This is a genomic window from Aestuarium zhoushanense (assembly GCF_056431045.1).
In genome coordinates this window covers 481,531-704,470 of record NZ_JBWKMA010000022.1, presented here as the reverse complement: position 1 = coordinate 704,470, position 222,940 = coordinate 481,531, and the positions used below count along the sequence as shown (strand labels likewise).

Annotated in this window: 222 protein-coding genes, 2 tRNA genes and 1 other RNA gene (2 of these 225 running past the window's edge); 92 read left to right on the top strand and 133 right to left on the bottom strand. The window is 58.3% G+C overall.

Going from position 1 to position 222,940, the window contains the following annotated elements:
* Both AC07ED_RS10930 and cueR read left to right on the top strand, forming a co-directional pair.
* Positions 1-2,424, top strand: partial view of a heavy metal translocating P-type ATPase gene (locus tag AC07ED_RS10930; RefSeq protein ID WP_105235807.1) — the 3' portion only. The gene continues 9 nt to the left of window position 1, outside the view; only the last 2,424 of its 2,433 coding nucleotides appear in the window; its start codon lies off the left edge, out of view; the stop codon is at positions 2,422-2,424.
* On the top strand, positions 2,421-2,825 hold the full coding sequence (gene cueR / locus AC07ED_RS10925; protein ID WP_105235806.1) for a Cu(I)-responsive transcriptional regulator: 405 nt from the start codon (positions 2,421-2,423) through the stop codon (positions 2,823-2,825). Before AC07ED_RS10930 ends, cueR begins: the two co-directional genes overlap by 4 nt.
* Here cueR and AC07ED_RS10920 read toward each other — a convergent pair.
* From AC07ED_RS10920 to AC07ED_RS10910, 3 genes are all read right to left on the bottom strand, one after another.
* Positions 2,804-3,619 carry a bifunctional allantoicase/(S)-ureidoglycine aminohydrolase gene (locus AC07ED_RS10920; RefSeq protein ID WP_105235805.1) on the bottom strand — a complete coding sequence of 272 codons (816 nt, stop codon included), beginning with the start codon at positions 3,617-3,619 and terminating at the stop codon, positions 2,804-2,806. The genes cueR and AC07ED_RS10920 overlap by 22 nt on opposite strands.
* Before the next feature lie 118 nt (positions 3,620-3,737).
* Positions 3,738-4,697 (bottom strand): aldose epimerase family protein, encoded by a 960-nt coding sequence (locus tag AC07ED_RS10915; RefSeq protein WP_105235804.1) that lies wholly within the window; start codon positions 4,695-4,697, stop codon positions 3,738-3,740.
* Positions 4,694-5,401, bottom strand: a complete 708-nt coding sequence (locus AC07ED_RS10910) for a 2-dehydro-3-deoxygalactonokinase (RefSeq protein ID WP_105235803.1) — start codon at positions 5,399-5,401, stop codon at positions 4,694-4,696. The genes AC07ED_RS10915 and AC07ED_RS10910 overlap by 4 nt, the downstream gene beginning before the upstream one ends.
* A 124-nt stretch (positions 5,402-5,525) precedes the next feature.
* Between AC07ED_RS10910 and AC07ED_RS10905 the strand changes: the two genes are divergently transcribed.
* Positions 5,526-6,767 (top strand): Hsp70 family protein, encoded by a 1,242-nt coding sequence (locus tag AC07ED_RS10905; protein WP_105235802.1) that lies wholly within the window; start codon positions 5,526-5,528, stop codon positions 6,765-6,767.
* Here the strand turns inward: AC07ED_RS10905 and AC07ED_RS10900 are convergent, their stop codons facing one another.
* The 3 genes from AC07ED_RS10900 to AC07ED_RS10890 all read right to left on the bottom strand — a co-directional run bounded on the left by AC07ED_RS10900 (position 6,768) and on the right by AC07ED_RS10890 (position 11,371).
* Positions 6,768-8,138, bottom strand: coding sequence for an aminotransferase class III-fold pyridoxal phosphate-dependent enzyme (locus AC07ED_RS10900; RefSeq protein ID WP_105236396.1), 1,371 nt, complete (start codon positions 8,136-8,138; stop codon positions 6,768-6,770).
* Between the two features lie 109 nt (positions 8,139-8,247).
* Positions 8,248-10,812 (bottom strand): ATP-binding protein, encoded by a 2,565-nt coding sequence (locus AC07ED_RS10895; protein WP_158664547.1) that lies wholly within the window; start codon positions 10,810-10,812, stop codon positions 8,248-8,250.
* A gap of 37 nt (positions 10,813-10,849) precedes the next feature.
* Positions 10,850-11,371 carry an oxidoreductase gene (locus AC07ED_RS10890; RefSeq protein ID WP_245918071.1) on the bottom strand — a complete coding sequence of 174 codons (522 nt, stop codon included), beginning with the start codon at positions 11,369-11,371 and terminating at the stop codon, positions 10,850-10,852.
* A gap of 328 nt (positions 11,372-11,699) precedes the next feature.
* Between AC07ED_RS10890 and AC07ED_RS10885 the strand changes: the two genes are divergently transcribed.
* Positions 11,700-12,302, top strand: a complete 603-nt coding sequence (locus AC07ED_RS10885) for a response regulator transcription factor (RefSeq protein ID WP_067550152.1) — start codon at positions 11,700-11,702, stop codon at positions 12,300-12,302.
* A 53-nt stretch (positions 12,303-12,355) separates the two neighbouring features.
* Here AC07ED_RS10885 and AC07ED_RS10880 read toward each other — a convergent pair whose 3' ends face one another.
* Positions 12,356-13,198 carry a hypothetical protein gene (locus tag AC07ED_RS10880; protein WP_105235800.1) on the bottom strand — a complete coding sequence of 281 codons (843 nt, stop codon included), beginning with the start codon at positions 13,196-13,198 and terminating at the stop codon, positions 12,356-12,358.
* 86 nt (positions 13,199-13,284) lie between these two features.
* Here AC07ED_RS10880 and flgB point away from each other — a divergent pair, with 86 nt between their 5' ends.
* The 6 genes from flgB to flgG all read left to right on the top strand — a co-directional run bounded on the left by flgB (position 13,285) and on the right by flgG (position 17,706).
* Positions 13,285-13,677, top strand: coding sequence for a flagellar basal body rod protein FlgB (gene flgB / locus AC07ED_RS10875; protein WP_105235799.1), 393 nt, complete (start codon positions 13,285-13,287; stop codon positions 13,675-13,677).
* On the top strand, positions 13,677-14,096 hold the full coding sequence (flgC, locus tag AC07ED_RS10870; protein WP_105235798.1) for a flagellar basal body rod protein FlgC: 420 nt from the start codon (positions 13,677-13,679) through the stop codon (positions 14,094-14,096). Before flgB ends, flgC begins: the two co-directional genes overlap by 1 nt.
* Before the next feature lie 15 nt (positions 14,097-14,111).
* Positions 14,112-14,783 carry a flagellar hook assembly protein FlgD gene (locus AC07ED_RS10865; protein WP_067550144.1) on the top strand — a complete coding sequence of 224 codons (672 nt, stop codon included), beginning with the start codon at positions 14,112-14,114 and terminating at the stop codon, positions 14,781-14,783.
* 25 nt (positions 14,784-14,808) lie between these two features.
* Positions 14,809-16,086, top strand: coding sequence for a flagellar hook protein FlgE (locus AC07ED_RS10860; RefSeq protein ID WP_105235797.1), 1,278 nt, complete (start codon positions 14,809-14,811; stop codon positions 16,084-16,086).
* A gap of 21 nt (positions 16,087-16,107) precedes the next feature.
* On the top strand, positions 16,108-16,866 hold the full coding sequence (locus tag AC07ED_RS10855; protein ID WP_105235796.1) for a flagellar basal body rod protein FlgF: 759 nt from the start codon (positions 16,108-16,110) through the stop codon (positions 16,864-16,866).
* A 72-nt stretch (positions 16,867-16,938) separates the two neighbouring features.
* Complete coding sequence (gene flgG, locus AC07ED_RS10850) at positions 16,939-17,706, top strand: flagellar basal-body rod protein FlgG (protein ID WP_067550138.1); 768 nt, start codon at positions 16,939-16,941, stop codon at positions 17,704-17,706.
* A gap of 17 nt (positions 17,707-17,723) precedes the next feature.
* Here flgG and AC07ED_RS10845 read toward each other — a convergent pair whose 3' ends face one another.
* Positions 17,724-18,602, bottom strand: a complete 879-nt coding sequence (locus AC07ED_RS10845) for a hypothetical protein (protein WP_105235795.1) — start codon at positions 18,600-18,602, stop codon at positions 17,724-17,726.
* A gap of 63 nt (positions 18,603-18,665) precedes the next feature.
* Entirely contained in the window at positions 18,666-19,832 is a 1,167-nt protein-coding gene (argE, locus tag AC07ED_RS10840) for an acetylornithine deacetylase (RefSeq protein ID WP_105235794.1), read from the bottom strand.
* 68 nt (positions 19,833-19,900) lie between these two features.
* Between argE and AC07ED_RS10835 the strand changes: the two genes are divergently transcribed.
* Both AC07ED_RS10835 and AC07ED_RS10830 read left to right on the top strand, forming a co-directional pair.
* A complete protein-coding gene (locus AC07ED_RS10835; protein WP_211096404.1) occupies positions 19,901-20,377 on the top strand; it encodes an Lrp/AsnC family transcriptional regulator in 477 nt (158 codons plus the stop codon).
* A gap of 116 nt (positions 20,378-20,493) precedes the next feature.
* Complete coding sequence (locus AC07ED_RS10830) at positions 20,494-21,864, top strand: aspartate aminotransferase family protein (RefSeq protein WP_105235793.1); 1,371 nt, start codon at positions 20,494-20,496, stop codon at positions 21,862-21,864.
* Between the two features lie 37 nt (positions 21,865-21,901).
* Here AC07ED_RS10830 and AC07ED_RS10825 read toward each other — a convergent pair whose 3' ends face one another.
* Positions 21,902-22,753 carry an MBL fold metallo-hydrolase gene (locus AC07ED_RS10825; RefSeq protein ID WP_105235792.1) on the bottom strand — a complete coding sequence of 284 codons (852 nt, stop codon included), beginning with the start codon at positions 22,751-22,753 and terminating at the stop codon, positions 21,902-21,904.
* A 46-nt stretch (positions 22,754-22,799) separates the two neighbouring features.
* On the bottom strand, positions 22,800-24,359 hold the full coding sequence (locus AC07ED_RS10820) for a 2-isopropylmalate synthase (protein ID WP_105235791.1): 1,560 nt from the start codon (positions 24,357-24,359) through the stop codon (positions 22,800-22,802).
* 295 nt (positions 24,360-24,654) lie between these two features.
* Between AC07ED_RS10820 and AC07ED_RS10815 the strand changes: the two genes are divergently transcribed.
* Both AC07ED_RS10815 and AC07ED_RS10810 read left to right on the top strand, forming a co-directional pair.
* Positions 24,655-25,299 carry an SDR family NAD(P)-dependent oxidoreductase gene (locus AC07ED_RS10815; protein ID WP_105235790.1) on the top strand — a complete coding sequence of 215 codons (645 nt, stop codon included), beginning with the start codon at positions 24,655-24,657 and terminating at the stop codon, positions 25,297-25,299.
* A complete protein-coding gene (locus AC07ED_RS10810; protein ID WP_105235789.1) occupies positions 25,293-26,819 on the top strand; it encodes a cryptochrome/photolyase family protein in 1,527 nt (508 codons plus the stop codon). The genes AC07ED_RS10815 and AC07ED_RS10810 overlap by 7 nt, the downstream gene beginning before the upstream one ends.
* On the opposite strand, the gene AC07ED_RS10805 is transcribed toward AC07ED_RS10810, so the two are convergent.
* Complete coding sequence (locus AC07ED_RS10805) at positions 26,816-28,321, bottom strand: MORN repeat-containing protein (RefSeq protein ID WP_105235788.1); 1,506 nt, start codon at positions 28,319-28,321, stop codon at positions 26,816-26,818. The genes AC07ED_RS10810 and AC07ED_RS10805 overlap by 4 nt on opposite strands.
* A gap of 143 nt (positions 28,322-28,464) precedes the next feature.
* Between AC07ED_RS10805 and AC07ED_RS10800 the strand changes: the two genes are divergently transcribed.
* Both AC07ED_RS10800 and AC07ED_RS10795 read left to right on the top strand, forming a co-directional pair.
* The gene (locus AC07ED_RS10800) at positions 28,465-30,123 is read left to right on the top strand and encodes an NAD+ synthase (protein WP_105235787.1); all 1,659 of its coding nucleotides are present in this window, start codon (positions 28,465-28,467) and stop codon (positions 30,121-30,123) included.
* Between the two features lie 94 nt (positions 30,124-30,217).
* Positions 30,218-30,769 carry a 2OG-Fe(II) oxygenase gene (locus AC07ED_RS10795; protein ID WP_105235786.1) on the top strand — a complete coding sequence of 184 codons (552 nt, stop codon included), beginning with the start codon at positions 30,218-30,220 and terminating at the stop codon, positions 30,767-30,769.
* Here the strand turns inward: AC07ED_RS10795 and AC07ED_RS10790 are convergent, their stop codons facing one another.
* From AC07ED_RS10790 to AC07ED_RS10780, 3 genes are all read right to left on the bottom strand, one after another.
* On the bottom strand, positions 30,770-31,333 hold the full coding sequence (locus AC07ED_RS10790; RefSeq protein WP_245918070.1) for a gamma-glutamylcyclotransferase family protein: 564 nt from the start codon (positions 31,331-31,333) through the stop codon (positions 30,770-30,772). It lies immediately after the preceding gene.
* 43 nt (positions 31,334-31,376) lie between these two features.
* Positions 31,377-31,862, bottom strand: a complete 486-nt coding sequence (locus AC07ED_RS10785; protein WP_158664546.1) for a DUF4329 domain-containing protein — start codon at positions 31,860-31,862, stop codon at positions 31,377-31,379.
* Positions 31,863-31,961: 99 nt separating this feature from the next.
* Positions 31,962-32,168 (bottom strand): cold-shock protein, encoded by a 207-nt coding sequence (locus AC07ED_RS10780; RefSeq protein WP_067550117.1) that lies wholly within the window; start codon positions 32,166-32,168, stop codon positions 31,962-31,964.
* Between the two features lie 308 nt (positions 32,169-32,476).
* On the opposite strand from AC07ED_RS10780, the gene AC07ED_RS10775 reads away from it, so the two are divergent.
* Both AC07ED_RS10775 and trxC read left to right on the top strand, forming a co-directional pair.
* Positions 32,477-33,415, top strand: coding sequence for a methyltransferase domain-containing protein (locus AC07ED_RS10775; RefSeq protein WP_245918069.1), 939 nt, complete (start codon positions 32,477-32,479; stop codon positions 33,413-33,415).
* Between the two features lie 62 nt (positions 33,416-33,477).
* The gene (gene trxC, locus AC07ED_RS10770) at positions 33,478-33,903 is read left to right on the top strand and encodes a thioredoxin TrxC (RefSeq protein WP_105235783.1); all 426 of its coding nucleotides are present in this window, start codon (positions 33,478-33,480) and stop codon (positions 33,901-33,903) included.
* A gap of 15 nt (positions 33,904-33,918) precedes the next feature.
* On the opposite strand, the gene AC07ED_RS10765 is transcribed toward trxC, so the two are convergent.
* Positions 33,919-34,101 (bottom strand): hypothetical protein, encoded by a 183-nt coding sequence (locus AC07ED_RS10765; RefSeq protein ID WP_105235782.1) that lies wholly within the window; start codon positions 34,099-34,101, stop codon positions 33,919-33,921.
* Between the two features lie 319 nt (positions 34,102-34,420).
* Between AC07ED_RS10765 and AC07ED_RS10760 the strand changes: the two genes are divergently transcribed.
* From AC07ED_RS10760 to AC07ED_RS10735, 6 genes are all read left to right on the top strand, one after another.
* Positions 34,421-34,891 carry a formate dehydrogenase subunit gamma gene (locus tag AC07ED_RS10760; protein WP_105235781.1) on the top strand — a complete coding sequence of 157 codons (471 nt, stop codon included), beginning with the start codon at positions 34,421-34,423 and terminating at the stop codon, positions 34,889-34,891.
* Entirely contained in the window at positions 34,888-36,405 is a 1,518-nt protein-coding gene (locus AC07ED_RS10755; RefSeq protein WP_105235780.1) for a formate dehydrogenase beta subunit, read from the top strand. Before AC07ED_RS10760 ends, AC07ED_RS10755 begins: the two co-directional genes overlap by 4 nt.
* Complete coding sequence (fdhF, locus tag AC07ED_RS10750; RefSeq protein WP_105235779.1) at positions 36,402-39,290, top strand: formate dehydrogenase subunit alpha; 2,889 nt, start codon at positions 36,402-36,404, stop codon at positions 39,288-39,290. The genes AC07ED_RS10755 and fdhF overlap by 4 nt, the downstream gene beginning before the upstream one ends.
* Entirely contained in the window at positions 39,287-40,081 is a 795-nt protein-coding gene (gene fdhD / locus AC07ED_RS10745; protein WP_105235778.1) for a formate dehydrogenase accessory sulfurtransferase FdhD, read from the top strand. The genes fdhF and fdhD overlap by 4 nt, the downstream gene beginning before the upstream one ends.
* On the top strand, positions 40,071-40,283 hold the full coding sequence (locus AC07ED_RS10740) for a formate dehydrogenase subunit delta (protein ID WP_105235777.1): 213 nt from the start codon (positions 40,071-40,073) through the stop codon (positions 40,281-40,283). The genes fdhD and AC07ED_RS10740 overlap by 11 nt, the downstream gene beginning before the upstream one ends.
* A 130-nt stretch (positions 40,284-40,413) precedes the next feature.
* On the top strand, positions 40,414-41,412 hold the full coding sequence (locus tag AC07ED_RS10735) for an AbrB family transcriptional regulator (RefSeq protein WP_478242178.1): 999 nt from the start codon (positions 40,414-40,416) through the stop codon (positions 41,410-41,412).
* Here the strand turns inward: AC07ED_RS10735 and hypE are convergent.
* The 21 genes from hypE to AC07ED_RS10630 form a co-directional block, all read right to left on the bottom strand.
* The gene (gene hypE, locus AC07ED_RS10730; RefSeq protein ID WP_105235776.1) at positions 41,409-42,425 is read right to left on the bottom strand and encodes a hydrogenase expression/formation protein HypE; all 1,017 of its coding nucleotides are present in this window, start codon (positions 42,423-42,425) and stop codon (positions 41,409-41,411) included. The genes AC07ED_RS10735 and hypE overlap by 4 nt on opposite strands.
* Entirely contained in the window at positions 42,422-43,564 is a 1,143-nt protein-coding gene (gene hypD / locus AC07ED_RS10725) for a hydrogenase formation protein HypD (protein ID WP_105235775.1), read from the bottom strand. Before hypD ends, hypE begins: the two co-directional genes overlap by 4 nt.
* The gene (gene hypC, locus AC07ED_RS10720; RefSeq protein WP_105235774.1) at positions 43,561-43,851 is read right to left on the bottom strand and encodes a HypC/HybG/HupF family hydrogenase formation chaperone; all 291 of its coding nucleotides are present in this window, start codon (positions 43,849-43,851) and stop codon (positions 43,561-43,563) included. The genes hypD and hypC overlap by 4 nt, the downstream gene beginning before the upstream one ends.
* A 3-nt stretch (positions 43,852-43,854) precedes the next feature.
* Positions 43,855-45,324 (bottom strand): sigma-54-dependent transcriptional regulator, encoded by a 1,470-nt coding sequence (locus tag AC07ED_RS10715; protein WP_105235773.1) that lies wholly within the window; start codon positions 45,322-45,324, stop codon positions 43,855-43,857.
* On the bottom strand, positions 45,321-46,154 hold the full coding sequence (gene hypB, locus AC07ED_RS10710; RefSeq protein ID WP_105235772.1) for a hydrogenase nickel incorporation protein HypB: 834 nt from the start codon (positions 46,152-46,154) through the stop codon (positions 45,321-45,323). The genes AC07ED_RS10715 and hypB overlap by 4 nt, the downstream gene beginning before the upstream one ends.
* Positions 46,154-46,483 carry a hydrogenase maturation nickel metallochaperone HypA/HybF gene (locus tag AC07ED_RS10705; RefSeq protein WP_105235771.1) on the bottom strand — a complete coding sequence of 110 codons (330 nt, stop codon included), beginning with the start codon at positions 46,481-46,483 and terminating at the stop codon, positions 46,154-46,156. Before AC07ED_RS10705 ends, hypB begins: the two co-directional genes overlap by 1 nt.
* The gene (locus tag AC07ED_RS10700; protein ID WP_105235770.1) at positions 46,476-47,342 is read right to left on the bottom strand and encodes a hydrogenase expression/formation protein HupK; all 867 of its coding nucleotides are present in this window, start codon (positions 47,340-47,342) and stop codon (positions 46,476-46,478) included. Before AC07ED_RS10700 ends, AC07ED_RS10705 begins: the two co-directional genes overlap by 8 nt.
* Positions 47,342-48,136, bottom strand: a complete 795-nt coding sequence (gene hybE, locus AC07ED_RS10695; RefSeq protein ID WP_105235769.1) for a [NiFe]-hydrogenase assembly chaperone HybE — start codon at positions 48,134-48,136, stop codon at positions 47,342-47,344. Before hybE ends, AC07ED_RS10700 begins: the two co-directional genes overlap by 1 nt.
* A complete protein-coding gene (locus AC07ED_RS10690) occupies positions 48,133-48,966 on the bottom strand; it encodes a hydrogenase expression/formation protein (RefSeq protein WP_105235768.1) in 834 nt (277 codons plus the stop codon). Before AC07ED_RS10690 ends, hybE begins: the two co-directional genes overlap by 4 nt.
* Positions 48,967-48,968: 2 nt before the next feature.
* The gene (locus AC07ED_RS10685; RefSeq protein ID WP_105235767.1) at positions 48,969-49,352 is read right to left on the bottom strand and encodes a thioredoxin domain-containing protein; all 384 of its coding nucleotides are present in this window, start codon (positions 49,350-49,352) and stop codon (positions 48,969-48,971) included.
* A gap of 7 nt (positions 49,353-49,359) precedes the next feature.
* On the bottom strand, positions 49,360-49,680 hold the full coding sequence (locus AC07ED_RS10680) for a HypC/HybG/HupF family hydrogenase formation chaperone (RefSeq protein WP_105235766.1): 321 nt from the start codon (positions 49,678-49,680) through the stop codon (positions 49,360-49,362).
* Positions 49,680-50,291, bottom strand: coding sequence for a HyaD/HybD family hydrogenase maturation endopeptidase (locus AC07ED_RS10675; protein ID WP_105235765.1), 612 nt, complete (start codon positions 50,289-50,291; stop codon positions 49,680-49,682). Before AC07ED_RS10675 ends, AC07ED_RS10680 begins: the two co-directional genes overlap by 1 nt.
* Positions 50,292-50,571: 280 nt before the next feature.
* A complete protein-coding gene (cybH, locus tag AC07ED_RS10670; protein ID WP_105235764.1) occupies positions 50,572-51,348 on the bottom strand; it encodes a Ni/Fe-hydrogenase, b-type cytochrome subunit in 777 nt (258 codons plus the stop codon).
* A gap of 3 nt (positions 51,349-51,351) precedes the next feature.
* Entirely contained in the window at positions 51,352-51,534 is a 183-nt protein-coding gene (locus AC07ED_RS10665; RefSeq protein ID WP_067550075.1) for a hypothetical protein, read from the bottom strand.
* 15 nt (positions 51,535-51,549) lie between these two features.
* Positions 51,550-53,340, bottom strand: coding sequence for a nickel-dependent hydrogenase large subunit (locus AC07ED_RS10660; protein WP_105235763.1), 1,791 nt, complete (start codon positions 53,338-53,340; stop codon positions 51,550-51,552).
* Positions 53,341-53,343: 3 nt separating this feature from the next.
* Positions 53,344-54,432 (bottom strand): hydrogenase small subunit, encoded by a 1,089-nt coding sequence (locus AC07ED_RS10655; RefSeq protein WP_067550071.1) that lies wholly within the window; start codon positions 54,430-54,432, stop codon positions 53,344-53,346.
* Positions 54,433-54,635: 203 nt separating this feature from the next.
* Positions 54,636-56,831, bottom strand: coding sequence for a carbamoyltransferase HypF (hypF, locus tag AC07ED_RS10650; protein ID WP_105235762.1), 2,196 nt, complete (start codon positions 56,829-56,831; stop codon positions 54,636-54,638).
* A complete protein-coding gene (locus tag AC07ED_RS10645; protein WP_105235761.1) occupies positions 56,831-58,258 on the bottom strand; it encodes a nickel-dependent hydrogenase large subunit in 1,428 nt (475 codons plus the stop codon). Before AC07ED_RS10645 ends, hypF begins: the two co-directional genes overlap by 1 nt.
* The gene (locus AC07ED_RS10640; RefSeq protein ID WP_105235760.1) at positions 58,255-59,247 is read right to left on the bottom strand and encodes an NADH-quinone oxidoreductase subunit B family protein; all 993 of its coding nucleotides are present in this window, start codon (positions 59,245-59,247) and stop codon (positions 58,255-58,257) included. The genes AC07ED_RS10645 and AC07ED_RS10640 overlap by 4 nt, the downstream gene beginning before the upstream one ends.
* Positions 59,244-60,554: a sensor histidine kinase gene (locus AC07ED_RS10635; RefSeq protein ID WP_245918067.1), complete on the bottom strand. Its 1,311-nt coding sequence runs from the start codon at positions 60,552-60,554 to the stop codon at positions 59,244-59,246. The genes AC07ED_RS10640 and AC07ED_RS10635 overlap by 4 nt, the downstream gene beginning before the upstream one ends.
* 143 nt (positions 60,555-60,697) lie before the next feature.
* Positions 60,698-61,507, bottom strand: coding sequence for a division plane positioning ATPase MipZ (locus AC07ED_RS10630; protein ID WP_105235759.1), 810 nt, complete (start codon positions 61,505-61,507; stop codon positions 60,698-60,700).
* 337 nt (positions 61,508-61,844) lie between these two features.
* Here AC07ED_RS10630 and AC07ED_RS10625 point away from each other — a divergent pair, with 337 nt between their 5' ends.
* A complete protein-coding gene (locus AC07ED_RS10625; RefSeq protein ID WP_105235758.1) occupies positions 61,845-63,179 on the top strand; it encodes a DEAD/DEAH box helicase in 1,335 nt (444 codons plus the stop codon).
* A gap of 117 nt (positions 63,180-63,296) precedes the next feature.
* Here AC07ED_RS10625 and rpmE read toward each other — a convergent pair whose 3' ends face one another.
* Together rpmE and rplS are read right to left on the bottom strand one after the other, a co-directional pair.
* Positions 63,297-63,518, bottom strand: coding sequence for a 50S ribosomal protein L31 (gene rpmE, locus AC07ED_RS10620; protein ID WP_067550059.1), 222 nt, complete (start codon positions 63,516-63,518; stop codon positions 63,297-63,299).
* Positions 63,519-63,529: 11 nt separating this feature from the next.
* A complete protein-coding gene (gene rplS / locus AC07ED_RS10615) occupies positions 63,530-63,916 on the bottom strand; it encodes a 50S ribosomal protein L19 (protein WP_067550057.1) in 387 nt (128 codons plus the stop codon).
* 346 nt (positions 63,917-64,262) lie between these two features.
* Here rplS and AC07ED_RS10610 point away from each other — a divergent pair, with 346 nt between their 5' ends.
* On the top strand, positions 64,263-64,931 hold the full coding sequence (locus AC07ED_RS10610; protein ID WP_105235757.1) for a hypothetical protein: 669 nt from the start codon (positions 64,263-64,265) through the stop codon (positions 64,929-64,931).
* Here the strand turns inward: AC07ED_RS10610 and trmD are convergent.
* From trmD to ffh, 9 genes are all read right to left on the bottom strand, one after another.
* A complete protein-coding gene (trmD, locus tag AC07ED_RS10605; RefSeq protein ID WP_105235756.1) occupies positions 64,928-65,725 on the bottom strand; it encodes a tRNA (guanosine(37)-N1)-methyltransferase TrmD in 798 nt (265 codons plus the stop codon). The two genes, AC07ED_RS10610 and trmD, sit on opposite strands and share 4 nt — an antisense overlap.
* Before the next feature lie 9 nt (positions 65,726-65,734).
* Entirely contained in the window at positions 65,735-66,550 is an 816-nt protein-coding gene (locus tag AC07ED_RS10600) for a hypothetical protein (RefSeq protein ID WP_105235755.1), read from the bottom strand.
* A complete protein-coding gene (gene rimM / locus AC07ED_RS10595) occupies positions 66,543-67,058 on the bottom strand; it encodes a ribosome maturation factor RimM (RefSeq protein ID WP_105235754.1) in 516 nt (171 codons plus the stop codon). Before rimM ends, AC07ED_RS10600 begins: the two co-directional genes overlap by 8 nt.
* 10 nt (positions 67,059-67,068) lie before the next feature.
* Positions 67,069-67,698, bottom strand: a complete 630-nt coding sequence (bluB, locus tag AC07ED_RS10590) for a 5,6-dimethylbenzimidazole synthase (protein ID WP_105235753.1) — start codon at positions 67,696-67,698, stop codon at positions 67,069-67,071.
* Between the two features lie 113 nt (positions 67,699-67,811).
* Positions 67,812-68,186, bottom strand: coding sequence for a 30S ribosomal protein S16 (gene rpsP, locus AC07ED_RS10585; RefSeq protein ID WP_067550045.1), 375 nt, complete (start codon positions 68,184-68,186; stop codon positions 67,812-67,814).
* A gap of 39 nt (positions 68,187-68,225) precedes the next feature.
* The gene (locus tag AC07ED_RS10580; protein WP_067550043.1) at positions 68,226-68,522 is read right to left on the bottom strand and encodes a chorismate mutase; all 297 of its coding nucleotides are present in this window, start codon (positions 68,520-68,522) and stop codon (positions 68,226-68,228) included.
* A 9-nt stretch (positions 68,523-68,531) separates the two neighbouring features.
* Positions 68,532-69,098 (bottom strand): GNAT family N-acetyltransferase, encoded by a 567-nt coding sequence (locus AC07ED_RS10575; RefSeq protein ID WP_105235752.1) that lies wholly within the window; start codon positions 69,096-69,098, stop codon positions 68,532-68,534.
* Entirely contained in the window at positions 69,095-69,610 is a 516-nt protein-coding gene (locus AC07ED_RS10570) for a GNAT family N-acetyltransferase (RefSeq protein ID WP_105235751.1), read from the bottom strand. Before AC07ED_RS10570 ends, AC07ED_RS10575 begins: the two co-directional genes overlap by 4 nt.
* Before the next feature lie 3 nt (positions 69,611-69,613).
* Positions 69,614-71,134 carry a signal recognition particle protein gene (gene ffh / locus AC07ED_RS10565; protein ID WP_105235750.1) on the bottom strand — a complete coding sequence of 507 codons (1,521 nt, stop codon included), beginning with the start codon at positions 71,132-71,134 and terminating at the stop codon, positions 69,614-69,616.
* 255 nt (positions 71,135-71,389) lie between these two features.
* On the opposite strand from ffh, the gene AC07ED_RS10560 reads away from it, so the two are divergent.
* Together AC07ED_RS10560 and AC07ED_RS10555 are read left to right on the top strand one after the other, a co-directional pair.
* Positions 71,390-72,268, top strand: coding sequence for a LysR family transcriptional regulator (locus tag AC07ED_RS10560; RefSeq protein WP_105235749.1), 879 nt, complete (start codon positions 71,390-71,392; stop codon positions 72,266-72,268).
* Positions 72,265-73,143: a DMT family transporter gene (locus AC07ED_RS10555; RefSeq protein WP_478242216.1), complete on the top strand. Its 879-nt coding sequence runs from the start codon at positions 72,265-72,267 to the stop codon at positions 73,141-73,143. The genes AC07ED_RS10560 and AC07ED_RS10555 overlap by 4 nt, the downstream gene beginning before the upstream one ends.
* On the opposite strand, the gene AC07ED_RS10550 is transcribed toward AC07ED_RS10555, so the two are convergent.
* On the bottom strand, positions 73,112-73,459 hold the full coding sequence (locus tag AC07ED_RS10550; protein WP_105235747.1) for an ArsR/SmtB family transcription factor: 348 nt from the start codon (positions 73,457-73,459) through the stop codon (positions 73,112-73,114). The two genes, AC07ED_RS10555 and AC07ED_RS10550, sit on opposite strands and share 32 nt — an antisense overlap.
* Before the next feature lie 230 nt (positions 73,460-73,689).
* Here AC07ED_RS10550 and AC07ED_RS10545 point away from each other — a divergent pair, with 230 nt between their 5' ends.
* The 5 genes from AC07ED_RS10545 to AC07ED_RS10525 all read left to right on the top strand — a co-directional run bounded on the left by AC07ED_RS10545 (position 73,690) and on the right by AC07ED_RS10525 (position 76,306).
* On the top strand, positions 73,690-74,019 hold the full coding sequence (locus AC07ED_RS10545; RefSeq protein ID WP_105235746.1) for an AtpZ/AtpI family protein: 330 nt from the start codon (positions 73,690-73,692) through the stop codon (positions 74,017-74,019).
* Positions 74,006-74,776, top strand: a complete 771-nt coding sequence (locus AC07ED_RS10540) for a F0F1 ATP synthase subunit A (RefSeq protein ID WP_105235745.1) — start codon at positions 74,006-74,008, stop codon at positions 74,774-74,776. The genes AC07ED_RS10545 and AC07ED_RS10540 overlap by 14 nt, the downstream gene beginning before the upstream one ends.
* 54 nt (positions 74,777-74,830) lie before the next feature.
* Entirely contained in the window at positions 74,831-75,067 is a 237-nt protein-coding gene (locus tag AC07ED_RS10535; RefSeq protein WP_067550029.1) for a F0F1 ATP synthase subunit C, read from the top strand.
* Between the two features lie 86 nt (positions 75,068-75,153).
* Entirely contained in the window at positions 75,154-75,729 is a 576-nt protein-coding gene (locus AC07ED_RS10530) for a F0F1 ATP synthase subunit B' (protein WP_105235744.1), read from the top strand.
* Position 75,730: 1 nt separating this feature from the next.
* Entirely contained in the window at positions 75,731-76,306 is a 576-nt protein-coding gene (locus tag AC07ED_RS10525; RefSeq protein WP_438986212.1) for a F0F1 ATP synthase subunit B, read from the top strand.
* A gap of 127 nt (positions 76,307-76,433) precedes the next feature.
* On the opposite strand, the gene AC07ED_RS10520 is transcribed toward AC07ED_RS10525, so the two are convergent.
* Positions 76,434-77,093, bottom strand: coding sequence for a YiaD family glycine zipper/OmpA-like lipoprotein (locus AC07ED_RS10520; protein ID WP_105235743.1), 660 nt, complete (start codon positions 77,091-77,093; stop codon positions 76,434-76,436).
* A 179-nt stretch (positions 77,094-77,272) separates the two neighbouring features.
* On the opposite strand from AC07ED_RS10520, the gene nth reads away from it, so the two are divergent.
* Together nth and AC07ED_RS10510 are read left to right on the top strand one after the other, a co-directional pair.
* The gene (gene nth, locus AC07ED_RS10515) at positions 77,273-77,917 is read left to right on the top strand and encodes an endonuclease III (RefSeq protein WP_105235742.1); all 645 of its coding nucleotides are present in this window, start codon (positions 77,273-77,275) and stop codon (positions 77,915-77,917) included.
* The gene (locus tag AC07ED_RS10510) at positions 77,914-78,906 is read left to right on the top strand and encodes an adenosine kinase (RefSeq protein ID WP_105235741.1); all 993 of its coding nucleotides are present in this window, start codon (positions 77,914-77,916) and stop codon (positions 78,904-78,906) included. The genes nth and AC07ED_RS10510 overlap by 4 nt, the downstream gene beginning before the upstream one ends.
* A 13-nt stretch (positions 78,907-78,919) precedes the next feature.
* On the opposite strand, the gene AC07ED_RS10505 is transcribed toward AC07ED_RS10510, so the two are convergent.
* Positions 78,920-79,867 (bottom strand): 1-phosphofructokinase, encoded by a 948-nt coding sequence (locus AC07ED_RS10505; protein ID WP_105236390.1) that lies wholly within the window; start codon positions 79,865-79,867, stop codon positions 78,920-78,922.
* 184 nt (positions 79,868-80,051) lie between these two features.
* Here AC07ED_RS10505 and gltX point away from each other — a divergent pair, with 184 nt between their 5' ends.
* Positions 80,052-81,374 carry a glutamate--tRNA ligase gene (gene gltX / locus AC07ED_RS10500; protein WP_105235740.1) on the top strand — a complete coding sequence of 441 codons (1,323 nt, stop codon included), beginning with the start codon at positions 80,052-80,054 and terminating at the stop codon, positions 81,372-81,374.
* Positions 81,375-81,380: 6 nt separating this feature from the next.
* On the opposite strand, the gene AC07ED_RS10495 is transcribed toward gltX, so the two are convergent.
* The 19 genes from AC07ED_RS10495 to secG all read right to left on the bottom strand — a co-directional run bounded on the left by AC07ED_RS10495 (position 81,381) and on the right by secG (position 99,412).
* Positions 81,381-82,472, bottom strand: a complete 1,092-nt coding sequence (locus AC07ED_RS10495; protein ID WP_245918171.1) for an MFS transporter — start codon at positions 82,470-82,472, stop codon at positions 81,381-81,383.
* A 150-nt stretch (positions 82,473-82,622) separates the two neighbouring features.
* On the bottom strand, positions 82,623-83,132 hold the full coding sequence (locus AC07ED_RS10490) for a copper chaperone PCu(A)C (protein WP_105235738.1): 510 nt from the start codon (positions 83,130-83,132) through the stop codon (positions 82,623-82,625).
* A 39-nt stretch (positions 83,133-83,171) separates the two neighbouring features.
* On the bottom strand, positions 83,172-83,519 hold the full coding sequence (locus AC07ED_RS10485; protein WP_105235737.1) for a hypothetical protein: 348 nt from the start codon (positions 83,517-83,519) through the stop codon (positions 83,172-83,174).
* Positions 83,520-83,637: 118 nt separating this feature from the next.
* Positions 83,638-83,919 carry a 50S ribosomal protein L28 gene (gene rpmB, locus AC07ED_RS10480; RefSeq protein WP_067550008.1) on the bottom strand — a complete coding sequence of 94 codons (282 nt, stop codon included), beginning with the start codon at positions 83,917-83,919 and terminating at the stop codon, positions 83,638-83,640.
* Positions 83,920-84,045: 126 nt separating this feature from the next.
* Positions 84,046-84,843: an alpha/beta hydrolase gene (locus AC07ED_RS10475; RefSeq protein WP_105235736.1), complete on the bottom strand. Its 798-nt coding sequence runs from the start codon at positions 84,841-84,843 to the stop codon at positions 84,046-84,048.
* Complete coding sequence (gene meaB, locus AC07ED_RS10470) at positions 84,836-85,825, bottom strand: methylmalonyl Co-A mutase-associated GTPase MeaB (RefSeq protein WP_105235735.1); 990 nt, start codon at positions 85,823-85,825, stop codon at positions 84,836-84,838. Before meaB ends, AC07ED_RS10475 begins: the two co-directional genes overlap by 8 nt.
* Before the next feature lie 81 nt (positions 85,826-85,906).
* Entirely contained in the window at positions 85,907-87,103 is a 1,197-nt protein-coding gene (locus AC07ED_RS10465; protein ID WP_105235734.1) for a DegT/DnrJ/EryC1/StrS family aminotransferase, read from the bottom strand.
* 81 nt (positions 87,104-87,184) lie between these two features.
* Entirely contained in the window at positions 87,185-88,489 is a 1,305-nt protein-coding gene (locus AC07ED_RS10460) for an NAD(P)/FAD-dependent oxidoreductase (RefSeq protein WP_105235733.1), read from the bottom strand.
* Between the two features lie 223 nt (positions 88,490-88,712).
* Complete coding sequence (locus AC07ED_RS10455; RefSeq protein ID WP_105235732.1) at positions 88,713-90,071, bottom strand: glutamine synthetase family protein; 1,359 nt, start codon at positions 90,069-90,071, stop codon at positions 88,713-88,715.
* Positions 90,068-90,754 carry a type 1 glutamine amidotransferase gene (locus AC07ED_RS10450; RefSeq protein WP_105235731.1) on the bottom strand — a complete coding sequence of 229 codons (687 nt, stop codon included), beginning with the start codon at positions 90,752-90,754 and terminating at the stop codon, positions 90,068-90,070. The genes AC07ED_RS10455 and AC07ED_RS10450 overlap by 4 nt, the downstream gene beginning before the upstream one ends.
* A gap of 60 nt (positions 90,755-90,814) precedes the next feature.
* On the bottom strand, positions 90,815-92,149 hold the full coding sequence (locus tag AC07ED_RS10445) for a glutamine synthetase family protein (protein WP_067549992.1): 1,335 nt from the start codon (positions 92,147-92,149) through the stop codon (positions 90,815-90,817).
* Positions 92,150-92,327: 178 nt separating this feature from the next.
* Positions 92,328-93,134, bottom strand: a complete 807-nt coding sequence (locus AC07ED_RS10440) for an ABC transporter permease (protein ID WP_105235730.1) — start codon at positions 93,132-93,134, stop codon at positions 92,328-92,330.
* On the bottom strand, positions 93,131-94,015 hold the full coding sequence (locus tag AC07ED_RS10435) for an ABC transporter permease (RefSeq protein ID WP_105236389.1): 885 nt from the start codon (positions 94,013-94,015) through the stop codon (positions 93,131-93,133). Before AC07ED_RS10435 ends, AC07ED_RS10440 begins: the two co-directional genes overlap by 4 nt.
* Positions 94,016-94,093: 78 nt before the next feature.
* A complete protein-coding gene (locus AC07ED_RS10430) occupies positions 94,094-94,822 on the bottom strand; it encodes a transporter substrate-binding domain-containing protein (protein ID WP_105235729.1) in 729 nt (242 codons plus the stop codon).
* 119 nt (positions 94,823-94,941) lie between these two features.
* A complete protein-coding gene (locus tag AC07ED_RS10425; RefSeq protein WP_105235728.1) occupies positions 94,942-95,715 on the bottom strand; it encodes an ABC transporter ATP-binding protein in 774 nt (257 codons plus the stop codon).
* A gap of 145 nt (positions 95,716-95,860) precedes the next feature.
* Positions 95,861-96,298: a tellurite resistance TerB family protein gene (locus AC07ED_RS10420; protein WP_105235727.1), complete on the bottom strand. Its 438-nt coding sequence runs from the start codon at positions 96,296-96,298 to the stop codon at positions 95,861-95,863.
* A 42-nt stretch (positions 96,299-96,340) separates the two neighbouring features.
* Complete coding sequence (locus AC07ED_RS10415; protein ID WP_105235726.1) at positions 96,341-97,123, bottom strand: 23S rRNA (adenine(2030)-N(6))-methyltransferase RlmJ; 783 nt, start codon at positions 97,121-97,123, stop codon at positions 96,341-96,343.
* 98 nt (positions 97,124-97,221) lie between these two features.
* A complete protein-coding gene (locus tag AC07ED_RS10410) occupies positions 97,222-98,865 on the bottom strand; it encodes a CTP synthase (protein ID WP_105235725.1) in 1,644 nt (547 codons plus the stop codon).
* 175 nt (positions 98,866-99,040) lie between these two features.
* Entirely contained in the window at positions 99,041-99,412 is a 372-nt protein-coding gene (gene secG, locus AC07ED_RS10405; protein WP_105235724.1) for a preprotein translocase subunit SecG, read from the bottom strand.
* Between the two features lie 242 nt (positions 99,413-99,654).
* Here secG and AC07ED_RS10400 point away from each other — a divergent pair, with 242 nt between their 5' ends.
* Both AC07ED_RS10400 and AC07ED_RS10395 read left to right on the top strand, forming a co-directional pair.
* A complete protein-coding gene (locus tag AC07ED_RS10400) occupies positions 99,655-100,950 on the top strand; it encodes an adenylosuccinate synthase (RefSeq protein WP_067549976.1) in 1,296 nt (431 codons plus the stop codon).
* Positions 100,950-101,162, top strand: coding sequence for a DUF2842 domain-containing protein (locus AC07ED_RS10395; protein ID WP_105235723.1), 213 nt, complete (start codon positions 100,950-100,952; stop codon positions 101,160-101,162). The genes AC07ED_RS10400 and AC07ED_RS10395 overlap by 1 nt, the downstream gene beginning before the upstream one ends.
* Positions 101,163-101,227: 65 nt before the next feature.
* On the opposite strand, the gene AC07ED_RS10390 is transcribed toward AC07ED_RS10395, so the two are convergent.
* The gene (locus AC07ED_RS10390) at positions 101,228-103,111 is read right to left on the bottom strand and encodes a hypothetical protein (RefSeq protein WP_158664545.1); all 1,884 of its coding nucleotides are present in this window, start codon (positions 103,109-103,111) and stop codon (positions 101,228-101,230) included.
* 239 nt (positions 103,112-103,350) lie between these two features.
* On the opposite strand from AC07ED_RS10390, the gene AC07ED_RS10385 reads away from it, so the two are divergent.
* Positions 103,351-103,998 carry a thiamine diphosphokinase gene (locus AC07ED_RS10385; RefSeq protein ID WP_105235721.1) on the top strand — a complete coding sequence of 216 codons (648 nt, stop codon included), beginning with the start codon at positions 103,351-103,353 and terminating at the stop codon, positions 103,996-103,998.
* Here the strand turns inward: AC07ED_RS10385 and AC07ED_RS10380 are convergent.
* Genes AC07ED_RS10380 through AC07ED_RS10370 form a run of 3 tightly spaced genes read right to left on the bottom strand, consistent with a single transcriptional unit; the run spans position 103,995 to position 106,999 of the window.
* The gene (locus AC07ED_RS10380) at positions 103,995-104,915 is read right to left on the bottom strand and encodes a DMT family transporter (protein ID WP_245918066.1); all 921 of its coding nucleotides are present in this window, start codon (positions 104,913-104,915) and stop codon (positions 103,995-103,997) included. The two genes, AC07ED_RS10385 and AC07ED_RS10380, sit on opposite strands and share 4 nt — an antisense overlap.
* Before the next feature lie 36 nt (positions 104,916-104,951).
* Positions 104,952-106,325 carry an L-serine ammonia-lyase gene (locus tag AC07ED_RS10375; protein ID WP_105235720.1) on the bottom strand — a complete coding sequence of 458 codons (1,374 nt, stop codon included), beginning with the start codon at positions 106,323-106,325 and terminating at the stop codon, positions 104,952-104,954.
* Complete coding sequence (locus AC07ED_RS10370) at positions 106,325-106,999, bottom strand: glutathione S-transferase family protein (protein ID WP_105235719.1); 675 nt, start codon at positions 106,997-106,999, stop codon at positions 106,325-106,327. The genes AC07ED_RS10375 and AC07ED_RS10370 overlap by 1 nt, the downstream gene beginning before the upstream one ends.
* Before the next feature lie 154 nt (positions 107,000-107,153).
* Here AC07ED_RS10370 and rpiA point away from each other — a divergent pair, with 154 nt between their 5' ends.
* From rpiA to AC07ED_RS10340, 6 genes are all read left to right on the top strand, one after another.
* A complete protein-coding gene (gene rpiA, locus AC07ED_RS10365) occupies positions 107,154-107,942 on the top strand; it encodes a ribose-5-phosphate isomerase RpiA (protein WP_105235718.1) in 789 nt (262 codons plus the stop codon).
* An 86-nt stretch (positions 107,943-108,028) separates the two neighbouring features.
* Positions 108,029-109,384, top strand: a complete 1,356-nt coding sequence (gor, locus tag AC07ED_RS10360; RefSeq protein ID WP_105235717.1) for a glutathione-disulfide reductase — start codon at positions 108,029-108,031, stop codon at positions 109,382-109,384.
* Between the two features lie 75 nt (positions 109,385-109,459).
* Positions 109,460-110,605, top strand: coding sequence for an FtsH protease activity modulator HflK (gene hflK, locus AC07ED_RS10355; RefSeq protein ID WP_105235716.1), 1,146 nt, complete (start codon positions 109,460-109,462; stop codon positions 110,603-110,605).
* Positions 110,605-111,474 carry a protease modulator HflC gene (hflC, locus tag AC07ED_RS10350; RefSeq protein ID WP_105235715.1) on the top strand — a complete coding sequence of 290 codons (870 nt, stop codon included), beginning with the start codon at positions 110,605-110,607 and terminating at the stop codon, positions 111,472-111,474. The genes hflK and hflC overlap by 1 nt, the downstream gene beginning before the upstream one ends.
* Complete coding sequence (locus AC07ED_RS10345; protein WP_211096403.1) at positions 111,474-111,671, top strand: DUF2065 domain-containing protein; 198 nt, start codon at positions 111,474-111,476, stop codon at positions 111,669-111,671. Before hflC ends, AC07ED_RS10345 begins: the two co-directional genes overlap by 1 nt.
* A 114-nt stretch (positions 111,672-111,785) precedes the next feature.
* Positions 111,786-113,249, top strand: a complete 1,464-nt coding sequence (locus AC07ED_RS10340) for a Do family serine endopeptidase (RefSeq protein ID WP_105235714.1) — start codon at positions 111,786-111,788, stop codon at positions 113,247-113,249.
* 43 nt (positions 113,250-113,292) lie between these two features.
* Here the strand turns inward: AC07ED_RS10340 and AC07ED_RS10335 are convergent, their stop codons facing one another.
* Complete coding sequence (locus tag AC07ED_RS10335) at positions 113,293-113,820, bottom strand: peptidoglycan-binding domain-containing protein (RefSeq protein WP_105235713.1); 528 nt, start codon at positions 113,818-113,820, stop codon at positions 113,293-113,295.
* Positions 113,821-113,979: 159 nt separating this feature from the next.
* Here AC07ED_RS10335 and AC07ED_RS10330 point away from each other — a divergent pair, with 159 nt between their 5' ends.
* Positions 113,980-114,303 (top strand): 2Fe-2S iron-sulfur cluster-binding protein, encoded by a 324-nt coding sequence (locus AC07ED_RS10330; protein ID WP_105235712.1) that lies wholly within the window; start codon positions 113,980-113,982, stop codon positions 114,301-114,303.
* On the top strand, positions 114,303-115,001 hold the full coding sequence (locus tag AC07ED_RS10325) for a VCBS repeat-containing protein (protein WP_105235711.1): 699 nt from the start codon (positions 114,303-114,305) through the stop codon (positions 114,999-115,001). The genes AC07ED_RS10330 and AC07ED_RS10325 overlap by 1 nt, the downstream gene beginning before the upstream one ends.
* On the opposite strand, the gene cobS is transcribed toward AC07ED_RS10325, so the two are convergent.
* Positions 114,987-115,757 carry an adenosylcobinamide-GDP ribazoletransferase gene (gene cobS / locus AC07ED_RS10320; RefSeq protein ID WP_105235710.1) on the bottom strand — a complete coding sequence of 257 codons (771 nt, stop codon included), beginning with the start codon at positions 115,755-115,757 and terminating at the stop codon, positions 114,987-114,989. The two genes, AC07ED_RS10325 and cobS, sit on opposite strands and share 15 nt — an antisense overlap.
* Positions 115,758-115,835: 78 nt before the next feature.
* Here cobS and cobT point away from each other — a divergent pair, with 78 nt between their 5' ends.
* A complete protein-coding gene (gene cobT, locus AC07ED_RS10315; RefSeq protein ID WP_105235709.1) occupies positions 115,836-116,852 on the top strand; it encodes a nicotinate-nucleotide--dimethylbenzimidazole phosphoribosyltransferase in 1,017 nt (338 codons plus the stop codon).
* On the opposite strand, the gene AC07ED_RS10310 is transcribed toward cobT, so the two are convergent.
* Positions 116,849-118,783 carry a cation:proton antiporter domain-containing protein gene (locus AC07ED_RS10310; RefSeq protein ID WP_105235708.1) on the bottom strand — a complete coding sequence of 645 codons (1,935 nt, stop codon included), beginning with the start codon at positions 118,781-118,783 and terminating at the stop codon, positions 116,849-116,851. The two genes, cobT and AC07ED_RS10310, sit on opposite strands and share 4 nt — an antisense overlap.
* 85 nt (positions 118,784-118,868) lie before the next feature.
* Positions 118,869-121,400: a hypothetical protein gene (locus AC07ED_RS10305; protein ID WP_478242158.1), complete on the bottom strand. Its 2,532-nt coding sequence runs from the start codon at positions 121,398-121,400 to the stop codon at positions 118,869-118,871.
* Between the two features lie 212 nt (positions 121,401-121,612).
* On the opposite strand from AC07ED_RS10305, the gene AC07ED_RS10300 reads away from it, so the two are divergent.
* Positions 121,613-122,341 carry an SIMPL domain-containing protein gene (locus tag AC07ED_RS10300; RefSeq protein ID WP_105235706.1) on the top strand — a complete coding sequence of 243 codons (729 nt, stop codon included), beginning with the start codon at positions 121,613-121,615 and terminating at the stop codon, positions 122,339-122,341.
* A 38-nt stretch (positions 122,342-122,379) separates the two neighbouring features.
* On the opposite strand, the gene AC07ED_RS10295 is transcribed toward AC07ED_RS10300, so the two are convergent.
* Positions 122,380-123,666, bottom strand: coding sequence for an O-acetylhomoserine aminocarboxypropyltransferase/cysteine synthase family protein (locus AC07ED_RS10295; RefSeq protein WP_105235705.1), 1,287 nt, complete (start codon positions 123,664-123,666; stop codon positions 122,380-122,382).
* 90 nt (positions 123,667-123,756) lie between these two features.
* Complete coding sequence (locus AC07ED_RS10290; RefSeq protein WP_067549940.1) at positions 123,757-124,575, bottom strand: sulfotransferase family protein; 819 nt, start codon at positions 124,573-124,575, stop codon at positions 123,757-123,759.
* 152 nt (positions 124,576-124,727) lie between these two features.
* On the opposite strand from AC07ED_RS10290, the gene AC07ED_RS10285 reads away from it, so the two are divergent.
* Genes AC07ED_RS10285 through modA form a run of 3 tightly spaced genes read left to right on the top strand, consistent with a single transcriptional unit; the run spans position 124,728 to position 127,424 of the window.
* A complete protein-coding gene (locus AC07ED_RS10285) occupies positions 124,728-126,305 on the top strand; it encodes a DUF5928 domain-containing protein (protein ID WP_105235704.1) in 1,578 nt (525 codons plus the stop codon).
* Between the two features lie 8 nt (positions 126,306-126,313).
* Positions 126,314-126,679 (top strand): HIT domain-containing protein, encoded by a 366-nt coding sequence (locus tag AC07ED_RS10280; protein ID WP_105235703.1) that lies wholly within the window; start codon positions 126,314-126,316, stop codon positions 126,677-126,679.
* Positions 126,680-126,683: 4 nt separating this feature from the next.
* Entirely contained in the window at positions 126,684-127,424 is a 741-nt protein-coding gene (gene modA, locus AC07ED_RS10275) for a molybdate ABC transporter substrate-binding protein (RefSeq protein WP_105235702.1), read from the top strand.
* On the opposite strand, the gene AC07ED_RS10270 is transcribed toward modA, so the two are convergent.
* Entirely contained in the window at positions 127,421-128,353 is a 933-nt protein-coding gene (locus AC07ED_RS10270; RefSeq protein WP_105235701.1) for an ABC transporter ATP-binding protein, read from the bottom strand. The genes modA and AC07ED_RS10270 overlap by 4 nt on opposite strands.
* A 93-nt stretch (positions 128,354-128,446) precedes the next feature.
* Between AC07ED_RS10270 and AC07ED_RS10265 the strand changes: the two genes are divergently transcribed.
* Positions 128,447-128,629: a zinc-finger domain-containing protein gene (locus tag AC07ED_RS10265; RefSeq protein WP_067549931.1), complete on the top strand. Its 183-nt coding sequence runs from the start codon at positions 128,447-128,449 to the stop codon at positions 128,627-128,629.
* A 3-nt stretch (positions 128,630-128,632) separates the two neighbouring features.
* On the opposite strand, the gene AC07ED_RS10260 is transcribed toward AC07ED_RS10265, so the two are convergent.
* The gene (locus tag AC07ED_RS10260) at positions 128,633-129,094 is read right to left on the bottom strand and encodes a hypothetical protein (RefSeq protein ID WP_105235700.1); all 462 of its coding nucleotides are present in this window, start codon (positions 129,092-129,094) and stop codon (positions 128,633-128,635) included.
* 40 nt (positions 129,095-129,134) lie between these two features.
* Here AC07ED_RS10260 and polA point away from each other — a divergent pair, with 40 nt between their 5' ends.
* Positions 129,135-131,942: a DNA polymerase I gene (gene polA, locus AC07ED_RS10255; protein WP_105235699.1), complete on the top strand. Its 2,808-nt coding sequence runs from the start codon at positions 129,135-129,137 to the stop codon at positions 131,940-131,942.
* A 261-nt stretch (positions 131,943-132,203) separates the two neighbouring features.
* On the opposite strand, the gene AC07ED_RS10250 is transcribed toward polA, so the two are convergent.
* Positions 132,204-132,671 (bottom strand): Hsp20 family protein, encoded by a 468-nt coding sequence (locus AC07ED_RS10250; protein WP_105235698.1) that lies wholly within the window; start codon positions 132,669-132,671, stop codon positions 132,204-132,206.
* Positions 132,672-132,795: 124 nt separating this feature from the next.
* Positions 132,796-133,587, bottom strand: a complete 792-nt coding sequence (locus tag AC07ED_RS10245; protein ID WP_105235697.1) for a trypsin-like serine peptidase — start codon at positions 133,585-133,587, stop codon at positions 132,796-132,798.
* A 112-nt stretch (positions 133,588-133,699) separates the two neighbouring features.
* Here AC07ED_RS10245 and AC07ED_RS10240 point away from each other — a divergent pair, with 112 nt between their 5' ends.
* Positions 133,700-134,398 (top strand): DUF599 domain-containing protein, encoded by a 699-nt coding sequence (locus AC07ED_RS10240; RefSeq protein ID WP_105235696.1) that lies wholly within the window; start codon positions 133,700-133,702, stop codon positions 134,396-134,398.
* Here the strand turns inward: AC07ED_RS10240 and AC07ED_RS10235 are convergent.
* The 4 genes from AC07ED_RS10235 to AC07ED_RS10220 are packed head-to-tail and all read right to left on the bottom strand — an operon-like array spanning position 134,395 to position 141,078.
* Complete coding sequence (locus AC07ED_RS10235; protein ID WP_105235695.1) at positions 134,395-136,461, bottom strand: hypothetical protein; 2,067 nt, start codon at positions 136,459-136,461, stop codon at positions 134,395-134,397. The two genes, AC07ED_RS10240 and AC07ED_RS10235, sit on opposite strands and share 4 nt — an antisense overlap.
* Positions 136,458-139,211 carry a DUF4159 domain-containing protein gene (locus AC07ED_RS10230; protein ID WP_105235694.1) on the bottom strand — a complete coding sequence of 918 codons (2,754 nt, stop codon included), beginning with the start codon at positions 139,209-139,211 and terminating at the stop codon, positions 136,458-136,460. Before AC07ED_RS10230 ends, AC07ED_RS10235 begins: the two co-directional genes overlap by 4 nt.
* Before the next feature lie 2 nt (positions 139,212-139,213).
* Complete coding sequence (locus AC07ED_RS10225; protein WP_105235693.1) at positions 139,214-140,077, bottom strand: DUF58 domain-containing protein; 864 nt, start codon at positions 140,075-140,077, stop codon at positions 139,214-139,216.
* Positions 140,074-141,078: an AAA family ATPase gene (locus AC07ED_RS10220; RefSeq protein ID WP_105235692.1), complete on the bottom strand. Its 1,005-nt coding sequence runs from the start codon at positions 141,076-141,078 to the stop codon at positions 140,074-140,076. The genes AC07ED_RS10225 and AC07ED_RS10220 overlap by 4 nt, the downstream gene beginning before the upstream one ends.
* Positions 141,079-141,147: 69 nt before the next feature.
* Here AC07ED_RS10220 and AC07ED_RS10215 point away from each other — a divergent pair, with 69 nt between their 5' ends.
* The 5 genes from AC07ED_RS10215 to AC07ED_RS10195 all read left to right on the top strand — a co-directional run bounded on the left by AC07ED_RS10215 (position 141,148) and on the right by AC07ED_RS10195 (position 144,632).
* Complete coding sequence (locus tag AC07ED_RS10215; RefSeq protein ID WP_105235691.1) at positions 141,148-141,711, top strand: DUF1285 domain-containing protein; 564 nt, start codon at positions 141,148-141,150, stop codon at positions 141,709-141,711.
* 178 nt (positions 141,712-141,889) lie between these two features.
* Entirely contained in the window at positions 141,890-142,774 is an 885-nt protein-coding gene (purU, locus tag AC07ED_RS10210; RefSeq protein WP_105235690.1) for a formyltetrahydrofolate deformylase, read from the top strand.
* A gap of 143 nt (positions 142,775-142,917) precedes the next feature.
* Complete coding sequence (locus AC07ED_RS10205) at positions 142,918-143,277, top strand: VOC family protein (protein ID WP_105235689.1); 360 nt, start codon at positions 142,918-142,920, stop codon at positions 143,275-143,277.
* Complete coding sequence (locus AC07ED_RS10200) at positions 143,277-143,978, top strand: helix-turn-helix transcriptional regulator (protein ID WP_105235688.1); 702 nt, start codon at positions 143,277-143,279, stop codon at positions 143,976-143,978. Before AC07ED_RS10205 ends, AC07ED_RS10200 begins: the two co-directional genes overlap by 1 nt.
* A 39-nt stretch (positions 143,979-144,017) precedes the next feature.
* Positions 144,018-144,632: a class I SAM-dependent methyltransferase gene (locus AC07ED_RS10195; RefSeq protein WP_105235687.1), complete on the top strand. Its 615-nt coding sequence runs from the start codon at positions 144,018-144,020 to the stop codon at positions 144,630-144,632.
* Here AC07ED_RS10195 and AC07ED_RS10190 read toward each other — a convergent pair.
* Complete coding sequence (locus tag AC07ED_RS10190; RefSeq protein WP_105235686.1) at positions 144,629-145,615, bottom strand: NAD(P)H-quinone oxidoreductase; 987 nt, start codon at positions 145,613-145,615, stop codon at positions 144,629-144,631. The genes AC07ED_RS10195 and AC07ED_RS10190 overlap by 4 nt on opposite strands.
* A gap of 12 nt (positions 145,616-145,627) precedes the next feature.
* Positions 145,628-146,320 (bottom strand): COQ9 family protein, encoded by a 693-nt coding sequence (locus tag AC07ED_RS10185; protein WP_105235685.1) that lies wholly within the window; start codon positions 146,318-146,320, stop codon positions 145,628-145,630.
* Positions 146,321-146,426: 106 nt separating this feature from the next.
* On the opposite strand from AC07ED_RS10185, the gene rpsU reads away from it, so the two are divergent.
* Positions 146,427-146,633 carry a 30S ribosomal protein S21 gene (gene rpsU, locus AC07ED_RS10180; protein WP_067549898.1) on the top strand — a complete coding sequence of 69 codons (207 nt, stop codon included), beginning with the start codon at positions 146,427-146,429 and terminating at the stop codon, positions 146,631-146,633.
* A 57-nt stretch (positions 146,634-146,690) separates the two neighbouring features.
* Here rpsU and AC07ED_RS10175 read toward each other — a convergent pair whose 3' ends face one another.
* Positions 146,691-147,164 (bottom strand): Lrp/AsnC family transcriptional regulator, encoded by a 474-nt coding sequence (locus tag AC07ED_RS10175; protein WP_067549896.1) that lies wholly within the window; start codon positions 147,162-147,164, stop codon positions 146,691-146,693.
* Between the two features lie 120 nt (positions 147,165-147,284).
* Between AC07ED_RS10175 and ald the strand changes: the two genes are divergently transcribed.
* Positions 147,285-148,397, top strand: coding sequence for an alanine dehydrogenase (gene ald, locus AC07ED_RS10170; protein ID WP_105235684.1), 1,113 nt, complete (start codon positions 147,285-147,287; stop codon positions 148,395-148,397).
* Between the two features lie 72 nt (positions 148,398-148,469).
* Here the strand turns inward: ald and mscL are convergent, their stop codons facing one another.
* Positions 148,470-148,904 carry a large conductance mechanosensitive channel protein MscL gene (mscL, locus tag AC07ED_RS10165; protein WP_105236386.1) on the bottom strand — a complete coding sequence of 145 codons (435 nt, stop codon included), beginning with the start codon at positions 148,902-148,904 and terminating at the stop codon, positions 148,470-148,472.
* Positions 148,905-149,048: 144 nt separating this feature from the next.
* Between mscL and AC07ED_RS10160 the strand changes: the two genes are divergently transcribed.
* A complete protein-coding gene (locus AC07ED_RS10160; protein ID WP_105235683.1) occupies positions 149,049-149,744 on the top strand; it encodes a glutathione S-transferase N-terminal domain-containing protein in 696 nt (231 codons plus the stop codon).
* Here AC07ED_RS10160 and AC07ED_RS10155 read toward each other — a convergent pair.
* From AC07ED_RS10155 to rpe, 5 genes are all read right to left on the bottom strand, one after another.
* Complete coding sequence (locus AC07ED_RS10155) at positions 149,741-150,421, bottom strand: glycosyltransferase family 2 protein (protein WP_105235682.1); 681 nt, start codon at positions 150,419-150,421, stop codon at positions 149,741-149,743. The two genes, AC07ED_RS10160 and AC07ED_RS10155, sit on opposite strands and share 4 nt — an antisense overlap.
* Entirely contained in the window at positions 150,418-150,993 is a 576-nt protein-coding gene (locus AC07ED_RS10150; protein WP_105235681.1) for a DedA family protein, read from the bottom strand. Before AC07ED_RS10150 ends, AC07ED_RS10155 begins: the two co-directional genes overlap by 4 nt.
* A gap of 2 nt (positions 150,994-150,995) precedes the next feature.
* Complete coding sequence (locus AC07ED_RS10145) at positions 150,996-152,135, bottom strand: ceramide glucosyltransferase (RefSeq protein ID WP_105235680.1); 1,140 nt, start codon at positions 152,133-152,135, stop codon at positions 150,996-150,998.
* Positions 152,132-153,049, bottom strand: coding sequence for a UDP-2,3-diacylglucosamine diphosphatase (locus tag AC07ED_RS10140; protein WP_158664544.1), 918 nt, complete (start codon positions 153,047-153,049; stop codon positions 152,132-152,134). Before AC07ED_RS10140 ends, AC07ED_RS10145 begins: the two co-directional genes overlap by 4 nt.
* 213 nt (positions 153,050-153,262) lie before the next feature.
* Positions 153,263-153,952: a ribulose-phosphate 3-epimerase gene (rpe, locus tag AC07ED_RS10135; RefSeq protein WP_105235678.1), complete on the bottom strand. Its 690-nt coding sequence runs from the start codon at positions 153,950-153,952 to the stop codon at positions 153,263-153,265.
* A 125-nt stretch (positions 153,953-154,077) separates the two neighbouring features.
* Here rpe and AC07ED_RS10130 point away from each other — a divergent pair, with 125 nt between their 5' ends.
* Positions 154,078-154,926, top strand: coding sequence for an AraC family transcriptional regulator (locus AC07ED_RS10130; protein ID WP_105235677.1), 849 nt, complete (start codon positions 154,078-154,080; stop codon positions 154,924-154,926).
* Between the two features lie 118 nt (positions 154,927-155,044).
* On the opposite strand, the gene AC07ED_RS10125 is transcribed toward AC07ED_RS10130, so the two are convergent.
* The 5 genes from AC07ED_RS10125 to AC07ED_RS10105 form a co-directional block, all read right to left on the bottom strand.
* Positions 155,045-155,506 (bottom strand): hypothetical protein, encoded by a 462-nt coding sequence (locus tag AC07ED_RS10125; protein ID WP_105235676.1) that lies wholly within the window; start codon positions 155,504-155,506, stop codon positions 155,045-155,047.
* 170 nt (positions 155,507-155,676) lie between these two features.
* Entirely contained in the window at positions 155,677-156,357 is a 681-nt protein-coding gene (locus AC07ED_RS10120; RefSeq protein ID WP_105235675.1) for a DUF1523 family protein, read from the bottom strand.
* Positions 156,358-156,364: 7 nt separating this feature from the next.
* On the bottom strand, positions 156,365-156,631 hold the full coding sequence (locus tag AC07ED_RS10115; RefSeq protein WP_105235674.1) for a hypothetical protein: 267 nt from the start codon (positions 156,629-156,631) through the stop codon (positions 156,365-156,367).
* A 52-nt stretch (positions 156,632-156,683) separates the two neighbouring features.
* Positions 156,684-157,013 (bottom strand): hypothetical protein, encoded by a 330-nt coding sequence (locus AC07ED_RS10110; protein ID WP_105235673.1) that lies wholly within the window; start codon positions 157,011-157,013, stop codon positions 156,684-156,686.
* Between the two features lie 125 nt (positions 157,014-157,138).
* Positions 157,139-157,975: a L,D-transpeptidase gene (locus tag AC07ED_RS10105; RefSeq protein ID WP_105235672.1), complete on the bottom strand. Its 837-nt coding sequence runs from the start codon at positions 157,973-157,975 to the stop codon at positions 157,139-157,141.
* 168 nt (positions 157,976-158,143) lie between these two features.
* Between AC07ED_RS10105 and AC07ED_RS10100 the strand changes: the two genes are divergently transcribed.
* From AC07ED_RS10100 to AC07ED_RS10090, 3 genes are all read left to right on the top strand, one after another.
* Positions 158,144-158,728, top strand: a complete 585-nt coding sequence (locus tag AC07ED_RS10100) for a TetR family transcriptional regulator (RefSeq protein ID WP_158664543.1) — start codon at positions 158,144-158,146, stop codon at positions 158,726-158,728.
* A 14-nt stretch (positions 158,729-158,742) separates the two neighbouring features.
* The gene (locus tag AC07ED_RS10095) at positions 158,743-159,165 is read left to right on the top strand and encodes a hypothetical protein (protein ID WP_105235670.1); all 423 of its coding nucleotides are present in this window, start codon (positions 158,743-158,745) and stop codon (positions 159,163-159,165) included.
* A 96-nt stretch (positions 159,166-159,261) separates the two neighbouring features.
* Positions 159,262-160,734 (top strand): NAD-dependent succinate-semialdehyde dehydrogenase, encoded by a 1,473-nt coding sequence (locus AC07ED_RS10090; protein ID WP_105235669.1) that lies wholly within the window; start codon positions 159,262-159,264, stop codon positions 160,732-160,734.
* 37 nt (positions 160,735-160,771) lie between these two features.
* Here AC07ED_RS10090 and AC07ED_RS10085 read toward each other — a convergent pair whose 3' ends face one another.
* A complete protein-coding gene (locus AC07ED_RS10085; RefSeq protein WP_105235668.1) occupies positions 160,772-161,407 on the bottom strand; it encodes a ribonuclease T2 family protein in 636 nt (211 codons plus the stop codon).
* Between the two features lie 132 nt (positions 161,408-161,539).
* Between AC07ED_RS10085 and AC07ED_RS10080 the strand changes: the two genes are divergently transcribed.
* Entirely contained in the window at positions 161,540-162,307 is a 768-nt protein-coding gene (locus AC07ED_RS10080; protein ID WP_105235667.1) for a DUF1013 domain-containing protein, read from the top strand.
* 57 nt (positions 162,308-162,364) lie between these two features.
* On the opposite strand, the gene recR is transcribed toward AC07ED_RS10080, so the two are convergent.
* Genes recR through AC07ED_RS10060 form a run of 4 tightly spaced genes read right to left on the bottom strand, consistent with a single transcriptional unit; the run spans position 162,365 to position 165,450 of the window.
* Positions 162,365-162,958, bottom strand: coding sequence for a recombination mediator RecR (recR, locus tag AC07ED_RS10075; RefSeq protein WP_105235666.1), 594 nt, complete (start codon positions 162,956-162,958; stop codon positions 162,365-162,367).
* Between the two features lie 2 nt (positions 162,959-162,960).
* Entirely contained in the window at positions 162,961-163,305 is a 345-nt protein-coding gene (locus AC07ED_RS10070) for a YbaB/EbfC family nucleoid-associated protein (RefSeq protein WP_067549847.1), read from the bottom strand.
* Position 163,306: 1 nt separating this feature from the next.
* A complete protein-coding gene (locus AC07ED_RS10065) occupies positions 163,307-163,714 on the bottom strand; it encodes a hypothetical protein (protein ID WP_158664542.1) in 408 nt (135 codons plus the stop codon).
* Positions 163,690-165,450: a DNA polymerase III subunit gamma/tau gene (locus AC07ED_RS10060; protein ID WP_105235664.1), complete on the bottom strand. Its 1,761-nt coding sequence runs from the start codon at positions 165,448-165,450 to the stop codon at positions 163,690-163,692. The genes AC07ED_RS10065 and AC07ED_RS10060 overlap by 25 nt, the downstream gene beginning before the upstream one ends.
* A gap of 134 nt (positions 165,451-165,584) precedes the next feature.
* Between AC07ED_RS10060 and AC07ED_RS10055 the strand changes: the two genes are divergently transcribed.
* Positions 165,585-165,935, top strand: a complete 351-nt coding sequence (locus AC07ED_RS10055; protein WP_105235663.1) for a DUF6404 family protein — start codon at positions 165,585-165,587, stop codon at positions 165,933-165,935.
* A 16-nt stretch (positions 165,936-165,951) separates the two neighbouring features.
* Here the strand turns inward: AC07ED_RS10055 and ffs are convergent.
* Positions 165,952-166,048, bottom strand: an RNA gene (ffs, locus tag AC07ED_RS10050) — signal recognition particle sRNA small type.
* Positions 166,049-166,223: 175 nt separating this feature from the next.
* Here ffs and AC07ED_RS10045 point away from each other — a divergent pair.
* Positions 166,224-167,837 (top strand): FMN-binding glutamate synthase family protein, encoded by a 1,614-nt coding sequence (locus AC07ED_RS10045; RefSeq protein ID WP_105235662.1) that lies wholly within the window; start codon positions 166,224-166,226, stop codon positions 167,835-167,837.
* A 1-nt stretch (position 167,838) separates the two neighbouring features.
* Here AC07ED_RS10045 and AC07ED_RS10040 read toward each other — a convergent pair whose 3' ends face one another.
* From AC07ED_RS10040 to AC07ED_RS10030, 3 genes are read right to left on the bottom strand one after another with little or no spacing between them, the layout of a single operon-like run.
* Positions 167,839-168,870 carry an ABC transporter substrate-binding protein gene (locus tag AC07ED_RS10040; RefSeq protein ID WP_105235661.1) on the bottom strand — a complete coding sequence of 344 codons (1,032 nt, stop codon included), beginning with the start codon at positions 168,868-168,870 and terminating at the stop codon, positions 167,839-167,841.
* Positions 168,867-170,258 carry a sensor histidine kinase gene (locus AC07ED_RS10035; protein ID WP_105235660.1) on the bottom strand — a complete coding sequence of 464 codons (1,392 nt, stop codon included), beginning with the start codon at positions 170,256-170,258 and terminating at the stop codon, positions 168,867-168,869. The genes AC07ED_RS10040 and AC07ED_RS10035 overlap by 4 nt, the downstream gene beginning before the upstream one ends.
* Positions 170,251-170,922, bottom strand: a complete 672-nt coding sequence (locus AC07ED_RS10030; RefSeq protein WP_105235659.1) for a response regulator transcription factor — start codon at positions 170,920-170,922, stop codon at positions 170,251-170,253. Before AC07ED_RS10030 ends, AC07ED_RS10035 begins: the two co-directional genes overlap by 8 nt.
* 187 nt (positions 170,923-171,109) lie before the next feature.
* Between AC07ED_RS10030 and AC07ED_RS10025 the strand changes: the two genes are divergently transcribed.
* From AC07ED_RS10025 to AC07ED_RS10015, 3 genes are all read left to right on the top strand, one after another.
* The gene (locus AC07ED_RS10025; protein WP_105235658.1) at positions 171,110-172,099 is read left to right on the top strand and encodes a Bug family tripartite tricarboxylate transporter substrate binding protein; all 990 of its coding nucleotides are present in this window, start codon (positions 171,110-171,112) and stop codon (positions 172,097-172,099) included.
* A gap of 85 nt (positions 172,100-172,184) precedes the next feature.
* Positions 172,185-172,616: a tripartite tricarboxylate transporter TctB family protein gene (locus AC07ED_RS10020; protein WP_105236385.1), complete on the top strand. Its 432-nt coding sequence runs from the start codon at positions 172,185-172,187 to the stop codon at positions 172,614-172,616.
* Between the two features lie 9 nt (positions 172,617-172,625).
* The gene (locus AC07ED_RS10015; RefSeq protein ID WP_105235657.1) at positions 172,626-174,164 is read left to right on the top strand and encodes a tripartite tricarboxylate transporter permease; all 1,539 of its coding nucleotides are present in this window, start codon (positions 172,626-172,628) and stop codon (positions 174,162-174,164) included.
* Between the two features lie 59 nt (positions 174,165-174,223).
* Here the strand turns inward: AC07ED_RS10015 and AC07ED_RS10010 are convergent, their stop codons facing one another.
* The 7 genes from AC07ED_RS10010 to AC07ED_RS09980 form a co-directional block, all read right to left on the bottom strand.
* A complete protein-coding gene (locus AC07ED_RS10010) occupies positions 174,224-174,907 on the bottom strand; it encodes a TetR/AcrR family transcriptional regulator (protein WP_105235656.1) in 684 nt (227 codons plus the stop codon).
* Positions 174,904-177,948: an efflux RND transporter permease subunit gene (locus AC07ED_RS10005; RefSeq protein WP_105235655.1), complete on the bottom strand. Its 3,045-nt coding sequence runs from the start codon at positions 177,946-177,948 to the stop codon at positions 174,904-174,906. Before AC07ED_RS10005 ends, AC07ED_RS10010 begins: the two co-directional genes overlap by 4 nt.
* Positions 177,945-178,991, bottom strand: a complete 1,047-nt coding sequence (locus AC07ED_RS10000; protein ID WP_105235654.1) for an efflux RND transporter periplasmic adaptor subunit — start codon at positions 178,989-178,991, stop codon at positions 177,945-177,947. Before AC07ED_RS10000 ends, AC07ED_RS10005 begins: the two co-directional genes overlap by 4 nt.
* Positions 178,988-180,028, bottom strand: coding sequence for an efflux RND transporter periplasmic adaptor subunit (locus AC07ED_RS09995; RefSeq protein WP_105235653.1), 1,041 nt, complete (start codon positions 180,026-180,028; stop codon positions 178,988-178,990). Before AC07ED_RS09995 ends, AC07ED_RS10000 begins: the two co-directional genes overlap by 4 nt.
* Before the next feature lie 271 nt (positions 180,029-180,299).
* Positions 180,300-182,492, bottom strand: a complete 2,193-nt coding sequence (locus tag AC07ED_RS09990; protein ID WP_105235652.1) for an NADP-dependent isocitrate dehydrogenase — start codon at positions 182,490-182,492, stop codon at positions 180,300-180,302.
* Between the two features lie 153 nt (positions 182,493-182,645).
* Positions 182,646-183,752, bottom strand: coding sequence for a THUMP domain-containing class I SAM-dependent RNA methyltransferase (locus AC07ED_RS09985; protein ID WP_105235651.1), 1,107 nt, complete (start codon positions 183,750-183,752; stop codon positions 182,646-182,648).
* A gap of 68 nt (positions 183,753-183,820) precedes the next feature.
* Positions 183,821-184,111 carry a hypothetical protein gene (locus AC07ED_RS09980; RefSeq protein WP_105235650.1) on the bottom strand — a complete coding sequence of 97 codons (291 nt, stop codon included), beginning with the start codon at positions 184,109-184,111 and terminating at the stop codon, positions 183,821-183,823.
* 245 nt (positions 184,112-184,356) lie between these two features.
* Between AC07ED_RS09980 and AC07ED_RS09975 the strand changes: the two genes are divergently transcribed.
* From AC07ED_RS09975 to AC07ED_RS09960, 4 genes are all read left to right on the top strand, one after another.
* Entirely contained in the window at positions 184,357-184,995 is a 639-nt protein-coding gene (locus tag AC07ED_RS09975) for a hypothetical protein (RefSeq protein ID WP_158664541.1), read from the top strand.
* A gap of 12 nt (positions 184,996-185,007) precedes the next feature.
* Positions 185,008-186,399, top strand: a complete 1,392-nt coding sequence (locus AC07ED_RS09970; RefSeq protein ID WP_105235648.1) for an O-antigen ligase family protein — start codon at positions 185,008-185,010, stop codon at positions 186,397-186,399.
* A 29-nt stretch (positions 186,400-186,428) separates the two neighbouring features.
* Complete coding sequence (locus AC07ED_RS09965) at positions 186,429-187,148, top strand: metallophosphoesterase (protein ID WP_158664540.1); 720 nt, start codon at positions 186,429-186,431, stop codon at positions 187,146-187,148.
* Positions 187,149-187,210: 62 nt separating this feature from the next.
* On the top strand, positions 187,211-189,331 hold the full coding sequence (locus AC07ED_RS09960) for a GumC family protein (protein ID WP_105235646.1): 2,121 nt from the start codon (positions 187,211-187,213) through the stop codon (positions 189,329-189,331).
* A 26-nt stretch (positions 189,332-189,357) separates the two neighbouring features.
* On the opposite strand, the gene AC07ED_RS09955 is transcribed toward AC07ED_RS09960, so the two are convergent.
* Positions 189,358-189,431, bottom strand: a tRNA-Cys gene (locus tag AC07ED_RS09955).
* 140 nt (positions 189,432-189,571) lie between these two features.
* Here AC07ED_RS09955 and AC07ED_RS09950 point away from each other — a divergent pair.
* From AC07ED_RS09950 to AC07ED_RS09940, 3 genes are all read left to right on the top strand, one after another.
* Entirely contained in the window at positions 189,572-190,225 is a 654-nt protein-coding gene (locus tag AC07ED_RS09950) for a protein-L-isoaspartate O-methyltransferase family protein (RefSeq protein ID WP_105235645.1), read from the top strand.
* A gap of 58 nt (positions 190,226-190,283) precedes the next feature.
* Positions 190,284-191,648, top strand: a complete 1,365-nt coding sequence (locus AC07ED_RS09945; RefSeq protein ID WP_105235644.1) for a TolC family outer membrane protein — start codon at positions 190,284-190,286, stop codon at positions 191,646-191,648.
* Positions 191,649-191,731: 83 nt separating this feature from the next.
* On the top strand, positions 191,732-192,391 hold the full coding sequence (locus AC07ED_RS09940; protein ID WP_105235643.1) for a hypothetical protein: 660 nt from the start codon (positions 191,732-191,734) through the stop codon (positions 192,389-192,391).
* Here AC07ED_RS09940 and AC07ED_RS09935 read toward each other — a convergent pair.
* Positions 192,376-193,839, bottom strand: coding sequence for a cobyric acid synthase (locus AC07ED_RS09935; protein WP_105235642.1), 1,464 nt, complete (start codon positions 193,837-193,839; stop codon positions 192,376-192,378). The two genes, AC07ED_RS09940 and AC07ED_RS09935, sit on opposite strands and share 16 nt — an antisense overlap.
* 134 nt (positions 193,840-193,973) lie before the next feature.
* Entirely contained in the window at positions 193,974-194,294 is a 321-nt protein-coding gene (locus AC07ED_RS09930; protein WP_067549788.1) for a DUF6280 family protein, read from the bottom strand.
* A gap of 225 nt (positions 194,295-194,519) precedes the next feature.
* Between AC07ED_RS09930 and efp the strand changes: the two genes are divergently transcribed.
* The gene (gene efp / locus AC07ED_RS09925; protein WP_067549786.1) at positions 194,520-195,083 is read left to right on the top strand and encodes an elongation factor P; all 564 of its coding nucleotides are present in this window, start codon (positions 194,520-194,522) and stop codon (positions 195,081-195,083) included.
* 102 nt (positions 195,084-195,185) lie between these two features.
* On the top strand, positions 195,186-196,292 hold the full coding sequence (locus AC07ED_RS09920; RefSeq protein ID WP_105235641.1) for a pyridoxal phosphate-dependent aminotransferase: 1,107 nt from the start codon (positions 195,186-195,188) through the stop codon (positions 196,290-196,292).
* Here AC07ED_RS09920 and AC07ED_RS09915 read toward each other — a convergent pair.
* Entirely contained in the window at positions 196,289-197,470 is a 1,182-nt protein-coding gene (locus tag AC07ED_RS09915; RefSeq protein ID WP_105235640.1) for a pyridoxal-phosphate-dependent aminotransferase family protein, read from the bottom strand. The two genes, AC07ED_RS09920 and AC07ED_RS09915, sit on opposite strands and share 4 nt — an antisense overlap.
* Positions 197,471-197,593: 123 nt before the next feature.
* Here AC07ED_RS09915 and AC07ED_RS09910 point away from each other — a divergent pair, with 123 nt between their 5' ends.
* Both AC07ED_RS09910 and ygfZ read left to right on the top strand, forming a co-directional pair.
* Complete coding sequence (locus tag AC07ED_RS09910; RefSeq protein WP_245918065.1) at positions 197,594-199,342, top strand: ABC transporter ATP-binding protein; 1,749 nt, start codon at positions 197,594-197,596, stop codon at positions 199,340-199,342.
* A gap of 36 nt (positions 199,343-199,378) precedes the next feature.
* Entirely contained in the window at positions 199,379-200,110 is a 732-nt protein-coding gene (ygfZ, locus tag AC07ED_RS09905; RefSeq protein WP_105235639.1) for a CAF17-like 4Fe-4S cluster assembly/insertion protein YgfZ, read from the top strand.
* Here the strand turns inward: ygfZ and AC07ED_RS09900 are convergent.
* From AC07ED_RS09900 to AC07ED_RS09890, 3 genes are all read right to left on the bottom strand, one after another.
* Positions 200,107-201,741: an acyl-CoA synthetase gene (locus AC07ED_RS09900; RefSeq protein ID WP_105235638.1), complete on the bottom strand. Its 1,635-nt coding sequence runs from the start codon at positions 201,739-201,741 to the stop codon at positions 200,107-200,109. The two genes, ygfZ and AC07ED_RS09900, sit on opposite strands and share 4 nt — an antisense overlap.
* A gap of 199 nt (positions 201,742-201,940) precedes the next feature.
* Positions 201,941-204,850, bottom strand: a complete 2,910-nt coding sequence (locus AC07ED_RS09895) for a valine--tRNA ligase (protein WP_105235637.1) — start codon at positions 204,848-204,850, stop codon at positions 201,941-201,943.
* Between the two features lie 70 nt (positions 204,851-204,920).
* Entirely contained in the window at positions 204,921-205,361 is a 441-nt protein-coding gene (locus AC07ED_RS09890; protein WP_067550516.1) for an Lrp/AsnC family transcriptional regulator, read from the bottom strand.
* 112 nt (positions 205,362-205,473) lie between these two features.
* Here AC07ED_RS09890 and AC07ED_RS09885 point away from each other — a divergent pair, with 112 nt between their 5' ends.
* Together AC07ED_RS09885 and AC07ED_RS09880 are read left to right on the top strand one after the other, a co-directional pair.
* Positions 205,474-206,613 carry a type III PLP-dependent enzyme gene (locus tag AC07ED_RS09885; RefSeq protein WP_105235636.1) on the top strand — a complete coding sequence of 380 codons (1,140 nt, stop codon included), beginning with the start codon at positions 205,474-205,476 and terminating at the stop codon, positions 206,611-206,613.
* Positions 206,614-206,682: 69 nt separating this feature from the next.
* Positions 206,683-207,750: a DUF2235 domain-containing protein gene (locus tag AC07ED_RS09880; RefSeq protein ID WP_105235635.1), complete on the top strand. Its 1,068-nt coding sequence runs from the start codon at positions 206,683-206,685 to the stop codon at positions 207,748-207,750.
* A gap of 9 nt (positions 207,751-207,759) precedes the next feature.
* On the opposite strand, the gene metF is transcribed toward AC07ED_RS09880, so the two are convergent.
* Complete coding sequence (metF, locus tag AC07ED_RS09875; RefSeq protein ID WP_105235634.1) at positions 207,760-208,626, bottom strand: methylenetetrahydrofolate reductase [NAD(P)H]; 867 nt, start codon at positions 208,624-208,626, stop codon at positions 207,760-207,762.
* Positions 208,627-208,717: 91 nt separating this feature from the next.
* Here metF and AC07ED_RS09870 point away from each other — a divergent pair, with 91 nt between their 5' ends.
* A complete protein-coding gene (locus AC07ED_RS09870; RefSeq protein WP_105236383.1) occupies positions 208,718-209,632 on the top strand; it encodes a LysR family transcriptional regulator in 915 nt (304 codons plus the stop codon).
* Here the strand turns inward: AC07ED_RS09870 and AC07ED_RS09865 are convergent.
* Positions 209,586-211,553, bottom strand: coding sequence for an EAL domain-containing protein (locus AC07ED_RS09865; RefSeq protein ID WP_158664539.1), 1,968 nt, complete (start codon positions 211,551-211,553; stop codon positions 209,586-209,588). The genes AC07ED_RS09870 and AC07ED_RS09865 overlap by 47 nt on opposite strands.
* Positions 211,554-211,703: 150 nt before the next feature.
* On the opposite strand from AC07ED_RS09865, the gene AC07ED_RS09860 reads away from it, so the two are divergent.
* From AC07ED_RS09860 to AC07ED_RS09850, 3 genes are all read left to right on the top strand, one after another.
* On the top strand, positions 211,704-212,498 hold the full coding sequence (locus tag AC07ED_RS09860) for an inositol monophosphatase family protein (protein ID WP_105235632.1): 795 nt from the start codon (positions 211,704-211,706) through the stop codon (positions 212,496-212,498).
* 266 nt (positions 212,499-212,764) lie between these two features.
* On the top strand, positions 212,765-213,250 hold the full coding sequence (locus AC07ED_RS09855; protein WP_067549763.1) for an Lrp/AsnC family transcriptional regulator: 486 nt from the start codon (positions 212,765-212,767) through the stop codon (positions 213,248-213,250).
* A 70-nt stretch (positions 213,251-213,320) separates the two neighbouring features.
* Positions 213,321-213,406: transfer RNA gene (locus AC07ED_RS09850), tRNA-Leu, on the top strand.
* Between the two features lie 116 nt (positions 213,407-213,522).
* Here the strand turns inward: AC07ED_RS09850 and AC07ED_RS09845 are convergent.
* The 3 genes from AC07ED_RS09845 to AC07ED_RS09835 form a co-directional block, all read right to left on the bottom strand.
* Positions 213,523-215,262, bottom strand: a complete 1,740-nt coding sequence (locus AC07ED_RS09845) for a SulP family inorganic anion transporter (RefSeq protein WP_105235631.1) — start codon at positions 215,260-215,262, stop codon at positions 213,523-213,525.
* A 96-nt stretch (positions 215,263-215,358) separates the two neighbouring features.
* The gene (locus AC07ED_RS09840) at positions 215,359-217,032 is read right to left on the bottom strand and encodes a bifunctional protein tyrosine phosphatase family protein/NAD(P)/FAD-dependent oxidoreductase (protein WP_105235630.1); all 1,674 of its coding nucleotides are present in this window, start codon (positions 217,030-217,032) and stop codon (positions 215,359-215,361) included.
* A gap of 39 nt (positions 217,033-217,071) precedes the next feature.
* Positions 217,072-217,956, bottom strand: coding sequence for an MBL fold metallo-hydrolase (locus tag AC07ED_RS09835; RefSeq protein ID WP_105235629.1), 885 nt, complete (start codon positions 217,954-217,956; stop codon positions 217,072-217,074).
* A gap of 412 nt (positions 217,957-218,368) precedes the next feature.
* Here AC07ED_RS09835 and AC07ED_RS09830 point away from each other — a divergent pair, with 412 nt between their 5' ends.
* Positions 218,369-219,625 (top strand): MGH1-like glycoside hydrolase domain-containing protein, encoded by a 1,257-nt coding sequence (locus tag AC07ED_RS09830; RefSeq protein ID WP_105235628.1) that lies wholly within the window; start codon positions 218,369-218,371, stop codon positions 219,623-219,625.
* Positions 219,626-219,790: 165 nt separating this feature from the next.
* On the top strand, positions 219,791-220,051 hold the full coding sequence (locus AC07ED_RS09825) for a hypothetical protein (RefSeq protein WP_105235627.1): 261 nt from the start codon (positions 219,791-219,793) through the stop codon (positions 220,049-220,051).
* Here AC07ED_RS09825 and AC07ED_RS09820 read toward each other — a convergent pair.
* The 3 genes from AC07ED_RS09820 to AC07ED_RS09810 all read right to left on the bottom strand — a co-directional run.
* Positions 220,044-221,675 (bottom strand): alpha-D-glucose phosphate-specific phosphoglucomutase, encoded by a 1,632-nt coding sequence (locus AC07ED_RS09820; protein ID WP_105235626.1) that lies wholly within the window; start codon positions 221,673-221,675, stop codon positions 220,044-220,046. The genes AC07ED_RS09825 and AC07ED_RS09820 overlap by 8 nt on opposite strands.
* Before the next feature lie 98 nt (positions 221,676-221,773).
* Entirely contained in the window at positions 221,774-222,424 is a 651-nt protein-coding gene (locus AC07ED_RS09815) for a nucleoside/nucleotide kinase family protein (RefSeq protein ID WP_105235625.1), read from the bottom strand.
* Positions 222,425-222,940, bottom strand: partial view of an ATP-binding cassette domain-containing protein gene (locus AC07ED_RS09810; protein WP_105236382.1) — the 3' portion only. The gene runs 270 nt beyond the window's last position; only the last 516 of its 786 coding nucleotides appear in the window; the start codon falls outside the window, past its right edge; the stop codon is at positions 222,425-222,427.

The window sequence follows — 222,940 nt, the reverse complement described above, 5'->3', positions numbered from 1 at the left end:
CAAATGACCATCGCGGTGAGCGGAATGACATGTGCGGCATGTGTTGCACGAGTCGAGAATATTCTCGGCCGCACCGATGGCGTTGAAACGGTGTCGGTGAATTTGGCCAAGGAAACGGCGACGATTACCTACTCGGACAACACCGTGCCATCGACCGTTTTAAAGGTGCTCGGCCAAGCGGGATACCCCGCACGCGTAGAAAGCGTATCTCTCGACGTGTCGGGCATGACCTGTGCGGCCTGCGTTGGACGTGTTGAAAAACTGCTGACCCGTCAGGCGGGGATTGTCTCGGCTCAGGTGAACCTCGCGACAGAAACGGCGCAGATCGAAACGGTCTTGGACGATTTAACGCCTGTGCTCGATGCGTTGGGCAAGGCGGGCTACCCAACGCAACTGTCATCTGGTGGACGCAAGGCCGTTTCGGAACGCAAAGCCGAAGAAGCCGCAGCCATTCGGTCGCAATTCACTATGGCTTTGCTTCTGACGCTGCCCGTTTTCGCCCTCGAAATGGGTGGGCATTTGTTCCCACAGGTCCATCACTGGGTCGATATGGTGATCGGACAGTCCATGTTCCGTCGTATCCAGTTCCTTTTGGCGACTTTGCTGATGGCTGGTCCGGGGCAGGGGTTTTATCGCCTTGGTATTCCAGCCTTGTTCAAAGGCTCGCCTGATATGAATAGCCTTGTCGCTATGGGGGCGGGCGCTGCGTGGCTCTATTCAACGATCGTGACCTTTGCTCCGGGCTTTGTGCCCGTTGAGGCGCGCGCCGTTTATTTTGAGGCGTCGATGGTGATCATCACGCTGATCCTACTAGGGCGCTTTTTCGAGGCGCGGGCAAAGGGGCGGACGGGCGCTGCGATCGAAGCCTTGGTCAAACTACGCCCGACAACCGCCAGTGTTCTTACAGATGAAGGTGAGGTGCAAACCTCAGTCGAAAAACTGGTTCCCGGGGACATTGTGCGCATTCGCCCAGGGGAGCGGGTGCCTGTCGATGGTATTGTCGTCGATGGCAGTTCGTATTTAGATGAATCGATGCTGACCGGCGAACCCGTTCCCGTCCTCAAATCCTTGGGCGATCAGGTCATCGGCGGGACGATGAATACGGACGGGTCGATCTGCATGGAGGTGCGGGCCATTGGTGCCAACACCGTCCTGTCGCGGATTGTGCAGATGGTCGAGCAAGCGCAGGTCGCGAAGCTCCCGATCCAAGGCTTGGTCGATCGGATCACAGGCATTTTCGTGCCCATTGTGATTTTGATTGCTTTGGTCACCGCGATAATCTGGATGATTACTGGGCCTGGGGTTTCTTATGCCGTGGTCGCGGCGGTCTCTGTCTTGATCATCGCATGTCCTTGCGCAATGGGCCTTGCCACTCCGACCTCGATCATGGTCGGGACGGGCCGTGCGGCTGAATTGGGCATATTGTTCCGTCGGGGTGATGCTCTGCAGCGCCTGAACGAGGTAACAACTGTTGCTTTTGATAAGACCGGCACACTAACCGAAGGTCACCCGCAGGTCGTCACAATCTACGCGCAGAACCGTCGTGAAGCACTTCGGTTCGCCGCCTCTGTTGAGGCACAATCCGAACATCCAATGGCGCGGGCTATTCTGCGTGAGGCGACGTCAAATGGTGTCCAATTGGCTGCCGCCCAGTCATTCAAATCGACCGCAGGGAAAGGCGTCTCTGGCATCGTTGATACCCATCGGGTTTTGGTTGGATCGGAACGGTTCTTGACTGAAAATAACGTCTCGGTCGCTGCGTATTCTGCAAGGGCGGCGTCCCTCGCCCAAGAAGGCCAGACCCCGTTCTTTGTTGCTGTGGATGGCGCGATGGTCGCTCTTATCGGTGTTGAGGACCCTATCAAAGCTGGGGCCAGAGATGCCATTTCTGCGCTTCAAGAACGCGGGATGCGCGTGGCGATGGTCACGGGCGATAACATCGCCACCGCAGAGAGCATCGCGCGGCGGCTCGGCATTGATACGGTCGTTGCCGAAGTGCTTCCTGAAGGCAAAGTCGAAGCGGTCAAAGATCTCCAAGCGAACGGTCCTGTGGCGTTCTTTGGCGACGGGATCAACGACGCGCCCGCTTTGGCGCAGGCAGATGTCGGTGTCGCCATGGGCACGGGGACAGACGTTGCCGTAGAAACAGCGGACGTTGTGCTGATGCGGGGGGACCTCAGCGGTGCTGTTGCATCGGTTCGGATGAGCCGCGCAGTTATGCAAAACATTCGGCAAAACCTCTTTTGGGCATTTGCCTATAACATCGCGTTGATCCCCGTTGCTGCTGGCGTGCTTTATCCCGCATTTGGCATGCTCATGTCGCCCATGCTCGGGGCCAGCGCCATGGCTTTTTCGTCAGTCTTTGTGGTCAGTAACGCGCTACGCCTTCGTAGCTATTCAGCAGGACGGAAAGTGCGCAGATGAATATCAAAGAAGCCTCGGCTAGAACCAACCTGCCCGCGAAAACGATCCGCTATTACGAAGATATCGGCCTCGTTCAGCCAGATCGCAATGCGAACGGCTATCGTGCATTTGAAGAATCCGACATTCACAAACTTGCGTTTATTGGGCGGGCACGTGGTCTGGGTTTCACCGTCGAAGAATGCCGCACCTTGCTGCATCTCTACGAAGATACGACCCGCACAAGCGCAGAGGTTAAATCTATTGCGCGCGACCACCTTGCACGGATCGATCAGCGAATTGCCGAAATGAAGGAGATGCGCAAAACCCTAGCTCATCTCGTGTCATGTTGTGCGGGTGATGATCGGCCCAACTGTCCAATCCTCGATAGCCTCGCCGCGGATCAGAGCGTCAAATCAGGGTGACGGTGGACGTCTTTGTAGAGCAGGTATCGGAATGGTTCGTTGCTGGTCGCGACGCAAGCCTGCGGGCAAAACGCGCGCAGCCACATGAAATCGCCGGGGCCGACATCAACCCAGCGTTCGTTCAGTAGATACCGCGCTGTGCCTTGTAGAACATAAAGCCCATGTTCCATAACGTGCGTTTCCGCAAAGGGGATACGGCCACCTTTGGTAAAGGTCACGATGTTCACGTGCATATCGTGGCGTAGATCGGTTTGATCCACGAACCGCGATGTTCCCCAATCCTTAGTCTCTGACATCCAACTGATCGGAGTGTCATAGTCGCTTGTGATATACGGCATTGGCGCATCATAGCCGTGCGCATGGACATATTGGCGGCGGACCCAGTGGAATTTCAGCGGGCCATCGCCCGCATTGCGTAAGGTCCAGCGCGTATGGGGCGGAATGTACGCGTATCCACCGGCCATCAGAATATGGGTCTGGCCCGCGACGATCAGCTCCATAATACCGTCTGCGATGAACAGCACCGCCTCTGCATTCCGGTTCGGCTCTGGCGTGTCGGAGCCACCGTTTAGTCCGACCTCGACTGCATATTGCGCAAAGGTTTCGGCAAAGCCGCTAAGTGGGCGCGCTAAAATCCAGCACCGTGTGTCAATCCACCCAGGCAGAAGGCTGGCGGTAATGTCCCGCATCGTTGCGGCTGGGATCAGCGCGTAGCTCTCGGTGAAATGAGCACCGTTTTGCGCGGGATCATCATCCAGAGAGGGCATTCCACCCAACGGAAAGGCATATGACATCAAAGTACTTTCACCTGTGCGAACCCCACGCCGAAGAAAACGACGTTAGGCCGATAATATCATAAGCGGCTCTTTCCCGAGAACTTTTATGGCTCTGCCCAATTTTTATGAAGGTTTGTTATGCCAGATGTTCAAACCGCCATTCGACTTCTTGGGTCCAAACCTCGCCCGCTTTGACGGTGATCTTTGGGAAGGACGGTTCATGCGGTGCGTTCGGCCAGTACTGCGGTTCAAAGGCGAGCGCGGCGTAATCGGCAAACCCCGCGTTCGATGCCGTGCGGCCATCATAGACCTGAAGCCCTGGCATGTCGGTCGCGATGGTCATCCGAAGATCCCCGCCTTCGAGGGTCACGACATCGCGTAGATCTAGTTTGATCCGTGATAGGCAGAAGTTGTGATCAATCGGCGGGTTGGCTGGAACGACCTCACGCAGGGTGCGGAAATCGTAATCGGTACCTTCAACTTCGGTCACTTCCGTTGGAATGTTTTCAGCGTCTGTGGGCAAATAGTTCTGCGCCTTGATCTGCAATTTGTGACCCGCAAAGGTCGGATCACCCGTCAAGTTCCAATAGCTGTGATTGCAGATGTTGATCATGCTCAACTCATCCGTCGTCGCAGTAATTTCCATCCGCATGACGTTGTCGGGCAAAATGGCGAAATGGGCCATGACGCGCTGATTGCCGGGAAAACCAGCTTCGCCATCCGCGCAAAGGACGGTCAGCGTGACGGTGTCGGGTGTTTGATCCTCGACAGTCCAAAGCTTGAACTGGCTGCCCCCTTCGGCAGAGTGAAGGATGTTGCGTCCCTCGTTCGGGGTCAGCATGTGCTCGATCCCGCCAAAGGTCGCGCGTGCGCCTTTGATCCGATTGCCAACAGGTGCGATGATCGGGCCGTAGTGCTTCATCGAAGTGAGGTAGTCGTTGATGTCGTCGGACCCTAGCGTTAGGTTGTAATCATGCCCTTTCAAACGCACGTCCTGCACGATTGCGCCATAGGTCAGGATGCTGATCGAAAGATCACCGTTCGAAATGGTGATCCGGTCCACAGTACGTCCATCAGGAAGAGTGCCGAAAGTCATTGAGCTAGTCCTTTGTAGGCGGCCACGAGGCCAGCAAGTGTTGTGTCGGGCATCTGTAAAACAGGAACCGATTGAGCGGTCAGGGCGCGGGCATATCCGTCAGCGATCACACCGTCGCCAATCACGGCAACGCGCTGACCGAGCCAATAAGCCCGACTGCCTTTGAGGTCGGCCCCTACCAGCAGCCCCAAAATTCGGCTCACAGCGTCACCTTCTGCAATGCGGGCCGACGCGATATGAGACAGGATGCGTTCTGGTCGATCCATCGCTTGGGCCAGACCTTCGTCGAACGTTGCTGTCGACATTGCGCCTGACGCAAAGGCGGCAAAGGTTTCGGGTGTGACAGAGCTCTGAAAACTCACGATTTCGCCTGCGCTGACATGGACCCAGTGCACTTGCGTGGACACCAAACAGATCACACCGTCCCAATCATCCAGACTGGCCAGAAACCCTGCGACTGCTGCCGAGTGGGGGAGCCGATGCGCGGGGCTGTCCTGAATCACAGGCCCGAACTGTCCCGACGGCGGCAACGCCTTGCATGGCACACGGCTCACCGCTGCATCGGGGAGCCCAGCAATCACCTGCGGACCTTGCCAATCGCCGATCAACGCTTCAGGCGTTGTGCCCGTGCGCTGGGCCAAAGGAATGTGATCGTTCATCAGCCACGATCGGCCAGATGTCAGGTCAATTGCGATCCAAGTCATGTGTCACCTCTTGCCTTCTTCAACCATGAAACGGCTCAAAGGCAAAGAGGGTAGGCCTCAACCTACTTGCCGCGTGGCGTGATTTTGGGTAGCTCCGCAGACTTTGATGACGTTGGAATACCCTATGACCGCTCCCACACTCGCAATTGACTTTGGAACTTCGAATTCCGCCGTCGCCATCGTTGAAAATGGTGTTCTGCGTCGGCTCCCGATTGAGGATGGCGCGGATACCCTGCCGACTGCCGTGTTTTTTCCGGCTGACCGCGGCAAAATGGTGATCGGTGCCGCTGCGGCTGAGGCGCTGATTGCGGGGGATGAGGGGCGCTACATGCGCGCGCTGAAATCTGTCCTGGGCACATCGCTATTTCACGAACAGCGCCCCATTGGTGGGCAGCGCCGCACGCTGGCCGACATTGTAACGGCGTTCTTAGTTGAGGTGAAAACCCGTGCCGAGGTGCAGATCGGTCAGACCTGCACGCGCGTTTTGTCTGGGCGTCCCGTTAGGTTTCACTCTGCCGATGCTGAGCGCGATCAAAAGGCCGAGGATGACTTGCGGGCCTGCTATCACGCGGCGGGCTTTAACGACGTTGAGTTTATGTTCGAACCCGAAGCTGCCGCTTGGGCCAGTCGTGCTTTTGGTGGGGTTGGGCAAACGGGGCTGATCGTGGATATCGGCGGCGGCACCTCCGACTTTTCCGTGTTCCAGAGCGATGATGATCGGCTGGATATTCTGCACAGCCACGGCATCAGATTGGGCGGTACCGATTTTGACCACGCGATTTCGATGGCCCACGCGATGCCCTATTTCGGATATGGCGGAGAGTTGCGGCGCACCTTTGGCGAAGGTCTACTGCCCGTGCCCAAATCGCTCTATGTCGATCTCTCAACTTGGGCCAAGATCCCGTTTCTCTATACCCGCGAAACGCTTCGTTTGATCGAGGATATGCAGCGTCATGCTGTCGACAGCGACGCGATGGATCGACTTCATGCTGTAATCGAAGACCAGCTTGGCCACGAAATCGCTTTCGCGGTTGAGGCGGGAAAAATCGCCGCCAACTCGGGCGAACGGTCAGCGAAAATTGATCTGGGTTCAGTTGAAAAGGGTCTGACTGTCCCAATCTCGGCGGGGTCGATGGGCGACTCTTTGTCCGAATTTCAGATGCAGTTGCGCGAGGCGATCTATGCGACGATTTTCGGTGCGGGCCTCACACCAGATAAAATCACATCTGTTGTATTGGTCGGCGGGTCGAGCCTCATGAACCTTGTTCAATCCGAGGCACGCGCCGCCTGTCCAATGGCGCGTATCAACCGAAACGAGGCCTTCACCGCTGTTGTCGACGGTTTGGCGCTCGCTTCGGTTGGCTGATTAGGCCATCACGCGTGTCAGGGCCTGATCGACCGCAGCGGTGATCTGGTCGATATCGTCCGCAGTCGCGATCAATGCGGGAGCGAACAACAGAGTATTGTTGAAGCCCGGCATAGAGCGGTTCGAAGCGCCAATAATCACGCCGTTTTTCAGACAGTCCGCAACGACCGCCATCACACGTTTTTCGTCCATCGGTTCGCGGGTTTCGCGGCTCTTGACCAGTTCCGCACCTTGGAACAGACCCATGCCGCGGACTTCGCCGATGCATTCGTGTTTGTTCATCAGGTCGAGCAGGTTCTGGTGGAGGCGGTTGCCCATCGCAGCAGAGTTCTCGCAGAGGTTTTCCTCTTCGATGATGCGCATGTTTTCGAGAGCTGCAACCGGGCCAGCCGTGCAGCCGCCGAAGGTCGAAATATCGCGGAAATAGCCGAGCGGATCGTCGGCATCTTTGAATTTCTCAAAGACCTCGTTCGTGGTGACACAGCAAGAGATCGCCGCATAGCCAGACGCGACGCCTTTGGCCATCGTGACGATATCGGGTTTGATGCCGAATTGCTGATAGCCGAACCAAGTCCCCGTGCGACCAAGGCCACAAACAACTTCATCGATGTGCAGCAGGATATCGTATTTCTTACAGATTTCCTGAACGCGTTCCCAATACCCTTGCGGCGGCACGATGATGCCGCCACCGGCGGTGATCGGTTCTAGGCAGAGTGCACCGATGGTGTCTGGACCCTCGCGCAGGATCACGTCTTCAATCGCTTGTGCCGCGCGTTCGCCATATCCTTCGCCTGGCTGATCAGCGCGGTATTCGAGGCAATGCGGAACTTCAACAAAACCAGGTGCAAACGGGCCATACTGCGCGTTGCGTTCTTGCTGGCCACCTGCGGAAAGGCAGGCAATCGTGGTGCCGTGGTAATCGCGGTCACGGTAGAGGATTTTGTGTTTCTTGCCGCCATAGTGTTTGTGCGAAATTTGGCGGACCATTTTAAAGGCTTTTTCGTTCGCCTCAGACCCCGAGTTCGCATAGTAGACGCGGTCCAGACCCGGCATCTTTTCGATCAAGCGCTGTGCGAATTCTGCACCCGGAATGGTCCCCTTAGCGCCGGCGAAGTAGCACATTTTCACCAGCTGATCGCGGACGGCATCAGCAATTTCTGTACGGCCATAGCCAACGTTTACGGTCCATACACCGCCCGACACAGCATCGAGGTGCTCTTTGCCAGTGATGTCCCAAACGCGCATCCCTTTGCCCTCGACGATGATCTGCGGATCGATCGTTTCAAAGGGTTTGTGTTGCGCAAGATGGTGCCACACATGCGCGCGGTCGGATTCGATGACCGAAGCAGGATCGTTATGATATTGAGACATGGAAACCTCCGAAGGCGGGACCATAAAGGTTCCCGATAATTTGATCATATTGATCGGAGGGTGCGCTGGATTTTGGCTTTCGTCAACCTGTTCGAAAAGGACAATCGACTTATTGCGAGACGTTTTCTGAGGCGATTTCCTCGAGTGCATTGCGAGTCATAGACCAACATTGCGGTAGGTCGGACAGCTTGGCACGCATTTCGTCGGCGCGGCCCGATTTCCCCAACACCTCAAGCTCGCGTAGCAAATCGCTGAATTGCAGTGTGCCAAAGAGAGACGCCGATCCAGCCAGTTTGTGGATGTCGCTGATCAGGATGTTGTCGTCGTTGTCAGGTGAGGTTGTGAACTGGTCGACCAAGCTATCGGTTTCGGCCAGGAACGCGTTCAGCAGTTTCGACGATCTTTCGGCGCCAAGGTCGCTCAAGAGGCCGCGCACGGCTTCGGTGTCGAGAAGGGCAGGCAGTGCGCGGGGGGCTGCAGATGCTATTGTTTCAGGAACCTTGATGCTCAGAGCTTTGGCGAGCTTTGCACGCGAAATCGGTTTGACCAAAACATCGTTCATGCCTGAGTCTTTGAACCGTTCAATGTCCTCTGGCAGTGCGTTTGCGGTAAGCGCAACAATACGTGTGTCGCGACAACGTCCGTCACCGTTACGAATGGCTAGGGTGGCGGCGACGCCATCCATGCGCGGCATCGAAATATCCATCAAGATAACATCGTAGTGACGCAGGTTCGCGGCTGCGACGCCCTCTTGACCATCGTTGGTGAGGGTCACGCTGTGACCTTCTTTGCGCAACATCTCTTCGACCACCAACTGGTTGATCTGGTTGTCCTCGACCACAAGAATATCGAGCGATTGTTCTGGTTTTGGGCGCGGCGCTGGTTTTGCTTCAACTTCGACAGTTTCGGCAGCGCCTTTGGATAGGATTGGTAGAGGCAGGCGGAACCAGAACAGGCTGCCATCGCCCGGTTCGCTCTCTGCGCCAATGGCCCCATCAAGCGATTCAATCAGACGTTTCGCGATCCCAAGGCCGAGGCCCGTGCCGCCGTATTCGCGCGCATATGTCGTGTCCAGCGTCACGAAGTCATCAAAGATCCGATCAAGATCCTCTTCGTTGATGCCGATGCCGCTGTCGATAATGCGGAATTCGACCACATCACTGTCACCCAGTTTTTCGGCCTCAATGCGAACGACGCCGTCACGGGTAAACTTGATCGCGTTTGAGACGAGGTTCAGCAGCACCTGACGCAACCGTTGCTGGTCGCCCAGAACTGTCGGATTACCGAGCGCTTCGAGATCGATTTCGAGTTCCGTGTGGTTCGCATGTGCGAGGCTGCGCTGACCGTCCGCGACTTCGCTCACGAGGACAGACAAATTAAACGGCCTCTTCTCAGAACCTGTCCGACCTGCATCAAGCCGCGCGATGTCCAACACGTCATTGACATGGTGCAAGAGCAGCCTGCCAGAGGTTTCGATAATCCGCAGGTAATCACGTTGACGCGGATTGAGCTCGGTTTCCGCGAGCAGCTCCATCGTCCCCAACATCCCGTTGAGAGGGGTGCGCATTTCGTGGCTCATAACAGCCATGAATTCAGCTTTGGTCCGTTCCCCAGCCAAAGCCTCATCGCGTGCCTTGAGCAGTTCTTGCTCTGCGGCGACCTGAGCGGAGTTGTCGCGAAGGAATGACACGAACAAAATGCGGTTCGATGCCGGCGCCCGCGCGATAGAGAATTCGCAAGGGAACAGCTCACCGTTTTTGCGTAGGGCTTCCATCTGGATGCGCCCACGACCAACCACATGTGTGCTTCCGTCCCGAAGGTGGCGTTTCATACCCTCAAGGTGTGCTTTGCGGTATTTCAGCGGGATAATCATATCGACCATCGGCGATCCGATGGCTTCGGTCCGGCTATAACCGAAAATGTATTCCGCAGCGCCGTTATATTCGACAATCAACCCCGCCTCATCGATCACGATGACGGCGTCGAGTGTCGAAGACACCATCGCTTCGAGGCGGGCAGAGGTGGTTCGTGTGACTTCGGCATTGCGTTGCGCGACGCGATACAATTGGAACAGAACGATGGCGAGGATCACGAGCGCCATGACGAGCGCCATGGTCAGCGCTGCTACGCGCATCAAGGTGAGCCAAACCTCGGACCTGCTTCGGTCTGAGACGCCAGCAAAATAGTCGATGCCGATCAATGCAATTTGCCGAACGGGAGTCCCAACAATTTCGACCTGTTTAGATAGTTCTGGCAATTGAGCGCGCAGTTCGTCGTCTGGCCCATCAATCAGCGGGATCATGTCGTTGACGGCTGCGTTTAGCCCCGCCAGCAGGTTCGCAAACGACAGTTCGCCCCTCAGCGTTTCATAGGCTTGGCCCGTGCGGAATGTGGCCACGCGGCTGTAAAGGATGTCAAACCGTCGCCGAACATCCCCTACGTCGCCATCGAGTTGAGCCTCTGTGATTGCAGCGTGGAAGTTGAGATACTCAACTTCCAGCTGGGACAATACCCATTGCACGTTATCGGAACTTGCGGTCGCTTGTTCCTTAATCTTTCGGTTCACCTCGAAGCCGAGGATGGCAATCGCGCCAAAGCACACCAAGAGAACCACACCAAGTATGCCAAAGCGGGCCCATCTTAGGGGCTGTTGTTTGTTGCCTTGAGCCGTCACGAACCATCCGTGTTCTATTTACTCATGACCTAACGGATCATTCCGATATTTCTATACGATCTAGCTGCCAAATGCTCCGAGAATAAACGACTTCGGTTTGGAATTGGGGAGCCTCATCGTAGGGATATACAATCCAGAGGGGCCCCTTGTCACGAAGTGTCATCACAGAACCGTTATTTTCATAAGCAATCAGCGCAGCTGTGCTGGTTGGATCATCAAGAGGAATTTCGATTGCATAATCGTTAACTGCAGTCGCCTTGATGACAGTTCCTTCGGCTTCAACAGCTTCAAGTAGAGCGGTGAGCGGGACGCCAACGAAAGATTGAACACCTTCGGTCCAAATTGTTGTTGTCTCGATCGACGTCATGCCGAGCTCTTTGATCATGTCGAGATCAAAAACTGCAGTATCATTGGCGTTTGTCGAGGCGATTCCACCAGAGACCGTCAGAAGGATTTCACTTTTTGGTTGCGCCAAATCTGCAGCGTGAGAGGTGGTTGAAAATGATGCAAAACAAATGGTTGCTGCAATTTTTCCTAGTTTTAAAAACGACTGTTCCATTTGCTTTCGAATCTCCTCTGGGTGGATTGGTATCTTCAGGCTCTGAGATTGCACCTTTTGAAGTAGGTTGCATTCAAGCATAGGGGTATTGGTGTATGCTAAAGTATATATTATGTTGCCGTGAGAACGTTAAAGTATACGTACGCAAGTATACGACATCGTCTGGTTGTGCGGTAACCATTCCTTAGTAGCGAAGTTTGATTTCTTCGGGTTGAATGGTGAAATGATGTATAATCAAAATGTACAAGGCGTCGTTAAAGGCGCGAAATTAGGTGGGACAACTCCCTTAGCACAGGGCGGATACTCCACAAAATTGACGGAGCAAACCATGCGGGTACTTATCGCAGACGACCATGATCTGGTTCGAGAGACTGTTGCGGCCTTTTTGATGGCTGAAGGGGTCGTCGAAGTTAAGACGGCTGCGTCATTGGATGAAGCTGTGAAGATCACAGAAGAAACTGGTAGCTTCGATGTGGTTCTCCTAGACTACAACATGCCGGGGATGAATGGCCTCGAAGGTTTGACCAAGATGCGCGCGTCGAACGACGGTCGCCCTGTTGCGATCCTGTCCGGCACTGCGACCCGCGACGTTGCTGACGCCGCTCTAAAGGCTGGCGCGGCAGGGTTTGTTCCGAAAACGCTTGCCTCGAAATCGATGGTGACAGCGATCCGCTTTATGGCGGCTGGTGAAACCTACGCCCCGTTCGGCTTCATGCAAGAAGCGCCGGCTGCGGGTGACGGTCTGCTAACCAAACGCGAAACTGACGTTCTGCGTGGCATCTGCGAAGGTAAATCGAACAAAGAGATCGCTCGCGACCTCGATCTTCAGGAAGTGACTGTGAAACTCCACGTCAAGACACTGAGCCGCAAGCTCGACGCGCGGAACCGTACGCAGGCAGCGATGATCGCACGCGATCGTAACCTCGTCTAAGAATTTAAACGCCACTCACGGCAGAAAAGGGCGGTCCGAGAGGGCCGCCTTTTTTAATCGTCCATGTCGTCGCCAAAGCTTCCGCCTAACTGGTCAAAGAGGGCACTACCGCCGCTCAGTGCGGAGAGGTCTGTAGTGGGCACGCCCTTTTTCGCTCTGACGGGTTTGGGTGCCTCTGGTTGGGGTTCGACCACTTCGGCCGCTTCGACTTCGGTGGTGTCAGATCGCTCCGTTTCATAGGCTTCCGCAAAAGGGTCCCAGTCAACGTCGGACTGACTTGTGTCACTATCGTCGGGCGGGAACACGAGTTCTGACGCCGAGAAGTTAGTCGAAGGAGCTGGTGCGAGCGATGTAAAGTTGGACACATCAAGCGCGTCGGTCTCGTCTTCGGCAAGCGCTGAGACGACTTCGTCCAGAACCTGTTCGTCGGTTGGGGCGTCTGCGGTGCCATCGAGCGAAATGTCGTCGGCGTCGCTGCGATCCGCTACGCTCTGGTCCTCTTCTTCCTCTTCGACAGTGTCGTTACCACCGAATTGCAGAAGCATCGTCGCGTCAGACAAATCCAACGACATCATTGAAGATGCCTTTTTGGGTTTGACCTTCGCTGGCGGAGCTTCCTCAGCGACTTCGATTTTCTCAATGGGCTCTTCGATCACTGGCTCAGGTTTTGGCAGCTTTTTCGGGATGAACTTAGCTGGTTTAGACGGCTCTGCAGTCAAAATTTGCATCCTCACAGCACGCAACAAGCGTCGCGTTTCACGATCGGCTGCTCGGTCGTAGAGTTCGGTCAACCGCGCAATGTCAGGGCTATTTGGCTCGGTCGAGATTTTGCGCATAATCGCGCGCACTGCTTTTTTTGCAGCGTTTGAACGCGGAAGGAGGTTTTGTTTCGACATGCGCTGCTCCGGCTTTGGGCAGTTGGCACAGCCCTTGCAGTTTCCGGTCTGATTGGCGGTCTTCGCCCGAGAACCGGATAGCAACTATGACGACAGGATTGAGAGAAGGTTTAGGCATCCACGCGCAAGCATTGGCTTTGCGCGGGCAGCGGAACAACGTTTTGGCATCCAACATCGCCAACGCGTCGGTGCCAGGATTCAAAGCCAGAGACTTTGATTTTGAAGCAGAACTATCGCGCCAAACTCAACTGGGCGCTTCGTTGCGGACCTCGTCGTCGCAGCACATGGCTATGCCGACCACTGGGCCTGCGGGCGAAAACGGATACCGCGTCGCTGTAATGCCATCGATGGACGGGAATACCGTCGATATGGCGCTTGAACAGATGGAATTCGCGGAAAACACGGTTCGCTACCAAACCAGCCTTGAGCTTCTGAACCGTCGGATTTCCGGCCTTATGACTGTGATTAGAGGTGAATGATGAGCGGCCCTAGCAACATTTTTGACCTCGGTAAAACGGCGATGTCTGCACAGATGGTGCGGATGAACACCTTGGCGTCGAACATCGCCAACGCTGGTTCTGTCGCGTCTTCCCCCGAAGAAGCCTACCGTGCGATGCGACCTGTGTTTGAGACAGAATATTCGGGTCAGATTGGCGATCTAGGCACCTTAGCGACCTCGCGCGCTGTGGATGTTGTCCAGCTAGACCGCGACCCAGAGTCCAAATTCCTGCCGGATCACCCGTTGGCTGACGCCAATGGCTTTGTCTACGCCTCAACCGTCAACGTCGAAGAAGAGATGGTCGAGATGATGGAAGCCAGCCGCGAATACCAAAACACGCTCGAAGCAGTGTCGACCATGCGGACGCTCATGTCGCGCACTGTCGCGATGGGCAAATAAGGAAGGGCTGACGAGATGACGACGATTGATGGGTCGAACCCGTTCTACACCGGCAACTTGGGTCAGGTCACAACTGACAAACAGGCCAATTCGTTGGGACAACAAGAATTCCTCGTTCTGCTGACTACCCAGCTCCAGAACCAAGACCCGCTGTCCCCGATGGACAACACCGAATTCATCTCGCAGATGGCGCAGTTCTCGACCGTTGAGGGCATCGACCGTGTGAACGCGTCGGTCACATCGCTCGGCGATATGCTCGGCGGGAACCGCGTGTCGACGGCCGCTAGCCTACTGGGTCACTCTGTTCTGGTCCCTGGCAACATGGCGCGGGTCGATGATCAGGGCGAAATTCACGGGATGGCTGAACTGTCGTCTAACGTATCGTCGATGACCGTCACCTACACCGATCCAAACACCAACCAACCGATCCACGTCCAAGAACTGGGCGCGCAGGTCGGTGGCATGATCGAATTCGGCTGGGACGAGGTTCCTGCCGCCATTCAGGCCGTCAACGGACAGGTTCGCGTGTCCATCATGGCCGAAACCGAAAACGGAACGATCAGTGTTCCGGCTTCGGTCTTTGCACGCGTCGACTCCGCTTTGGGCGGACCGTCGAGCGACACCATCACTCTTCTCGTCGAGGATTACGGAGCCCTCGATACGACCGAAGTCACAGCGTTCCGTTAATCCTATAACCGGAGGTTTTTGAAACATGAGTATGACCACCGCCCTGTCCGGCCTGATGGCAGCACAATCGGACATCGCCACCACATCGCACAACATCTCGAACGCGGGCACAAACGCGTTCCGCAAAAGCCGCGCTGAATTTTCGGATGACTACTACTCGGCTCCGATGAACGCGTTCCGCACGGTGACGGGTTCTGGTACCCACCTGTCCCGCGTATCGACCCAGTTCGGTCAAGGTAACTTTGTTGCCACGGGTCAGACCCTCGACATCGCGATCCAGGGCGCGGGCTTCTTTGCGGTATCGCCGCAATTGTCCGACCGTGATGAGGTTGTCGACATCAATTACATCCGTAACGGCGCGTTCTCGATTGATGCGGAGGGTCTGGTTGCGGATAGTTCGGGTCGTGCACTACTGGCTTACCCTGTAGCCGATGATGGCAGTATTCTTGAGATGTCTGCGCAATCGCTTAGCCCTGTTTCGATCCCGCTGAGCTTTGGTGAGGTTGCTCGCACGACCGAAATTAACCTCGCGGTGAATATGCCTCGCGGTGAAGATATGCTCGGCCAGCAGGACGCAGTTCCAGCGACCAATGCTTTCGACAGCACCAATCCGACGACCTACGCATTCTCGTCGCCGATCCCGATGATGGATGAGAACGGTCAAACGATTGAAGCGCGTGCTTATTTTGTTCGTTCGAAATCCCCCGACGCCACTGATCCGACCACCGAATATCAGATGCATCTGTTCGTTGACGGCAGCGAATACCCGTCGACCGGCGCGACGACCCCTGCAACGATGGTCTTTGACGAAGCGGGTGAAGTCGATGCGACGACTCCTCTGACCTTCGCACTTGCTGGCGTTGATTACACCGTGAATACCGACGGTTCGCGTCTGCGCGATCTGCCGTTCTCGGTTGCGAGCGTTCAGGAAAATGGCGTCCGCGAAATCGGTCTGTCCAGCCTCGAAGTTGACGCTGGCGGCGTGATCTGGGGCAGCTACGGCTCGCAAGCGCGTCTTGCACTTGGCCGTATCGCATTGGCTGACTTCGCAAACCCGCAGGGTCTGCGACAGGGCGGTAACACCAGCTTTGAAGAAACATCTGACTCGGGTCGTCCGAACTTCTCGGCGGCAGGTGAATCTGGGTTTGGTCGTCTTCAGTCGGGTATGCTCGAACGGTCGAACGTCGACCTGACCGAAGAACTGGTGAACCTGATTTCGGCACAACGGAACTATCAGGCGAACGCAAAAGCGATGGAGACATCGTCCTCGCTGATGCAGACCATCCTGCAAATCCGCAGCTAATTTACCTAAGGAGACGCCGTTATGGATCGTATGGTTCACACCCTTATGAACTCTATGCAGACCGTTCAGGATCTGCAGGCCATTTCGGCGCAAAACCTCGCAAACATGAACGTGCCGGGCTACCGGCGCGATCTTCCTGCCCAAGCCAATTCTTATGTGCTGCGAGACGATCAAAGCTTTGAGGCACGTATGTTTGCCTCTGAGACCGAGTTTGGTCGCTTTGCGAGCGAAGTTGGCTTTATGGACCAAACAGGCGATCCGTTCGACGTGGCGATCATGGAAGACGGCTACTTCTTCGTGAAAGAAGGCAATGGAGAGGTCGGTCTTACCCGTCGCGGCGATTTGCGGACGGATGGAGCTGGCCAATTGGTGAATGGCGCTGGCGAAATGGTGCTCGACACCAACATGTCGCCAATCACTTTGCCGCCATATCGGACCATGCAAATCACCGAGGTTGGTCAGATTGTGATCGAACCAATTGACGGTGCTCCCGGCGAGACTGTCGAGATCGCAACGATCGGAACCGTGGTTCCTGATCCGAACGTGACAATGGTCAAAGGATTGGACGGCCTGATCCGAAACCTTGATGGGACGTTGCCGCAGCCGAACCAGATGGCTTCTGTCCGCCAAGGTGTCCTTGAAGGTGCAAACGTGAATGCGACTGAGGAATTGATTTCATCGATCACCATTCAGCGCGCCTTTGAGATGAACATGCGCATGATCAATACGGCCAAGGAATTGGACGAGGCAGGCACTGAAATTATGCGGGCCCCAGCATAACATTTCTCTGCACTGACATCTGGCACGGCGCTTGCACCATACAGGGTAAGTGAGCCACCGAGAGGAGCCCAGATGTCTACCAATGCAATGCACGTCGCGAAGACGGGTCTAAACGCCCAACAGACGCGGCTTCAGGTCATTTCGAACAACCTTGCCAACGTTAATACGACAGGCTTCAAGCGCGACCGCGCGAATTTTGAATCCCTTCTGTATCAAGTGTCCCGCCCCGGCGGTGATCAAACGTCGGAAAACACTAACCTGACCTCGGCTCTGGCCATCGGTACTGGTGTTCGTGTTGTCAGCACTGACAAACTCCATACCCAAGGCGCGCTGTCTGATACGGGCAACGCTCTCGACGTTGCGATCAACGGGCAGGGGTTCTTTCAGGTTCTGCTCCCTGATGGCCGCATCGGCTACACTCGCGACGGGACGTTTTCGATGAACCAAGAGGGCACGCTCACTACGGCGAGCGGCTACGTCATCCAGCCTGAAATTCAAATCCCCCAAGGAGCGAACCAGATCAACATTTCGGCGGACGGTATCGTCAGCGTTGTGATGCCGGGTGACACACAGAACCAAGAAATTGGTCAGATCACATTGGGCAACTTCCCGAACCCGCGGGGTCTGGAACCGATCGGCGAAAATTTCTTTGTTGAAACGCTCGCGAGCGGTGCCCCCATCGTGGCCACACCCCAAGCCGAAGGTCTGGGACAGTTGACCCAAGGGATGCTTGAGACGTCGAACGTGAATGTGGTCCAAGAACTCGTCGACATGATCGAGACCCAGCGGGCCTATGAAATCAACTCCAAATCGATCTCTGCGGCAGAAGAGGGCGACTAAATCGCCCTCGGCCTGTCTCACATATTGAACGCTGGCATGACCATTGCGCCAGCCGCGATGCGACGTGCCCACTGATCAACGTCATCTTTGAAGTGCTCGCGTGCATCTGGCACGGCGACCATAATTGCGTTAACTGCGATTTTTCCAAGGTCCTCTTCGATATCTAGACCGTCGATGTTCACAGGCTCCCAGTTGCGGCCTTCCACGCGGGTAAAGCAGCCTTGGTCGTCGATGCGAATGAACCACTCAAAGCCATAGAGGTCGAACAGACGGATGTTGTCGCCGACGTTCACGTTGCGACGGTGGATCATGTGCATGCGGATATATTCACGCGTGGTGTCACGGGTCGCCGCGATAATTTCAGCCGCAATTGACGACCAGCCATCTTCAACGGTGTTGCTGAGGTGATGCCACTCGCCGCCGCTTTCCAGACGGAACGCCAGCATGTCGAGAGCAGCAAGCTCGCCGATCACATAGTTGGTGCCACCGATATTCAGGCGGGCAACGGGTTCTGGCGCGTCGGTCTTGAGGTAATCGGTCTCTTCCGCTTCCTCTTCCTTCGCGGCCACGTTTTCGCGATAGCGACCGGGGCGCACATTGCCCGAATAGTCACCCGTTGAGAAATCATAGAGCAGGTCTTTGGCTGCATCTGTCAGGACAAAGGTTTTGGCTTCGATGTCACCCAGACCCGCAATGCGCAGCGCGGTCTGTTCGACGGGCGTCGCGGTGTTTTCGCTCGCCATGCGCAGCAAACCTACCAGTGTATGCGATGCCGCACCCGGATCGAATTCGCGAAGCGCGTTGATCAGATCGACAAAATCGCCTGTGGTGTAAAAGCGGGTCGGAACGTTCGGGGCCGGGGACGGCGACTTTGCCGTATCAGTCTTGGTCTGCATGTCTGCTCGTCTTCCATCAAAAAGTGAGAGGTCGACACTAAAACGAAGCAAACAGAGCAGAGTTTAGGGGCGCGGCGTCGAAAGTCTGGAACAAAGTCGTTTCAGCATGGTGATGCACTGTTCCAATTGGTCGAGGCTGATGTATTCGTCGGGCTTATGGGCCTGGGCGATCGACCCGGGTCCGCAGACCACGACATCCATTCCGATCGATTGGAATAACCCCGCTTCCGTCCCAAACGGCACCACATCGCAGCCGTTCGCGCCCGTCAGTTCTGTGATCAGATCACGCGCCGCGTTTTCTGCCATGGGTTCTAGCCCGACAACCTCGGCTATCGTGTGCGTGTGCACGCCAGCATCAGGATGCACGGCTTTCATCTGTTTGTTCAGATGCTCGACGTGGGTCGCCAGTTCGCCCTTAACAAAGTCCGCGTCAGACACCTGAACGGGCCGCATTTCCCATTGCACGGTTGCCTTGCCCGGAATGACGTTATGCGCGACACCACCGATGAGGCTGCCTGTGTTGATCGTGGTCCACGGCGGGTCAAAACGGCTGTCTTCGGGCGCCTTGGACTTTAGCGCGTCCTTTAGTTCCAGAAGTTTCGATATAAACCGCACCGCATATTCGACGGCATTCACGCCGAGGTCGGGGGCCGAGCCATGCCCTTCGGAGCCGTGGAAATGCGTGGTGTATTCATAGCACCCCTTGTGGCCTTCGATGATCCGCATCTCGGTCGGTTCCCCGACGATCCCGATGGATGGGCGCAGGCCACGTTCGCGCAGCACCTCGACCAAGGCCTGACCGCCAAGGCAGCCAGTTTCCTCGTCATAGGTAAAGGCGAAATGGACAGGGCGGGCGGTGGCGTGTTTTGCAAACTCAGGCGCCATCGCGACAGCCGCGGCGATAAACGCCTTCATATCGCAAGTGCCACGTCCAAATAGCTTCCCGTCCCGTTCAACCAATTCAAACGGATCACTTGTCCAATCCTGATCGGCAACAGGCACGACATCGGTGTGACCCGATAGCACGATCCCGCCGTCCCCCTCGGGACCGATTGTCGCCCAGAGGTTCGCCTTTTTGCCGGTTTCGTCCTCAAATATCTCAATCCGCGCACCTGCATCCTCAAGCTTGGCTGCGAGGTAGTCAATGCAATGGCGGTTCGGCAGGATCGACGTTGTGTCGAATGCGATGAGGTCCGAAAGGATAGCGCGGGTGGTGTGCAAATCAGTCATGCCGCGACCATGGCAGAACCTTTCGTGACGCGGTAGAAGGAAAGCGACACATTTTCGCCGAGGCTCGAATGATAAAGCTGGACGACCGCGACATCGCCATTCTGCGCATCCTTGCCACCGACGGCAGGATCACTAAGGCGGCGCTGGCAGAAAAGGTCGGCTTGACCCCGACACCTTGCTGGGATCGTTTGAAAAAGCTGGAAAAGGCGGGGCTGATCGACGGCTATGGGGCGCGGTTCAATCTGCGCAAACTCGGCCCTTGGGTAACGGTCTTTGTCGTTGTTGAACTGGCAGATCACACCGCCGCATCGTTCCGCACGTTCGAGGCACGGATTGAGGCGCATGACGACATCACCCACTGTTGGGCCTTAGGCGGTGGCTATGATTACCTGATGCAAGTCGCGGCCCGCGATGTAGAAAGCTACCAGATGACGATGGACGATCTGTTAGAGGCGCGGATCGGGATTGCTCGTTATTTCACCTATATCGTGACCAAACAGATCAAGGGTGGGGGCCTCCCGCCGCTGCATCTATTTGCAGACTAAATTGTGGGTCTAGTGCGCGTTTTGCAGCTGAATCATCTGCGGCATCAGTGAATTTCACATCCTGCCTCGGGCAATTCGCGGGCACTATCGCGCGACTCTACCCGATAGGAATGACGATGCTGACGAACGACCAACTGGCCCAATGGGACCGCGAGAACTTTTTCCACCCCTCGACCCATCTGGCCCAACACGCCCGCGGCGAAACCCCGACCCGCATTATCAAAACCGCGAGCGGCTGCCACATCGTAGACCGTGACGGCAAAAAGCTCCTTGATGCGTTTGCTGGCCTCTATTGCGTGAACGTTGGCTACGGTCGTCAGGACATCGCCGAAGCGATTGCCGATCAGGCGCGCGAATTGGCTTATTACCACGCCTATGTTGGTCATGGGACTGAGGCATCGGTTACCCTGTCGAAAATGGTGCTCGACCGTGCGCCGGACCACATGTCCAAGGTCTACTTTGGCCTGTCGGGGTCGGATGCCAACGAGACGAACATCAAACTCGTTTGGTATTACAACAACATCCTCGGTCGCCCCGAAAAGAAAAAGATCATCTCGCGCTGGCGTGGTTATCACGGCTCTGGCCTGATGACGGGATCGCTGACGGGCCTTGGTCTGTTCCATGCGAAATTCGATCTGCCGCTCGAACAAGTCATTCATACCGAGGCGCCGTATTACTTCCGCCGTCCTGACGTCAACATGACCGAAGAGCAGTTCACCGCGCATTGCGCCGCCGAACTCGAAGCGCTGATCGAACGCGAAGGCGCGGACACCATCGCGGCCTTTATCGGTGAACCTGTCATGGGCACAGGCGGCATCGTCCCACCGCCTGCTGGCTATTGGGCTGCTATTCAGGCTGTTCTGGAAAAGCACGACATTCTGCTGATCGCGGACGAGGTCGTCACCGGCTTTGGCCGTTTGGGGTCCATGTTCGGCTCGCACCACTACGACCTGAAACCTGACCTGATCACGATCGCCAAAGGTCTGACGTCTGCCTATGCGCCTCTGTCTGGCTCGATCGTCTCGGATCGTATGTGGAAAGTGTTAGAGCAGGGCACCGACGAAAACGGTCCCATCGGTCACGGTTGGACATACTCTGCGCACCCGATTGGCGCGGCTGCAGGCGTGGCAAACCTCAAATTGCTAGATGAATTGAACCTCGTTCAAAACGCTGGCGAAATGGGTGCCTATCTGAACGCCCAGATGAAATCTGCCGTGGCGGATCACCCGAATGTCGGCGAAGTTCGCGGCGAAGGGATGCTCTGCGCGGTAGAGTTCGTGGCTGACCGTGATAGCCGCACCTTCTACGATCCATCGCAGAAAATCGGCCCGTCGCTCTCTGCTGCCATGGCGTCGCGTGGTGTGATTGCGCGTGCGATGCCCCAAGGCGACATCCTCGGCTACGCGCCGCCGTTCTGCCTGACCAAAGACGAGGCAGATACCATCGTCGCGGCCACCGTCGACTCGATCAAAGAAGTGCTCGGTTAAAACGACAACGGGCCGCAGTTCGCTGCGGCCCTTTTCGTTAAAGCGGGATCGTCATCCCGTCGGTCCCGACAAACAGCGGCCCGCTGTAGTGTGGTGTGATCTCTGCGTGCCAATCTTCCAAGGTGAAATCAGGATCGTCGCTCGGGATCAGGTGATTTAGGGCGAGTTGTTTCACCCCTGCCGCCGTCGCGATTTTAGCCACCTCAGCCGCAGGCGAATGTGACCGTTCAAGGTGCACCCTCAGACGGTCGTCACCATTCCCAACCCGTTTGCACAGGGCATCAATGCCCGCGCTCAGCATCGCTTCATGAACGAGGAGGTCGGTATCTTTGGCAAAGTCGATCATCATGTCGATTGGCGCCGTATCACCTGAAAGCGTCGTCGATTTCCCGTCACCCGCCATACGCAGGGCAAAGCTGTCGATAAGAGGCGGATGCTCATTGCGGATCGCCTCGACCGTTACGCTGCCGATTGCAAACTGCCCGGCATCGAGCAGCCGAATATCGGCCAATGGCTCTAGCGCTGGGCGGCCTTCATCCGCGATCCGCAGGGAAATATCGGCCTCCATCGAGGCAAGGAACCCCTGCCAATAGGCGGTCAGACCTGCGGGGCCGTAGATCGGCACGGCGCGCTTTAGCCCAGCGGTCCATGCCGTGTGCATCAGTGGTCCCAACTCTAGATAATGGTCGGAATGCATATGCGTCACGATAATCGCATCGAGGTCGGTCAGCGCGACACCCGCATCGCAAACCGCCCGCGATACACCAAGACCCGCATCAACGAGGATCACTTGCCCCGCCAACCGCACAAGGATCGAGGTCGGCATCGGGGTTCCAGGTCTGATCGCAGGACCGCCCTTGGTCCCGAGGAGAGTGACGCAATTGTCCATGCTATAGCCCTTGTGAAAAGGGCGGCCCGAAAGCCGCCCGATATCCTTAGATCGTGTCTTTGTAGTTCACGTTCTTAATGTCATCACCCGGCGCGGATTTTTCGCGCCGCACGATCAAACGGTTGATCGCGTTGATGTAGGCCTTGGCCGACGCAACCACAGTGTCCGTATCTGCCGACTGACCTGTCGCAATACGACCATCCTCTTCGAGCTTGACCGAAACGGTGGCCTGCGCGTCCGTTCCTTTGGTCACAGCGTGCACCTGATACAGGTCCAAACGGCCACCATGCGGGAAAATCGCCTTAACCGCATTGAACGTTGCATCAACCGGACCATCGCCCGTCGCGTGAACCGATTTCTCTTCGCCACCAACCAGCAGGGTCAGGTCAGCGGTCTGCGGACCCTCGGTGCCGCAAACAACGCGGAGCGATTTGAACTTGATATGGTCCTCGACAGTGTCGTTCTGACGGATCAGAGCCACGATATCGTCGTCGTAGACTTCTTTCTTGCGGTCAGCGAGGTCTTTGAACCGCACGAACAGGTCGTTTAACTGGTTGTCGGCCATATCAAAGCCGAGCGTTTCCAGTTTCGCCCGCAGTGCCGCACGGCCAGAGTGTTTGCCCAGCGGCAGCGAGGTGCCAGCCAAACCTACGTCCTCTGGGCGCATGATCTCGAACGTTTCTTTGTTCTTCAGCATGCCGTCTTGGTGGATGCCAGATTCATGCGCAAAGGCGTTCTTACCAACGATCGCTTTGTTGAACTGCACAGGGAAACCCGACGCGGTCGCAACGCGGCGCGAGATGTTCATGATCTTCGTGGTATCAACACCTGTGGTGTAAGGCATGATGTCGTTCCGCACTTTGAGCGCCATCACGACTTCTTCCAACGCGGTGTTACCTGCGCGTTCGCCCAGACCGTTGACGGTGCATTCGATCTGACGTGCACCACCAGCCACAGCCGCCAGCGCGTTCGCCGTCGCCATGCCAAGGTCGTTGTGGCAGTGCGTCGCAAAGATCACGTCATCTGCACCCGGAACGGTCTCGATCAAGCGTTTGATCAGGTCCGCGCTTTCCATCGGGGCGGTGTAGCCCACGGTGTCAGGGATGTTGATCGTGGTCGCACCTGCTTTGATCGCGATTTCGATCACGCGGCAGAGGTAATCCCACTCTGTGCGGGTCGCATCCATCGGGGACCACTGGACGTTGTCGCAGAGGTTCCGCGCATGGCTGACCGTTTCGTGGATCTTATCCGCCATCTCATCCATGGTCAGGTTCGGGATCGCACGGTGCAACGGCGAGGTGCCGATGAACGTGTGAATACGGCCCGAGCCTGCGTGCTTGATCGCTTCAGCGCAGCGATCAATGTCTTTAAAGTTCGCACGTGCCAGACCGCAGATCGTCGAATTCTTCGAACGCTGAGCGATTTCGGATACAGCGCGGAAGTCACCCTCGGATGCGATGGGGAAGCCAGCTTCGATAATATCGACACCCATATCGTCGAGCAGCTCTGCGATTTCGAGCTTCTCTTCGTGGGTCATGGTAGCGCCGGGCGACTGTTCGCCGTCACGCAGGGTTGTGTCGAAAATCAACACGCGGTCTTTGGTCATGTCATAATTCCTTGTCTGTCCTTAGCTTTTTGTCCCGACGCTAAGACACCCCTGAGCGGTCGCGCCGGAAGGCACGCTCAGAGGCTGCTAAGGAGTAGAAGGGCGCACGAGGACGACGCACCGCAAATGCGGGCAGTCTGAGTGATATGATCCAAGCGCGTCATGGGGCGGGACTATACCCATGATTCCCGCGAGGGAAAGAGCGTTTTTGCCCGTTTTTGCTCTGGCTCATTGAATGGTCGTGTTTTGGTCGGGGAAAACTGGACAGTGGGGCAGGGGAGGCTAGTTCTGGCGCATGAAACGAAACCTAATCATTGGCGCCTCAGGAGGCATAGGCCGCGCGTTTTGCGATGTAGTTGATGGCGAGGTCATCAGCCTATCGCGTCGTGACAATGGTCTGGACGTGACCGACCCTGCTTCGGTCGATCGTGTTCTGGGTGCCATTGAGGGGCCTTTTGATCGCGTGATCGTCGCCGTGGGTATCCTCGCCCCCAACGGTGCAGCGCCAGAAAAATCCCTGTCGGCCATTGATGCGCAGACGATGGCGCAGGTTTTTGCGGTGAACACGATTGGCGTGGCGCTGGTCCTGCAGCAGGTTCCCCGACTGCTTGCCCCAGCGGGTCGGGTTGGTGTGCTCTCCGCGCGGGTTGGGTCGATTGGGGACAACGGATTGGGCGGCTGGCATTCCTACCGCGCATCGAAGGCCGCCGTGAACCAGATCATTCGTGGCACGGCGTTGGAACTGAAACGAACGCACAAAGGTTCAGTCGTCCTCGCCCTTCACCCTGGGACCGTCGATACGCCGTTCACCGCTAGCTATGCCGCAAAGAAACTGTCGCCGACGGATTCTGCCGCTGCACTACTCTCCGTCCTCGACGGGGCAGGGGCAGACCAAACAGGGTCGTTCTACGATTTCAACGGGGCGACCGTGCCGTGGTAAAGCTCGTTCTCGTTTTGGGTGACCAACTTTCGCCGACCCTCTCTGCCCTGCGCGAAGCAGATAAGTCCCGCGATGTCGTCGTCATGGCCGAAGTCATGGGCGAGGCAACCTACGTCACCCACCACCCCAAAAAGATCGCCCTGATCTTTGCCGCGATGCGCAAGTTCGCGGACCGTCTAAGGGCTGAGGGCTGGCAGGTGGACTACATCACTCTGGATGATCCCGAAAATGCGGGCAGCATCGCTGGGGAACTGCTGCGGCGCGCCTCCGAACACAACGCTGCCGAAGTGATTGCGACCCAATCGGGCGAGTGGCGACTGATCTCAGCGCTCGAAGATCTGCCAATCCCAGTGCACCAGTTCCCTGATGACCGTTTTCTCGCCTCTCACCGTGATTTCGAGGATTGGGCAGAGGGCCGCAAGGCGCTGCGGATGGAGTATTTCTACCGCGATATGCGCCGCAAAACAGGACTTTTGATGGAGGGCGATCAGCCCGCAGGCGGTCAATGGAACTACGACCACGATAACCGCAAACCCGCGCCCGATGCCGTCGATTTCAGCGGACCGTTGCGGTTTGAACCAGATGCGATCACGGCAGAGGTTCTGAACCTCGTCGAAGACCGCTTTGGTCAGAACTTTGGCGATCTACGCCCGTACTGGTTCGCGACCGACGCCCAGCAGGCTCAAACCCAACTCGATCACTGGATCGCGCTGGGCTTGCCGAAATTCGGTGACTTCCAGGACGCCATGCTGACGGGGCAAAAGTTCCTCTGGCACTCGATCATCTCGATGTATCTCAACATCGGCCTCTTGGACCCGCTTGAGGTCTGCAAACAAGCCGAAGCCGCCTATCGCAGCGGCACCGCGCCGCTCAACGCGGTGGAGGGGTTCATTCGTCAGATCATCGGCTGGCGGGAATATGTGCGGGGCATCTATTTCCTGCACGGCCCCGACTACATGACCCGCAACGCGCTGGGCCATGATCGTAAACTGCCGTGGCTCTACTGGGGCGGCGAGACAAAGATGCACTGCATGTCTCAGGCCGTCGAACAAACCCGTACAGAGGCCTATGCCCACCATATCCAACGGCTCATGGTGACAGGCAACTTTGCGCTCTTGGCGGGGGTCGATCCACATCAACTGCACGAATGGTATCTGGCCGTTTATGCCGACGCCTTTGAATGGGTCGAGGCCCCGAACACCATCGGGATGAGCCAGTTTGCCGACGGTGGTGTGATCGCGTCCAAACCCTACGTGAGCAGCGGCGCCTATATCGACCGAATGTCAGACTACTGCGGATCGTGTCACTACAAGGTCAAAGACAAAACGGGCGACACCGCTTGTCCGTTCAACTTGCTATACTGGCATTTCCTCATTCGTCACCGCGACCGTTTTGCTGGCAATGCCCGGATGGGGAACATGTATCGCACATGGGACCGAATGGACGACACGCGCAAGGAAACCGTTCTAGCTGATGCGGAAACGTGGCTCGCCCGACTGGACGCGGGCGAGGTCGTTTAATTCGCGGGCGCTTCGGGTGCTGCGTCTGGGGTGGCCTCGGCGGGGGCCTCTGGCGCACCTGTCGCAACATCACCCGCAGGGGCGGCATCATCGCGGGTCACGTAGAGGTCCTGATCCCAGTTCCCGCTTTCGATCTGTCCCGAGGCATAGCGCATCGTGCCATCCCCCTGACGCCGACCCGCAACAAAGGTGCCCTGATAAATATCGCCGTTCGAGTAGGTCGCGACCCCTTGGCCGGAAATCTCGCCGTTCTGCCATTCACCTTCGTAGGTAAAGCTCTCGTCGGCTTCGGTGGCGGGGTTGTCGGGGATGGTGATCTTGCCCTGTCCATGGCGCTGGCCGTTCTCAAAGTGGCCAAAGTAGACGGACCCGTCGGCATAGGTTGCGGTGCCAATCCCATGGCGTTGACCGTTTGCCCACTCACCGTCGTAGGAATAGCCGTCGCCATAGCGCATTACGCCGCGACCGTGGTTTTTTGCGTTCTTGAATTCGCCCTCGTAGACGAGACCAGAGGCATAGGTGGCAATGCCTGTTCCCTCGATCACGCCATCGACCCAACCGCCGACATAGGTCGAGCTGTCTGGATAGGTGATTTTGCCTTCGCCATTGGGTAGGTCGTTTGCGAACTGCCCTTCGTAGACAGAACCGTCTGGGTAGAGCACTTTGCCCTGACCAGACATCGCGCCACCTTCCCAGCCGCCGACATAGACGTAGCCGTCCGTCCCGCGGAACGTGCCCTGACCGTGGCGACGATCATCGTGGAAACCGCCCTGATAAATATCACCGTTGGCGTAGGTCACAGTGCCCGTGCCTTCGCGGTGACCTGCGACCAGATCGCCCTCGTAAATGTCGCCGTTCGGCTGGACTAGTCGACCGATGCCCTCGATCTGACCAGCGACCCATTTGCCCTCGTAGATGGTGCCGTCCTGCATCAGCAGCTTACCGTCACCTTCGCGGTCATCACGGGCCAGCTGGCCCTCATAGATCGTGCCGTCGGGATAAGTGATCGTGCCAGAGCCTTCTTTGACGCCGTTCACCCACTGGCCCGCATAGCTGTAGCCGTTCGGGCTGCGCATTGTGCCTGTGCCGTGGTGCATCGCGTTGCGGAATTCGCCCTCGTAGATGACACCGTTTGCATAAGTGGCGATGCCGCTGCCGGTGATATTGCCATCGACCCAGTCGCCCTCATAGACGCCACCATCGGCAAAGGTGATCTTGCCTGTGCCGCTCGGCTTACCTTCGGCGAATTCGCCCTCATAGACGGAGCCATTGGGGAAACGCGCAACGCCATTGCCTTGGATGCGGCCTTCGACCCAATCACCGTTGTATTCATAGCCATTGGGCAGGCGATACATCCCTGTCCCGTGCTGTTTGCCGTTCAGGAATTCGCCTTCGTAGACGCCGCCATCCTCATATTGCTTGGTCTGGACGTCCTGCGCCACGGCCCCTGTCATCGACAGAACCAAAACTGCACCGCCCCATAGCGCCCGATTGCGAGTCATCGTTAACTTTCCCTATTCCAGCCCGCGCGATGCTAATAGAGCCCGCCCGCCGATACAACGGTCTAGGGGGGATTGGGCCGCAATCCGCTTTCCCTTAGCGTGGGTTCTGGTAAACCTGTCGTGAGTTAGCGCACAGGACACCGATGACCGACACATTCCGCATCACGATGGCCCAATTGAACCCCACCGTTGGGGATGTCGAAGGCAACGCCGCCAAGGCCAAAACCGTTTGGGACACCGCCCGCGCGGCTGGATCGCAGATGGTCGCTCTGCCAGAGATGTTCATCGCGGGCTATTCGACCCAAGACCTCGTGATGAAACCTGCGTTCCAGCAAGCCTGCTATGATCGCATTGTCGCTCTCGCTGCGGAATGCGCGGATGGCCCGATGATCGGGATCGGTGGGCCATTGGCGGAAAACGGACGGCTCTATAACGCCTATTTCATCCTCAAGGATGGTAAGATCGCAGCGCGCCAGCTGAAACACTTCCTGCCCAACTACAACGTCTTTGACGAAGTGCGTCAGTTCAATCGTGGCGCCATTCAGGGGCCGTATGATGCTGGCCCCCTGCGGATCGGATCGCCAATTTGCGAGGACGCTTGGTTCCCCGACGTGGCCGAAGCCATGGTCGAAAGCGGTGCCGAACTCCTCGTCGTGCCGAACGGATCGCCCTACTACCGTGGAAAATTCGACCGCCGTATAAACACGATGGTCGCCCGTGTGATCGAAAACGATGTGCCGATGGTCTACGTGAACACCGTCGGCGGTCAGGATGATCAAGCATTCGACGGCGGATCGTTTGTGCTGAACCGTCACGGCAAACTCGCCGTCCAATTGCCATTGTTCGAAGAGGCCGTGGCCCACGTCGATTTCCACCGCACCGAGGACGGCTGGGAAGCCGCCGAAGGCCCCAAGGCTACCTTTGGCGATGCGTGGGAACAGGACTATCACGCGATGGTCACGACGCTCCGCGATTACATGCGCAAAACGGGATTCAAAAAGGTGCTGCTTGGCCTTTCGGGCGGGATCGACTCTGCCATCGTTGCGACCATCGCCGTTGACGCGATCGGTGCCGAAAACGTGCGCTGCGTGATGCTGCCCTCTGAATACACCTCGCAAGGATCGCTCGACGATGCCGAAGACATCGCGAACCGTCTGGGTGTCCACTACGACTATGTGCCGATCAAGCAGGGCCGCGATGCGATCACCGAAACGCTGGCGCCACTTTTTGCGGGCCGCGACGCTGACCTGACCGAAGAAAACATCCAGTCGCGCCTCCGTGGCCTGCTGCTCATGGCGCTGTCGAATAAATTCGGGGAAATGCTGCTGACGACGGGCAACAAATCCGAGGTCGCTGTGGGCTATGCCACGATCTATGGCGATATGAACGGCGGCTATAACCCGATCAAAGACCTCTACAAAACGCGCGTCTTTGAAACCTGCCGCTGGCGCAACGCCAACCACCGCCCGTGGATGAATGGCCCCGCAGGCGAGGTGATCCCCGTTTCAATCATCGACAAACCGCCAAGTGCCGAACTCCGTCCCGACCAAAAGGACGAAGACAGCCTGCCGCCCTACGACATCCTCGATGCGATCCTCGAAGGTCTGGTCGATGACGAAGCCAGCGTTGCCGACCTCGTCGCCAAAGGCTTCGACCGTGATGTGGTGAAGAAAGTAGAGCATCTGCTCTACATCAGCGAATACAAACGTTTCCAATCGGCACCGGGTACGCGCCTGACGAAACGGGCGTTCTGGCTGGACCGCCGCTACCCCATCGCAAACCGTTTCCGCGATAACGCATAATTACGTCGCTTTCCGTCCTGCATGTCGGAAAGCGAACAGACCCCAGACCGTTCGCGCCTAAATGACCGTCCATTCAGTAAAGGAATGGACGACCATGATCACTGTGCACACGGTGCCCGACGCTTTTTCAATCGAAGACTGCGACCGCATTCTCGATCTGGTGCGCTCTGCGCCTGCGAAGGACGCGAAACTTGTCGGGCGTGAGCAGAACCACAACCTGCGCCGCGCCGATCTCGTTTGGCTCGATGATGTTGAGGGCGCGGATTGGGTGATGAATCGCATCATCGATGTCGTGCGCGTGGCCAATCGGGATGCCTATGGCTTTGATCTCACCGACTTTTCCGAAAGCCCGCAGGTCGCCCGCTATGGTGCCGAACGCGAAGGGCATTTTACATGGCATTCCGACATTGGCGACGGTCGTGTGGCGTCCAAACGCAAGCTGACCATGGTCGCGCAACTGTCCGAACCCGAGGATTACGAGGGCGGCGCGCTAGAGGTCATGCCGTCAAACGCCGTGATCACCGCGAATAAGGCACGCGGCGCCGTCACGATGTTCCCGTCGTATCTGCTGCACCGCGTGACACCTGTCACCAGTGGTGAACGCTACTCGCTCACCATCTGGGCTCACGGACCCGCGTTCCGCTAATTAATCGAGGGGTTGGCCCAGCGCGGCCAGCCCCGCATTCACCCGCGCAGTTTCTTCAGCCGTCAGAGTGCGGGCACGGGGATAGCGCGGTGCCTCGCGATCATTCAGGATCGGCCCCCAATTGTGGGTCGTATCAAAGAAGTGATCCGCCCCTTCGTCGCCAAAGACCCGCAGGTACCCCTGAACAACCACGTCCAGATAGGACAACAGGATCGGGCGTGTGACGGGTTCGAGGTAATGCGCAGCGTCGACCTCATACACAGCGGTCGATTGCACCGCGCCGTCGATCAAATGGGTCACGTCGCGGCGCAGATATCCGCTTTCCCGTTCATCCAGCGCCGCCCAATCCGCATTAGGCACCGCCGCCGTCACGCCGAGCAAGGTCGTGCGGTCACAGGGTTCTACCGATAGAAACGCAGGCTCTTGGATTTGCGTATGCCGCCACACGCGACGCCATCCCCGCAGCTTGGCAGGTTTGGGGTCGGGATAGGTATGGGTGGTCAGGTTTACGAGGCTGCCATAGCCGAAAAAGCGCGGGTGGGTCATGCGAATATCCGTCGTCATCGTCCCCGCACCATTATCGCGTTCAGGATAAAGAGGCGAGGGGCTACTGAGACTCACTCTTGAGGATGCCGCGGTAGGTATAGCTCGGTTTGATTGCGCCAGCGGGTTCGTCGACAAAGTTGGGGTCTTGCGGCAGACATCCCGCACCACAAACCTGATAGGCCATCATCTCAGAGCTATCGATATACCAAAGACGCCCACCGGGTGTCGCGACCCAGCCGTCGATACCAGAGTCCTCGTCTGATTCCATATCGGTCGAGGACGGCAGTTCGGAATTGTAGTCAGGGTTATACGTGCTGTGCGTGTGAAACGAGGCGATCACATCCATCTTGGCTGGCCAAGTCGGCAGATAGCAGGCCGCTTCTTCACCGCGATTGATCCGTGTGGTCATCAGCTCGCCATCGGGCCCATAGCCCAAATACCCGCATAACTCGCGGTTCGCGGCAAATGACTGCTCTTGGATTTTTTCAAAGATTTTGATGACGAACGCGAATTCCGCACCATCAGGTGCTTCGGCGTGTGCAGTCATACTGGTCGCGCATAGGATGCATGCGGCTGCTTTTAAAAATCTCATGGGCGCGAGCATCCCCGCACCCATGATTCCAATCAAGTCCGAATAAACGGCAGATTAGAGAATGGTGATGTTGATCGCGGATTCGCGACCATCACGGCCAGCCTGAAGTTCGAATTCGACTTTCTGGTTTTCGTTCAGACCAGTGAGGCCCGAGCGCTCTACTGCCGAAATGTGAACGAAAATGTCTTTTGCGCCGCCATCAGGGGCGATAAAGCCGTAGCCTTTGGTGGTGTTGAACCATTTCACGGTGCCGGTAGCCATCGTGATGTCTCCTGTTTTAGTAACCCGCTCGCGGAATTGCAGCGGAGCCGGCTCGTCAGAACGTGATCGAAGAACTGAGCCGGATTCGGAGACAGTGTCGATAAGTAGTAACTCGCGTCCTTTATGATGGGGTCCTCTCCTTAAATAATCAAGCTTTGCGTGAGGCCCACTTGACAGTTGGCGCAGTCTAGCAACATGTAGCGCAGCTTTGTTCGTCATGGTCGTGTTACATGTCCAAACAGTCCCCCTGAGTCTGATCGCAAATGGCTTGCCGCCGGCGGGGCGGTATTCCTTGTTTGGATGCGATCATGGCACCTTTGCTTACGTCTTCTGGTGATTTGGCGGCTGACCGCCGTTTGTCTTATGCCGACGCTCTCTTGGCGGAGGGCGATGCGCGCGCGGCGGCTGACCTGATGCACGAAACCATGCCGACAGTCCCGATGTGGACGGCGGGATGGATGCGTTTGGGTGAAATGGCCGATGCGGCGGGTGATGCGGCCTTGGCCCAAGAGGCCTACGCCCAAGCCCTCGCCACTGACCCGTCTGACCGTTTTGGTGCGACGTTGCGGTTGGATTTGCACCGCGCGGTCCCTCTGGCAGAACGCGTTCCTGCGGCGCATGTCGAGGCTCTGTTCGACGACTATGCCCCTCGGTTTGAGGCCTCTCTCGTTGGGGCGCTGGGCTATTGCGGGCCAGACCGCATTTCAGAGGCGCTCTCGGGTCCGCTTGGCCGCGTTCTCGACCTTGGCTGCGGGACGGGCCTGATGGGCGCTGCAATTGTGGGGCGCTACGAATGGTTGGGTGGCTATGACCTCTCCGCGCGGATGCTCGCGCAGGCCAAAGACAAAGCGATCTATGACCACCTCGAACAGCGCGACCTCGCCACATTGATGGTAGACGGCACCCGCTATGACACGATCATCGCGGCGGATGTGTTCATCTATATCGGCACGTTGGAGCGGATCATCGGCTGGGTCGCAGCATCCCTGACCGACACGGGCCGCTTTGCCTTTACCGTCGAAGTCCACGACGGGGAGGGCGTCAAACTCCAGCCATCTCACCGCTACGCCCATTCGGAACAGTATATTCGTTCGCTCTTAGATGTTGCGGGGTTCAGGGATGTTCAATTGTCCCAAACCACCCTTCGCCAAGATCGCGGAGAACCGATTGCCGCGCTCATCGTAACGGCCAACGCACCGTTACGAACATCCGACCGCGAAGGCGAGGCCGATGAAACCATGGCCTAAGGGGCTTGCATCTTTACCTCGCAAACATATATGGTTTTTGAGATATATGGAAGGAGGCACCGATGGCTGGCCTGAAAATGACCTGTTTCGATTGTGGACAGGTGAACCGCGTTCCCGACGACAAACTGACCGCTGGTCCGAAATGTGCCACCTGCGGGACCAAACTCATGTCGAATAAGGCGATCGAGATCGACCTCAAGACACTTCAGAAAGCGGCGAAAACCGATGATGTCCCTTTGGTCGTCGACTTCTGGGCACCATGGTGCGGACCCTGCCGCATGATGGCGCCAGAGTTTTCAAAGGCCGCTTCTGAATTGTCATGCAAGGCGCGACTGGTGAAGGTCAACACCGAGATGCACCAAACCGCGAGCCCGAAATTCGGGATCCGCGGCATTCCCACGATGGTGAAATTCGCCAAGGGCAAAGAGGTCAAACGCCAGTCGGGTGCCGTTCCAGCATCCGCGATTATTACGTGGGCGTCGACCTAAGGTCTGATTGGCAGATCAGAGAGTGGTATTCAGGCGGCGTTCGGCATGGTCGGTCGCCAGCCACACCAATGGAATCGCAATGCCTGCGATCATGTAGAGCGCAAACGAAGCCATCAGGCTCAGGTCCAAGAATACGAGACCTGCACAGGCAGCGAGCAGGCCGATAAAACTTCCAGCGATAAAAGCGACAAACGCCATTTGAGTACCTCAACACACGGGGATCAGCAGCGATCCGACACTCAGGCTTAACGCCGTCAAAGTTGGTGCGTCTTGTTGGCTTATTCCTCTGTTTACCGACCCTATCCTTTGGAGCACGTCTCAACGTGACACCTGTTGCAGGAACATGACACATCTGTGTTCGAATCCTGAAAGGCGGGGCTGAAGCGCCTGAATTTCGGGCAATTTTGATTCGTTGCTGATTACTTGGTTGATAGAAAACTTCTATCAAATGACGGCTTATCGATATTGTTTTCCGTGATCACTTCAACGAGTGTCTGGTAAACTTTCGGAGCCCGCTATGACACAAGCCCAGCCCACGCCAGAGGCGATAGGCGAAACCATCGCCCGCCATCTTCACCTCGAAGGCCCGCTTTTGCCGATTCTGCATGATTTGCAGCATGAATTCGGCTTTATCCCTGAAACTGCCGTTCCCCTGATCGCTGCCGAACTGAACATCGGTCGCGCCGAAGTGCATGGCGTGGTCAGCTTTTACCACGATTTCCGCGATGCCCCTGCGGGCAAGCATGTCGTGAAAATCTGTCGCGCTGAGGCGTGCCAGTCGGTTGGCGCAAATGCCCTGTCCGATCACGCTCTGGCAAAATTGGGCGGCGACTGGCACATGACGACGCCGAACGGCAATATCACGATTGAACCTGTGTATTGCCTTGGCCTCTGCGCCTGTGGTCCTGCTGTTCTGGTCGATGATCAGCTCGAAGGTCGCGTTGATGCGGCTCGTATGGATGAAATCCTGGCGGAGTGCGGCGCATGAAAATCTATATTCCTCGTGACGCAGCCGCCAAAGCTCTCGGCGCTGAACGTATCGTCAAAGCAGTAGAGGCAGAGATCAAAGAGCGCGGCATCGACGCGCAGATTATCCGCAATGGCTCCCGCGGGATGATCTGGCTCGAACCGCTGGTCGAGGTTGAAACCGCCGAAGGTCGCGTGGGCTATGGCCCTGTGACCGTTGCTGACGTCAAAGCGATCTTTGAAGGTGACAGCGACAAGGCGCTGGGCGATGTGGAACAGATCCCGTTCTTTGCCGCGCAAACCCGCCTGACCTTTGCCCGCGTTGGTAAAATCGACCCGCTGTCCCTGTCCGACTACGAAGCCCACGGTGGCCTCGTCGGTCTGCGCCGCGCAATCTCCATGTCCGCCGAGGCGATGGTGGACGAAGTGAAAACCTCTGGCCTGCGTGGTCGCGGTGGCGCTGGCTTCCCGACAGGGATCAAATGGGACACCGTGCGCATGGCGCATTGCGAAAAGAAATACATCGTTTGCAACGCCGACGAAGGCGACAGCGGTACCTTTGCGGACCGCATGATCATGGAAGGCGACCCCTTCACCCTAATCGAAGGCATGATCATCGCGGGTCTCGCGACGCATGCGACCAAAGGGTTCGTCTACATTCGTTCGGAATACCCTGATGCCATCGAACAGATGGAAGCGGCCTGTGCGATTGCTCGTGATGCGGGCGTTCTGGGCAATGTGCTGAACTCTGGCCACCAGTTCGACATCGAAATCCGTGTGGGCGCTGGCGCTTATGTCTGTGGCGAGGAAACCTCGCTCCTCAACAGCCTTGAGGGCAAACGCGGCACCGTTCGCGCGAAACCGCCGCTCCCTGCGCTGCAAGGCTTCATGGGCCGTCCGACCGTTGTAAACAACGTCATTTCTTTGGCGACTGTTCCTGTGATCTTTGAAAAGGGTGCGCAGCACTACGCGGACTTCGGCCTTGGTCGTTCGAAAGGCACCATGCCGATCCAGATCGCAGGCAACGTGAAATTCGGCGGTCTGTTTGAAACTGCGTTCGGTATGCCACTCGGCGATCTCGTGAACAAAATCGGTGGCGGCACCGCCTCTGGTCGTCCTGTCAAAGCCGTTCAGGTTGGCGGCCCTCTCGGCGCCTATATGCCTGTGTCCAAATTCGACACGCCCTTTGGCTATGAGGACTTCGACCAAAAGGGCGGCCTGATCGGTCACGCCGGTATCGTTGTGTTCGACGACACTGCCGATATGCTCGGCATGGCGCGATTCGCGATGGAGTTCTGCGCGGTTGAAAGCTGCGGTAAATGCACCCCTTGCCGTATCGGTGCGGTGCGCGGCGTAGAAACCATCGACCGTATTGCGGCGGGCGATAACGCGGCCGTCGAAATCCTGACTGATCTTTGTGAGACAATGAAAGACGGGTCGCTCTGCGCGCTCGGCGGGTTCACCCCGTTCCCCGTCATGTCTGCACTGCAAAATTTCCCTGAAGAATTCTCGACCGCGAAGGAGGCCGCAGAATGAAGGACTTTATTATCCCGTGGACCGATGATCGCGATCTCGGCACCCCTGCTGTAAAATCTGACAAGACCGTCACCATCACCGTCGACGGATTTGAAGTCACCGTTCCCGAAGGCACCAGCGTGATGCGTGCCTCTGCACTGGCGGGCATCGACATTCCGAAACTCTGCGCGACTGACAGCGTTGAAGCGTTCGGTTCGTGCCGTCTGTGCGTTGTGGAAATCGAAGGTCGTCGTGGCACGCCCGCATCCTGCACCACCCCCGTTGCAGCTGGCATGGTCGTTCACACCCAATCGTCCAAGGTTCAGAAAATCCGCAAAGGCGTGATGGAGCTTTATATCTCCGATCACCCTCTGGACTGTCTGACCTGTGGTGCGAACGGCGACTGTGAACTTCAGGACATGGCGGGCGCTGTTGGCCTGCGTGATGTGCGCTATGAAGCGGTCGAAACCCACTTCAAAGCCAAAAACACCAGCGGCGAAGCCAACCCGCAGTGGTTGCCCAAAGACGACAGCAACCCGTATTTCACCTACGATCCGTCGAAGTGTATCGTGTGCTCGCGTTGCGTTCGTGCCTGTGAAGAAGTGCAGGGCACCTTTGCACTCACCATCGAAGGCCGTGGTTTCGACAGCCGCGTGTCCGCTGGCGCGTTGAACGACACCTTCCTGTCGTCCGACTGCGTATCCTGTGGTGCCTGCGTTCAGGCCTGCCCGACCGCGACCCTGCAGGAAAAATCCGTGATCGAAATGGGCACACCGACCCGTTCCGTTATCACGACCTGCGCCTATTGCGGCGTGGGCTGTTCGTTCAAGGCAGAGATGCGCGGTGACGAACTCGTCCGCATGACGCCATATAAGAACGGCAAAGCGAACCGTGGTCACTCCTGCGTCAAGGGCCGTTTTGCTTACGGTTACGCCACGCACCAAGACCGCATTCTCAACCCGATGATCCGTGACACGATTGATGAACCATGGCGCGAAGTGTCGTGGGACGAGGCGCTGACTTTTGCCGCGACCCGTCTGCGCGGTCTGCAAGAGAAATACGGTCAGAAGTCTATTGGCGTGATTACCTCGTCGCGCTGCACGAACGAAGAGACCTTCCTCGTCCAGAAACTGACCCGCGCTGTGTTCGGCAACAACAACACCGACACCTGTGCCCGCGTCTGCCACTCGCCGACTGGCTATGGTCTGGGTCAGACCTACGGCACCTCTGCTGGCACACAGGACTTTGACTCGGTCGAAGAAACCGATTGTGCGCTGATCATTGGTGCGAACCCGACCGACGGTCACCCCGTTTTCGCCTCGCGCCTGAAAAAGCGTATCCGTCAGGGCGCAAAGCTGATCGTGATCGACCCGCGTCGCACGGACATGGTGAAATCGAACCACATCAAGGCCGACCACCACCTTGCGCTGCGTCCGGGCACCAACGTGGCGATTGTCACCGCGCTTGCGCACACGATCGTAACCGAGGGTCTGATCGACGAAGACTACGTTAAAACCCGCTGCGATTGGGACGAATACCTCGCTTATGCAGAGTTTGTCAGCGATCCGCGCCATTCGCCCGAAGCTGTCGAAATGCTGACAGGCGTGCCTGCGGCAGAGGTTCGTGCGGCGGCCCGCACCTATGCGACGGCTGGCAAGTCCGCGATCTACTACGGCCTCGGCGTGACCGAACACAGCCAAGGCTCGACCACCGTCATCGGTATCGCCAACCTCGCGATGCTGACGGGTAACGTCGGTATCAACGGCGCTGGTGTGAACCCGCTGCGTGGTCAGAACAACGTTCAGGGTTCCTGCGATATGGGGTCGTTCCCGCACGAACTGCCGGGCTACCGCCATGTAAAAAACGCTGATGTCCGCGAAATATTTGAAAAGGCATGGGGCGTTGCGATTGATCCTGAACCGGGTCTGCGTATTCCCAACATGCTCGACGCGGCAGTCGATGGCACCTTCAAGGGCCTCTACTGTCAGGGCGAGGACATCCTTCAGTCCGACCCTGATACCAAACACGTTGCCGCTGGCCTTGCTGCGATGGAATGCGTGATCGTCCATGACTTGTTCCTGAACGAAACCGCGAACTACGCGCACGTCTTCCTGCCCGGTTCTACTTTCTTGGAAAAAGAGGGCACCTTTACCAACGCTGAACGCCGCATCAACCGCGTGCGCAAGGTGATGGCACCGAAGAACGGCTATGCCGACTGGGAAGTCACCCAGATGTTGGCGAACGCGATGGGCGCAGGTTGGACCTACACCCACCCAAGCCAGATCATGGAAGAAATCGCAGCGACCACCCCGTCGTTTGCGAATGTGACCTACGATTTGCTCGAAGAACGCGGTTCGATCCAATGGCCGTGCAACGACAAGTCGCCAGATGGCACGCCTCTGATGCACGTCGACGGCTTTGTCCGTGGCAAGGGCCGCTTGATCGTCACCGAATACGTGGCGACTGACGAAAAAACAGGTCCGCGCTTCCCGCTGTTGCTGACCACAGGTCGTATCCTGTCGCAGTATAACGTGGGCGCTCAGACCCGTCGGACCGCGAACGTTGTCTGGCATGATCAGGACGTTCTGGAAATTCACCCGCATGACGCAGAAGTCCGCGGCGTGAAGGACGGTGATTTCATCAAGCTCGCATCGCGGTCTGGTGAAACGACGCTGAAAGCGCAGATCACGGATCGTGTCTCACCGGGTGTGGTCTACACGACTTTCCACCACCCAGATACGCAGGCGAACGTGATCACCACGGACTTTAGTGACTGGGCGACCAACTGTCCTGAATACAAGGTCACTGCCGTTCAGGTCAGCCCGTCGAACGGTCCGTCCGCGTGGCAAGAGGACTACAACGCGCAGGCCACCGCCTCGCGTCGTATCCTTCCGGCGGCAGAGTGAGCGCGGCGAAATCCATCGCCGGACAAAGCTGGCGGGGCGGGGTGCAGGATATGCACCGCGCCTTGCCCGAAGAAGTGCCTGTGGCCATCGTCTTTAACGGCACAACGCAGGCCGTGATGATGGCGACGCCCGACGCGCTGGACGCCTTTGGGATCGGCTTTGCCCTGACCGAAGGCACCGTCACCAATGCCGATGAGATCGAAAGCCTAGAAGTCATCGAACATGACCAAGGGTTCGAAGTGCGGATGTGGATCGCGGATGCAGCCGCCAAACGAATGGAGGATCGACGTCGGTCGATGATCGGTCCGGTGGGTTGCGGCCTCTGCGGGATCGATAGCCTAGAGCAGGCGATGCGAAAGTTGACAACTGTCAACATTAACAAGACGTTAACCTATTCTGAGGTCAACGCAGCGACCGAAAGCCTCCGCCAGCACCAGCCCTTGCATGACCAGACACGCGCCGTTCATGCAGCGGGGTTCTGGTGCGATGGCATAGTTGCCGTGACCGAAGATGTGGGCCGTCACAACGCCCTCGACAAGCTGATCGGCACCTTGGTGCAGCGCGGTATCGACCCTGCGACGGGCGCGATTGTTCTCACCTCGCGGGTGTCGGTCGATATGGTCCAGAAAACTGTGATCGCTGGTGCGCCGATCCTGATCGCCGTGTCTGCGCCGACCGTGCAAGCGGTTGAGATCGCCGATGCCGCCAACCTGACCATTGCCGCGTTAGCGCGTGGCGATGGCTTTGATGTCTTTACCCATCCTGAACGGATTATCCCCGATGAAGTCTGAAAAAATGGTCTACATGGCGAACCAAATCGCCACTTTCTTTTCCTCGCAGCCTGGCGATGACAAAGCGGACCGCGTTGCCGCGCATATCAAAGATTTTTGGGAGCCGCGTATGCGGGGCCAGTTGAAATCGCACATCGATGCTGGCGGCGAAGGTCTGTCGCCTTTGGCGCTGGACGGTGCAAAGATCGCGACGGCAGAGTAAACTGACCCGTTGAACGTTTTTGTATACCGAGGTATGCAAAGCGCAAGCCTTTCGACTCTCCGAACTTTTGGCGTGCGCTTCTGTGTCTGCAAAAACGATCTTTTCCAATGCTTTACCAATTTCGCTGTCGTTGACGATCGGCGGGATCGGGGGTGGGTTCTTCTACTATTTCCACCTGCCCCTGCCGTGGATGCTCGGCGCGATGATCGCGACATTTGCGGTCGTCATGGGCGGGGCAAAGCTCAAGGCGCCTGCAATGTTGCGGCCCATCGTGATCTCGGTGATCGGGGTCATGCTGGGGTCCGGATTTGACAGCGGCATCCTAGCTGATGCGCGTGCTTGGGCGGTGTCGTTGGCCTTTCTCGGGTTCTACCTCGCGGTCGCATCGGCCATCGTGGTTCCGTTCTACACGCACATTGGTAAGTTCGACCGGACCACCGCGTTTTTCGCGGCGATGCCCGGTGGTGTGAATGACATGATGCTCATCGGTGAGGCGATGGGGGCCGATCCGCGCAAGATCATCCTCGCTCATGCGGCACGAATTCTAGTGACGATTGCGGTGATCGCGTTCTGGTTCCGTGTGGTTCTGGGGTTGAAGGTTGCGGGCTTTGCCATCGAGCCCGTGTCGCTGGGTATGGTGGATGTCGCGATCCTTACGGCCTGTGCTGTGGCGGGCGTCTATCTGGGTGGTTGGCTGCGTTTGCCTGCCGCGCAACTGGTCGGACCGATGATCCTGTCAGCGATTGTGCATATCGTGGGTGTGACCCATTCCGCACCGCCGCCCGTTTTGGTGATCGTCGCGCAGGTGGTTTTGGGCACCGTGTTGGGCTGCCGCTTTGTCGGGGCGCCAAAACCGATGGTGGTGCGGTCGCTTGTTCTGAGCCTCGGTGCGACGCTGCTGACCTTGACCGTCACCTTGGTCTTTGCGGTTCTGTTCCATGGGTTGTTCGGCCAAACGGCAGAGCAGGTGATCCTCGCCTATGCGCCCGGTGGATTGACCGAAATGAGCCTTGTCGCGCTGTCGATGAACGCGGAGGTGGCGTATATCTCGGTTCACCACCTCGCACGGATCGCACTGGTGATCGCCTTCGCGCCCATCGTGATGAAGTGGCTCTTGCGCCGCGGTTAACAAATCCGCGGCAGCTGTTCGCCCACCAACATATCGACAATCCGACTGCCGCCAAAAGCCGTGCGCATGGTGACCATTGGCGCGCCTTCTTTGGCCCGACCGATGATGGTTGCGCCTTTGCCCGTGTCCACGGATCGCATCGCCGCCAGCGCCGCATCCGCATGTTCTGCAGGGACAAAGAGGACGAGCGTTCCCTCATTCGCCAAATACAGCGGATCAAGCCCGAGGATCTCGCAGGTGCCTTTGACCTCTGCCCGAAGGGGGAGCGCGGCCTCGTCGATCTCAATCGCGCAGCCCGCTGCCTCGGCCATTTCGTTGAGCGCAGAGGCAATCCCGCCCCGTGTCGCATCACGGCAGGCCCGGACGGGAACGGCAGTGCAGGTGGCCTCCATCAGGTGGCCCAGTGCGGCGCAATCGGACTGGAGGTCAGAGGACAGCATCATGTCACCCCGCGCAGCGAGGATCGTCGCCCCATGATCACCGAGCACGCCGTTCACGATGGCAACGTCGCCTGCTTGGATCATGTCCGCCCGTAGATCACGTCCCGCTGGGATCACGCCGACGCCCGAGGTGGTGATGAACACCTTGTCGGCAGAGCCACGCCCGACCACCTTTGTGTCGCCCGTGACGATCTTTACGCCTGCCTTGTCCGCTTCGGCCTTCATGCTGGCGACGATACGGCGGAGGAGGGCGATTTCGGTGCCTTCCTCGATGATGAACGCCGCAGAGAGCCAGAGCGGTTTCGCCCCCCCAACGGCCAGATCGTTGACTGTGCCGCAAACGGCGATTTTGCCGATGTCGCCGCCGGGGAATTCGACGGGTGTCACCACGTAACTGTCAGTCGTAAAGGCCAATTGCGCGCCCGTTTCAAGAAGCGCCTCATGGGTCAGACGGGCCTGATCCTCGCGGCTGGTGGGTTCAAAGACCGAGGTGAAAACCTCTGCGATCAGGTCGCGCATGGCTTTGCCGCCGCCACCGTGAGACAGCGTTACTTTGTCGTCGCGCAGGGTCATTCGGCAGGCTCCACAGCGCGGCGTCCGCCGTATTGCCAATAGGCGGCACAGGCGCCCTCGGAACTGACCATCAGCGCGCCCAGTGGCATTTCGGGCGTGCAGCCCTTGCCAAATTGCGGGCAAGCGGTGGGTTTCATGCGGCCCGTCATGACGGCCCCACATTCGCAGTCTTCGGGTTCTTGGACCATACGGGGGCCAGCGGCGTATCCGATGCCAAATTTTTCTTCGGCATCAAACGCTTTGTAGCTGTCACGGATTTTGAGGCCAGAGGCGTCAATCTCGCCCAGCCCGCGCCATTCAAACGAAGGGCGGCGTTCGTAGACATCGTTGATTGCTGCGATTGAAATCGGGTTGCCATGTTCGGGCACGATCCGTGCGTATTGGTTTTCCACCTCGGCGCGGCCATCGCGGATCTGGGTGAGGACCATCAGCACCGATTGCAGAAGGTCCAGCGGTTCAAACCCAGCGACGACAATCGGTTTGCCGTAGTCGCGGGCGATGAAATCATAGGGATGCACGCCGATCACCATCGACACGTGACCCGGCCCGACAAACCCGTCGAGCATCATGTAAGGATCATCCAGCAGCGCCTTGATCGGTTCGGGCACGGTGATGTGGTTGCAGAACACAGAGAAATTCGTCAGCCCATCACGCGCGGCCTGTTGGATCGAGAGCGCGGTCGAGGGCGTCGTTGTTTCGAACCCGAGGCCAAAGAACACGACTTCTTTGTCAGGGTTCCGGCGGGCCAGTTCCAACGCATCAAGCGGGGAATAGACCATGCGAATATCGGCTCCGTCCGCCTTGGCCTGAAGGAGAGACTTTTTCGTTCCCGGCACGCGCATCGCATCGCCAAAGGTCGTGAAAATCACGTTCGGTTTTTCGGCGATCTGCACGCATTCATCGACGCGGGACATTGGCAGGACGCAAACAGGGCAGCCCGGACCGTGGATAAATTCGATGCCTTCGGGCGTTAGCCGATCCAACCCGTAGCGGAAAATCGCGTGGGTGTGGCCGCCGCAGATTTCCATGATGTGGACGGGCTTTTCTTTGGTCGCGCCGATCTGGTTGGTGACCTTTTCGATCTCGGCCAAGAGGGATTTTGCAGCAGTGGGGTCGCGGAATTCTTCGACGTATCTCATTTCGTTTCCTCCAGCGCTTTCGCACCCTCGGCCATCGCCTCAAGCGTCTCTTGGGCCTCGCCCAACCCGCGCAACGCTTCGAGCGTTTTGGCGGCTTCGTCGTCGTCGATAATCGCCATGGCAAAGCCGACGTGGATCAGGGCGTATTGACCGATCAGGTCGTCAGGGTTGCCTGTTAGGACGGGCGCATAGGACACTTCGCGTTTGACACCAGACACATCTGCCATTGCCATCATGCGTGTTGGGTCGGTGATGGCCACGATCTGGCCGGGGATACCTAGGCACATGGCTTAGTCCTCTTCTGCGTTAATGCGGCGGGGCGGGGTGATGCCGTAACGGTCGAGTTTGGCGCGTAGGCCAACCCGTGACAGGCCTAATTCGGTCGCCGCACGGCTTTTGTTCCATTTCAGGCGTGTGAGCGTTTCGCGCAAAATCCGCATTTCGATCAGTTCAACGCGGTCTTTGAGCGTGCCTTCAGAGGTCAGCACCTCTTCGGCGCGACGATCCGCGCCATCCTCTGACGGATCAGCCTGAAGGATATGACGCGAGATCAGTTCAGGGCCGAGCACGGGTTCCTGCGCAAAGATCAACATGCGCGTGACCTCGTTTTCGAGTTCCTTGAGGTTGCCGGGCCAATCGTAGTTTTCCAGAAATTCCAGAGCGGTATCCGCAAGGCCATGCACAGGTTTGCCGTGCGATTGCGCTGCCTCAAATAAGAGGTGCTGCGCCAAAACGGCGATGTCACCGACCCGTGCCCGCAGAGGTGGGATCGACAGTTCAGTGACGGCCAGCGCGTAGAACAGGTCCGAACGGAACAGCCCATCCGCCACCCGCGCCCGTAGGTCACAATGGGCGCCCGTAAGCAGTCGCATGTTCGTCGACAGCGTTTCGTGCCCGCCGATGGGTTGGAAGCTGCCTTCGGTCACGACGCGCAAGAGCGACAGTTGCAGTTCGGGCGACAGGGTTTCGACGCCGTTAAGGAAGAGCGTGCCGCGATCCGCTTTTTGCAAGAGGCCGATCTTGTTCGACTGAAGGCTGGGGATCGCGCCGCGCTTCGCGCCGAACAGCTCGAGCTCGACCATCTCCGACGACATGCCCGCGCAGTTCAGTTCAAAGAACGACCGATCAGAGCGGAGTGAGGTATAATGCATCGCCCGTGCGATCTGAGTTTTGCCGACGCCAGCCTCGCCTGTCAGCAAAACAGGCACGTCGAACGACGCGTATTGGCGGGCGGCAGTCAGAACGGGGTTCAGCGGCGAATTGGGCGACCGCAGGACGTTTTCAAAACCCAGCCCCTCGCGCAGCGCCTTGCGCTGTTTTTCGAGCTTCGATTCCATCGTTTGCCCGAGGTATTTCTGCTCGAGCGACATACGGTCGTTTTCGCGGGACAACTGGAACAGATGGCTCGCGTTTTTGGCGGTCATCAGAAGCTGATCAGGGTGCCACGGTTTGGTAACGAACTGATAGATGCCCGCCTCATTGATGGCGGCGATCATGTCGTTGGTCTCTGTATAGCCCGTGATGATGATCCGCACGGTTTCGGGCCAGCGGTTGCGGACCTCAGACAGAAATTCGACCCCAGTTTTGCCCGGCATCCGCTGGTCGCAAAAGATGACTTGGACGTAGTTGTCCTCCATCAGGGCCAGTGCCTCATCCGCATTGGCCGCGGTCAGACAGTCAAAGTCGTCCTCAAGCGCCATCCGCATAGAGGCAAGGCTATGCGCCTCGTCATCAATCAAAAGAACCGTGGGGAGGGTCATTCTGCGGCCCTCGGTTCGGATTTCGCCGCGAGCCGCGCGGTGAGCCAGCCGATCCACTGGTCCATGCCTTCGCCCGTGCGCGCCGAAACGCGGAGGATTTCGATGGTCGGGTTCACGCGGCGTAGGTTTTCCTCATAGAGGTCGAGGTCCACGTCGCAATGCGGGGCGAGGTCGATTTTGTTCAGGATCGCCACACGGGCGGCGGTGAACATATCGGGATATTTCAGCGGTTTATCTTCGCCCTCGGTGACCGAGAGGATCGCGACCTTGCAGTCCTCGCCCAGATCGAACGAGGCGGGGCAGACGAGGTTGCCGACGTTTTCGATAAAGAGGAACGAGCCTGCCGCGAGGTTCAAATGCTCCATCGCGTGGCCGATCATATGACCGTCGAGGTGGCAGCCCTTGCCCGTGTTCACTTGGATCGCGGGGGCGCCTATTGCGCGGATGCGGTCGGCATCGTTGGCAGTCTGCTGGTCGCCTTCAATCACCGCAAGTGGCGCGTTATCCAAGGCTTCGATGGTTTTGCACAGGAGGGTGGTTTTGCCTGACCCCGGTGAGGACACCAGATTGATCGCAAAGCACCCAAGATCCGCCAAGGCCGCACGATTTTCATCCGCGTAGCGGTCATTTTTGGCGAGGATATCCGTCTCGATCTCGATCAGGCGCTCTTGGGACATGCCTGGTACTTCGACGCCGGCAGGGCCGTGGCCAAAGTGGATATCGCCGTGATCGTGGTGGTGATGCCCGTGCCCGTGGTGATGGTGGTGGCCGTGATCATGATGGTGGTTACCTTCGAGTTTTGCATCGCCGCAACCGCAAACTGTGCACATTATTCCACCTCCAAATCTTTGATCCGCATTTCGTCGCCCCCTTGGGGCATCAATTTCCCGCCGCCACAGTCAGGGCAGGGGTCCAGTCTATTGTCGATCTCGACCTCTTTCATGCAGTCGTAGCAGAGCGCCCGACCGGGGAGGTCAATCATAATAAGTTCCGCGTTTTCCGCGACGGACCCGCGCATCACCACGTCAAAGGCAAAGCTCAACGCGCCTTTTTCCACGCCTGCAAAGCGACCGATTTCCACGCGCACCTTGGTCACGGGGCGGTCTGTCGCGTTTTCGATCACGCTGCGGATGCCTTCGCAGAGGGACATTTCATGCATGATCGGCCTCTTGAACGGTGACGGGGATACAGGGATCCAGAATATCCAAAAGCAACGGCGCAAGGCCAGCGTCGGTTAAGGACGCGAGCGATCTGTCCAAGACGCCACCTTTGGCGAGCAGGTGATCCGTCGGGGTAATCCGTGTCAGATCGGTGACATGCCCGTTCGATATGCCGATCCGCAGGCCATAGTCGCCACGTGGGGCGCTGACGATGGTACCAAAGGCGGTGCGGCGCGGGGATGGATACGGGCGGGTTAGATCAATCACGCGGCCCATCGTGCGCCAAAGCGGGCCGTAGCCGTAGTTTTCCGCGATTTGGATCATCAGGGGGTGATCGGCGTGACGACCTGCAACCGAATTTTCGACGGGTGCCTTTTTGAACATGGTGTCCACGCTGACCAAAGGCACGAGGCCCGTGTCGGCCATGCGGTTTGCAAAGGTGGTCTGGATCGTTGACAAGAGCGGGGCAATGCCATCGCCCGAGGTCATGAACGCCCGAAAATCAGCGAGCCGCCGTGGCACACCGTTCTGGCCAAAGCCCGCGCGGATGATTGCCGCTGCATCGCTCTGCCAGCCTTGGGGGAGGGCCGGGGAGCCGATGTTCAGCCGCGATGGGAGTGCGATGAATAGTTTCAGGGCGTGGTCGCGGATGGCTTCTTGGTGGGCGGCCTGCATCAGGTCGGGCGTTGTCGGCAGCCCAAGGGCCAACCGTGCGCCAAGCTCTTGCGCCCCACGGCAGAGGTTGAACAGACGCGGCAAGGTTTCCGCCGCATCCAGCGCTGTGCGCCCGCGCAACAATTCACCCACCGGAAGCTCCGGCGTTGCGGTGACTGTATATCGTGCGCGGGTCTGGATCATTATTCGGCCTCGGTCGCCATATCTGACGCCATGCCAGCGGTGATCACCTTGCGGCGGGACGGAGCCATGTCGATTTCAGGTTCCTCGGCCTCTGGCGGGTTGAGTTCTGCCTCGCGCGCGGCGCGGATATCTTCGCGGCGGTCCGTTTCTGCGCGGTTCTCTTCTTTGAAGAGTTCCGTCAGGACAGCGCGGGCCACATCGACCGCTTGGGCTTGGGTGTTGAAGTCCCCCATCGGAGAGAACAGCGAACAGGCCTTATAGCCGCCCGATTGTTCGCGAACGTTATGGATGAATTCGTAATTGCCCGATGGAAACGCGATGGTTTCCTTAGCGCCGACGGTGAGGGTCGACCAATCCTCGCCCTCGGCAGGCAAGAGGAACAGGTTCATGAACCACGGGGTGATTAGCACGCCCAATGGTCGGCCCTCATAGCGGTGAAAGCCAACGGCCTGCACATGCAGCACCTTGTTCACCAAGGGCACGTCCCGCATTTTCGCATGCCAGATTTCGCGGAAATCGGCCTCAAGCGCGGCAGAGACGGCGGCCATGTCATTGGCGTCTTTGACGCTATCTGCACCGGGGTCTTCGAGGACCATGAATTGTTCCTTGGGAGCGGAACAGTTGGGGCAGGACCAATCATGCGGCAGGTCGATAAAGGCCGTGCCGGGTTCGATCTGACGGTAATCGTCGCCATCCGCTGGGTCATAGGGGGTCCAGCAGATTTTACATTCCATGATCGCGGCGCGGCTGATCTTGTCCATCGCGCCGAGGAATGATCCCTCGAACCCGCTCATGCCAGTGTCTCCATCACGTCGCGGATGCGGGCGTCGCTGTCGCGGAGGTCCTCGTCTGCGGCGAGCGCGACTTCGGGCATGTCGGTGACTTCGAACGTGTCGAGGATCAGCGTGTCCATGGAGTTAAAGAACTGTACCCGCCAGACCTTGCTCAACGCGGTCGCGGTGACGCGGCAGTTGCCGTAGCCACGGGACAGGATCGTCACGGCCCCTTCGCCGAGGGCAGCGTCCAACCACTCCAGATCGCCTTCGGTGTGGGGCAGGAGGGTCAGGTTGATCACATGCGGGATTTGACCCTTCTGGTAGCTCGCCGATTTATCCATCAGCTCGGCCAATAGCGCAGGCGCGTTGGCGATGGTCGATGGTTTCGGGGCTGCGGTCAAAAGCGCGGGTTTGTGTGGGGTGTGGGCGCGCTCAATGGCGATCGCAGGAATGGGGGCGACCTCTACACGGTCGACGCCTTCGCCTGCCATGAGCCAGACACCCGCAAAGAACGACTCCTGTGCACGGATCGCGGGGATACCACGAATGCGGAGCGAGACTTCACCTTCGCCCAAGGTGTCGGCCATGAATGCGCGGTTCGCCTGATCAAGACGCGATAGGTCATGGCTGCGGCTTTGCCCGTCAATCGCACAATCAGCACATGATTTGGCGATGTCGTGCATCAGCGCGGTGCCAGCTGCAACGCGGGTTGGATCGTCGATCTCTGGCGTGTGCGGGGAATAGGTCCGCATGTCCTGCGGCATGACGGTGTACTGTAGCTCGTCATCCTCAGCCAAGGGCTGGGAGCCAGGGCCAAAGCCGGTCGGGGGCATTACGAAATTCGACATGATCAGGCTCCTTCAGGGTGTAGCGCGAGGATTTGGGGGATGCGGGACATGTAGTCGTCCCAGTCGCGGACCTTTGGGATCGAACCCAAGACCACGCCTTCGCGGTAAAAGACGAGTGCGGGTGTTTTGAACACGCCTGCGGCCTCTTTGGCGGCGTCTTCGAATTCGGTCGCGACGACGGCGCAGTCGAACGCGCCTTGGAAGGTCATTTTCAGTTCAGGCAGAACCACAGCCACATCGGTGGTTTCGAGGTTGCGGACGGGGTCGCCCGTGATGAACACGCAATGCACGCCTTCGCCCCGAGTGTATTCGGTCAGGTCTTGGGTCGTGTTCAGGACGGGGTAGCCAAATTCGGAGGTCAGTCGGTCGATTAACGGATGGGTCATTGCGGCCTCATGCAGTCGATTTGCCATCCGCGAGCGCGGCGGCGAGGTGAGGGGGGAGTTGCGGTTCACGGGCGTTCAGGTCGGCAAAGGCTTCACCCAGATCGCCGCCCTGCATGATGGAGCGCAGCCCATTCAATGCAGCGGTGATTTTTTCGGCCTCGTCGGCAGAGATGATGTCGCGGGCTGCGCCGAGGAACGTCAGGAGCCACGTTCCAGCGGGTACGTCACCGACCAGCGACAGGTCGATTAATTCGATCCGTTCGCCGTCCGTGCAGGTCGCGGCGATGCCTTCGGTGCCGATGACTTTCATCGGGACCCCGACGCACATTATTCGACCTCCGCAGGGAGGAAGCGTTCGTCGCCATAGCGGTAGGCTTCGTCCTCGGACGGGCGGCCATCTTCATAGGCGGAACGCAGGATGGATTTGTCCGCGAGGAGCGATTTGTCACCTTCGCCACGGGTCGGGACGATCTGCAGTTTGGCGAGTTTATCGAGCGCCACTTTGATCGCGGGTTCGATCTGTGCGGCAACAATTTCGCGGAGCCCGCCGCCGTAGTCCTCTAGTTCTTCGGGTTGGCAACCGATCAGCAAAAGGTCGGGCGGGCAGTAGCCCATCAACCGCGCCGTCGCGATTACATCCTGAAAACCCGTCTGGTGCAGCGACATCTTTTTCGCGCCCATAAAGGCGGGAACTTCGTCGCCTTCGACGATCTTCATCGTGCCCGGTTCGAGGCCGTAATCGACCGCATCAAAGACGATCAGAACATCGGCTTCTTCGAGGAAGGGCAGAAGATAGAGGCCTTGCGTGCCGCCATCCAAGAGGCGCACGTTGTCAGGAAAGGCCCACTGATCTGCCATACGTTCGACGCAGCGGACGCCAAAGCCTTCGTCGGCCCACAGAACGTTACCGATGCCTAGAATGAGCACACGTTGTGCCATCCAACCCTCCCTGATGATGTCCCCTCTAGCCGGAATCATGGTTACCGACTGTTCGCCTAAGTGAGAGTAACGCTTTCAATTTGCGGCGGTGAGAGAAAATACATTCTCGGATATTTCGTTTTAAGTGACTGTTTTATAGTTAAATTTCTGTATGCAATGGGATGCTATGCTGCAGCATAGTGGAAAGTAGGTTTTCGACCTCATGTATATTTGGAAATCAAGTGTTCACAAAGAAAAACGGGCGACGAAGCGCCCGTTTCTGTCCTGAATAAGGATGGGATTATTCTGGACGGTCGTCTTTGAAGGTCCGCGTGCCAGAGATCATGGTGGAGACCATCGACTGGCGCGACAGGATGTCTTCACGGATTGCAGCGTAGATGTGAATGATCATGAAAATCACGATGAACCACATGCCCAGATGGTGAACAGAATGCAGGATCTGCGTGTTCCCAACCCAACCGATCAACCAGCCCATCAGGTTGTGCGAGAGCGAACCCGCCTGTGCACCTTCTGCATAGAGCGCCCAGCCTGTCAGGATCATGAACGTGATCCCGAGCGTCATGAAAAAGAACATGGCGATCTGTGCCAGAGGGTTGTGGCCGACGTACTTCTTTGGCTCCGCTTCGAGGAAGAGATACCATTTGAGTTCGAACACGACCTCTTTCCACCAGCGTTTGTTCAGGATGGGAACGTAGAACAATTGCTTTGCGTGGTGGTTGCCGACAAAGGCCCAATAGATGCGGGCAAAGAACCCGACTGTTAGGATTTGTGCGGCGGCAAAGTGGCCAAAGCGGATGTAGCCCATGACGAACTGATGGGTGGCCTCGGCAAAGGTCATGGTCGGCAGGGGCGAGGCGATAAACCAGCCTGTTCCGATCAGAACCATGATGCAGAGCGCATTGACCCAGTGCCACAGACGCACAGGCCATTCGTAGACAAAGACCGATGTTCTGCGGCGGATGCTGTCGATGTCCTGCGCGGTTGCGTCCCCCGTCAGGCGGGACGCTTCCAGAGGTTCGACCTCCATGTTTGGTGTGTGAATTGACTGATCAGCCATGGATCACTCCTTCCGAAGGTAGGAGCGAACACCGTAGAGAACCGCAGCCAATGCAATCACACCTAGCCCGTGAAGGGGCGACAGGGTCCAATGCGCGATACCGTCGCCAAGTGCGGCATCGTGGCCCGTATGCGCCACCGCTGTGGTGGCGCTCAGGGTGAGAAGTGCAGTCGCGAGTTTTTTCATTGTCCGATCCTCCCTTTAGCGGACTTTGACGGTGGTGAGTTCCTCACCATCGGGCGACATAACGTGGGTCGAACACGCAAGGCATGGGTCAAAGCTGTGCAGAGTGCGCAGGATTTCGACCGGCTCTTCGGGACGTTCCATTTTGGTGTTCATCAGAGCGGCCTCAAAGGCGCCGATGTTGCCTTGGGTGTCACGCGGCGAACCGTTCCAAGTGGTCGGAACAACGCACTGGTAGTTTTCGATGCGACCATCTTTGACTTTGATCCAGTGACCCAACGCACCACGTGGTGCTTCGGTCATGCCAACGCCCATAGCTTCTTTGGGCCATGTCGACGGGTCCCATTTCGCCACGTTTGCAGTGCTTTCGTCGCCGTTTTTGATATTGGTGACGAGCTTGTCGAAGAAGTGCTTCTGCAAGCGACCACAGTATTCCGACTCCAGTGCGCGCGCCGCCGTGCGGCCAAGGGTCGAGAAGATCGCAGGCAGCGGCAGGTCCATCGTGCGCAGCAGGCCATCAACTTGGTTTTTGATGTCCTCATGGCCTTTGGCGTAGCCGACGACGTAGCGAGCCAGCGGGCCAACTTCCATCGCGTGACCTTTCCAGCGGGGCGCTTTGATCCACGAATATTTCGCAGCTTCGTCGAGCTCTTGGATGTTGGTGCGTGTGCCTTTGGCGTTCGGGCCGAGTTCGTATTTCGGCTCAGTCACGCCATCCCATGGGTGGAGACCCATGCCCGGTTCTGCGTATTCGTACCACGAGTGGTCAACGAATTCCTGAACCTGTTCAGGGTCGCGCACGTCTACATCATGAACGACCGACAGGTCGCCATTGATGATCGCGCCGCGCGGCAGGTGAAGCTGATCCGCAGAGAAATCGTTCGGATGCTCTGGGATGTCGCCATAGGCAAGGCAGGCTTGCGACGACAGACCGCCACCGTAGAGCCAGTTTTTGTAGAAGCCACCGATGGCGACAACATCAGGCAGGTAAACGTTTTTGTTGAACTCGATGCACTTGTCGATGATCGACGACACGAGGTTCAGACGTTCCATGTTGATCGCGCCAACAGCGCCCGTCGAGTGGACGTTGATCGGGCAAGGAACGCCCCCAACGAGCCAGTTCGGGTGCGGGTTCTTACCGCCAAAAATCGTGTGAATTTTCACGATTTCTTTTTGCAGGTCGAGCGCTTCGAGGTAGTGGGTGGTTGCCATAAGGTCTGCTTCTGGCGGCAGTTTATATGCAGGGTTGTCCCAATAGCCGTTCTTAAAGATGCCGAGCTGGCCAGATTCCACGAATTGTTTCAGGCGGTTCTGAACATCGCGGAAATAGCCGGGGCTCGACAGCGGGTGGTTCGGTGACACCATCTGTTGCAGTTCCGAGGTCGCCTTGGGGTCAGCGCGCAGAGCGTTGACAGGGTTCACCCAGTCCAGCGCGTGCAGGTGGTAGAAGTGCACGATGTGGTCGTGGATCTGCAGGTTCAACTGCATGATGTTACGAATGGAGTTCGCGTTGTCAGGGATGGTGATCCCCAGCGCGTCCTCTACCGCACGGACCGAGGTCAGCGCGTGGGTGCCTGTGCAGACGCCGCAAATCCGTTCGGTGAACGCCCAAGCGTCACGCGGGTCGCGACCCTTGAGGATCACTTCCAGACCGCGCCACATGGTGCCTGTTGAAACCGCGTTGCGGATGATGCCTTCGTCGTCCACGTTCACTTCGCAGCGCATGTGGCCTTCGATGCGGGTCACGGGGTCGACGACGATACGTTTGCCCGATGTGTCGAGGTCAAAGCCGTTAGGGGTGGTGACCATGGCTTATGCCTCCTCTTTCTTGTCTTGAGTCTTGCGCTGCGCGGCCTTGAGCGCGGACACGGCCGCATGGGCCGCAACGCCCGCGCCAACAACGCCAGCGGCGGTCATGCCGATTTTGTCTGCGTTGGCTTCGATCCCGAACTGGGTCAGATCGGTGACGCGGTTGTAGAACGAGCCCTGATCCCAGAACCCATCCTCGGAACAACCGATACAGCCGTGACCGGATTGGATCGGGAACGAGACACCTTCGTTCCAACGCACGGTCGAACAGGCGTTGTAGGTGGTCGGGCCTTTGCAACCCATCTTGTAAAGGCAGAAGCCTTTGCGTGCGTTGTCATCGTCCCAATGTTCGACAAACTGACCCGCGTCAAAATGCGGACGGCGGTAGCATTTGTCGTGGATACGCTGGCCGTAGAACATCGCCGGACGACCTTGGCGGTCAAGTTCGGGCAGACGGTCGAAGGTCAGCATATAGGTGATGACGCCCGTCATAACTTCGGCGATGGGCGGACAGCCCGGAACCTTGATGATCGGTTTGTCGGTGATGACCTTGTGAACGGGTGTGGCCTGTGTCGGGTTCGGCTTTGCTGCCTGAACACAGCCATAGGACGCACAAGCGCCCCAAGAAATAACCGCTTTCGCGTGTTGGGCCGCGTGTTTCAGCTGTTCGACGAAGGGCTTACCGCCGACGATGCAGAACATACCGTCCTCGTTCAGAGGCGGGTTGCCCTCAACGGCGAGGATGTAGTTGCCTTTGTATTTCTCGATCGTTTCTTCCAACGCGGCTTCGGCGTGGTGCCCTGCGGCAGCCATCAGCGTTTCCGAATAGTCGAGAGAGATCATCGACAGAACGACGTCTTTGGCCAGCGGGTGCGCGCCACGGATAAAGGATTCCGAACAGCAGGTGCACTCTAGGCCGTTGACCCAGATCACAGGCGTGCGCGGTTTGGTTTCCATGGCGTGCGCGATCTGCGGCACGAACGACGGACCAAGGCCAAGTGCCGAGGCCGTCAGCGAGCAATATTTCATAAAGGAGCGGCGGGTGATCCCCTGCTTCCGCATCACTTCATAAAAGGTTTCGATTTGCGACAAATGACCCTCCCTCTTTGAATTCTGGCCCGTGCGAAAGACGCAATTCGGGCATTGTCCGTTTAGGATCGGGTGGATCAGGATCTTAAGGTAGGTAGTGAGTGCAAAATTCGCATACAGTGGAATACTGTATTTTTTCATGTGGTTAGTGTGATTTCGCTGCAATCGCGTCCGGTATGGCGATAACCGCCTAATCGTATAGGTGGTCAGATGCTTTGCGCTGCTGCGATCATCGCCTGACCCAAGGCGAGTCCCCCATCGTTGGCGGGAATCTCACGGTGGACGAGGGTGGGAATGCCCTCTAGCCGCGCCTTGGTCATCGTGAAAAGCGCAGCGTTTTGATAGCATCCACCAGAGAGCGCGACTGCCTCGACCTTGCCCTCTTCAAACAGGTCACGGGCGACATCGGCAAAGGCATGTGCGAGGCCGCGGTGGAAGTGGGTGGCGATCTCAGAGAGCGAAACACCTCGGCGTAGGTCGTCGCGGATTTGGCCCCAAATCGGTGATGGGTCGATCTGGCCGTTCTCGACACCGAACACATAGGCCCCGTCGATTGTGGGATCGACTAAGGCCTCTAAGGCCATCGCCGCCTCGCCCTCGTAACTTTGCGCCATCGGGCAGAGGCCCACAACCGCAGCCACCGCGTCAAAGAGCCGTCCTGCGCTCGACGACATTGGTGCGTTCAGTTCTTTGGAGACGGCGTGGCGGAGGATGTCGCGGGGGGCGTCGGGGAATAGTTCATCGGCCCAACCGCTCAGCCCTGCCTGATCCAGTCGTGCCATCGCGTTGCGCCAAGGTTCGCGGGCGGCCCGATCACCACCAGCCAGCGGGGCAGGGGTAATGCCACCCACCCGCGTGGCCGCGCGATACTCACCGAGGAGGACTTCTCCCCCCCAAAGTGTGCCATCAGGCCCCAATCCTGTGCCGTCCAATATGATCCCCGCCACGGGCCCACTCGACAGCGGCCAGCCGTTTTCAGCGAGGCAGGACGCGAGGTGGGCATGGTGGTGCCAAGCCTCGACCACGGGCAGTCCGAGCGTTTGCCCATAGCGCGTCGCCCGATACTCAGGGTGGGCATCAACGGCGACCACGGTCGGTTTATGGTCGAACAGGGCAGAGTAGTCCGTGACGGCTTTCTCAATTTCCTCTGCACATAAGACATCGTCTAGGTCACCGAGGTGATGTCCGAGCAGGGCCTCTCTGTTCTTCGTCAGACAAATTGCGCCCTTCATCTGGCCCCCAAGCGCGAGGACTTGGGGGGCGTCCTGAAACCCCTCTGGCAGCGGGATCGTGCTGGGAACACGGCCCCGCGCACGGCGCAAAACCATCGGTGGGGTCGCGCGTTCTACACTGTCGTCCAGTCGGCGGGCAATGTCGCGGTCATGCATCAAAAACGCATCGGCAAAGCGGCTCAGCTTTTCGCGGGCCTCATCGTTGCCGATCACCTGTGGCTCGCCCGAGAGGTTGCCAGAGGTCATCACCAGCGGTCGGCCCACTGCCTCGATCAACAGGTGATGCAGCGGCGTGTAGGGCAGCATCCAGCCCAGGTGGTTTTGCTGCGGGGCGAGGGCGTCTGGCAGGGCCTCGGCCTTGGGCAGTAGAACAATCGGCGCAGCAGGGTCGATCAAACGCGCGAGGTCGGCATCGGTGACACGGGCGTAACGGTGAATGGTGTCGAGTGTGGCCATCAGCGCCAGAGGCTTTGTCGGGCGGCGTTTCCGCTGGCGAAGTGTTTCGATAGCCGTAGCGTTCGTCGCGTCACAACAGAGGTGGAACCCGCCCAAGCCTTTGATCGCTACGATCTGCCCAGCCAAGATACGCTCCGCGGTGGCTGGGATTGCGTCACCATCGGGCTCTGCCCAGATACGCGGGCCGCAGGAGGGGCAGGCGATGGGTTGCGCGTGAAACCGACGGTCAGCGGGGTCCGCGTATTCGGCGGCGCAGTCGGGGCACATGGTAAAGGGCGCCATCGTGGTCTGGGCGCGGTCGTAGGGCAGCGCGTTCAGGATGGTGAAACGCGGCCCGCAGTGGGTGCAGTTGGTAAAGGCGTAACCCGCCCTGCGACCATCCCCGTGGATTTCGTCACAGCACGCGGGACAGGTGGCGGCATCAGGGGTGACGCGGGTCTCTGCGCCCTTTGCCCCGCTGGCCGCGATGGTAAAGCCAACGGGTGCATCATAGTCCGTTTCACTGACGTCTACCTGATCGATGCGGGACAGGGGCGGTTTCTCTGCGGTGATTGCAGTGATGAATTCGTCAGGTGCGGTGTCGCAGAGGATCAGAACACCCTCGGCGTCATTCAGGACTTCACCGTGCAGGCCGAACCGCTGGGCAAGTTGCCAAATGTGGGGCCGAAATCCGACGCCTTGGACCTGCCCGCGGACACGGATGCGCCAACCCATCAATGCACCGTGCAAACCATGCAAGGGTCAAAGCTGCGCACGATGTGTTGGACCGCGATCGGGGTTTCTTCGCCGTCGCGGACGGGTGCGCCGACCAATGCGGACTCGACAGGACCAGCGTTCCCTTCCTGATCACGTGGGCTAAAGTTCCACGTGGTCGGCGCGATGATCTGGTAGCCTGTGATCTTGCCACCGTCGAAATTCAGCCAATGGCCCAAGGCACCCCGCGCGGCCTCAACCAGACCTTCGCCTGTGCCTGAGGCGGGCATGTCCCAGTGCCCCATAAACCGATCCTTGGGGTCGATCTGAGCTGCCAAATCTTCGAGAAGCATTTGCGTGCGGGCGATCTCAATCAGTCGCCCCGCGACACGGGCAAAGGCCGAGGGGTGCCCCGCCAGATCACGGGCCAAAGGGTTCGCGTCGATAATCTGTCGCGCCAACGCACCTGTTTCAACGGTTTGGCCGTTCAGACGTGGGGCCTTGCACCAGCTATACGCCGCGTCGCGCATGTCTTCGTCTGGTTCGGTCGTGCCGTCGCGGGGATGCGCAGTATCGCCGAGCATCCATGCGTGGCTCAGGTCCTCGGTGATCTGTGTGGTGTCGACGGGGCTAAGGGTGCCGTCCCAAGTGCCCGCCTTGAACGCCCGACGATCTGGCAGTGGGTAGGCGCCAAAGGACATGAACCGTCCTGGTCCAAAGCCCATATCATCCAGCCCAACCGCCTGCGCGATCCTGATAAAGAGGCCAGCATCTCCTGTGGTCCAATTCAACAGATCGTCCTTACGGCTAAGCGCGGCAAAGGTTTCGACAGGGGCACCAAAGAGTGTCGTTTCCAGATGACGCCGGAAGCTCCGCAGCGCGGTCTGGATGCGCACCTTATCCGATGTGGTCGGCGTCTTTGTCACGCCTGCGGGCTGGATGGCGAGGGTATGGGGCCACTTGCCCCCTAAAAGCCCGACGATGTGCAAAAGCTCTGCCCGCGCGGTCACGGCATCGCGGGCGGCTGAGCCTTCCATTGCTGTGAACCGTGCGACCGCCTGATCATGCCAAGGTTCGGCGCTATACACGGGGCGGGCAAAGTCGGGCATGTAAAAGAGGTTAAAGTGCGTCACATGATCAGCGAGGTTTTCAACCGCATGTAGGATCGCGGCGATCAGCATCCCTTGGGGTGGCATCACAGCGCCTGATGCATCGGCGAGGGCAAAGGCCGCTGCCGCCGACTGGCTGATCGAACAAATCCCGCAAATCCGAGGGGTGATCGTCAGTGCATCGCGTGGGTCCTTGCCCATGAGCATCATTTCAAACCCACGGAACAGGGGCGAGTTCGTGTAGGCCGCAGCGACAGCACCGTCCCGCACCTCCAAACGAATTTCGAGGTCCCCTTCGACACGGTTAAACGGGCCGACGATCAGGCTGCGGTCTGTCATTTCTTGGGCGTCCTGATGGTGGGTGGGATGGTCACGCGGTCGCTTGTCGCGTTGGTGCCAATCCTGTCTGGTGTTGCGGCCTTGGACAGAGAGGCCAGCGCCATGAACCATGCCTTGGGCATGTCAGAGGGGAGGCCAACGGGAATGCCGGCGATTTTTGGGGTCTCGGTAAAGCTGTGGCGGGGTTCTTCGAATTCGGGCGCGGTGCAGGCGATGCAGGGATAGCCCCCGCGTGTGCAGGAACCAGCGCCGTTCCACGGGCGGATGTTGCAGTCACCGACGGCTTGGGTGCCGATGCAGCCCAAATGCTCCATCATACAGCCGATCTGGCTGAGTTCCTTGGCCGAGGCTTTGTATTCGTAGAATTCGTTCTTTGTGCAGCCATGGTGGACGAGGTGATCGGCAAAGAACCGTGGCCGCGCGTAGCTGTCTAGATCAGCAGGCGTGAGCGCGTCATCGGCCAGCATCAAAAGCGTCTCAGTCACCCAGTCAGGATGCATCGGGCAGCCAGAGATATTGATGACGGGCAGTCCACCTTTACCGACAAAGCCCGACGGGAGGATGCCGCCCGCATGCGTGCCATCGAACTGCAACCCGACCGCATCCGACGGGTTCCCGCCTGCAGTTGTCACGCCACCAAAGGCCGCACAGCTACCCACGGCGATCACATGCCGCGCGAGAGGGGCAAGCGATTGCACCCAGTCCATCATGCTACGGCCTGTGCCCGATAGCATTTGATACCGCCCTGTGTTGCGCGGACCACGTGCGATAGCGCCTTCGACACACAGGATATCGAGCGGGATCTCCTCCGCTTCAACCTGCGCCAAGAGGCGGCGCACCTCGTCGCCAGAGGCGACAGAGAGGGCAGGGTGCCAGATAAATTTGATGCCCGCGCCACCCAAAAGGTCGAAAACATTCGGATTTTCAGCGCAGAGGAGCGACATCGTGCAGCCACCGCAGCCCGACGCCTGAAGCCAGAGAACGTTCATTCCCCACCTCGTTTCAGTGAGAGACGGAAACAGGCACCGCGTTCAGATGGACAGAGTTGCAACTGCCCCCCGTGTTCCTCTGCGATCTTGTGAGAGATCGACAGGCCGAGGCCCGTTCCTTTGCCCACGGGTTTGGTGGTGAAAAACGGGTCAAAGATGGACCCTGCGATGTCGGGCCCGATCCCAGGACCATTGTCCGCGACCTGAACAAAGACGTGATCGCCGTCTTGGCCCAAGGTGATCTGGATGTGTGGGTCCTCTGTGCCTTCAACCGCATCGAGCGCGTTTTGCACGAGGTTCATAATGACCTGTTGCACGTGACCGACGCGCCCGTTCGCCGAAAGGGTCAGGGGCGCATTGGTGACAATCGGCGCAGGGGTTTTCATCCCGCGCACGACCCAATGGGTTGCCACGCGTGTTGTTTCAACCAAATCGAAATTGGCAAATTCGCCTGTGCCGTCTGCGGATAGCCTGCGCAGATCCTCAACAATGTCGCGGACCCGTTCGGAGCCGTCCCGTGCACCGTCAATCGCGGTGCGCATATTCGCCAGTTCACGGTCGAGCCGCAGTTCCTTGCGCAACTCGATCAGTTCCGCCCGCGACGCCCCCGCCTGCACCTGTTCGAAATAGGTCACAAACCGCGCCACGTATTTTTCTAAGGCATGGGTGTTGGCGTAGATGAACGAAATCGGGTTGTTGAGTTCGTGCGCAACGCCTGCGAGCAACCGACCCAGAGACGCCAGCTTTTCGTTGCGAACAAGGTGGGCTTGGGCCTCTTGCAATGCGCGGTGGCTTTCGGCGAGTTCGGAATAGGCCTGACGCAGTTCGCCCACAGGGCGCCCGATCAGCACCGCGCCAAGGCTTTTGCCGCGTTCCCCAATGCGAGGGGTGATCGACAAGTCAATCGGGGTCGGGCCAGCCGAGGTGGGCAATTCCGTCTCAAACCGAACGGATTTTCGGTTTTGCACGACCTTTTGTACGGCTTGATGCAGTGCGGCATCTGACGTGAGATCAGCCAAAGGGCGGCCCCGCACACTGGCAGGGTCGAGGCCCAAGAGCATTTGGAACGACCCCGCCGCCTGTTCGATCAATCCGTCCCGATCGACAACGATCAAAACGTCCGACACCGAGGCAAAGACCGAGGCCATAAAGCCGCGCATTTCATCAAGTTCGGCGTTCCGAACCTCTAGCTCGCTTTGGTAGCTGACCAGCTCTGCGTAGGTTTTATCGACGGCCCGCAGCACATCGACCCATGCCTCATCGGACACGGGCGTTTGTCCACCGCTCAGGTCATGGGTGTCGATCACGCGAGGCTCCTCTTTGGGATAGCTTAGCGAGTTTGCAGGCCACGTCAAAGGAGAGCCCGCGTGAATTCATAGACTTATGGTCGAATAGGACGCGTCCCTGCAAAGTGACCATGCAGAGACGTGGTCATGTGATCAGGTGGTGATCAGAAGTCCGCAGTGACACCCGGCAGGTTCAGCGCCTTGATCAGGTCGCGCAATTCCTGACGGGCCGCGAGGTTCGAGATGTTCAACTGCGTGACGCCAACATCCTTGAGGTCGAGGAGCGTCAGGCCACGCGGGAACAATTCGCGGAAGATAACGCGTTCGTTGAAACCTGGCGCCACACGGAACCCAATCCGACGTGACAGTTTGTTCAGCGCGGATTCCATCTTTTGTTTGTTGACCATCGCCTGTGCACCCAAACGGTTCCGTACCACGACCCAGTCAATCGGCTGGAGGCCTGCTTGGGCACGCAACTGACGCGCACTCCACACCATTTCGGAATAGACGGAGGGGCCAGTGATGTTCTCACCATCGCTGTCGATATGGGCGAGAAGGTCGAAATCAACAAAGCTGTCGTTCAGCGGTGTGATCAGCGTATCGGCGAGCGAATGTGCCACTTGGCTCAGGCGGGTGTGCGAACCGGGGCAGTCGATCAGGATAAAATCGCTTTCGGGTTCCAGCGCTGCCACGGCGGCGGACAGGCGATGGTCGAATGCGTTTTCACCGGGCTGCAGGTCGGCCTGATCCACCTCAGGGAGGTCGCGGTACACAGGAATGGCGAGGTTCAGACCTTCGGCGTCTGAATATGCCTTACGGTTATCCAGATACCGCGCCAGCGATTTCTGCCGCATATCGAGGTCGAGCACACCAATCCGGTGTCCCATCCGCGCCAAAGCCGTTGCCACATGCATCGACACGGTCGATTTGCCCGCGCCACCTTTTTCGTTACCGACGACGATAATATGCGCCACGCCCGATCCCCAGTGCTGTTACTTGGCCGTACTATATGGCGCGAAACCGCCAAGGAAAAGATGTGCCGCCTGTGATGCCGCAATTACTTAATCCTTGACGTATAACGGCTAAGGGTCCATACGCCGCCACTGATGACCGTCCCGTCCGCGTGAGACGTGCGCTGAGATGTGCGCAAGACGTCATCAACCTACAGGTTCCCACTTTCACGCAAGGGGCCGCGTAGATCCGGCAGTTCGACATCCGGTCGAACGGCGAGCGATCCGCGCAACTCTTGCAGTCTCCGGCGCTGGGCCGGACCAATGCGTTGCCCGTTGGGCTGCGCGGAACAGGATTTTTATGGACTTCGATATGCTGGGGCTCGCCCCCCGCCTTGTGACTAAACTTGCCGAACTTGGCATCACTGACCCGACCCCGATCCAAGCGCAGGCGATCCCGCACGCGATGAACGGTCGCGACGTTATGGGCCTTGCCCAAACGGGCACGGGTAAAACCGCTGCTTTCGGTCTGCCGATGCTCGATGCGCTGATGAAAAACGGTGAAAAGCCTTCGCCGAAAACCACGCGTGCGCTGATCCTCGCGCCGACCCGTGAGCTTGCGAAACAGATTGCGGATAGCTTGTCTGCGTTTTCTTCTGGCTCGCACCTCAAGACCGTTCTGGTCGTCGGTGGCGCAGGGATCACGGGCCAAAGCCGCCGTCTCGAGAAAGGTACCTCGATCCTCGTTGCGACCCCCGGTCGTTTGCTCGACCTGATCGACCGTGGTGCTGTGCGCCTTGATGAGACGCAGTTCCTCGTGTTGGACGAGGCTGACCAGATGCTCGACCTCGGTTTCATTCACGCGCTGCGCAAAATCGCAACGCTGATCCCCAAAGAGCGTCAGACCATGCTGTTCTCGGCGACCATGCCGAAGCAGATGGCTGAATTGGCCGAAAGCTACTTGTCCAACCCGATCCGCGTTCAGGTGAACGCTCCGGGTCAGGCGGCCGAGAAAATCGAACAATGCATCCACTTTGTTGCGAAGGCCGCAAAGACGGACCTGTTGGTTGAACTGCTCGACGGACACCGCGACGAACTGGCGCTAGTGTTTGGCCGTACCAAGCACGGGATGGAGAAACTGTCGCGCGTTCTCGAAAACAAGGGCTTTGCCGTTGCTGCGATCCATGGGAACAAATCCCAAGGTCAGCGTGACCGCGCGATCAAAGACTTCAAAGAGGGCAAGGTGCGCGTTCTCGTGGCAACTGACGTTGCGGCCCGTGGCATCGACATTCCGGGCGTGCGCCACGTGTATAACTACGAGCTGCCGAACGTGCCTGATCAATACGTCCACCGTATTGGCCGTACCGCGCGCGCAGGTGCGGACGGTTGCGCCGTTGCGTTCTGTGCACCTGACGAAATGTCGGATCTGCGCGACATTGAAAAGACGCTCAAAACGACGATCCCAGTGGCATCTGGCCGTCCGTGGGAAGTCCTCGGCAACGAGCCGAAACGCAAACCTGCTGGCAATGGCCGTGGTGGTCCGCGTCGCTTTGGCAACAAAGGCAGCGGTGGTGCTGGCAAACCCAAAGGGGATCGTTCCTTCGGTAAGCCCGCTGGCGATCGTCCGTCGTTTGCTAAACCAGCAGGGGGCGGCCAGCGTCGCCGTAAGCCCCAAGGCAATCGCGCCGCAGGATAAAATGACAAACGCGGGCCCTCGGGTCCGCGTTTTTCGTTTCACTAACTGGCCACCCGATCGCCCAAACAAAAACGCCGCGCAAAATGCGCGGCGTTTCCGTAAACCGTGGGTTTGGGATTAGAAGCCCAGACCTGCGTATTTGTTTTTGAACTTCGATACGCGACCACCTTGGTCGAGCAGACGCGAAGTACCGCCAGTCCATGCAGGGTGCACGGTCGGGTCGATGTCGAGTGCCATCGTGTCGCCCTCTTTGCCCCAAGTGGAGCGCATGGTGATAACGGTGCCGTCGGTCATTTTCACTTCGATGAAGTGGTAGTCGGGATGGATGTCTTTTTTCATAATCCGTCTCCTTACGCGTCAGCGCCGCTGTTGAGCGGTTTGTAGTTGGTGACTTCTGCGATACGTGCGGATTTACCACGACGTGCGCGCAGGTAGTACAGTTTCGAGCGACGGACTTTACCGCGACGTACAACTTCGATCGAGTCGATGTTGGTCGAGAAGAGCGGGAATACGCGCTCTACGCCTTCGCCGAAGGAAATTTTGCGAACGGTGAACGAGCCAGCGATGCCCTTGCCGTTTTTACGGCTGATGCAGATGCCTTCGTACATCTGAACACGGGTGCGGGTGCCTTCGGTCACTTTGTAGCCTACGCGAACGGTGTCGCCGGCTTTGAAGTCGGGAATGGTTTTCCCGAGGGAGGCGATTTGTTCCGCCTCGAGCTGTGCGATCAGATCCATCTGACCTTCTCCTATGATGCTTGTGGTGGTCCCACAAAGTTAATGCGTCCTCAGAGCTCTTGGTCTTCTTTCGGGTCCGCCGTAGCGCCCGCCAGAGTTCAGGTCGACTTTACTTATTCACCGATGCTGCGAGCCGTGGTGGCTGCCGAAGAAAACGCGCCAAAGCAATAGCAACACGGGCCTACGGAATCGCAAGGACCCCTAGACAGGGCGCGTATAGGGGATTGGGGGGTGTTGGGCAAGGGGCATTGCACTGTAGTTTTCAGCACGTTTTTTTAATTTTATGATTTAAAAGTAAAAAACGTGCTTTATATGTTGAAGTGTTGCGTAATAATGGAGCGATGTGATGGCTTTTAGAATGAACGAGCAGGTGGAAGCGGGGCGCGATCGGGCGAAAAAGTACCTAATTCCAATAGAATTTACGAAAGAACAAAAAGAAGCGGCGGCTGCTGAATTGCATCGGATTGAGCGAGAGTTGGGTCCCGTGGTTTCAGATTATCCAAGTTGGCATCCGTTGGTGAGAAATCACTCGCCAAGAGTGCCAGAGACTTTTCCCAATCGTCGTTGCGGCTACGAAGGGCTGGATCACACTGTTTGGTTTGTAAACGGTTTTATCACCTGTCCATACACAGGGAGCGGCAACGTTCAGAAGATAATTGATTCAGTTGAGAAACTGCCGAACCATCCAAAATTCACGATAACAATTCGTGAACTGGAAACTCAGATGTACCTTGAAGGCACAACTACCCTTCTTGTTAAGTGTGAATGGGCTGGAACGCTTCCTGCGTATCAGCAGATACCTAAAGCATTGGCAATTCCATTGATGTTGGAGCAGGAAATACCAGCGTGGGAATGGGCAGTGCGATCAGAAAGCTGGACGACTATGCAACGATATATTTTGGGTGAACCATGTGGAAATCGCTCATCTCTCTTCGTAGATCAAGAGACTGGTCTGGCGCTCAAAAAAGCCTATCAGATGCTTGTGGATAGTGGGATGTATGGGTGGCAATATTAAATTTTCCCATACCTCTCCCACATATCTGGCCGACGTTCCTTCGTAAGCTCCTCGGCCTGTTCCTTGCGCCATGCTTCGATATTCGCGTGGTGGCCGGACATGAGGACTTCGGGGATTTCGCGGCCGCGCCATTCGGCGGGGCGGGTGTATTGGGGGTGTTCCAAGAGGCCGTTTGAGTGGCTTTCGTCCACCACGCTTTCGGCGTTCCCCAGCACACCAGGCAGCAGGCGCACCGTGGCGTCGAGCATGGCTTGGGCGGCGAGTTCACCGCCCGTTAGGACGAAATCGCCGAGCGAGACTTCTTGGATGTTGTAGGCGTCGATCACGCGCTGGTCGATGCCCTCAAAACGGCCACAGATCATGGTGATCCCGTCGTAAGACGCCCACTCCCGCGCCATCGCCTGATCGAACCGTTTCCCACGCGGGGAGAGGTAGACAAGAGGCATACGGCCACGGGCATTGCGGCCCGCTTCTTGGATCGCGGGGTCGAGGACATCGGCGCGGATCACCATGCCCGCGCCACCGCCCGCAGGGGTGTCGTCGACGTTCTTGTGTTTGCCGATCCCGTAGTCACGCAGGTTGATCGTCCGCAGTGCCCAGAGGTTTTCCCGCAGCGCCTTGCCCGTCAGGCTATCGCCGAGCACCCCCGGAAAAGCATCAGGCATCAGCGTGATGATCTGCGCGGTCCACGTCCCCACCCACTCCGGCTGTTCGGTCAGCAGGTCGGTCGGTTTCAGGGTCGGACGCATCACCTTGCGGCCAATGCTGCGGGGGGTATCGGGTGTATCAGTCATGCGGCTGTCTTAGGGCAATTGGCTGGGTTTGGGAACGTCCCCCGTGCGCCATCCGCCCAAGTTCGACTGTTTGGCGAGCGCGTCTTTGGCGTCGATCAGCGCGGCGTCGGTGAGGTCAGAGCGGTTGAGCGTCAGGAACTCGCGCCACAGGGTATCCGACGGCCCTTCGTTGCCTTTGCCCACGGGGGTAAAGCCGTCGGTCGGGATGCCGAACAGGTCGAGGAGCGCACCACCGGGGCCGAACGGATGGAGCGCTGAGGTTTCCAACGGTAGCGTTTGGGTCAGGCCACATTGGGTCGCGATGGCCGAAATGATCGGGGCAAAGTCGGCGGCCTTGGCATATTTCGCGGCAAAGGCATCGGGGTCGAGCGTCAGGCGTTGGCCTTTGAGGTGGTGACGGTAGGCGGAATAGAGCCACGGTTCGGCATCGCGCGTGGTCACGACGATCTCGACCTCAGCGCAAAAACGATCACGCAGGTAGCCTGAGACATAGGTCAGGATAACGGTCGCGGCCTGATAGGTTTTCACCTTGGGCCAACCGGGGAGGTGCCCGCAGAGCGCCTCGCAGGAAATCAGTATATCGCGGGCATCGTCGGGCGTGTTGGCAAAGACCTCATCAAGGCGATCAGCCAGATCGATCAAGGTCAGAGGATTGCCGCTGCGCGAATAACTGTGGGTCAGTTGGGTGACGGGCTTGAGGTGGCGGAGCATGAACAAATGCACATGCGGTGCCAGCTTTTCGCGGTTGGTCCAAAAGAAATGCTGGATAGAGCTGGTGCCAGTCTTGTGAAAGCCTGGGTGCAGCAAAATCCGACGTTTAGGCATCGGGGAAGAGCCCTTCGGGTGGGTCAGCGACGATGCGGCCTGCGGCGATGTCGACGGTGGGCACGGCGGCTTTGGTGAACGGCAACAGAACGGTGTCGCGGTAGCCCATCTTGGTCACTTCCAAGAGGTCAGTTGCGCCGTGGTTCACGACCGTTTTCACGGTGCCAAGGTCATTGCCGCCCGTATCAAAGACCGAAAGGCCGATCAGGTCGTTGTAATAGTATTCGTCATCAGGAAGGTCGGGCATGACATCGCGCGATGCGAAGAGTTCAGTGCCCTTGAGCGCATCTGCGTCCTCTTTGGTGACGATCCCGTCCATATGTGCGGTGAGGCCGTTGTTGGTGATGCCCGTCAGGACAACAACAGGGAAGCTACGACCGTCCTTTGTATAAAGAGGCGTGTAGTCGGCGATGGCTTCGGGGTCAGAGCAATACGACTTCAGGCGCACTTCACCACGGACGCCAAAGGCACCTGCGATAGAACCTACGACAACGCGATCTTCGGGCATGTCGATCCTCTTACCTTACCAGCATATCAGGGAGAGCTTGCCGTTGTTCCCAACCGGCGCGCTCGAGTTCTGGAGTTTCATGTTCTTCTTCGGGATAGCCGATACAGAAATAGCCGATCAATTTCCAGCCGTCCGGAACATCAAGGTCACGTGCCAAACGGTCAGGATCGAGGATGGACACCCATCCCATGCCGACCCCATGCGCCTTGAGCATGAGCCAAAACTGCATGACGGCGGAAACGCAGGAGTAGGCCTTCATTTCGGGCATCGTTCCCGCGCCGAGGCCCTTGCCCTTGGTCGTGCCTGCGTCGCACCAAACGGACATCTGAACGGGGGACAAATCCATGCCAGACAACTTTAGTCCCGAATAAATCTTGGCATCGTCACCACTGTAACCCGCCAGCGCATCGGCATTCGCCTCGAGGAAGTTCTCTCGTGCGGCGGCGCGACCCTCTGCGCTGTTCACCATCACGATCCGCCACGGTTCGGATAAACCAACAGACGGGGCGAGCGAAAAGCTACGCAGACAACGGTCAACGATCTCGGGATCAATGGCGTCAGGTTTGAACCGACGGACATCGCGGCGCATGCGGATCAGCGACCAGAGGTCACTTTGAAAGTCGGGTGAGAACCCAGTCATGCGCGATGGCTCCTTTGCGCGGCATTGCCCGTCGTTGTGCTGGCAAGGTCAGACAAAATAGCCCCAAAGACAAGGGGGACTGCTCGGCCCCGAAAGGCCGAGCAGAACGTTTATTATTCTTCAGCAGCTTCTTCTGCCGGTGCAGCAGCTTCGGCAGCTTTTGCAGCCTTAGCAGCAGCGCGCTCTTGAGCAGCTTTACCCGGAACAGCTTTGTTCGGGTTGTTGCGGACTTTTTTCGCAACGAGGCCAGCAGCTTCGAGGAAGCGTGCAACACGGTCGGTCGGCTGTGCGCCCTGAGCGAGCCAGAACTGAACGCGCTCTACGTTCAGTTTTACGCGGTCTTCGCTGTCTTTTGCGAGAAGCGGGTTGTAGGTGCCCAGTTTCTCTTTGAAGCGACCGTCACGCGGCATGCGCGAGTCAGCAGCAACGATTGCGTAGTGAGGACGTTTTTTCGAACCACCGCGAGCGAGACGGATTTTCATAGCCATGGGTTGATCTCCTTGAATGGCGTGGTGACGGGCGGGCCGTCAGGATTGGTGTTGTTTGTGGTGTTGAATCACTTCCTGAATGACGAAATTCAGGAATTTCTTGGCGAACTCAGGATCCAGATCGGCCTGTTCCGCAAGGTCGGTCAACCGTTTGATCTGTGCCTCTTCGCGCACGGGATCAGACGGAGGAAGTTCGTTTTCCGCTTTCAGCTTCCCAACGGCTTGGGTGTGCTTAAAGCGTTCGGCCAGCGTAAAGACGAGGATCGCGTCCAAACGGTCGATGGACTCGCGGTGGCCTTTGAGGATCGCTGCTGCTTTTTGAACGGCGTCGGTCATTTTGTCCTCTTACGCTGGAATATCGGGCGAATAGCGGTAGGTGATGCAGCCGCCAAAATCAGCGGCCTCGTCACGCACCGCGCCCAGCTTTTCAGCCAGACGGATCGCACGGGTGTTGTGGGGGTGGATGTAGCTTACCAATGTCGGCCAGCTCAGCGCGTTAAACGCGTTGTTGCGGGCAGAGCGGGCAGCTTCATAGGCGTAACCTTGGCCCTCATATTCTTCGAGGAAGAGGAAACCGACTTCGGGCTCGGGATCGCCGAATTCATGGTCGAGCATGACAAAGCCCAAGGTCACGAAATCGCTGTTACGCTCAACGGTCCAGAGGCCAGCGCCACGCAGAACCCAACCCGCGATCAGCTGGTTGAAATCGAGCCACGCTTGGTCGCGGTCCATTGGGCCGTCAACAAATTTGCCGCGCTCGGTGCAGACGATTTTCGCGTAGTCCTCAAAGTCGGTGATGCGCGGTGCGCGCAGAGTCACACGATCAAGGATGATACGGGGCAGGGCGCCGCGAATACGGTCGGTTGCAACGGCTGCTTGGCCTTCAGGAGCGTTTTCCCATGCACGTGTCATTGAACGGCCTCCGGTTTTGGGTGGCGATAGACCCAGCACGGTTGATCGGGTTTCGGCTGTGGTGCGGTTTCATCCAGCACAGCGCCCAGCTTTTCCGCGAGGTTCGCAGAGCGGGTGTTGCCGATGCCGACGTAGCTGACGATGGTGTCCCACTTCAGAACGTTCCACGCGTGATCGATCGCTGCGCGAGCGGCCTCGGTCGCGATGCCTGTGCCTTCGATCGACGGGTCCCAAACGGTCCAGCCAATTTCGGTCTCTGGCCAATCGGCAGGGAACCACGGGCCGATCATGCCCAGCGGTGTGTCGTCGCCCTTACGGGTTACGATCCACATGCCGTAGCCGCGGATTTGCCAATGGCCAATCTCAGCCGCGAAAGCACGCCATGACTTGCCCAGATCATGCGGTCCACCCACGCCTACTGCGCGGTCAGACATGAAAAAGGCGCATGCGGCCTCCATGTCCGAAGCCTTCGGCTCGCGCAGGATAAGACGTTGGGTTTCGAGCGTTTGCATGGCTTACTTCTTTTTCCCCATGCCCAGACCCGATAGGCCACCCGGCAAACCGCCGAGGCCACCAAGCCCGCCCAGACCCGGAAGTTTGCCACCCGGCAACTGGCTGCCCAGTGCCTTGGCCGCTTGTTCCATTGCTTTGGGGTCGTCCATGTTCGGCATGTCAGGCATACCGCCTTTGCCAAACATCTGCTTAACGGCTGCTTTGAGAGCGCCGCCTTTGCCCATTTTGCCCATCTTCTTCATGACGTCGGCCATCTGCTTCTGCTGCTTGAGCAGCTTGTTCAGTTCCGACACCTCGAGGCCAGCACCCGCAGCAACCCGCTTTTTACGGCTGGCTTGCATCACATCGGGGTTAGCGCGTTCGAGTTTGGTCATAGAGTTGATCAGCGCGATCTGGCGACGCAGCATGATGTCGTCAAAACCAGCTTCTTTGATCTTGCCAGCGTGTTTCGCCATGCCGGGCATCATACCCATCAGGCTTTCCATACCGCCCATCTTGAGCATCTGGTCCAGCTGCATCTTCAGGTCGTTCATGTTGAAGCGGCCCTTCTGGAAGCGCTTCATCATACGTTCGGCTTGTTCGACCTCGAGTGTTGCTTGGGCCTTTTCGACCAGTGCAACGATGTCACCCATGCCGAGGATACGGCCAGCAACGCGTTCCGCCTCGAAGGTCTCAATGGCGTCCATCTTTTCGCCCAGACCGACAAAGCGGATGGGTTTACCCGTGATGGCGCGCATCGACAGCGCAGCACCGCCGCGACCGTCACCGTCCATACGGGTGAGGACAACGCCAGTGACGCCGATCTTCGCGTCAAACTCGGTTGCAACGTTCACCGCGTCCTGACCCGTCAGGCCGTCCACGACCAAGAGTGTTTCGCGCGGGTTCACGGCATCACGGACGTCAGCAGCCTGTTGGATCAGCTCTTCGTCGATGTGCAGTCGGCCTGCGGTGTCGAGCATGTAAATGTCATAGCCACCGAGGCTCGCCTGAGTTTTGGCGCGCTTTGCGATCGTGACGGGATCTTCGCCTTTGACGATCGGGAGTGTGTCTACACCGATCTGCTGACCGAGGATTTGAAGCTGTTCCATAGCCGCAGGACGGTTCACGTCGAGCGAGGCCATCAGGATGCGCTTGCCTTCGCGTTCTTTCAAACGCTTTGCGAGTTTCGCGGTCGTCGTGGTTTTACCCGAACCCTGCAGACCGACCATCAGGATCGGGGCAGGTGGATTGTCGATTTTCAGGCGGTCGGCTTCTGCGCCACCCGACAGAACTGCGATCAGTTCGTCATGGACGATCTTAACGACCTGCTGACCGGGGGTGATCGACTTCGTTACTGCAGAGCCCGTTGCCTTGGCCTCGACCGCTTTAACAAAGCTGCGAACGACGGGCAGGGAAACGTCAGCCTCGAGGAGTGCGACACGCACTTCACGAAGCGCGGTTTTAACATCGTCTGCGGACAGGGCACCCTGTTTCGTCAGACGGTCAAACACTCCGCCAAGGCGTTCGGATAGATTTTCAAACATGCCATGGCCCTCCAGCGACCCGTTAATCATTTGGTCGCTACATAGGCATCGACCGCTCAAACCACAATCGCGCCCATGGGCGCAACGCGCTGATGGACGGCGATCCCCCCCGAATAGGGAAGGGACCGGAAGACTCGGCTTCCGGGGAATTTGGCCTGCGTTTACGCGCGTGGAACCAGTGAGTCAAGCACGCCTTGCCCTTGCGCCTTTTGGTTCAGTGGCTAGATTGACGTGGTCGATTAAAGGATTTCCACGATGGATCATTGGGATGAGGTGCGCACGGCCTATCAGGTGGCGCGTTTGGGCACAGTCAGCGGCGCGGCCGAAGTGTTGGGCGTTCACCACGCGACAGTGATCCGTCACATCGACGCTCTCGAAGGGCGTCTGGGCGTGAAATTGTTCCAGAGACACGCACGGGGCTACACACCCACTGAGGCAGGGCAAGACCTGTTAAAGGTCGCAAAGGCAGCGGACGATCAGTTTAATCAGCTAGGTGCACGATTAAAGGGGCACGGGGATGGTGTGACGGGCGATCTGACGGTGACGTCGCTCGCGTCGTTCTCGACGATGCTCACGCCTGTGATGGTGAAATTCCAGAAGCAGAATCCAGAGGTAAAGATCCGCTACCTCACAGGCGACCGTCTGTTCCGCCTCGAATACGGTGAGGCGCATGTCGCGATCCGTGCGGGCGCGGCACCTGATCAGCCTGACAACGTGGTCCAGCCCTTTATCAAACAGACCGTCGCGATGGTCGCCGCCCAAAGCTACATCGACCGCATGGGAATGCCAGAGAACGACGCGGACCTCGCAAAGCACGAGTTCGTTAGCCATGACGACTCTGACAGCCGTGCGCCGTTCCACCGTTGGCTTCTTGCGAACGTGCCGTCGTCGCAGATCGTTTATCGCACGATGGACAACCGCTCGATGCGGGACGCCATCGCGGCGGGGGCAGGGATCGGGTTCCTTCCGTCCTACGAATTTGGCTTGATGCCAGGTGTCCAGCAAGTCATGCCGCCGCGCGAAGAATGGTCAACCAGCCTCTGGCTCGTCACGCACGTTGATCTGCATCGGACGCCAAAGGTGCAGACCTTCCTCAAGTTCCTCAAGGAAGAGGCAAAGTCGTGGGTCGATTGATCCGCCCCCATCTAGCGGGACATTTGGCGATGTTGGTGTTCTCTGCCTCAGTGGCGGGGAGCTTTTCGCTCGGCGCCTCCGTTGCCAATGACATTTCGCCTGTCGCGCTGAACACCGTTCGGTTCTGGGTAGCCGTCGCGATCCTCGGTATCGTGATGAGACTGACAGGGAAGGGAAGTCGCCAGACGTTCAAAGCCCCGTGGCGTTACGCGATTTTGGGCGGGCTTTATGCCTGCTACTTTGTCCTGATGTTCATGGCGCTCAAATCCACGTCGCCTGTAAACCTATCAGTAGTGTTCACGCTGACGCCTGTCATGGCGGGTGGCTTTGGGTATTTTCTGCTGCGACAAGTCATGTCCCCTCGCATCGCGCTGGCCCTCGCCATTGGCGGTGCGGGTGCGGTCTGGGTGATCTTCCGTGGGGACCTCAGTGCCTTCCTCGCGTTCGAGGTCGGCAGCGGTGAGGCGCTCTATTTCTGGGGCTGCGCTGCGCACGCGATCTACACGCCGCTCGCGCGGAGGCTCAATCGCGGCACGCATGTTATTCCTTACACTTTCGGCACATTGGTCGCGGCGGCGATTTGGATCACGGGGTATGGTTGGCGTGATCTGTTGGTGACGGATTGGACAAACCTTCCGAACCTCGTTTGGATCACGATCCTATATATCGCGGTCTTTGCGACCTCTGTCTCATCGCTGCTGCTGCTTTTCGCGACCCAACGCCTGCCATCGTCCAAGGTCATGGCCTACACATACCTTGTGCCGACATGGGTGATCGCGTGGGAATACATCCGGCATGCCTACGTCCCGCCAGGGATCGTGCTAGTCGGCGTGGCAATGACGCTTATCGCTCTGCTTCTTCTTCTGCGAGAATGACGCCCTCAGAGGCGAGGAATTGTTCGAACGCATCGAGATCAACGCCGTCCATCTGGCCAAAGCCCTGCATCCAAACGCTCGCTTCACGCAGGGCGTCGGGCTCTAGCTTGCACCATTTCACCCGTCCGCGTTTCTCCTGAGAGATCAGTCCAGCGTCAGCCAGAACGGTAAGATGCTTTGAAATCGCGGCAAGCGACACGGCGAATGGTTCGGCCACATCGGTTACTGCCATATCATCCTCCAGCAGCATCGACAGGATCGCGCGGCGGGTGGGGTCGGCCAAGGCCATAAAGACGGTATCAAGTGTAGCTGCCATATCCGCCGATTAAGCCGCCTTAATCCCAAAGGTCAACCGATTGGTTGAATATAAAGAATGGGTGGTTTCGGGGGTAAATGGGCTGTGGGCGGAATCGTTGGCGGGGAAGCGGTGAAAGTTTTTTTGTTAATTAACAATGCATTACGTCGAACGATTTGTCACATCACGGCTTATTGACTCATTGGTCCTAAGGCCATAGCTAGTCCCCAACCTTCTGAGGGGATTTTCGTGTGACTGATCCGAACGATCTTGACCGCCTAAAGGCGCTAGAAAGCCGGATCAAAGAGGTGAAAGCCAAAGCGCCCGAAACGAACCACATGAAGAAAGACTACTCTCAAGCGCAGCATGCGTGGCGGATGGTCACCGAGCTTGTAGCCGGTCTTCTGATCGGCTTCGTCATCGGGTACGGGTTGGATTACGCCTTTGGCACCATGCCTGTATTTCTGGTGATATTCATTTTTCTGGGCTTTGCGGCCGGTGTTAAAACCGTGATCGGCTCTGCTCAGGAACTACAGAGGAAACTGCTGGAGCAACCTTCCAGCAAAGATGGGGATCACTGACGTGGCGACTGAAGCGCATGGCGAAGGCACAGGCCTTGTTTTCCACCCGCTGGACCAGTTCAAGGTAACTCCGCTGTTCGGGGATGGCCCCGTTCACTGGTACACCATCACCAACGCAACGTTGTGGATGGCCCTCGCTGTTCTGGCGATTGTTGCGATGTTCGTCATCGGTAGCCGCGGTCGCGCAATCGTGCCGTCGCGCGGTCAGTCGATCGCAGAGCTGTTCTACGGCTTCGTTTACAAGATGGTTGAAGACATCACCGGCCACGATGGTGTGAAGTACTTCCCGTACATCTTTTCGCTCTTCTGCTTCATCTTCTTTGCGAACTTCCTCGGCCTTCTGCCGCTGTCGTTCTCGCCCACCTCGCACATCGCAGTGACTGCTGTTCTCGGCTTCGGCGTGTTCATCATCGTAACCATGATTGGCTTCGTGAAGAACGGCATCGGCTTCCTTGGCATGTTCTGGCTGAAAGACGCTCCGCTCGCGCTGCGCCCGATCATCGCGATCATCGAGGTTATCTCTTATTTCGTCCGTCCCGTTAGCCACTCCATCCGTCTTGCAGGTAACATCACTGCAGGCCACGCGATGATCAAAGTGTTCGCAGGCTTTGCCGCGATCGCTGCTGTGGCTCCGGTGTCTGTTGTGGCTATCGCAGCAGTCTACGGCCTCGAAGTTCTCGTAGCCGGTATTCAGGCTTACGTGTTCACCATTCTGACCTGCATCTATCTCAAAGATGCGCTGCACCCAGCGCACTAAGAGACGCAGGACTGAATTCCTATCCAGCCAATTCCATCGTAAGGAGATACAATCATGGAAGGCAATATCGCACAACTCGGTCAGTTCATCGGCGCAGGCCTTGGCGCAATCGGTTCCGGCCTTGCTGCTATCGGTGTAGGCAACGTTGCTGCCAACTACCTGTCGGGCGCTCTGCGTAACCCGTCGGCTGCTGCTTCGCAGACCGCTACCCTCTTCATCGGTCTGGCATTCGCAGAAGCACTGGGGATCTTCTCGTTCCTCGTTGCTCTGCTGCTGATGTTCGCAGTCTAATCACCTGACGCATCCTTACGGTCGGGCGGCGCGGGACTAACCCCGCGCCCCCGATGACACCCAAGGGTCCGACGGAGAGAGACGAGATGGCAGACGAACACAACACGGTCGAGCATGTCGCTGATGCTGCGGAACACGCAGTAGACATGGCTCATGGTGCCGAAGCTGGCGGTGCAGCAATGCCCCAGCTCGACCCTACGACCTTTTCCAACCAGATTTTCTGGCTTCTGGTCACGCTCGTCGTGATCTATTTGGTCCTGTCCAAAATTGCCCTGCCGCGCATCGCTGCGGTTCTGGCAGAACGGTCGGGAACCATCACCAACGATCTCGCTGCAGCTGAAGAGCTGAAAGCGAAAGCTGTTGCAGCTGAAGAAGCTTACAACAAAGCACTTGCTGACGCTCGTTCCGAGGCAGCTCGTATCGTTGATGAGACTAAGGCAGAGATCCAATCGCAGCTGAACGCCGAACTGGCTAAAGCAGACGACGAGATCGCAGCCAAAACTGCCGAGGGCGAAAAAGCCATCGCGGCAATTCGTGATAACGCGCTGTCCAGCGTGACCGATGTAGCAACGGAAACTGCCGCTGCTCTGGTCGCTGCGCTGGGTGGCCAAGCTGACGACAAAGCTATCGCTACTGCTGTCGCCGCTCAGATGAAGGGCTGAGATTATGAAGAAGCTTCTGATCCCCGCATTCATCCTGATGGCTCAGCCTGCGCTGGCATCGTCCAAAAACCCGTTCGCGGCTGAATTCTGGTCGCTGCACAACACTGACTTCATCGTTCTGTTGGCGTTCCTCGTCTTCGTTGGTGTCCTTCTTAAACTGAAGGTTCCGTCGAAGGTCGGCGAAATGCTCGACGGTCGCGCGGCATCTATCCGGTCTGACCTGGAAGAAGCCAAATCGATCCGCGAAGAAGCTCAGACCCTGTTGGCCTCTTTCGAGCGCAAGCAGAAAGAAGTGCAGGAGCAAGCAGACCGCATCGTGGCAACAGCTAAAGAAGAAGCTGAAGCCGCTGCAGTTCAGGCCAAAGCAGACATCGCAGCATCTGTTGCACGTCGTCTTGCTGCCGCCCAAGACCAGATCGCAAGCGCTGAAGCGTCTGCAGTCAAAGAGGTCAAGGACCGCGCAGTTATGGTCGCTGTCTCTGCAGCCAAAGAAGTGGTCGCTAAACAGATGACCGCAGCTTCGGCGAACAAACTGATCGACGACGCGATCGCGACTGTGGAAGCAAAGCTCCACTAACGCCCGGCGTCATCACCTGAATGGAACCCCGTCTGCGCTGCAGACGGGGTTTTGTTTTTGCGGCAAAGCATTGGAAACGAAGAAGGCCGCCCGTTTCGGGGCGGCCTCGATCTCTTCTGATGGTGGATCAGTTCGTCGGGATGATGATGATCTCAACACGACGGTTCTGTGCGCGACCCTGCGGTGTCAGGTTGTCCGCAACAGGCTGGTTCTCACCACGACCTGCGGATTGGATGCGCATCGCAGGAACACCTGCGTTGATCAGGACTGAGGTCACAGCCTGTGCACGGCGCAGCGACAGGTCTTGGTTATAGGCTGCGGAGCCAGTGTTGTCGGTGTGGCCGATAACCTGAACGATGGTGTTCGGATAGGCATTGATCGACCGTGCGACGGTGTAGAGGTCATTTTGCAGGCCACCAGTCAGGGTCGCACTGTCGGTCGCAAAGAGGATATCTTGCGGCATGGTGACAATCAGCTGGTTGCCCGTGTTCACGATGCTGGACTGGTTGCCCAGTTGCTGACGCAGTTCAGCTTCCTGAAGGTCGAGCTGACGCCCGCCTACGGCACCAAGGCCACCGCCAATAGCAGCGCCAATGATCGCATTGCGGCGACGCTCTGCGGTATCGTTACCACCAGTCGACGCACCAAGGAGCGCACCAATACCAGCACCAACAACCGCACCCGTCTGCGTGTTGCGGTTCGGGTTTGATGGGTCGGTCATTTCACATGCAGCCGTGCCGAAAAGCGCGAAAGCTGCAACAGCGAGCGAAGAACGAGCAAGAATCATAAGTCTATCCAGTCTTATTGAACGACGCAGAAGGTTGCGCCTATTGCCCTTTCATATGCCTCAAACGCGATTGATATCCAATAACGCAACAATAACGGGCAAAATTTCGCCCATTGGATTTTGGTTTATGCGGCAATCCTGTTCTTGCCTGATCGGATTGCGGCGGGCATACCCACGCTATGGTTAAGCAGCTCGATTATCATACCATCCGCGAGATTTTCACCCGCTTTCAGCAGGCCGAGGCCGAGCCGAAAGGGGAGCTGGATCACGTCAACGCCTATACGCTGGTCGTGGCTGTCGCGCTCTCTGCGCAGGCCACCGATAAGGGCGTGAACCGCGCCACCGCCGAATTGTTCAAAATCGCGGATACCCCGCAAAAGATGTTGGACCTCGGCGAAGAAGGTTTGATCGAGCACATCAAAACCATTGGCCTGTTCCGCAATAAGGCTAAGAACGTCATCAAACTCAGCCGTATTCTCGTTGATGACTATGGCGGCGAGGTTCCGAACTCCCGTGCGGCGCTCGAAAGCCTTCCTGGGGTCGGGCGGAAGACGGCGAATGTGGTTTTGAATATGTGGTGGCAGTATCCAGCGCAGGCTGTTGATACCCACATCTTTCGGTTCGGGAACCGCTCTGGCGTGGCTGTGGGTAAGGATGTCGTCGCCGTTGAGCGTGCGATCGAGGATCACATTCCCGCCGATTTCCAGCTTCACGCTCATCACTGGATGATTTTGCACGGGCGGTATACATGCCTTGCCCGTAACCCGAAATGCGCGACCTGTGTGATCCGCGATCTCTGTCTGTTTGAGGAAAAGAACCTATGAAGAAGTTTCAAGTCGTCGGTATCGGCAATGCAATGGTCGACGTGCTGACCCAAGAGACCGAAGCGTTTCTGTCCGAGGCGGGCATCGAAAAAGGCATCATGCAGTTGATCGACATGGATCGTGCGGTTGACCTTTACAGCCGTATCGGCGCGGCCAAGGAAATCTCGGGCGGCTCTGCGGCGAACACGATTGCGGGGATTGCGCACCTTGGTGGGCGGACAGCCTATGTTGGCAAGGTGAAGGACGATCAGCTTGGCGCGATTTTCGCCCACGATCTGAGGGCGCAGGGTGCGGTCTATGAAACCAAGCTCGCCCCCAAAGACGCAGCCCAAGAAACGGGTCGTTGCATCGTCGTCGTAACCCCCGATGGTGAGCGGTCGATGAACACTTATCTGGGCGTGACAGAGTTCCTCGAACCGTCCGACATCGACGTTGATATGATGGCCGATGCAGAGTGGATTTATCTTGAGGGTTACCGCTTTGACGGCCCTGACAGCCACGCTGCCTTCGCGAAAGCGATCAATGCGTGCAAGGGCCACGGCGGTAAGGTGTCGATTACCCTCTCCGACCCGTTCTGCGTTGAACGCCACCGCGATGCGTTCCGTATGATGATCCGCGAAGACGTGGACCTGTTGTTCTGCAACCGCGCTGAAATGCTGTCGATGTATCAGACCGAAGATTTCGACGCAGCCTTGGCTCAGGCCGCGAAAGAAGTGTCCATCGTTGCCTGCACAGACAGCGATAATGGTGCGCACATCCTGTCAGGCAGTCAGCGTTGGCATGCCCCTGCGGTTCCGACCCAGATCGTAGACGCGACGGGTGCGGGCGATCTCTTTGCGGGTGCGTTCCTCTGGGGCCTGACCAACGGTCATGACCTAGAGACCTGTGGCCGTATGGGTTGCGTCGCGGCAAGCGAAGTCATCAGCCATATCGGCGCACGCGCGGAAAGTGACCTGAAGGCCTTGTTCGCTCAGCACGGCCTGATCTGATCTCAATATGGCGCTAGAGCGGAGAGGGCTCCGTTCTAGCCAAACACTCGGCAAAGTCGTCCTTGCGGCATAGCTCGGTTCCATCGGTCATGCAGGCCGCAGAAGCGGCGGCAGAACCGTGGGCGAGGGCGGTTGGCAGGTCGTTGCCCTGTGCCAAAGCCCATGTGAACCCGCCGACAAAGCTGTCACCCGCCCCGACCTTTGATTTGACCGTCACGTTGACGGCGGGACAGAACCAACGGTTTGTCCCGTCTGAGAGGATGTTCCCGTCCGCCCCACGCGCGATAATCACAATCTCTGCGGCTCCCTTGGCCACCAGACCAGACGCAAAATCCGCAGTGTCTGCGCGGGTGGTGAGGGGCGTGGCGCTGATCTCTTGGGCTTCGACTTGATCCATGCGCAGCACGTGGGGGCGGATAGTGTGACCTTCGGCTAAATGTGACAGAGCCGCGCCTGAGGTGTCGACGACAACCTGCACGCCGTGTCCTGAGAGGTCCGCGCAGAGTTGAGAATAGAGCGAGGCCGTTGTTCCTGATGGTCCAGACCCCGACAAAACTACATACCCACCTTTAGGCGCATTGGCGCAGATGGCCGTGCTAGCGGATACGACGTCCGCGCCGCTCCAGTTCGGGCCGGGTAGCATAAAACGGAACTGGTTGTTGATGGACAGATCGGTGACGGCAAGGCTCTGCCGCGTGTCGCCGGGTGCCGCGTGGGCAATAACGGGGATGCCCGCCGCGTCCAGTAGTCGACGCAGATGCGCGCCTGTATCGCCGCCCAAGGCCACAAAAGCCGTTGCCTGCCCGCCCAGTTGAATAATCGCGCGGGCCACATTGATGCCACCACCACCTGGATCAATCTGCGGATCAGAGCAGCGCAGTTTGTGCCCCGCCGTGACCTGCGGCGCAGTGGTTGCGATATCCAGCGCGGGGTTGAGCGTGACAGTGAGAATTTCAGGCATCATGGCCGCCATCAGAGCGTTTCGTTAGCCCTAACATAGTCTGCTGTCGGCGACGACGCCACTGACATGCATCAAATGGTCGAAAATTGCGTATCGTTCATGCCGGTCCACGGGGGCTGAAACCACAGCCGATATGGACAAAAGCGGGCCAATATGAAACAGGCGAGGGGAACAGGAGATACACATGACCACAACCCGTTTCGCCCCTTCGCCCACTGGCTGGATGCACATTGGTAACCTGCGCGCTGCGCTGATGAACTTCTGCATTGCCCGACAGCAAGGCGGCACGTTTATCCTACGGATCGACGACACCGATCAGGAACGGTCGAAGCCGGAATATGTGGACGGTATCTTGGATGCACTGGCATGGCTGGGCATCACCTACGACCGCATCGAATATCAGTCCAAACGTCTGGAACGCTACGAGGCCGCTAAGGCGCAACTCATCGAAATGGGCCGCCTCTATGAGTGCTTTGAAACGCCGACCGAACTGGACCTGAAACGTAAAAAGCAGCTGAACATGGGCAAGCCGCCGGTTTATGACCGTTCGGCGCTGGACCTGTCTGAGGCTGACAAAGACCGTCTGCGCGAAGAGCGTGGCGGGTCGCACTGGCGCTTTAAGCTCGACTGGGAACGCATCGAATGGACCGACGGTATCCTTGGCGATATCTCGATCGATGCGGCATCGGTATCTGACCCCGTTCTGATCAAGGAAAGCGGTCAGTTCCTCTATACCCTCGCGTCCGTTGTGGATGATGTGGATATGGGCATCACCAACGTTGTGCGCGGCTCTGACCACGTGACTAACACCGCAACGCAAATCCAGATGATCCGTGCACTTGGCGGCACGGTTCCGCAGTTCGCCCACCACTCGCTGCTCACGGGGCCGCAAGGCGAGGCGCTATCGAAACGACTGGGCACGCTGTCGCTCAAAGACCTCAAGGCCAAAGGCATCGAGCCGATGTCCGTCATGAGCCTGATGGCGCGTCTGGGCTCTGCTGATCCGGTCGAACTGCGTGACACGGTTCAAGAGATCATCGACGGCTTTGAGCTGGGTAAATTCGGCGTTGCGCCGACCAAATTCGATGTTCTCGACCTCGAGCCGCTCACCGCTCGTATCAATGCTGCAAAACCCTTCGACGCGGTCAAGGACGAAGTTCTAGCACTGGGCGTTCCTGCGCATCTGGCCGAAACCTTCTGGACCGTAGTTCGTGAGAACATCACCTTTATGAGCGATATGGCCGAATGGTGGACCCTGTTCCGCGATGGTGCACCCGCCTTGGTTGATGACGAAGACCGCGAAATGATCGAGACAGCGTTCAGCCTCTTGGGCGAGCCAGCCTACACCGCAGACACATGGGCTGAATGGACCAACGCTGTGAAAGAAGCCACTGGTCGCAAGGGCAAGGGCCTGTTCATGCCACTCCGTAAGGCGGTCACTGGTCGCGCAAGCGGGCCTGACATGAGCAACGTCATGCAGTTGATGCAGGTAAAACCGCGCTTCTGATTGGGTTTAGCGGCGTAGCGCTCCTGCCATAGAGAGCGTGACGCCCGCTAAGGCGATCAACAGCCACAACGAGCCATTCAGTGAGGTGGCTTCGGCCACGAAACCGATCAACGGCGGCCCGATTAGGATGCCGCCGTAGGTCAGGGTGGCCACGCTCGCGATGGCACGGCCTGCGGGAACGTCGGGGTCATTAGCGGCACGCGAAAACGCCAATGGGATGATCATCGCGTAGCCGATGCCAAAAGCGGCAAAGCCGATCAATGCGACGGGTAGGGACGGTGCCACGAGGACCAGTAGCCCGCCGATCATCGCGCTGGCTGCCGAAATTCGGGTGGTTTGCGCGGGCCCCAAATTGGCGACAAGGATCGGTCCTGCGAGGCGGGTCGCTACCATCAGGGTCGAAAATATCGTGTACCCCAGCGCGGCTTGAGCCTGATCGACGCCTTTCGCAGCGGTCAGGATGAGTGCCGACCAATCGACCATCGCGCCTTCGCCGATGGCTGACGACAGTCCGACGATCCCCACCATCAACAGCGGGCCTTTGGGTAGGGCAAAGAGGGGGCCGTGCTCTGCCGTTCCTGTGACGCTGCTCCACGGGATAAAAGCGAAAAGTGCGACAAAACCCGTGATCCCCAGACCGCCGAGCCAGAAGTGCAGCGCGACGCTGGCGCCCCAGTTGATCGCAATAAACCCAGAGCCCGCACCGATCCCCGCGCCAAGCGAAAACGCGGCGTGGAAGCTCGACATGACGGGACGTGCCATGTGCCGCTCAACCTCAGCCGCCCAAGCATTCATGGCAACGTCTTGTCCCCCGTGAGCCATGCCGAACAGGGCAAGGATCGGGGCGAGAACCCAGACGTTAGGGGCGAGAGGCAGACAGAGGAACGCAACGATATAGAGCGCACCATAGACCATCGTTGCATTGCGCGCGCCGCGCAGGTCCGCAGTGCGCCCAGCGAGCGGAAATCCCACAATTGCCCCCGCCGCCAAACACAACAGGAGCAAGCCCAAGTTGGCAGGGGAAAGCGTGAAACGGTCTGCAAAAGCAGGTATACGCGAGGCCCAAAGCCCGAACAGGGCCCCATTAAAGAAAAACACTGAAGCAACAGCGCGCCAAGGGCCTGAGAGTCGGATCACTTGCGTCTCCTAAAACGATTTCGGAAAATCTAGCCGCGCCGAATGTCCTGCACAATGAAAAACGGCTCACCGCGAGGGCGAGCCGTTCTTTGATCCAACTGACGCTGTCAATCAGTTGTTCATGTTGCCGTGGCCCATATTGCTGTGGTCCATTTGACCTTGGTTCATTTGGCCGCCTTGGGGCTGACGTTCGAGGTCGACAGGGATATCGACGGTGATTTCGCCCGCTTCACGGAAGACGAGGGTCACGGTGACGATATCGCCTTGTTCCATCGCACCCTTGAGGCCCATGAACATCACGTGGTCAGCACCACGTTGCAGAACATGTTCACCGCCAGCAGGGATCGGGAAGCCACCTTCGACCTGACGCATCTTAGCGATGCCGTCTTCCATGATGTGGGTGTGCAGTTCGACCTTTGCCGAAATGTCAGAACGGGCGTCGATGAGTTGGTCATCGGTATCGCCTGTGTTGGTGATCACCATGAAGGCAGCGCCAGCCATAGCCGACATGCCAGACGACCGCGCATAGGCGTCGTTAACGGTGATGATGCTCTCAGCCGAAGCAGCGGTTGCGAAAAGGGTAGCGGCAACTGCCGCCAGTTTAACGGATCTCAAAAACATTGGATTGTCCTGTGATGTGTAGATGTTTGATGTTGGGGATCAAACGACCACAGGCGGTCCTCTGGCCGAGGGCGTCAGGCGCTGCGCTTCGGCTGTATGGATGTCATGGACCGGAAGAAGGGTTAGAGCACGGCCATTGACGATCCGCTGAGGCAGATCCGGTGTCGCTAGCGCGACGATCACATTCAGGGCACAGTCTGGACAGATATGACGCGGACCGACGGGTTTACCATTCGCATCAACGGCTACTTCGACAGCGACCTCACCAATACACAACACAGTCGTGCCAACGGCGCCTGTCTGCCCACGCAATATCGCCATTTCCTGCGAGGTGACGGTCACCAGCAGGGCAAGCGCGATAGCAATGAGCGATCTGAGCCAAACCATGGGGCAACCATTATCACCGCCGATCGGGCGGGAAAAGGGTCAGCGCGTCGCAGGGCCTACAAACGAAAAAGCCCAGACAGTGATGTCTGGGCTTTGACGAATTCGGTAGTCAGTCAGATTAAGCAGATGCTTTAACGACTTCTTTTTTGATTTTGAGTGCTTCGCTCGACAGCTCGGCGTCTTTCGCCTTGAGGAGGAACGCATCAAAACCACCGCGGTGGTCAACAGTACGCAGCGCAGCGGACGAAATCCGCAGGCGGAACGAACGGCCCAGTACGTCAGAGATCAGAGTGACGTCCTGAAGGTTCGGCAAGAACCGGCGACGGGTGCGGTTTTTAGCGTGGCTGACGTTGTTGCCCGACATCGGGCCTTTGCCAGTGAGTTCGCATTTACGCGACATGGGTATATCCTTATTTATTGGTTCCAGCCACCAGGGCCAGTTTGTTAAACGGGCAATAGCCCAACAGGCCCCACACCTCGTGGAACCAGTTATGAGCGCTGGCAATAGGTCGATTCCGCGAAACGGTCAAGCCTGCAATGATGCCAACCGCTGTTTTGCCCATGCGGCGGCCTCTGGAAACCTGTCTTTGCCGCGTTGGGACAGTCGGTCGAGGTAAAATGGCACGTCGCGGCGTAATTCACGATGCATCTTGGTCAGCACCGTCGGGTCAGGCGGATCAGAGAGAAGCGCCCGCACCGTGGCCCCGTACCGACCGCCCCGCGTGATGACTTGGGTCGCGGGGTGTCCGCCGAACGTGAGCCGTGCGATCCGAAGGGCAGGAAAGATCATCTGGAGCCGCTCTGCGTGCCACAGGTCCAGTCGGTTCATCGGGTCGACCGCGATGATCCCCTTTAGGGTCGGCACGGCTCTGGGCTCTAGCGCACCGAGCCTCTGGTCATAGTTACCAGCCTCAGCGCGATAGCGTTTGTCGAACGGCACATCGTCAGGATGGATGGACCATTGGGGCGAAACAGAGAGCACCCGCGTCGCGCCAATCGCGCGAGCAAAGCGGAGGGCACCATAGGCCCCCATCGAAAACCCGACCGCAGCCACATCGCGATACGGTTTCGCCACGGCCTCTAATACCCGCTCGGCGGCGGTGGTTTCCGCGTTGATGAACCAATCGTTGACCGACGTGCGGACGGAAATTTGGTCATAGCCGCGCCGATCATAGACGTTGATCATATTGGGCGGCTTAAAGCCTGTACGGCCAATTTCGCGGCTGTCAAAGGACACGAGCAGTTTGTCGTGGCCCCGCGCAAAATGGGTCAGGCGCAAACGGGCGCCATCGAAAATTCGGATGCCTTCGTCGGCCTCAGCCACCTGTGAACCCGTCCAAGACCCGCGCAGCGGCTTGGGTCGGGGTGGTTTCGCCGCGCTGCAACTGGTCCTCGGCCTGCGCCAGTCGTGCCGCCAAGGCTGGATCGCGCTGGAGCCGTTCGAGGAGTTGCAATCGCACCTCTTCGTGGAACCAATAGCGCGCCTGTTCTGCGCGGCGTGCATCCCAATGCCCCTCATCACGGCGCCATTTGGCGAGCGTGGTCATTTCTTCCCATGCCTTCGCGATGCCATCGCCCGAATAGGCGGACACGGTCATAGCCTTGGGGAAATCGGCGGGGTCTTGGGACCGTTTACGCAAGAGGCGCAGGGCGCCCGCATAATCCGCACAGGTGCGGGTCGCTTGTGGTTTGAGGTCGCCATCCGCCTTGTTCACAAGGATCAGATCGGCAATCTCCATGATGCCGCGTTTGACGCCCTGCAGTTCGTCGCCACCCGCGGGGGCCAGAAGCAGGGTAAAGATATCGCACATCTCAGCGACCATCGTCTCAGATTGACCGACGCCGACGGTTTCAATCAGAACCACGTCAAATCCCGCCGCCTCGCATAGCGCGATAGCCTCACGTGTGCGACGGGCCACGCCGCCCATTTGTGCCTGCGATGGTGAAGGGCGGATAAAGGCGTTGGGATCGCGGCTCAGCTGCTCCATCCGCGTTTTGTCGCCAAGGATCGACCCGCCAGACCGTGCCGAGGACGGATCAACGGCAAGCACGGCGACACGCAAGCCAGAGCTAGTGAGCGCAAGGCCGAACGCTTCGATAAAGGTGGATTTCCCGACTCCAGGGGTGCCAGACAGACCGATGCGCAGCGCCTGTCTCTCCGTGCCGAGCGCATCAAGGAGGTCCAGCGCAAGCGCGCGGTGATCAGCGCGACCGCTCTCAACGAGGGTGATCGCGCGGGCAAGAGCACGGCGGTCGCCTTGTTTCAGGGCTGCGGCGGTCGCGGGAATATCGAATGGTTTAGCCATACGAACTGTTTAGCGGATGGCACGAGCCTGTCCAGTGCGGCGGTGGGACGCGGGGTGAATTGGCAAAAGTAGGTGGCGCGGTTATTCCGCTGCCACCGTGTCGAGCGATTGCCCCATGACCGTTTGTGCTGCGTCGATCAGAGCGCCAGCCACCACATCACATTCCTCAAGCGTGAGGCGGGCAGGGAGGCGTACGTCGCAGGCATTCATTAGCATCGCGCGGGTTTGTGGCAGGTCGGGTGTTTCGCCCAAGAACTGCCAGTTCCAAAATGCACGCGCGTTGTCTTGGCTACGGCCAAAGACTTGTACTTTGATGCCGCGCTCTGCGGCTGCGGCGGCAAAAGCTTTGACAGCGTTGTCGCCCATGCCAACGAGGTTGAACTGGATCGAGTCCGGCGCGCGGTCTTCGGCGGCGAGTTTGTCGGGCACCGAAATCCAAGGCGAAGCGTTCAGCTGCGCTGCGACGTGGTCGTGGTTGCGACGACCGTCGGTGATGCGGCGGTTGATCTCTGGGATCTGGGCGCGGACGATGGCGGCAGAGAGGTTGTTGAGGCGCACGTTGTAGAGTGGCAGTTGGTTCTGCCAGCGTTCAAACGCCTCTTTGAGGCCCATGTTTTTGTTCCAGTTATGCTCGTACGCACCAGACATGATGACTGCGCGGGCGATCAGGTCTGCGTCGTCGGTGACGAGAATGCCGCCTTCGCCAGAGTTGAGCATTTTGTAGCTCTGGAAGCTGAAACACCCGATCTGACCGATGGTGCCGATGTTTTTGCCGTGCCATTTGGTGCCGAGGCTATGAGCGGCGTCTTCGACAACGGGGATACCTGCGGCGTCACAGGCCTCCATAATTGCGTCCATGTCAGAGGTGTGGCCGCGCATATGGCTGATGATGACCGCATCCACATCGGAAAGCTTGGCGCGGAAATCATCCATGTCGATGCGGTAATTGTCGGCGCATTCACACAGCACGGGAATGCAGTCGGCATGTACGATCGAGGATGGTACAGCGGCGAATGTGAAAGCTGGAATCAGGACTTTTGCGTCGCGGGGCAGGCCGAGAGCTTTGAGCGAGAGGAACAGAGCCGCAGAGCAGGACGACACAGCCAGCGCGTATTTAGAGCCGAGGAATGCTGCGAATTCTTGCTCCAGAAGGTGAACGGGGGAACCCTCGTTTGTGTAGCGGAACAGATCGCCAGAGGTCAGGAGACGTTCGACTTCGGCCAATGCAGAGGCTGGGATTGCTTCGGCGTCATAAACATTCGGCGGCAATGTGGTCATTTTGGGATTCCCGAAAAGTCATTTCGGAAATCCTTAACACATGCATTGTTACAATTCTACGAATGTCTGCCTTAAAGGCGATTAAATGCCGAGTTTGTCGCGCAGTCGGAACCATGCCATGGCGAGGGTCAAAAGTGGACCTTGGGCCAGATGGCCTGCGGGGTAGGGGCCTTGGGGGATGGTGCTGAAGGTGTCAAAGCGTTCGGCCTGACCTGCGACCGCTTCGGCCATGAGTTTACCAGCCAGACCCGCCAAAGCGACGCCGTGACCAGAGTAGCCAGAGACCGACAGGACATTCGGTGCGACACGCCGCACGACAGGCAAACGTCTGACCGAAATGCCGAGCGAGCCACCCCACGTATGAGTAAAGGGCACGTGGCGAATTTGCGGGAACGTCTCGCCCATGCGTTTGTGCAGTTTACTGCCAATGTCGTCTGGGAACTGGCGCGTGTAGTTGGCACGGCCACCGAACAACAAACGGCGATCCTCGGTCAGGCGGAAATAGTTCACCACGTTAGATGAATCACAGGCGGCGATGTCTTCGCCGAGCACCTTTTCGGCCAAATCACCCAAGGGTTCGGTCACACCGATAAAGCTGTTCACGGTCATCACCCGCGCATCGTTTCCACGATCAAGGCCACGCATATAACCATTGCCCGCAAGGATCACATGATCCGCCGTGACGGTTCCATTTTCGCAATGAACGACTGGCTTTGCGCCGTGCTGGATGCGCTTTGCCTCGGTCATTTCATAGATTTGTGCGCCTGCGGCCTCTGCCTCGCGGGCGAGGGCGAGGACATAGCGGAGAGGGTGAACATGGCCCGCGCGTCGGTTGATGGTGCCACCCGCGTAGAGTTTGGAATTGACCAAACGGCGGAACGCCTTTTCGTTCAGGACCGTCGTTTCATGACCCGGATAGTGTTTGTCCATCAGGTCGTAGATACGGCGCTCCATCTCAACATCTTTGGCGTCAAAACTACCGTGCGCGATCCCGTGGCGAAAATTCGCTTCGGGTGCGTAGGTGGTGCAGAAATCTTTGACCATGTCGGTGGCTTCATGCGCCAGCTTCCACAGGTCTTGGGCCAGAGGCTGGCCGATCCGCGCACCCAGCCAGATTTGGCTTTTGTTGTAATCGCTCCCGACCTGCCCGCCATTACGACCAGAGGCACCCCAACCCGCGCGGTGCGCATCAAGGACAATGACTGACAGCCCCCGTTTGCGAAGTTCCCACGCCGCATGAAGGCCCGTGTAGCCCGCACCGACAATCACAACGTCCGCCTTTTGATCGCCAGTCAGGGACGGGCGCCGCGCAGGAAGTGGAGTGGTCGCCGCATACCAAGAGGGCGGAAATTCACCGCGCGTGTCATTGCAGTAGAGCGGGTTCATTCGTCACTCTTGGGTTCGATGGCGACCGTGAATTGGGTTTTCTTTACGGGCTGCGCGACCTCGACCTTATCTTCGCGAAAGGCCGAAATGCCGTTGAGGGAGGGGCTGTTTTTCATGCTCAACCGTCCTGCGGATTTCTGAGCCTTCCCCCCATGCGAAAACATCCCCGCCGACCGTGGTCCGGTTGGTTTTTCCATCTTTGTCGGGCGGCGGGTTGGTTTCATCAGACGTTCAACAGCAAATGTTCACGTTCCCACGGGCTGATCACCTGTAGGAATTCTTCGTATTCGGCGCGTTTCACGATGGAATAGACGCGTGCGAATTCTGGGCCGAGGATGTCGTGCAGGGTGGTCGCCTCTTCAAACAGGTCGAGAGCGTCACCCATCACGCGCGGCAGATCTTCGTCACCCTCATAGGCATCGCCTTTGAACGACGGACCTGCGCGGTGTTCTTCCATCATGCCCAAATAGCCGCACGCCAAGGACGCCGCGATGCCAAGGTATGGGTTACAGTCCATCCCAGCCAAGCGGTTCTCAATTCGACGCGAGGACGGACCAGAGAGCGGCACGCGGATACCCGTCGTGCGGTTATCGCGGCCCCACGCAAGGTTGATCGGGGCGGCATGGTCGCGCACATAACGGCGGTAGCTGTTCACATAGGGCGCCATCACTGCAATCGCGGAAGGCAGGTATTTCTGCATCCCACCGATGAAGTGATAGAACGCGTCCGTTTCGCCACCCTGCGGACCAGAGAAGATGTTCTGACCCGTTTCGATCTCTTTGACCGAATGGTGGATGTGCATCGCGCTGCCGGGTTCATCGGCAATCGGTTTTGCCATGAAAGTCGCAAAGCAGTTGTGGCGCAGTGCGGCTTCGCGGATCAGGCGTTTGAAGTAGAACACCTCGTCAGCCAGTTTCACAGGGTCGCCGTGCTGGAGGTTGATCTCTAGCTGACCTGCGCCGCCCTCTTGGGTGATGCCGTCGATCTCGAACCCTTGAGCTTCGGCAAAGTCGTAGATGTCGTCGATCACAGGGCCGAATTCGTCAACTGCGGTCATCGAATAGGCCTGACGCGCCGCAGCTGGGCGACCAGAGCGGCCCATCATCGGCTCGATTGTCTTTGCGGGGTCGAGGTTGCGAGCGACGAGATAGAATTCCATCTCGGGCGCGACGACGGGCTCCCACCCTTGCTTGCGATAGAGTTCCACCACTCGTTTCAGAACGTTGCGGGGCGCATATTCGATCGGGTTGCCCTTGCGGTCGTAGGCGTCGTGGATCACCTGCAGCGTCCAGTCGCCCGTCCACGGTGCAGCGGTCGCTGTGTCGTAGTCAGGCTTCAGGATCATATCGCGTTCGATAAAGCCGTCCTCGCCCGCTGCATCCCCCCACTCACCTGTGATGGTTTGGTAAAAGATGCTGTCGGGCAGGTGAAAGTATTCTTGGCGCGCGAACTTGGACGCGGGAACGGCCTTGCCGCGGGCAATGCCGGGCATATCGGCGATAATACATTCAACTTCGTCTAAACGGCGGTCCTTCAGGTATTCCTGAGCCGCCTCGGGTAATTTTTCAGTCCAGTCGGTCATGACTGTGGCTCTTTCTGTTTAAAAAATGCGCCGATGCGACGGGCCAGAATGGCGCTATCGGTCGGCTTTTCCGTGTTTTCGATCGCAGTATCGATCAGCGGATCAGGCACCACGCCCCGCCCACGGCTTTCGGCCAATTTGCCGAGGAAACCGTTCGAGAACTCAGGGTGCGCCTGCACGGTGAACGCTTTATGCCCATAGCCAAGCGCGGCATAGGGGCAGGTGTCGTTATAGGCGATGACTTTGGCATCTTTGGGCAATTCGACCACTTGGTCCTGATGCCACGCGTTAAGCGCCACAGCCTCGCCTTCGAAGTTGTAGACCTGACGGCCAACCATCCAGCCCTTATCGGACTTTTCGACCTTACCGCCGAGGGCTTGGGCGATGATCTGGTGGCCAAAACAAATCCCGACCAGAGGAACAGCCGCCGCATAGACCGCGCGAATGAAGTCTTCGAGCGGCGGAATGAACGGCAAGTCCTCATATGCGCCGTGGCGCGATCCAGAGATCAGCCAGCCATCCGCCGAATGCACGTCATGGGGCAATTCGCCATCAACGGCAAACCACGTTTGAAAGGTAAACCCCTGACCAGCCAGCAGGTTTTGAAAGAACACGTCGTATTCGCCGTGTTCCGGCCTTAGGTTTTCGGGCGAATGCCCTGCGATCAGAATGCCGATCTTCATAAGTCACCAAATAAGGAGCGTTAACTCAGGCTACCTGCGGTTTTCACAGGCGGCAATGGGTCAGACGGTATCCAGATAAAGGTCTAGGATTTCCTGTTCCGACAACTCGCCCAGATAATGGAGTTCTTGGCGCTTCGTCATCACAAGGTTGTCAATCAGTGTCCGTGGAAAGACACGTTCCGCAAGGAAAGACGTCTCGAACCGATCAATGGCTTGGGCCCATGTATCGGGGATCTGCGCCATTTCCTGTTCGTAAGCGTTGCCGCTGATGGGCGGCGGCGGGGTGAGTTTGTCCTCAATCCCAACCAGAGCCGACCCCAGCACTGCAGCGAGGAACAGATAGGGGTTCACATCGCCCCCTGCCACGCGGTGTTCGATCCGACGTGCAGCGGGGTTACCCCCTGGCACGCGGATTGACGCTGTGCGGTTGTCGTAGGCCCAGCAAATGCCCGTTGGAGCATGGCTTTCGGGCACCAGACGCGCATACGAGTTTTCATGCGGTGCAAAGACCAACGCCAGATCAGGGATGCCACGCAGACAGCCCGCGATCGCGTGCTTGAGCGTATCCGTGCCCTCAAAGCTGCCATCGGCAAAGACGTTATTCCCGTCCTCATCCACGACCGAGAAATGGACGTGCAGACCGTTGCCTGCGTATTCCTCATAGGGTTTCGCCATAAAGGACGCTGCCATCCCGTGTTTACGGGCAAGACCACGCACAAGCATCTTGAACAGATAGGCGTCATCAGCGGCTTTCAGGGCGTCGGCCACGTGGACGAGGTTCATTTCGAACTGGCCGACACCAACCTCAGAGGTCGCCGCCTCAGTTTCGATCTCCATCAGGTCGCAAGCGTCATAGAGGTCGTTAAAGAAGTTATCGAAGGCATCCAGCGCACGCAGCGACAGGATTTCGCCACCCGCGCGGCGTTTTCCTGACCGAGGGCTTTTCGGCTGCTGGATTTCTTTGCCACTGTCATCGATGAGGTAGAATTCCATCTCGAAAGCAACAACAGGTTTCAGGCCCAACTCGGCATAGCGTTTGACGACACGCGACAAGGCGTGGCGCGGATCACCGTCAAACGGCACGCCCTCTTCGGTGAACATCCACATCGGCAAAAGCGCCGACGGTGTCTGAAGCCACGGCATTGGAACATAGCCGCGCTCGGTCGGGAAAAGCATCCCGTCGGGGTCGCCAACTTCGAAAACCAAGGGGCTGTCTTCTACGTCTTCGCCCCAGATATCGAGGTTTAAAACGGACAGCGGGAACCGCATGCCTTCGGTTTCCATCTTACGCGCAAATTTTACAGGGATGCGTTTGCCCCGTGCCTGACCGTTAAGGTCGGCAGCGCCCGCGCGAATGCTGCGGATATGCGGATTCTCGTCCAGCCAACTACTCATGTCTCACCCGTTTAAGAGGGCCGTTGACAAGGCAATGGTACGGGGTGGCGCGCGGAATACGCAGCCACGTCACAGGTCCATGCCCTTGGCCCTTCATTGATCGGATCAAACCCCGTCGCTTGGGTTGTAGCTGCCGCTCGCGCGGACCCACCCGGTAAATTTGATCAAATTATGTATACTACCGGATCAGATTTAGACGCAAGCGTATTTTAGCACGATTTGTTTGCGGCAAATGGCGGTTAAGCTGTTTGTTGATCAGCCCGAAGGTGCCGATCACGGTCAGCGTCAGTAGGATAAAGAACCCAGCGAGGATCGGGTAAGGGATAAACGGGTTGAACGTTTTGTCCGCAAAATAGCTCGCGTAATAGAGCGCATCACCCATCTGGCTGCGAGCAGGAAAGCCCGACATGAAAACCAGCGTTGTGGCGTGGAACAAGAAGATCGCTTCGTTCGTGTAGGCAGGCCACGCGAGGCGGAGCATGGTCGGGAAGGTGATCCGACGGAACCTTTTCCAGCCCGACATGCCGTATGCATCTGCGGCCTCAATATCGCCTTTGGGGATCGACATCAGTGCGCCGTAAAAGATCTCTGCAGAATAGGCCGCCGTGTTGAGGAACAACACGATCAACGCGCCGAGCCATGCCGAGGTCAGCGGGGTAAAGATCGGATAGGCGCCCTTGAGGCTCTGGAAGGTAAAGTAGGCAAAGAAGAACTGGATGAACAGCGGCGATCCACGGAACACAAAGATGAACCATTCAGCGGGTTTGCGGAACATCGGGTTGTGGTGCGCTTTGCCAACTGCGGTCGCCACGGCCAAGAAGAACCCAGACACCAGCGCCAAAAGGCCAAAGTAGGTGTTCCAGATCATCCCCGATCCGATCAGCACGACCTGCTGACAGATGGTAAAATTATCACGCGGCAGCAGCCGTTCGCCAATGCCCAAGCTGCGCAAGCCGTAGTCCGATAGGATATCCCAACAGGTCATGCTGCGGCCTTTCTCTGGGCTTCGCCAGCGGCGGTCGCTTGACCACGTGTGAGGCGCGACATGATTTTATCGAGCACGACTTCGGACACTTTGGTGAAGCCGAGATAGAAGACCAAGAGGGCGAGGAAATACCACATCCGCCAATCGCCGTGAGGGTATTCGGTGAACTTTGCGGTCTTAGTCGCGCCGAGCTCGCGGGCCCAATACACGATGTCCTCAACACCGAGGAGGAACAGCAGCGGCGTGGCTTTGATCAAAACCATCCAGAGGTTCGACAGACCGGGCAGGGCGTAGACCCACATCTGCGGGACCAGCACGCGCCAAAAGGTTTGGCGCTGTGTCATGCCGTATGCCTCGGCCGTTTCGAGCTGGGCATGTGGCACGGCCCGCATTGCGCCCGACAGAACGTTCGCTGCAAAGGCCCCAAACACGATCGCAAAGGTGAGAACGGCAAGAGAGAAGCCGTAGGTTTCATGCACCCACTGTGGGGCCGTCCCCAAGGGTAGCTTTGCCTCGGGGCAGACGACGAAATCGTTGCCCTGTCGGATCGGCATATCCCAGTCGGGACATTTCACCTCGTGCCGTATCCACTCAAAAAACTGATCGAGCGCGATGACGAAGAATAGGAAAAAGGCGATATCGGGCACGCCTCGAACGATCGCGGTATATCCCTTCCCGAACCAAGCAATCGGAAGGATACGCGAGCGTGCGGCGCTTGCCCCTGCAAAGCCGAAAAACAGCGCAACAGGTGCTGTGATGGCCAGCAACAACAGGACCGTCCCAATAGACCAGTAGATCCCCAGATGTTTGCCTGTGATCAAATAGCAGCTGAGCCATTCGATGCCTTCGAGCGAGGCTGGATCGGAACAGAAACTGAAAATAGCTGCCACCGTCTGTTGAGAGGATAGAGAAAACGGGGCGACTGGTGTCAGTCGCCCCGCGGTATTTAGGTCAGGCGATTAGAACTGCTCGCCGATTTCCCATTTAGCGATCAGCGCGTTGAGCGAGCCGTCTGCTTTCATCGACTGGATCGCAGCGGTGAATTTGTCGCGCAGTTCGGTATCCGACTGACGAACGCCCATGCCAACGCCGCCACCGATGAGAACGTCGTCACCAGTGAATGCGAGGTCTGCTTCGGCTTCTACGACAGGAGCAAGGAACGCTTTGTCAGCGAGAACCGCATCAGCTTCGCCGTTGCGAACTGCTGCAATCGACTCTTCCGGAGTCGCGAACTCGAGCAGGGTTGCGCCCATTTCAGCAACGTAAGACGCCTGAATGGTTGCAGCCTGTGCTGCGATCACTGCGCCAGCGAGGTCAACATCGTTGCCTGCAACAGCGACGAATGCCGACGGATCAGGCTGGGTGTAGTTTTCGGTGAAGTCGATGACTTGCTTACGCTCGTCGGTGATCGACATGCCAGCGATGATGGTGTCGTAGTTGCCCGATACGAGGTTCGGGATGATCGAATCCCAATCGTTGGTCACCCACTCACAGGTCAGTTCAGCGCGTGCGCACAGTTCGTCGCCCAGCTCGCGCTCGAAACCGTCAACTTCGCCAGCGTCGTTGATGAAGTTGTACGGAGGGTAGGCGCCCTCGGTGCCCATGCGAACGGTTGCGCCATGGCCTTCAGCCAGAGCTGCGCCAGCGGCCAGCGCGGCAATCGCGGTGCTGAGGATAAGGGTTTTCATTGGTCTCTCCCAAAGGTTGGTGGGCTGTTGCCCGTGGAATCGCCCCTTAACGGGACTTTGTGGTTGTCTGTGTGACGCATCGTGCCAAAATTGACCATCGGGTCAATCAGCACGGCCCCTTAATGGAGCGAATGCGACAAAAATTGTTGGAGACGCTCGGATTTCGGCGCTCCAAAGAGCGCATCTGGTGCGCCTTCTTCTTCGATCAAGCCTTGGTGCAAGAACACGACATGATCAGAGATATCCCGTGCCATCCGCATATCGTGGGTCACAATCATCATCGTGCGGCCTTCTTCGGCCAGTCCGCGGATCACTTTCACCACTTCCTGCTCTAGCTCTGGGTCCAGAGCCGAGGTCGGTTCGTCAAACAATAGCGCCTCAGGCTCCATGCAGAGCGCGCGCGCGATTGCCGCACGTTGCTGCTGCCCGCCCGACATCTGCGCTGGATAAACATCGCATTTGTCGCCGATGCCCACTTTATCGAGATACATCCGCGCCTTTTCTTCGACTTCAGCTTTGTCACGGCCCAGCACGGTCACAGGCGCCTCCATCACGTTCTGCAGAACGGTCATATGCGCCCAAAGGTTAAACTGTTGGAACACCATCGACAGGTTCGTCCGAATACGAAGCAGCTGTTTGCGATCCGCAGGTCGACGCAGCAGGCCTTCGCCTTTCCACGCAACAGGCTCACCCTTGAACAGGATGTCGCCTTTTTGGCTGTCTTCCAAAAGGTTGGCGCAGCGCAACAGCGTCGACTTCCCTGACCCTGACGAGCCAATGAGCGAAATGACCTGTCCGGCCTCGGCGCTAATATCCACACCCTTGAGCACCTCCAAGGCGCCATAGGCCTTGTGTAGGTTGCGAATTTCGATGACGGGGCTGTTCAAAGTCACGGCGTCTGTATTCCCTGTTTGGCTGCGGAGTAGTGCGGAATTTTCTGTCCAGCGCAACGTCCATTATGGGTTGACGTTAGGGCCACTCGACCGATTTGCGCAATCCATTTGCCCGTTTTGTGCATTTTGCTCGCTTAAGGTGCGATTAGTTTTTCGTAATCGCGATACGGATGCGGTTGCTGTCCTGATCGGTAAAACCAAGCAGCGGCGCGACCATCCGCATCAACGCGTCCTCATGCTGGTCCCGTGAACCGTCAGTCAAAACGACCTCCCACATGGCACGCACCACGGCTTCGCGGTCGTCCAGCGGAATGGCTTCTTTGATCACGCGGGTGAAACGAACAGTGTCAGGCGCCTCGGCCTCAATCGTTTCGCATTCCTCGCGGAGTGCCTTCGCCTCTGCCTCATTCAGCCCAAACCGAGCGCCCAAAATCCGATCAATCCGCGCCTTTTCGTCGGGGGCGTAGTGGTTGTCGGACCGCGCGATCCGAACCAAAAGCGCACCGATCGCACGGCGGGCATCCACATCGGACAGGGGGTCTTGGGCGGGGGCGGTCAGACGCCGCAGGAAATCAGCTATCATAAGAGAGGTATAAGCCCCTGTAGACCCGTGGGAAAGTCCCGCTCACGCCAAAGTGCCAAAGAGCTTGGATAGACGCGCCGATTCTTCGGTGAACCCATAGGGCGCATTCACCACAAACATCCCCGATCCGATCATGCGGTGCCCGTCGCGCGCAGGCGGGAACTTCACCTCGTGTCGAATTCCATCGGGAATTGCCTGTTCTAACGTGCGCAGCATTGGCTTATGCGGCCCATCCTTGAGGATCGGATACCAGAGCATCAAAACGCCCACGTTCCACTTTTTGTGCACCTGCACCAAAAGGTCCGCCATCGTTTTGTAGTCGTCTTTGATCTCATAGGGGGGATCAACGAGCAGCACACCGCGCCTTGGATCTGGCGGCAAGATGGACTTCGCATATTCCACGCCGTCCCGTTTTACCCGAACTGCACGCCCCGCCATCAACTCGTCAAGTGCTGCGAATTCCTTGGGGTGCAACTCGGCCAACTGAAGGTTGTCCATCGCCCGCAGAACACCAGCCGCAACCAGCGGCGATCCAGGGTAGGCGTCGCGCCCATGTTCATCACGAACACTCTTCAAGACCTTCGCATAAGGATGATCCGGCTTGAACCAACCCCGCTCTTCCGCAACCGCGATCCCTGCGGCCGCTTCCCCTGTCTTCAACGCTTCAAACGACCCAAGATCATAAAGTCCGCGCCCCGCATGGGTCTCAACATAGGTCAGCGGCTTATCTTTCTTGGTCAGATAGGCCAGCACCCAGGCCAATAGCGCGTGCTTTTGCACATCAGCTAAATTTCCAGCGTGATAGATATGTTGATAAGAAAGCATCGCCCTGCCTTTGTGCCCCAAATATCCCGGGGGAGTCTGCATCGCAGACGGGGGCAGCGCCCCCAATGAAACACGGCGCCCTAAGGCGCCGTAATCCGTTAAACCAACCGCGAGTTTTCGACCGCGGCCCGAACGAAGTCCGCAAACAGCGGGTGCGGTTCGAACGGCTTGGATTTGAGCTCTGGGTGGAACTGAACGCCGATGAACCACGGGTGGTCTTTCCACTCAACGATTTCAGGCAGACGACCATCGGGCGACATACCAGAGAAGCACAGACCTGCCTCTTCCAGTTTCTCGCGGTATTTTACGTCGACTTCATAGCGGTGACGGTGACGTTCTTCGATTTTGGTCTCGCCGTAGATGTTCGCCACTTTGGACCCATCGAGGAGCGTCGCGTTATAGGCGCCCAGACGCATCGTGCCGCCCTTCGCGTCATCCGCTTTGCGGGTCACGGTGTGGTTGCCCTGAACCCACTCTTTGAGGTGGTAAACAACAGGTTCGAAACGCTTTTCGCCTGCTTCGTGGTCAAACTCTTCCGACCCTGCTTTGGCGATGCCAGCCGCGTTGCGTGCTGCTTCGATCACCGCCATCTGCATACCGAGGCAGATGCCCAGATACGGGATGTTACGTTCACGTGCGAATTGCGCTGCTTTGATTTTGCCTTCGGTGCCGCGTTCGCCAAAGCCACCCGGAACCAGAATTGCGTGGTAGCCCGACAGGTGCTCACCAACGTCTTCGCGGTCGAATTCTTCTGCGTCGACCCAATTGACGTTGACCTTAACGCGGTTCGCCATGCCACCGTGAACCAGTGCTTCTTTGATCGACTTATAGGCGTCCTCAAGCTGCACGTATTTCCCAACAATCGCGACGTTCACTTCGCCGTCGGTGTTGTGAATACGGTCTTGAACGTCGAGCCAACGATCGAGGTTCGGTTTCGGTGCGGGCGCAATGCCAAAGCAATCGAGAACTGCCTGATCCAGACCTTCGCCGTGGTAAGCCAGCGGAGCCTCATAAATCGACTTCAGGTCGTAGGCTGCAACAACGTGCTCTTTGCGGACGTTACAGAACAGGGCGATCTTTTCGCGCTCACGCTCTGGGATCGGCTGTTCGGAACGGCAGACCAGTACGTCGGGGGCCAGACCGATGGATTGCAGCTCTTTAACAGAGTGCTGGGTCGGTTTGGTTTTCAATTCGCCCGATGCAGCGAGGTAGGGCAGCAGCGTCAGGTGCATCAGAATGCATTCGCCACGCGGTTTTTCGTGGATGAACTGACGGATCGCTTCAAAGAAGGGCAGGCCTTCGATGTCGCCCACGGTGCCGCCGATTTCGCAGAGCATGAAATCAACTTCGTCTTCGCCGATGCGGATAAAGTCTTTGATTTCGTTGGTGACGTGCGGAACCACCTGAATGGTTTTACCCAGATAATCGCCACGACGCTCTTTTTCGAGAACGTTCGAATAGATGCGGCCCGACGAAATAGAATCGGTCTTGCGGGCAGGAACGCCAGTGAAGCGCTCGTAGTGACCAAGGTCGAGGTCGGTTTCTGCACCGTCGTCGGTCACGAACACTTCGCCATGTTCAAACGGGGACATCGTGCCTGGGTCAACGTTCAGGTAGGGGTCAAGCTTGCGCAGGCGGACCGAATAGCCACGCGCCTGCAACAGCGACCCGAGAGCAGCAGAAGCAAGCCCCTTGCCGAGGGAGGACACAACACCACCAGTAATAAAAATGAAACGTGCCATGGTCAGGCATCCCCCGTGAGTCAATCCGAAATCATGTGGAAACGCTGTCCGAATCTATCGAACAAAACGCAGTATCACGGGAGTTAAGTATAACCGGAATCGCCCCGCGAACGCAACCGGGTACGCAACATGATGTTGGGGCAAATGCCCCAAAACCTATACGTAGTGGTAAGGCTTAGTTTGCAGGTGCCGGCGGCAGAGTGCTGTCAACCGACGGCGGAAGCAGGTCGCTACCCAAGCCCGGCAGTGCAGGCGCATCAGCCGCAGGGGCATCTTCGACCGCAGCAGGAACCGCAGTATCAAGTGCAGACGCGGTGCTTGCGTTCTGCTTTGCGATGATTGTCAGGGTGATCGAGGTTACGATAAACGCAGCCGCCAGACCCCAAGTCACTTTACCCAGTGCAGTTGCCGCACCACGAGCAGAAACGAGGCCATTGCCGCCGCCGCTGCCCATGCCGAGGCCGCCGCCATCAGACTTCTGCATTAGCACAACGCCAATGAGGCTGAGGGCGAGGATCAGGTGGATGACCAGTACGACGCTTTCCATAGGGCTCTTCTCTGCACTTTCGTGAACGGTGGGTATCTAGAAGGTCAGTGCGTTCCCCGCAACCCCTCAACGTGACCGAGTGTCGGTTTTCTGCAGTCTTGCACCTTTGACGGGTAAGTCAGCACATTAAATTGGACGAAACACGCATTCGTATCGGTTCTATGACAGATTGCGGTTTCCTGCCTCGTTCTACCCCGTTATACGGGCGCGGGTTTTGAGCCGGAAATCGAGGAGACTCAGGTATGGCCAACGTAGTTGTCGTCGGCGCTCAGTGGGGCGACGAAGGAAAAGGTAAGATTGTAGACTGGTTGTCGGAACGCGCTGACGTGATCGCGCGTTTTCAGGGCGGTCACAATGCAGGCCATACGCTCGTTATCGACGGTAAAGTCTATAAACTGCACGTGCTGCCGTCTGGCGTTGTGCGTGGCGGTAAGCTTTCGGTTATTGGTAACGGTGTTGTTCTTGATCCGTGGCACCTCGTCAAAGAGATCGCAACCGTTCGTGAGCAGGGCGTGGAAATCACGCCAGAAACGTTGATGATCGCGGAAAACACTCCGCTGATCCTGCCGATCCACGGCGAACTCGACCGCGCTCGCGAAGAAGCCGCAAGCCAAGGCACAAAGATCGGCACCACCGGTCGCGGCATTGGCCCGTGCTATGAGGATAAAGTAGGCCGCCGCGCAATTCGCGTTGCTGACCTCGCGGATGAGGCAACCCTCATCGCCCGCGTTGACCGTGCACTGCAGCACCACAACCCGCTCCGCAAAGGTCTGGGTATGGAAGAGGTCAACCGTGACGACCTGATCCAGCAACTCAAAGACATCGCTCCGTCGGTTCTGGAATTTGCGGCGCCTGTTTGGAAGGTTCTGAACGAAAAGCGCAAAGCTGGTAAGCGTATCCTGTTTGAGGGTGCACAAGGCGCGCTGCTCGACATCGATTTCGGCACATATCCGTTTGTGACCTCCTCGAACGTTATCGCAGGTCAGGCGGCAACGGGCGTTGGCATTGGCCCGGGTTCGATCGACTATGTTCTCGGCATCGTCAAAGCTTACACCACCCGCGTTGGCGAAGGTCCGTTCCCAACCGAACTGCACGACGCTGATGGCGACCGTCTGGGCGAACGCGGCCATGAGTTTGGCACCACCACTGGCCGTAAGCGCCGCTGTGGTTGGTTCGACGCTGCTCTGGTTCGCCAGACCTGCGCGACCTCGGGCATCACTGGTATTTCGCTGACCAAGCTGGACGTTTTGGACGGTTTCGAGACGCTGAAAATCTGTGTGGGTTACGACCTCGACGGTAAGCAAATGGATTACCTGCCGACCGCAGCCGACGAACAAGCGCGTTGCACACCGATCTACGAAGAAATGCCGGGCTGGTCGGAATCGACCGAAGGCGCACGGTCGTGGAACGATCTGCCCGCAAATGCGATCAAATACGTCAAACGCGTTGAAGAGCTGATTGAATGCCCTGTGGCGCTTCTGTCGACCTCGCCAGAGCGTGACGATACGATCCTTGTTACTGACCCGTTTGCTGACTGATGGACTATAAGAAACGGAAACGCCTGTCGCTCTTGATCCTCATTGTGGGGATGCCGCTCTATGTCATTTTCGCGGTGACGGTGATGTCGAACATCGACCGCCTGCCAAAATGGTTAGAGCTGCCCACTTACGTGATCTTGGGTCTTGCATGGGCGTTGCCGTTTAAATGGGTCTTTCTCGGGATCGGCAAAGAAGATCCTGATCAGAAATAAGCACTCGCGATATCAAACGTAAAAAGGGGCCGGAAAACCGACCCCTTTTTCATTCTGTTGTGCCCTTATCCGCGAGCGGCGCGGGGCTCGGGGCGGAACCGTGTGCCTTCGGCGACTTGGAACCGACCGTTGCGGACCTTGCTGATACGACCCTCACGCAGGAGCGTGCCGAATACGCGCAGACCGTCTTCGCGGTTAAAGTCGTCGTCTTGCAGAACCTCACGGACCTTTTTCATCACATGCGGACGCGAGAATTCCTCGTGACCTTCGACGAAAGAGGTATAAGCCGCTGCCGCTTCGAGAAGGTCGGGCAGGCTATGCGCACCCATTTCTTCGACATAGTCGGCAAAGCTCTCTGCATCGCGGGCATCAATCGTTGAAACCGGTTCTGTTGCGACACGGCGCGGACGCACGGGTGCGACGGGACGAGCGGGGGCGGCCTCTTCGGGGGCCAGATCGACGCGCTGGGCGGCAACCAGTTTGAGCGGCGCAGGACGCGGACGCTCTGTGCGGGGCTGATCGTCGCCACGTTCGGCGCGACGTGGCAGGACGCCACCAGCGGTCGGACGTGTCGGGCGAACTACCGCGCTCAGGTCGCTACGGAAATCGGTCTCTTCGTCTTCTTTCGATTTGACCGGCTCACCCATGCGGCGGGCCGCTTCGGTCGCAGCAACTGCGGCCTTCAGGTGGCTCAGCGTGCGGCGACGCAGATCGGTTTCCGGCGCGCGAAGCTGTTCGTCCGTGCGGTCCAAGATACGGGACATGTCACGGGCGTCAGCCTCGGGTTCGCGGTCCAGCAGGGCGCGCGCACGTTGGTCGGCACGCGCATCTGCAACTGGCTCTTCGTCCTCATCCTCGTAGTCGTCTTCCATCACGAAAGCGTTCTGCGATTCGATTTCGTCGGCGTCAAAGTCGTCTTCGTCGTCATCCAGCGCGGACAATTCACGCAGGAGGTCGGCTTCTTCTTCGTCAGAGAGCGAGCTATCCGCGTCGAAATCAATGTCGTCCGCACCATCCAAAGAGGCGAGGTCGAATTGGTTTGCTTCGGCTTCGTTCGCTTCAACCTCGGCCGCGGCGAGTTTGGCCATAATGCTGGCCTCGACAATATCCGCATCGTCGTAGGTTTCGTCGTAGTCGTTTGCTGTGGTGTCATCGGCCCAGTCTTGGACCTCTTCGACAGGCTTTTCGGTCGGTGTCGCAGCAAGCGCAGCAGCAACAACGTCCTCATCAGCTTTGTCAGCCACCGCTTCGATGGTGCCGTTATTCAGCGCGCGGTCAAATTCCGAACGTTTCAAACGGATCACGCGAGTGCGGCGGAGCGGGGCGGCCTCCTGCGGCGATGCCACATCGGCAACAGGAGCAGACTGTTGCGCAACGGGTTCAGCCGCAGGGGCGTCCTCACCAATCGTGTCCTCTGGTTCATCAAAGGTCACTTCGGTCTCTGCAATCGACACATCCATCGGCGCCACCTGAGCTGGCGCTTCTTCCGTGGCATCAATAACAGAGCCAAGGTCAAAGTCCTCTTCGGGTTCGGAGGCGTGAATGTCTTCGATGTAATCGGATTCGCCAGTCGACGATTTGCCAACGACAGCGCGGATACGCTGAAGTTTCGCGGCAACGCTTTCGGACATTGCGGGCGCTGGGGCGGGTTGCGGCGCAACTTCTTCCACGACCTCAGGTGTCTCGACGGGCGGCGGCATAACAGGTGCCACGCTCGGCGCAACGGCCTGCGGTTCCTCTTTTACGGGTTCGGCAGCGCGATTTTCCGAGGCCGCCAAAGCAGCCGCACGCAACACGATTCCAGATGATTCCATACGGGCTTCGACCCGGCGCGCAATTTCGTTTTCGGCAATGCGCGCCAGCATTTCTGCATCCGGTGTTGGGGGTTCAGCCCCAAAATATCTATCGTCCGCCGCCAGATCGCGGAAATATTCCGCAATGGCCTTCATCGTGTCGAAGGAATCATCGAATCCCTCAAGTGTGCACGCGAAGGTTCCGTAGGAGACGGTTAAAATCTTGCTCGATCCAACCATAACTACATGCGCTCGCTTTCTTTCCCCTAGTCCAGTAATTCACTCTCTGACGTCCAATTGGTTCGTAAAACGGAACGAAATCAGGTTATGGACGGTATTATTTCGTGACCCTTTTGAGGCAAGTTGCGAATTTGTGGACAATCAGTGGGTCGGTAATGGGAACTGTTGCTTATAACGAACCAGTCACGCTGATCGGCGGTGCGCAAACTGGCAACGATGAGATTAGCACCGCTATGCGGTTAGCGCCAAGGATTGTTGCAGCTGATGGTGGTGCGGCGCAGGTTACGGCCGCTGGCTTCCGTCCTGAGAGGGTCATTGGTGATCTAGACAGCCTTGCCGACGATTTGCGCCTTAGCTTGGCCGATGTGATCGAACATGTCAGCGAACAAGCGACCACCGATTTCGAAAAATGCCTGATGCGAATTGATGCGCCGCGCATTCTGGCCTTGGGGTTCATGGGTGGACGTATCGACCACCAGCTCGCCGTTCTCAATGTTGTGGCCCGTTATGCGGACCGACGCGTGGTTCTTTTCGGTGCTGGGGATTGCGCCGTTGTCGTTCCCAACGTTGGGCTGTCCCTCACATTACCTGTTGGGGACCGAATTGCCCTGATGCCTTTGGGGGTGTCACAAGCATGGACAACGGGGTTTCGGTGGAACCTAGACGGTCATGCCCTCGCGCCTGATGGTATGATAAGTTCCTCGAACGAGGTCGCTGGCCCGATCACGGTCCGTGCCTCTGGTCCCGTTCTTCTCTCGACTTCCGCGGCCAATTTGCCCGCGCTTTGGTCCGCGCTGGGTTAGAGTTCGGCAGGAACTTTCAAACGGACCTTGCCCTTTTCGGTCAACCGTTCGCGGTGAATGATGTAGAGCCCTGACGACACGATGATCGCGATGCCCGCCCACGTTAGCGTGTTCGGGAAGTCTTGGAACACCAAAAGGCCCAAGATCGCAGCGCTGATGATCTCTAGGTAATGCAGCGGCGCGAGGGTCGCAGAGGGTGCGAACCGAAGGGCGTAGGTCATCATGATATGCGCCAGCGCTGACGCGGCACCAACGCCAAAGAGCCAAAGCCAAGTGATCCCTTCGGGCATCACGGGGGCGTGGGCATCCCACTGACCGATCCAAGCGACCCCAACAAAGAGGCTACAGAACAGTGCCGTCAGAACCGAGGTCGCGAACTGCATCGGGATCGGGTGCATCTTTCGGCTCAGGGATCGAGTCTCCAGCATATAGAGCGCGAAACACAGCGCCGTGCCGAGAGGGTAGAGTGCGACAAGGCCAAAGGTCATGAGGCTCGGTTGAATGACCAAAAGCGATCCACCGAACCCGACAACCGAGGCGATGATACGGCGCATCCCGACCTCATCGCCAAAGAGGAACTTGCCAAGGATCAGCAGAATGAATGGCTCCACAAACGCGATAGCGAGCGCGTCAGCGATGGGCATTTCATTCGTCGCCGCAACAAAGCAATAGGTCGAAATGCCAAGGAACAGCGCACGCCGCACCAATGGCCAGCGCAGCGATGGATCACGCGGGATGGCGTGGCGCAAGAGAACCAGAACGGGCAACATGATCGCCGCCTGCACGATGAACCGCGCAGAGGCGATTTGCATCACGGGGGTCGTATCCGTCGCCAGCTTTGCGAAAACGTCCAAAATGGGCGCCGTCACACAAAAGCCGAGCATCAGCAGAATACCGGGCAGGATGCGGTCGTTCATGATCTCTCCGACAGAGTGAGGATATCTGCGCCAGCTTCAGCAGTTTGGCACGTTCACGGCAAGCCCGCCGAGAGAGGTTTCTTTGTATTTCGCGTTCATGTCGACGCCAGTCTGACGCATCGTCTCAATCGCGGCATCCAGCGGAACGAGGTGGGTGCCATCGCCACGCAGCGACAGGGACGCCGCCGACACAGCCTTGATCGCGCCAAGGCCGTTGCGTTCGATACATGGTACCTGAACCAAGCCGCGCACAGGATCGCAGGTCATACCGAGGTGGTGTTCGAGAGCAATCTCAGCCGCATTCTCGATCTGTTCAGGCGTCCCGCCCATCACCGCAGCGAGGCCCGCCGCAGCCATTGCCGACGCGCTGCCAACCTCGGCCTGACAGCCACATTCCGCGCCAGAGATGGACGCGTTGTATTTGATCAACCCACCAATCGCGGCGGCGGTGAGTAGGAACTCGGGCACTTTGGCAGTAGTCGCACCTGGAACATGGTCGAGCCAGTAACGGATCACCGCCGGGATCACGCCTGCCGCCCCGTTGGTCGGTGCTGTGACGACCTGACCGCCAGCCGCGTTTTCTTCGTTCACGGCCATCGCGTAGGTCGCCATCCAGTCGTTGATCTGGTGCGGGGCCGAGAGGTTCATACCACGTTCCGCCATAAGGCTATCGTAGATCCCCTTCGCGCGGCGTTTCACAAATAGCCCACCGGGGAGGATGCCATCACGGGTCAAACCGCGATCAATGCATTGGTTCATCACGTCCCAAATGCGTTCCACACCACGGTTCAATTCGTTCAAACCACAGCGCGAAAGTTCGTTTTTGCGTTTCATATCCGCAATCGACAGCCCGCTTTCCGCTGCCATATCGAGCATCTCTTTGGCGGACTTGAAAGGGAAAGGCACAGGCGCGCCGTCATCGGTGTCTTTTCCCGCAGCGAGTTCTTCAGCCGTGAGGACAAAGCCGCCACCAACCGAATAATAGGTCACTTCGGTGATCACGTCGCCTTGGGCGTCGAGGCCGCGCAGGATCAGACCGTTGGCGTGGCCCTCAAGGTTCGGGCCGTAGTCAAAGATCACGTCGTCCTTGGGGTTGAAGTTCAGGACGGGCAAGCCTTCGGGTGTCACGGTGCCTTCGGTTTTGATCCGTTCCAGCTCTGCATCCGCTTTTTCAGCGTCATAGGTGTCAGGCAGGAACCCAGCGAGACCGAGGATCACAGCGCGGTCGGTCGCGTGACCCACACCCGTAAACGCCAACGACCCATGCAGCGACGCACGCAGTCCCGCCACGCTAAACGGCTGTTTGCGCAGGTGGTCGAGGAACATCGCACCCGCCACCATCGGGCCCATTGTGTGCGAAGACGACGGGCCAACGCCCACCTTGAACATGTCAAAGACAGAGAGAAACATTAGAGTGCGCTTCCTTCGGGGGGATTAGGGTATGACGGTTGAGAGAACGGCCTCGATCCCAGACCTTCGGCCTGCATCGCGGCCAAGGTTGCGGGACGGTCGTCCATCATTGTGCAGAAGTCAAACAAGGCGGGCCACTTTGATAAATCGAACCACGCCGTGTCATTTATAGGGTAGAGCGCCAGCCACCGCAGCAGCGGCGCCACGTAGGTTTGCAGGATCGACGGTGCCGTCAAATCAGGACCATCGGCCAGAATATCGAGAAGCCCTTCGATGCGAACCTTTGTTGCCTCGCGAAACTCAATCGGGTGATCGGGGCTGAATTTCTCGGGGTAGAACAACATCCGTAGTGCGGGGTGCAATGTGTTCGCCACCCAGAATAGCCATTTTAGGAAATCACCGCGAGTAGGGCTTTGCGGATCAGGGGCAAGTGCACCGTGCCGATCGGCCAGCCACAACAGGATCGCACCCGTTTCAAACATCGCCCCGTCGGGGGTTTCTAGTACGGGGATCAGGCCGTTGGGATTGAGGGCGAGGTAGGCTGGATCGCGCTGGGCTGACTTGCTCCGTTCCACCAAAACGGTGTAATAGGGCACACCCAATTCCTCTAGCGTCAACCGAACGCAGAGCGAGGCATTGTCAGGGGCATAGTGCAGGCGATAGCGCGTCATCATTCTTTGAGTGTATCTGGCAAAACCACACTGCTCTGTCCGATAACGACATTGGGGCAGAGTTTTACGCCCAGCGGTTCGGGTTTTTCGACCGCGCCCCTCGCCAGTTGTGGGGGAAGGCCCTATAAGATCGGCAACATCCATGAGGAGCTGCCATATGCCCATCGATCTGTCCCCCATCGACAAAGCCAAATTCGTCGCCGCGAAACGCGCAGCGCAGTTTGTAGAAAGCGGCATGAAGGTCGGTTTGGGCACGGGATCAACGGCGGCGTGGCTGGTGAAATGCCTTGGCGAAATGGTCCGCGAAGAGGGCCTGCGGATCAAAGGCGTGCCCACCTCGACCCGCACCGCGATCCTCGCCCGCGAGGTTGGTATCGACGTTATCACACTGGATGAGGCGAAATGGCTCGACCTGACCATCGACGGTGCGGACGAATTCGACCCGCAGTTGAACCTGATCAAAGGCGGCGGTGGCGCACATCTTCAGGAAAAGATCGTCGCGACGGCTTCGGACCAGATGATCGTGATCACGGACGCTTCTAAATCGGTCGAAACCCTCGGCGCGTTTCCTCTGCCGATTGAGGTGATCCCCTTCGGCTGGCAGACCACGAAATCCATCGTCGAAGAGGCGCTGATCGGCATGGACGTTCTCGGCCGCGACGTGACGCTGCGGATGAACGGCGATGCACCTTTTGTGACCGACGAAGGGAACCATATCCTCGACCTGCATCTCAAACGGATCGGTAACCCACGCCAGCTGAGCTTTGTTGTGAACCAAATTCCTGGCGTCGTTGAAAACGGTCTTTTCCTTGATGTCTGTGATGCGGTTGTCATCGGCTACGGCGATGGTCGCGTTGAAGTGCGCGATATTCATGAGGGCACGATCACCGAAGACAAATTCGATTTCCTTGGCGACGATAACATCTTTGGCGATATCGCAGATTAAGCGACTGCTGTGTGCGTGGGGGCAGATTGACCGCCCCCGAATGGCCCACCACATCAGGGTCAAATAGATTTAGACGGAGACATCCCATGTCCTTTGATTATGACCTCTTTGTCATCGGTGGCGGCTCGGGCGGTGTGCGCGCCGCTCGCGTTGCAGCAGCCACTGGCGCAAAGGTCGCCTTGGCCGAAGAATACCGCATGGGCGGCACCTGCGTGATCCGTGGCTGTGTCCCGAAAAAATTGATGGTGTTTGCGAGCGAGTTCCCTAGCGCCATTGAGGACGCGCAGGCCTATGGCTGGGACGTATCGTCGGGCGATTTCGACTGGACCGATTTCCGCACCAAAATGCATGCCGAACTTGATCGTCTCGAAGGCATCTATCGTCGTCTTTTGGACGGGTCGTCGGTCACAGCATATGACGCGCGCGCAACGATCAAAGACGAACACACTGTCACGCTGTCGACGGGCGAAGACATCACCGCGAAACACATCCTGATTGCCGTCGGTGGTCGTCCTGTGAAACCTGATCTGGCGAATGCTGATCTCGGTATCACATCGAACGAAATCTTCCTTCTCGAAGACCTGCCAAAATCGATCCTGATCATCGGCGGCGGTTATATCGCATGTGAATTCGCGGGCATCCTCAATGGCCTCGGTGTTGAGGTCACGCAATACTACCGCGGTGCCCAAATCCTGCGCGGCTTTGACGATGAAGCACGTGGCCTGATCGCGGATCAGATGCGTGATAAGGGCGTGAACCTGCATTGCGGCACCAACATCCTAGAGATGGAGCGTCGCGACGGAAAAATTCGGACCAAGGCGACCAACGGCACCGAAGCAACCTTTGATCAGGTCATGTTCGCCACAGGCCGCACCCCGAACGTCGAAGGCCTTGGCCTCGAAAACGTCGGTGTGAATGTCGGTCGCCGTGGCGAGATCATCGTTGATGAGTATAACCAGACCAACGTTCCGTCGATCTACGCCGTGGGCGATGTGACCGACCGTGTTCAACTGACCCCCGTCGCGATCCGCGAGGCGATGGCCTTTGTTGAGACGGTGTTCAAAGGCAACCCAACACCTGTCGATCACGACTTGATCCCCTCTGCGGTCTTTACCCAGCCCGAATACGGCGCTGTTGGCTTGACCGAAGAACAAGCTCGCGATCAGGAACCGATTGAGGTTTACACCTCGTCCTTCCGTCCGATGCAGACCCTCTTTGCTGGGCGCGAAGATCGTGTGTTGATGAAACTCATCGTCTCGCAGGCGACACGCAAGGTGCTCGGCGTGCATATCGTCGCGCCGCAAGCGGGTGAAATGATCCAGATGGTTGGTATCGCCGTTAAAATGGGTGCAACCAAAGAAGATTTCGACCGTGTTTGCGCTGTTCACCCGACCATGGCCGAAGAGCTGGTCACAATGAAAACGCCGACGCGAACGGCTTGAAATTCGGGGCTGAGTCCCCAAATCTGACTAAAGGCCCCGAACGTCGGGGCATTGCATAGGGATATAAAGAGGTTCATGGCTGGGAATAATGGTGGCCCATGGGGCGGCGGCGGAAATAAAGGCGGCTCTGGCGGAGACGACGATAACAACCGAAACAACGGTCCGCGGCGTCCGGCGGGCGGGGACCAGATTCCCGAACTCGACGAGCTGTTGAACAAGGGACGCGAACAGTTCCGTGTCCTGATGGGCGGCGGCAATGGTGGCGGCAATCGCTCTGGCGGCGGCGCACCTTCTGGTCCGGCGTTCACGCGTGGCACAATCGGCCTTGCCGCTGCTGCGGCTGTGGTCGTTTGGGGCATGGCGTCGTTCTACACCGTGAAGCCCGAAGAACAGTCGGTCGAACTGTTCCTTGGCGAATTCCATCAAGTCGGAAACCCCGGTCTGAACTTTGCCCCTTGGCCACTGGTCACGCGCGAAGTTCTGGCTGTTTCGACCGAACGCACCATTGAAATCGGCACCTCGAACGTCGGCAATGATGCAGGTCTGATGCTGACGGGCGACGAAAATATCGTCGATATCGACTTCCAAGTCGTATGGAACATCCGCGATCCACAGCGTTTCCTGTTCAACCTTGCTGATCCGGCCGCGACCATCGCTGCTGTGTCTGAATCGGCAATGCGCGAAATTATCGCTCAGTCGGAACTGGCACCGATCCTCAACGTGAACCGTGCTTCGATTGCGCAGCAGTTGACTGACCTCGTTCAGTCCACTCTCGACAGCTATGACAGCGGCGTGAACATCGTTCGTATCAACTTTGACAAGGCCGACCCGCCGCAGCCTGTTATCGCGTCTTTCCGCAAGGTGCAGGACGCCGAACAGGAACGTGACCGTCTGCAATCGCTGGCAGATGCCTACGCGAACCGCGTTGTGGCAGAGGCCCGTGGTCAGGCAGCGCAGCTTCTCGAAGAAGCTGAAGCCTACCGCGCACAGGTCGTCAACGCCGCCGAAGGTGAGGCGAGCCGCTTTAGCTCGATCCTGACCGAATACCAGATGGCACCTGATGTGACCCGTCAGCGTATGTATCTGGAAACCATGGAAAAGGTTCTGGGTAGCGTTGATCTGATGCTCTTGGACGACAACAACGGCGACGGCACTGGCGTTGTGCCTTATCTGCCGCTCAATGAAATCCGCCGAAGCACCACCGAAGGAGGGTCGAACTAATGCGTAAGACCGCGTTTCTCATCCCCGCTGTGGTCGTTGCTGGCGCTGTGGCCCTCTCGTCGCTGTTCATCGTTGATGAACGTGAAAAGGCGCTCGTGCTTCAGTTTGGTCAGATTGTCCGCGTTCAAGAACAACCGGGTCTCGGCTTTAAAATTCCATTCATCCAAGAAGTGGTCACCTATGACGACCGCATCCTGAGCCGTGACATGGAAGAGTTGGAAGTCACCGCTTCTGACGGTCGTCGTATCGTCGTTGACGCCTTTGCCCGTTACCGCATTACCGATGTGGAAACATTCCGCCGTGCGGTGGGTGTGGGCGCTGAGCGGGCTGCGGCGTCGCGTCTGGACTCCATCCTGCGGGCTGAAACCCGTCAGGTTCTGGGTAGCGTGACCTCGAACGACATTCTGTCGACTGACCGTGCCGCGCTGATGCAGCGCATCCGCAACGGTGCAATCGACGAGGCACAGGCGCTGGGCCTGCAAATCATCGACGTGCGTTTGAAACGCACTGACCTGCCGCCAGAAAACCTTGCTGCGACCTATGATCGTATGACGGCAGAGCGTGAACGCGAAGCGGCTGACGAAATCGCTCGTGGTAACGAAGCTGCACAGCGGATCCGTGCGCAAGCTGACCGCACCGTGACCGAGCTTGTGTCTGACGCAGAACGTCAGGGCGAGATCATCCGCGGTGAAGCCGACGCAACGCGCAACCGCGTCTTTGCAGAAGCTTACGGCGCTGACCCAGAGTTCTTTGAATTCTATCGGTCGATGAACGCCTATGCGACCGCGCTCGAAAACGGCAACACATCGATGGTGCTGTCGCCGAACAGCGAGTTCTTCAAGTATATGAAGTCCTCGGAAGGCAACTGATGATCTGGATGATTGGCATCGCCCTCGGGCTGGTGTTCGTGATCGAGGGGCTGGCCTACGCGCTGGCCCCTTCTTTCGTTGAGAAAATGCTCGCCGCATTGGCCGAACTGACCCACCAACAGCGGCGCATTGTCGGCCTGATCGCGGTTTTTATCGGTGTTCTACTTGTGCATTTTTGCGCACGCGGCCTACACTGAAATTCACAGGTGGTTGAGGTGGCTGTAGCATGTCTTGAGTTACCTCGCGCCATGCATAGAGTTTGGATTGCCATCGGGGTGTGACGCCCCGCAACCGCAAAAAGGAGAGGCACCGTGACGTCTCAAGCACTCACTGTTTCCCGCCACACAGAACAGACCCGTCTGTCCTATGCCGTGGCAATCTTGCTGTCTTTTGTATTCCTCTTGGCCCAAACCGTTGCAGGTTTCGCGCAATCGCGCCCCGACAGTTTCGCCGATTTGGCCGAGAAATTTAGCCCCGCCGTTGTGAACATCACGACGACGACTGTTGTGTCCACCAATGGTGGCCCGCGCGGCGTTGTGCCTGAAGGGTCCCCGTTTGAGGACTTCTTTAAAGACTTCCAGAACCGAGGCCCGCGCCGTTCGTCGGCTCTGGGCTCTGGCTTTGTGATCTCGTCGGATGGTTACATCGTGACCAATAACCACGTTATCGAAGGTGCGGATGAGATCCTGATCGAATTCTTCCCCGGTGGGACCGAACCGCTCGCTGCGACCTTGGTCGGTACCGACCCGAACACCGATATCGCGCTTTTGAAAGTGGACGCGACCGACCTGCCGTTCGTGAACTTCGGCGACAGCGACACGGCTCGCGTTGGCGACTGGGTCATGGCGATGGGTAACCCGCTCGGGCAGGGGTTCTCTGTCTCGGCTGGTATTGTATCAGCGCGGAACCGCGAACTGTCGGGCACCTATGACGACTACATCCAAACCGACGCCGCGATTAACCGTGGTAACTCTGGTGGTCCGCTCTTTAACATGGATGGCGATGTCGTCGGTGTGAACACCGCGATCCTGTCGCCCAACGGTGGCTCGATCGGTATCGGGTTCTCGATGGCATCGAACGTTGTGAAAAACGTCGTGGCCCAGTTGAAAGAGTTCGGTGAAACCCGTCGTGGCTGGCTCGGCGTCCGTATCCAAGACGTCACCCCCGATATGGTCGAAGGTATCGCTGGCCTTGATCACGCGGCTGGCGCTTTGGTCAGCTCCGTCCCTCCGGGTCCTGCGATGGACGCAGGGATCGAAGCTGGCGACGTGATCCTGACCTTTGACGGCAAAGAAATCACCGACACCCGCGAACTCGTTCGCATCGTGGCGGATGCCCCCGTGGGTCAAGAGGTCCTCGTGAACGTCCTTCGCAACGGTGAAACGGTTGAATTGACGGTCACTCTGGGTCGTCGCGAAACCGCCGAAGCCTCCATGCCTGGCTCTGAGGCCCCAATGGAAGACGCGGCGCCGACACAGACTGAAATGCTCGGCCTGACGCTGTCCGAGGTCAACAAAGAGACGATCAGCCAGTTTGGCCTTGCTCCGAATGCTTCGGGTCTGGTGATCACTGCCGTCGATCCGACCTCTGATGCGGCGTCGAACGGTCTACAGGCTGGCGATCTGATCTCTGAAGCTGGTCAGCAACCCGTAACATCGGTTGCCGATTTCGAAGACCGCGTGAGCGAAGCGCGTGACGCTGGTCGCAAATCCCTGCTGATCCTCGTGAACCGTGACGGCATGACCCGCTTTATGGCGCTGCGCATCGTGGAATAATCGGGTGATTAACCTGACAAAAAAGGCGCCTTCGGGCGCCTTTTTACATGCCTAGATCGGTTGGCGTGAGCGCGACCAGCCCTAGAACCTTGGCCGCATCAACAGACAACAACGGACTGTCCACGCCTGTCTGTTGCCGCTGATAGAGCCGCACCGCCGCGGTCGTCGTGTCATCCATCACACCCGTGATAGGGGCCTGATAAAACCCGCGCGCTGCCAGCGCCCGCTGAACCGATGCGATGAAACCGCTGTTCATCTCAGAGGGGCAGACAACCTCGAACAGCACTTCGCGGCGTTCGCGGATGATCTGTTGATTGGTGACAGTCTGGTAAACGGCGGGTTCCAAAACGCTGCCATCAGGCGCGAGGACTTCTTCCTTAACCAGTTCTTGATCCGTGACCGTATGGGTCTGCGCTGGCGTCACATCGCGGCCAAAACATTTGCCGTAATAATCGGTTTCGATCCCAGCTTCGGTAAAGGCAGGCGGGTTGGAATACGGCGGCACCCCACCATCCGAACAAGCGGACAGCGCCAGCCCAAATAGGGCTGCGGAGTGGGTGACACGTTTCATCTGGGGCTGCTCTGCCTCTCTTTTATAAAAACTCTATGGCATTTTTCGACCAATGGCGCAAATTTTATGATCCGTGTCGGTTAAACTGCGACAGAAGGCTGGAACAGCCACGTACAACGCATTAAATCTACAGCGACTTTACAGGAACGAGAGCAGATCATGGCCAAAATCACCTATATCGAACACAACGGCACCGAACACAGCGTTGAGGTGAAAAACGGTATGACCGTTATGGAAGGTGCCCGTGATAATGGCATTCCGGGTATTGAGGCCGACTGCGGTGGCGCTTGCGCCTGTTCGACCTGCCACGTTTACGTACCTGCTGAGTGGAAAGACAAAGTTCCGGGCATGGAAGCGATGGAAGAAGATATGCTCGACTTCGCTTATGAAGTTGACCCTGACCGTTCGCGTCTGTCCTGCCAGCTGAAAGTGACCGATGCGTTGGACGGTTTGGTTGTGAACCTGCCCGAGCGTCAAATCTAATGCGCCTCTGGCCGCTCTTGGCTCTTTGGCCATATGCGGCGGGTGCTGATCCTCTGACGGCCCGTTACGTGGACCCTACCGATGCCTATGGGCACGGGGCGGTCGCAAATGGCGAATACGCGGGGCTTGAGGTCACGTGGCAGGGGCAGAGCCATACATTTCAATACAAAGACGCGGTGTTCGAAGATACGAACCCGCGTCTTTTTGACTTGAACGGGGATGGCACGGCTGAGGTCGTCACGGTTCTCAGCGGATTTAACGATGGGGCACGGATCTCGATCTTTGGCATATCGTCCGACGTGATCGCACCCATCGCCCATGGCGCACCGTTTGGGCAACGCAATCGGTGGTACGCAATCGCAGGTATCGCGGATTTCGACGGTGATGGCGCGGCAGAGATTGCCTATGTCGATCGGCCCCACCTCGCCAAAACGCTGCGGTTCTTAGAGGTAACGCTAGCCGACGACACGTGGACGCTCACGCCCGATGGCGCGGTTGAGGGGCTGACCAATCACCATCTTGGCTCTGCGGTGATCGAAGGCGGATTGCGCGATTGCGGTCAGCCAGAGGTCGCAACCGCCAACGCCAATTGGACCCGCGTTATGGTCACATCTCATGACGCCACGGGCTACATCACCCGTGATGTTGGTCCCTACACTGGTCCCGATAGCCTCACCGCCGCCTTAACCTGCGATTGAGGCCAACACGCCAAGCGCTGTGATCTCTGCGATCTGCTGCGCTGCGCCGAGGATATCGCCCGTTTGCCCGCCGATCTTTGCCTGCGCGATCAGCGCGACCTTAACCGTGGCTAGGGTTACAAAGATAAAGAGCGGGAACACCGTCCACCCGCCCAAAGCTGCCGCAACTGCCAGTCCGATCAGCAGAGCGACCCCAACAGGAGCCTTATCAGGACGCCCGACAGAACGGGACAATCCGCCCGCCCGTGCAGGCTCCATCAGGTGCATGAGGGCGACCATCGGAACGCGGCTGAGGGTGGCAACGATGGGTAAGGCGCACCACATCCAACCCGCGCTGATCAGGGCCTCAATCGCGATCCACCGCGCCAAGAGCGACAAACACAGCGCGATCACCCCATAGGACCCGATGCGGCTGTCTTTCATGATCTCAAGCCGACGATCCCGATCCCAGCCGCCCCATAGCCCATCGGCGCTATCGGCCAGACCGTCTTCGTGCATCGCTCCGGTGATGATCACCATGACGGCTAGAACGGCGGCGGCAACCAGACCGTCGGACACACCGAACCACTGCCAAACGCTGCCAACACATGCGGCGATCACCCCGACCGTTAGACCCGCCAGCGGGTAGGCCCAGACGGCCTTGGACGCACGTGCCCCTGCGGCTTCGTGGTCGACCTTTACGGGAAGGCGGGTCAAAAGACCCAGCGCAGCCAGCACATCGGCGGGTTGAAATTTGCGAATGTCGGAGTTGGACATAGGTGCGACCCTTTCTGACCTTTCATTCTGTGCCACGAGGGTTATTAAAGGCGCACAAAAAGTGCAACGAGGACCGCCATGACCCGCCCATTTTCTAGTCTCGCCGAATTTCGCGCTCTTCTGTCTGCCGCCCCCTCGCTCGATAGCGAAGCGAAGGCTGGCGCAGAGGAACGCAACGGTCAGTTGACGAAACCTCCGGGGGCTCTGGGTCGTCTCGAAGATTTGGCGATTTGGTATGCGTCATGGCGCGCCAATCCGCGTCCATCCATTGAGAACCCCCAAGTGATCATCTTTGCGGGCAACCACGGTGTTTGTGCGCGTGGCGTGTCGGCATTTCCGCCTGAAGTCACTGTTCAGATGGTTGCGAACTTTGAACACGGTGGCGCCGCGATCAACCAATTGTCCAAGGCGTTCGGCGCTGACATGTCGGTCGTGTCCCTGTCGCTCGACACGCCCACCGCTGATTTCACCACGGCACCCGCAATGACCGAGGACGAAGTGGTCGACGCGCTCGTCGCTGGCTGGACCGCCGTCAAAGAGACAAGCGACCTGCTGGTCGTTGGTGAAATGGGGATCGGGAACACCACCGCTGCGGCGGCAGTTGCGGCGGCCCTGTTTGGTGGCGACGCTGCCGATTGGACGGGGCGCGGAACGGGCGTTGATGACGAAGGTCTGAACCGCAAGACCGCTGCCGTTGCCGATGGCCTTGCGCTTCATGCCGATGTGATCGCTGATCCGCTTGAGGCGCTGCGGTGCCTCGGTGGTCGTGAACTGGCGGCGATGGCAGGTGCAATCGCACGCGCCCGTAGCCTGCGCATCCCAGTGATCCTCGACGGGTTCATCTGCACCGCCTCCGCTGCTGCGCTGGAATGCGCAGTCGCGGGATCGCTCGATCACACTGTTGCGGGCCACGTCAGTGCCGAAGGCGCACATGCGAAACTTCTGGCGCATCTAAACAAAGCACCGCTTCTGAACCTCGGCCTTCGTCTGGGCGAAGGCTCTGGCGCGGCTCTAGCAATCAGCGTCCTCAAGGGCGCGATTGCGTGTCACTCTGGCATGCTCACCTTTGCAGAAGCAGGGGTATCGGACGCCTAAGCGTCCCCTTGATCCTTTGGTAATAGGGCGCTGTCGCTACGGCGGCGCCCGATGCCACCCTTGGTTTCCGCCTCGGCTTCGGCCTCTTCTTTGGAGGCAAGCGACAGTTCCAGATCGGAATTCAATTCCTTTGCCCGCTTAAGATAGGCCGTGTTTTTCGACGTCGGCACATCGGGTTTCCAGAGCGTCGCCAATTCCTTCATCATGCCGCGATCATGGTGGTAGAACATGGTTTCTGCCTCAGCCGCCTCGTATTCCGACAGCCCGAGGTTTTCGAGCGCATAGCGCCCCGCACGCAGCGAACTGTCGAACAGCTCGCGCACGATGTCATTCGCGCCAGCGGCGTAGAGTTCATAGACATGCTGCCGATCCCGCGCACGGGCGACGATGTGGATGTCGTCGCGCATCTGACGGGCATAGCGCACCAGCGCCGTCGCCTTGTCTCGTCCATCGACGGCCACGACCAGCACCTTTGCCTCTGCAATTCCCGCCGCTTTCAGTAGGTCAGGCCGTGTCGGATCGCCAAAGAAGCCCTTGAACCCGAACTTGCGCATGGTCTGAACGGTTTCCAGATCGGCGTCCAAAACCACGGTCGAAAATCCCGCCGACTGGACCAGACGGTTCACGATCTGCCCAAACCGCCCTATCCCCGCGATGATCACCGTGCCCGTTTCATCGATGTCGTCTGCATCATGGGTTTCATCCTCGCTCGCCATTTTGCGGGTGCGATATTCGTAGAGGATGAACAACAGCGGCGTGATCAGCATCGATAATGCGATCATCAGAAGCAGCTTTTGCGCGAGGGCGGGGGAAAGTGCGCCGATCCCCAAAGCAAAGCTGATCAGGACAAAGCCAAACTCACCCGCCTGACCGAGGCTGAGGGTAAATAGCCAACGGTCGTGAGGTTTCAACCGCCAAATACGCGCAAGACCATATAGGATACCGCCTTTGACCGCGATCAGAAGGAGGGTCAGTAGCACAATCCGCACGGGGTCGCCAAAGAACGCTTGGAAATCGAAACCTGCGCCAACGGTGATGAAAAACAGACCGAGCAGCAGCCCTTTGAACGGCTCAAGGTCGGTCTCTAGCTCGTGTTTGAATTCAGAGTTCGCCAGCACCACGCCCGCAAGGAACGTCCCTAGCGCGGGCGACAGGCCGACCATCTGCATCAACACCGCGATCGCCACCACCATGAGAAGGGCGAGCGCCGTATACATCTCCCGAATGCGGGCCTGATGGATGTAGCGGAACACGGGCCGTGTTAGGAACACACCCGCGAGGATAATCACCGCGATTGCACCTACAGTGACCAATGTGACGCCCCATCCTGGCAACCCTTCAACGAGCGAGAACGTACCGTGGTGCGTGTCGTCGGCGGCGCGTTGGATCGACCCATCGGGCGAAATCATTATTGGCGCGGCAACAGCCAAAAGCGGCATGAGCGCCAGCATGGGGATCACGGCGATATCCTGCGTCAGCAGAACAGAGAACACGTTGCGCCCTCCCGCCGTCTGCACCAGCCCCTTTTCCGACAGAGTTTGTAGAACGATCGCGGTTGAGGACAGCGCGAGGATCATCCCGATGGCGATGGAATCCAGTGCCGTTTCATTCATCAGATAGGCCAGCCCAGACAGGGCTGCGACGGTCAGGATGACCTGAAGCCCGCCCAGTCCCAAGAGCTTGGCCCGCATCCGCCAGAGGACGCGCGGCTCGAGCTCGAGCCCGATGAGGAACAGCATCACAACGACGCCAAATTCGGCAAAGTGCTGGACGTCTTTGGATTCCGACCCGACCAATCCGAACACGGGCCCGATGACGATCCCTGCCAGCAAATACCCCAGCACAGACCCAAGGCCCAAACGTGCTGCCAAAGGCACCGCAATCACTGCTGCGCCTAGGTAAATGGTTGCCTGAAAGAGAAAACTTTCCATCGGTGTCCGTCTTATTAACTAAAATTCGATGGCGCTGGTAATGTCGCCTTATACACTTGGGGCTGACTTAAGAAATTGCTAGGGATCAACCCCTCGGCATTTCCAACGACACCACGCGACCCCGTTTTTCGTAGTTCAAAACGGATTCGCCAATCGCGGTGACCCGACCTCCGTCGAGGGTATCACCAACCCGAACCGATACAATCCGCCCGTTGCCCATCCGCACCAATGCGATCCGGCTAGAACTGCTGCCTGCGATACCGATCAAGGCAATGTCGCGCATGGTCAAAACGTTGTTTTCGGTTGCGGCGCGGGCCACGCCACCTGGGACAGAGCCCGTAGGCCGCATGGTTGCCGATACATCCGTTGGCGCGCTTGCCTCAGGCTCTGATTGGAGCGAGGCAGCAGTCGCCGTGACGATCCGATCAAAGTTGCGCGGACGCTGGATCGGTAGCGGCGACGACGCGACCGCGTATTGGGATGCCCCAGCGGTCAAATCTGGCGGAGCGGCAGCAGCGATCGCAGCTGCAATGGCGTCAACGTCAGCTTCGGGGATTGGCAGTGGTGCTGGCTCTGACGCGACGATGACCAAATTGTCAGGACGTTCACGCGGACGCAGCGCGGCCAACTCTGACGCAATATATCCACCCAGTGTATCCCGTTCGATGTTCTCAGCGAGGTTGTCAGGGCGGCTCCGAGGGCGGAGGCTGGCCAGTGAGACACCACCAGCGGTCACAAGGTCAGGATTGGTGGTCGGCGCGGCCTCTGGATTTGGCGCAATCCCCTCAGGACGCGCAATCGGGCGGGTCGTCGTGGCGGTTGCCGCAAAAACGGTGATGCCCGTAGGCAAAACGGTGCCTGCCTCGGTCGCGCGGATATTGCCGTTCGCGTCACGGTCAAATTCGGTTCCCGCAGCGGGTGGTGCGAGAGGGGAAACAACGGACAGATCGGGTTGCATTGCCGTAATAGAAGGCAATGCAACCGCATCTGTCCCGAACGTTACAGGGTCGATGGCCGCGATGGTGACGCCGTCGGTCGTCTCGATCTTGGGCGTGTAAGGGAAGGTCGGCGCACGCTGCCAAACACCCGTCGCGGCGTAGAGGCGCTGTGCCTCTGCGGGGCTGAGCACTTGACCAAGAGGCAGGTCAGTCGGCGGCAATAGCGCCCCGTCTTGGGTCAGGTTTTCAATCGCGATATCCACGTCCGACATCGCATCGCCGAGGTCTGCTGCCGCCTCGTCTTCGGGGGCAGGGTTGTCGGCGTCGATCGTGGCAACCGTCACGTCATTGCCGCCGAACAATCCCGCGATCCTGTTTTCCAAAGTCGACGACCAGATCGCGACCGCCAGAAGAAAGGCCAGCAAAAGCGCCATCAAAATCGCAAAGACGTATTTGGGCCGTTTGATCGCTTTGGCTTGGGCTTTGCGGCGGGCACCGAAAATGGTCAGCCGCACTTTTTCGTCAGCGGGTTCGGCATCGCCGTCGAGTTCGGCCACCACCTCTTGCGCTTTGGCCTCCAACTTGGCCAAGGCAGCAGCATCTCGTTCCGCATCCTTTTCCGCGCGGCGGGTTTTGCGGCGGTCGTTCAGTGCGGCGAGGCCATTGCCGAGTGCCGTCTTTGCAGAGGTTGCTGCCGCCATGACGGGCGCAAGCGGCGAGGTCTTGTCCTCTTGCTTGGCTTCCGTTGGGACGGTGCGCGGTGTTGCTGCGAAAATAGGAGCGGCGTCCAGATCGCTGGGCGCGGGTGGAATGCCGGCCGTGGGGGTGATTGTCGGCGTGATCCGTGGCTGGATCGTGGACGTCGGTTTGTCCCCCGTGGTCAGTGTCGGTGTCGTGGCATCAGACGTCCGCGCGCGGCTCGAGAACACAACGGGTTCCGCAGTCTCTTCGGGCTCTTCCGAGAGTTCTGGCGCGGCTTCTGGTTCTGCCTCAACGGGGGCAGGGGCCTCTTCGATGGCGGACAGGTCGATATCGAGGTCGATATCAAACTCTAGCTCTACCTGTTCGTCCTCAGCCTGCGCCTCTTCCGTAGGTTCGACTGGTTCGACGACGGCCTCTTCAACACCCTCTGGCTCTGCCACTGGCGGCTCTTCGATCACCTCAGGCTCAGGCTCAGGCTCTGGTTCGGCCACGCGACCCACGACCACCACGGCATCCACATCACGTTCGATGGTCTGCCCGTCGGTCAGCAGAGTTGCCGCCGCGCTCGTTCGGCCAAAGAACGCCTCGCCGACAAAGGTGAAGGCATCAGGCACAGCCGCGAAACTGACAGGGTTAAACCCGTATCCCGCAGCAAAGCCTTCGGCCTCGTCAAGCGTTTCGCGTGCAATTGCAGCCACGTAGGTACGGCCACCCCCGCGCGAATAGTCGAACACCAGATCATCAAGCGCGTATGGCGTCGCCCCGTCGAGAGACGCGCGAATGTCGTCTTCATCGGCACGGGGATTATCCAGCGCAAGATACCGAATCTGATCGTTTGGAATAAGAAGCTTGGTCCGCAGCGGCGATGGGTCGAGCTGTGCCGCCCGATCCTTCATCCGTGCAAGGGCAGCGCCTAGATCGGCGTCATCCAGCGCGACCTCGTCCACCAAAAGCCAGCCGTCGGAACCTCGTTGCAATAAACGGATCCCTTCGAACGACAGTGAGAGTGCAAAATTTGGTGTCATAAAATTGGGACTAACATGATTTCTTTGGAGCGGAAATGTAACGGCGCTCAATGATTTAAGCTACAGCAACTTCCCGCCCACTCGGAAAATTTACTCGTGTTCTACCACTGGCTGTGATCGCCTGAGGGTTGATTAAGAATCGTTCCCAGTGAAAGGATCAAACGATGATGACCTTTATGCGTGCAGCGCTGATCTCTGGCCTCATGGCCGCGCCCCTTGGTGCGATGGCGCAGGACCGCGTTGTGCCGTCAATTTCCGTCTCGGGTGAGGGGATTGTCACCGCGCCCGCTGATATGGCCGTGGTCACAGTCGGCGTTATGCACGAGGGCAAAACGACGGGCGAGGTGTTGGATGCGGTCAGCATGGCAACTACAGGTATCCTTGCCGTGCTAGAGGCCGCTGCGATTCCGCAGGGTGACATTCAAACAGGCCGCGTGTCACTGATCCCGCGCTATGGTCGGACCGTTCTGGGGGCACCTGATTACACCCAGATCGAAGGATACACCGCGTCTACCACGCTTTCCGTGACCACCCATGACCTGACAACGTTGGGCGGATTGCTGTCCGATGTGGTCGCGGGTGGGGCAAATACGGTGAATGGTGTGTCCTTTGGGATCGACGACGATTCCGCTCTCATGGATGAGGCCCGTGCGAAAGCGGTCGAGGACGCGCGTCACCGAGCAGAGGTTTATGCGATGGCGGCTGGCGTTGATTTGGGCGGAGTTCTCACGCTGAGCGAAAACAGCTACGGCGGCTATGCCCCTGTCGTGATGGAGGCGATGTCCGCCCGTTCCTTTGACAGCGGTGCGCCGAAAATGGATGTGCCCTTGGTCGCAGGGGACATCACCGTGTCGGCGCAGGTCAGTATCGTCTACGGAATCGCAACAGAGTAACGAAAAGGCCGCCCACTGGGCGGCCTTTGGTTTTGGGATTAGGCGGTTGCCTTTGCCAGCGCCTGATCGAGATCGGCGATGATATCCTTCGGGTCTTCGATCCCGATTGAAATCCGTACGACTTCGGGTGCTGCACCTGCTGCGCGCTGCTGATCCTCGGACAGCTGGCGGTGCGTGGTGGACGCAGGGTGAATGATCAACGACCGTGCATCACCGAGGTTCGCCACGTGGCTAAACAGCTGCAGGCTATCCACCAGTTTCACGCAAGCGTCATAGCCGCCCTTAACCGCAACGGTGAACAGCGCACCTGCGCCTTTTGGAACCAGACGTTCGGCACGGTCCTTGTAAGGGCTGGAGTCCAGACCCGCATAGGTCACGTAATCCACGCGCGGATCCGCTTCGAGCCAGTCAGCGACTTGTTTCGCGTTTGCCACGTGTTTGTCCATGCGCAGTGACAGCGTTTCCAGACCCATCAGCGTGTAATGTGCCGCCTGCGGGTTCAGCGTCATGCCGAGGTCGCGCAGACCGATGGCGATGCCGTGGAAGGTAAAGGCCATCGGGCCCAACGCTTCGTGGAATTTCAGGCCGTGGTAGGCAGGTTCAGGCGCCGAGAGCGACGGGAACTTGTCCGATGCGGACCAATCGAACTTGCCCGAATCTACGACCACACCACCTGTCACGGTGCCGTTGCCCGTCATGTATTTGGTCATCGAATGCACAACGAGCGTCGCGCCATGTTCGATCGGACGGCAGAGATACGGGGTCGCCGTGGTGTTATCAACGATCATCGGAATGCCAGCAGCGTCTGCAATCGCAGCAATCGCGTCGAGGTCGGTGATATAGCCACCGGGGTTTGCGATGGTTTCGCAGAACACAGCGCGGGTGTTGTCGTCAATCGCCGCCTTCACAGCATCCAGATCGTCGAAATCAACGAACTTGGCCGACCAGCCGAACCGTTTGATTGTCTGGCTGAACTGCGTGATCGTGCCGCCATATAGACGGGTCGATGCCACGATGTTCAGGCCCGGCCCCATCAGCGGGAAGAGCGCCATGATCTGCGCCGCGTGACCCGAAGAACAGCAAACAGCGCCCGCACCGCCCTCAAGCGCCGCGATACGGTTCTGAAGCGCACCAACGGTCGGGTTGGTTAGGCGCGAATAGATGTAACCGACCTCTTGGAGGTTGAACAAACGCGCGGCGTGGTCGGCGTCTTTGAACACGTAAGCGGTGGTCTGATAGATCGGCACCTGACGTGCGCCGGTGGCTGGATCCGGCTCTGTTCCAGCGTGAATTTGTAGTGTTTCAAAACCGAGGTCTTGTGTCATTGCATCCTCCCATGAGTCATTGTTGCCCAGACGTTACGTCAGGCTTACCCATAGGACAATGCAGCAAAATCCTAATGTATTAGGACGGTTCTAGTCGCCGAGTTTGGCGTGAACCTCTGCCAGATCGATCTCGCCGATTGGCATCTTGTTACCCGGATTTTCAAAGTCGTATTTGAACAGATTGAAATCCTTTTTGTAGATTTCATAGACGAGGTGCATCGACAGATCGTCAAAGTAATCTTCAACAGGATGCGCCCGCTTCGGCCCGTGCCCTTCGCTTTCGTTAAAGCGGGGGATGGTTTTCAGGTCGATCGGATGCGCGGTTTCGCAGTTGTCGAGAACGACCTGCATGCCTTCGTTGAACTTCTCGGTAAAGAAGATGTGGTCGTAGCTGCCGCCGTTCGCAATGAAGGTCGCGATATGGCCAGACATGGCCGACCAGTGAATGTCAGGCTCCATCGGCCGTTTCCAACGGATGGTGTCGCGTGCGAACAAGAGGAACCGACGGAACGATTTGATCTGGTCGAAATCGAAATCATCCTCGGGCGAGCCGACTTCGATCCCGTATTTCTGCGCCAGTTGCGGCACAAGGTTCCCGCGGTAGCGTTTCCCGTTGCGCTGAATCCCGCAGATTTTGTCAAAGAACGATGACAGGATGCGGGTGTAAGGGTTCCGCACGCAGGTAAAGGCATAGCTTTTGTGCGCTTTGACGTTGTCGGTGATCAGCGGTTGGCTGGCCTCAAACGCCCATTTGTGCATACGGTCTGTGGCATCGTGGATGTCGCCGTCAAAGAACTCTCCGTGGTCGGAGTAATACATAATCTGACCGATTGAGGAGCAGGCGCATTTCGGCACAACCCGATACACCATGCTCTCGCTCTCAGTCATCCACGTTCCAGGAAAGCCCATACTCGTCGCCCCTTGTTACCCTTTGTCCCTTGTTGCCAGATCGTGCGGGACATTATCCACCATAAAAATCAAAGAAACGCTGTTTATTCAACGGGTCTTCGGGTTATCAAGGGGGAAACTGATCAGTTCGACCGCAGGGTTTTGTTTCCAATATGGCAAAAATCGCCTTCATTCTCCTGTGCCACAAGAACCCCGAGGCGATTGTGCAGCAAGCCCAACAGCTCACCGCGGTTGGGGATTACATTTCGATCCACTTTGATGCCAGCGCGTCCAAAGACGACTATCAGCTGATCCGCGAGGCCTTGGCCGACAACCCAAATGTCACCTTCGCGAAAAAGCGGATCAAATGCGGCTGGGGTGAATGGAGCCTCGTTCAAGCGACGCTCTACGCCATTGAATCCGCCATCGAGGCCTTCCCGCGTGCGACCCATTTTTACATGGTGTCTGGCGATTGCATGGCGATCAAATCAGCGAAATACGCAAAAGAATTCCTCGACGGCCGCGATGTCGATTACATTGAAAGTTTTGATTTCTTCGAAAGCGATTGGATCAAAACGGGGATGAAAGAGGAACGCCTGATTTACCGCCATTGGTTCAATGAACGTGTGCACAAACGTCTGTTCTACTGGTCCTTCTGGTTCCAACGTTGGGCAGGGCTGAAACGGGCGATCCCCGACGATATTCAGGTCCAGATCGGTAGCCAGTGGTGGTGCTTGCGCCGCCGCACAATCGAGTGGATTCTCGATTTCACACGTCAGCGCAAAGACGTGATGAAGTTCTTTTCGACCACGTGGATTCCTGACGAGACGTTTTTCCAGACCCTCGTGCGGCACCTGATCCCAGCCAAAGAGATCGACACCCGCACGCTGACCTTCCTGATGTTTACCGACTACGGGATGCCTGTGACGTTCTACAACGATCACTTTGACATGCTATTGGCGCAGGATTCGCTCTTTGCCCGCAAGATCAGCCCCGAAGCGGTGGACCTGAAAAAACGGCTCGGTCGGCTCTATGCCTCTGACCAAGACGATTTCAAAATCTCGAACGAAGGTCGGAACCTGTTCAAGTTCCTGTCTGGCCGTGGTCGCGAAGGGCGCCGCTTTGCCCCCCGTTTCTGGGAGGCCGAAGCCAGCCTTGGCCGCGAACGCGAACTGCTGATCGTCGCTTGTAAGAAATGGCACGTGGCCAAGCGTTTGATCGACGCCATCAACCAAAACGCCAATATCCCGACCGTTGCCTATCTCTTTAACGAAGAGGCCACGCCGCTCCCTGATCTGGGGGGTATTCAGGCGACCTTGGGCAAACGGCATCGTCATAGACGTGCGATGATGCGGATGCTGTTCGACTATCACCAGACCGACAAAATGGTGATCTGTATGGATACGGCGAACCTCGATCTGATGCAGGATTTTGCCTCCGACCGTGCGACGACAAAAATCCTCGAAATCCAGTGCGAGTTTTCGGACGAATACCTGATCGGTCACTCTAGCCGCGTTGGTCTGATGGGTCACCAAACCCCACCTGATACCGTGGCGCGGCTTTTGCCGACGGTGCGCAACGACTTTGCCCACGAAAGCGACCGCATCCGTGACGGTGGCTTTGAACACTACTACCGCATCCGCGAATTGGTCCCGCCCGAAGACAACGCGGTGGCCATTGCGTCTTTCTTGTCTGTGTCCGATGATGTGGCGCGAACGATCGCACAGACCCCTTATCTTTACGTCGACTGAGGCCCCTCATGGACTTTAACTACGATCCGCAGAACATCTTTGCGAAAATCCTGCGCGGTGAAATCCCGAATAAGACTGTCTATGAAAACGATCACGCCCTCGCGTTCGAAGACATCGCACCGCAAGCGCCTGTCCATATCCTGATCATCCCTAAGGGGCCGTATATGTCGCTGGACCATTTCGCGATGGCAGCCTCTGCCGAGGAACAGGTCGGCTTTATGCAGGCGGTCGCTGAGGTCTGCAAAATTGCAGGCGTTGAGGACGGCTTCCGTGCCATCGCCAACACCCGTGAAGCGGGCGTTCAGGACGTTCCGCATTTCCACCTGCATATCTTGGGTGGCCGTGTTCTGGGCCGGATGTTGCCAAAGGCCTGATGCCATGTGGCGCACGCTGAGCCTCTGCACCGTATTGGCTGCCCAAACGGCGGCTGCGGATACGGTCGTGGTCTTTGCTGCCGCCAGCACCAAAACCGCGCTCGACCAGATCGCGGCAGAGTTCACGCAGACGACGGGCCACGATGTTGTCCTGTCCTACGCGGGATCATCCGCGCTGGCCCGTCAGATCACCCAAGGCGCCCCTGCGGATATCTTTATCTCGGCCAACACCGACTGGATGGACGTGGTCGAGGGGGAGGGCCTGATTGAGGACGGAACACGCCGCGATCTGCTGGGCAATACGCTCGTTCTGATCGGCAGCGCAGAGAGCACGGAAGCGATTGATTTGGCTGATCTTCCCCAAGCCCTCGGAAACGAACGGATCGCGATGGGCATGGTCGATTCGGTGCCTGCGGGGATTTACGGGAAGGCCGCGTTGGAAACCTTGGGCCTTTGGGCCGACATCCAACCGCAGGTCGCCCAAATGGATAACGTTCGGTCGGCACTGGCTCTCGTCGCGTTGGGCGAGGCGCCGTTCGGGATCGTCTATGCGTCAGACGTTTTGGCAGAGCCTTCCGTCCATGTGGTCGCCGAATTCCCGACCGATAGTTATCCCGCTATCGTCTATCCCGTGGCAGATATCACAGGGCGCGACAGCGAGGCCGAAAACGCGTTCCTCGACTATCTCTCTGGTCTCACCGCCCTCGCCCTGTTCGAGGCGCAGGGGTTCACCGTCCTAAATTAACGGTTCGACGTCAGCGCGAGGAACACATCCTCGAGGTCGGCTTCTTCGGTTTTCACGTCTGCAATGCGGATGCCCGCAGCGTGAACCGCAGCCAATACCGCCTCAGCCGAGGTTTCGCGGGGTTTATAGGTAAAGGCCAGCGATCCATCTTTGCGCGCTGCAACGGTGATGCCTTCAGGCACGTCAGGTTGCGCGATGGGCTCTGCAGGGGTGATCACCATCGTTTTGCTGTCCAACCGCCCCAAAAGGTTCGCCGTGGTGTCGCGCGTGATCAGTTCACCATGGTTGATGATCGCGATCTCGTCGCACATTTCCTGCGCTTCTTCGAGGTAGTGCGTGGTTAGGATGATCGTCATGCCCAACTCTTCGTTCAGGCGACGGACGTTCGCCCAGAGCATGTTGCGCAGTTCGATATCCACACCTGCCGTCGGTTCATCAAGGACGAGGATCTGCGGGCTGTGCACCAGCGCCTTTCCCAGCAAGAACCGCCGCCGCATCCCGCCAGACAGCGACCGCGCATAGGCTTCGGCTTTATCTGTCAGGCCAATCAGTTCGAGAATCTCATCCGTGCGACGCTGCGATTTCGGAACGCCATAAAGGCCCGCCTGAACCTCAAGGCTACCGCGCGGAGTGAAAAACGGGTCGAGGTTCGGTTCCTGCGGCATGATGCCGATGGCCGCACGGGATTGGCGTGGGTTTTTGTCCTGATCGAATCCCCAGATGTTCACCCGACCAGCGGATTTGTTCACCAGACCCGCCAGAATATTGATGATCGTCGATTTCCCCGCGCCATTCGGCCCCAAGAGGCCAAAAATCGAACCACGGGGGATGTTTAGGTCAATGCCTTTTAACGCTTCTTTGGCCGCAGATCGGCCTGTCGCCGCGTAGGTTTTCCGCAGACCTTCGATTTCAATCGCATTTTCGGTCATCTTGCTTTCCCGCTTGCCCGTGCGTGGGGTTGATATAACTTACAACCCGATCTAAAGCGGACGAAGTCCCGCGACAACCAGATAGGCCAAGTGATGACCATTCCTGCACCCGAAACCAAGATCGTCGATCAATGGAAAGTCGCCTGTGATGGCGGTGAGGGGGCTCTGGGCCATCCGCGCGTTTGGCTGACCATTCCGCATGACACGAAATACGTGGAATGCCCCTATTGCGACTGCCGCTACGAAGTCAGCGCAAACGCTAAAGATCACCACTGATCCTTAGCTAATCGGGATCGCCGCACCGTTACACGGCAGCATGGCGATCCGTTCCCCTGTGTCACCGCGCAGATAGGCCAGCACATTGTTGCCGGACCAAATCTTTATGCCTTCGCCTGTGTTCATTAGGCCGTTGCCAATCGCGGTGCCAGTGTAGCTGTCCTGATAGGTATAGTAGACGCGCCCCGAACGTCCGTCTTCGCAGGTGACGTCCGCTTGCCCAAGGCCCAGCGAATTGCGCGACATCCATGTGCCATCACACAGTGTCCCGTCCGATAATTTCCCGACAAAGGTCCCTTCGCCGCGCCCAAACGCGCGTCCATTGAACCAAAGCCCCTCAGACCCCACACAAGCCACCACGCGGTTACAGTTCTCCGCGTCATCGGTCATCGAACAGGATGTGTTGGATTGGGCGTTTACTGTGCTGGCACAGAGAATGGCGACTGGAAGCAGGACGCGGAACATGTCAAAACCTTTGGTAACTGAAAAGCGAAGGGAAAAATGCATGAGCGGGTTCGGAAAAGGCTGTCACCTCCATCTTATTGATGGATCGGCGTTTATCTTTCGCGCGTACCATGCGCTGCCCCCCTTAACCCGCAAATCGGACGGACTTCCTGTTGGTGCCGTCAGTGGATTTGTGAACATGCTCCAACGCTATGTCGAGGGGAATTCTGGCCCAGATGCGGCCACCCACGTCGCCGTAATCTTTGACTATTCTGGAAAAACCTTCCGCAATGATCTCTACGACAAATACAAGGCTAACCGTCCGCCCGCACCCGAAGACCTGATCCCGCAGTTTCCTCTGACCCGCGAAGCGACACGTGCGTTCAACATCGCCTGCCACGAAATCGAAGGTTACGAGGCCGACGATATCATCGCCACGCTGTCCTGTCAGGCGCGTGATCTGGGTGGCCGCGTCACCATCGTGTCCTCGGACAAGGACCTCATGCAGTTGGTCGGCGGCGGCGTCGAAATGCTCGACCCGATGAAGAACAAACGCATCGACAGCGACGGCGTGGTCGAGAAATTCGGCGTCGGCCCAGAGCGCGTCGTCGATGTGCAGGCGCTCGCGGGCGATAGCGTTGATAACGTGCCGGGTGCACCGGGGATCGGTCTGAAAACCGCAGCCCTTTTGATCAACGAATTTGGTGATCTGGAGACCCTTTTGGACCGCGCGGGCGAGATCAAACAGCCGAAACGCCGCGAGACCCTGATCGACAACCGCGCGCAGATCGAACTGTCCAAACAACTGGTGCAGTTGGACTGCAACACGCCCTTAGATTTCAGTATCGACGATCTGGAAATCCGCGATCCCGAGGCTGATAAACTCTTGGCCTTCCTCTCTGCGATGGAGTTCCGCACCGTGTCAAAACGGATCGCGGATAAGATGGGCGTCGATAGCCCCGTGATCCCTGACACCACGCCAGAAGGCGCTGACCCAATCGCGGCGGACATGCCAGCGCAGCTGCCCTTTGATCATGAGAAATATGAATGTGTTCGCGACGCAGAGGCTCTCAAGGCGTGGGTCGCCCGCGCCTATGATCGCGGCTACATCGCCTTTGATACAGAGACGACCGGCCTCGATGAGATGGTCGTGGACCTCGTTGGCGTGTCGCTCTGCGTCACGGCGGGCGAGGCCTGTTATATTCCTCTCACTCATAAATCCTCTGTGGCGGACGACCTCTTCGGGGGGGCTGAACTGGCCGAGGGCCAGATGAATTTGGACGAGGCCATCGCGATCCTCAAACCGATGCTAGAGGACCCGTCGATCCTCAAAATCGGTCAGAACATCAAATACGATGCCAAAATCCTGAGCCGCTACGGTGTGCAGGTCGCGCCCATCGACGACACGATGTTGATGTCTTATGCGTTGAACGCTGGCCTGCATGGTCACGGTATGGATGCCCTGTCCGAACGCTACCTGTCCCACAACCCGATCGAGATCAAATCGCTCTTGGGCTCGGGCAAATCCATGATCACCTTTGATCGGGTGCCCGTCGATGACGCGGTGAAATACGCAGCCGAGGACGCCGATATCACCCTGCGCCTCTGGCAATTGTTCAAACCGCAACTGACCCAGAAAAAAGTCACAACGGTCTACGAGACGTTAGAGCGCCCACTGGTCCCCGTTCTCGCACGGATGGAACAGGCTGGCGTAAAGGTCGACCGCGATACCCTGTCCCGTATGTCCAACGCCTTTGCCCAGAAAATGGCAGCACTAGAGGACGAGATTAAGACCACAGCGGGGATGGAGTTTAACGTCGGCTCCCCCAAACAATTGGGCGAAGTGCTCTTTGATCACCTTGGCCTTCCGGGTGGGAAAAAGGGTAAAACGGGCGCCTATGCGACAGGTGCGGACATCCTCGAAGACCTCGCCACGGAGCACGAATTGCCGCGATTGGTACTCGACTGGCGTCAGCTGTCGAAACTGAAATCGACCTACACGGACGCCCTGCAAAACCACATCAACGCGGATACGGGGCGCGTGCACACATCCTACCTGCAAACGGGCGCGAACACGGGGCGTCTGGCCTCGACCGATCCGAACCTGCAAAACATTCCCGTCCGCAGCGAAGAAGGCCGCCGCATCCGCGAAGCCTTTGTCGCCGAAGAGGGCAAGGTCATCGTTTCACTCGACTATAGCCAGATCGAACTGCGCATTCTGGCGCATGTGGCAGGGATCGAGACCCTGAAACAAGCCTTCCGAGACGGCCACGACATCCACGCGATGACAGCGTCCGAGATGTTCGATGTGCCACTGGATCAGATGACCTCGGACATCCGCCGTCAGGCCAAGGCGATCAACTTTGGTGTGATCTACGGCATCTCGGGCTTTGGCCTCGCCCGCAACCTGCGCATTCCGCGGGCCGAGGCGCAGGGGTTCATCGACCGCTATTTTGAACGCTTCCCCGGCATCCGCTCCTATATGGATGACACCGTCGCCTTTGCCAAAGAGCACAGCTATGTTGAGACGCTCTTTGGTCGCAAAATCCACACGCCAGAGATCAACGCTAAAGGCCCGACCGCTGGCTTTGCCAAACGTGCCGCCATCAACGCCCCGATCCAAGGTACCGCCGCCGATGTGATCCGCCGCGCTATGGTGCGGATGGATGACGCTATCGCCGATCTGCCAGCAAAGATGCTCCTTCAGGTGCACGACGAACTCATCTTTGAGGTCGAAAATGGGTCCGAGGAGGCTCTGATCGAACGGGCTCGCGAGGTGATGGAAAACGCGGCTGATCCTGCGGTGAAGCTCGACGTTAAACTTAGCGTCGATGCGGGCGTTGGCGCGAATTGGGCCGAGGCGCACTAGGGGGGGGCTCTGCCCCCGCGCGTTCCGCGCTCCCCCGGGGATATTTCAGGCACAAAGGCACGAAAAAGCCCGACGAGAGGGTTTCTCTGGTCGGGCTTCGGCTTGCGCCTTCGTGCACGGTCATCGGCGTCCCCGCCTGTACCGCAGGCTCACTCTGACAGGGAAAAGTTAACAATGCCTTTGTGCCGCAAATATCCTCGGGGGTGAATTGGCCCCAAAGGGGACAAGAGGGGGCAGACTGCCCCCTCCCTTTACCTTGGTTTAATTCACAGCCTTCGTTTCAATGACATCGGCCTCATACGCAGGCGATTTGCTAATCTCGATACGGCGCGGTTTGAGAGCTTCAGGCACTTCGCGCACGAGGTCAACGTGGAGCATACCGTTCTCATGGCTCGCACCCGTCACACGGACATGGTCGGCGAGGTGGAAGCGGCGGTCAAAGGCGCGGGTGGCGATGCCACGGTGCAGATAAGCGCGTTCACCTTCTTCTTCAGGTTTGCGGCCCGATACCAGAAGGGCGTTTTCACGCAGCTCTACGGTCAAATCTTCGTCGGAAAATCCAGCAACAGCGAGCGAGATGCGCCATGCTTGTTCGCCAGTTTTTTCGATATTGTATGGGGGGTAGCTGGTTTGTGTTGCCTCGGTCGACATGACGCGATCCATCAGATCAGCGATTTGGTCGAAACCGACGGTGGCACGATACAGGGGGGCTAGGTCAAAACTACGCATGGGTTATCCTCCATTGAGCGATACCAAAATTGCGCCTTCCCATAGGGGACAGGCCGTGAAACAGGACCCATTGTGGCGTCCTGTTCATTTGATTTGGGGATGCGATTTTACGATTTCAAGCCCGTCAGGGGCGGATGAATTTCGCGCCCGTATCGCCGCGTTGTCCGGGCATGATCGCGCGGGGCAGGATCGATTGCGCGCCCATATCGTAATAGGCTATCAGTTCGGACAAGGGTTGATCGAGCGACGCGCCGAGGGACACAGGTGTTCCGTCCAGATTGGTCATCGCAGAGACAACCGATACGATTTCGGCCACGCCATTTCTAACCCTGAACACGGGCGATCCTGAGGCGCCAAAGTTCACGTCGCAGGTCATGACGACAACGCCGTTCTGGCGGCCCAGAACATCGCAAATTTCTTGGAGCGAGGGGGCATCCTCACGTCCACGGGCATAGGACACGACGCCAACTTGATCGCCTGCGCGTGGCGTGGCGGCGATGGGGTAGGGGAAAATGCGGGTGGTTCGGATCGGTTGGTCGAGTTCCAAGAGAGCCAGATCGCGGGCCACTTCTTCGCCTGTTGTGCCGACGCCAAAGCGGTAGTTGGGGTGGGCGACGACGCGGCGAACGTTGCGGTAGGCTTCGGCCCGACCTTCGCGCAGTCCCGCGCCAAAGCTGAAACGGCCAGCCTCAATCGGGCGGCCATCGCGGTCATAGACACAATGGGCGGCGGTGAGGATGAGGTCATCACGGATCAGGGCAGCTGTGCAGAACCCTTTGCCCGAGATGTCGAGGCGACCTACGGCCTCCCATCCACGGCCATCGTTCGAGGTCGAGAGGGTCACAAGCCGACCGTCCTGCGCAGCGACCGAAGTCGCGCCCAGCATCAGAGTGATGAGTAAGACGATCAAACGCATTGTGGTTCCCTAGTTCGCCACCCTTTTGCCAGAGCCATGCGGCAGCATTATGGCAGCTATCTCTATGTTATAGCCTCTGGCAAGAAATCACAGGCGCGCATAGTCTGCCCTCATGACTTTGATTGATCACCTGACACTGCTGACGCTTGGCGACGGGCTAGCCGCTGCCTTTATTCTATTGGCTTGGGCCACTGTGGGATGGGTGATCGAACATCCGCCTGCGGGTCGTCCGTCGGTGTCCACCTTGATGGTGTCCTACCGCATGGATTGGATGCAAGCGTTCGAGGCCCGCGACAATCGTATCTTTGACGCACAGATCATGGGCACGTTGCGGCAGGGCACGTCGTTCTTTGCCTCGACCTCGATCTTGGCGATCGGCGGTGTCTTGGCGCTGATTGGGAATACGGATCAATTGCGCGGCGTGGCGCAAGAGTTCGCCAATGCCGACGCGCCTGAATTCATTTGGCAGCTTAAACTCGTGCTTGTCGGGTTCTTTTTAACCTTTGCGTTCCTAAAATTCGTCTGGGCCCACCGTTTGTTTGGATATTGCGCCGTCGTCATGGGGGCCGTTGGCCGCGCAGGCGAAGAGCGCGGCACGCGGCTTTGGAAACAAGCGGGAGAGTTAAACATCCGCGCGTCCCTGAATTTCACCCGTGGCCTGCGGGCGATGTATTTCGCGCTGGGGGCATTGGGGTGGCTGGTTGGGCCGATTGCCTTGGCCGTGACCACAGTAGGCATCACGTATCTTTTGTGGAGCCGTGAATTTAGTTCAGCTCCGCGTGAAATTCTGCTGGAAAAGAAGGGCGATTAACGCCGCCCTTCACGCAGCCACGCGGCAAGGATCAAAAGCGCCGCTAGCATCAGGAATAACCACGCTGGGACGAGCGGAAAGACCGCGACCTCAGCCGTGCGATAGGCCCCGCGTGGTGTGATGCCGATCCAACCGTTGCCCGCCGCCACACGACCAGCCCGCACAGGGCGAACGTCGAATGTGCCATCCTCCATCCGCAGGGTGCCGCCGCCTGTGGCCTCGATCAAGGGGGCGATAACGGTGTTGGTCGCGATGGTTTCTTCGAACTCTTTGGGGGCGGCAGGTCCAGCGGCGATGACTGTTTCCTGATCGCCCTCGCGGATGCGATAGAGCCCCATGTCGACCGCATCAAAGCTGGTTTCAAACCGACCTGGGGCCGTCTGGGTGAGGTCCATCTGTACCTCAGTTCCATCGGGCGCGATAACCGTTGCACTGCCGACCGTATCGCCCAAGGTGCGCCGAATGATGCGGATCGATTGACCTGTGACCTCAGCCCAAAGCGCTTCTTCTTCGAGCTCGGGTTCCTTCATCATCCAGTGTGCCAGACGGCGCAGTAGCTCGAGCTGCGGACCACCGCCCTCAACACCGCGATCCCAGAGCCACGATTGATCCGACGTTAGCAAGGCAACACGCCCATCGCCCACACGGTTCAACACCAAAAGCGGGCGATCATCGGGGCCTGTCATGACAACCTCGGCGTCACGCGTGGGCACGACATCCATCAGCCTAAACCAACGGCCCCAACCCGCCGATCCATCCTCGCGGCGGTCGGTGTAATCCTCTAGCCCTTCGGTCACAGGGTGCCGTTGGCCAAGGTCGGACACGGTGGGAACAAAGCCCTCTTCGATCACGCGGGCGGTTGGTGCGCCGGGGATCACATCGCCCAAGGCGCTGCGGTAGATGCTATCCGCCGTCCCGAACTCTGGCCCAGAGGACACCAAAAGCGCGCCGCCCTGTTCCACGTAGTTCGCGATGTTCTCATAGTAGGCGTTCGGCAAAATCCCGCGCCGCCGATAGCGGTCAAAGATGATCAGGTCGAAATCGTTGATCTTTTCGAGGAACAACTCGCGGGTCGGGAAGGCGATCAGCGATAGCTCGTCCACCGGCACGCCGTCTTGTTTTTCGGGCGGACGCAGAATGGTGAAATGGACCAGATCCACGGCGCTGTCGGACTTCAACAGATTGCGCCATGTCCGTTCGCCCGCATGGGGTTCGCCAGAGACCAGCAAAACGCGCAACCGATCCCGCACGCCGTTGATCTGCACCACGGCGGCGTTGTTGCGGTCGGTCAGTTCGGTCGGATCGGCGGTGGTCGCGAATTGTAGAACGTTCATTCCGCCATGCGGTAGGGTGATCGGCAGGTCGATATCTTGGCCCAATGGCACGTCAAACCGCATCGGTACGCCGCCATCAATCGCGATGGTCAGTGGCGCGAGGCCACCATTGGTCGGTGCGTTGCCCTGATCCTCGATCCGTAGGGTGAGCGAGACAGGCTCGCCGATGATGGCAAAGGCAGGCGCGTTGCGCACGATCAGGCGGCGGTCCCAATCGGTGGCCTTGCCTGATTGCAACAAATGCACAGGCGCAGGCACGGTGGGCATACGGTCCATGTCGTGGATACGTCCGTCAGACAGCACGACAACGCCCGCAATCCGCCCCGATGGTTCCTCGGCCAAGGCTTCGGTCAGGGCGGTCATGGCACGGGTGCCTGCGTCGCCTGTCCCGTCAGGCACGGTGATTTCACGCAGTTCGGTATTGGCAAAGCCCGCCACCTCGCGCCGCAAATTCGCCAGCGCATCGGCGGTTTGGCTGGAGCGATCGCTGACGGATTGGCTCGCGCTGTCGTCGATCACCGCGATCACGATGTCAGAGAGAGCCTCGCGGTTTTCGCGTTGCAGGGCAGGGTTTGCCAAAGCGACCAGCAACGCTACCGCCGCGAAACCACGCAGCCACCAGCCCCGCAATCCGCGCCAGAGCGACAGACCGATCACCGCCGCGCTAAGCGCTGCAATCGCCCAGATGAACGGCCAGCCGATCAGCGGATCAAACACAACACCCGTCATTGCCCCAACCTATCGAGTAGCGCAGGCACGTGGACCTGATCCGATTTATAATTGCCCGTAAGCACATGCATCACGAGGTTCACCCCGAACCGATAGGCGATCTCGCGTTGGCGTTCGCCTGCCATACCGCGCCCAACAGGGAGCAGGCGGCGCCCCGCCTCATCCATCGCCCAAGCCGACGCCCAGTCATTGCCGCCGATCACCACGGGCGTCACCCCATCGTTGAGGTTGCGGAACGGCATCCCGTCGATCTGTTCCGCGTCAGGCGGTGAGGCTTCGACCCAAACCTCGGGCGAATTGTAGCGACCGGGGAAATCTTGGAGCAGGTAGAAGGTCCGCGTCAGGACGTGGTCTTCGGGGATCGGTTCAATGGGCGGAATGTCGAGCCCTGCCGCAATAGCCTGCAGTTTGCGCGCCTCAGGGGTGGAGGTGCCATATTGCGCCACATCGCCGTCACGCGTGTCAAAGAGGATCATCCCGCCGCTGCGCAAGTAACGGTTCAGCTTCGCATAGGCTTCGCGGCTGGGCATCGGTTGGTTGGGGGTGATCGGCCAGTAGAGCAGCGGGAAGAACGACAGTTCATCCATCTCGATATTTACGCCAATCGGGTTTGCGGGTTCAATCGACGTCCGCCGATAGAGCGTATCCGACAACCCATAGAGCCCCGCGTAAGAGATATCATCAATCGCCTGATCACCCGTGATGACATAGGCCAACACCACGTCCGAGGTCGCCGAAATAGCAAAGCTGTCGTCCTGTGCCATGCCGTCCCGTGGCATCAGGCCCAGTGCGATCAAACCGACCATCACCGCCCGTGCGCCGCGCAGTCGGCCCGAGAGGGACAGTGACGCAATGATATCCGCCATCAAAACGAGCAGCGCGGCAAAGAGCAATGCCCCTTTAAGCGGAGTCGTCGTCGCGTCGCGTGCGCCCTCAACCGTGATGCCAGCGGGCCATGTTGCGGGGGCAATTGTGCTGTCCGTGGTCAGCACATTCACGGCCAATGCGCGATCCTCTCCGCTATACAAACCGGGGTGAAGGTCAGCTCCAACGGTGCCTTCGGCAATGCGTTCGCCGCTCACACCCGCGAGCGTTCCCGCGTCCCGCAACGTGCCTGCAGCGTCCAGAACCCGCTCTGGCATCCATGTGGTGCCTGCGAGGTCGTCCAATGTCGGTTGCGATGGGCGCGTCGATACGGCGAGCCGTTCGAGCATCTGAACAAAGAGGCCAGAGAGCGGCAGGTTCGACCATTCCGCATTTGCGGTGACGTGGAACAGAACGATCTGTCCCGCCCCTAATTCCGTCCGCGTCACGAGAGGCGTGCCGTCAGTCAGTTGCGCAATCACACGCTCTGCAAGGGTGGGATCGGGTTGGGCCACGACCTGCGATGTCACCTCCACATCATCAGGCACATTGAGCCCCGCGAAAGGCGAAGTCGCCGCAAAAGTATCGAGCGTTTTGGGTGCACCCCAGCTCATCGTGCCGCCGACGCTGCGGCCACCCGACCGCAGACGGACAGGCATCAGTGGGTCATCCTCTAGCCGCGATAGCTCCGCCGCCGCCATCCGTGGCCCTGCGAACCGCACCAACAGCCCGCCGTTTTCGACCCATGCGGTGATCGCCTCGGATTCGAGCGGGGACAACGTCGCCACATCGGCGAGGATGATCACGTCAGGATTGGCGGGGATCACATCGCTGAGCGGCAGTTCGAGGAGGTCCGCATTTTCCGCCAGCGCTTCGCGGAGGTAATGGAGGGGGGACAGCAGTTCCAATCCCTCGCGCCATGCCCCGCCAGAAATCAGCGCCACCTCGCGCCGTTTCAAGCTGTCGTCGGTCAGCGTCACTGCGCCCGCTGTGGATTGGCCGATCAGTTCAAACCGCGTCACCCGATTGCGCAACTCTGGCGGCAGGTCAAAGGTAACGGAGGCCTCAATTGCTTCAGCCGTAAAGGTCACTGCTTGGGTGGCGAGCTGGCGTTCAATGCCCGATGGGTCGAGGCCGATTGCGGCCACCGATAGCTCAACCTCAACTCCCGAGATGCTACGCAGGGCGGTCAGCGTGACTTTCCCATCCGCGAATTCGGCGGGGCGCAGTGCATAGACAGGACGCGCGGTTTCGAACACGCGCAGATCGCCGTGAGATTGGAATGCGGTGATAAGATCAGCCCGCGTGTCGCGGTCCAGCCCATCAGACAGCCAGTAGGTGTCGAACGATCCCTCAAGCCCCGCGATCCATGCTTTGAGGTCGTCTGCAGCTGGTTCCCACGGGTTTGCCGTCAGCCCCGCGACCGTTCGCCCAACGGCGTCCGCTGATTGAAACGTAACGCCATCGGCAGGCAAATCGGTCAGGGAAACAACAGCGACCGTGCGCCCTTGCCGTCCTGCAGTCGCCACCATCGCGTCGATGCGGTCTAGCCGCGTCGCCCAATCCCGCGCACTGGCCCATGTGCCATCGGTTACGATCAACAGTGGGCCAGCGCCGCCCTCTGTTTGCTGTGGGTTCAACACTGGACCCGCAAAGCCAATGATCATCGCCGCAACAGCCAAAGACCGCAAAAGCAACAGCCACCACGGTGTACGATCCGTCTGAACCTCATTGTCAGACAGCCCGAGGAGGAGCGCCACACCAGGAAAGCGGCGGCGGATCGGGGCAGGGGGTACAGCGCGGAGCACGATCCACAAGATCGGCAGAGCGACCAGCGCGATCAAAAGCCAAGGGGCTGCGAAACCTATGGGGCCGAGTTGGAACATCGTTATTTCCGCTCCATCGCGCCGTAGAGCCACAATAGGGCCGAGGCCGCGCTTTGCCCTGTGTGATGCGTGTGAAACTGCCACCCCGCTACGCGTGCGAGATGCGCCAGTCGATCTTTACGTTCGGCGAGCCGTTCGAGGTAGCGATCCTTTAGATCGCCCGCTTTTTGCGTCTCATGGGTTAGGCTACCGCCCATCGACTGAAACACCGTCCGCCCATCAAAGGGAAAGGCCTCTTCGTGCGGGTCGAGCACCTGTAGGATCGCGCCGCCGATACCACGATCCGCAGCGCGCAACATCGCGTCCTCAACGCCCGCGATGTCCCCCATAAAGTCAGAGACAAAGAGGGCGCGGGAATGGGGCAACATCCCGTCGGTGTCAGGGCTACCGTAATCATCGGTCGATTGTTCCGCCAATAGCTCTGCCAGATGGAGCGCCTGCGCTTCACCACGTTTCGGCGGGAGCCGTAGCCCCGTAAGGCCCACCCGTTCGCCACCCCGCAACAGTAGGATAGCGAGCGACAGAGCCAGTACACTTGCGCGGTGGCCTTTTGTCTCTTCGCCCGAGGTGAACGACATGGACGCCGCGCGATCGACCCAGAGGATCACCGACTGCGCGATCTGCCATTCCTTGTCTTGAATAAACGCCGTGTCGGATCTTGCGGACCGCCGCCAGTCAATCAGACGCGCCTCATCGTGGGGCTGCGCTGGGCGGTATTGCCAGAACGTATCGCCTAGACCTGCGCGCCGCCGACCGTGATCGCCTAGAATAACCGTGGTCGCCAAATGCTCTGCCTGCGCGAGAAGCGCAGGAAGCGGGGCCGCTAAACGCTCTGCCCCAGCACGCAAGGCAAGGGCATCACTCACGCGGCGGCCTCAACCTTGGTGATTTGGGCGGAAACGGTGTCGATGATGGATGTGAGGCTCTCACCCCGTGCCCGTGCCGCGAAGGATAATGCCATACGGTGCGACAGCACAGGGGCAGCGAGCACACGCACATCTTCGGGCGAAGGGGCGAGCCGCCCGTTCATCAACGCCTCAGCCCGTGCGCAGAGCATCAGCGCCTGCGCCGCACGCGGACCCGGACCCCAGGCCACGTTTTGGCGGATTACTTCGGGCGCATCCGGGTCAGGGCGGCAAGCCCGCACCAGATCGAGGATCATTTCAACGATGTTTTCGCCCACAGGCATCCGACGTAGCAACGCTTGGGCTGCGATCAGTTCATCTGCGGTAAAGACGGCGTGGGCTGTATCTTCGGTCGCGCCTGTGGTTGCCAAGAGGATTTCGCGTTCCACATCACGGGTCGGGTAGGGCACGTCGATCTGCAACAGAAAACGGTCGAGCTGCGCTTCGGGCAGGGGGTATGTCCCCTCTTGTTCCAACGGGTTCTGGGTTGCCAGAACATGGAACGGTTTCCCCAAGGGGCGATGTTGCCCTGCAATCGTCACCTCGCGTTCCTGCATCGCTTGCAAGAGCGCGGATTGGGTGCGCGGCGAGGCGCGGTTGATCTCGTCCGCCATAAGAAGTTGGCAGAACACAGGGCCCTCAACAAACCGAAACGCCCGTGTGCCATCCGCCGCTGTTTCCAGCACCTCGGAGCCGAGGATATCCGCTGGCATCAGGTCAGGCGTAAACTGCACACGGTTCGCATCCAGCCCCATCACAGTGCCGAGCGTATTCACCAGCCGCGTTTTGCCAAGCCCAGGAAGACCGACCAACAATGCATGCCCGCCAGAAACCAGCGCCGCCAAGGTCAGGTCCACAACCCGCTTTTGTCCGATGAATTGTTTGGCGATACTATCCCGCGCCAGAACGAGCTTTTCGCCCAATGCTTCGATTTCGACGACAAGATCGGCGGGTGCTGCCATGACAATGCTCCTCGGTCACACTATGTTCCTAAAGAACCAGATATCACCCCTGATCCCAATGGGAAAAACATGACTGCACAAAAGAATGTTACCCCGTCGGCGGAAAGTCTCGCTTCTGCTGCGAAAGCTGCCTCAAAAAAGGGCCCGACGCCCGTTGACAAATGGAATCCACCGTTTTGCGGTGACATCGACATGCGGATCGCGCGCGACGGGACGTGGTTCTATCTGGGCACGCCGATTGGCCGTAAGCCGCTGGTCAAACTGTTCTCCTCCATCATTCGCAAGGACGGGGATGATTATTTCCTCGTCACGCCCGTCGAAAAGGTCGGGATCATTGTCGATGACGCGCCCTTTGTGGCGATTGATTTTGAGGTGACAGAGGACGGGCTAGAGTTTGTGACCAATGTCGATGACGTTGTAACCGCTGGCCCCGACCATCCGATCCGCGTTGAACGTGACCCCGAAACGGGCGAGCCGTCCCCCTATGTGCTGATCCGACGTAACCTTTGGGCGCTGATTGACCGCAAGTCGTTTTACCGCCTTGTCGATCTGGGCGAGGTCGAGGGCGATATGTTCGGCGTTCGCTCGATGGAGACTTTCTTTGGAATCATCCCCGCCGCCGAGCTGGAATAGCCGAGGTCGCAGTTCAGAGAACGAATGTCGCTTATGATAAACAGCCGTAAACATCAGGAAATTTTGGACCGTTAGCGGTGTCCTAAATGACGTTTCAGGCTGGAAAATGACGTTTCGCGCACCTTTGCGAAACGCGTTTGGGGTGTATCACCGCACTAAATCCAACGCGGAGTCCTCCATGTCCAAATACGCCCTCACAGTGACTTGCCAATCCACCCGTGGCATCGTTGCAGCTATCGCAAACTACATGGCCGATACTGGCTGTAACATTACTGACGCATCGCAGTTCGACGACGCTGGCACGGGTCAGTTCTTCATGCGCGTCAGCTTCACTTCGGAAAAGGGCATGTCGCTTGCCGATCTGAACGCTGGCATGGCCGCGACGGCTGAGAAGTTCGGCATGGACTACGCGTTCCATGACGAATCCGTCAAAATGAAAGTCGTGATCATGGTGTCCCGCTTTGGTCACTGTCTGAACGACCTTCTTTACCGTTGGAAAATCGGTGCGCTGCCGATCGACATCGTTGCAGTGATCTCGAACCACATGGACTACCAGAAGGTCGTCGTGAACCACGACCTGCCGTTCCACTGCATCAAAGTGACCAAAGAGAACAAACCGCAGGCAGAAGCCGCGATCATGCAGGTTGTCGAAGACACCGAAGCAGAGCTGATCGTTCTGGCTCGCTACATGCAGGTTCTCTCGGATGACCTCTGCACAAAGATGTCCGGCAAGATCATCAACATCCACCACTCGTTCCTGCCGTCCTTCAAAGGCGCGAACCCCTACAAACAAGCCTACGAGCGCGGCGTTAAGCTGATCGGTGCAACTGCACACTACGTGACCGCTGACCTCGACGAAGGCCCGATCATCGAACAGGACATCGTTCGCATCACTCACGCTCAGTCGGCTTCTGACTATGTATCGCTCGGCCGCGACGTAGAGAGCCAGTGCCTGTCCCGCGCTATCCACGCGCACGTTCAGCACCGCGTTTTCCTCAACGGCAACAAGACCGTCGTATTCCCCGCCTCCCCGGGTGCATATGTATCGGAGCGTATGGGCTAATCTCCCACTTCCATATTCTCCCTCGGTGGGCGGCCTTCGGGTCGCCCTTTTCTTTTTCTGCTTAGGCGTGCAAAGATGCTGACAGTACGCTGTCAGTAGGGGTGTGTCATGACAGGGCATCACAAATCCAAAGGAGATTGGAAATGACTGCCCAACCTGTTGTTATCTGGACTGAAACCCCCGTGCGTGATCTGGACGCCGCCGCTGCCTATTACGCGGCCATCCTGAAAATTGATGTCACCTTCCGCGAAGAAGGCGGTCGTCGTGTCGCCGCTGTCGCAACCGATGGCAGCGTTGGAACCGACCTCTTTGTCGACCCCGCTGCGGGCCAAGGCGTCAGCGTTTTGCACATGACCGTGACCGACGGATTGGAAAACGCACTTGCGCGGGTGCCGGCGCATGGTGGCGCGGTCGATAGCCCGATCATTGACATCCCGCAGGGCCGATTTGCCTATACCCGTGATCCCGATGGCAACCGCATCGGCCTGTTCGAGGCCGCCTGATGCGCCGCGCTGACCGTCTTTTCCAGATCGTTCAACTCCTGCGTGGCGGGCGTTTGGTGACGGCAGCGCAACTCGCTGAAAAACTAGAGGTCACGCCGCGGACGATTTACCGTGACGTGGCCGATCTGATGTCTACGGGCGTCCCGATCGAGGGCGAGGCGGGCGTCGGTTATATCATGCGTGACGGCTATGACCTGCCACCCCTGATGTTCACCGAGGCAGAAATCGTCGCCCTCGTCGCGGGGGCACGGATGATGCAGGTCTGGGGCGGCGCTGCGATGGCCGAAGGCGCGACCGAAGCAATCGTCAAAATCGAAGCCGTTCTGCCAGAGCGATTGCGCCAGCGGGTCAACGCGGTTGGCGTCAATGCTCATGATATGAATGACCTATCGCCCGAAGTGCGCCAGTTGATCGACCAAATCGAACGGGCATCTTATGAAAAACGCCGCCTCACGATCACCTATCGCGATGAGAGTGGCTCTGCCACGACCCGCACTGTGCGTCCCTTGGGGCTTTGGTATTGGGGGAAGGTCTGGACGATGGTTTGTTGGTGCGAACTGCGTGCGGGCTTTCGCATGTTTCGCATCGACCGCATCGCAGACATAACCGAGGACGAACGCTTCAAAGACGAGGCTGGCAAAACCCTGCGCGATTTTTACGCATCCGATGATCGTAGGCCGCGCATAGTAACCCAGCCGTAAAGCACCTAAATAAATACCAACCGAATACAGGAGACCCCGATGGCCCTTCCGACACTCGACTGGGAAGCTCGCTTTGCCAATACCGATGGCTATTTGTTCGGCGAAGAGCCGACCTATTTCCTCCGCGATGTGACCCGTCTTTTGCCGACTGATGGGACGGCGTTGGCCGTGGCGGATGGTGAGGGGCGCAATGGTGTTTGGCTGGCGCGTCACGGGTTAGATGTGACGTCTGTCGATGTATCGCCCACCGCCCAGTCGCGGGCCAAGGCGCTGGCGGAACGCCACAACGTGCCGATCAATTTGGAACTCGGGGATGCCCATGATTGGGACTATCCCGAGGCCGCCTTTGACGTGGTGGCCGAGGTGTTCACCCAGTTCAGCAAGCCAGATGAGCGCGCACGCAAATGGGCGGGGATGCGAAAGGCGCTGAAATCAGGCGGCTATCTGGTGATTGTCGGCTATCGCCCTGAACAATTGGCGTTCAACACAGGCGGGCCGCGCGATGTGGCGCACCTCTATTCCGAAACCCTCTTGCGCGAGGCATTTGCCGACTACACGCTCTTGCGTCTGTCGATTGACGAACTGCAGCTACAGGAAGGTCGCGGACACGATGGCATGTCCGCAACCATTGGTGCGGTCTGGCGGAAACCTTAACCGCCGACGTTTAGAACGATCTTTCCAATATGGGCGCTGCTCTCCATCAGGGTATGCGCCTCGGACGCGGCCTCTAACGGAAACTCGCTGTGCATGACGGGGCGCACCTTGCCCGCGTCCAGCAGCGGCCAGACCTTTGCGCGCAACTCATCCGCAATGCGGGCTTTTGCCAAATCGGACTGGGGTCGCAGGGTCGAACCTGTGAAGGTCAAACGGCGCATCATCAGTTGCGCCCAGTTCACTTCGACCTTGGAGCCCTGAAGGAACGCGATCTGAACGAGCCGTCCATCATCGGCCAGCGATTTGATGTTTTTGTCGATATACGACCCGCCCACCATATCGAGGATCAGGTTCGCGCCACCGACCGCTTTCATCCCCGCGACGAAATCCTCATCGCGATAGTTGAAACATTTCTCGGCGCCGAGGTCCTCGCAAGCCTGACATTTGTCCGCTGACCCCGCGGTCGCAAAAACCCGTGCGCCGAACGCCTTGGCCAGTTGGATCGCCGTTGTGCCAATCCCCGACGATCCGCCATGGACGAGGAACCGTTCGCCGCCTTGCAGACCGCCGCGCATGAACACGTTCGACCACACGGTGTAGAATGTTTCGGGCAGGCACGCGGCCTCTTTCATCGAAAGACCATCTGGCACGGGCAGGCAGTGCGCGGCGGGTGTCGCCACGTATTCGGCATAGCCCCCACCGGGGAGGAGGGCGCAAACCTGATCGCCGACTTTCACGCCCTCGGCCCCTGCGCCGACTGCAACGACGGTGCCTGATGCCTCAAGCCCAGGTAGATCGCTCGCCGTTGGAGGGGGAGCATAGAGGCCCGCGCGCTGCAAGGCATCGGGACGGTTCACGCCCGCATAGGCCACTTTGATGACCACCTGACCCGCTTGGGGCGTGGGGATCGGACGTGAACACAGTTGCAAAACCTCTGGTCCGCCAGCTTGGGTGATTTCAACCGCGCGCATCATATCGGCCATTGGCCTTCCTCCTTAGTCGTTCAGGGTCCAGCGTCCGGGCAGGTCTTCTGCCGCGCCCCGTTTCGGAGCCTTGATGCCAGAGAGTAGCTTTTCCATCCCTGTCGCGAATTGCCCCAGAACGGGTGTCTTTTTCACGGTGGATTTGAATTTCTCGAACTGCATAACGTTGTCGATGCGGCGGTCGATAAAGGCAGCGGTCGCTTCGCCTCCCGTTTCATCGCCGAGCCAATAGACCACGCAGGACGCATAGACGCCCGATAGGATCGTGCGTTTGGAATACCAGTTGATGTCGTCCGAGGTATCGCCCAGCGTTTCCCAGATCAGATCCGCCGTGCCCCAAACCAACTGCGTTCCAATGGGCGCGAGGTGGGGCATCGAAAACAGCGTCATGCCACGGCGCACCATATCGCGGTCCACGACCTCTAGGCGGAATCGGATCGCAGCGGCCACACGTTCGCTGTAACGCATCGACGCCAGATTGGCGTCCTTCATCTGTGCGACCATCGCTGCATCGCCCCGCTGGTGATAGGCTACGGCAAGGTCGGTCGCACCGCGCGGGCAGGCGGCGCGGGCGTCAGCATCGCTAAGTCCAGCATCCGCGATCGCCATCTTAAAGGCGTCCTCGCTCCACCCGTCGAAAATGACATGGGGTTCAATGGCGTCCAGCAGGCGGTTTTGCATCGGTGATAGGGGGGTGATCGGCATAGCGTTCTCCTTCTGGCGGCAGACTAGACAAAACATAGTGCCATTGCTATACGCGGCCATCCTGCAATCTTTTGCAAATCCAACTTAGAAAGGTGGTGAAAACCACATGCAGGTTAGTGTTCGCGATAACAACGTAGAACAGGCGCTCCGTGCGCTTAAGAAAAAACTGCAGCGTGAAGGCGTCTTCCGTGAAATGAAGCTCAAGCAACATTTCGAGAAGCCCTCCATCCAGAAGGCCCGTGAAAAGGCTGAGGCGATTCGTCGTCAGCGCAAGCTGGCTCGTAAAAAGCTGCAACGCGAGGGTATGCTCTAAGAGCACACCAACGTGGCGAAATTGGCCCCCGTAGCTTTGGCTGCGGGGGCTTTTTCTTTAGACGGGCAGGGCTGTGGTCTGCCGCACCTGTTTCAGCGAAAACGACGATTGCAACGTCTGCACGCCCGGAAGCCCCGCGAGGTGGCGACGGTGGATGCGGGCGAAATCCTCGGCGTCTTCGGCCACGACCTTGAGCAGGTAGTCCGCAGATCCCGCCATCAGGTGACATTCCAGCACGTCAGGGATCAGCGATACGGCCTTTTCAAAACCGCTGAGGATTTCATCGGCCTGACCGCTGAGCGTGATCTCAACAAACACGGTGGTTTTGCGATTGATTTTGCGCGGATCGACGAGGGCAACATAGCCTTTGATAAACTTGTCCTTCTCAAGCCGCTGAACCCGCCGATGGCAGGCAGAGGCCGACAAATGGACCTTATCCGCCAGTTCCGCGTTCGAGATTCGCCCATCTTTTTGCAGAACCTCAAGAATCCGACGATCTATCGAATCCAATCCATCTTCGCGCGAATTCATCCCAGTATTTCCATTATTATTCGAATAATCTTCGAAAACTTATACCATTGGCACGCATAATGTCCAAGTAATTGCGCAATGGGCGCGTCATCTTGATCACAACGAACAGGAGAGACCCCAATGCACATCGGCTGCCCCAAAGAAATCAAACCCCAAGAATTCCGCGTAGGCCTGACACCTGCGGCTGCTCAAGAAGCAATCGCAAACGGCCACACCGTTACCGTTGAAACCGCTGCAGGCATGGGCGCTGGTTTCACCGACGAAGACTACATCGCGGCTGGCGCGAAAATCGCTGCGACCGCTGCCGAAGTTTTCGCTGCTGCGGACATGATCGTAAAAGTAAAAGAGCCTCAGGCGGTTGAGCGTAAGATGCTCCGCGAAGGCCAGCTTCTGTTCACATATCTGCACCTCGCTCCCGATCCAGAGCAGACCAAAGACCTGCTTGCGTCTGGCGCAACCTGCATCGCCTATGAAACCGTAACCGACGACCGTGGCGGCCTTCCCCTGCTTGCCCCGATGTCCGAAGTTGCAGGTCGTCTGGCGCCGCAAGTTGGTGCCTACACGCTGCAAAAAGCGAATGGCGGTCGTGGGGTGCTGTTGGGTGGCGTGCCAGGCGTTGCACCCGGTCGCGTGCTGGTTATCGGCGGCGGTGTCGTCGGCACCCACGCGGCGAAAATCGCTGCGGGCATGGGCGCTGACGTAACCGTTCTCGACCGTTCGCTGCCGCGTCTGCGTTACCTCGACGACGTATTCGGTGGTACCTTCAAGACCGCATATGCATCGGCTGCGAACACCATCGAACTGGCGCGTCAGGCTGACATGATCATCGGCGCTGTTCTGATCCCGGGTGCTGCTGCTCCGAAACTGATCTCCAAGGCGCAGCTCTCCGAGCTGAAACCGGGTGCAGTTCTGGTTGACGTTGCAATCGACCAAGGCGGCTGTTTCGAGACCTCCCGCGCAACCACCCACCAAGACCCGATCTACGAAGTTGACGGCATCATGCACTACTGCGTCGCCAACATGCCGGGTGCTGTGGCGCGCACGTCGACCCTCGCGCTGGGCAACGCGACCCTGCCGTTCATGATCGCTCTGGCGAACAAGGGTTGGAAGAAAGCCTGCGCAGACGACAAACACCTGCTGAACGGCCTGAACGTTCACGCTGGTCAGTTGACCTACGCTGCCGTGGGCGAGGCTCTGGGCCTGCCGACTGTAGACGCTGCTTCGTTGCTCTGATTTCCTCCCCTGTAGGAGTAACGCAAAAGGCCCGCCGTTTGGCGGGCCTTTTCATTTGTTTGGGCGGACAGCTTACTTTTTCAGGCTGTCGCGGATTTCCATCAGAATATCCAACTCGGTCGGACCTGCGGGTGCTGCAGGTGCTTCGACGGCTTCTTCTTTCTTCGCCGTCGCGTCTTTGATGCGGTTCACCTGTTTGACCAGCATGAACACAACGAATGCGATGATCAGGAAGTTGATCACAGCCATCAAGAACGACCCGTAGGCAAAGACTGCAGCGCCTGCCTCTCGTGCCGCATCACGGCTCGAACCAGCAGGAACATCGCCGCTGAGAACGACGTAAAGGTTAGAGAAGTCGATGCCGCCGATGATCAGACCGATGATCGGGTTGATCAGGTCCGCGACGAGCGACGAAACGATGGCCGTGAATGCGGCGCCGACGATGATACCAACAGCCATGTCCATGACATTGCCCTTGGAGATAAAATCTTTGAATTCATTAAGCATGATATGCCCCCATTTGTTCTGCCCACGCATAGGTTGTTTTCCTGCGCGAGTGCGCACAGGTATATCCCACCTTGGGGATGTTTCTATGCCTAATTTTACAGTGTAGGGATGAGCGGTAGAATTCATTTACCATAGGGTATTCCAATGGCCGACCTCTCTAATTTCCTCGTGACAAAACGCTGGCCCGCGCAAAATCCTGACATTCTTCAGGTCTACGCATTCGGCACCCCGAACGGTCGCAAGGTGCCGATCGCCCTCGAAGAAATGGGGATCGAGTATGAATACCACTCCACCGGTGGTTTGTCGGATGACATCATGCGCAGCCCCGAATTTCTGTCGCTGAGCCCGAACAACAAAATCCCTGCGATCCTTGACCCGAATGGGCCTGATGGTACCCCGCTCGGCCTGTTCGAGAGCGGCGCGATCCTGCAATATTTGGCGGATAAGTCGGGCAAGTTCGCGGGCAGCACCGCATCGGAGAAGTTCACCGTCTATCAATGGCTGATGTGGCAGATGGGCGGCGCGGGTCCGATGTTTGGGCAGTTGGGCTTTTTCTACAAATTCGCAGGCGCAAAGATGGAAGATCCCACTGCCCGCGACCGCTATATCAATGAATCCAAACGTCTTTTGAACGTGCTGAATACACAGTTGAACAAACACGACTGGGTCGCTGGCGATTATTCGATTGCAGATATGGCGATTGCGCCATGGCTGACCACGCTCGACTACTACGGTGCGCGTGACGTACTGGGCTGGTCTGATTTCACCAACGTCGTGGACTACGAAAAGCGGTTCTACGACCGCCCAGCCGTTCAGCGCGCGCTAGAGCGTATGGCCTAAACGACCCTCTGGCGGCGCATGCGATAGACCTGCGCTGCCAACCCCAACAGCCCGACGGTCTGCGCCATGTCGCGGATCATTTTTACGTCGCGCTTTAGCCCTTCTGACCAGCCGAACTTTGCTCCCTTGAGCGGGCTTTCCACTTCGGGCCACTGCACGATGGCGATGCGGGCCGATTGGCGGATGAGGAGGCTGTTCATGAACACCTCCAACCCGAATTTCGGCAGTGCCCGCATTGTGTCGATCTGATCGATCAGCAACCCGCGCGGCATCACCCGTTCACCCGAAATGTAATCAATCCCGATCCAGTGCCACGGGCGTGGCGCATTGGCCCGCAGGCTGATCGTGATATCCGCCTTACCCTGTTGAACGGGCGCAATCAGCGCGGTCAGATGCGAGGCGTCCAAGCCCAGCAAATCCGCATCCACGAACATCAGCGTGTCACCTGTTGCGGCTTCAATCCCGACCGTGACGGCCCATGTCTTTCCTTTGTTCTGGGGCAGTTCGATCAGCCGAACGCCGTCGATCCCCTTGACCACCTCTGCCGTGCCATCCGATGACCCGTCATCAACCACGATCACTTCATCGATCAGCGGATGACCGACGACCGACCGCAAGACGGCGTCGATACGAGAGGCCTCATTATAAGCGGGGATAATGCAGCTGAGTGTCGTCATTGAGAGGCCTGCGATCTACCGCGCAAATACCAAACGATGACACCCACAGCGATCAAGGCCGCAAGGATCAGCGTGGCGCGGAAAATGTAGTTGTCGATGGTCGAATAGGCGTAGCCGAACATGTAGCCGATCACGACGAACAGTAGCGTTTTGGGCAAAGTGCCCAAGAGGTTCCATCCGAGGAATGCCCCAAACGGCATCTTGCCCGTGCCCGCAGCGAACAGCACCGCAGCGCCCGCCGAATGGGTGAGCTTCCCGATCAAAAGCGTCCGCCCACCTGTGTCGCGGAAGTGATCCTTGAGCCCGTTACGGCGGCTTCGGTTCAACCCCAGCCGCACCTGCCACCGACCAGGGAGCGTCTTTGGCCCCCAGCGGCCCAGTGCATAGATACCCGCGTCGCCAACCAGATCGCCCAACACGCAAATCACGTAAACCGCATAGAGGTTCAGCAACCCGAGCGAGGCCATATAGGCCGCGATCACCGTGACAATTGGGCCTTCCAGAACCGTGACGGGCGCGAGCAGCCATAGGCCATGTGCCTGCACCAGCGTTTGGATCGTCGAGAGGTCCATTCTTAGCTTTCGGTCGTTGTGCCCACGGCGTCCGAGGACATCGAGTTACCGCGCCATTCGAACCCTTTTCCGCGCCATCCCGCAACCCACAGGGCAGGGACCATCGCGTCGCGCATGATCCACGTCGCGATGTCGCGTGGTTTCGCAGGCCATCCCGCGCGGCGGGCCAAGAGGTATTCGAGGCCGAACCACAGGATCGGCAGGGCCAAGAGGCTTGCCCAATTCAGGGCGCCGTTTAGGGTCAGGAACAGCGTCAAAAGCATCGGCACCACGATCCCCGATAGAACCTCAGCGGCGTAGAGCGCAGGGAACCCCATGCGGCGCACCTTGGCCCAGCGGACCTGACGGGTCCAAACGCTCTTCCAATCACGAGATCCGATAGGCTGGGGGAGGAGGTTGCCCAAGAGACGGACCTTGAGGCCAGCCTCGCGGACGACCTTGGTCGATGCGACGTCTTCGGCCATGTCACGACCCAAGGCGATCAACCCGCCCGCATTGTCCAAAATATCCCGCCGCCAGAACAGCATTTTGCCCTGCGCGTAGCCATTGCCGAACACATCCGACGACAGCTGCCAACGGCCTTGATAGGTGTTGAGGAACGCAGCCTCCAGATCACCCCACAGGTTCGTTGCGCGGATGCCAGACGGGGGCGAGGTGACAAGGCCCGTGCCTTCAGTCCAGCGGGCAAAGAGGCGTTGGATATAGTCATGCGGCAACAGCACGTTGCTATCGGCCATCAGGATGTAATCATGCTCTGCCGCCGCCCAACCTTTGACGAGGTTGTTAAGCTTTGGATTGCCCGACAGGCGGTCATCACCGATCAAGAGCGTCGCGTTGACCTCGGGGTGCGCCTCGATCAACCGATTGACCAGCGGAACCACGGGGTCATTGGCATCCGAACAACAGAAGATGATCTGAAGCGGGCCGCGATAGCTCGACCGGAATGTGGTGCGTAGGGTGTCTTCAAGGTTATTTTCCAACCCGCACACAGGCCGCAGAACCGTCACCCCCGGTGTTCCCGTGATCACGGATTTCTGCAGCGGGCGTTCAGTCGCCCAAAGCGCCGCGCCAACGGACGCAACTTGCAACGCCGATGTCGCGCCCAAAAGGCCGATCGCCAGTCCTGTCAGAATATCGGTCATGCGCGTGCCGTAACCGAGGCGCCATTGCCGCCCGCAACCCGCGCCTCTTTACGAGCGATCGCGCTGTGTGCGGACCAATCGAGCATCATCAACTGACCGCTGGCGGTTTCCGCCAGAGCCGTGCAGTTCTCAGTCCAATCCCCGCAGTTTGCGTAGATTACACCGTGGTCATCGTGCAGCGCAGACTGATGGAAGTGCCCACAGATGATGCCATCGGCGTCATGTGTGCGCGCCAGATCGGCCAGACGGAGTTGAAAGGTTTCCTTGGCCCGTACCAAACGGTTCCCAAAGGCGACCAAATGATCAACGCCGCACCAGTCCTCACGCCCAAAGGCATTCAGGCCACGGTTCACCAGCAATTGCACGCCACGCAGCAGGTTTTCGGCATGAGCGCCGAGCTTTGACAACACAGGCGCCTTACGTTCGAACAGGTCAACGCAATCGCCGTGAATGACGAGGAACTTGGTGCCGTTCGATGTGGTGTGATAAACGTAATCCGCGACCGTCAGATTGCCGAAGTATTCACCAAAGTAATGACGGAAAAACTCATCGTGGTTGCCGGGGGTGTAAACGATCCGCACGCCAGACCGCATACGATCCAGCAGCAGGTTCACGATCTTATGGTGGACGGGTTTCCAGTTTGACCCAATTGGCCGCCAGATATCAAAGATATCACCAACCAAGTAGATCGTATCAGCCACGTGGCATTCGAGGAACGACAGCAGGGCGTCCGCTTGGCAGCTATGGGCCCCCAGATGCATGTCCGAAATAAAGAGCGATGGAAAATAGCGTTGTCCGGGTTGGATGCGCTTTGGCGTCTGGTCTTTGGTCGCGATGGTGCCTAGCACCTCTTTGACAAGATCAGCTGGAAATCCTGCAAAAGCATCAAAGCCGTTCGTCGGATGTTTTGTCATAGTACGACGCCCCAAGTGTCGAAGATATACGCAGACGCTTAAATGGCTAATGTGACAGCTACGTTTCGATGAGCCAGAAAAACATCTGCAGGCGGAAATTTCTCTGATCTGCACAATGAATCGTCGATCCTTGGGGTTTCCGTCGAAATTTATACAAAAAAGTAAGGCCGCACCTTTCGGCACGGCCTCTGTCATTCAACGTGGGTTTTTGGCTCAGAGCGCGGCGTTTGCAGCGGCCCGAATGGCGCGGATGTTCTCGCCGTAAACCTCTGGTGCGTGGACGGAACCACCTTTGAACACAGCCGACCCAGCAACGAGCGAATCCGCACCCGCGGCAGCCACCAGCGGCGCAGTGTTCACATCGACGCCGCCATCGACCTGAATGTGGATCTCGCGGTCGCCGATCATCTGGCGGACCTTGCGGACCTTCTCGACGCCCGAATGGATGAATTTCTGACCGCCAAAGCCTGGGTTCACCGTCATCACGAGAACCATGTCCACCATGTCGAGCAGATATTCGACCGCCTCAGCAGGGGTCGCAGGGTTCAGCGCCACGCCAGCCTTAACGCCTTGAGCCTTAATCGCCTGAATGGTGCGGTGAATATGCGGGCCAGCCTCGATGTGCGCAGTGATCATATCGGCACCCGCTTCGGCGTAGGCTTCGATATAGGGATCGACGGGCGCGATCATCAGGTGCACATCCATGAACGTCTTCACGTGCGGGCGGAACGCTTTGACGGCGGGCGGGCCAAAGGTGAGGTTCGGGACAAAGTGACCATCCATCACGTCCACATGAACCCAGTCAGCGCCCTGCGCTTCGATGGCCTGAATTTCCTGACCGAAATTTGCGAAATCGGCAGAGAGAATCGACGGTGCGATCTTGATCGAGCGGTCAAACGACATTGGAGTGCTTTCTTTTGCGGCAACGGGCAGGGTTCTAGCGCGGAAAACGCGCAAGGTCACGCCCTCTTTGCAGCCGCGGCATCATAGCCAAAGACCTGTTACAACGACTGTGTTAAACTGCGGATATGAATGTGATCGTGCTTCGCCATAAAGAGTTCCTGCCCGCCGATTTGGCGTGCCAGTTGTCACGTGCCATGCTGACGAGCCAGCGTCCCACGGCGCTGCACACGCATGATTTCCCCGAGCTGATCTGGGTGCAAAACGGTCGCATCCGTGAATATGGCCCCAAAGGTCACACCGATCACAAAGAGGGCACGCTCCTCTTTGTGCGGCCCACCCATGCCCACGCGCTTCAGGGCAAAGGTGAGGACGCGATGGTCGTGTCGATTGCCTTTGATCCAAAGGTGATTGAGGCGATTGGGCAGCAGTATCCGCAGGTCGCTGACCGTTTCTTTTGGGGGACCTCTGAGCGGCCCGAAACCTACACCCGCGACATGCAGCAGATGGCTGACCTGAACCGCGCTGCCGTGCGGCTCGAGCGTCGTAATGGCACCGCACTCGATGCAACGGCGTTCCTCTTGCCGCTCTTGTCCGAACTGATTGACGAGACAGTCTCGCTTGCCGCTGGTGCCCCGCGCTGGTTGGCAGAGGCCTGCGCCGCCGCCCGCAATCCCGACGTGTTCCGCGATGGGGCCGCTGGCTTCGTGCGGGTCACAGGCCGCGCCCATGCCCACGTCAGCCGCACCGCCCGCCAGTTTCTGGGGCAAAGCCCGTCCGAATACGTCAACGGCATCCGCATGGACTATGCAGGGCGGCAATTGATCGGATCAACCGACAGCTTGGCCGAGATCGCAGCCGACTGCGGCATCCCCAACCTATCCCACTTCCACAAACTCTTCCTCGCCCACCACGGCATGACCCCCGCCCAATTCCGCAAAACCCGCCAACGCAACACGGTCCAACCTGTTTTGTGAGGTGGGGCGCTGAGTGATCGGGCGGTTTGTGAGAGGGAAGGGGTGTTTGGTGGGTGGGAGATTGCTGTGAATCTCACTTATGGCATTCGCCGCTTGCGGATCGGCTAACATATTTGTTTCAGTTATTCTCGACCGCTAGACGGGGAAGCGTTTTAACATTTTCCGCCAGGAAAGTAGAAACCGAAGCAGCCTTTGAGAGGGGCAAGCCGTCGTGATATTCATAAAGATACCTACTTTGTTGAAATATCCCCTCAAGAAGTTTTAGCTCTTCTAGGAAGTCAGGCATGCCAGATAGGAGCGCCTCGCGATGCTCTTGCAAGACCTTGCCAAAAGATGTTGTCAAATTGTGGCCCGCATCTCGTCCCGAGCTTGGTGTGAGTAAAAATACGCCGTCACCAACATCCGTGGCAGTATCCGTTAGATGTAGAGACTTCAGAAAAAGTTCGATTGCATGGCAACGCAAATTTACAACAGGAATTGCATTGGCTCCAGCATCGGTCAGTACTTTGGCTGCCTCGTAATAGCTGTTTGCAAGGTCAAGGATCTGCACGTTGGGAAGTACGGATCTATTTAACTTCATAAGCCTTTGTCCCTCATTAAAACGAAAAATAACCCAACTACATTTGGGATAACCTGCGCTATCTGCAAATTTGGGCTCTCAACATTCATCCATTCAACTCTAGGCAATTAAATGCCACTTGCATCCTCCACTGTCAGCAGCACGTTTAATCGCACCTAAGCCCCCCTAACTCACTTCCCGCGCCAGCTTCCAAACCAGCGTTTCAGACGAGACTGCCGTTCGGCGACGCCTGCCTCTACGCGGTCCCATTCGTCGCCGACTTTGTCCAAGGTTGGGTCCAGTGCGCGTTCACGGAATTGTAGCCAGACAGCGCGGAGGAACAGGATGCCTGCCATCAGCGCGATAAAGAATACGATATTGAACCACGGGATGATCGTCACGTTCGGATCGTCGATGCGTTTGATCGAAATCGCGTTCGGGAAGATGGTAAAGAAACGGTTCCGCCAGCCGTAGTGCGTGATGCTCACCCACTTTGGCGCTTCGGCGGTCGAGGTGTTCTCTTGGGCCTCGCCTTGCAGGTCGCGGCTGTCGAATTTGAAATAGGGTGGCCAGATCCAGCCCGTATCCTCATTGCGGTAGATCATCACGTCATTGGCTTCAGCGCCACGGATGAGGCCAAAAAGATAAGTCGGGCGGCGCATCACGCTGATGAATTGCACATCGCGGGTCGCACCATCGACGTTCCCACTGTCCGCCTGAGCAAAGAAAATGCGGTTCACAGAGCTAAAGTCCTGACGGATCACTTCGGTGCCTGTGATGCGGGCGATGTCGTGTTGGGGCAGGACGTAATGCAGGAACATGCCCGCAAACAAGATCACGATGACCCGAACGCCAGTTTTCAGTTTTTGCATCTCAGCCTCAATTCGTCAGATATAAAATCGCCGTCACCAAAACGACAGGCACAATATAGACCAGCACGATGAGCTTTTTACGAAACCCGTGCTCGTATTCGACCATACCGTTTTCGATATAAGCAGTGCGGGCCTCGCTATCACCCCCTTGATGATCCTCGGCCCATTGTTTCTCTAGTTTTTCGCGCCGAACAGAGCGCGAATAGACCGAGATCATGAAATACAGCAGGGTCGTGATGACAAACCAGATCACCAGCATATAGAGAAATTTCATCTTATCGGCCTCTCATCACCGAACATCAGGCCTTTTTCGATCAACCGATGTATCACCAGACCACCTTTTTCCAACGCCTCACAAGGCCCATCACCGACAAGAGCATCACTGGCCCCCACAAGAGCGCAGAGATCAGCGACAGCCGTCCGAAATGCGCGATGGTGTCGGCGATGTTGCCAGAGAACAGTTCAGAGATCGGATAGCCTTGGATCAGGTAGAGCACGATGAAATAGCCGATACCCACGATCCCCATCGTCAGGGTCGATACCAGTGCATTGACCATCAGCGGCTTTACCCCCTCGGGCAGAACCTTGGCCCAGAGGCGGGGGACGAACCAACCTATCGCAGCTAAGATCAGCGCAGGGATCAAAAGATCGGTCAAACTTTACCCTCCAGATAGCGGCGCTGGTCCACTTCCATCGCTTTCTTGGTGTCGTCGTCCTTTCACAAGAAAAGCTCTGGGTTACCCCAAGTTCGATACCTGCCAGCGAAACAACCCACCCATTATCACATTTCCGACGCGTCCGTTTCAGGCTCTGTCGGTTTTTCCGCCAACTGATCCGCGAGGATCTCTGACAGCGGTCTATCGGCCATCAGGGCCTCTTCGCCGTAGATGGCATCGGGGTCGACGCGCCGCGCAGGGAGTTCTTCACCGCGGTTGAAATACTCTTCTTCGATCCGTTCTGAATCCGCCTCGCTGCGCATGACAACGCGGGTGCCGTTCGGGACCATCTCGAAGAGGTGGATGATGTCGTGGTTGAACATCCGGATGCAGCCCGCAGAGCCAGAGTTGCCAATCGATTCCATGTCGTTTGTGCCGTGGATGCGGTAGTAGGTGTCGCGCCCCCCACGATAGAGGTAGAGCGCACGCGCCCCCAACGGGCTGCGCAGGCCACCGGGGATGCCACCCGCGAAATCGCCGTAAATCTCGGGCTCTGTACGCAGCATGTTTGCGGTGGGCGTCCAGCCTGGCCATTCAACCTTGCGGTTGATCACCGTGTCACCGTTGATAGACCGACCTAGACGGCCCACGGCGATGGGGTAACGCCACGCGGTGCCGTCATCCATGACCCAGTAGAGAAACTTTGCGTAACGGTCGACTTCGATGGTGCCCGGTTTTTCGTCGCCTGTGTAATAGACCAACACACGGCGGTTCGGTTCTTCGAGGAGACGCGGGGGAACGGGCGGCAAGGCGTAGCCATTGTCCATCAACAGCGCATAGCCCGGAACAACGGTCGGCGCAGGCGCGGGTTCGGGCACAGGTTCTTCGGCGCAGGCCGAGATAAAGACCAAAGCGGTCAGCGCCAAAAATGCGCGCAGGGCAGAGGGAATATTCAAAAGCATCTAAATCGTCCGGAATCCATTTAGGCTCTGATACCATTTCATCCGCAAAGCGCAAATTTTTCGCGGGAAAATTGCATGGTTGTGATGAGGTGTGACTTAAAATGCAGGGTGGGCAATAGGGAAAAGCCTGCGTATCCTGCCCGCAACAGACCAAACACGGGGTATAATATGACCGACCGTAAAGACGCGATCAAAACTGCCGCTCAGGCGATCTTCTTGTCCTCAGGCTACGCTGCGGCGACAATTGCGCAGATCGGGCGGGACAGTGCATCGACGGTTGGCTCCATCTACCATGCCTTTAAGGGCAAAGCCGCGATTGCGCGGGCGCTACTCTTGGATGCACGGTCCACGTGGACGATTGAGGCGCAGGGCATCACGGGTAAGGATAAACCGCGCAAAGCGATCACCGCGATGATCCAATCGTTCCTGTTCTGGGGCCGCGATAATCCCGATCTGTTCCGCCTCCACGAAGAGCTTTCGGCTAGAGCGGTCAATGACCCCGACTTCGCCGACTTTGCCCAAGATTTAAGCGATGAGAGCGCAGCAGGTGCGGCGATTTACGCGAAATGGGCGTCCAAGGGGACAGTCAAGGATATGCCTTGGCCTCTCGCCTCTGCGATCATCTATGGCCCCGCGCGGGAATTCCTCTCGGCGGGTGGTGTGCCCGATGATGAAACCGTCGAGGTTCTGTCCCATGCCGCGTGGCAGGCCGTCAAAGGCGACGCCGCGCAAAAGAAGAAATCCAAACCCTAACATCGGTCTGTCGCATGAGCTTTTGGCGTGAACTCTTCGATGTCGCAGCGCAAAGCGACCAAGACGACGATACCGTCCCCACCACGCCCGAGGGCAAAGTGCGCCTTTACGTCTTTGCGGGACACTTCCCCGACGAAGAGGCACTGCTGTCCTACTGCTTTGATCAACCCGCCGAAGGGCTGCCCGTGCCGTTCAATCGCGATCTGGCGGGGGCCTTCGTGGATACGACCTATGTCGTCACTGGTTTTGGGGCAGGGGTCAAAGAAACGCTCGATGACTTCTTTGTCGGTGATGTCGTGGCAGAGATTCTTCTCCGGATCGGGGACGGCAATTCCGTGGTTGTCGTTTCTGAATATGCCTTTGGGGATTTCCCGTTCTCCCTCAATGACACGCCGCGTTTGTCCTATTTGGGCCATTGGTTGGTCACACGGGACTAGAGCGACGGAATTATTGGTCAATCCGGCGTGAATGGACTGGACGACTGGGATTTGCCGTGGTTCAAATATGATCAAATTTTTCGACCGGAGGACCAAATGCCCGAGACGAACCTGAAATCCCTGCTATCCAACCCCGCGCTCGTCCGCGAAGAAGCTTATCTGGCTGGTGAATGGGTCATGGCCCAATCTGGTGCGACCTTTGACGTGATAAACCCTGCCCGTGGCGACGTGATTGCCAAGGTCGCGGATATTTCCCGCGAAGAAACCGCCAAGGTGATTGATGCAGCCTACGACGCGCAGAAATCATGGGCCGCGAAAACGGGCAAAGAACGGGCAAAGATCCTGCGCAAATGGTTCGACCTGATGATGGAGAACCAAGAGGACCTCGCCATCATCATGACTGCCGAACAGGGCAAACCACTGGCTGAGGCTCGTGGTGAGGTCGCCTATGGCGCGTCCTTTGTGGAATGGTTCGGCGAAGAAGCGAAACGCATCTACGGCGAAACCATCCCCGGTCACATGGCCGACAAACGCATCACCGTGATCAAACAGCCGATTGGCGTTGCTGCTGGTATCACACCGTGGAACTTCCCCAACGCGATGATCGCCCGCAAGGTGGCTCCAGCGCTGGCGGCGGGCTGTTCGTTCGTCATCCGCCCCGCTTCGCAAACTCCGCTGTCCGCGCTCGCCATGGCGGTTCTTGCGGAACAAGCAGGCGTGCCCAAAGGCGTCTTTAGCGTTATCCCGTCCGAGGACGCATCGGGCGTTGGCAAAGAGTTCTGCGAAAACTTCAAGGTGCGCAAACTGACCTTCACAGGCTCGACCCAAGTGGGCCGTATCCTGCTGCGACAGGCCGCGGACAACGTGATGAAATGTTCGATGGAACTGGGCGGCAACGCACCGTTCATCGTGTTTGACGACGCGGACATCGACGCAGCCGTTCAAGGCGCCATCGCCTGTAAATTCCGCAACAACGGTCAAACCTGCGTTTGTGCAAACCGCATCTACGTTCAGGACGGCGTTTACGACGAATTTAGCGCGAAACTCAAAGCTGCGGTTGAGGCTCTGAAGGTTGGCGATGGCCTTGAGGCTGGTACCGACCTTGGCCCGCTGATCGAACCGAAAGCGGTCGAAAAAGTGCGCGAACACCTCGCGGATGCGCTGGCTAAGGGCGGCAAGGTTCTTACGGGTGGTGAGGCTGGCCCGCTCGGTGGTCAGTTCTTCCTGCCCACCATCGTCTGCGATGCGACCACCGATATGAAGGTCGCGACAGAAGAAACCTTTGGCCCCTTCGCTCCGCTCTTCCGTTTCAAGGACGAGGATGACGTGATTGCCATGGCGAACGACACGATCTTTGGTCTCGCCTCCTACTTCTACGCCAACGACCTGTCCCGCGTGATCAAGGTTCAAGAGGCGCTGGAATACGGCATCGTTGGCGTGAACACAGGCATCATCTCGACCGAAGTTGCACCCTTCGGCGGCGTCAAACAATCGGGTCTTGGCCGCGAGGGCAGCCACCACGGGATCGAGGACTACCTCGAACTGAAATACATCTGCACTCAGGTGTAAGATTTAAAAAGGCGGTCCTGAACGGGCCGCCTTTTTTCTATCTCACGGGATCAAACAGCGCGTCGTCTAACGTGCAATCGCGCGACACATCCGCACCACAGCGCCGGAACTCTAGGTCCTTGGTCAGGCAGATGCGGACCTCTTGGATATAGCCCGACATGCAGGTCACTGTGATCTCATTCGCGTCCAGCCCATCGTTTTGATCCATGAACGCCTCTTCGATCAGCGAGGCAGGCAGGCTCACCTGTCGTTCCAATTTGCGGAACGCCTGCGGGATCGTCAGCGTTTCATAGGCTTCGCGGGCGAGGGCGTAGTAGTCGGTTGAATTCAGCCCTGAACAGAAGCCGTGTTTGTTCCACTGATACCATGCGAGGCCAGATGTCCCCATGATGTCCGCCATGGCTTCGGTCTGGCGGCGGGTTGGGGCAGGGATCGTGGTGCGGCAGTAGTCGGGCCAGCCCGTTTCATACTGCGGCCAGAGCCCGTGCAGAACCCAGCCGAAATCCTCGCTCTCGTCACATTGCGGCGAGTCGCGACCGTCACCTTCGAGGGCGCACCAGTTGGGCGACCACGACAGCGACATCACATAATAATCAAAATCTCCGGCCGTTCCGTCCGCCTGCGCAACAAGCGGAGATAGGCCCAAAGCCAGCGCCAATACAGTCTTTCGCATAATTTAGTCTTTTCTATTGCTTTTGCCCCGACTATATACAGGTTGAGTTCCCCGACAATGTGAACTGGGCCGAAAATTCCGGCTCGCCTTCGAAAGAAGGCAGCGGGGAAGATTTGCGTTAGGAGACAAACCATGTCCGACAAACCAATTATGGCGAAAGCCACCGCCGTCTGGCTGATCGACAACACCACGATCAGCTTCAAACAGATCGCCGATTTCGTCGGCATGCACGAGCTGGAAATTCAGGGCATCGCTGACGGCGATGTGGCGCCTGGTGTAAAAGGTTTCGACCCTGTGTCGAACAACCAGCTCACTGAAGACGAGATCAAAGCCGCCGAGGGCAACCCGCTTCACAAACTGAAGCTGAAGTTCAACCCTGCAGCTTCGGGCGAAGAAAAACGCCGCGGCCCGCGCTACACCCCGCTGTCTAAGCGTCAGGACCGTCCGAACTCGATCCTCTGGCTGGTGAAATTCCACCCAGAACTGTCGGACGCTCAGATTGCGAAACTCGTTGGCACCACCAAACCGACGATCCAAGCGATCCGCGAACGCACCCACTGGAACATCGCCAACATGCAGCCGATCGATCCGGTCGCACTTGGCCTGTGTAAACAATCCGAACTCGACGGTATGGTGCAAAAGGCAAACGCGAAACGCGCGGCCGAAGGCACTGCAATGACCGACGACGAGCGTCGTAAACTGGTATCGACCGAACAGTCGCTCGACATGCCAGCAGAGCCGAAAATCCCGACTGCGATTTCTGGTCTGGAAACCTTCACCCTTGGTGACGGTGGCCTCGGCAACGATCCGCGTGATGACGAAGAAACCGACTTCTCGGATGCAGATAGCTTCTTCAACCTGCCGGGTGGCAATGACGACGAAGACGAAGACGACAAATAAGGTCGCCTGATCTGAATACAAAAAGCCCCGCAATTTGCGGGGCTTTTTTGTTGTGTCCTAGAGGCTTCGTCGCGCCCTGAGCGCCGCCGTGATCGTCCCATCGTCGAGGTAGTCCAGCTCCCCTCCCACAGGCACACCTTGGGCGAGCGAAGTGACCGTCACATCAGGCAATTGGTCAGCGATGTAATGCGCCGTGGTCTGCCCGTCGATCGTCGCAGAAAGCGCGAGGATCACCTCGGTCACCGCCTCGGACGTCACCCGGTCGAGGAGTTTGGGAATACGCAAATCCTCTGGACCGACAGCATCGAGCGCCGACAACGTGCCGCCCAGCACGTGATAGCGCCCCTTGAACACGCCTGAACGCTCCATCGCCCAAAGGTCCGCGACATCCTCAACGATGCAAATCTCGCCATTGGCGCGGCGTTCGTCCTGACAAATTGGGCAAATATCGGCAGTATCGATGTTTCCGCAGTTTAAACATTCCTTGGCCGTTTGGCCGACCCGCGTCATCGCGTCGGCCAATGGGATCAGATGCTGTTTGCGCTTTTTGATCAGGTGCAGGACAGCACGCCGCGCCGACCGAGGCCCAAGCCCCGGTAGCTTTGACAAAAGACCGATCAGGTCTTCGATATCCTGCGGACCCTGAGCCAATTTTAGAACGGCATCTTAAAGTCTGCGGGCAGGCCCAGACCTTGGGTGATCTTTGCCATTTCCTCTTGGGCGCGCTCACCCGCTTTGGTCTGTGCGTCTTTGACCGCTGCAAGGATCAGGTCTTCGACCATTTCCTTGTCGTCAGCCGAAAAGATCGACGGATCAATGTCGAGAGCTTTCAACTCGCCCTTCGCAGTTGCGGTCGCTTTGACCAGACCTGCACCCGCTTCGCCCGTGACCGTGATGTTTTTCAGGTCATCCTGCATCTGGGTCATCTTGGTCTGCATTTCTTGTGCGGTTTTCATCATCTTGGCCATGTCGCCAAGACCGCCCATTCCTTTGAACATGTTATTTCCTCTGACTAAGGATGCGCCGTGCGGCGCGGATGATTGTATAAACGGTTAGCGCTGCTGCAAAGGCCGTCGCGACATAAGGCGGGGCAAGGCAGCCTTCTCTCGTGGCACGTCCCCAGATGCCCAAATGATCCGTTGCCCATAGGCGCTGCGACACGAACATCAGCAGGAACGACGACGCGATAATGCCAGCCATCTGCACACCTACATGCCTGAATGCCGACCCTGCCAAGGCGATGATGATCATGATGAACAACAGCGGGTTGGTCAGCGTATAAAGAGGCTCTGACCAGATGGTCACATCAACCCCGGGCGACCAGAGCGGTCGCACTTGTTCACAAACTTCAGCAAAGGCAGGCGCGGGCAGTGCCGCTAGGATCAATCCTCTTCGAATGGGTCCCATTCATCTTCCACTTCTTGGAGGGCTTCAACCTGCGCCTCTTGGGCGAGGTCGGCAGCCGTCCGAACTTCGGTAATTTTGGCTTTCGGAAAAGCAGCGAGGACGGCTTGCACCATCGGCAATGTCGCGGCCTCGGCCTTTTTCGCGTTCTCTTCGGCGGCACGCACTTCGGCAACCGTCGGTGCGCCACCCTCATTCACGAGGATCACCGCCCAGCGGTTCCCCGTCCACGCTTGCAACCGCGACCCGAGCCGCTGTGCCAGATCGCTAGGGGCATCATCCGCAGGTTGGAATTCGATCCGACCAGGTTGGTAACGGGCAAGACGGATGTAGTTCTCCGCCTCAACGAGCAGTTTTACATCGCGGTGCGCACGGATCAGTTCCAGCACGGATTCGAACGTCGCATAACGGGCCAGCGCATGTTCAGCCAGTTCTGGCGCAGCCTGAGACACAGGGCCGCTCGGCCCGTTGTGGGTTGGCGTGTGCTGCGATCCATAGGCGTTTGTGGTGCCACCTGACGGGGCAGGGCGTGCACCGCCGCCACCTCCGCCACCGTTCGGACGGGGCGGGGGAGCGGTGTTCGCAATCTTGCGCAACAGTTCGTCTGGCGTCGGCAGGTCCGCCACATGGGTCATGCGGATCACGGCCATCTCAGCCGCCATCATCGCGTTCGGGGCCTGAGACACCTCATCAATCGCCTTGAGCAGCATCTGCCACATCCGCGTCATCACCCGCATCGGCAGGGTCGCGGCGGCAGCTTGACCACGAGCGCGTTCGTCAGGGGATACAGTCGGGTCTTCGGCGGCATCAGGGGTGATCTTGATCACCGAGACCCAGTGGGTGATCTCTGCCAAATCGCGCAGGATCGCCATTGGGTCCGCACCATCGGAATATTGCGTCGATAGCTCGGCCAAGGCCTCTGCCGCATCACCGCGCAGGATCATGTCAAAGAGGTCGAACACACGTCCACGGTCCGCAAGGCCGAGCATCGCCCGCACCTGATCCGCCGTGGTTTCCCCAGCACCATGCGAAATCGCCTGATCCAAAAGCGATGTCGCATCCCGTGCCGACCCTTCGGCGGCGCGGGTGATCAGCGCGAGCGCATCATCGGTAATCTCCGCGCCTTCGCTGCTGGCGATCTTGCGCAAGAGCGCGATCATCACTTCGGGTTCAATACGGCGCAGGTCGAACCGCTGACAGCGGGACAGAACCGTCACGGGAACCTTGCGGATTTCCGTGGTCGCAAAAATGAATTTGACGTGGGCGGGCGGTTCCTCAAGCGTTTTCAAGAGCGCGTTGAACGCGCCCGTCGACAGCATGTGAACTTCGTCGATGATGTAGACTTTGTAGCGGGCGGAGGCCGCGCGGTAGTGGACCGAGTCGATGATCTCGCGGATGTTCGCGACGCCTGTGTTCGATGCCGCGTCCATCTCGATCACGTCAACGTGGCGACCTTCCATGATGGCGGTGCAATGTTCGCACTGGCCGCAGGGTTCGGTCGTAGGGCCGCCCTGACCGTCAAGGCCAACACAGTTCATGCCCTTTGCGATGATCCGCGCCGTGGTGGTCTTACCAGTCCCGCGGATACCCGTCATGATAAAGGCCTGCGCGATCCGCCCGGCCTCGAACGCATTCTTGAGCGTGCGCACCATCGCGTCTTGACCGACGAGGTCGGCAAAGGTTTCGGGGCGGTATTTACGGGCAAGAACCTGATAGCCGGCTTGGGGCGTGTCGGTCATGTATTCCTCGATCTGCTAGCGCCCCCAACCTAGGGGCAGAGGGGCGCGGCGTCCAGCACGCAGGACACAACAATCGGGTTGTGATCGGGATTTCCTGAGCTACGGTGGGCACATTCGAATAAGAGCGCGATCAGATGACCGAATTTGAAACAAAATACGCAAAAGCCGTCGAGAAACTCATCGAGGCGGGCATCCCCCGCCGTGCCTACGACCCGCCCTTTAACATCATCCTGCGCCGCATGGGGCTAGAGATTCGTCCCGTCCACTTCATGACCTTTTGGCAGATCGTCACGATCCAAGGCATGACCTTTGGCGCGATGTGGGGCCTTTTGATGTGGACCTTCCTCTGGCGCTATAACGACATGCGCATCGCTGAGGCGGCACTGGGATCAATTTTTGCGGGCGTGCTGTTTGGCGCAGTCATGGCCGTTGTTGTTAAACGCAAATCTGACAAAGCGGGGCTGCCCACATGGGGCGAACTCTAATCAATGAGGGGGGTAAGGTGAGAGGCTGGACAACGACCCAAGCGGGGCTCGTTACGGCTGCTTCCTTCCGGACCTGACCGGGTTGGCGAGGCGCTCGCCCGCGCCAACCTCTCGAAGCATCAGATAGGCGACGATGCGGCTGGATGCAAGGGGCTAGACAAGTGCCAAAACCTGTCAAAAGGCCCCGATCTATAAGAAACCAGTTACAGATGTCGTCTAAACTAAGGGAATGGTCGCGCGACAGAGGTCGTGCAATGATCGAGAACTACGCCTGAATAGGGGACTTTTATGACGTCTTTCTTGCTGCGATACGCTACGTTTTTCGGGGTCGCGATTGCTTTTTTGCTCTCGCTCTTGCTGCCGCAAAACAACATCTTCACGCCGATTGTCTCTATCATCTTGGGCATTCTGACGCTGCTGGGCCTCTTGGATGCGATCCAAACGAAACACGCGGTTTTGCGGAACTTCCCGCTTCTCGGTCGGGTGCGGTATTTCTTTGAAATGATCCGCCCTGAAATTCGTCAGTACCTGCTTGAGGGCGACGACGAAGAGGTGCCGTTTTCCCGCGATGCCCGCGCCATCGTCTACCAGCGCGCCAAAAACGTTGAGGACAAACGCCCCTTTGGCACGAAAAAGCGCGTTTATGAGAGCGGTTATCAGTGGCTCACCCACTCGATCCGTCCCGTAAAAATCGAGGATAAGGATTTCCGCGTGTCCGTCGGTGGCCCCGATTGCACGCAGCCCTATAACCTCTCAATCTACAACATCTCTGCCATGAGCTTTGGCGCGCTGTCGGCCAATGCGATCTTGGCCTTGAACAATGGCGCGCGCATGGGGGGCTTTGCCCATGACACAGGCGAAGGCGGGATCAGCCGTTACCACCGCGAAGGCGGCGGCGACCTGATCTATGAAATCGGCACGGGCTATTTCGGCTGCCGTGATGACGAAGGCCAGTTTTCCCCTGAACAATTCGCGAAAACGGCTTCCTCTGATCAAGTCAAGATGATCGAGATTAAGCTCAGCCAAGGTGCCAAACCCGGTCAGGGCGGCGTGCTGCCTGCCGCGAAAATCACCCCCGAAATCGCAGAGGCCCGCCACATTCCGATGGGCGTCGATTGCGTGTCACCGTCCAGCCATTCGGCCTTTGGCACTCCGATCGAAATGATGCGCTTCATCGCGCAACTGCGTGATCTGTCGGGCGGCAAACCTGTGGGCTTCAAGCTCTGCATCGGGCACCGCCGCGAATTTATGTGCATCGTCCGCGCCATGCTGAAAACGGGCATCACCCCCGATTTCATCGTGATCGACGGCAAAGAGGGCGGCACGGGTGCGGCCCCGCTGGAATTCGCGAACCACATGGGGATGCCTTTGGTCGAAGGTCTGACCTTTGCGCACAACACGCTGCGCGGTGTTGGCCTGCGCGACAAAATCCGTCTGGGCGCTTCTGGTAAACTAGTCCAAGCCTTTGACATCGCCCGCGCCCTCGCGCTGGGTGCGGATTGGGTGAACTCTGCTCGTGGGTTCATGTTCGCGGTCGGTTGTATTCAGGCGCAGGCCTGCCACACGAACCACTGCCCGACAGGGGTCGCAACGCAGGATAAAATGCTGCAACGCGCGCTGAACCCCGTGGACAAGGCCACCCGCGTCGCCAACTTCCACCGCAACACGCTCAAGGCGCTGGCGGATATGACCGGCGCTGCGGGCCTGTCCCATCCGGGGCAATTTCTGCCGCACCACCTGATGATGCGCGAAAAAGCGGGGGACATGGTCACAGGCCACGAGGTCTACCCCTACCTCCCCGAAGGGTTCCTCTTGCGCGAGGAAGAGGACAACCAAGGCTACCTAAAACGCTGGCGGCGGTCCTCTGCCGAGAGCTTTTATCCCTTCGACGACGGGATCTGATCTACGGAATTGGCGGGGCAGCGAAAGCGTCCCGCCATTGCGCAATAAACCGCTCTGTCGCATGGCGATCCAAGGCCACCAGTAGCGGTGGCCTCAGCGGAATAAACCGCCGTGCACTGGGCAGCAGCCCCGTTTCCGACTGGTCGTCAGGAAACACCAACCCCATCTGCTTCACGATCCGCTGCCCCTTGGGGGATAGGATGAAATCCAACAGCCGCGCGGCCTCTGACGCGTGTGTGGCATTGGCAGGGATCATATAGGCGCGGGACAAAAACAGCGTGTAATCTTCGGGCAGGATCACACCCACATTGGTGGCGGTCGCGTTCTGCACATAGGACCCCAGCACATTATACGCGATTAGGAACCGCCCCGAGGCCACATCGTCGATGATCTCAGCCGAACAACAGGTCGCCACCGCATCAGCCCGCGCAAAACCTTCGAGAAGCGCACCAAAGGTCGTCGCCTCAAGACTGTCGTTGAACGCATAGAGATACCCAAGGCCCGAGGCCTCAATATCGTAGGTCGCGATATGGCCGCGATATTTGGTAGGATTTTGCCGCATCAGGTCGAGGAGTTCGAACCTACTGTGTGGCACTTCGCTCACGTCAACGAGGTCGGTGTTATAGGCCATGACCGCGGGTTCTTCGGTCAGCCCCCACAGCTCGTCCCGCCATCTGCGCGACGGGGGCAGCGCGGTCGTCAGGTCGGACACATAGCGCACCGCGCAGGCCATATTCACGAGGTCGAGCATCTGGTGCACCGCCGATGAAAACACCGCGTCGGCAGGGCTATTGTCGGTCAAACAGGCCGCTTTGCTTGCCTCATAGAGCGCGTTTGACCCCCATTGTTCGTAGTGCACCGACAGGTCGGCGTTGTCCTCGGTAAAGGCCTCTAGAACGGGCGCGATGATCGCGATGTCGGTCGTGGACCGCAGGGTTAATACGGTCGGGCCGCTGCCAAAATTGGTTGTGGCTTCTTGGGCAGTGAGGGGGGCAGCGAGGGCGATCAGTGCCGCTGTTAGGATCGGTTTCATGCCTGATCCTCCACCACATGAGGCAGGACGAGAGCGACCGAAAACCCATGCTGTGTCTTTTGCATTTCCACTTTCCCGTCAAAGGCTTGGGCCACCGCAGTCACAATAGATAGCCCAATCCCCGCGCTATCCTCACGCGACGATGCCGTCCGTTCAAACCGCGACCCGAGCCGTGCCAGCACCGCATCGTCAGGCCCTTTGCCCGCGTCCTCGACCCAGAGGATCGCGCGATCTCCGTCTTGCTTCACCCCAATCCGCACGGGCGGCGTGCCATAGCGCAGCGCGTTCGACAAAAGGTTCTTTACCGCCTCAGAGAGCGAAAATTCATCCGCGCTCACCAGCACAGGATCGCTGCCGATCACAAGTTCAACTTCGACATTCGGGGCGAGCAATTCGTGGTCGCGACTGTCCACAATGTCCAATGCCACATCGCGCAGGTCCACCATCGCCCGTGGCACGCTGTCCGTGCGGTGAATGACCAAGGCCCGCGACAACATCTGATCCAGCAAAACCCCCAACGACCGCGTTCGTTTCAACAACCGCGCAATCGCGACTTGCGCTCTTTCGGGGTCGTCCTCTTCGGTCACCGATTCCGCTTGGGCACGGATCGCGGCGACAGGGGTGCGCAATTGGTGCGCGGTGTCCGAGATTAGGTTCCGCATCGCGTCGATCTGCCGATCCAACCGCTGCATAAACCTGTTCATAGCGTGGAGGATCACGCCCACCTCTGCGGGTACGTTCTGATCGTCCAAGGGCGTCAGGTCATAAGGATCACGCTGCGAAAACCCGCCCGCAATCGCCTCGAGTGGACGCAAGGCCGACCGCACGATAAAGAACGCGACCAGCACCAGTGCGGCACCCGCCACCCCCACAGGGATCAGCGCGTCCAAGGTCAAGTCGAACGCCATTTGATCCCGCGCCCGTCGGGTTTGCCCGACCGTCACCCGCACCACGCCTGAAAAATCGCGTTCGGAGAAACGGCGGGTCACGTCGACGAACCGCGCATCCTCTCCGTTCATTGTCCCATCATAGAGCTGCTCTGCATCCGCGCGTCCCTCGCGCAGCGGCGCCGTCTCGTGCCCCGTCAAAAGCGTCAGATCAGGCCCACGAACGGCATATGTGATCCGATCATCGGGCGCTTGCGCCAGCAGTTCAAAGGCTGAGACGGGGAGGACCGTGACAGGTTGCCCGTCGATAATGCGAATGGACTCCGCGATGTCATTCGCCGCGCCGATCAGGATACGGTCATAGGCTTGGCGGGCCGCTTGTCGTCCGTTGCTCCACGCGGCCAACGTCACCAGAACGCCGCCCAAAAATAAGATCGTCAAAACGCCCGTCATCACGCGGGCCAAGAGGCTTCTGGCGCGGGGGAGGGCGAGGCTACTCATCAACGCAGATCCGATAACCAACCCCGCGCTGGGTCGCGATGGTGATCGGGCTGCCCGCGAATTTCTTGCGAAGCCGCGCGATGTATAGCTCGATCGCGTTCAGCCCCACATCGGCATCCGAAAAGGTAAACAGCCCGTCATAAAGCCGCTCTTTGCTCAGCGGTTGACCAGGGCTGCGCATCAATAACCCGAGCAGAGCAGCCTCGCGGCGGGTTAAATCCAACCGATCCCCATGAAGCGTCGCCGTCATCTGTGCGGGCGAATACTGCAACGGACCCAGCGCAACGGTATCGCTTTTCTGTTCGGACTCGCGGCGGAACAAGGCCCGCAATCGTGCCTCTAATTCGCGCTGATCAAAGGGTTTCACCAGATAGTCATCCGCGCCGAGGTCCAGCGCCCCAACGCGGTCATCGACTGAAAACAGTGCGGTGAGCATCAGGACAGGCGTCCGATCCCCGCCCGCCCGCATTTTGCGCAGCAGTTCGGTGCCAGACCCGTCGGGCAAGTTGATGTCGAGGATGATCGCGTCATAGCTCTGAACAGCGAGAAAATCCTCGGCCCCTTCGACGCTAGCGGCGTGATCGCAGGCCATCCCAGACCGCGACAGGCTGGTGACAACCGCCTCGGCCAAATCGGTGGCATCTTCGACCATCAAAACGCGCATCGCCGTGATTCCCTTTGGTAAGGCCCTGATTTGCCGCGAAAATCCCAGTGACAGGTTCGTGACAGGTTTATCGGATACTGATCTTGCTTAACCCGCGATGAGGATGCTGCAAAGGGCGGTATGGGACGCGGGTCGAATTCCAAAGCAGGGGGCTAAGCCCGCTGTTTGACACACCAAGGAGGAAACCATGACATTCAAAGCGACTCGTATTGCGATCATCGCAACCCTGCTGGGCGCAAGCGCACTGACCGTATCGGCAGAAGGCTATACCCCTGAAAACCCAGAGTGCATCGCACCTGCGAACCCTGGTGGTGGCTGGGACTTCACCTGCCGTCAGGTTGGTAAATCGCTTCAGGATCAGGGTCTAATCGGCTCGACCATGCAGGTTGTGAACCTCGCTGGTGGCGGTGGCGGCGTTGCCTTCGCAGAAGTTGTGAACAAGCGCGGCGATGACAACGACCTGATCGTTGCAGCATCCTCTGCAACTGCAACTCGTCTGGCTCAGGGCGCATACCCGGGCAACACCATGGACCAAGTCCGTTGGCTGGCATCGGTTGGCGCTGACTACGGCGTGATCGCAGTTGCTGCTGACAGTGAAATCGACAACCTGACCGAACTTCTCGACATGGTTAAAAACGACCCGACCTCGATCTCGGTCGCTGGTGGTTCGGCTGTTGGTGGTTGGGACCACCTGAAGGTTCTGATCGCTGCAAACGCTTACGGCATCGACGATGTTCGTTCGGTTAAATACATCGCGTTCGATGGCGGCGGCGAAGCCGTAACCCAGCTGCTCGCTGGTTCGGTTCAAGCCTTTACTGGCGACATCTCCGAAGCCAAAGGTTTCGTAGACTCGGGCGACATCCGCGTTGTGGCTGTTCTGTCTCCTGAACGTCTGGGCGGCGATTTCGCCGAATTCCCGACCGCACGTGAGCAGGGTGTAGACGCAATCGGCGCGAACTGGCGCGGGTTCTACGCACCGGGCAACATGTCGGACGAAGCATACGACGCTTGGGTTGCTCAGATCGCAACGCTCTACGCTTCCGACGAGTGGAAACAGATCATGGCTGACAACGGCCTTGCTCCGCTCGACCTGCAAGGCGCTGAGTTCGAAGCCTTTGTTGCCAACTCCGTTGCTCAGATCGAACAGATCTCGCGCGAAATCGGCATCATCCAGTAATTAGGTCACAGACCTTTTTATGATCGGACGCCGCGGGGTTCTGCGGCGTCCACATTACACCATCCGCCCCAAAATGGAGATCCCAATGAGCGATCGTATTTTTGGCGTCGTCGGAATTCTTCTGTCCATCGGTTTTGCTATTTCTGCATTCGCGATCCAAGAAAGTTTCCTATCCGACGCTGTTGGTCCCAAAGCTTTTCCTCTGATCATCGCAACGATCCTCGGTCTGTCGAGCGCGGTCATCGCGTTCCGTCCCGATCCTGAACCCGCATGGCCAGCCTTGGGCCGTCTGGTCGAAGTTGGCGCTTCTGTTGTCGTCATGCTCCTCTACGCACAACTGCTGCCAGAGCTGGGCTTTGTCATCGCGACCGCATTTGCAGCGGCCTATCTGTCGTGGCGTCTGGGGGCTTCGGTCCTCGGTTCGATCCTGACAGGTGTCGGCACCTCTGTGGGTATTTACGCGGTGTTTCACCTCATTCTCGGCCTGTCGCTCGCGCGCGGTCCCTTCGGTTTCTAAGAGGGCAGCATGGAACTTCTCGCAAACCTCGGCGATGGTTTTGCCATCGCGCTGACATGGCAGAACATCGGCCTCGCGCTGTTGGGCTGCTTCTTGGGCACCGTGATGGGTGCGCTGCCAGGCCTTGGGCCGTCGAACGGCGTGGCGATCCTCATCCCGCTGGCCTTCACTCTTGGACTTGGCGCGACACCTTCGCTGATCCTTTTGACCTCGGTCTATTACGGCGCGATGTATGGCGGCCGTATTTCGTCGATCCTTCTCAACATTCCGGGTGATGAACCCGCGATGATGACCTGTCTCGACGGCTATCCGATGGCGAAGAAGGGCATGGCGGGCGAAGCTCTCTCGCTCTCAGGCATTGCATCCTTTGTTGGCGCTTTCCTCGCCACTTGGGGTCTGATCCTCCTCGCGCCGCAGCTGGTGAAAATCGCGCTCCTGTTCGGACCTGCCGAATACTTTGCGCTCTTCGCCTTGGCCTTCATGACGCTTGGGGGCGTTTCCTCCACGAACCAAGCGAAATCGGCCTTTGCTGCGGCGCTTGGCCTTGGGCTGGCAATGATCGGTGTGGATACGCAAACGGGCGTGCCGCGCTTTACCTTTGGCGAAGTGCACCTCTACGACGGTCTCGACTTCCTCGTGGCGATTGTTGGCCTCTTTGCTCTGTCCGAAGTATTCATCTTCCTTGAAACCCGCCACGGCGAAGCCAGCGGCTCGGGCCACAAGCTGGAAATCGGTCGTCTGACACCGCCTTGGGCGATGATCAAACAATGCACGCCGACGATGCTGCGGACCTCGTTCCTTGGCTTCCTCGCAGGTGTTCTGCCAGGTGCGGGTGCGTCGCTGGGGTCGTTCATCAGCTATTCGATGGAAAAGCGTCTGGTCGACAAAGAAGGCACCTTTGGCACGGGCGATCCGCGCGGTGTTGCAGCACCTGAGGCTGGCAACAACGCTGCCGCTGGTGGTGCGCTGGTTCCGATGCTGGCGCTGGGCGTTCCAGGGTCGGGCACAACGGCGGTTCTCTTGGCCGTGCTTCTGTCGCTCAACATCACGCCGGGTCCGCTGTTGTTCACCCAGAACCCTGACGTGGTTTGGGGCCTGATCGCAGCACTCTTCATCGCGAACTTTATGCTCTTGGCGATGAACATCCCGATGGTGGGCCTCTTCACACGGCTCTTGCTGATCCCGCCACGTATCCTGATGCCGATCGTTGCAATGGTTAGCTTTGTCGGGATCTACGGGATTTCGGGTTCGACCTTTGACCTCATGGTGATGATTGCCTTTGGCGTCATGGGCTGGATCCTGCGTAAATTCGACGTGCCGCTTGTGCCGATCATCCTCGGAACGCTCCTCGGTAACGCGATGGAGAACAACCTCCGCCGCGCGATCACCATCGACAACGGCGACTGGTTCACCCTGATCGACAGCCCACTTGCGCTGTTCCTCTGGGCCATTGCGATCATCGGCTTCATCCTGCCTCTGATCATCGGTGCTAAAGTGAAAAAGGGTATGCACGAACGCCGTGACGAAGAAGGCGCGATCAGCGACTGATCCCGCCCTCCCTGAATAGACCAAAGGCCGGTGTCATCACGACGCCGGCCTTTTTCGTTTTAGGGGGTAGAACGCCCCGCGCTGCGTGCGATCAGCAGATCGTCGGGCACCGTGATGTCGGGCACAGGCCGCGCTGCGATCTCTGCGGCTTCATCAGGGGCAATCCCCAACATCCGCAAAATCGCTGCCGCATAGGACGGCAGGTCGACCGTTTCCCCTGCCAACAACCGCCGCAAAATAGCGAGGCCTGTTGTCTCTAAGATGTCCGCCGCCGTTTGTTCGGACATTGCGCAGAACCGCCCCGTCTCAATCCCCATGCGGATGATCGGCGGGGTGGTTTCGCGCATCATGCTGCCTTGACCCAACCCACGGGTGCCGAGTTTCGCGGTGAAATCCAAATAGAGCGGATATTCCATTGCGATCCGAATAAACCAATTCAGCCCGTAGGACAGAGCCACGGCGGGGTCAGTCTCTTTGCTGGCGGTAGATGATACGACCGAGATGATCTCTTCGGCGAGGTTGAACTTCGCCTCTTCCAACAGCTCGTCGATAGAGCGGAAGTAGTTATAGAAACTGCCCCGCGAAACGCGCGCCTCGTGGATGATATGGTCGATCAACGTGGCCTCTGGCCCGCGTTCAGCAAAGACCAGCGTCGCGGCCTCGATCAGCCGTTTACGCATCTGCACCCGCCGCTTTTTCGCGACGAGTGTTCGATGGTCAATGCAGCGTTTCAGCGGGCTCATGCGGCCTCCTTGGGGGCTTTGACTCCAAAGACAGCACAATATAGCGCGGGTGCAAAGAGCAGTGTGATCAACGTCCCCGCAATAATCCCGCCCATCATCGCATAGGCCATCGGCCCCCAGAAAATCTGGTGCGAGATCGGGATCAGCGCCAGCGATGCCGCCGCCGCAGTCAAGAGGATCGGACGCGCACGGCTATCTGACGCCTCATACACCGCATCCCAGCGGGATTTGCCCTCGGCCCGCAGGTCTTCGATCGCTTGAACCAGAATGATCGAGTTGCGGATCAAAATTCCGACCAAGGCCAAAACGCCCAAGATCGCGACAAAGCCCAATGGTGCGCCCGAACTTAGCAAGGCGACGACAACACCAATCAGACCCAGCGGAGCGACGGCCAGAACCACGAACATCAGTCGGAAGCTCTGCACCTGCACCATCACGAGGAACAAGAAGATGATCAGCATCAACGGCACAACAGCCGCAATCGGGGCCTGACTTTCCGCGCTCGATTCCACGGGGCCGCCAACCTCGACCTTGTAGCCGTTCGGCAAATCAGCGCGGAAGGCGTCGATCTGATCGGCGAGGTCGTTGACGATGGTTGCGGGCTGGTCATCGGTGGTGATCGCAGCAACGACCGTGATCGTCGGCACGCGGCCCTCTTGTTTGATGACGGGGGCCTCGGTCGTCCAATCCAGACGCGCAATCGACGCCAGCGGAATGAGCGTCCCGCCCGCCGTCGTCACCTGAAGGTTTTCCAACGCCCGCAGGGTGGTGCGGTCCTCTTCGGCACCACGGGCCACCACGTCGATCAGCGCAGTATCATCACGCAATTGGGTGATTGTCGTGCCCTCGTAAAGGCTCGACAACACGCCCGCGACATCGGATTGGGTCAGGCCCAATTGGCGCAAACGGGTCTGATCCAGATCGACGCGAACCACGCGGGTCGGTTCGTTCCAATCGAGGCTGATCGCCCGCAGACGGTCATCGGTGGACAGGAGCGACGCCAGCTTACGCGCCTCATCACGCAGTACAGCGTAATCCTCGCCAGAGACGCGATATTGCACGGGTTTGCCCACTGGCGGCCCGAGCGCGATAGAGGTCGGGAAGAATTCGACGCCCACGCGGGCATCGGAATAGGCGTTCACCGCAGCGATCAGGCTATCGCGCTCTGCGATGCCTTTGGTCTGAATGATGATCTGTCCGGTCGACGGGGCGGACGGCGGGCTGTTCAACGTCAGAACAAAGCGCGGCGCACCTTCGCCCACATAGGCGGTCCAATAATCAATGCCCTCTTGATCGGCCAGCCACGCCTCGAACGCAGCAACCTCGCGGTTGGTCGCGTCAAAGCTGACGTTCTGGCGCATGGTCACATCCACAACCACCTCAGGACGGTCGCCCGTGGGGAAGAACTGCTGTTCGACGAACTGCATCCCCATGACCGAAATCACGAAAATCCCGATGGTCGTGGCCAGTGTCACCCACTTGAACCGCATCGCTTGAACGAGGATCGCACGGAATGACCTGCGCAGACGGCCTGCCTCGGTTTTGTGGTGCTTCAACTGTTTCGGCAGGAACGCTACGCCCAGCACGGGCGCAAAGAGTACCGCGACCACCCAGCTCAGGAGGAGCGAGATCGCGATCACCCAGAAGAGGGAGTTGGTGAACTCACCCGCGCTCGACCCGTTTAGGCCGATCGGGATAAAGCCCGCCGTGGTGATCAAGGTCCCCGTCAACATCGGAAACGCGATAGAGGTCCACGCATAAGACGCGGCCTTGCTCAGGCTTTCGCCCAGTTCGAGTCGCGAAATCATGGTTTCAATCGCGATCATTGCGTCATCGACCAAAAGGCCGAGCGCGATAATCAACGCGCCGAGCGAAATCCGCTGAAGCGTGATCCCCATCGCGTCCAAAATGACAAAGGTCATGGCAAGAACGAGAGGGATCGCCAACGTCACCACCAGACCCGCCCGAATACCGAGAGAGATAAAGCTTACAGCGAGAACGATCACCACCGCCTCGATCAGGGCTTTGACAAAGTGACCGACGGATTCCTCAACGACCTTGGGCTGGTCGGCGACCAAATTAACCTCGATCCCGATGGGCAGACGGGTTTGCACCTCTGCCATGAGGGCCTTTAGCTCTTCACCAAAGTTCAGAATGTTCTGGCCTTCGCGCATCCCGATGATCAGGCCAATCGCGTCCTGCCCGTTGTAGCGGAACAGTTTCGACGGCGGATCGTCGTAGCCCGCAGTGACGGTCGCAACGTCGGCCAAGGTAAAGAACGTATCGCCCGACCGCAGCGGCGCATTCGCCAGCTCGTCCGCCGTGTTGAACTGACCAGAGACGCGGATTTTGATGCGCTCTTGGGGCGTGTGAATGGTGCCTGAGGGCACGATTTTGTTTTGGGTTGCCAGCGTGTTCAGCACGGTCTGCGCATCTAGGCCCAGAGCGGCAAGGCGGGAGTGTGAAAACTCGATAAAGATCGCCTGATCGCGGGTGCCGATCAGATCGACACGCCCCGCAGCATCCAAAAGCTGCACCTCATCCGCGATGTCCTCAACATAGGCCTTCACGTCCTCGGGCGCGAAACCGTCCCAGGTGAAGGCGTAGACGTTGCCAAACACATCGCCAAAGCTGTCGTTGAAGTGGAAGCCCTGAAATTCCGCAGGAAAATCGCCGCGAATGTCGGACATCATCGCGCGAACACGGGTCCACGATTGATCAATGTCGCGTCCGCGCACCGTATCGAGAAGGTCCACATAGACAATCGCGCGGCCCGCGTAGGTGACCGAACGGGTGCTATCGAGGCTGTCCAACTCTTCGAGCTTGCGTTCGATGCGGTCGGTGACTTGGGTCAGGGTTTCTTCGGCAGTGGCACCGGGCATAACGCCCGTGATGACCATTGTGCGGATGGTAAACGACGGGTCCTCTTCGCGGCCCATCGAATTGTAGGACACCAGACCTGCGACCAATGACATGATCATCAGAAACCAGACAAAGGACTTATGGCGGAGCGCCCAATCAGAGAGGTTAAAGCTTTTCATTCGATGCGGTCTCCGACGATCTGGCCTTCGGTCAGGGCATGAACGCCACGGGTGATAATTTCGTCGCCAATGCGAACGCCTTGGGTGATCACGGTGCGATCGCCCAGTTCGGCGCCCTGCGTGACGGGGGTAAAGTGAACGCTGCGGTCGGGCGTGGTGACGGCCCAAACGCCAAAGGTGCTGTCACGGTCCAAAATCGCATTGGTCGGCAGCGTGACAAAGGGCGCGTTGTCGCCCAGAGGGGCCGCTGTGACCAAGGCCCCGATGCGGTAATCCTCGGGCGGATCGATCAGCGTCAGACGCAGGCGGCGGGTGTCCAGACGGCCTTCGGCCACTGGATCAACTAAACGCAGTTGCGCGGTGACAGGGGCGATGCCGCTGGTGTGGTGCTGGATGTCGAACATCGCGTCATCGGGCAGCAAGTCGAGGATCGCGGTCGGCATGTCGATCACGGCCTCAAGGCCCGACAGATCTGACAGCGTCAGAATCGCGGCCCCTGCGTTGACGGTCGATCCGACCTCGACCTTGCGGGCCAAGACGATGCCGTCATAGGGCGCGGTCAACTGGCCGTATTGTGCGGCCTCGGTCGCTTGGCGGAGGGTGGCATTCGCGTTTTCCAACTGCGCGATGGCCGCGTCATTATTGGCGCTGATCGCTTCGAGCTGGGCATCGGAATAGACGCCACGCGCGGCAAGTTCGGTCGCGCGGTCAAACTGGCTCTGCGCGAGGTCGGCGGCGGCACGGGCGGAATCCACGCCAGCGGTTGCGGCGAGGAAATCCTGTTGAAGCGTGATCTGGTCAAGTTCGGCCAGAACCGCCCCTTTGACCACGCGGTCCCCCACATCGACCGAAAGGGTCGCCAAACGACCGCCCACGCGGAACGCGAGGTCGGTTTCGGTGCGCGGCTCAATCAGGCCCGTAAAGGCGCGGTGGCTGGCGATATCAGCGCTGACGATTTCGGTCACGACGGGGCGTGGGGTGGCGTCTTGGGCCAGAATTGGTGTCGCGGCAAAGAGCGCGAGGATCAGGGCAAAACGGGTCATTGTTGCGCCTCCGTATAAACTTCGCGGCCCGCATAGAGGACTTGCGAGCCTGCGCCAACGATCTGTTCGCCAGCCGTGATGCCGTCCGAAATGGCGATCTCTGCCTCGCGGTAGCTGGCGACGGTGATAGCGCGAGGGCTAACGGTCATGGTGGCGGGGTCAACGACCCAAACCGCGGGGCCGTTTGCGGTGACGAACAGCGCGTCAGCGGGGAGGGTGATGACGGGGTCGCTGTCCAAGGTCACACGCGCCTCGACCAATCCGCCCAAGGGCAGGTCGGTGTCGTTCGGCAAATGCGCGGTCATTTCAACGGTGCCTGCAACGCTCACCACGGGGGAGACTTCGGCTACAAACGCGATGATTGTCTCGCCGCCATCAATCGGCGTGATCGCAACGGGAAGGCCGATAACAGAGTTTAGGTTGGCGATGTCGGGCACATAGAATTTCGCGTCGAGCCGTCCGTCGGTCGCCAGTTCGAGGACCGATGCGCCTGCGCCGACGATTTCGCCAGGCTCGGCGTTGCGTTCGGTGACGATCACATCCTCAATCGCGTGGAGCGTGGTGTCATCGAGCCCTTGCTGAGCCTTGTCCAGCTGGGTTTGCGCCTGCCGGTAAGACGACTGCGCGCTGAGAAAGGATTGCACGGCTTCGTCCAGATCGGCTTGGGTCGCGGTGCCACGGGACAGGGACGCCTCAACACGGTCCCGCGATTGTTCCGCCTGTTTGAGGCGCGCCGCGACGGCCTCCAGCGTCGCCTGTGCCGCATCGCGCTGGGCCTGCGCGGTGGTAGCGTCGAGGCGGGCGATCTCTGCGCCTGCGGCCACATGATCGCCCACGTCCGCGAAAATATCGGTGATCAAACCGCCCAACCGAAAGGACGCGGGGTAGCTGTTTTGCGCCTCAACGATCCCGACCAGCGTGTAGTCGCGCGTGGGGGAGGATTGTTCAGCGGTGACAATTTCGACCAGCAAGGGCGGCTCTGCCAATGCAGGGCCAGCGAGCGCTGTCAGAAACAGGAGGGGGGAAAGAAATCGCATGTGATCCGACTCGGAATTCAAGTTAATTGACAGAAATGTCAAAATGACACTGGTGTCAAATTTAAATTTTGGCGGGGCCAAAGTCAGGGCGACAGAGGCCGTTCGAGTCGATCATGCCAAAGAAAGTTTACGACCGTGCTAATGCACCGTGACGGTCGTTCGAGGGGGAATATCAGGGGGTAGTTAGTGGAATGTTGATTCTACTTTTCCAACTTGACGAACGAAAAAGGGCGGGGAAAACCCCGCCCTTCTATCACTATTTCAATCTGGATTAGCCGATGATGGCGTTCAGCGTTGCCGAGGGGCGCATCACCGCTGCGACCTTGGCTACGTCTGCATGGTAGTAGCCACCCAGATCAACTGGCTTGCCTTCGCCGGCTTTCAGTTCCGCGAGAATCGCTGCTTCGCCGTCGGCCAGCGCCTTAGCGATCGGTGCGAAATGCGCTGCAAGGTCGGCATCGTCCGACTGTGCCGCCATCGCGTCAGCCCAGTAACGTGCGAACCAGTAGTGCGACGAACGGTTGTCAGCTTGACCAACTTTACGCTCTGGCGAGTTGTTGTTCTCGAGAACCTTCTGGGTCGCATCCTCAATCGCAGCACCGATGACGCCAGCCTTAGCCATGCCTTTGTCGGCGAGGAACTTAAACGATTCACCCAGCGCACAGAATTCGCCGAGGCTGTCCCAACGCAGGTGGTTTTCTTCCATCAGCTGCTGAACGTGTTTCGGAGCCGAACCACCAGCGCCTGTTTCAAACAGACCGCCGCCCTGCATCAGGGATACGATCGACAGCATCTTAGCCGAGGTGCCCAGTTCGAGGATCGGGAAGAGGTCGGTCAGATAGTCGCGCAGAACGTTGCCGGTGATGGTGACAACGTCGTTGCCTTTGCGCATTTCCACGAGGGTAAAGCGGGTCGCTTCACGCGGTGCCATGATCGGAATGTCGATGCCAGCTTCTTTGAGCGCAGGCACAACGTATTTGATCAGTTCAGCATCGTGTGCGCGGTTCGCATCGAGCCAGAACGCAGCCAGACCAGTTGCCTTGGTGCGGCGGATCGCGAGTTGGATCCAGTCCATGATCGGTGCTTTTTTCGCGGTTGCCGAACGCCAGATGTCGCCTTTTTCAACAGCGTGCTCAGAGATCACGTCGCCGTTGTCGAGAACGATACGCACGGTGCCTTTAGTCGCGATTTCAAAGGTGGTCGGGTGCGAGCCGTATTCTTCGGCTTTTTGCGCCATCAGGCCAACGTTGGACACAGCGCCACAGGTCGTGACGTCCAGTTTGCCAGTCTCTTTGAAGTAGTTGATGGTCTCGTCGTAGACGCCTGCATAGGAGTTGTCCGGAATGCAGCATTTTGTGTCAGCCGCTTTGCCGTCAGGACCCCAGCCGATGCCGCCAGCGCGGATCACAGCCGGCATGGACGCGTCGATGATCACGTCGGACGGCACGTGCAGGTTGGTGATGCCTTTGTCGCTGTCGACCATATACATCGCAGGACGTGCAGCGAGGGTCGCCTTGAGGTCGGCTTGCAGCTCTGCATCGCCAGCGATCAGTTTTTCCAGATCGCCGATGCCGCCGTTCGGGTTCCAGCCCAGAGCGTCCAGTTTCGCGCCGTGCTTCGCGATGAAGTCTTCGAGGTAAACCGATACGAAATGACCAAAGATGATCGGGTCCGAGACCTTCATCATGGTAGCTTTCAGGTGGACCGAGAACAGAACACCCGGTTCCATGCTGTCGATCTCTGCCTTTACGAACTCACGCAGGGCAGATGCCGACATAAAGGTCGCGTCGACGATTTCGCCCTCTTGGTACTTCAGGCCCGATTTCAGAACGGTCTCGGTGCCGTCTTCTGCAGTGTGAACGATTTTCGCGCCGCCAGCTTGGGCTGCGGTGATCGTGGTCGAGGTTTCATTGGCAAAGAAATCATTGCCCGGCATCGACGCAACGCAGGTTTTCGAGGTCGATTTCCATTCGCCCATCGAATGCGGATTGGCCTTTGCGTATTCTTTAACAGCCTTCGCCGAGCGACGGTCAGAGTTACCTTCGCGCAGAACAGGGTTCACAGCAGAGCCCTTAATCGCGTCGTAACGTGCCTGAATTTGCTTTTCTTCGTCCGACTGCGGATCGGTCGGGTAGGCTGGGATCGCGTAGCCTTGGCCCTGAAGTTCTTTGATCGCTGCAACGAGCTGCGGAACCGATGCGGACACGTTCGGCAGTTTGATGACGTTTGCTTCGGGTGTTTTCACCAGTTCGCCAAGCTCCGCAAGGTCGTCATTGACGCGCTGCTCTTCGGTCAGGAACTCAGGGAACGCCGACAGGATACGGGCCGCGACCGAGATATTGCGGGTTTCAACGGTGATGCCGGCAGCGCCAGCAAACGACCGAATGATCGGCAAGAGCGATGCGCTCGCCAATTCGGGGGCTTCGTCTACGGTGGTGTAGATAATGTCGGGGGTGTTGGCCATGGGTCGCTTCTCCGCTGTTGTCGCTGGCGCGTAGGGCAAAAATACAAAGGCGCAGAACGCCCGTGCGATTGCGTTCCGCTTAATAAACAAAGGCACTCAAGTCAATGTGTGCCATTGTATACCGAACGATTTTTGGCGGGCGTATTGTCGCGCTTAGGGCAGGGGCGCGGTTTGCCACAACTGAATACGCAACCCGCCATGCGACACGGGTTTGTTTTCCGGCAGGAATTTCAGCCCCGTTGTATGGGCGAGAGCGGGTTCCGAGGTGATGATCCCGACGCGCCAACCGCTGAACCGTTCCAGAAGCGTTTTGCCCAAGGCCCCATAGACTGCATAAAGCAGTTTCTTATTGCCGATGCGGGCGCCGTAGGGCGGGTTCACGATCACGATGCCCTTTGGCCCGTCGGGGCAAGGCAGGTCGCTGACTGCGTGGTTGGCAAAGGTGACTACATCGGCCACGCCCGCGCGCTCGGCGTTTTCCTTGGCGCCTTTGACGGCACCAGCATCGCGGTCCGACCCGTAGAAGGTCAGCGCAGGCCGTTCCGTCGGCGTCGTCGCGCGCATCGCATCCCATGCCGCAGCGTCGAAATTCGACAGCAGTTCAAAAGCAAAGCTGCGATCACGCCCAGGGATCAGGCCCGCCGCGATTTGCGCCGCCTCAATCACAAAGGTGCCAGAGCCGCACATCGGGTCCACCACAGGCTCGGTCCCGTCATAGCCCATTTGCCTCAGGAACAGTGCAGCAAGGTTTTCACGCATCGGCGCCTTACCGACAAAGGACTTGTGGCCGCGTTTGTGTAGGCTTTCGCCCGAGGTATCGATGCTGATCGTGCAAAGGTCGTCCTCGATCCGAACCTTAACGGTGATCGGGGCGTCCTCGGCCAGCGTCGCGCCAAAGTCCTCGGTCAGGGCGGATTCGATCCGTTGGCGGGCGGCTTTGTCGTGGTAAATCTTGGACTTGCGGCAGGTGACTTCGACCTTGAGCGGGACATCCTTGCGCAGCACATCGCCCCAAGGGAATTTCCGCGCCCGTTTGTCGAGCTGGGCAAGGTGCATCACTCGAAACGACCCGATCCGCACCAGAACCCGCGCGGCCCCGCGCAGTTGCAGGTTTGCACGCCAGACATCCGCCCATGTTCCGCGAAAACTCACCCCGCCCATGCTGGTGACGGGATCGGCAAAGCCCGCGGCTATCGCTTCTTCAGCGAGGACTGTTTCAAGGCCAGGGGCAACGGAAAGGAAGATGTCTAAATCGGTCATGCGGCGTCTTTATCGGGAAAACCACCGCCGCGCGAGAGGCAAGCGTATCGCGAGATCGTTGCCGATGGTTAATGGGGGCTGCAATTGCGCGGACGACGTGGGACAGGGAAACGCGGACCGTGATCATCGTCACGTCCGTAATGGTTCCCGCGATTGTTCGATCGGCCCCGATCATCATCCCAATCCCGACCATAGGATCGCATAATTTCGCGAACAGGCGTCACAACCTTATGGCGATTCGACTGCTGCAACATGGCACTCACGAGATACCCGCGGTTCGACTGGCTGGAAAAGCTCTTTGCCTGCGCACCAGAGGCGAAAAATAAGGCGATAATTGCACTGATCATAACTAAACGCATTTCACACTCCTGAACACTAAGCTGACCCTGTTGTCGCACGAATTTTGGATTTTCTCAAACCGTTCAGTGTCAGAAAATCCTTAAAAATAAGCTAAAATTTGATCCTTTGGGGGCTTTTGAAATTCATCGCCCGCGTTAACCAAATATGCGGTCTTTGCTTGATATTTTTCTGTTTGCGATTCCTTCTATGGTTGTTTTTGTCTCGCGCCCCGCTGTTGGAAAGATGTTCAGTGCTCAGAGTTTTGTTGATCGCTATCTCTGTCGGAATGATCGCGGTGACCTTGCCGATGATCCGGTCAGAGCATGCTGGCCTCTTTACCTACTTTCGCCATTTCGCGGATTTAGAGGAGGCCACGCGGGATGGCGCCCTTCCGCCCGCGCTGTCACGGTTCGTGCAGGTCGGGCAGATGTGGTCCTGTGACGGGTTGAATTCGACCGCCGCTCTTGAGGCCGAACCGCAGGATAGAGCCCGAGTCGCTCAGGCATGTTTGGCGCGGGCCGAGGCGATTTTGGATAGCGTGCCGACCATGTCTGCGGCGCATCAGGCGCGGGCGGCGGCGCTATACGCGTTAGGCGAAACCGACGAGGCAGTTTATGCCAAAGTATTGTCACGGATCACCGGTCCGAATGAGGGTGGCTTGGCGCTGCGACGGCTGGGCTTGGCCTACCAGCTGGCCGCAGAGAGACCGTTTAACCAAGGCGATGAGGCGGACGCGATCCTGATCCTCGGCTCTGCGGGCTATCGCGATTATTTGGTCGATTACTTTCTGTACTACCCGGATCAGCGCGATTGGTTGGTCTCTGTTCTGCAAGATCAATCGGGAAATGCTGATTTTCTACAATCGCTTAGGGATCGGTTGGCCGAAGAAGCGGCGCAGGGATGATGGGGGCTGATCGTGTTCACCTTTGAAGATGTTGGCGCGGCGCAGTCCCATAGCACAGCTCGCGGAGCGTGGGAGGCAAAGGTCTACGGCCCGCTGTTGATCGTCCTCGTCCTCTTGTCTGCGGTTGCCGCGGGCGGGGATCGATCGCTTGTGTGGCTCTTGATGACGCTGAGTTTGGCTGTCCTCGGCCTAGTCTATGGAGTGGTCCAGGTCATGTACGACCGTGGCCGCGCTGATCCTGTCGAGGGGCAGATGGCGATTATTCTGCCCGTCGTGGTCGCAATAGGCTTTGCTGTTCTGCAACTGTTGCCGCGTCCGTTTGATCCGACAGGGACTTTGCCGCCCGACCTCTGGCCCGATTTTCTGACGATCAACCGCACGGCGACGGTTCTCGCGCTCGTGCGGATCACGGGCTATCTGCTGATGTTCTGGCTCTTGATCAGCGTAGTCGATAGCGCCGCGCGGGTGACACACATGGCGACATTGTTATTCTGGGGGCTCTTTGCCCATGCCGTTTGGGGGCTTTTGGCGTTGTCGTTCTTTGGCGATATCCACTTTTGGGGCGACAAACTGGACTACGTGGGGTCGGCCACGGGGACATTCATTAACCGAAATTCCTTTGCAACGTTCCTCGGAATGGGGGTGTCGTTGGGCATCGCACTGACCGCCAGGCGCGCCTTCTCGCCGTCGATCCGCATGCCCGCTGGCCCCACGGCGTGGTCGCGGCATAAACTAAATGTTGTGGCGTTGGCGACGGCGACGATCGTGATTTTGGCCACGGTCATTGCCACGCAATCGCGGTTGGGGAGCATGGCGACCGTCTTGGGCGCCGCAGTCACTTTTGGCCTCATGATGTCCAAGGCTAAGCGGCTGACGCGGGGCCAGATCAGGCGTGCTATAGTCTTTGGTGGTGTTACCGTATCGGCGATCCTTTTGTTTATGGGGCAAGGGGTGCTGGATCGCTCGATACTCACCGTTGCGGGTAGTATTGATCGGTTTGAGCTATATCGCGAAGTGATGGGGATGATCGCCCACCGCCCCTTGTTGGGGTTTGGGTTGGACGGCTTTCCTGATGCGTTCGAGCTTTACCATGACCCCATGCTGGACACGTCCTTAGTCTGGGATCGGACGCACAATACTTATCTGGCCCTTTGGGTTGAATTGGGCATGATCGCGGGGAGCCTTCCGATGCTCGCTGTTGCAATAGCGGTCGTTAAAGCGTGGCGAAATTTGATGCGCAGATCGGACGGATACGCGACCTCAGCGGCCGCAATCGGCGCCACAGTTACAGTAGCGGTTCATTCCCTAGGGGACTTTAGCCTCGAGGTCGCGGGGAACGTTTACCTCTTTGTCGCTCTGATCGCGCTGGGCGTGGCGCGGTTCCGCAGGGCGGGGGGCCGATGATTGGGTGTTGGCGCAAATCACGACGGCGGATGCTGCATCTGCCGACGATGCCTGCCGCGATCTATGCGGTGGGCGATATTCACGGGCGGTTTGACCTCTATCAGCGGTTAGAGCAGCAGATCATAGAGGACGCCGCGACGATTGATGGGCTAAAGTTGCTGATCTTGCTCGGTGATATTGTGGACCGCTCGGCAGGGGTGTCGGGGCTCATCGACCACCTTCTTGCGCCTGATCCCGCGGGGATCAAGCGCGTTACCCTCTGTGGAAACCATGACGATATGATGTGTCGATTTCTGGATGATCCGGCGGGCAATCGGGCGTGGTTGGACTGTGGCGGTGCTGAGACCTTGGCCTCTTATGGGCTGCATCTGGGGGAGGCGAGGACCCCGACTAAGACGTTGAAACATCGGCTGACGACCTCAATCCCACCCGGTCATCGTGACTTTCTCATGGGCTTGCCGCTGTCGCTGACCGTTGGCGACTATGTCTTTGCCCACGCGTCTTATGACCTCGATAAACCTGACGCGCGGCAGGACGCGCAGACCCTCATGTGGGGCAATCCCGCTCTGGCTGATCGGGCAAAGTCGAAGCGCATTTTGATCCACGGTCATGTGATTGAGGACGAACCCAGTATCCGCCCAAACCGCATTTCGATTGATACGGGCGCGTATAAAACGGGCGTTTTGACGGCCGTTCGACTTTTGGCGGGGGAACGCGGCCCTGCCTTCCTCTCAACCAAACCCGAATAAACCAAATTTAAAACAATTTGGGCCAAAACCTGTTCTGACGCCCCAATTGCCGAGTTTTCAGAATGACGACGCCCCCGCGAGAGACGATTGATATCAAAGACCTGCTGTCGATCTTGCAGCGTCAGGCGCGGCTGATCGGGGTCACGATCTTTGTCTTTTTGACCCTCGCGTTTCTCTTTCTGGCCCGTGCTGTGCCGCTCTATACCGCGACGGCCTTGATCGAGGTCGACCCCGCGGGGCGCAGTCTGCTCGATCAGCAGGACACACAGCGGGCGGCGGCGACGATGGCGGATGCGCGGCTGGAAAGCGAGGTTGAGAAATTGCGCTCTAGTAGCCTCGCGCTCGATACGATCCGCGACACCGAACTTTACCTGACCGAAGAGTTCGGCGTATCGCTAAGCCTGACGGACCGCGCGAAACAGGCGATTGGGCTTGAACTGCCAGAGCTGCCGACGGGGCTGCAGGTGGTGCAGGCGACCTTGGGGCGGTTTAACGATGCGATGTCGGTACGGCGCCGGGGGCTGACCTACCTTGTCGCTGTGTCATTCACCTCGGAAAATCCGACCCGCGCGGCTAAGGTCGCGAACGCCCACGCTCAGACTTACATTCGTAGGCAGCTTGATGCGAAAGTGCAGGACGCATTGGCGGGGCGCGATATTTTGCGGGCGCAGCTCGATCTGGCGCAGGCGCAATTGGCGGCGACTGATGGGGCGTTTTCGGACTATGTTAACCACAACCTTGATCGGTTGATGGCCGAGTCTGGATCGCGAGCCGTCGAGAACCTGCGCGATCAGATGACTGCCGCCGCGGCCACGCGGGTCGAACTGCTGCAATCGCAAACACGTGCACGTGCCGCGTTGGAGGCGTCGGATTTTGACACCCTCGCCAATGAAATCGGTGACGCGACCCTCATTGCGTTGACCGAACAACGCAGCGTTCTGGCCCGTCAAATCGCGGGCAAGGCTGAGGGGACGGCAGAGGCCATCGACCTCGCTGCAGGGCTTGCCGATTTAGAGGCGCGGATCGCGACAGAGGGTGCGCGTGCTGTGTCGCAACTCAACGCGAGTGTGACGGGGTATGAGACAGCCGAATCCGATCTGCGGGCGCAATTGCAGACCGAATTGCTATCCGGTCCGCTCAGCCCGCAAACGCTGACCGAAGTCTATAGTCTGCAACAAGAGGCGCAGATCGCGCAGCGGCAATACGACACGATGCTTTTGCGGCTGCGCGAAATTGAAACGCAGGCATTGGTGCAGATTGCGGATAGCCGTGTCGTGTCCGAAGCCTTGCCGCCGCGCCAACCGTCTTATCCGAATAAGAAACTGATCCTCGCCCTCGCGCTGTTTGTGGGGATTGGCGCCGGGATCACACTGGCCTTTGCCTATGAATATTTTGTCGGCGGCGTCACCTCGGCCATTCAGTTGGGTAATCTGCTGCCTGCCCGCGTCGGCGCAGTGATTCCGCGTGAGGCGCTGCCTGCCGATCAAAAAACGGTCGCGGATAAAATCGTGAATGAGCCGATGTCGCTGATCGCGGAGTCATTCCGTCGTCTGCGCGCCGCTGTCGATCGCGCTTGCCCTGATGATCCGGGGAAGGGGAAGGTGATCATGGTGTGCTCCTCCGTTCCCGCCGAGGGCAAGTCGACCACCGCGTTGGCCCTTGCGCGGACCTATGCGGCGGCGGGCAAAAAGACGCTGTTGATCGACGCCGATCTGCGAAACCCGAGCCAGCACAGCTTTATTGGTTGCGAACCAAAACATGGGATCCTCGACTATCTCTTGGACGAGGTTGATGGTGATGAGGCGTTCTATGATGCCGATCCGAAGTCGTCACTGGGCGTGATGATGGGCCGTCGGAGGTCGATGGTCCCGACCGATGCACCGCTGCAATCCACCACCTTCCGCGACCTGATCTCCAATGCACGCGGGGCCTTGGACGTGATTATCATCGACACAGCGCCATTGGTCCCCGTGGTCGATGCCCGCTACATCGCGCCGCTGGCCGACTGTGCGGTCCTCTGCGTCCGCCACGGCATCACCAAACAATCCGAACTGCGAACCAGTTTCGACCAATTGACCGACTCATTGCGCAGCGATGCCGAAGTGGTCACGGTTCTCAACTGCTACGAGGGGCGCGACAAAACATACCGCTACGACGGCTATTACGGCTACGCAGGCAAATAGGTCACAGATTTCAGGGGGATACCCAGTGGAGGCGAGTAGGAGAATCGAACTCCTGTACACGGATTTGCAATCCGCTGCGTCACCACTCCGCCAACTCGCCGCCAGTGGTGTGGGTGGTCTATACAACTTCATTCGGGGGTGCAAGCATGTGCTTTCGTGGAATCTTTACCTTTCCGCCGTTGATCGTTCGGGGTAGATATGGCAAGACCCCAATTGGAACTGAACGAAAGAGTTTAGACCGTGGCAGATTATACCACCCGCCGGACCATGATGGTCGACACCCAAGTACGTCCCTCGGACGTGACAAAATTCCCGATCATCGACGCGATGCTATCGGTTCCACGTGAGGCATTCGTGCCCTCCACCATGCGTGAGGCTGCCTATATTGGCGAAAACCTCGATATTGGTGGCGGTCGTGTGCTCTTGGAGCCGCGCACATTGGCAAAGATGCTCGATGTTTTGGACATCAAACCGACCGAAGTGATCCTCGATATCGCGCCGGGTCTGGGCTACTCCACCGCTGTTCTCGCCCACATGGCCGAGTTCGTGATCGGCGTCGAAGACGACGAATCCCGCGCGGAAGAGGCTCAATCGATTCTCTCTGAGCAGGGCATTGATAACGCGGCGATCATCTCGGGCGCTTTAGCTGAGGGCGCTGCGAAGTCTGGTCCTTACGATGTCATCATCCTGCAAGGCGCTGTCGAAGTGCTGCCTGATTCTCTGCTCGCGCAGTTGAAAGACGGTGGTCGCATCGTATCTATCTTTGCAGAAGGCGATCTGGGCGTTGTCCGTATTGGTTACAAAATGGACCAACGGATTAACTGGCGTATGGCGTTTAACGCTGGCGCGCCTGTTTTGACTGGGTTCGCTAAGAAAGCAGAATTCGCCCTTTGACAATTTGCCGCGATTTCGGCGGTTGCGCGAAGAGGCCCAAAAGCATAAAGGAATTGTTATGTTTCGAAAAACTTTTGCCTCTGCGGCCGCCGTCGTCGCGCTGATTGTTACCTCTCCCGCTGCCTTTGCTGAAACGCTGGGTGGCGCGCTGGTTTCGGCGTATAATTCCAGTGGTCTATTGGACCAAAACCGCGCGGTCCTGCGTGCTGCCGACGAAGATGTCGCCTCTGCTATGGCCTCGCTGCGTCCTACATTGTCCTATAGCGCGAACGCGACGCATTCGCCGGACAATTCTGGTGCTGAGTATTGGACCGAAACCTACAGCCTGATTTCGCAACTGACCCTGTATCAAGGTGGCGCGAACAAGCTAGCACTCGATGCGAGCAAAGAACTCGTTCTGGGAGCGCGTGAAGACCTCGTTGCGGCAGAGCAAAACGTTCTGCTCTCTGCGATTTCCGCTTATCTGGGTGTGCGCACCGCGCAAGAATTCGTAAACCTGCGTCAATCGAACGTCCGTGTGCTGTCCGAAGAACTGCGTGCCGCGCAGGACCGTTTCAGCGTGGGTGAAGTGACCCGCACCGACGTGTCACTGGCCGAGGCGCAGCTTGCCTCTGCTCGCAGCCTTTTGGCCGTTGCGCAGGGTGATCTGATCCAAGCCCAAGAACAATACCGTGTCGCCGTCGGCACCGCACCTGTTTCGCTGCAAAGCGCGCCGCGTGCGGATGTTGGCATGACGCAAGATGCCGCAACCGAATACGCGCTGCGTGCGCACCCGTCGATCCTTTCGGTCCAGCACGCGATTGCGGCGGCTGAACTGGGTGTTCGCATCGCTCAAGCGTCGAACATGCCTTCCGTTGATCTGAGCGCGTCCTTTACTGAACGCCGCGTCGATGGTGGCAGCTTTAACGACAGCACCTCTTATGGCGTGTCGGTCTCTGGTCCGATCTACGCAGGTGGCGCGATCTCGAGCGCGGTCCGCAAGGCAAATGCGCAACGCGATCAGGCGCGTGCGGGTCTGCATCTGACAACGCTGAGTGTTGAGCAGGGCGTGACAAATGCGTTCTCGAACTACCGTGCGGCTGTGGCTGCGTCGGATGCCTATCGTCAGGGTGTTGCGGCAGCGCAGCTTGCCTTTGATGGTGTCCGCGAAGAGGCCGCCGCTGGGTCGCGCACAACGATTGACGTGCTGAACGCCGAACAATCCTTGCTCGATGCGCGGGCGAACTTGGTTCAGGCAAACGCCAATGTCGTTCTGGCCAGCTACAACATTCTCTACGCAACGGGTCTTTTGACGGCAGAGCATTTGAACCTGCCTGTGACCCAGTATGATGTTGAGGGCCATTACAACATGGTTGCAAACGCGCCCATCCGTTCCTCGGCCCAAGGCCGTGCGCTCGACCGCGTTTTGCAGGCGCTGGAATAATTTACCCAGCCAAGCGCGTCGTGTCGGTTGTCTGAGAGCGTAGCTTTCGTTACACTCACCGTTGAGTGAGCAGGAAAATCGTTATGTCTGACCAACGCGCAAATGTAGAGATCGAAGATGTCCTATCTTCTATCCGCCGTCTGGTGTCGGATAACGAGTGGTCGGCGCAGCCCGCTCCGCACTCCGTTCCCGAAGACGTGGCAGAGCCTGACCATTTCGATCCTCAGCCTGAAAAATTCGTTCTGACGCCTGCATTGCGCGTGGTCGAACCCGCGCCAGCGCCGGTCAAAGAGGCCCCGCAAGAGGGCTCTGCGATGACAGAACTGGAACAGATGATTGCTGAGTTGGAACAAGCCGTTACCAAATCAGAGCATCAGGATTGGGAACCCGAAGGCGATAATGTCGAAGATTTGATCGACACGCCCGAACCGTTCCCATCGCTGCGCAGCGCGACCATCGATGATGCCGATGTTCTGACCGCTGATTTGCAGGGTGAACCCGCCGTGCAAGACGACGATCAAGTCGTGGCGAGCGATGATCCCGATCTATCGGACCTCGATGGGCAGATCGACGAATACCTCGACGGTGGTGCCCTCATTGATGAGGACAAACTGCGCCAGATGGTGACCGAGATTGTGCGCTCTGAACTGCAGGGGGCTTTGGGCGAACGGATCACGCGCAATGTGCGCAAGCTGGTCCGTCGTGAGATTTATCGCGTCCTGTCGTCTCAGGAATTCGAATAAGTCACGGGCGCGGCCAGTTCGGCCACCATATCCACATCTAAATGCGTTTCCATGTGCTGGGCCAATGCGTCCAACGCGTCCTCAACACTTTGGTCATAGTGCGCCTCGGAACGGATACCAAAGCTGCGCATGTATTCGGCGCGGAAGCCGTCAGCGGCAAACAGCCCGTGGATATAGCAGCCTTGGACAAGGCCATTCTGGCTCTGCGCCCCTTCGCCGCGTCCATCCAGCGTCAGCCATGCGCGGTCGCGATCAGGGCCATCGGTTTCGCCGATGTGGATTTCGTAGCCAGTGACAGGCTCGCCGCTTTCGATATGGCGGGCGTTTGAGAGGGTGAGGCGCTTGTGCGGCTTCATCTCTGTGACCACATCCAGATGACCGAGGCCCGCAACGCGCGAGGGTACGCCTTCAATCCCGTCATCATCGCGAATTTCACGGCCAAGCATCTGATACCCGCCACAAATCCCCAGCACACGACCACCGCGGCGGATATGGGCTTGCAGGTCAATATCCCAGCCCTGGGCGCGGAAATGCGCAAGGTCAGCGATGGTCGATTTGCTGCCAGGGATTAGAATGAGGTCGGCATCGGCGGGCAGCGGGCGGCCAGCCTCAACGATCTCAACGGTCACGTTGGGTTCAGCGGACAGCGGGTCGAGGTCGTCGAAATTCGCGATCCGATTGAGTCGCGGCACGGCGATTTTGAACGCGCCACCGGGGCGACCCTTGAGGTCCATCACGTCCTCGGCAGGCAGACGCCACGCCTGATCGAACCACGGCAGGATACCCAGAGGGGCCCAGCCTGTGTGATCCACAATCGCTGTCATCCCTTCGGCAAAGAGGCTGGTGTCACCACGGAATTTGTTGATGCCAAAGCCTTTGATCCGATTGCGGTCGTCTTCGGGCAGGATGACATGGGTGCCGACGAGCTGCGCAATCACGCCGCCACGGTCGATGTCGCCAAAGAGTATAACGGGGACGCCAGCGGCCTCGGCAAAGCCCATGTTCGCGATGTCGCCGTCCCGCAGGTTCACTTCGGCGGGCGATCCAGCGCCTTCGATGATGATCAGGTCGTGGGCCTGCGCCAAACGGTGAAAGCTGTCGAGGACCGACACCATGAGCGTCGACTTCATCTTACCGTAGTCGCGCGCCTTGAGCGTGGTCAGCCGTTTGCCCTGCACGATCACCTGTGCGCCCACATCCGTTTCGGGTTTGAGCAAAACAGGGTTCATGTCCGTATGCGGGGCCAACCCACAAGCCAGCGCCTGAAGCGCCTGTGCGCGACCAATCTCTCCGCCGTCAGAGGTGACTGCGGCGTTGTTCGACATGTTCTGCGGTTTGAACGGCGCGACCGAGAGGCCACGTTTGCGAAAGGCGCGACATAGGCCAGCCACCACCATGGATTTCCCCACGTTGGAACCAGCACCCTGAATCATAATCGCCTTTGCCATGGCGCCTGTTCTACGGTGGGGCAGGGGTTCGCGAAAGCCCCGATGCGGCACGCGGACCCTTAAAAACGAAAACGCGGCCCGAGCAGAGGACCGCGTTTGCGTTTGGGTGGGCGAGAGGCCCGATACATGAAACCTTAGGCGGCTTCGTCTTGTGCAGCAGCGTTGCGGCGTTCGCTCTCTTCGCGCGACAGCGCAACAGAGGTACGGATACCTTTACCAACGAATTCCATCAGACCCTTCACAACACGTTCGTTCGGGTCGATGCCAGCGCAGGACAAAACTTCACGGCCATCACGCGACCGCGCCCAACGTGCGATCTGTTCCGGACCATTGCCGTACTTTTTGTCATCAGCAATCGCGTCATCCAACGCAGCGAGAACAACAGCAGCAAAGAGTTTGCGTGCACGGTTGCCCTGTTCGTTGTTGAAAGCGGTGCCATCTACGAAATCAGCCATTTCGCGTCCTTTGTTGTTTTTGCTCTTGTGGTTACGGCGTGCAGCGCAATATGCCTATTTTGATCCGATTCGGGGGTCTTGATTTGGAATGGCAGCTATGCACTCTCTGCATAGGTAAATCCACAGTTTTGGCATATCTAGCGCCTAAACGCCGGTTTGTTGTTCCGATATAGGGGCTCGCCGCTTTCCGGCAACCACCAGTCACATAATCGAGATAAATGTCCGATGCCCAAAATCAACGGTAACGAAATTAAACCAGGTAACATCCTTGAACACGAAGGCGGTCTGTGGGCTGCTGTTAAAGTGGGTCACGTGAAACCCGGTAAAGGCGGCGCATTTGCGCAGGTCGAAATGAAAAACATTCGTGATGGCCGCAAGCTGAACGAACGTTTCCGGTCCGAAGACAAGGTAGAGCGCGTGCGCCTCGACCAGAAGGACCAGCAGTTCCTTTATGAAACCGACGGTCGTCTGGTGTTCATGGACACTGAAACCTTTGAACAGGTCGAGATCGACTCGGAACTGTTGGGCGAACGTCGTCCGTTCCTGCAGGACGGCATGACGGCAACCGTCGAATACTATGGCGAAGAAGCTCTCGGCGTTTCGATCCCGCAGAAAGTCACCTGCAAGATCGTTGAGACTGAGCCGGTTGTTAAAGGCCAGACCGCTGCGAACTCTTACAAGCCAGCGATCCTCGACAACGGTGTGCGCATCATGGTTCCGCCGTTCATCGCGACCGACGAGATGATCATCGTGAACACAGACTCGATGGAATATTCCGAACGCGCCTAATCGGTTCGTTTTGGTGATTTGAACGAAGGGCGCGGGAAAAATCTCGCGCCCTTTGTCTTTGCTTGCATGGTGTGGGGCAGGGCGGTTAACCATGTTGTCACCATGACAAACGCCCCCCGATTTACCCCGCTCATCGCATCGCTTCCTGCCACTGTGCCCTTTGTCGGGGCCGAAGTGATGGAGCGTGCCAGTGGCCGTCCCTTTGCCGCGCGTATTGGCGCGAACGAAAACGTCTTTGGCCCGTCGCCCAAAGCCATCGCCGCCGTGCAAGCCGCCGCGTCCGAGGCCTGGAAATACGGTGATTCCGAAAGCTACGACCTAAAGGCCGCGATTGCCGCGCATCACGGCACGACCGTGGACCACATCGCGATTGGCGAAGGTATTGACGGGCTCTTGGGCATGTTGGTGCGGTTGATGGTAGCCGATGGGGACGCGGTTGTGACCTCGGACGGGGCATATCCAACGTTCAACTATCACGTCGCGGGCTACGGTGGCGTGCTGCACAAGGTCCCGTTCAAGGGCGACCACGAGGACCCCGATGCCCTCATCGCGAAGGCCGCAGAGGTTGGCGCAAAGCTGATCTATATCGCGAACCCTGATAACCCGATGGGCACCCATCACCGTGGTGAGGTGATCGCCAGCATGGTGGATCGCCTGCCCGAAGGGGCGCTGCTGATCGTGGACGAGGCCTATATCGACTTTGCGCCCGAAGGCACGGCCTTGGACCTGCCCGTTGATCCTCGTTTCATTCGGATGCGCACCTTTTCAAAGGCGTTCGCCTTGGCCGGTCTGCGGGTTGGCTATGCGGTTGGCGGCAAAGAACTGATCGCGGGCTTTGACCGCGTGCGGAACCATTTCGGGATGGGGAATGTGGCCCAAGCGGGCGCCTTGGCCGCGTTTCAGGATCGCGAATGGTTGGGCCATGTGGTCGGGCAGGTGGCGAACGCCCGTGATCGGATCGCTGCGATTGCCGCCGACAATGGGCTGACCTCTGTGCCATCGGCCACCAATTTCGTTTGCGTGGATTGCGGGCAGGACGGTGCCTTTGCCCGAACCGTTCTGAACGGTCTGTTGCGCCGTGGGCTGTTTGTGCGGATGCCGTTTGTCGCGCCGCAGGATCGCTGCATTCGGATCAGCTGCGGCACGGAGAGTGACCTCGACCTTTTGGCCGCGGCCCTGCCTGATGCCTTGGCCGATGCGCGGGGTTAAACCCCCGCGACCACCGAAGTTGCTGCCGAAAGCGCGCCGTCCCCATGTGGGATTTGCAGCGCTTTAAGGCCCGCATCAATCACCGACAGCGTGCCCAGCACCATATGCGCGTTCACGTGACCCATGTGACCGATACGGAACCAAGCCGAGGTTGGTTCACGACCAAGTCCAATGCCCAGCGTCACGCCCGCATGTTCTTCGCACCAGTGGCGCAGACGGTCGGCGTCATTGCCACCGAGGTAGATCGACGTCACCGAATGGCCGCGCCCCGCAGGGTCCGCCATGTTGAGCCGCATTTCACCGCCCTGACCCCATGCCTCGACCGCAGCCCAAACCGCGCGGGCGAGCGTTTCGTGACGCGCCCAGACCTGTTCGATGCCTTCTTCGTTGATCAGGTCCAAGGCCGCACGCAGCCCAAAGAGGTGATGCGTCGGCGGGGTGCCTGCAAAGTGTTGATAGAACATCTCTGGCGAAACGCGCGGTTTCCAGTCCCAATACCGCGTTGCCAGATCAGCGCTTTCACGGGCCGCAGCCGCACGTTCGTTGAACCAGACAAAGCCTAGTCCCGCAGGGGTCATCAGACCCTTTTGGCTCGCCGCGATTGTGACATCGGCGCCCCATGCGTCCATTTCAAACCGATCACAACCCATCGACGCGATGCAATCCGCCATCAAAACAGCAGGGTGCCCCGCGGCGTCCATCGCCTGACGCACGCCCGCAATGTCGTTCTTGATCGAGGTGGAGGTATCCACATGCACTGCCAGAACGGCCTTAATGCTGTGGTCTGTATCGGCCTTCAGGCGGGTTTCGACTTGGTTCAGGTCAATAGAGGCCTGCTGGCCAAAATCCATCACCTCAAGGTCGAGGTGCAGACCCCGCGCCATTTCGGCCCAGCCATGCCCAAACCGCCCCGTGACCAGAACAAGGATTTTATCGCCCCGTGACAGGACGTTCGACAGTGCTGCTTCCCATACGCCGTGACCGTTGGCGATGTAGATCGCCACATGGCACGTGGTGCGGGCAACCGATTTCAGGTCAGGGATAATGGTGGCCGTCATATCGACCAATTCGCCCTGATAGATATTGGGCGAAGGCCGCATCATCGCTTGCACCACACGATCCGGCAGTACCGAAGGTCCAGGGATGGCAAGGTAAGGGCGGCCGTTGGAAAGAGACATTCTGATCACCTATTCAAAAATCACCGTGACACTAACGCGGCTTCCCGCCGCGTCAATCGGCGAAGTCTTTCCATACGAACGGTTTATCGGTATCCCCAAGACAAGAGACCGAAAGGGATAACAGTGTCAGACACGAAACTACCCGTTGGCAGCCTTCTGCGCTGGTTCTGGGCAAACTACCTCCGCCGTCAATCGGGGAGCCTGCTAGGGGCTGCGCTGTTGATGGTGATCGAAGGCTCGATGGTCGGCGTGTTGTCTCTGGTTATGAAACCGATGTTCGACAACGTGCTGGTGGCAGGTGAATCCTCTGCGCTGTGGTCGGTCGGCATCGCGATTTTCGTGATCTTTACCGTGCGGGCCGTGACCTCGGTCGGGCAGAAGGTCGTGATGAAATCGGTGATCGAAAAGATTTCGGGCTGGATGCGTGGCGATCTGCTGGCGCATCTGATGCGGCTCGATATGTCGTTTCACCAGTCGAACCCTCCGGGCAGTTTGATCGAACGGGTTCAGGGCGATGTGGCCAATATTGGCACCGTCTGGACGAACATCATCACCAACGTGGTGCGGGATGGCGTGTCGGTGATCTGGCTCTTTGGGGTGGCGCTGTCGCTCGATTGGAAATGGACGCTGGCGGCGCTGATCGGTCTGCCTGTTCTGGTTCTGCCGTCGCTCGCCGTCCAAGGCTATATTCGCCGCAAGACCCAAGCCGCACGGGAACTGGCGACCAAGATGTCGACCCAGCTCGACGAGGTGTTCCACGGCATCAACCCGATCAAGCTCAACACCCTCGAAGACTACCAGCAGGGCCGCTACATCAAACTGACCAAAGGCCGTGTGCGGGCCGAGGTGAAGGCGACATTCGGCATGGCTATGATCCCCGGTATCATCGATCTGATGACGGGCGTCGGGTTCTTTGTGGTGCTGATGTATGGCGGCTCGCAGATCATCGCAGGCGACAAAACCGTGGGCGAGTTCATGGCGTTTTTCACCGCGATGGCGCTGGTCTTTGATCCGCTGCGCCGTTTGGGGCAACTGTCGGGAGCGGCGCAATCCGCTGCCGTCAGCGCCAACCGTGTCCGCGAAATTATGAACATCACGCCAGCAATTTCCTCGCCTGCGACCGTTGCTGCGGCGCCAGTGGGTGCCCCTGAAATTCGTTTGAACGATGTGCACCTCGCCTATGGTGATCTGCCCGTACTTCAGGGCGCAACCTTTACCGCTGCGGCGGGTAAAACGACGGCTCTGGTCGGGTCGTCTGGTGCGGGTAAATCGACGGTCTTTAACGTGCTGACCCGACTGGTTGATCCAGCCTCGGGCCTTGTCACGATTGGTGGGGTTGATAACCGCGCGATGGGGCTGGCTGATCTGCGGGGGCTCTTCTCAGTCGTCAGTCAGGACGCTGCGCTGTTTGATGAAACCCTGCGCGATAACATCCTTTTGGGCCGCGATCTGGACGAGGCGAGCATTGAGCGCGCGCTGACCGCCGCCCATGTGTCGGACTTCTTACCGCGTTTGTCGGACGGGCTGAACAGCCCTGCGGGGCCGCGCGGGTCAAACCTGTCGGGCGGGCAACGTCAACGGGTCGCGATTGCGCGGGCGCTGGTGCGGAACACGCCGATCCTCTTGTTGGACGAGGCGACCTCGGCGCTCGATACCAAAAGCGAACAGATCGTTCAAAGCGCGCTAGAGACCCTGTCCGAAGGCCGCACCACGCTGGTCATCGCGCACCGTCTGTCTACCGTCCGCAATGCTGACAGCATCGTGGTGATGGACCGTGGTCGCGTGATGGACCAAGGCACGCATGACGAATTGCTGGCGCGTGGCGGAATTTACGCCGATCTCTATCGTCTACAGTTCAAAACCGAAGACTGAGCCCTATATCCACCCCTAGCGACTTAGGGAAAACCGATGACCGACAGAACCATTCTGGCCGTGACTGGCAGCGACCGTGTGAAATTCCTGCATGGGCTGACGACAAATGACCTCCGCACCCCGATCGAGGGGATTGCCTATGCTGCGCTTCTGACGCCGCAGGGGAAATATCTGGCGGATTTCTTTATGGTCGGGCAAGCGGATCGCATCCTGATCGATGTGGCGACGCCTCTCGCGGCTGGGCTGATGCAACGTCTGACGATGTATCGTCTGCGAGCCGATGTGCAGATTGCAGCGACCGACCTGCAAGTCAAACGCGGCACGGGCGATGCGCCAGAGGGGTCACTGACCGACCCGCGTGATGCGGCGCTGGGCTGGCGGCTCTATGGGGCTGAGGGGGGCGATGATGGCACCGATTGGGCCGCGCTGCGGATAGAACATCTGATCCCTGAGACGGGCGTGGAGCTTGGCCCCGATAGCTACATCCTCGAGCAGGGCTTTGACCGTCTGCACGGCGTCGATTTCAAGAAAGGCTGCTATGTCGGCCAAGAGGTCACCGCACGTATGAAGCACAAGACCGAGTTGAAAAAGGGCCTTGTGCGGGTACTGGTCGATGGTGCGGCAGAGGCGGGCACGCCGATCATGGCGGGCGACAAAGTGGCGGGCGTGTTGCACACCGTGTCGGGCGGCAAAGGGATCGCCTATCTTCGCTTCGACCGCGCCGACGGCGAAATGACTGCCGGCGAGGCCAAGGTTACGCGCGCTTAACCCTCTTGGGCTGCGCGGTTACGCAGCACGTATTTCTGCACCTTACCTGTTGAGGTCTTTGGCAACGGCCCAAAGATCAGCGTTTTGGGCGCCTTAAAGTGTGCCATGTTTTCACGGCAGAAGGCGATCAGTTCTTCGGCGGTGACCGTCGCACCGGCCCGCAGGTCAACAAAGGCACAGGGCGTTTCGCCCCATTTCTCGTCAGGTTTTGCCACCACTGCGGCCTCGGACACGGCGGGGTGACGGTAGAGAACATCTTCGATCTCGATCGAAGAGATATTCTCGCCGCCCGAAATAATGATGTCCTTTGAACGGTCCTTGATCTCTAGGTAGCCATCGGGGTGCATCACGGCCAAATCGCCTGTTGCGAACCAGCCACCACGAAATGCCTCGGCGGTTGCGGTCGGGTTCTTGAGATAGCCTTTCATCACGATATTGCCGCGCATGAAGATCTCACCGATGGTTTTACCGTCTTTGGGTGTAGGCTCCATCGTTTCTGCATCGGCCACCATCAAACCGTCGAGCACGTGATACCGCACGCCCTGACGCGATTTCAGTTTCGCCTGATCGTTCGGCGTTTCCTCGTTCCATTCCTCTTTCCACGCGCACGATACAGACGGGCCGTAGCATTCGGTCAGGCCGTAAGCATGGGTGACCTGCACGCCCATCGCTTCCATTTTTGCGATGACAGATGCGGGGGGCGGGGCGGCTGCGGTCATGACTTTGACCTCGTGGGTAAAGTCTTTCAGCTCGTCTGGGGCGCTCGCCAACATATTCAGAACGATAGGTGCGCCGCAGAAGTGGGTGACCTTTTCGTCGCGGATCAGCTGGAAGATCGGTTCGACACGCACAGCCCGCAGACAGACGCAGACGCCCGCCATCGCGGCGATGGTCCACGGGAAACACCAGCCGTTGCAGTGGAACATCGGCAGCGTCCAGAGGTAGCGCGAATGGTTCGGCATCCCCCATGTCAGGATATTGCCCATCGCGTTCAGTGCGGCACCACGGTGGTGATAAACCACGCCCTTGGGGTTGCCCGTCGTGCCCGAGGTGTAGTTTAGCGAAATCGCATCCCATTCGTCGGCAGGCATCTGCCAGTCAAAATCCTCATCGCCTTCGGCCAGAAGGTCGTCGTAGGTCATACTGCCGATCTTGTGGACCGGGCCGTCATACATCGCGTCCTCGAGGTCGATGACCAGCATATCGCGGCCACTGATCTTGATCGCGCGATCGACGACTTCTGCGAATTCTGGGTCGACCATGACGACCTTGGATTCCGCGTGCGACAGGATAAAGCCGATGGTTTCCGCCTCAAGCCGCGTGTTGATTGTGTTCAGAACAGCGCCCGACATCGGCACGGCAAAGTGGGATTCGAACATCTCTGGTGTGTTTGCCGCGATGATCGACACGGTGTCGCCCTTGCCAATGCCGCGTTTGTTCAATGCCGATCCGATGCGGCACATGCGGGCATAGGTTTCGCGCCATGTCAGGCGGCGGTCACCATGCACCACGGCCAGATAATCGGGATACACCGATACGGTGCGGGCAATGAACGACAGCGGAGTCAGCGCTGCGTGGTTGGCTGCATTGCGGTCCAGGCCCGCGTCATAAATGGACGGAATGGCGGTCATAACTCTCTCCCCTACGTGCCCGATCTCTCCTTGATCGGGGCCGCGAACTGGCGGCGTTTGGCAGAGTTTAGGGTGAATTTTCGCACCGCGTCCACGGGGTTATGCGCGGGCAGACCGTTTGTCGCGGCGTCAAAACGAGAACCGCATAGAAAAAGGGCGGCCCGATGGACCGCCCCTTCTTTACCATTGATCAACCCGATCAGCCGATTTCGGCCAAACGTGCCAGCGCGGCCTTCAATTGGGCCTCTTCTTCTTCGCGCAGGGCGAGGTTGGCGCGGGTTTCTTCGATCACCTCTTCTGGGGCGCTTTCTGCAAATTTCGGGTTGTTCAGGCGGCCACGCAGACCCCCGAGTTCCTTTTGCAACTTGCCCAAGACCTTTTCCACGCGGGCCTTTTCAGCGGCCACGTCGATGATGTCCGCCAGAGGCAGCGCAAAGGTCGCGCCCTTGGTGGTGATGGTGATCGACCCTTTGGGGGCTTCGGCGGATTCGGTGATGTCACCGATGCGGGCCAGACGTGTGATGAGCGTCTGGTTGTTCGCCAGAGCAGCCTTAGCGCCCGCGTCTGCCTCTTGCATGACCACGGGGACATACAGACCCACAGGCACGTTCATCTGTGCACGAGCCGAGCGGATGCCTTCGATCAACGAGATCGCCCAGTTCAGTTCGGCGTCTGCCGCATCGTCCACCAGATCGGCGGCGGTGTAGATCGGCCAGTCGGCGTGGACGAGCATTTTCGAACGGTTGTCGGCCAGCGTGCCCCAGAGCTCTTCGGTGATGAAGGGCATGAAGGGGTGCAGGAGGATCAGACACTGGTCGATGACCCAGCCCATGACCTTTTGCGTCTCGGCTTTGACCGCGTCGTCGCCATCCATGATCAGCGGCTTCGAGAATTCGACATACCAGTCGCAGACCTTGCCCCAGACAAAGCCGTAGAGCGCGTTTGCTGCATCGTTAAAGCGATATGCTTCAATCGCGGCGTCGACCTCTTCGCGGACGCGAGCGGTTTCACCGATGATCCATTTGTTCACGGTCGCCGTTGCGGTCGGGATTTCAGTCGCGCCATGCACCGCACCGTTCATTTCTGCAAAACGGGACGCGTTCCACAGTTTGGTGCCAAAGTTGCGGTAGCCTTTGATGCGGTCCTCGGACAGTTTCAGAACGCCGCCAATCGCTGCCATCGACGCATTGGTGAACCGCAGCGCGTCTGCGCCGTATTCATCAATGATCACCAGCGGGTCGATCACGTTGCCTGTGGTTTTCGACATCTTCTTGCCCTTCTCGTCGCGGACGAGCTGGTGCAGGTAGACGGTGTGGAACGGGATTTCGTCAACAACAGCGAGCTGCATCATGATCATGCGGGCAACCCAGAAGAACAGGATGTCCTGACCCGTCACCAACACATCGGTCGAGAAGTATTTCGAGGTGCTTTCATCCCAGTTCGGCCAGCCCAGCGTGCCAATCGGCCACAGACCCGACGAGAACCACGTGTCGAGAACGTCCGGGTCACGGGTGAGCGATTTGCCACCCGATTGCGCAACGGCCTCTGCCTCTGTCGGGGCGCAATAGGCGTTGCCTTCTGCGTCATACCACACAGGGATCTGGTGGCCCCACCACAGTTGGCGCGAGATACACCACGGTTCGATGTTTTCGAGCCAGTGGTAATAGGTCTTTTCACCCGACTCTGGCATGATCTTGATGTCGCCATTGCGGACGGCATCCAGTGCAGGGCCAACGATTTTCGAGGTTTCAACGAACCATTGGTCGGTCAGCATCGGCTCGATGACAACTTTCGAACGGTCGCCGAACGGCTGCATGATCGGCTTTGCTTCGACCAATGGAACCAGCGCATCTGCGCCCTCTGCATCTGCCTTTAGCGCGGCCTTGCCCAGACGCGGGTCCGTCGCGACGGTCATCACGGCGAGCCCCTCTGCGGTGATCGCAGCAACGACCTTTTCGCGCGCCTCAAAACGGTCGAGGCCACGGTATTCTTCGGGCACGAGGTTGATCGCGTCGATTTCCTGAACGGTAAATGCTTTGCCCGCTGCGTATTCAGCGGCTTTCGCGGCTTCCTCGGCGTAAGGCGCACCATCGGCACGCATCGCGCCACGGGTGTCCATCAGACGGTATTGCGGGATGTTGCCGCGCTTTGCGACCTCGTGGTCGTTAAAGTCGTGTGCGCCTGTGATTTTCACCGCACCTGAGCCAAACGCCATATCGGGGTATTCGTCGGTGATGATCGGGATCAGGCGGCGCTGTTCTTTCGGACCAACAGGGATTTCGCAGAGCTTGCCGACGATCGGCGCATAGCGTTCGTCATCAGGGTGCACGGCAACAGCGCCGTCACCCAGCATGGTTTCAGGGCGGGTCGTCGCGATAGAGATGTAATCGCGTTCCTCGCTAAAGGTGACATTCCCGTCCTCGTCTTTTTCGACGTAGGTGTAGGTCTCGCCACCCGCCAGCGGGTATTTGAAGTGCCACATGTGGCCGTCGGTTTCGATGTTCTCAACCTCGAGGTCGGAAATCGCGGTCTCAAAATGCGGGTCCCAGTTCACCAGACGCTTGCCGCGGTAGATGAAGCCCTTATTGTACATTTCGACAAAGACTTTGATCACGGCGTCGTGGAAGTTGCCTTCTTCGCCAGCAGGGGCGTTCGGAGCACCCGACATGGTGAACGCGTTGCGCGACCAGTCGCAGGACGAACCTAGACGTTTCAGCTGGCTGATGATCGTGTTGCCGTATTGGCCTTTCCATTCCCAAACCTTGTCGAGGAATGCCTCACGGCCCAGATCACGACGACCCGGTTGACCCGTTGCAGCGAGCATCTTTTCGACCTGAAGCTGGGTCGCGATCCCTGCGTGGTCCTGACCCGGCTGCCAGAGCGTGTCAAAGCCGCGCATACGGTGCCAACGGATCAGAATATCCTGAAGCGTGTTGTTGAACGCATGGCCCACGTGCAGTGCGCCCGTCACGTTCGGCGGCGGGATCATGATGGTAAAGGTTTCGTCGCGCGATTTGTTCGCGCCAGCCGCAAATGCGCCTGCGTCTTCCCACTTTTTGTAAATGCGGGCCTCGGCTTCGGCCGCGTCAAAGGTCTTTTCCATCGCCATCTTTATGATCCCTTCTGGTCTTGCCCTGTGGATTAGCCAAAAGGGGCCGAAAGGGAAAGGGCGAAGGGCGTTAAACTGCGCGGTTGATGCGGGTTGAGAGGTGGATAAGGCTCTCCATTGCCTGAACGCCGTCAATCTCTCCGATTTTGTCGAGCGTTTGATCTAGTTCGAGCGTCGATCCCGTGCGCAATTGGGCGCAGAGGTCGAACCGACCAGAGGTCGTATGCACCACCTCGACCGAGGACATCCGTTTCAGCTGCACCAACACCGCCGCCTGTGCAGAAGGGCGGATATGGATCAGCACGGTCGCGCGAATGGTGCTGCGTTGCACCTGATCCGAGAGCCGCAAGCTGTAGCCCGCAATCACGCCCGTTCGTTCCAGCCGATCAATGCGGGCCTGAACGGTCGTGCGTGCCAGTCCGAGCGTCTGCGCGATCTTAGCGACGGGCAAGCGGGCGTTTCGGGTGAGTTCCGCGATCACGGCGCGGTCTGTGCTGTCCAATTCTGTCATATCGTCGATGATACTGGCATTTTGCCGAAAAGCAGAGTCATTTTGTTCAATCTGCCACGACACATCGTCTGAATTTTCGCGAACACTAAAGGAAAGCGAACAGGAGAGGCAGATGTATCAACAGCCCGTAGAGGCCCAAACCATTGCGGATGTGCTCTCGGCACGGTCCGACACCACGCCTGTGCATTTCTTTGCGCCCGACCGTCTGGATGCTCGGCTGGCCGAATTTCGGCGCGGGTTTCCGGGACTTGTGACCTATGCGGTTAAGGCAAACCCGACCGAAGACGTGCTGCGGCGTCTGTGTGCTGGGGGCTTGGACGGATTCGATGTGGCCTCACCTGATGAAATCGCGCTGATCCGTCGGATCTGCCCTGATGCGCCCATGCACTACAACAACCCCGTTCGTAGCAAGGCCGAAATCGCCGCAGGCATCGTGGCGGGTGTTGTGTCGTGGTCGGTCGATGCGCTGTCAGAATATGACAAGCTGGTCGCTGCAGGTGTGTCGTCCAGCGCCGAAGTCGCCGTGCGGTTCAAACTCCCTGTCGCGGGTGCAGCCTATGATTTCGGCGCGAAATTCGGCGCAGAGGTCGATCACGCAGTCGATCTTTTGCGCTACGTCGCGACATCGGGTCGGCCATTGGCACTGACCTTCCACGTCGGCACGCAATGCACGGACCCAGCGGCCTATGTGACCTACATTCACGCGGCGGCACAAATTGCAGAGCGGGCGGGCGTGACGCTGGACCGCCTGAACGTCGGCGGCGGGTTTCCTGCGTCGCGCGATGGATCGCCGAAACCGCTAGAGCCGTTCTTTACCGCGATCCGCGAGGCGATGTCGGCTTTTGCCGTGCGCCCGACCTTGATCTGCGAACCGGGGCGGGGCCTCGTGGCGGATAGTTTCGCCTATGCGGTGCAGGTGAAGTCCATTCGTGGGCAGAGCGTTTATCTCACCGATGGGATTTACGGTGGCCTGTCTGAAATGGTGTCGATGCCCGCGCCTGCCTTGGCCGTGATGAGCGCTGAGGGTGATTGGCGTGATACCGCGCAGCAGGGCGTGCGGGCCTTTGGGCCGACCTGCGATAGCCTCGACCAATTGCGCGATCCTCTGGCTTTGCCCGAGGGTCTGGCCGAGGGCGATTGGATCGTGTTTCGGTCGATGGGCGCCTATGTCACGGGCGTCACCACGCGGTTCAACGGCTACGGCCTGTCCGATCCCATTACGGTAAAGGATTTGTGCGCGCCCTATCACTAGGCTGGACACTGTTGGGTTGTGCGTTAGGCTGAGGCGTAACGGCATAACCTGTTCACCAAAGGGGACAAAGTGGCCATTCGTGATTGGGTTTTAGGTCTCCTTAACCGTCGTCCGCGCAGCGAAGAGGGCGGTGGGCGCAAGCGTGGACACGCGACCCATGTGGTGATCCTCGACGGCACGATGTCGAGCTTGGCCGAGGGGTTTGAAACAAACGCCGGTCTGACGTTCAAACTGCTCCGCGAGGCGGGGCATAAGGCCAATTTGACCGTCTATTACGAGGCGGGGATTCAGTGGCGTGATTGGACGGAAACCTTTGGCGTTATTGCAGGGCGCGGGATTAATAGGCAGATCGAACGGGCCTACGGGGTCTTATGTTCGCGCTGGCACCCTGGGGATCGGATTATCCTGATCGGTTATTCACGCGGGGCCTTTGCCGTACGGTCGCTTGCGGGCGTGATCCAGCGGGTCGGCATCGTTAAACACCACGAGGCAACCGAACGGCATGTGAAACTGGCCTACCGCTATTACACCCACGCTGGGCGCAGTCCCTTTGCTCGCCGGTTCAAGGAACTCTACTGTGATCGCTCTGCCGATGTGGCGGCGATCGGCGTGTGGGATACGGTGAAATCACTGGGGCTTCGCCTGCCGATCCTGTGGAAGTTTGAGGAAAAGCGGCACAGTTTCCATTCGGACGGGTTGGAGCCTTGTGTTCGCTCTGCCTTTCATGCGCTGGCCTTGGATGAAACCCGCGATGCGTTCTTGCCAGAGATATGGGCGCCGCAAAACCGTTGGAACGGGCAGATCGAACAAGTTTGGTTCAAGGGCACCCATGGCGATGTTGGTGGACAATTGGGTGGGCGCATGGATGTGCGGCCCCTGTCGAATATCCCGCTCGTTTGGTTGCTGGATCGGCTCGAAGGGCAGGGGCTGCCCTTGCCCGACGGCTGGCGGGATCGGTTCCCCTGCGATGTGACCGCGCCATCCGTTGGCACATGGGCGCAATGGGGTAAACTGTTTTGGTCGCGTCACCGCCGCAAGGTTGGGCGTGATCCGTCCGAACGGTTGCATGACACCGTCGCGGATCGTGGGCTGGAAATGAAAAAGCCCGCTCCGAAACAGAGCGGGCCCGAGGCCTGATGGATGGGATCAGGCCACGTTTTCGAGTTTGACCTGAGGGGTCACACCCAAAGCATGGCAAACGTCGCGGGTCAGGTCCGGTTTGTTCAGCGTGTAGAAGTGCAGGTCGTTCACGCCGCCACGGATCAGGTCGTCGCATAGTTCAGTTGCCAGAGCGGTCGCCAAGAGGTCGGTCGAACCAGTTTTGGCCGCGTTGTCAAAAGCGTCCGCAACGATCTGTGGGATCGAGGTGCCGCACATTTGGGCGAACTTGCGCGCGCCGTTCCAGTTCTCAATCGGCAGGATGCCCGGAATGATCGGCGCGTCGATGCCCGCTTTTTCGCAAGCGTCACGGAAGCGGAAGAACGTCTCTGCCTCAAAGAAGAACTGAGTGATCGCGCTGGTGGCACCCGCATCAATCTTGCGCTTCAGCCATTCGATGTCCGCGGCCGCATCGCCTGATTCTGGGTGCTTTTCAGGGTAGGCGCCAACGCGGATTTTGAATTTGCCCGTGTCAGCCAGTGCTTCGATCAGTTCGATGGACGACTGGAAACCATCTGCGGTCGGGCGGAATTTCTCTGCGCCTTTGGGGGCATCGCCGCGCAGGGCGACGATTTCGGTCACGCCGACTTCGGCATAGGCATTCGCGATTTCGAGCGTTTCAGCGCGGGTTGCCTCAACACAGGTGAGGTGCGCTGCCACGGTCAGACCGATGTTTTTGTGAATGGCACCAACGGCTTCGTGGGTGAGCTGGCGTGTAGTGCCGCCTGCACCGTAGGTCACCGACACAAAGGTCGGGTTCATCGGAGCAAGGGTCGTCGCGCAGTTCCAGAGCCGGAACGACTGGTCCAGCGATTTGGGTGGAAAGAATTCGAACGAGACATTGGGGCGCGACATGATTCACCTATTTGTTGATGCCCCCTTGTCGCAAAATAAATGATGTGAGACAAATTCATAACTTTCACGACGATCATGAGGTTCGTTCATGATGCACATTGAGATACGGCATCTTCGCACGATTAAGGCGATCCATGACACGGGCGGGCTGGCCCGTGCGGCGGATTTGTTGAACATCACGCAATCGGCCCTGAGCCATCAAATCAAAGGGATCGAAGATCAGGCCGGCGTCGAACTCTTCGTGCGTCGGGCGAAACCTCTGCGTTTGTCGGCATCGGGGTTGCGTCTCTTGGCAGCGGCGGAACAGATTTTGCCGATCCTCGCCGATCTGGAAGTCGAGTTTGAAGGCCTGCAAGACGGCCGCGCAGGCAGGCTGCATATCGCGCTGGAGTGTCATGCTTGTTTCGAATGGCTGCTGCCTGTGTTGGAACAGTTCCGCAAGGTCTGGCCCGATGTGGACGTCGATATCCGATCGAGCCTCTCGTTTGATGCGATGAGCGCGCTGCGTCGCGAAGAGGTTGATTTGGTGGTGTCCTCGGACCCTGAGGATCAGTCGGAAGTCGATTTTAACCCGCTGTTTGACTACGATCCTGTGTTTGTTGCCTCGTCCCATCATCCCCTTGCGCAAAAGGCAGTGATCGAGGCGCAGGATTTCGAAGGGCAGACCTTGATCACCTATCCCGTCGATCGGCCGCGGTTGGACATCTTTAAGATGCTGTTGTCGCCCGCACGTGTCGAACCAGCGGCGGTGCGGCAGGTCGAATTGACGGCGGTGATCCTGATGCTCGTGGCGTCAAACCGTGGGGTGTCGGTGCTGCCAGACTGGGTCGTGCGTCAGGTGCGGCAATCGTCAGATTACGTCACGCGGCCGTTGGGCAAGGACGGTCAGGTCGGGATGACGCGGCGGATGTTTGCGGCGACCCGCGAGTCCGAGAACACGCGGCCCTACCTTGCGCATTTTATTCGGCTGGCTCGGCAAGAGGCGGTGAAACTTCAACGGGGCTAAGGTCGCGGCTGGACTCGGCAAAGAGGCGGATGCGGGTTTCATCAATCGGCATCGCCTTGCCAAAGAGATAGCCCTGACCGAGGCGGCACCCGAGGCGGCGGAGGTGATCGACTTGGGCTTCGGTTTCGACGCCTTCCGCGATGACAGAGACGCCCAAACCGTCAGCGATTTCCAAAAAGCCACGGATCAGCACTTCGGCGGTGGGATCGCGGCCAAGGTCGGCGACGAAACTCATGTCGATCTTTAGCTCATCGAATTCAAGTTGGCGCAGGTGCTGGAACGACGCAAAGCCAGTGCCGAAATCGTCGAGCGACACGCGCAGTCCTTCGGATCGGAAATGGGCGATGCTGGCCTGAATGGTGTCGGCAGAGCGGGCGATGAACACGTCCTCTGTGATTTCGAGCGTGATATGGCGGCGGGCGTTCGGATGGCGGCTGAGCAGGTCGTCGAGGTCGGCGCGGCCAGATTGCGTGGCGAGTGCGACCTCGGGGACGTTGATCGACACTTCGCCTGGGTCGAGGCCTTCGGCCAAAAGCTGTTCGATGTCGTGGAGCACGCAGCCCGCCATATGCGACAGGAAATCACCGTGCAGGCCAAGTTCGTTGATCTGCGGGATAAAGAGGTTCGGGGGCAGGGGACCTTTGGTCGGGTGAATCCAGCGGGCGAGCGCCTCAAACCCGATACTGCGGCCCGTGGCGAGGTCGACCTTGGGCTGGTAATACGGGCGAATTTCGCGGTTATGCATCGCGGCGAGGATTTCGCGGCGGTCCTCAAGCGACAGGCGACGTTCGAAATCATCGGCACGGTAGATCGCGGCTGAGATGCCAGAGCTGTTTTTCGCACGATACATGGCCTGATCGGCAGCACCACATAGCCCTTCGACCGTAGTGCCCGCGTGCCGTGTGAGGCCGATGCCGACCGAGGCCGAGATATGGAGTTCCTTTTCGTGCCATTCCACGGGCGCTTGGATCGCGCGGGCAATATAGTCGGCCAGTCGCAGCGCGGCTTTTTCCGATGTGATCGTTCGAAATGCGATGGCAAACTCGTCGCCGCCCAGTCGGGCCACGATGCCCGTGTCACCCACCAGTTTGGACAGGCGGCTCGCCACGGCCTGAAGCACCTGATCGCCCGCTTCGTGGCTGTAGGTGTCGTTGATTGGTTTGAACCCGTCGAGGTCGATGAGGAACACGCCCAATTCGCTGCCCAAACGACGCTGAGCAATGAGGTGTTCAAGTTCTTCATCAAACGCTCGACGGTTCAATAGGCCAGTGAGTGGGTCATGGCGGGATAGATGTTCGAGGGCACGCAAGCGGGCGTTTGCCTCTTCGCGGGCGGCGTTGAGGGCGCGCTGGGTGTCCTTTTGTTTGTGCAGGGTTTCGAACGTGTTGAAAATATAGACGACCATCATGCCCGTGGTGATGATCCATTCCCCCTCGCTCGACGGGAGGAACGCGTTTTCGCTGGCGAGCCAGAACACCGCGAAGGCCGAGCCAAAAGAGGGTGCCATCAGGCTCCAGTTATAGAACGGGAGGGCGGCGAAGGTGTTGGTGATGTGAACAAAGACCCCAAAGAGCCACAAGAACCCCGCAAGGAGCATGGCGGACGACGGCTCTGCCGCCAGAAGGAACGCGGGCGCGAGGTAAAAGAGGACTGAGCTACAGTTCACCAGCCAGACGGTGAACACATAGGTGGCGGTGATATCCTCGTCCCTTTCGGGCAATTTCTGGGCAAGCCAATGTGCGGCGACCTCGTAGGCGACGAGAATGCCAGACATGATCACGGCTAGGGTGCCGTAGCCGACCCACCACAAAATAACCAACATCATCGCCGCAGAGGCGAGGCGTTTAGCTATATCCCGCGTGGCCACGTGAATGGCAAAACGGGTTTGATAGCGGATCTTATCAAAACTCTGCGCGATCATGGGCCTCTTCCTGCCTTTGAGCCCATGTTGCCAATCAAAACCAAACAAATCGTTAACGGTGCGTTTTTCCCGAAAGAGTGCCATTCGCGGCCTTGCCCGATTGATCGGATTTGCCTATACGCGCTGCTTGGACCGTGAACGGAGGCCCCGATGGCTGGTAGTGCAAACCTGAACGTGATGATGAAGACCGCCCGTAAAGCTGGGCGCGCCTTGCTCAAAGACTTTACCGAAGTTGAACAGCTACAGGTCAGCACCAAAGGGCCTGGTGACTTTGTCACTCGCGCCGACCGCAATGCCGAGGAAATCATCCGCACCGAACTGATGGAAGCCCGTCCGACCTACGGCTTCCTCGGAGAAGAGTCCAAAGAGATCGAAGGCGAAGATCCGACCCGTCGCTGGATCGTTGATCCGCTTGATGGCACCACCAACTTTTTACACGGTCTGGGTCACTGGGCTGTGTCGATCGCCCTTGAACATAAGGGCCAAATCGTTGCGGGCGTGGTTTATGACCCCGTCAAAGACGAGATGTTCTATGCCGAAAAAGGGTCGGGCGCATGGATGAACGAGACACGTATTCGTGTGTCGGGTCGTCACCGTTTGATCGACGGTATCTTTGCAACGGGCCTCCCGTTTGCTGGTAGCACGGATCTGCCGCAGACCCTGCGTGACCTCGGTCAATTGCTGCCCGCGACCTCGGGTGTGCGTCGTCTGGGCGCTGCGTCTCTAGACCTTGCCTATGTCGCTGCTGGCCGTTTCGACGGCTTCTGGGAACGCCGTTTGAAGCCGTGGGATATCGCTGCTGGCCTCGTTATCGTGCGCGAAGCAGGTGCTCTACTGGAGCCGATTCACGAAGACGGTAACATCCTTGAGGATGGCAACCTGATCTGCGCGAACGAATCCATGTTCGGCCCGTTTGCGAAAGTGATCCGTGGCGCGGCAGCGTAATCGCTGGTCGACAGATAGATGAGAGGGCCGTGCCGCAAGGTGCGGCCCTTTTTCGTTAGATGGCCTGATTTTGCCCAAAATGCAGGACATTTGCGGAATTTGTGATGTTCATGCGAACGGCTGCGGCGCATGTTTGCGCTAAATTTCCAAATTTACCGCTCGTTAGGCTTGTTTGCCGTAAATTTACCTTGAAGGTTCGCCTTTCGCGGCGCATTCACTGTCAAAATCGCCGAGTTTGAGGCGATATTGCTTTGAGAGAGGCCAAGATGATCCACCATAGTTCTGATCTGGACGCGTTCGACCGTAAGATTTTGGATATCGTCGCGATTGAGGGGCGGATCAGTGTGACCGAGCTGTCGCGTCGGATCGGCCTGTCGAAATCTCCGACCCAAGCGCGTCTGAAGCGGCTTGAGGAAACAGGGCTGATCCGTGGTTATCGCGCGCTCTTTGACCCGATCCGTTTGGGGCGCGATCACGTGGCCTTTGTCGAGGTGAAACTGACCGACACCCGCGAGTCGGCCTTGGCCGAGTTCAACGCTGCCGTCATTCGCGTGCCAGAGATTGAACAGTGTCACCTGATTGCGGGTCAGTTCGACTACCTGCTCAAGGTTCGGACGGCGTCGATGTCCGCGTATCGGCTTGTTCTGGCAGAGAAAATCTCGACCCTGCCGTACTTGGCGAACACATCGACCTATGTTGCGATGCAGGCCGTCAAAGAAGAAGGCGTCGGTCCTGTCGCCACGGGCGGATAATTCCGTCAAAGCGGCTTTTGCGCCTTTCGCCCCTTGCCCATCGGCGCGGGGCAGGGCAAAACACCTTCGTGCCCGCGTGGTGGAATGGTAGACATCGGAGACTTAAAATCTCTTGGCCTTAGTGCCGTGCCGGTTCGAGTCCGGCCGCGGGTACCACCAACATCATCTAAACTACTGATGAGCCTCAGCTTCATACATTGGTTAACGAAATCGTAGACCATGTTGGAGACCATAGAAAAAGGGCGCGAACCGGATGGTCGCGCCCCTTTTGGTTATTCCGCCGCTTTGGCAGCAGTCATGCCTGTGAGCTTGGCCATCGCCTCGTATTGCGAGAGGAACACCTCGCCTGTCATGTCGTGCAGGAAATGCGCGGTTTGGAGGCGGTCCATCACCGGGCCTTTGACTTCGGACATGTGCAGTTTGATGCCCATATCTTTGAGGCGGGCGTTGATGGCCTCTAGGCTTTCGAGGGCGGAGAAGTCGATGGCGTTTACCGCCGACATCATCAGCACCACGTGTTCGATGCCACAATCAGCCTGCACGCGGTCGTAGATGTAATCTTCGAGGAAGCGTGCGTTGGCGAAATAGAGGCTTTCATCGACGCGCATCATCACCAGACGGTCATCGGTTTTCACCTGATGGCGTTTGATGTTGCGGAAGTGTTCGGTGCCTTCCATCAGGCCCACTTCGGCGATGTGCGGGCGCGATGTTTTAAAGAGATACAGAAGGACCGAGAGACCAACGCCCGACGAAACACCCGTTTCCACACCAAAGGCCCAAGTCATCAGGATGGTTGCAGCCACCGCAAAGAAGTCGGGTTTGGAATAGCCCCACGACCGTTTCAGGATCGAGAAGTCAACGAGCGACAAAACCGCGACGATGATTGTTGCGGCCAGCGTTGCCTTGGGGAGGAAGTAGAGGAGCGGGGTGAGGGCGAGCGCGGCAATGGCGAGGCCAATAGCGGTGAAGGCACCAGCCGCAGGGGTTTCCGCACCTGCGTCAAAGTTCACGACCGAACGGGCAAAGCCACCAGTGACCGGATAGCCGCCTGTAAAAGCCGCACCGATGTTTGCAGCGCCCAGACCGATCAGCTCTTGGTCAGGGGTGATGCGCTGGCGTTTCTTTGCCGCAAGGGTTTGCGCGACAGAGATCGATTCAACAAAGCCGATGATCGAGATCAGGAGGGCGGGGACAAAGAGTTTGCCGATCAGATCGAAAGAGAGGTCGGGCATGGTGAAGGGTGGCAGGCTCTGCGGGACTTCGCCAACCACTTTGACGCCCCAGTTATCCAGACGGAACAGCGCGACGAAAGCGGTGGTGACGACGACGGCGGCAACGGGGCCAGCCTTGGTCAGCACATCTGCGAGTTTCGGCGGCACGCCTTTGGACAGGAGGAGCGGTTTGAGGCCCTTGCGCACCCAGAACAGGAACGCGGTTGCCGCAACGCCGATAAAGAGCGTGATAAAGTTCAGTTTGGTGAAGTTCTCAAACAGGCTTTCGAACATGTGCGGCAGCGAGTGGCCCGAGATCGAGATGCCAAGGATATGGCCGATCTGGCTCGATGCGATGAGGACGCCCGAGGCGGTGATAAAGCCCGCGATCACGGGGTGGGATAGGAAGTTCGCGATCCAGCCCAACCGCAGGAGACCAAGGCCCAAGAGCATGACACCAGAGAGGAACGCCAGCGTCAGTGCGGCGGTGGCGTATCCGATGTCACCCGACTGGGCGACCTTGCCAATCGCGGCGGCGGTCATCAGCGACACAACGGCCACAGGGCCAACGGCCAGCGCTCGTGAGGTGCCAAAGACGGAATATAGCATGATCGGCACGATCGAGGCGTAGATGCCAGCCTCAGCAGGCAGACCTGCGAGGAGCGCGTAAGCCAGCGACTGTGGCACCAACATGATCGTTACGATCACAGCGGCGACGAGGTCGTTCTGGAAGGCTTCTTTGTTATAGGTGCGGCCCCATTGAAGGACCGGGAGATATTTTGTGAGTGGCGAGAGGGCCATGGGCAACACCTTGGCGGAGGAGAGAAAAAGAACGGCGGAGCCGGCGAAGGCCCCGCCAGTTTCTGCTCCGGCATGGACACCGGAACAGGAAGGTCGTTATTTCGCGGTTACCTTTTCAGGTTTGATCATCCATTCACGGCCACGCAGCATGGCCTTCCAGTAGATCGGCGGAAGCGCGGTTTCTTTGAGCCACCACGCCAGCTTCGACGGTTTGGTGCCATCGTTGATCCACTTCGGGAAGGACGGCAGCAGCGCACCGCCGTAACCGAATTCAGCCAGAACGATCTTGCCGCGTTCGACAGTCAGCGGGCAGGAGCCATAGCCGTTGTACTGTGCGACAGCCGACTTGCCGTCGATGTCTGCGCAGACGTTTTCCGCCACAACAGGCGCCTGAACACGGGCCGCAGCGGCGGTTTTCGCGTTCGGTGCGTTCATCACATCGCCCAGCGACCAGATGTTGTCGTAGGTTTTGTGGCGCAGCGTGGACTGGTCCACATCAACCCAACCCGCAGCGTCAGCCAGCGGCGATACGCGGATAAAGTCTGGTGCGACCTGCGGCGGAACCACGTGGATCATGTCGAAATCGACGGTGACGGTGGTGGCTTCGGTTTCAGGCTTCGCAACGGCAAAGGTCGCCTTCTTCGCAGGACCGTCGATCGAGATCAGGTTGTGGAAGAAGTTCAGCGATGCGTCGTATTTCTCGACGTATTTTTCCAGTGCGGGCACGTAGTCTTTGACGCCAAAAAGCACGCCGCCAGCATTCATGAACTGGATGTCGATGTTTTTCAGAGCGCCGTTTTTGAACCAATGGTCGCCCGAGAGATACATCGCTTTTTGCGGTGCACCTGCGCATTTGATCGGCATCGGTGGCTGGGTGAAGAGCGCTTTGCCCTCTTTCAGTTCTTGAACGAGTTTCCAAGTGTAAGGCGCGAGGTCGTAGCGGTAGTTCGAGGTCACGCCGTTTTTGCCGAGCGTATCCACGAGGCCTTCAATGCGGTTCCAGTCGAGTTTGATACCCGGTGCAACGATCAGGCGTTTGTAGCCAACCACGCGGCAGCCATCGAGGATGACAGCGTTGTCTTTGGGTTCAAAAGCAGCAACCGCCGATTTAATCCAGTGGACGCCTTTGGGAATGAGGCTGCCCATGGTTTTCGCAGTTTCTTGAGGGTGGAAGACGCCTGCGCCAACCATGGTCCAGCCGGGCTGGTAGTAGTGGATGTCGGCAGGGTCGATCACTGCGATGTCGAGTTCAGGTTTGCGAGCCTTCAGCGACGAGGCCACTGCGATACCGCCTGCGCCACCGCCCACGATCACAACGTCAAACGATGCGTCGGTGTTGTCGGTCGGGGTTTTGCCGCCGTTTGCGATACGACGCACAACGCCGCCCATGTCGTAGCCAGCGGATTTGGTCGCGGCGAGGATGTCAGAGACGGGCAGGGATTTCGCTTGGCTCAGCGACCAGAGGGTCGCGGAACGGGTGCCCGTGCGGCAGTAGGCCAAAACGGGACCAGGGAGCGCATCAAGGGCGTCACCGAATTTCGCAGCATCCGCGTCCTCAACCTTGCCCGATACGATCGGCAGGTAGAGCGTTTCGAGACCAGCAGCCTTAGCCGCGGTGTCGATCTCTTCGAAGGTGGGTTGGTCAGCACCTTCGCCGTCGGGACGGTTACAGATGATGGCACGAAAGCCCGCGTCTGCAATCGCCTTAACGTCGGCTGCAGTGATCTGTGGGCTCACGCTGATGCGTTTATTGATATCCTTGATGTCCATGATGTCTCCCCTCGTTTTTATTATAAAAAGGAACGGCCCTTAGAGGCCGTTCACTGGTACTTTGAGCATTGGGCGACCGTCTTTGTCGGTCGGGATTTCGCCTGCGCGCATGTTAACTTGCAGCGACGGAATGATCAGGCGCGGCATGTCGAGTTGCGCGTCACGCTCGGTGCGGAATTTGACAAAGTCCTCTTTGGTTTTGCCAGCGCCGACGTGGATGTTGTGCTCTTTCTCTGCGCCTACGGTGGTTTCCCACTCGATATCGCGACCGTTCGGGCCGTAGTCGTGGCACATGAACAGACGCATGTCGTCAGGCAGCGCGAGAACCTTTTGGATCGAGTCATAGAGCGTTCCAGCATCACCACCCGGGAAGTCCGCACGAGCAGAACCGCCGTCTGGCATGAACAGGGTGTCGCCCACAAAGGCCGCGTTGCCAGTGACGTAGGTCATGCAAGCAGGGGTGTGACCCGGAGTGTGCATAACGGTCAGCTTTAGCTCACCGATTTCGAGGATGTCGCCATCTTCGAGCAGAGCGTCGAACTGCGAACCATCACGCTGGAATTCGGTGCCTTCGTTGAACACCTTGCCGAACACGTCCTGAACGATGGTGATATTCTTGCCGATGCCGATTTTGCCGCCCAGTTTGTTCTGGATATATGGCGCAGCCGAGAGGTGGTCAGCGTGGACGTGGGTTTCGAGGAGCCATTCCAGTTCTAGACCGTTGTCTTCGACGTGTTTGATCAGCGCATCTGCCGATTCATAGGTGATGCGGCCAGCGGCGTAATCGATGTCCATGACGGAATCGACAATCGCGCATTTGTTCGATGCTGGGTCTTTGACCACATAGGAAATGGTCCAAGTCGCAGGGTCGAAAAACGCGGTAACTTCTGGTTTTACATCCATATTTACAGGGTAATCGGTCATGTCTGGTCTCCTCGGTCGCCCGCGGGGTGGGGCACAATCGGTTGTTTCGCTCAGATGTATCACAGATCAGTATATATCTGCATACATTTGAATTTAGAAATGTATATGCGGCCTCGCAACCCTCTTGTCAACAGTTCTGACGCATAAGTCGTAAAATATATGTGAAATATAAAATATTTTAGGCAGGGTCAGTGAGATAAGCGTCTTCAAGGTCGAGTGTCACTGCCTGACGACCCGTTTGGCAACCTATCCTCGTGCGGTGATTGGTCCCACCCTTGCTACCCCGATGGGCAAAGCTGCCTAATAAAAGGGCACTGCGCAGGTTTTGGCCCAAACGTCGCCGCGTTCTTGGCTGGCGACTAAACCCACAGGTCCGAGGCGCATACGGTCGGGACAGGGGAAAGGACCACGGATGAATTACGATAAGATCGACAAGAAAGCCCGCAAGATCCTTCAGGAAAATGACCGCGGTTTATACACCGTCCCGACCAAGGGGCTGTATCCTTATCAGTGGAATTGGGACAGTGCCTTTGCCGCGTGGGGATTTTCGACCCACGATCCGCGCCGCGCGTGGGCCGAGATCGAGACCTTGTTCACGGGCCAATGGGACAACGGGATGGTCCCGCATATCGTGTTCCACAAACAGGCCATCGGCTATTTCCCTGGCCCTGATATTTGGAACGTCGAACGGGTGCCGCATACGTCTGGCATCACCCAGCCGCCGATTGCGGCGACGATGGCGCGTGCGGTCTATGAGGCCGACAAACACTATGGCCGCGTGCATATGGAACTGATGTATGGGCGGCTGGTGTCGTGGCATCGGTGGTTCGTCAAATATCGTCTGCATGACGGGATGGTGGTGATCACGCATCCTTGGGAATCTGGGCGCGACAATGCGGTGGATTGGGACGCGGCGCTGGCCAATGTGGATGGGTCGAACGTCGGCGAATACCACAGGCGGGACATTGATCACGTCGACCCCGCCATGCGGCCCAAGAAAGAGGACTATGACCGTTACCTCGCGCTGGTCCAATTCAACCGCGATTGTGGGTATGATGAGGACCACATCCGCGACCACGGCCCATTTCGTGTGGCCGATGTCGGGATGACGTTCCTATTCCTGCGAGCTTGCCGCGATTTGTTGCATATCGCGGTCGAACTGGATCACGGCGTCGAGGAGATCGAAGGCTGGATCAAGACGCTCAAGCAAGGCGTTGAGCGTCACTGGAACCCAGAGCGCGGACACTACGATTCAGTCGATTTGCGCACAGGCACGTTTACCAATTCGCTGTCGAGCGCGTCGTTCCTCTGTTGGTTTGCGGGGATCAAGGATGATCGGATGCTCGCGCATTATGATCGGATCATCGGGCAGGTGGGCTTTGGTATTCCGTCGAACGATCCCGAGGACCCGCATTTTAACCACCTTCGCTATTGGCGCGGGCCTGTGTGGGGGATGGTGAACGCGCTGATCGGGATCGGGCTCGCGGAAACGGGGCATACGGTCCACGCCGAACGGCTGCGCAAACAGACGCAAAAGCTCATCGCGGAACATGGGTTCTGGGAATATTTCAGCCCACTCGACGGTGCCCCTGCGGGCGGACCGCAGTTCACATGGACGGCTGCAATTTGGCTGACATGGGCCTCGCCCCACGCCAAGGGGCGGTTCTGATGCAACCTATGGGTTTCGGATGGATTATCGGCCCCGACTTTTCCGCGAAATCTGTTGTTCCAAAAGTCACAAATGCGGGTATTTCAGGGCTGATCAGACAATAAGAATATACGTTCGAATAAAAATTAATACCTTTGGCATGTCTGCTACCTATTGGAGCGTGTCATGCGCAAAAAGTCATTAAAGGTATCACTGGGTAAGGTTGGGTTTCATTTCTTCCAATTAAAGATCGGTCGCACACCGCGCCCGTCGATCCGTGTGATGAACTACGATTTTCGTCCGAACACAGGCAAAAAGCCGTTTAGCCAAGCCTTGGTGAACGTGAGTGCGATTGGGGATGCGCAGCGTCATCCCGTTCTCGCGTTCAAAGGTGAGGTCGTGTCGCGCGAGGTGATCGAACAGCCCGCGCTGCGTTTGGTTAAGTAATTACATTCGGGGCATCACGGCCCGTATGGGTGGTGATCCCAGCCATCGCCTCTGCGGCTGCGATGATATGGCCCAATGCCTCTTGGGGATCTTGGTCCAATTTTGTCGGGTCGGTCTCTAGCTCTTCGAGGTAGACCCGCAGGGTCGCACCTACGGTGCCCGTGCCAGACAAGCGGAACACAACGCGCCCACCAGATGAGAACCCGATGCGGATGCCTTGCTGTTCGCTGCGGCTGCCGTCAACGGGATCGTCATAGGCGAACTCATCCGCGCTGCTCACGGTCAGTGGGCCGAATTGCTGGCCGACGAGGGTCGCGAACTGTGCCCGCAGTCCGTCCATCACCGCATTGGCGCTGTCTGCATCGACATCTTCATAGTCATGACGGCTGTAGTAGTTGCGGCCATAATCGGCCCAGTGATCGCGCAGGATTTGCGTCGCGGGTTTGCCCGTGACCGCCATGATATTGAGCCACAAGAGCACCGCCCAGAGGCCGTCCTTTTCGCGCACGTGGTCCGATCCCGTGCCCGCGCTTTCCTCGCCACAGATGGTAACGCGGCCCGCGTCCAGAAGGTTGCCAAAGAACTTCCAGCCTGTCGGTGTCTCGAAACTCTCAATACCGAGCCGCTCTGCGACCCGATCTGCAGCGGCAGACGTTGGCATCGAACGGGCAATCCCTGCGATCCCGTCCTTATAGGCCGGGGCGAGGTGCGCGTTTGCCGCGAGAATAGCGAGGCTATCGGAGGGCGAGACAAACATTCCCTTGCCCACGATCATGTTGCGGTCGCCGTCGCCGTCAGAGGCCGCGCCGAAATCGGGGGCATCGGGACCCGTCATCAGCGCCATCAGCTCGTGCGCCCAGATCGGGTTCGGGTCGGGGTGTCCACCGCCAAAGTCGGGCAGGGGGGTGCCGTTCACAACCGTTCCTGCGGCAGCACCCAGTTGCCCTTCGATCAACGCCTTTGCGTAGGGGCCTGTGACCGCGTGCATCGCGTCGAACCGCATGGTGAAGCCCGACTGGAACATCGCGCGGATCGCATTGAAGTCAAAGAGGCTCTGCATCAGGTCAGCATAATCAGCCACAGGGTCGATCACTTCGACCTGCATATCGCCGAGCGTGGAGGTGCCGATACGGCTGAGGTCCACGTCTTGGGCCTCTAGGATGTGGTATTCGCGGATGGTTTGCGTAATGGCATAGATGCGGTCGGTGACGGCCTCTGATGCAGGGCCACCGTTTGCGCCGTTGAACTTCAGCCCGAAGTCATAATCCACGCCACCGGGGTTATGCGAGGCAGAGAGGATCAACCCGCCGTCCATCTGGTATTTGCGAATGAGGTTCGACGCGGCAGGGGTCGAACAAATCCCGTTTTGCCCGACCACGCATTTCGCAGCGCCATTGGCCGCGGCCATACGCAGGATGACTTGGATCGCGCGGTCATTGAAGTAGCGACCGTCCCCACCAGCGAGCAGGGTTTTCCCCGCAACGCCGCCGATCCCATCAAAAATCGCCTGCACGTAGTTTTCAAGAAAATGCGGCTCCATAAAGGTGCGCGTTTTCTTGCGAAGCCCGCTCGTCCCCGGTTTTTGGCCCTCAATTGGCTGGGTCGGGACGGTGATCTTGGTCATTATAACAGTGTCCTTTGGAAACAAATGTGGCCCCCCGCGAAGGGGGGCGACTATGGGACACAGAATATTCTGCTGGTAGGCAGGAGCAACCCGAAACGCTACAGCGCGCCTATTGCAGGCAGGGTGATGTCGCAGGGTAACGCATGGGCGAGCACGCGTTCGGCGTTCGGGATGTCGTTCCCTTCGGCGCGGCGCACGGCGTTGGTGCGCGAATGGTTGAGCGACAGCCAGCGCTGGATCAAACGCGCCCGCAGTTCAGGCAGAGGCACATCCCAACGGATGGTGAGGTCCCACATCGGGGCAAGTTCGCGCCACGGGTCCTCATCAAACATCAGGTAGTTGCCTTCGACGATGATGACTTGGCACTCTGGGCTGACCAGACCAGCGCCTGCGATGGCGATGTCACGAGGACGGTCGAAGACAGGGTAATAGGCGGGGCGACCCTCGCGGATGGTGCGGATAAGCTGGATAAACCCGTGAGCGTCAAACGTTTCGGGCGCACCCTTGCGGGGCCGCATGTTCATCTCGTCCAAGATACGGTTGTCGAGGTGGAACCCGTCCATCGGAACGATCTGTGCATCGATCTTTTTGATCTTCAGACGACGCAGGAGTTCTTCGGAGAGGGTGGATTTCCCGCTGGCAGGGGCGCCTGTGATGGCGACGATCAGGCGGGGCTTTGAGGCAATATGGCCCTCGATAGCATCGAGGACCACATTTACTATGTTCGTCAGGTCGGTGAAGTTGGCCATTTACGCCAGTTCCAATTCCGTATCCGGTTCTTTTGCGCCAGTCATATAGGCAACGGCGTCCGACATGGTGTGTTTTTTCGGGTCGATCACGCACAAACGTTGACCAAGGCGGTGAACGTGGATGCGATCAGCAAGCTCGAACACGTGAGGCATGTTGTGGCTGATCAGGATGATCGGAATACCACGCGAGCGCACGTCTTGGATCAGTTCGAGAACGCGACGGCTTTCTTTTACGCCAAGCGCAGCTGTCGGTTCGTCGAGGATGATCACCTTGGATCCGAACGCCGCAGCGCGTGCTACAGCAACACCCTGACGCTGACCACCAGAGAGGGTCTCAACCGCTTGGTTGATGTTCTGAATGGTCATCAGGCCAAGATCGTTCAGCTTATCGCGCGCGAAGTCCTGCATACGAGCGTGGTCCATTTTGCGGAACACTTTGCCCAGCAGGCCCGGTTTGCGCCACTCACGGCCCAAGAACATGTTGTCTGCGATCGACAGAGCAGGGGACAGTGCGAG

What these genes read in the sequence shown, in the direction of transcription:
- AC07ED_RS09860 (WP_105235632.1), top strand. Translation starts at nt 211,704, where the DNA reads ATGGCTGGTAGTGCAAACCTGAACGTGATGATGAAGACCGCCCGTAAA.
- argE (WP_105235794.1), bottom strand. Translation starts at nt 19,832, where the DNA reads ATGACTGATTTGCACACCACCCGCGCTATCCTTTCGGACCTCATCGCA.
- rpiA (WP_105235718.1), top strand. Translation starts at nt 107,154, where the DNA reads ATGCCCATCGATCTGTCCCCCATCGACAAAGCCAAATTCGTCGCCGCG.
- AC07ED_RS10430 (WP_105235729.1), bottom strand. Translation starts at nt 94,822, where the DNA reads ATGAAAACCCTTATCCTCAGCACCGCGATTGCCGCGCTGGCCGCTGGC.
- AC07ED_RS10920 (WP_105235805.1), bottom strand. Translation starts at nt 3,619, where the DNA reads ATGTCATATGCCTTTCCGTTGGGTGGAATGCCCTCTCTGGATGATGAT.
- AC07ED_RS10285 (WP_105235704.1), top strand. Translation starts at nt 124,728, where the DNA reads ATGGCAAAAATCGCCTTCATTCTCCTGTGCCACAAGAACCCCGAGGCG.
- AC07ED_RS10665 (WP_067550075.1), bottom strand. Translation starts at nt 51,534, where the DNA reads ATGAAAAAACTCGCGACTGCACTTCTCACCCTGAGCGCCACCACAGCG.
- rplS (WP_067550057.1), bottom strand. Translation starts at nt 63,916, where the DNA reads ATGGATCTGATCGCACAGCTCGAGGCGGAACAAATCGCCTCCCTCGGG.
- AC07ED_RS10450 (WP_105235731.1), bottom strand. Translation starts at nt 90,754, where the DNA reads ATGAAGATCGGCATTCTGATCGCAGGGCATTCGCCCGAAAACCTAAGG.
- hybE (WP_105235769.1), bottom strand. Translation starts at nt 48,136, where the DNA reads ATGAGCGGGTTCGAGGGATCATTCCTCGGCGCGATGGACAAGATCAGC.
- AC07ED_RS10095 (WP_105235670.1), top strand. Translation starts at nt 158,743, where the DNA reads ATGAGCTTTTGGCGTGAACTCTTCGATGTCGCAGCGCAAAGCGACCAA.
- AC07ED_RS09870 (WP_105236383.1), top strand. Translation starts at nt 208,718, where the DNA reads ATGCACATTGAGATACGGCATCTTCGCACGATTAAGGCGATCCATGAC.
- AC07ED_RS10820 (WP_105235791.1), bottom strand. Translation starts at nt 24,359, where the DNA reads ATGACCAAAGACCGCGTGTTGATTTTCGACACAACCCTGCGTGACGGC.
- AC07ED_RS10265 (WP_067549931.1), top strand. Translation starts at nt 128,447, where the DNA reads ATGACCATTCCTGCACCCGAAACCAAGATCGTCGATCAATGGAAAGTC.
- AC07ED_RS10385 (WP_105235721.1), top strand. Translation starts at nt 103,351, where the DNA reads ATGGGAACTGTTGCTTATAACGAACCAGTCACGCTGATCGGCGGTGCG.
- AC07ED_RS10090 (WP_105235669.1), top strand. Translation starts at nt 159,262, where the DNA reads ATGCCCGAGACGAACCTGAAATCCCTGCTATCCAACCCCGCGCTCGTC.
- trmD (WP_105235756.1), bottom strand. Translation starts at nt 65,725, where the DNA reads ATGACTGATACACCCGATACCCCCCGCAGCATTGGCCGCAAGGTGATG.
- AC07ED_RS09935 (WP_105235642.1), bottom strand. Translation starts at nt 193,839, where the DNA reads ATGGCAAAGGCGATTATGATTCAGGGTGCTGGTTCCAACGTGGGGAAA.
- hypC (WP_105235774.1), bottom strand. Translation starts at nt 43,851, where the DNA reads ATGTGCCTAGGTATCCCCGGCCAGATCGTGGCCATCACCGACCCAACA.
- AC07ED_RS10535 (WP_067550029.1), top strand. Translation starts at nt 74,831, where the DNA reads ATGGAAGGCAATATCGCACAACTCGGTCAGTTCATCGGCGCAGGCCTT.
- flgC (WP_105235798.1), top strand. Translation starts at nt 13,677, where the DNA reads ATGAGCGGCCCTAGCAACATTTTTGACCTCGGTAAAACGGCGATGTCT.
- AC07ED_RS10600 (WP_105235755.1), bottom strand. Translation starts at nt 66,550, where the DNA reads ATGCCTAAACGTCGGATTTTGCTGCACCCAGGCTTTCACAAGACTGGC.
- AC07ED_RS10055 (WP_105235663.1), top strand. Translation starts at nt 165,585, where the DNA reads ATGACCGAATTTGAAACAAAATACGCAAAAGCCGTCGAGAAACTCATC.
- AC07ED_RS10295 (WP_105235705.1), bottom strand. Translation starts at nt 123,666, where the DNA reads ATGACACAAGACCTCGGTTTTGAAACACTACAAATTCACGCTGGAACA.
- cueR (WP_105235806.1), top strand. Translation starts at nt 2,421, where the DNA reads ATGAATATCAAAGAAGCCTCGGCTAGAACCAACCTGCCCGCGAAAACG.
- hypD (WP_105235775.1), bottom strand. Translation starts at nt 43,564, where the DNA reads ATGAGATACGTCGAAGAATTCCGCGACCCCACTGCTGCAAAATCCCTC.
- AC07ED_RS10400 (WP_067549976.1), top strand. Translation starts at nt 99,655, where the DNA reads ATGGCCAACGTAGTTGTCGTCGGCGCTCAGTGGGGCGACGAAGGAAAA.
- AC07ED_RS10195 (WP_105235687.1), top strand. Translation starts at nt 144,018, where the DNA reads ATGGCCCTTCCGACACTCGACTGGGAAGCTCGCTTTGCCAATACCGAT.
- AC07ED_RS10330 (WP_105235712.1), top strand. Translation starts at nt 113,980, where the DNA reads ATGGCCAAAATCACCTATATCGAACACAACGGCACCGAACACAGCGTT.
- AC07ED_RS10440 (WP_105235730.1), bottom strand. Translation starts at nt 93,134, where the DNA reads ATGACCTGTTGGGATATCCTATCGGACTACGGCTTGCGCAGCTTGGGC.
- AC07ED_RS10880 (WP_105235800.1), bottom strand. Translation starts at nt 13,198, where the DNA reads ATGTCGAAACAAAACCTCCTTCCGCGTTCAAACGCTGCAAAAAAAGCA.
- AC07ED_RS10640 (WP_105235760.1), bottom strand. Translation starts at nt 59,247, where the DNA reads ATGAACGTTCTCTGGCTTCAGGCGTCGGGCTGCGGTGGCTGCACGATG.
- AC07ED_RS09930 (WP_067549788.1), bottom strand. Translation starts at nt 194,294, where the DNA reads ATGGCTGATTTCGTAGATGGCACCGCTTTCAACAACGAACAGGGCAAC.
- polA (WP_105235699.1), top strand. Translation starts at nt 129,135, where the DNA reads ATGAGCGGGTTCGGAAAAGGCTGTCACCTCCATCTTATTGATGGATCG.
- AC07ED_RS10455 (WP_105235732.1), bottom strand. Translation starts at nt 90,071, where the DNA reads ATGACCGACTGGACTGAAAAATTACCCGAGGCGGCTCAGGAATACCTG.
- AC07ED_RS10610 (WP_105235757.1), top strand. Translation starts at nt 64,263, where the DNA reads ATGGCTTTTAGAATGAACGAGCAGGTGGAAGCGGGGCGCGATCGGGCG.
- AC07ED_RS10865 (WP_067550144.1), top strand. Translation starts at nt 14,112, where the DNA reads ATGACGACGATTGATGGGTCGAACCCGTTCTACACCGGCAACTTGGGT.
- AC07ED_RS10645 (WP_105235761.1), bottom strand. Translation starts at nt 58,258, where the DNA reads ATGACAGACCGCAGCCTGATCGTCGGCCCGTTTAACCGTGTCGAAGGG.
- AC07ED_RS10370 (WP_105235719.1), bottom strand. Translation starts at nt 106,999, where the DNA reads ATGATGACGCGCTATCGCCTGCACTATGCCCCTGACAATGCCTCGCTC.
- mscL (WP_105236386.1), bottom strand. Translation starts at nt 148,904, where the DNA reads ATGCTTAATGAATTCAAAGATTTTATCTCCAAGGGCAATGTCATGGAC.
- AC07ED_RS10270 (WP_105235701.1), bottom strand. Translation starts at nt 128,353, where the DNA reads ATGACCGAAAATGCGATTGAAATCGAAGGTCTGCGGAAAACCTACGCG.
- AC07ED_RS10070 (WP_067549847.1), bottom strand. Translation starts at nt 163,305, where the DNA reads ATGTTCAAAGGAATGGGCGGTCTTGGCGACATGGCCAAGATGATGAAA.
- AC07ED_RS10245 (WP_105235697.1), bottom strand. Translation starts at nt 133,587, where the DNA reads ATGCGTTTGATCGTCTTACTCATCACTCTGATGCTGGGCGCGACTTCG.
- purU (WP_105235690.1), top strand. Translation starts at nt 141,890, where the DNA reads ATGTCCAAATACGCCCTCACAGTGACTTGCCAATCCACCCGTGGCATC.
- AC07ED_RS10795 (WP_105235786.1), top strand. Translation starts at nt 30,218, where the DNA reads ATGATCACTGTGCACACGGTGCCCGACGCTTTTTCAATCGAAGACTGC.
- AC07ED_RS10410 (WP_105235725.1), bottom strand. Translation starts at nt 98,865, where the DNA reads ATGGCACGTTTCATTTTTATTACTGGTGGTGTTGTGTCCTCCCTCGGC.
- trxC (WP_105235783.1), top strand. Translation starts at nt 33,478, where the DNA reads ATGGCTGGCCTGAAAATGACCTGTTTCGATTGTGGACAGGTGAACCGC.
- AC07ED_RS10420 (WP_105235727.1), bottom strand. Translation starts at nt 96,298, where the DNA reads ATGATAGCTGATTTCCTGCGGCGTCTGACCGCCCCCGCCCAAGACCCC.
- AC07ED_RS09865 (WP_158664539.1), bottom strand. Translation starts at nt 211,553, where the DNA reads ATGATCGCGCAGAGTTTTGATAAGATCCGCTATCAAACCCGTTTTGCC.
- AC07ED_RS10465 (WP_105235734.1), bottom strand. Translation starts at nt 87,103, where the DNA reads ATGACCACATTGCCGCCGAATGTTTATGACGCCGAAGCAATCCCAGCC.
- AC07ED_RS10015 (WP_105235657.1), top strand. Translation starts at nt 172,626, where the DNA reads ATGGAACTTCTCGCAAACCTCGGCGATGGTTTTGCCATCGCGCTGACA.
- AC07ED_RS10835 (WP_211096404.1), top strand. Translation starts at nt 19,901, where the DNA reads ATGATAAAGCTGGACGACCGCGACATCGCCATTCTGCGCATCCTTGCC.
- AC07ED_RS10885 (WP_067550152.1), top strand. Translation starts at nt 11,700, where the DNA reads ATGCGGGTACTTATCGCAGACGACCATGATCTGGTTCGAGAGACTGTT.
- AC07ED_RS10035 (WP_105235660.1), bottom strand. Translation starts at nt 170,258, where the DNA reads ATGAGTAGCCTCGCCCTCCCCCGCGCCAGAAGCCTCTTGGCCCGCGTG.
- AC07ED_RS10830 (WP_105235793.1), top strand. Translation starts at nt 20,494, where the DNA reads ATGCTGACGAACGACCAACTGGCCCAATGGGACCGCGAGAACTTTTTC.
- hypB (WP_105235772.1), bottom strand. Translation starts at nt 46,154, where the DNA reads ATGTGCACAGTTTGCGGTTGCGGCGATGCAAAACTCGAAGGTAACCAC.
- AC07ED_RS10530 (WP_105235744.1), top strand. Translation starts at nt 75,154, where the DNA reads ATGGCAGACGAACACAACACGGTCGAGCATGTCGCTGATGCTGCGGAA.
- AC07ED_RS10185 (WP_105235685.1), bottom strand. Translation starts at nt 146,320, where the DNA reads ATGCCGATCACCCCCCTATCACCGATGCAAAACCGCCTGCTGGACGCC.
- AC07ED_RS10260 (WP_105235700.1), bottom strand. Translation starts at nt 129,094, where the DNA reads ATGTTCCGCGTCCTGCTTCCAGTCGCCATTCTCTGTGCCAGCACAGTA.
- AC07ED_RS10115 (WP_105235674.1), bottom strand. Translation starts at nt 156,631, where the DNA reads ATGAAATTTCTCTATATGCTGGTGATCTGGTTTGTCATCACGACCCTG.
- AC07ED_RS10215 (WP_105235691.1), top strand. Translation starts at nt 141,148, where the DNA reads ATGACTGCACAAAAGAATGTTACCCCGTCGGCGGAAAGTCTCGCTTCT.
- AC07ED_RS09890 (WP_067550516.1), bottom strand. Translation starts at nt 205,361, where the DNA reads ATGACAGAATTGGACAGCACAGACCGCGCCGTGATCGCGGAACTCACC.
- AC07ED_RS10010 (WP_105235656.1), bottom strand. Translation starts at nt 174,907, where the DNA reads ATGAGCCCGCTGAAACGCTGCATTGACCATCGAACACTCGTCGCGAAA.
- rimM (WP_105235754.1), bottom strand. Translation starts at nt 67,058, where the DNA reads ATGCCCGAAGATCGCGTTGTCGTAGGTTCTATCGCAGGTGCCTTTGGC.
- AC07ED_RS10145 (WP_105235680.1), bottom strand. Translation starts at nt 152,135, where the DNA reads ATGACCGATATTCTGACAGGACTGGCGATCGGCCTTTTGGGCGCGACA.
- rpsP (WP_067550045.1), bottom strand. Translation starts at nt 68,186, where the DNA reads ATGGCTATGAAAATCCGTCTCGCTCGCGGTGGTTCGAAAAAACGTCCT.
- AC07ED_RS10020 (WP_105236385.1), top strand. Translation starts at nt 172,185, where the DNA reads ATGAGCGATCGTATTTTTGGCGTCGTCGGAATTCTTCTGTCCATCGGT.
- AC07ED_RS10300 (WP_105235706.1), top strand. Translation starts at nt 121,613, where the DNA reads ATGATGACCTTTATGCGTGCAGCGCTGATCTCTGGCCTCATGGCCGCG.
- AC07ED_RS09900 (WP_105235638.1), bottom strand. Translation starts at nt 201,741, where the DNA reads ATGACCGCCATTCCGTCCATTTATGACGCGGGCCTGGACCGCAATGCA.
- AC07ED_RS10390 (WP_158664545.1), bottom strand. Translation starts at nt 103,111, where the DNA reads ATGAAGGCCATTGCGGAATATTTCCGCGATCTGGCGGCGGACGATAGA.
- AC07ED_RS09845 (WP_105235631.1), bottom strand. Translation starts at nt 215,262, where the DNA reads ATGGCCCTCTCGCCACTCACAAAATATCTCCCGGTCCTTCAATGGGGC.
- AC07ED_RS10325 (WP_105235711.1), top strand. Translation starts at nt 114,303, where the DNA reads ATGCGCCTCTGGCCGCTCTTGGCTCTTTGGCCATATGCGGCGGGTGCT.
- rpmB (WP_067550008.1), bottom strand. Translation starts at nt 83,919, where the DNA reads ATGTCGCGTAAATGCGAACTCACTGGCAAAGGCCCGATGTCGGGCAAC.
- secG (WP_105235724.1), bottom strand. Translation starts at nt 99,412, where the DNA reads ATGGAAAGCGTCGTACTGGTCATCCACCTGATCCTCGCCCTCAGCCTC.
- AC07ED_RS10085 (WP_105235668.1), bottom strand. Translation starts at nt 161,407, where the DNA reads ATGCGAAAGACTGTATTGGCGCTGGCTTTGGGCCTATCTCCGCTTGTT.
- AC07ED_RS10705 (WP_105235771.1), bottom strand. Translation starts at nt 46,483, where the DNA reads ATGCATGAAATGTCCCTCTGCGAAGGCATCCGCAGCGTGATCGAAAAC.
- AC07ED_RS10790 (WP_245918070.1), bottom strand. Translation starts at nt 31,333, where the DNA reads ATGACGACGGATATTCGCATGACCCACCCGCGCTTTTTCGGCTATGGC.
- AC07ED_RS10900 (WP_105236396.1), bottom strand. Translation starts at nt 8,138, where the DNA reads ATGTCTCAATATCATAACGATCCTGCTTCGGTCATCGAATCCGACCGC.
- AC07ED_RS10280 (WP_105235703.1), top strand. Translation starts at nt 126,314, where the DNA reads ATGGACTTTAACTACGATCCGCAGAACATCTTTGCGAAAATCCTGCGC.
- AC07ED_RS10175 (WP_067549896.1), bottom strand. Translation starts at nt 147,164, where the DNA reads ATGAATTCGCGCGAAGATGGATTGGATTCGATAGATCGTCGGATTCTT.
- fdhF (WP_105235779.1), top strand. Translation starts at nt 36,402, where the DNA reads ATGAAGGACTTTATTATCCCGTGGACCGATGATCGCGATCTCGGCACC.
- AC07ED_RS10700 (WP_105235770.1), bottom strand. Translation starts at nt 47,342, where the DNA reads ATGATCCAGACCCGCGCACGATATACAGTCACCGCAACGCCGGAGCTT.
- AC07ED_RS09945 (WP_105235644.1), top strand. Translation starts at nt 190,284, where the DNA reads ATGTTTCGAAAAACTTTTGCCTCTGCGGCCGCCGTCGTCGCGCTGATT.
- AC07ED_RS10520 (WP_105235743.1), bottom strand. Translation starts at nt 77,093, where the DNA reads ATGATTCTTGCTCGTTCTTCGCTCGCTGTTGCAGCTTTCGCGCTTTTC.
- AC07ED_RS09980 (WP_105235650.1), bottom strand. Translation starts at nt 184,111, where the DNA reads ATGCGTTTAGTTATGATCAGTGCAATTATCGCCTTATTTTTCGCCTCT.
- rpe (WP_105235678.1), bottom strand. Translation starts at nt 153,952, where the DNA reads ATGTCGTTTGACCGCTCGATCAAGATCGCACCGTCGATTCTCTCTGCC.
- hypE (WP_105235776.1), bottom strand. Translation starts at nt 42,425, where the DNA reads ATGACCCTGCGCGACGACAAAGTAACGCTGTCTCACGGTGGCGGCGGC.
- AC07ED_RS09995 (WP_105235653.1), bottom strand. Translation starts at nt 180,028, where the DNA reads ATGCGATTTCTTTCCCCCCTCCTGTTTCTGACAGCGCTCGCTGGCCCT.
- AC07ED_RS10675 (WP_105235765.1), bottom strand. Translation starts at nt 50,291, where the DNA reads ATGGCACAACGTGTGCTCATTCTAGGCATCGGTAACGTTCTGTGGGCC.
- AC07ED_RS10505 (WP_105236390.1), bottom strand. Translation starts at nt 79,867, where the DNA reads ATGCCTGAAATTCTCACTGTCACGCTCAACCCCGCGCTGGATATCGCA.
- AC07ED_RS10375 (WP_105235720.1), bottom strand. Translation starts at nt 106,325, where the DNA reads ATGTTTCTCTCTGTCTTTGACATGTTCAAGGTGGGCGTTGGCCCGTCG.
- AC07ED_RS09815 (WP_105235625.1), bottom strand. Translation starts at nt 222,424, where the DNA reads ATGGCCAACTTCACCGACCTGACGAACATAGTAAATGTGGTCCTCGAT.
- rpmE (WP_067550059.1), bottom strand. Translation starts at nt 63,518, where the DNA reads ATGAAAAAAGACATCCATCCCGACTACCACTTCATCGAAGTGAAAATG.
- AC07ED_RS09940 (WP_105235643.1), top strand. Translation starts at nt 191,732, where the DNA reads ATGTCTGACCAACGCGCAAATGTAGAGATCGAAGATGTCCTATCTTCT.
- AC07ED_RS10345 (WP_211096403.1), top strand. Translation starts at nt 111,474, where the DNA reads ATGATCTGGATGATTGGCATCGCCCTCGGGCTGGTGTTCGTGATCGAG.
- AC07ED_RS10205 (WP_105235689.1), top strand. Translation starts at nt 142,918, where the DNA reads ATGACTGCCCAACCTGTTGTTATCTGGACTGAAACCCCCGTGCGTGAT.
- AC07ED_RS10855 (WP_105235796.1), top strand. Translation starts at nt 16,108, where the DNA reads ATGGATCGTATGGTTCACACCCTTATGAACTCTATGCAGACCGTTCAG.
- AC07ED_RS10915 (WP_105235804.1), bottom strand. Translation starts at nt 4,697, where the DNA reads ATGACTTTCGGCACTCTTCCTGATGGACGTACTGTGGACCGGATCACC.
- flgB (WP_105235799.1), top strand. Translation starts at nt 13,285, where the DNA reads ATGACGACAGGATTGAGAGAAGGTTTAGGCATCCACGCGCAAGCATTG.
- AC07ED_RS10755 (WP_105235780.1), top strand. Translation starts at nt 34,888, where the DNA reads ATGAAAATCTATATTCCTCGTGACGCAGCCGCCAAAGCTCTCGGCGCT.
- meaB (WP_105235735.1), bottom strand. Translation starts at nt 85,825, where the DNA reads ATGGCTAAACCATTCGATATTCCCGCGACCGCCGCAGCCCTGAAACAA.
- AC07ED_RS10765 (WP_105235782.1), bottom strand. Translation starts at nt 34,101, where the DNA reads ATGGCGTTTGTCGCTTTTATCGCTGGAAGTTTTATCGGCCTGCTCGCT.
- gltX (WP_105235740.1), top strand. Translation starts at nt 80,052, where the DNA reads ATGACCACAACCCGTTTCGCCCCTTCGCCCACTGGCTGGATGCACATT.
- AC07ED_RS10510 (WP_105235741.1), top strand. Translation starts at nt 77,914, where the DNA reads ATGAAGAAGTTTCAAGTCGTCGGTATCGGCAATGCAATGGTCGACGTG.
- AC07ED_RS10120 (WP_105235675.1), bottom strand. Translation starts at nt 156,357, where the DNA reads ATGCAAAAACTGAAAACTGGCGTTCGGGTCATCGTGATCTTGTTTGCG.
- cobS (WP_105235710.1), bottom strand. Translation starts at nt 115,757, where the DNA reads ATGTCCAACTCCGACATTCGCAAATTTCAACCCGCCGATGTGCTGGCT.
- AC07ED_RS09825 (WP_105235627.1), top strand. Translation starts at nt 219,791, where the DNA reads ATGCGCAAAAAGTCATTAAAGGTATCACTGGGTAAGGTTGGGTTTCAT.
- modA (WP_105235702.1), top strand. Translation starts at nt 126,684, where the DNA reads ATGTGGCGCACGCTGAGCCTCTGCACCGTATTGGCTGCCCAAACGGCG.
- AC07ED_RS09820 (WP_105235626.1), bottom strand. Translation starts at nt 221,675, where the DNA reads ATGACCAAGATCACCGTCCCGACCCAGCCAATTGAGGGCCAAAAACCG.
- nth (WP_105235742.1), top strand. Translation starts at nt 77,273, where the DNA reads ATGGTTAAGCAGCTCGATTATCATACCATCCGCGAGATTTTCACCCGC.
- AC07ED_RS10030 (WP_105235659.1), bottom strand. Translation starts at nt 170,922, where the DNA reads ATGCGCGTTTTGATGGTCGAAGATGCCACCGATTTGGCCGAGGCGGTT.
- AC07ED_RS10310 (WP_105235708.1), bottom strand. Translation starts at nt 118,783, where the DNA reads ATGGAAAGTTTTCTCTTTCAGGCAACCATTTACCTAGGCGCAGCAGTG.
- AC07ED_RS09990 (WP_105235652.1), bottom strand. Translation starts at nt 182,492, where the DNA reads ATGGCCAACACCCCCGACATTATCTACACCACCGTAGACGAAGCCCCC.
- hflK (WP_105235716.1), top strand. Translation starts at nt 109,460, where the DNA reads ATGGCTGGGAATAATGGTGGCCCATGGGGCGGCGGCGGAAATAAAGGC.
- cybH (WP_105235764.1), bottom strand. Translation starts at nt 51,348, where the DNA reads ATGGCTGATCAGTCAATTCACACACCAAACATGGAGGTCGAACCTCTG.
- AC07ED_RS10800 (WP_105235787.1), top strand. Translation starts at nt 28,465, where the DNA reads ATGACCGACACATTCCGCATCACGATGGCCCAATTGAACCCCACCGTT.
- AC07ED_RS10570 (WP_105235751.1), bottom strand. Translation starts at nt 69,610, where the DNA reads ATGCAAACGCTCGAAACCCAACGTCTTATCCTGCGCGAGCCGAAGGCT.
- AC07ED_RS10690 (WP_105235768.1), bottom strand. Translation starts at nt 48,966, where the DNA reads ATGTCGAATTTCGTAATGCCCCCGACCGGCTTTGGCCCTGGCTCCCAG.
- AC07ED_RS09920 (WP_105235641.1), top strand. Translation starts at nt 195,186, where the DNA reads ATGACAAACGCCCCCCGATTTACCCCGCTCATCGCATCGCTTCCTGCC.
- AC07ED_RS10815 (WP_105235790.1), top strand. Translation starts at nt 24,655, where the DNA reads ATGAAACGAAACCTAATCATTGGCGCCTCAGGAGGCATAGGCCGCGCG.
- AC07ED_RS10660 (WP_105235763.1), bottom strand. Translation starts at nt 53,340, where the DNA reads ATGGTCACCACCCCTAACGGCTTTGACCTCGACACATCGGGCAAACGT.
- AC07ED_RS10250 (WP_105235698.1), bottom strand. Translation starts at nt 132,671, where the DNA reads ATGCGTAGTTTTGACCTAGCCCCCCTGTATCGTGCCACCGTCGGTTTC.
- AC07ED_RS10160 (WP_105235683.1), top strand. Translation starts at nt 149,049, where the DNA reads ATGGCCGACCTCTCTAATTTCCTCGTGACAAAACGCTGGCCCGCGCAA.
- AC07ED_RS09835 (WP_105235629.1), bottom strand. Translation starts at nt 217,956, where the DNA reads ATGACCGATTACCCTGTAAATATGGATGTAAAACCAGAAGTTACCGCG.
- AC07ED_RS10150 (WP_105235681.1), bottom strand. Translation starts at nt 150,993, where the DNA reads ATGGACCTCTCGACGATCCAAACGCTGGTGCAGGCACATGGCCTATGG.
- flgG (WP_067550138.1), top strand. Translation starts at nt 16,939, where the DNA reads ATGTCTACCAATGCAATGCACGTCGCGAAGACGGGTCTAAACGCCCAA.
- rpsU (WP_067549898.1), top strand. Translation starts at nt 146,427, where the DNA reads ATGCAGGTTAGTGTTCGCGATAACAACGTAGAACAGGCGCTCCGTGCG.
- efp (WP_067549786.1), top strand. Translation starts at nt 194,520, where the DNA reads ATGCCCAAAATCAACGGTAACGAAATTAAACCAGGTAACATCCTTGAA.
- AC07ED_RS10065 (WP_158664542.1), bottom strand. Translation starts at nt 163,714, where the DNA reads ATGGGACCCATTCGAAGAGGATTGATCCTAGCGGCACTGCCCGCGCCT.
- AC07ED_RS10155 (WP_105235682.1), bottom strand. Translation starts at nt 150,421, where the DNA reads ATGACGACACTCAGCTGCATTATCCCCGCTTATAATGAGGCCTCTCGT.
- AC07ED_RS10335 (WP_105235713.1), bottom strand. Translation starts at nt 113,820, where the DNA reads ATGAAACGTGTCACCCACTCCGCAGCCCTATTTGGGCTGGCGCTGTCC.
- AC07ED_RS10200 (WP_105235688.1), top strand. Translation starts at nt 143,277, where the DNA reads ATGCGCCGCGCTGACCGTCTTTTCCAGATCGTTCAACTCCTGCGTGGC.
- AC07ED_RS10240 (WP_105235696.1), top strand. Translation starts at nt 133,700, where the DNA reads ATGACTTTGATTGATCACCTGACACTGCTGACGCTTGGCGACGGGCTA.
- AC07ED_RS10190 (WP_105235686.1), bottom strand. Translation starts at nt 145,615, where the DNA reads ATGGCCGATATGATGCGCGCGGTTGAAATCACCCAAGCTGGCGGACCA.
- AC07ED_RS09895 (WP_105235637.1), bottom strand. Translation starts at nt 204,850, where the DNA reads ATGGCGATGGAAAAGACCTTTGACGCGGCCGAAGCCGAGGCCCGCATT.
- AC07ED_RS10780 (WP_067550117.1), bottom strand. Translation starts at nt 32,168, where the DNA reads ATGGCTACCGGCACCGTGAAATGGTTCAACACCACCAAAGGCTACGGC.
- AC07ED_RS10625 (WP_105235758.1), top strand. Translation starts at nt 61,845, where the DNA reads ATGGACTTCGATATGCTGGGGCTCGCCCCCCGCCTTGTGACTAAACTT.
- AC07ED_RS10740 (WP_105235777.1), top strand. Translation starts at nt 40,071, where the DNA reads ATGAAGTCTGAAAAAATGGTCTACATGGCGAACCAAATCGCCACTTTC.
- AC07ED_RS10080 (WP_105235667.1), top strand. Translation starts at nt 161,540, where the DNA reads ATGTCCGACAAACCAATTATGGCGAAAGCCACCGCCGTCTGGCTGATC.
- ald (WP_105235684.1), top strand. Translation starts at nt 147,285, where the DNA reads ATGCACATCGGCTGCCCCAAAGAAATCAAACCCCAAGAATTCCGCGTA.
- AC07ED_RS10140 (WP_158664544.1), bottom strand. Translation starts at nt 153,049, where the DNA reads ATGACAAAACATCCGACGAACGGCTTTGATGCTTTTGCAGGATTTCCA.
- AC07ED_RS10220 (WP_105235692.1), bottom strand. Translation starts at nt 141,078, where the DNA reads ATGGCAGCACCCGCCGATCTTGTCGTCGAAATCGAAGCATTGGGCGAA.
- AC07ED_RS10000 (WP_105235654.1), bottom strand. Translation starts at nt 178,991, where the DNA reads ATGACCCGTTTTGCCCTGATCCTCGCGCTCTTTGCCGCGACACCAATT.
- AC07ED_RS10890 (WP_245918071.1), bottom strand. Translation starts at nt 11,371, where the DNA reads ATGGAACAGTCGTTTTTAAAACTAGGAAAAATTGCAGCAACCATTTGT.
- bluB (WP_105235753.1), bottom strand. Translation starts at nt 67,698, where the DNA reads ATGACTGGGTTCTCACCCGACTTTCAAAGTGACCTCTGGTCGCTGATC.
- AC07ED_RS10825 (WP_105235792.1), bottom strand. Translation starts at nt 22,753, where the DNA reads ATGGACAATTGCGTCACTCTCCTCGGGACCAAGGGCGGTCCTGCGATC.
- cobT (WP_105235709.1), top strand. Translation starts at nt 115,836, where the DNA reads ATGACCCGCCCATTTTCTAGTCTCGCCGAATTTCGCGCTCTTCTGTCT.
- AC07ED_RS10860 (WP_105235797.1), top strand. Translation starts at nt 14,809, where the DNA reads ATGAGTATGACCACCGCCCTGTCCGGCCTGATGGCAGCACAATCGGAC.
- hypF (WP_105235762.1), bottom strand. Translation starts at nt 56,831, where the DNA reads ATGGGTTGGCGCATCCGTGTCCGCGGGCAGGTCCAAGGCGTCGGATTT.
- AC07ED_RS10775 (WP_245918069.1), top strand. Translation starts at nt 32,477, where the DNA reads ATGGCACCTTTGCTTACGTCTTCTGGTGATTTGGCGGCTGACCGCCGT.
- AC07ED_RS09965 (WP_158664540.1), top strand. Translation starts at nt 186,429, where the DNA reads ATGCTGCATCTGCCGACGATGCCTGCCGCGATCTATGCGGTGGGCGAT.
- AC07ED_RS10005 (WP_105235655.1), bottom strand. Translation starts at nt 177,948, where the DNA reads ATGAAAAGCTTTAACCTCTCTGATTGGGCGCTCCGCCATAAGTCCTTT.
- AC07ED_RS10560 (WP_105235749.1), top strand. Translation starts at nt 71,390, where the DNA reads ATGGATCATTGGGATGAGGTGCGCACGGCCTATCAGGTGGCGCGTTTG.
- AC07ED_RS09885 (WP_105235636.1), top strand. Translation starts at nt 205,474, where the DNA reads ATGTATCAACAGCCCGTAGAGGCCCAAACCATTGCGGATGTGCTCTCG.
- AC07ED_RS10785 (WP_158664546.1), bottom strand. Translation starts at nt 31,862, where the DNA reads ATGACTGCACACGCCGAAGCACCTGATGGTGCGGAATTCGCGTTCGTC.
- AC07ED_RS10025 (WP_105235658.1), top strand. Translation starts at nt 171,110, where the DNA reads ATGACATTCAAAGCGACTCGTATTGCGATCATCGCAACCCTGCTGGGC.
- AC07ED_RS10715 (WP_105235773.1), bottom strand. Translation starts at nt 45,324, where the DNA reads ATGACCCTCCCCACGGTTCTTTTGATTGATGACGAGGCGCATAGCCTT.
- AC07ED_RS10395 (WP_105235723.1), top strand. Translation starts at nt 100,950, where the DNA reads ATGGACTATAAGAAACGGAAACGCCTGTCGCTCTTGATCCTCATTGTG.
- AC07ED_RS10685 (WP_105235767.1), bottom strand. Translation starts at nt 49,352, where the DNA reads ATGACCCATCCGTTAATCGACCGACTGACCTCCGAATTTGGCTACCCC.
- AC07ED_RS09985 (WP_105235651.1), bottom strand. Translation starts at nt 183,752, where the DNA reads ATGACCGATTTAGACATCTTCCTTTCCGTTGCCCCTGGCCTTGAAACA.
- AC07ED_RS09915 (WP_105235640.1), bottom strand. Translation starts at nt 197,470, where the DNA reads ATGTCTCTTTCCAACGGCCGCCCTTACCTTGCCATCCCTGGACCTTCG.
- AC07ED_RS10125 (WP_105235676.1), bottom strand. Translation starts at nt 155,506, where the DNA reads ATGAAGTTAAATAGATCCGTACTTCCCAACGTGCAGATCCTTGACCTT.
- AC07ED_RS10580 (WP_067550043.1), bottom strand. Translation starts at nt 68,522, where the DNA reads ATGACCGACGCCGTTCAAAAAGCAGCAGCGATCCTCAAAGGCCACCGC.
- AC07ED_RS09960 (WP_105235646.1), top strand. Translation starts at nt 187,211, where the DNA reads ATGACGACGCCCCCGCGAGAGACGATTGATATCAAAGACCTGCTGTCG.
- AC07ED_RS10550 (WP_105235747.1), bottom strand. Translation starts at nt 73,459, where the DNA reads ATGGCAGCTACACTTGATACCGTCTTTATGGCCTTGGCCGACCCCACC.
- AC07ED_RS10490 (WP_105235738.1), bottom strand. Translation starts at nt 83,132, where the DNA reads ATGTTTTTGAGATCCGTTAAACTGGCGGCAGTTGCCGCTACCCTTTTC.
- AC07ED_RS10130 (WP_105235677.1), top strand. Translation starts at nt 154,078, where the DNA reads ATGAATGTGATCGTGCTTCGCCATAAAGAGTTCCTGCCCGCCGATTTG.
- AC07ED_RS09855 (WP_067549763.1), top strand. Translation starts at nt 212,765, where the DNA reads ATGATCCACCATAGTTCTGATCTGGACGCGTTCGACCGTAAGATTTTG.
- metF (WP_105235634.1), bottom strand. Translation starts at nt 208,626, where the DNA reads ATGTCGCGCCCCAATGTCTCGTTCGAATTCTTTCCACCCAAATCGCTG.
- hflC (WP_105235715.1), top strand. Translation starts at nt 110,605, where the DNA reads ATGCGTAAGACCGCGTTTCTCATCCCCGCTGTGGTCGTTGCTGGCGCT.
- AC07ED_RS10540 (WP_105235745.1), top strand. Translation starts at nt 74,006, where the DNA reads ATGGGGATCACTGACGTGGCGACTGAAGCGCATGGCGAAGGCACAGGC.
- AC07ED_RS10290 (WP_067549940.1), bottom strand. Translation starts at nt 124,575, where the DNA reads ATGGGCTTTCCTGGAACGTGGATGACTGAGAGCGAGAGCATGGTGTAT.
- AC07ED_RS10060 (WP_105235664.1), bottom strand. Translation starts at nt 165,450, where the DNA reads ATGACCGACACGCCCCAAGCCGGCTATCAGGTTCTTGCCCGTAAATAC.
- AC07ED_RS10040 (WP_105235661.1), bottom strand. Translation starts at nt 168,870, where the DNA reads ATGAAACCGATCCTAACAGCGGCACTGATCGCCCTCGCTGCCCCCCTC.
- AC07ED_RS10045 (WP_105235662.1), top strand. Translation starts at nt 166,224, where the DNA reads ATGACGTCTTTCTTGCTGCGATACGCTACGTTTTTCGGGGTCGCGATT.
- AC07ED_RS10235 (WP_105235695.1), bottom strand. Translation starts at nt 136,461, where the DNA reads ATGACGGGTGTTGTGTTTGATCCGCTGATCGGCTGGCCGTTCATCTGG.
- AC07ED_RS10575 (WP_105235752.1), bottom strand. Translation starts at nt 69,098, where the DNA reads ATGACACGTGCATGGGAAAACGCTCCTGAAGGCCAAGCAGCCGTTGCA.
- AC07ED_RS09830 (WP_105235628.1), top strand. Translation starts at nt 218,369, where the DNA reads ATGAATTACGATAAGATCGACAAGAAAGCCCGCAAGATCCTTCAGGAA.
- AC07ED_RS10105 (WP_105235672.1), bottom strand. Translation starts at nt 157,975, where the DNA reads ATGCTTTTGAATATTCCCTCTGCCCTGCGCGCATTTTTGGCGCTGACC.
- ygfZ (WP_105235639.1), top strand. Translation starts at nt 199,379, where the DNA reads ATGACCGACAGAACCATTCTGGCCGTGACTGGCAGCGACCGTGTGAAA.
- AC07ED_RS10680 (WP_105235766.1), bottom strand. Translation starts at nt 49,680, where the DNA reads ATGTGCGTCGGGGTCCCGATGAAAGTCATCGGCACCGAAGGCATCGCC.
- AC07ED_RS10100 (WP_158664543.1), top strand. Translation starts at nt 158,144, where the DNA reads ATGACCGACCGTAAAGACGCGATCAAAACTGCCGCTCAGGCGATCTTC.
- AC07ED_RS10485 (WP_105235737.1), bottom strand. Translation starts at nt 83,519, where the DNA reads ATGGTTTGGCTCAGATCGCTCATTGCTATCGCGCTTGCCCTGCTGGTG.
- AC07ED_RS10845 (WP_105235795.1), bottom strand. Translation starts at nt 18,602, where the DNA reads ATGCAGACCAAGACTGATACGGCAAAGTCGCCGTCCCCGGCCCCGAAC.
- AC07ED_RS10760 (WP_105235781.1), top strand. Translation starts at nt 34,421, where the DNA reads ATGACACAAGCCCAGCCCACGCCAGAGGCGATAGGCGAAACCATCGCC.
- AC07ED_RS10460 (WP_105235733.1), bottom strand. Translation starts at nt 88,489, where the DNA reads ATGAACCCGCTCTACTGCAATGACACGCGCGGTGAATTTCCGCCCTCT.
- AC07ED_RS10910 (WP_105235803.1), bottom strand. Translation starts at nt 5,401, where the DNA reads ATGACTTGGATCGCAATTGACCTGACATCTGGCCGATCGTGGCTGATG.
- AC07ED_RS10415 (WP_105235726.1), bottom strand. Translation starts at nt 97,123, where the DNA reads ATGCTTTCTTATCAACATATCTATCACGCTGGAAATTTAGCTGATGTG.
- ffh (WP_105235750.1), bottom strand. Translation starts at nt 71,134, where the DNA reads ATGTTTGAAAATCTATCCGAACGCCTTGGCGGAGTGTTTGACCGTCTG.
- AC07ED_RS10905 (WP_105235802.1), top strand. Translation starts at nt 5,526, where the DNA reads ATGACCGCTCCCACACTCGCAATTGACTTTGGAACTTCGAATTCCGCC.
- AC07ED_RS10230 (WP_105235694.1), bottom strand. Translation starts at nt 139,211, where the DNA reads ATGTTCCAACTCGGCCCCATAGGTTTCGCAGCCCCTTGGCTTTTGATC.
- AC07ED_RS09840 (WP_105235630.1), bottom strand. Translation starts at nt 217,032, where the DNA reads ATGGACATCAAGGATATCAATAAACGCATCAGCGTGAGCCCACAGATC.
- AC07ED_RS10380 (WP_245918066.1), bottom strand. Translation starts at nt 104,915, where the DNA reads ATGAACGACCGCATCCTGCCCGGTATTCTGCTGATGCTCGGCTTTTGT.
- AC07ED_RS10445 (WP_067549992.1), bottom strand. Translation starts at nt 92,149, where the DNA reads ATGAGTAGTTGGCTGGACGAGAATCCGCATATCCGCAGCATTCGCGCG.
- AC07ED_RS10805 (WP_105235788.1), bottom strand. Translation starts at nt 28,321, where the DNA reads ATGACTCGCAATCGGGCGCTATGGGGCGGTGCAGTTTTGGTTCTGTCG.
- gor (WP_105235717.1), top strand. Translation starts at nt 108,029, where the DNA reads ATGTCCTTTGATTATGACCTCTTTGTCATCGGTGGCGGCTCGGGCGGT.